Consider the following 230686-nt stretch of genomic DNA (forward strand, 5'->3'; position numbering starts at 1 on the left):
GAAAGTCTTCGCGCCGCGCGACGCCACGACCAATCCATCCCTGATCCTGAAAGCAGTGCAAAAGGATGAATACCGGCCATTGCTGGAACAGGCCGTGCAACGGCACGGCGCCAAGCCCGTGGGCGAGATCATCGATCATCTGCTGGTCGCCTTCGGCCTGGAAATCCTGAAAATCATCCCGGGGCGCGTCTCCACCGAAACCGATGCGCGCCTGTCCTTTGACACAGAAGGCACGATTGCCAAGGGCCGCGAACTGATCCGCCTGTATGAACAGGCCGATATTCCGCGCGAGCGCATCCTCATCAAGATCGCCTCGACCTGGGAAGGCATTCGTGCCGCAGAAGTACTGGAAAAAGAAGGCATCCGCTGCAACATGACCCTGCTGTTTTCCCTGCCGCAGGCGGTTGCCTGCGCTGACGCCGGCGCCCAGCTGATTTCGCCATTTGTCGGCCGCATCTACGACTGGTACAAGAAATCGACGGGCGAAGAATACAATGGCGCAAACGATCCCGGCGTGCAATCGGTCAAGCGGATTTACGACTACTATCGCAAGTTTGGCTACAAGACCGAAGTGATGGGCGCAAGTTTTCGCAATGTCTCGCAACTGACCGAACTGGCCGGCTGCGACCTGTTGACCATCAGCCCGGAATTGCTGCAAAAACTGGCGGAGTCCGAAGCGCCGGTGGCACGCAAGCTCAGCGTTGAGGCGGCGCAATCGTCACGCATTGAAAAGCTGGCCCTTAACGAAAAAGCTTTCCGCCTGCTGTTGAATGACGATGCCATGGCGACCGAGAAGCTGGCCGAAGGCATCCGCCTGTTCTGCGCCGATGCCGTCAAGCTGGACAAGATGGTCGAGGCGCTGCGCTAGCGCAGCCAATAAAAAAGCGGGAATGTCTCCCGCTTTTTTCATGCTGCTGCAGAAGGTCATTAGGCGACGTTGATCACCTTGCGTGCGCTTGGCAGGAATTTGGCGATTGTCGACAGCAATTCATCTTCGCTGACCGGCTTGCCGAGATAAGCATCGCAGCCAGCCCAGTTGCCGCGGAACTTGTCGAACGCGCCCGACTTGCTGGTCAACATGACCACGGCAGTGTTCTTGGTAGCGGCACTGCCCTTGAGGCGCTTGCATACCTGGTAGCCATCGATACCAGGCATCATGATATCGAGAAAAATGCAGGTATATGCCTTGGCTTGTGCCATGTCGATGGCGGTTTCACCGTCTGCGGCAAAATCCACATCGAAGCGGAATGGCGCCAGCTTGGCTTTCATGAAAGCCCGCACGGTTGCGCTATCGTCGACCACGAGTACTGACTCGTTCGGGCTCGGCTCGACAAAAACTTCTGGCGGCGGCGCATCCTGGTCAATTGCGCGCCGAAAAGTCCGCCCATCCCAGTTGTCACCCGCGCCGCTCTGGCGGCGCGCACGTTCCTGCAGCGCTGCCTGCATCACTGTATCAAGCTGTTCAAACAGACGCATCCAGTGAATCGGCTTTTCCACCCTCGGCCACCCGATGTCCATGGGCGAACGGCCAATCAACACCGCCGGCGCGAAAGGATTCGGCGTGCGCGCCGCCAATTCCTTCAAGGCTTCGGGACTGTCGCCATTGGCCAGGTAAATATCGGTGCGCTGGGTTGCTTCGGTTGCTTCGGCATAAAAGAATGCACGACGTCCCGTCAGGCGAAATGTCGAGGCCAGCATCGCCTTCTCGGCAGGAGAAAATCCGATCATTTCAAGATTGAAGCGACGCGGTCCGGCAGCAGAAGGGGCGGTCTGTAAAGCCTGATTCATAGGAGTCTTTTTCTGATGAAAATTACTGCATACCGACAAAGGGAGAACAATTAATCAAATGATAACAGAACTCAAATCACGTGATTGCAAATTCTTGTGTCAGATTGTTACGTCTCAGCAACCAGATTGTCAGTCAATTCCATCAGAAAACCAAAAATGCCGGCAGAGTGTTGCGCTTTGCCAACCAATCCCGCGCCTCAGGTGGCGCGCCGGTCGAGCATGGCACGCGCAATGGTGCCTGCATCGACGTATTCCAGTTCGCCGCCTACCGGCACGCCGCGCGCCAGGCGGCTGACTTTCAAGCCGCGCGCCTTGAGGGTCTCGCTGATGTAGTGGGCGGTAGCCTCGCCTTCGTTGGTGAAGTTGGTCGCCAGGACCACCTCCGTCACCACGCCATCGGTAGCGCGGGCAATCAATTTTTCGAGGTGGATATCCTTGGGGCCAATGCCGTCGAGCGGCGACAGGCGCCCCATCAGTACGAAGTACAGCCCCTTGTAGGTCAGGGTCTGCTCGATCATCAACTGGTCTGCCGGCGTCTCGACCACGCACAACAGCGTCGCGTCGCGCGCATCATCCAGGCAAGTCTCGCATAACGCATTTTCAGTAAACGTATTGCAGCGCTCGCAGTGATGGATGCGCTCGACCGCCTGGTTCAGGGCACGACCAAGCATGGCCGCCCCCTCGCGGTCATGCTGCATCAGATGGTAGGCAATGCGCTGCGCCGACTTCGGCCCGACGCCGGGCAAGCGACGCAGGGCTTCGGTCAGGAAATCGAGACTGGAAGGGGTTTTCACGTATCAGAAAGGGAGCTTGAATCCCGGCGGCAGCGGCAGGCCGGCAGTCACACCCGACATTTTTTCCTGCGACGTCGCCTCGGCCTTGCGCACTGCATCGTTGAAAGCGGCGGCAACCAGGTCTTCCAGCATGTCCTTGTCGTCGCCCAGCAGCGAGGGATCGATCGAGACGCGCTTGACATCGTTCTTGCAAGACATGACGACCTTCACCAAGCCTGCCCCGGACTGCCCCTCGACTTCAATGGCGGCAAGCTGGTCCTGCATTTTTTTCATGTTGTCCTGCATTGCCTGCGCTTGCTTCATCAAGCCTGCCAATTGGCCCTTCATCATGATGGTGCTCCTTCTATATGGTGAAAAATAATGTCTTAAACTGGCCTGATTGATCCCGGCACGATGGTGGCGCCGAACTCGCGCATCAAGGTTTGCACGAAAGGATCGGTTGCCATCGTCTCTTCTGCATCGCGCTGGCGCTCGGCGCGCTCGGCCAGCGCCACAGCATTCGCCGTTTGTTCGACCGCGCCGATTTCGGTGGTCACGCGCACGGTCTTGCCAAAGTTTTCGGTCAGTGCCGCCGCCAGCTTGTCGACGCTCCCGGCCGCGCACAAGGTTTCCAGCGGCACCCGCAAATGGAACTGGGCCGCATTGCTTTCGGCATCGCATCGCAATAGTTCGCTTTGCTGTGCCAGCTGTTGCGCTACGCCGCGCACGGGCAACCTGGCGGCCAGGGCCGGCCAGTCGCCATTCCAGTTCAATGCGGGCACCGGGATCAATACCACTGGACGCGGCGGTGGCGCACTAACACGTGGGGTGGCCTGTGCAGTAGCTTCCAGTCCTGCCTGGACTACGGGGACTTCAGTTTTTTTTTGAGCCGCAGGCGCCGCTGAACTATCATCCAAAGCTGCCTGCGGCCGGTCATCCCAGGGTGCCTGGGTGGCCGGCGCTGGAGACGATGCCGCGGGCAGTGGCGCCGGGGCTCTAGGCGCCGGCATCTTGCCGCCATTACGCGCGGCTTCCAGTGCGGCACGTGCCGGACTCATGGCAGCCTGCGGACGTGCCACCGGCACGCTGGCGCTTGCTGCTTGCGGCGGTGTTGCCAGCCTTGCAGGCGCCGGGGTAGCTGCAACGGCAGCAGCCGCGCCGACGGACGCAGGAGCGCGGGCCGGCGCCGCCTGGACCGGTGCCGTCGCGGGCATTTCAGCGCCACCGCTACCGGGCCGGAACGCCAGCATGCGCAGGAGCGTCATCGAAAACCCCGCGTATTCGTCGGGTGCCAGGCCAAGTTCATTGCGGCCATGCACGGCAATCTGGTAAAACAATTGCACTTCTTCCGGATCGAAGGTTTTTGCCAGACGCAAAATATCTTCGCGCTCGGGCAAGTCGTCCGGCACTGCTGCCGGCACGGATTGCGCCAGGGCGATACGGTGCAGCAGCGAGCCGAGGTCCTGCAGCGCGCCATTGTAGGAAAGACTGCGTGCCGCCATTTCGTCCGCCACCGCCAGCAAGCCGGCGCCATCCTTTTCTGCCAGGGCATCCAGTACGCGCACCAGGTAGGCTTGGTCGAGCGCGCCCAGCATGCCCTGCACGGCTTCCAGCGTTACCTTCCCGGCGGCATAGGCAATCGCCTGGTCGGTCAGCGACAGGGCGTCGCGCATCGAACCATGCGCGCCTTGTGCCAGTAGGCGCAAGGCCGGGGTTTCAAAGGTGATTTCTTCCTGGCCGAGGATATTTTCCAGATGCCCGACAATATGACCCGGCGGCATCTGTTTCAGGTTGAACTGCAGGCAGCGCGACAAGACCGTCACCGGAATTTTTTGCGGGTCGGTGGTGGCAAGGATGAACTTGACATGCTCGGGGGGCTCTTCCAATGTCTTCAGCATCGAGTTGAAGGCATGGTTGGTGAGCATGTGCACTTCGTCGATCATGTAGACCTTGAAGCGCGCATTGGACGGCGCATACACTGCCTGTTCGAGCAACTGCGCCATTTCATCGACGCCGCGGTTGGAAGCGGCATCCATTTCGATGTAATCGACAAAGCGGCCGGCATCGATTGCCACGCAGGCTTCGCACACGCCGCAGGGCTGCGCGGTAATGCCGCCATTGCCGTCGGCGCCCTGGCAATTGAAGGATTTGGCGAGAATGCGCGACAGCGTGGTCTTGCCAACGCCGCGCGTGCCCGTGAAGAGGTAAGCATGGTGCAGGCGCTTGTTCTCCAGCGCATGCGTCAGTGCGCGCACCACGTGCTCCTGCCCGACCAGGGTGTCGAAGCTTTTGGGTCGATACTTTCTTGCCAGAACTTGATATGACATAGCCACGCTACATGTTGGATGTAAATAGCATTTTACCTGACCTGCGGGCGGGCAAGGCCACTTCCGCCAAGCCGGCGGCCAAAACAGGCAATCCCTCTCTTGACAGACTTGCAAACGTCGCCGGAATGCCCCTATCATCAAACCACAAACAGGCGCTCCGGAGGTTGCGATGCAATGGCTCACCCATGAAGTCACCAACCAGGTTCCGGAATTGCGCGACTATGACATGTTCGCCAGTGACCACGCCCTGTGCGAAGGCATCCAGCGCGAGAGTGCTGCCTGGCACCTGGAAGAATTGCAGCGCCTGGGCATCGAACTGGGCCAGGCCCGCATCCTGCAACTGGGTGACCTTGCCAATCGCCATCCACCGGAACTGATCACGCACGACCGCTGCGGTTACCGCACCGATGTGGTCAGCTTCCATCCAAGCTGGCACCTGCTTCTGGCGCTGCTGCGGCGCGAAAACCTGCATGCGTTGCCATGGATAACGCCGCGGCCGGGCGCGCATGTCGCACGTGCCGCCGGCTATTACCTGCACGCCCAGATCGAGGCAGGCTCGCTGTGCCCGACCACAATGACCTTTGCGGCGATACCGGTGCTGCAAAAGGAGCCGGCGCTATTCGCCCAGTTGCAGGACAAGCTGTATTCGCTGGAGCACGACCCGCGCGACCTGCCGATACCGGCAAAGGAATCGATGTTGATCGGCATGGGCATGACGGAAAAACAGGGCGGCTCGGATGTGCGCAGCAACAGCACCATTGCCCGTCCCGACGGCACCGGTGGCCGTGGCGAAAATTACCTGATTACCGGGCACAAGTGGTTTTTTTCCGCGCCGATGTGCGATGCCCACATGGTGCTGGCGCACAGCGAAGGCGGCCTGTCCTGCTTTTTCGTGCCGCGCTGGCGCCCCGACGGCAGCAAGAATGCCGTGCTCGTGCAGCGGCTCAAGGACAAGCTGGGCAATCGCTCCAACTCCAGCAGCGAAGTCGAGTTTCAGGATGCGCACGGCATCCTGGTGGGCGAGGAAGGCCGTGGCATTCCAACCATCATCGAGATGGCGGGTTACACGCGGCTGGATTGCGTGATCGGCAGCGCCGGCCTGATGCGCCAGGCATTTGCCCAGGCGGCGCATCATGCGCGCCACCGCAGCGCTTTCGGCAAACCGCTCATCGAGCAAGCACTGATGCGCAACGTGCTGTGCGACCTGTCGCTGGAAAGCGAGGCCGCGACAGTGCTGATGCTGCGCCTGGCAGCGTCCTTCGACGCCACCGATGACCCGGCGGAACGCGCCTGGCGTCGCATCATGACACCCGCTGCCAAGTTCTGGATCTGCAAGCGCGCTCTGGAATTCTGCGGCGAGTGCATGGAAATCTGGGGAGGCAATGGCTATGTCGAAACCGGCCCGATGGCGCGCCTGTACCGCGAGGCGCCGGTCAACTCGATCTGGGAAGGCTCGGGCAACGTCATGTGCCTGGACGTGCTGCGCGCCATCGAACGCGAGCCGGACGGCTTTGCATTGCTGCTGGAAGAACTGCAGCAGGCCGCAGCACCCCACCCTGTCGCCAAGGCCTTGGTCGAAGAATTGAAAAGCGCGCTTGAGATGTCGCCGCGAGAACGTGAAATGCTGGGACGCCGCCTGGTGCAAAAACTGGTGCTTGCGGCGCAAGCCTGCCTGATGCTGGAGCACGCGCCGCCTCATGTCGCAGAAACCTTCCTTGCCAGCCGGGCCGATCCCGACTGCGGGCGCGTATATGGCACGCTCAGTGGCACGCCCAACGGCAGTGCCACGACCACATTCGGCCTGCAAGAGACTATTCTTGCCCGGGCCTGGCCGCACTGACCCCGGTCTGCGCCAGCAGTTCCGGCGAAAGCTGCACCGGACCGCTGCCGCTGAAACGGTCGAGGAAAAGGTAGATCACCGGCGTGATGAACAGCGTAATGACTTGCGACAGCAAAAGGCCGCCGACGATCGCCACGCCCAGCGGCTGGCGCAGCTCGGCGCCCGCGCCCAAACCAAAGGCGATCGGCAGCGCGCCCATCAATGCCGCCAGGGTCGTCATCATGATCGGCCTGAAACGCAGCAGGCAGGCGGTGCGGATCGCCTCCAGCGGCGCCATGCCCTGGCTGCGCTGCGCATCGAGGGCGAAGTCGATCATCATGATGGCGTTTTTCTTGACGATCCCGATCAGCATGAGAATGCCGATGGTGGCGATCAGGGTCAGCTCGAAACCGAACAGCGCAAGGGCAAGCAAGGCCCCGACGGCAGCTGACGGCAAGCCGGCCAGGATCGTGATCGGATGGATATAGCTTTCGTACAATACGCCCAGCAGAATATAGATCACCGCCACCGCCAGCAGCAGCAGGGCCACCTGGCTGGTCTGCGATGACTGGAACACCGCAGCATCGCCGGCATAGGAAGTAATGACGCTGCCCGGCATGCCGAGCTCGGCCTTGAACCGTTCCAGCTTTGTACTGGCGTCCCCCAAAGGCACATCCGGCGCCAGGTTGAAGGACACCGTGATTGCCTGCAGCTGCCCCTGGTGGTTGACTGCAACTGGCCCTGCGGCACGCCGCACCTTGGCCACGCTCAGGAGCGGCACGAGCGTGCCGGTCTTGCTGCGCACGTAAATTTCATTCAGATTGGATTCATCCTGGACGCCTGAACCGGCGCTTTGCATGATCACCTGGTAGCTATTGCTGCTGGTGAATATGGTCGAGACCTGGCGCTCGCCGTAGGCGCTGTACAACGCGCTGCGGATCTCGGCGATTTGCACCCCGGCCGCATTGGCGCGGTCGCGGTCAACATCCACCACCGCCTGCAAACCCTTCATTTGCGAATCGCTGGTGACATCGCGGAAGATGGGGTCGGCCCGCATCTTTTCCTGGATGCGTTCCGACCAGGTGTCCAGTTCGTCGGCACGCACGCTTTGCAGCACGTACTGGTAGCGGCTTTTACTGGATCGCCCGCCCAGGCGCAGGTTCTGCACCGGCGTCAGGAATACGGACAACCCGGGAATGCTGCCGACCTCGCGGCGCATGCCTTCCAGCACGCGATCCATGGAGGCGCGCTCTGCGCGCGGTTTCAAGCCGATAAAAATATTGCCGGTGTTGGTGCCGGAGACGCGCGCCGATACCGTGGCGACATTGGGATTGCGCTGCATGGTATCGGCCGCAGTTTTCACCAGCTGCACCATCACCGGGTAGGAAACGTCCTGCGGCCCCTCCACCACCGCGGAGATCTGCCCGATATCCTCAGTCGGAAAAAACCCTTTGGGCATGCTCTGGAACAGCCAGATGGTTACGGCGAAGGTAACCAGCGCCAGCGCCAGCGTGGTCCGGCGGTAGCGCAGGCATATGTCGAGCCCGCGCTCATAGGTATGCAGCACGGCCTGAAAGCCACGCTCGAAGGCGCGGCTGACCGCGTTCTCTTTCTCATGCGCATCGTGGCGCAGGTAGCGGCTGCACAGCATCGGCACCAGCGTCAGGGACACCACGGCCGACACCAGCACCGCCAGCGACACCACGGCGGCAAACTCATGGAACATCAGGCCGATTACACCCGGCATGTAGAAAATCGGGATGAAAACCGCCACCAGCGAGATGGAGATCGAGATAATCGTGAAACCAACCTCGCGCGAGCCCTTCAATGCCGCTGCCATCGGCGCCATGCCATCCTCGATGTGGCGCACGATATTTTCCAGCATGACGATGGCGTCATCCACCACCAGGCCGACCGCGATGGTAATGCCGAGCAGGGAAATATTGTTGAGGCTATAGCCGAACGCATACATCAGGGCAAAACAGCCGATCAGGGAAATCGGCAGCGACACTACCGGGATGATGGTCGCTGACAGGCGCTTGAGAAACAGGAAAATCACCAGCACCACCAGCGCGATCGTCAGAAACAATGTGAGCTTGACGTCGTGGATGGCTTCGCGGATGGATACCGAGCGGTCGTTCAGGACCTTGACCTCGACGGAAGCCGGCATCTGTTCGCGAAACTGCGGCAACCTGGCAATGACGGCGTCGACCACCGCCACTGTATTGGCGTTGGGCTGGCGCTGCACGCCGAGGGTGATGGAGGGTTCGCCATTGGCCCAGCTGCCGCTCTTGGCCGACTCCACGCTGTCTTCGACAATGGCCACGTCCTTCAGCCGCATCGATACGCCATCCTTGCTCTGGATGACGAGATTGGCGAAAGCGGCGGCATTCGGCAGCTGCCGGTTGGCTTCCAGCGTCAGGCTCTGGCGTGGGCCATCGAGCACGCCCACCGGCGTATTGGCGTTGGCCGCACGAATCGCCGCCCCCAGTTCATCCAGGGTCAGATTGCGCGCGGCCAGCTGGTCGGCGCGCGCCTGGATGCGCACGGCATAGCGGCGAGCGCCAAATACCTGGACCTGGGCCACGCCATCGATGGTCGACAGCGAAGGCGAAATCAGGTTTTCCGCATAATCGTTCAATTCCGCCAGCGACATGGACGGAGAAGTGAGTACCACCAGCAGCACCGACTGGTCTGCGGGGTTGACCTTGCGGTAGGCCGGCAGCGAGGTCATCTCCTCCGGCAAGCTGCGCTGGGCGCGCAGCAAGGCGGCTTGCACATCCACGGCGGCTGCGTCGATGTCGCGGTCAGGATTGAATTCCAGCGTGACGGACGTGCTGCCGCGGGTATTGCTCGAACTGATGGTGGCCAGGCCGGCGATGGTGGAAAACTGCTTTTCCAACGGCGTGGCAACCGATGCCGCCATGATTTCCGGGCTGGCGCCAGGCAGCGACGCGGTCACATTGATGATCGGCGTGTTGTAGCTGGGCAGCGCTGCGATCGGCAAGCCGACATAGGCAAACAGGCCAACAACGACGATGGCGATCGACAGCAGCACTGTCATTACCGGCCGGCGGATACAAAGTTCGGAGATGTTCACGGCTTGCCCTTGCCATCCTGGCCAGCCTTGGCGGCGGCTTCGGTGACCTTGCCGCCCGGCCGCAGGTTTTGCGTGCCTTCGACGACCACGCGGGCGCGGGCATCGAGACCGGCGATCGCTGCCTGGCCCTGCTCGATTGCCAGGACCTCGACCTTGCGTGCCTGCACGCTACCGTCGGCCTGAACCACATAGACGAACTGCTGTTCAGGCCCCGTCACGAGTGCCTGCGCCGGCACGACAACCGCATCCTCCAGGGTACGCGCGACCAGGCGCACGGTCACAAAATTGCCTGGCCACATGCGGTGCTGCGCATTGTCGAATTGGGCTTTCATGCGCACCGTCCCGGTTTGCGCATCGACTGCATTGTCGATGAACACCAGCTTGCCGCTGACTTCCTCGCCGCCTGCCAGTTGCGCGACCACAGGTGCATCGCCTTTGGGATAGGTCGCCAGAATCCGACCAAGTTCACGCTCGGCCACTGGAAAGCTGACGGCAATCGGATCAATCTGGGCAATCGTCAGCATCGGCACGCCGCCAGGCTGCGCCAGGCTGCCCGGGCGCACACTGATGGCGCCAATGCGGCCAGAAATACTGGCAGTGATGGAATTGTAGCCCAGTGCGACCTGGCTTGACTGGGTCGCCGCCTCGCCGCCCCGGACCGCGCTGCGCAAGGCTTCCACCTGATTGCGGGCGGTATCGACCGCCGCCGGCGATACAAACTGCCTGGCCTGCAATTCACGGTTACGCCGCAGCGCCGCTTCAGCCTCGGCAAGTTCGGCGCGATTGCGCGCCAGTTGTGCCTGCGCACTTGCCACGCCGGCCTGGTCGCTGCGCGGATCCAGCGTAAACAGCAATTGCCCCGCGCTGACTTCCTGCCCTTCGCGCACGTGCACGGCGCGTACGATATTCTGGACTTGCGGTCGCACCTCGACGGTATTGATCGCCGTGACATAGCCATTGGCGCGTATCGTTACGGGAATCGTTTTTTTCTGCGCCTGCACCGTCTTGACGACCTGCGTGGCAACGCGCGGCTTCTTGGCCTGCGGATCCTGTTTGCCTTGCCAAAGGACATAAGCGCCGAGGATGGCGAGAAGAATGATCGCGCCGACTAGGATTTTCTTGCGTGTCACGTGAATACCGATTCGATTAAAAGAATGACCTCGGCAAATTCCAGGATTCCCCGGTACACGTTTGCCGCATGGTGACCAAAAACGACAAGATACCACCAGACGGAAAATTCCGTTGCTACGGCAACATCAATCAGGCCAGCAGAACAGGATCAGAAAACGCCAGGACTGGCGAATGAACAAAGGGAATTTGCCCGAACGGGCGAAAAAGGCAAAATCGACAAGGAGAAATACAAAGGCGAGCCTTGTCTGCGGCACTTGTGGGGAAAGGCTGTGGCTGCTTCGTTCCCGACCTGACCAGGTTCACCAAGCCACAATGCGCAGGGGCCCGCCAACGACATTCTACCAGCATTACGCCTTTTCACCCAGTGCTCAAATCCCCAGGCCTTCCCAGATCCGGTCGACCCTGGCCTTTACTTCTTCGCTCATGACAATCGTGCTCCCCCACTCGCGGCTGGTTTCTCCCGGCCACTTGTTGGTCGCATCGATGCCCATCTTGCTGCCCAGCCCACTGACCGGGGAGGCGAAATCCAGGTAATCGATCGGCGTCTGGTCCACCAGGGTAGTATCGCGTACGGGATCGACCCGGGTTGTAATGGCCCAGATCACTTCCTTCCAGTCGCGAATATTCACATCTTCGTCCACCACGATGATGAACTTGGTATACATGAACTGGCGCAAAAAGCTCCATACCCCGAACATGACGCGCTTGGCGTGCCCCGGATAGGATTTCTTTATCTGCACCACCGCCATGCGATAACTGCAGCCCTCGGGGGGCAGATAGAAATCGGTAATTTCCGAAAACTGCTTTTGCAGCAGCGGCACGAACACTTCGTTCAAGGCAACGCCAAGCACCGCCGGCTCGTCCGGCGGCTTGCCGGTATAAGTGGAGTGATAGATGGGATCGCGCCGCATGGTGATGCGGTCGATGGTAAACACCGGAAACCAGTCCTGCTCATTGTAATAGCCGGTGTGGTCGCCATACGGGCCTTCCAATGCATGTTCATAGCCGCTTGGATGGGATGCGTCCGGATAGATATGTCCTTCCAGGACGATCTCGGCGGACGCGGGCACGCGCAATTCGCTGCCGATCGCCTTGACCAGTTCGGTGCGGCTCCCGCGCAGCAAGCCGGCAAACTGGTATTCCGACAGGCTGTCCGGCACCGGCGTCACCGCGCCCAGTATCGTCGCCGGATCAGCGCCCAGCGCCACCGCTACTGGATAAGGCTTGCCCGGATGGGCAATTCCATGCTCGCGAAAATCCAGCGCGCCGCCGCGATGCGCCAGCCAGCGCATGATGACCTTGTTGCGGCCCAGGACCTGCTGGCGGTAGATGCCAAGGTTTTGCCGCTTCTTGTGCGGCCCCTTGGTGATCACCAGCCCCCAGGTGATCAAGGGGGCGACATCGCCTGGCCAGCAATGCTGGATCGGCAGCTTCGCCAGATCGACATCATTGCCTTCCCAGACGATTTCCTGGCAGGGCGCCGAACGCGCTTCCTTGGGTGCCATATCCCACAGGGCTTTCAGCAGGGACCCCAGTCCCAGCGCATCCTTGAATCCCTTGGGCGGCTCCGGCTCCTTCAGGCTCGCCAGCAGTTGGCCGATGCGGCGCAATTCGCTGACATCCTGCGCGCCCATCCCCAGTGCAACCCGACGCGGTGTGCCAAACAGGTTGGCCAGCACCGGCATGGTATGCCCCGTGGGCTGCTCGAACAGCAGTGCCGGTCCGGCGGCACGCAGGGTCCTGTCACACACCTCCGTCATTTCCAGGTGCGACGAAACCGCTTGCCCAACGCGCTTGAGCTCACCAATATCTTGCAATTGGTTAATAAAATCCCGTAAATCTTTATATTTCATGTTTTTTTATACATTTTTAAGCGCATGTTTGGGCTCAAACAGGGTGATCCAAGTCCCTGTTTTCATTGAATTTTGTTGCAGTGCAGCGTAATTCTATATATCAATAAGTTATGCATTTTCTTTTTTATATTATTGACTTGATATAACTCAGCCCCTACAATTCGCTTCACTTGAAGAGGAAGCAGCCTTCACAAGAACAAGTGCTGCAGAATAAACCAAATCAGTTCACGGGGTTCGGGGCCCCACATGACATTTTAAGGAGTGTTGCCAAAGGCGTCAGCCTTCCCCCGGAAAAATTTGCCTGCCACTGGGTCCGATGCCGCTCTTAGCCGCCGCCAGCTGAAAAACAGGCAAAGCCGACCGTCTGACTTTGCGCCATGCATGGACAGACGATGTTTCTGATTGACGGCATAAACGGAAACCAGTCCGGATTCATCCGGCGTGGGGAGCGTTCGTGCCGTGACGATTCAGGAGAAGCAATGTTACATCGAATTATCGCCGCTGGAGGAATGCTGAGTCGCAAGACCGCTGACCAGTCGGCTGCAGTTGCCACGTCGCTCGTGCGCGCCACTTTGGGTGGCATCATGACACTGGCCCATCATTCCCTGATGGTAATGGGCGTGGCTGCCATTGCCGCCTTGACCCTCATGTTCGTCAAGCCGCATTTTACGGAGCATCTGAAGGCCCTGTCGCCGTTCGCCGCGGGCACGGCAGTCAGCGACGGCACCGATGTAGTCGCCGATATCAGTTCCAGTTCCGCCCCCATGGACACGCCTGGCCAACCGATTGCCATAGCCACGTCGGGCACGCCGGCCAAACTGAAGCAACCGGCAAAAATCGATCTCGCAATCCGCAAGGCTTCGCTGTCCGACGAACAAATGGTCGTTTCGCAGTGGATTTCACGCCGTTATCGGGTGGCTGCAGATGCAACGCACATGCTGGTATCCGAAGCGTACAAGAATGCCCAGAAACTCGAACTCGACCCCTTGCTGATCCTGGCAGTCGCGGCAATCGAATCCGGCTTCAATCCCTTTGCAGAAAGCGCTGTCGGTGCCCAAGGGCTGATGCAAGTCATGTCAAAGGTGCATCGCGACAAGTTTCGCGAACACGGCGGCGTCCATGCGGCGCTTGATCCCGTCACAAACATCAAGGTTGGCTCAGCCATTCTGAAAGATTACGTCAGACAGGGCGGCTCGGTAGAGGCAGGCTTGAAGCGTTATGTGGGCGCAGCTGCATTCGCCACCGATTCCGGTTACGGTACGCGCGTACTGGCAGAATACCGCCGCCTGCAGGAAGTGGCCGGCCGTACCGCGCCAGTGGTTTCCACCGTGGCTAGCAGCGCCGAACCGGCTATGCCCGCACGCCCTGCTGGAGAGGCGAAGAAACCTGCGCCTGAAGACAAATCGGCAGCCCTGAAGCCAATCGACCGGATCGACGCCGGCGCAGTCAAGATGGCGGCGATCTGACCGCGACCTGATTGACGCTGTCCATATCAAAAAGGAGCCGACCGGCTCCTTTTTTATTGCCTGGCGCCTGAAACAGGCCTAGCGCCTGAAATATTTTTCCAGGCGGTGCACGGCTTCGTGCAAATTCTCCAGTGTCGTCGCGTAAGAAATCCTGATGTACTGCCTGGCGGCATGGCTGCCAAAATCCAGCCCCGGCACCATCACCACGCCTGCCTGCTCCAGCATGTCCCGCGTCAAGCTGTCCGCATCAGATGCCAGCTGGCTGCAATCGGCATACACATAGAAAGCACCATCAGGCATGACGGGTACCCGAAAGCCGAGATCCGTCAGCGCCGGAACAATATAATCGCGCCGCCGCTTGAATTCCGCCTTGCGCTCCTCGAACAGGGCAAGCGATTGGGGATCAAAGCAAGCCAGTCCGGCGTATTGCGAAATCGCGGAGGCGCAAATGAACAGGTTTTGCGCCAGCTTTTCCATGTGCGGCACCAGCCGTTCCGGCACCACGAGCCATCCCAGGCGCCAGCCTGTCATGTTGAAATACTTGGAGAAGCTGTTTATGACGATAACGTCTTCTCCCAGCGACAGGGCGGTAAAAGGCGGCCGGTCGTAACTCAAGCCCTGGTAAATCTCGTCAACGATCGTAAAGCCGCCGCGCGCCCTGATACTACCGACAATGCGGCCCAACTCGGCAGGGTCAATGGAGGTGCCCGTCGGATTGGAGGGCGATGCCAGCAAAACACCCCGCGTCGCAGGTCCCCAGTTGGCGCGCACCATGGCATCCGTCAGCTGGAAACGCGCATCCGGACCGCTTGGAATCATCTTCGCGCAGCCTTCGAAAGCCGCGACAAAGTGACGGTTGCAGGGATAGGACGGGTCTGGCATCAGCACTTCCGTGCCCTGCTCGACCAGCGCGGCGCAGGCCAGCAAGAGGGCACCCGAGGCACCGGCGGTCACGATAATGCGTTCCGGCGCCACCTGCACGCCATACTTATCCAGGTAATGACCTGCGATCGCTTCGCGTAAAGCGGGCAGGCCCAGAGCCGAAGTATATTGCGTCCGGCCTTCCGCCATTGCACGGCTAGCCGCCTCGATAACCAGCGGCGCCGCCGTGAAATCCGGCTCGCCGATGCCCATGTGGATGATGGAGCGCCCCTGCCGCTCCAGGGCGGCCGCCATCTTGGCCAGTTCCATCACGTGGAAAGGCGCAATATTCGCGAGTCGGGATGCGAGTGGAGAAAAATTCATGTCAGGGCGGCGCGGTTCGCCGCAGCAACGGGAAGTCCCTCAGGAACGAAATCCTGTGACTCAAGCCTTGCGGGAAGACTGGACTTCGGCAGCACGCAATTGTGCCGACAACTTGTCCAGGACGCCATTCACGTACTTGTGGCCATCAATGCCGCCAAAGGATTTGGCCAGCTCGACCGCTTCATTGATGACGACCTTGTAAGGGATTTCAAGATGATGCTTGAGTTCATAGGCGCCGATCAGCAGCACCGCATGCTCGATCGGCGACAAATCGCCAATCGGACGGTCGATCAGCGGACTCAAGCCTTCACGCAATATGCCGGCATCGCGTATCGCGCCGTGCAACAGGGCATTGAAATGTCCGGCGTCGGCCTTGTCGAACCCATGCGCTTCGCGGATGTGGGCATCGATCGCACCCGCATCTTCGTTATTCAGCAGCCACTGATACAAGCCTTGCAGGGCGAACTCGCGGGCACGATGACGCGGAGTACGGCTTTTGCTGGGATTGGCATGCAATTCTTTTTGTGTCATCAATCTTCCTCTGTCATGTCTGCCAGGTCTTCGAGGGCAATCGACAGATTGGCCATTTCGATCGCCACGCGGGCAGCGTCAGCACCCTTTTCCACCATGCGCGCTTCGGCCTGTTCATCGGTATCGGTCGTCAGGACGGCGTTGGCGACCGGGATGCCGTAATCGAGTCCGACACGCGTGATGCCGGCGCCGGATTCATTCGACACCAGTTCAAAATGGTAGGTTTCACCGCGGATGACGGCGCCAATGCCGATCAAGGCATCGAATTGCCGCGTTTCCGCGAGTTTTTGCAATGCCAAAGGGATTTCCAGGGCGCCCGGCACCGACACATGCAAGATATCCTCATCGGCCACGCCGAGACGCTGCAACTCTGCCAGGCATGCAGCCAGCAAGCCTGTGCAGACTTTTTCATTAAAACGCGCCTGGGCAATCCCGATGCGCATGCCTTCGCCATCCAGGTTTGATTCGTAAGTACCTACTGTCATGGCTTTTCCCCTTATGACTTCATGCAAAATTCACTGCTCCAGCCGCTGCCGCATTCAGGTGCGCTCTTGAAAACCGACCACTTCCAGGTCGAAGCCCACCATCGAGGGCATCTTGCGCGGATTGGACAACAAGCGCATTTTGCCGACATTTAAATCTTTCAAAATCTGCGCGCCAATACCATAGGTCCGCAAATCCATGCTGGACGCCCTGGTCTGTGGCCGCTTTTCAGGTGCCGTCATCGCCTCGAACTGGCCAAACATCTGGTCGGCCGATTCCTCGCAATTGAGCAAGACCATGACGCCGTGCGTCTGTGCCTGGATCGCCTTAAGCGCCGCAGCCAGGTTCCATGAATGGGTGGTCGCTTCCGTATCGAGCAGATCCAGCACCGAGACAGGCTGATGCACGCGCACCAGGGTTTCGATTTCCGGGCGCGGTTCGCCATGTACCAGCGCCAGGTGGGCGCCGCCGCTCGGCGTGTCGCGGTAGGCAATGACATTAAAACAACCATGGGCGGTTTGCATGCTGCGCGCGCCGATGCGCTCGATCATGCTTTCATGCTGGCTGCGATAATGGATGAGGTCGGCAATCGTACCGATTTTCAAGCCATGTTCACGACCGAACTCGATCAGGTCGGGCAAGCGCGCCATGCTGCCGTCATCCTTCATGATTTCGCAAATCACTGCCGCCGGTGTCAGGCCCGCCATTTCGGCCAGGTCGCAGCCGGCTTCGGTATGGCCGGCGCGCATCAGCACCCCGCCTTTTTGCGCCTTCAGCGGGAATATGTGGCCGGGCTGGACGATATCGGACGGCTTGGTATGCTTGGCGACGGCGACCTGAATGGTGCGTGCGCGGTCTGCCGCCGAAATGCCGGTAGTGACGCCTTCGGCGGCCTCGATCGACACGGTAAAATTAGTCCCGAACGCGGTACCGTTGCGGGTCGCCATCATCGGCAATTCAAGATGGGCGCAGCGCTCTTCGGTGAGCGTCAGACAAATCAGCCCGCGGCCGAATTTCGCCATGAAATTGATGGCCTCGGGGGTCACGAATTCCGCAGCCATGACCAGGTCGCCCTCGTTCTCGCGATCTTCCTCGTCAACCAGAATGACCATGCGGCCAGCGCGCATTTCTGCGACGATTTCTTGCGTTGTTGCTAAAGACATAAGCTATTTCCTCGGTAGACCGCTATTTTAATTGATTTGACTCAGCGGCTGGTATCGTTCATCGACAGCATGCGCTCGACATACCGCGCAATCAGGTCAACTTCAAGATTGACCTTGCCGCCGGCATGCAAATGCTTGAGCGTGGTCACCTCGACGGTGTGAGGAATGAGATTGATTGAAAATTCGCAACCGCCCGTCACGTCCGCGATACGGTTAACGGTCAGCGACACGCCATTGACGACAATGGAACCCTTGTACGCCAGGTATTTCGCCAGGCCTTGCGGCGCCTCGATGACAAGCTCATAAGACTCACCGACCGGCTCGAAACGGCGCACGATGCCCAAGCCATCGACGTGCCCGGAAACCAGGTGTCCACCGAGGCGTTCGGCCAGCGTCAGCGCCTTTTCCAGGTTGACCTCACCGGGCGCATCCAGGCCAACGGTGCAATTCAGGCTTTCGCGCGATACCTCGACGTCGAAACTCGATGCGGTTTTTGCGACCACCGTCATGCATGCGCCATTCAGCGCAATGGAATCGCCCAAGGCAACATCGGCCAACGGCAGTCCGCCGGCATCGATGTTCAGGCGGACTCCGGCATCCGGCTCGGTGCCCAGCGGCGTAATGGCAGAAATTTCTCCAACAGCAGCAACAATTCCAGTAAACATGGCGAAATAAGAATCAGGGGAAACGAGCAAGGATACGCAAATCCGGACCGACCTGCCGAACTTCATGAAATGACAGCGCGCGCTTGCCTTCCAGCGATTCAAGCGCCGGCAAATCGAACAAGCCCGCCCCATCGCCGAGCAGGCTGGGCGCCAGGTACAGCAGCAATTCGTCGACGCAACCTTCGGCGATCAGCGAACCATTGAGCTTGAAACCGGCTTCGACATGCAATTCATTGATTTGCCGCCGCCCGAGTTCCTGCATAAGCGCCGGCAAATCCACTTTTCCGGCGGCATTCGGCAGCACGATGACTTCCGCGCCGCGCTCGCGCAAGAGCGCTTCTTTTTCCGCATTGCGCTGGGCACAGACAATCCAGGTTTCGCCTCCCTCGAGCACGCGCGCGTTCGGGCTGATTTGCAAGCGGCTGTCGATCACGATGCGACGCGGCTGGCGCGGCGTATCAATTCCACGTACGGTCAGTTGCGGATCGTCCTCGGTGACCGTGCCGATGCCGGTCAGGATGGCGCAGGCACGTGCGCGCCACCAGTGGCCATCGGCGCGCGCGGCCTCGCCCGTGATCCACTGGCTCTGGCCATTGTGCAGCGCCGTCTTGCCATCCAGGCTGGCAGCGGCCTTCATGCGCACCCAGGGCCGTCCCCGCTGCATGCGCGAAAAGAAACCGATATTCATTTCGCGCGCCTCGTGTTCGAGCACGCCGCAGGCCACGGCAATGCCGGCCGCGTGCAATTTCGCCATGCCCTGCCCCGCTACCAGGGGATTGGGGTCGCCGATGGCCGCCACCACCCGCGCCAGGCCGGCGGCGACTAGGGCATCGGCACAGGGAGGAGTACGGCCATGATGACTGCAGGGTTCCAGCGTCACGTAAGCGGTCGCGCCGCGCACATCGTGACCGCGCTGCGCGGCATCGCGCAAGGCCTGCACTTCTGCATGCGCCTGCCCTGCCGGCTGGGTAAATCCAGCGCCGATGATCTGGCCATCGCGCGCGATGACGCACCCTACCCGCGGATTCGGGGTAGTGATGAACATGCCCTTGGCTGCCCATTCAAGGGCAAGGCGGATGCCGTCATTATCGTTTGCAATATTCACAGGGGCAGGTCAACTAAAAAATTCAGGGAGAAACGTTCAACGGCACCGCCATCGCGCAGCCTCAGTTCGCATCCTCAGCGCCGGTGCAGGTTTTATCCTGCGCCGGGTTGCAGACGCGCGCGCGGCCGGAAAAATTCAGCTTGATGCGGCGAACCCCGTCACCCAGAAAAAACGAAACCGTTCCCAATTGGGGCGTCTGGCTGCTGGCATTGGTACGTGTGCGTCCGCTGCCATTATATGCAAGATAAGGCTTGCTGGAATCGGTCAATGCCGATTTGATGGTCAGCCCGCCGGCCAGCGGGCCATGGCGGGCAATGACCGGTTCGCCTGCATCTGCCTGCTGATCGCCGTCTTCGTCGACGAACACCAGCCAGCCCTGCGCCCAGTCGATGCCATCTACTGGCGCCAGATCGACGCGGGCACCGCGCCGAATGGCTTCCGATCGCGTCAGATGCAGGGCTCCGACAAATGCATTGACTGCCATGCTCAGACGCTGGTTGAGGATCAGGGACTGGAACCCCGGCACTGCAATACCAAGCAGGATGGCGGCAATTGTCAGCGTCACCATCAATTCAATGAGGGAAAAGCCTGCTTTCCCGCGGATACGCTTATTGCCGCCGAATTGCGCCATACCGTCACCAGCAGTCTTTGGCGACAGGCAATTTTGCACCGGTACTGGACAACGATAACTCGCCGCACTTCGGATCGTCATAGCTGCTGTCGACCTTGGCGCTGCCGGGTGTCGCTACCAGTAAGATACAGTCCTGCAAGGTTTCGCCGGCGCAGGCAGCGCCATTGATTTCGTACGCGCTTGCAGCGGCCGATTCAGCGGAATGCCATTTGAATTTCTTGGCGTCGGCATCAGTGGCATCGGCCGAAAAAGCCTGATAGCGGGTATGCAGCGTGTAATAGCGCTCCTGTTGCTGCATCAACTGCAACAAGGCCGCACGCCCTTCGCTGCGGCGCGCCTTGCGAACTGCATCGCGGTAGGAAGGAAAAGCCAGGCTTGCCAGGATTGCGACGATCACGGCGACGACCATGACTTCGATCAATGTAAATCCGTTTTGGCGCATCATCCGCCGGTCACTGTACGCCATATCGTCCGCCTATTTGGTTTTGGCCAGCGATTTCGCGACCATGCGCAATTCTTGCCAGCGCAGAATTTCCCTCCAAGAAAAGCGCATGGCCGGCAAACCCACATTGGCAAGGCCGCCGTCGGCATCGCCCTGCCCTGCCGCCACGCTGCCCTTGACACCGCCACTGCCGGCATGGATGACGGCGGACTTTCGCTTGACGACGGCCTTGCCGAACGCGTTGCGGTTTCCTGCTGTAGCCGAGGTTTCCAGCAGTGCCGGCGCCGCCAGCATGCCCAGTCGCGATATCATGCCGCTGGTATTTTTGCCGATCGGCAGCCCCGTCAAGACTTCGAGCACGTAGCTGCGACCACCGCCCTCAAGGCAAGGTGCGGCACAGGGCATCAGGCTATTGAATATCAATCGCCCGGACTCCACCATTGGATTGCTGACGCTGCGCTCGCCTGTGCTATCTGCGCCTGGAAAATCGAAATACCAGCCGCGCTTGTTTGCCGATGCAGTCCCGTAGCTGAAATCTGCCCCGGCGAACTGCAGCATCTCACCCGCCTTGGAGAGAGTTCTTGATGCCAACTGGCTGCGCTCCTTGACTGCATAGCCGCCCTGCAAGGCATCGTAAATTCCATAAAAGGACTGGCTGGAAAATCCGACCGGATCGGTGTCCGCCTGCTCCATGAACTTGCCGGTGCCAAACAGCACCACATACCCGCCTCCCGGCGCGAAGACCACCTGCGGCCGGGTCGTGATTGGCTGCCTGCGCTGCTGCTCATCGCGCGCGACAAACAGGGGCGTTGTACCCGTATTTTCCTTGCTCCAGGGGGCATTGCCGGAGAAATCGAAGCGCCACAGGTTGCCCTGCAAATCTCCGGCATAGGCGTAACGAACTGCGCCATCCTCGCCGTGGACCAGCGCCGGCGGACTCAAGCCATTCTGCAAGGCGGTATCGAGGATAGGCTTGCTGAACTTGAAGTAGTTCACGCCAAGCTGCCACGGGTCCGCCGGATCCTTGTCCAGCGAAAGCAGAAACAATACCGCCGGCGCAAGCGCGTTTGCGTAGCCGTCATCGAGATAGTTGTTCACGCCGCTGGCAACAGCGACGAAATGGCGGTACTCAGAAACACTCGCCGACTGCTTGGTGCGGAACCTGGCAATTAGCGGAATATTGACGACGTTTCCCATGTCCGCGTCATGGCGGTCGGTGAATTCCCACAGGACGCCGCCGCCTGCGCCGAAATCCGCCGGATCCGACACATCCAGTGCGAATACACCCTGCCCGCCGCCTCCCATGCCGGCGGCGAGTACGGTTTTCCATTTGCCCTGCACCTGTGCTTCGGCCACGGCAATCATGCCGTCGACATAAGGCCGGTGGACGTAGTCCGGACGGCTCAACTGGGCAAGCGCGGGAAACATCGATTGCGGCACAAAGGCAAACAGCTCGACGCCATCCTTGGCATCGAATGCATGCAACATCCCGTCATTGGCCCCTATGTACACCGCAGGTGTGCGACTTTTGTGCGCCTCATGGAACTGCAGGTAATCCGCGCCGCTCCCCTCCAGCGCCGGCGCCCCGACGTGAATCATGTTGCTGTTGACGATATCGCCCAGTGCCCCGGCGCGCAAACGAAATATGCCCTGCGGCTGTCCAATCTCCCTGGTGCGTCCGCCGCGCAGAAATTCCAGCCGTTGCATGCCCAGCCCGTCGGCGGCGCCGTCAAGCGGTGATGCGTCCAGCAATGCTTTCTGGCTATCTGCAAGCTTGTCCCATCTGAACTCGACCATGGCTGACCCAATGCCAGGCAGCGAGGTATATATTTTCCGCTGCTCTGGCAAGGGCAATGCAGGGACGTTTGTGTGTCCGCTGAGGATGTCGCCTGCTTCCCACACCGGGATACTTGCAAATTGCACGCTGCCATCACCAGCAATGCTGATCGCGAATTTCTTCAGCGTGCCGCTCCACCGCGTTGACTCGAAGCCAGCCTGGTAAAGAAAGGTGCTGCCAGCGGCAAGACGAGCACTGCTCAGCGCCACGGCGGACGTACCGGTTACGCCATGCAGCAATGGACTCTGCGCAATCTGCACCGGCGGCACAGCGCCCTGCGCAGGCCGCCACGATCCCGCCAGCAGCGCAAACATCATGAAAATTACGCGAGCAGGCCTGGCGGCTTCGAAAAACATTCGTTTTTTAGCGTGAGTCACTCGTCCTCCTTCCGGTAAAAACTCTGCAACGCCACCTGCGTGGATTCGCGCGCGCCGAAGCCAACGGCAGTAATGCGATAGAAATAGCTGACCTTGTCGGCGGACTCGCCTGGCCTCTTATAGGAAAACAGCTCGATGATGTAGCGGGGCAAGCGGCTGGGCAGTGCTCCCTTGCCAACCTGGAGGCTTTGGCCGGTAAATGTCCCGAAAGCGACCGTTTGGACCGTGGCGGCATCCTCACCGAATTCCACGGTTTGCCAGACTGGCAAGGCATTCATGCCTGCTTGCCGGCACAGGCCAAGATAGATATTTGCGGCGCCGCCATTGCAGCCAGTCTCCCCGTGTGCCGGAAAACCCAGCGAGCTCCGGCGCGAAAATATAGAACTACGGGACTTCCCTGCATCCGGTGACTGCTCGATATCCATTTCAGCATCCCGCAATGCCGCCTCTGCTGCCTGCAAAGCCACCTGCCGATCGCCATCGTTGCGGGTTGTTTTCAAGCCTTGCAAGGCGCTCTGCGAAGCTGCAATGCCCAGCATCAGAATAACCATCAACATCAACAAGGCAACGACCAGCGCGGCGCCGCGACTGTGCCGTGACATCGGCGACCGCGCATGTGCAACTGGTGACGCCCTGCTACGTATTTTTTGCCGCATCATGACGGGTTCCCCATATCCTGATTGCGCAACTGTATGGTGGCGGTGAATAATTTCCGCATCCGGTTACGGCTTTTTGCAGGGAGCGTTTTTTCGTCGATCCGTGTTCCTGGATCAGCATTGCCGGCTGCATCGGCATAGTCCTTGCCAAACAAGTCAAACGTCTTTGCAAGGACATCGGCACGAACAGGATTTTCGTCACGTATCAGGAGCGCCGCCTTGATGGCGACAATTTTCTTCCAGTGGGTTTTGCGATTTTTATCGATGGCTTGCTCGGCGCTGGAAGCCCCGCTCAACAGCAGCGCCTCATCAAGGGTATCGATCTGGCTGGCGCTCATGAATGCGTTGGCAACGCCGTCGCCATCACCGTCGAGGCCATACAGGATCTGGAATGACTCTACCCCGCGCGCTATGGCCACGGCGGTCCAGCTGCTTTTCCCCTTGTACTTGCAGCGCAATTCCGGCTCGCCCGCGGCATCTTCCGCAACGAAAAAAATGCTCCAGCCACGCTCCCCGTCCGCACCATCCTTGAGTGACGACGGTACGCCAAAGCCGGCACAATTGAGCATGGTTTCGTCACCCTGGTCGCCAACGCCGGCGCCATGAAAGCGGATGCCAAGCACATCGCTGCCGTTGATGGACTTCTTGACCGGCGCATCCATCGCCGTGCCGGTACTTTTCAGGCTGCGGGCATCGATGCCGGTCAGGCTGGCGCTTTCTGCTGCAGCCGCCAGCCTGACGGCGCCCCCGCCATCCCAGTCCTGGTACCCGGATTGACGCAAGGCCCTGGCGATGATTTCAAGCGCATGGCGCCCGCTTTCCTGGATCACCACTGCATTATCGTTAGTGATATAGCTAGATTTGCTACTCGATAGCAGTAGCGTGGCAGCAAGCACTACCAGCAGACTCAGCGACATCGAGACCATCAGCTCGACCAGGGTTAGTCCTGCGTGATGCATCCTGCCGCAGCAACGAGAATGGGCATTTGGGCACATGCGGCGCTCCACTCAGGATTGCACCTGCAAGACCAGCTGCGGCACTGCATCAGGTTTTGCGGCGCCAGCCTGCCCCTTGCCGGGGTCACGCCAGCCCAACTTGACTACAATGGGCGCGTCGCTGCCGGCGCCATCACAATCCCATCGATAGGAATGCGCCTGGTCGTCCCAGGGAGCTGCGTCACGACAGACTTTGATTTGCCCCTGCGGCAACATGGTCTTGAGCCGTCGTTGCACCTCGTATGCGCCAAACGCCGCCATATCCGCGCCGTCGCAGCTGCTTCCGACGTCCCAGCAAAGGCCAGTCGCGCCTGGAACTTGTTCGCTGCTTTTGAAATCCAGTGTCAGGAGTGGATTGCTGCCTGCGCCAAAACTTGTCCCGGAGGTGTTACGGACTTGCTCGGCGATTTCCGTCGCCAGTTGCAACGCAATGTTGTAAAAGCCGGATTGCTGGGTCGAGCGCAGCGCCGACAACTGCATCGAAGCCGCCCCCATCACACCAATCGACAACAGGCACAAGGAGACAAGCACTTCGACCAATGAAAATCCCGCGCCAGTCTGGTTTGTCTGTTTTTGCATGGCATTCCACCCCAATAGTAATTGTATTTTTTACAATACAAACGATACAGGGGAAGTTGCCACGCGTGCCTCCCATGAATATGAGAGGCCAAGAGGAGAAATTCACATCATTTGATTTGGCATAACTGACCGCATGCCATGGTTACAAGCTTAGTCGGCGCGCAAGGTAAACACCTTAAAAAACTGCTTGGCAACTGAAACTTCTGCGGCCAGAAGAGGATCGTCGAGGGCCTCTTTGACAAGCAACAAACTCACGCCAGCCGAACGCAAGCTCGACAATGACTTGTTGCCGTTCCAGCGCGCTGCGATGCGTAGCCCCTCGCCGGCCGGCAATTGCGCGACCTCGGCTGGACAACTGAAAAATTGCGAAAGCGCGAGACCGCGCGTTGCAGCAAGCATGACCATGGCGTTGTTACCGATCTTGCTATGGCGTTCAGGGTAGCTGAAGATAAAAATATCGCTCGTGACAGTAGACGAATGGTCGATCATCGCCCGAACCAGATTTGGCGCAGTACTTTCCAGTTCATAAGCGGCCCAGATCTCTTCTTCGGAAAATCCCGCCAGCACGGGGGTAATCAAACATGCCGAGCCTGCTTCGCCATCAAAAAAAGCGACATCGAACTGCGTATTCCCCTGCAGGACTTCCTGCCTGAGCCGTTCCGCCCTTACGGCCTCACGCTCCGACTTCCATTGAATTTCCTTGTTGGCGAACGTAATAGAAAAGAATGTACCTGGATCCTCCAGATGACCTTCGGCACTTGCGCGCGCTGCTGCTTCCATCAGGGGTTTGGCGGCCTGCCCGTCCACGCCGTAAATGGCAATCCCGAGCAGCGCCTGCAGCCGCACGATATTGCCCTTGCATTGAAATGGCGAGGAAACCCGCGAGGCAATGCGCTTGATCACGGCCAATGCCTGATCGAGTTGGGCGACATTATTGAGCATGATTGCGAACTCGCTCTGCCCGAGATAAGCCGCCAGATCGTTACCGCGCAGGGCATAGCAAATGCGCACGGCGATGTCGCTGACCACACCAGCATGAACCACAGGCTCGAGCTCAAAATTGATCAGGTCGGGAAGATACATGACGACCACTAGGGTCAGGCGGTCGTCCTTGCGCGCGCGAGAAAATGTTGTGTCGGCGAGATCGACAAAACCGACGGCGGTAAGCAATCCACTGCTGTCATCCTTGAAAGCGGTATTGATCAGCCGCTTTTCAACGAGCGCCAGATCGGAAGCGTCGCGAAACACCAGTTGCCCATTGGCGCAGCCGCCTTCATCGGCAATCCAGCGCGTGTCAGCGATGAACAGATCGCGCCGCGAGATGTTGGTTGCCGGATCGATGCGCTGGCGCCAGAAGTGAAAACGCCCCTGTTCACCGCACGCCATGATCCCCTGCGCCTCAGGCGAGATCTGGCTGATTGCGGCGCCTTCGATATTTTCGGCAAGGCCAAGAAGTTTTCTGGCAGCGTCATTTGCCCAGACCACGCGGGCGTTACGCACATGGATGACGCCGTCGAACAGGCAGCCGAGGAAGTCGGAGGACAAGGCAAAATCCGTGATGGGGGTGTTTGCATTCATCTGATTGGCGCCATGATGCGCTGTTCCCGACATTCATCATATGCGCCAGCTTCAGCGCCCGGAAAAACTAGTTCGATAGTGCCGTGCAACTCGCATCCGTGAAATCAAAGGCTTGCCTGATCTGCAGGTTATACACGCGGGCCTGGTAAATAAAATTATCGTCATGATAGCCGCCAAACAGGGCGAAACTCGTCCCGCGACGCTGCACGTAATGCGCAACGCAATTTCCGGTGCCATTTCCGATGTTGGTGCCAAAGCTCCCCAGGGGATTCGCGCACTCGATGACGCCCGTGTTGGGGTTCCAGCTGGTCCCCGCCGCCGTGGCAGGACCGCCAAAAGCCGTCCAGGTATAGGTGGTGGTGCACGAGCGGAATGGCGTATCGGTAGTCAGGCCGGTTCCCGGGCCCGCCATGGTGCAGTAGTTCGAATACGAAGGACAACTGGCGGGCGCAGCCAGCGGCGGCATGTCAACAATGCCCGAAAAGGTCCCTTTGGTCGGGTCGGCGGGATCCGTCTTGAACTCGCCGTAACCGACATATACCCGGTCAATGACCTGGAGCGCGGCAGTTCCGGTATTCCACAACAAGCGGTTGCCGCTGGTTCCGCCATTTCTGAAAGCATCCTGCTTCTTGGAGACGTCCGCAACCTGATCTTCGTGCTGCAACTTGAACATCCAGCGCCCGACAGTACTTTTCTGGCAGCTATTTTTGGACTTGGGGCAAAACACGTAGGCTGCAGAGCTTCCCGCCGTAACCACTACGTTCGCACCGAATCCGAGCGTGGGTAACAGCATTGCGGTACCCAGCAACGTTATGGCAGTCGCGCATTTCCTGACTCGGGCATTCAATCGTTTCTGCATAAATTCAGTCCCAAGCCTGATGTATTTTATTCGTTCCATGACTAAGGGCAAGAGGCATCAATAATGAAATAGTTTGCTCCGGTTTGACGCAACTTGGTCGTGGTAGTCCCAAGCGTTCCCATATCGTTGCTCGAACCATTGGCCAGGTAACGCCATGCAAAACTGACAAAGCTATAACTAGCCCTCCCAGCGCTGGCGTGCGCAGAATTCGTGGCACTGAAACACGGATTCGCTGTCGTGGAAAAGGCTGCCATCTGCACCGCTGCCTGGACGTTGTTGCTGGCGTCCTTTGCAACGAAATAAATTTTGTAGGCGGTACCAGCTGTCAGTCCGGTAACGCCTGGATTAGCGGCCGTGTTGGCTACCATGGCGAAATTATTTGGACTGGCCAGCAAAGTAGCAACGCTCGGTGCCGCAGCAGCATCCAGTTGCACCAGGTAATAACCTGTGCCCGCCTCATTGATGGTTGCGGAAAGCACCGTGGTCGTTGCAGTCGTTGCCGAAACGCTCGGGCCGGCTGTCGTGTTCGGTGGCGTCGTATCCGCATCGGTCGCCAGCGCAACTTGCGATGCGGAGGCTTGCCAGTTGTTGCTGGCATCCTTGGCGATGAAATAAACGATGTAATTGGTCGATCCCGTCAGGCCGGTGATATTGGTACTTGCAGATGCGTTGGCTGACATGGCGATCGGCGTACCCGCCTTGACGGAGGCTACGCTGGGTGCCGGATCGGTTGCCAGTTTCACCAGGTAGTAGCCTATACCGGTTTCATTCAACGTCGCCGAGAGCGTGGCTGCGGTATCCGACTTGGCAGGAATACTTGGGCCGGCCGTCGTAATTGGCGGCGTCGTATCGGCCAGGGTTGTAAATGCGACGCTGGCAACGGCTGTCTGCACATTGTTGCGCGTATCCCTGGCAACGAAGTAAAGCAGATAACTAGTGGAGCCAGTCAGCCCGACAATGTTCTGTGTATTGGCAGTATTGGCAGCCATGGAAAAACTCGTGCCGCTGGCCAATACTGTAGCCACGTTCGGCGCTGCAGCCGCGGCCGGCTGTACCAGGTAATAGCCGACGCCAGCTTCATTGATGGTTGCCGAAAGTGAGGTTGCGATGTCGCTGGTGCCGGACACAGTCGGTCCAGCGGTCGTGACCGGCGCAGTAGTATCGGCGCTGGCGGCCCGCGCCGGCTTCAGAATAAAGGCGGCGGCACTTCCAGGCTTGAGCGTTAGATCAGCTGCGTCGGCAGCCACCGGCATGGCCAGCAGTCCCGCGCACAATAAAAAAATCTGCCGTAATTGCATCGCTGTACCGCTGCCCTAATTGTAGGAAAATTCAAAATCGGATGCCAGAACGCGCCAGCCGCCCGGGCCGCATATATAGCCGTCCGCACAACCGGCAACCGGATCCGAGGAAGTTGGATACATGCCTGCAACACCTCCCATCAACTGCACCGTCATGCCAAGTTCATTGTTTTGCGTGGGATTACCGCCGGTAGCTGCTACCAGCATCTCGACATCACCCTGCTGCTCGGCAGCCCCGATGGCGCCGCTGCTATCGTAGTCCGCATACACCAGGCGATAAACTGCCACCCATTTCTGGCCATATGCATTGGTCAAACCGAATCCGTCAGGCAGAAATTTCTTGCTGATCAACCATTGTGCATCGACCGCGCAGGTAGCCTTGCCAGACCCGGCCGCCAACCGCGGATTAAATGCCGGATTTGCGGTGACACCGTTCAGTACACAATACTTGGCGGCCTCTGCCTTGGCTGCGGCATCATTGACGCTCGCACTCATCACCGCAACAAGCGCATTGCGATTGGCGTCAAGATAATGACCGGCTATCTGTGAAAACTGTTGCAGCGAATCCGCATTGCGCTTGGCACGCAAATCATCGTTGGCGGATTTCAGCCACTGGTTCAGCATGAACAGCATTACCGATGCAACGGCCAGCGCGAGAATGGTTTCAACCATCGTAATGCCTTGTTGCGCATTGCTGCGGGAAGCACTACATCTGGCGGAATAGAAAATCATAGACATTGCGTCGCTCCTGACGACATGGTGGGATCGCACTTGCACAGCGCAGCGCTCGCCGCATCAACATCGAACGTCACCATCTCCACAGCATTGGTGCCGTTATTAACTGTCAAATTAGCCTGCTGCCAGGTAATGGCCGGATTCCACAGCGGGCTGTCGGGAAGGTTGGCCATCCTGACCACGCCACCTGCCGTCATGCCGGTGCATAATACATAGCCGCTCCCCGTAGTCCGGATGCGCCAAGTCGGATCAATTGCCGCCTGGGCTAACCCTGCAGGAAGTCCCTTTGCCTCGCTCAAGCCTTTGACATTCACGCTGCCCATGCTATAGCCCGTCCAGCGCACGATCGATGTCCCATCCGCCAATTTTGCTCCCGTCGGAAGATAAGCAGGGTCGCCTCCATGGTCACGCATGAAAAGCTCAGCCGCCGTCGCAAATGCATGGAAATTACCAGCATCCTTTACACGTTCATTGGCATTCCAGGGAATTTCCCTGACCATGAAATCGGTATAAAAACTGTTCGCCACGATCAGCGAAAGCAATCCGGCCGCAAGGATAGCGATCCACATGGCTTAGCTCGCCTGATCCTCGAATACATCCAATCCGAGCATAGCCTGATTGGACTGGAACTGTATGTCGGTCAAGAGGTTGTTGAAATTACCAGTACGGATTTTGGCGGCAACCGCGGTTGTACCGCTAAGAGACGCCAGCGAACTGGCAACCAGTTGCTCATTGACGATGCGCTGATGCACCACCAGTCGCAACAGGCCCGAAAAAGAAGTCAGCCACGTCGACTGCGCTCCAGCCAGGTGGTACAGCGACTCGAGCCCGGAAATGATGTCGGTGCCAAAACCCGTGGAGATAACGAGAAAGCCGTTGGCTGCGGCGCGCAGCATGGCATGTGCCGATTCGGTATCGCGTACTTCACCGACATACAGGATCGAAATCGTCCCGGCCGGCTGGCTACGCAACACGCCACGAAATGATTCGGCCCAGTCAGCCTCGCCGTCGCCGGCCACCCAGGTCTGTGAACAATAGCCATTCTCATGCCAGCCATTGAGTGGCATTTCCGGAGGATCTTCTACTGTGAGCGCAAATCCGCCGTATTGTTGCAGGCGCGAAACCAGAGTAGCCGAGGCCGTCGTGGTCTTGCCTTGCGCCGGGGCTCCCACCACATAGACTAGTCCGCCCTGACTCAGGCGGGGTGACATGAGCATGCGCTTCAACGGCGCAGGCAGTTTAGTCGGCAGGCTATCCAGCATTGGCGGCCGGGGTGGCATGCGCCTCAACCGGTACCAGCCACCATCGACAGCCCGGATCTCGTGGCGTCCGCGAAAGAATTCGCCATTCATGGTGACCATGAAATCCTGCTTATCGAAGGCGCGGCAACGCGAGATAAGCGTACCCACATGCGCCATCAATTCCGGAGAAACCCGGCGCGGACCGGGGAACACCATGGAGTTCTCCGGCCGATCCTCGCACAGGTGGATATCGCTGATATTGCCAAACACGCCCGAACCATCCTGGCCAGATTGCTCAGGCAAGTTGGCTGGATGTTTCATGATATTGTCGGGCATGTCGGGCATTCCGGCTTATTGGGCAGTAAGAACCGCCACCTGCGTGGCCGCCGTAGCACTAGTGGAGGCGGCACATTGAGTCGCGGCTGCCGCTGTGTCAAAGTCACCAGCAGCAGTCTTCACTGATGTCCCGCCCATAGTCAACCCGCTAGATGCAGCACTATTAACGCCATTTAAAAATTCGATACACCCATCGGCCGGCACCCCATTAAATGTAATAGTGAACTGCGCGGTATTGGCACCTACTGCCGGAACCACCGTGCCGCCCCAAGCATTAACAAATGCCGTGCCGTTATCCTTGAAGTCTGCTGGCAAAATTTTGGCATTCTTAACTGTGGTATACATCGATGCACTTGCAGTGCCGTAGCTTGCCGACGTTCCAAACACCTGCTTGATCTTGCCAACCAACTGGACTGTGCCCTTTGCCTGCGATTGCGTCTTGACGTCATTTGTCGCCATCTTGTAACCACCATATGCCAGCACAGCCACCAGCGCGCCCACGGACAGTACGAGGAGCGATTCAGTCAGGGTCATACCAGCCTGCTGCTTCAGAGTGTTGATTTTATTGCGAGTGTTGATGTTTAACGCTTTCATTATTATTACTCCTAGAGGGGGGTTAAAAAACAAACTAATGTGTTGCCTGCTTGACTGCCATGGTGATTGTAAAAAACGTGCCGTATACCCAGACGATCATCCCGGCGATGGCAAACATGATGAGATTGCGAAGGATCCCCGCAAACATCTGGATCTTTTTGATAACGCGCTCAACCACCCTGACGGACAGTGATTCGAGCGCGGAAGAAAAACTGGTAAGGCGGCCATAGACGCCGATTTCCCAGCGCACGTCTTCATCGAAGAGCGGGCCCGCCATCGCATCGCCATCGCGCATGCCGCGCCGCATTTTGCTGCGCATCAGATTCAAGTGGCTCAAGTCCCATGCGCTGGCAGTCACCGAAAGCTTGGCAATCACCGCCGAAAAGGGAATCCCGGCTTTGGTCAGCACGGCAAAACATGTCATCAGAATCGCGCCGGAAACCTGCCGCTGAATACTCCAGGGCGGCACCCACTGGTCGAAAAAGCTGCGCACATCCCCGACCCACGGGCCCTTACTCCATGAAAATGCTCCCAGCAAGGTAACGATAAACAACAACAGCCCGCCATACAACCACGGCGCCGCGTCGGCAAGTGCACCGAGAATTCGCGCACCGGTCGGCCACTTTTCCCGCGGCAGTATGTCCGCAAATACCGGCATGACAGCAGTGCTCAGCATGTACAGGAAGGCGCCGAACAAAAGCAGCAAGAAAGCGGGATACATCATTTCGCCAATCAACGTCCCCCTGATACGTGCCGTCACTTCGGTCAAACGCGATGCCATTCGCAAGCCGTTGACGATGTCCCCGGACTGCTCGCCGGCATCGATCGCCATGGCTTCCATGGATGGCGCCCATTCCTGCATGGCCTGGCCGAAGCGCAGGGCAGTGCCGCCTTGCCCGCGAAAACCTGACAGCAGGCTATTGGTGATTTGGGCCTTGGGATTGCGTTGCGCTTCCCAGCGCTTGCCGATTTCCTCGATAGCCTCATATACGGGCACACCGTCAGCAATGAAATTGGCGCACAGATCGTAAAACATCTTGCGCTCCGTAGCGCCCCAGGCCAGGGTGACACGAACGCGCTCAACACGTTCATTGAGTATTTCGACGAGCTGGCTCATGCCTTGTACCCCGACAGGACGCTGACTTCACTGCTGGTGATGATGCTGTCTTCCATCACCATGTCAGAAGTCAAAAGACCGATCTGGTCTTCAATATCGGCCGGACTGACCAGTCCCTGCCGCATCTTGTGAATGCCATGAGCGAGCGCAGTCACTCCGCCATTAATGGCGCCGACCCCGGACTTGCGCCAGTAGCTTTCCGCCTCAAGAAATTTATTTTCCGAGAGATAGCGAAGCAAAGCACGGTCAGGCAAGACGAACTCGGCGCAGACGGTACGGCCGCTGTAGCCGCTCTGCGCGCAACAGGGGCATCCATCCCCCTTGACCCGTACATTGTCAGCGGTAAGATCCGACACCTGCTGCACCCGGAATAGCGTTTCGCGCGGTATGCGTGCAGCGCCGCCGCCGACCAGAGGGACGGAACACTCCGGACAAATCAGCGGCACCAGGCGCTGATACACAATGCCAGCGACGAATCCAGGCATGGTCAGCACTTCCCATGGCACGCCGATTTCACGCAAGCGCACGTAGGCGCCAAGCGCCGAGTATGTATGCAGGGTAGCCAACAATTTACGCCCTGCCAGCACCAGGTCTTTCACTACGCTCGCGGAATCGTGATCGCGGATCTCGCCGACCATGACCACATCCGGATCCTGGCGCAGCGTGCCTCGCAAGAATGTCGTGAAGGCCGAACCGGTGCTGTGATCAACCAGGGTTTTGCGCTTTCTCGCCACCGAAATCTGGCAGGCGCCTGGAATGACATATTCGACCGGGTCCTCGACCGTGATCATCTTGATGGTGTCGCCGCGCCGGTCATAGATACGGCCCATCAAGGCCTGCAGCGTGGTGCTCTTGCCGGAGTTGGTGGGGCCGCACAGGATGACCATCCCTGACGAGCCGGAACTCATGATGTCGAGCATCGATTTCTGTTCGCCGGAATAGCCAAGCGCATCGATGTCAAGTCCCTTGGCTTCCATCGACAGCAGACGTATGACGATGTGGAAACCGCCAGTGGGATAGATCGGCGCAGACGAAAACCGTAATTGGTAAGTAGCGCCGGTGCTGGTCACCCATTCAAGCGCCCCGTCCATCACCTGATTAGGGTCCCAGGAAACCTCTTTTGAGCCGGCATCGGCATGCACCGAGTACAGCACCACGCCAAGCGAATGAGCGTTAATCGCTGTCAGGTCACGATGAAAGCGGCGAGTGCCATTGATGCGGAAAAATACATTGGCGCGGCGGTCACGGGTCTCAATATGAATATCAGACGCGCCCTGGCTCGCAGCAGCACTAATGATTTCGGCGGCCAGAGATTCGATGTCGGTGAATTCGCCATCCCGGGTGCGATTGCCAGTACCGGCCTCATGATAAATCAGCTGCACCACGTCCTGTGTCGTGTGCAAGATCTGGATATTGTCCAAGGTGGCAGCCTGCATCCTGCGGCGGAGTTCGAACATATGCGCCGAACCGAAGAACGTGCTCGCAACGACCAGATAATGAATATCGCCCGAACGCAGAACGGCAAACATATCACGCCATTCTTCCGTCATGGGAAACTCGCCGTCAGTGCGGGAAAGCAGATACCCTTCCGGAATATCGCGAAAACTGTCGATCACCGACTTGGGCGATGCACTATCAGCTGCCGACACGATAGCGTCCCTCCAGCTCGATCGTATATTGGGGACGACCGAGGTTGAGATTCTTGATCGATATGGCGTTCAATGCCACCCCGGGCAATTCAATACGATGCAAAAAACCCGGTGCCAGCAAAGGATTGCTGCCAGTCGCACGCCATACACCTTCCTGCCCAATGGTTTGGGCAGTCACCCCCTCCACTCCAGCCGGTGGCGTGACCGTCACTGCTGTTTGTGACTGGTCAAGAATGAGCCTGAACGGATTGACGTTGACGCCTACGTCCAGCAGGTAGCGGTCGATTTTCGTCATCCCCTCGCTGTGTGTGACTGAATCAAATGCCCCCAGAGGGAAGCTGGTAGTACTTTCGTTTAACGCCGGATTGAACGCTTGCGGACTGGCGCTGCCAGGCAAGTTGGCGGCAGCTGAAGGCAGTGCTCGCGCATCGCGCTTCCAGACCACCTGGCAACTCGCCAGGTCACAAGTAAAGGTGCTCGGCGTCCAGCCGTTAGCCGATACCGGCAAGCTGCGCAAGACGTCGTACCAGAGTGCAAATTGCCTGGTAGGTGAACGGGCGTGCCAGAATCGCAGCCGCGCCTGCGCGACCTCGGCGTTAAAAGCCTCCTGAGCGCGGCGAACTTCTTCTGCGCTTTGCCATTGCCTTGCCGTCGATGCCTCGCCGGAAGTCTTTTGCTGAAGATGGCGATAAACGAATAGCGCTGCAGCCCCCAGCAGAACGAGAATCGCAGCAAGCGCGATCACGGTCACGAGACTGCTCGGCGCCGACAGGGTAGCCGCCTTCTTGTCCGCAGCATTTAGTTGCGCGAAGAGTTCATCCAGAGTGCATTTCGCGCCTGTGGTATTGCCATAGATCGCAGCAGCGGGCACGTAGGACATGACCTCTGCCAGTGTCGACTTGGCACTATCTTCATCCACCACGACGTCGAAGCCGTGCAAGGGAATGCCTTCGCGAATGGCACAAACCCAGGCAAGGCCATTTCCCAGACTTTCATAAACCAAAGCATCGTTGGCGGCAGCGGCCACCAGCAGCGCCCCTGCCTGAAGCTTTTTGCTCTTCGGAGGCGCAGTGCAAATGCCTTGCACGCATTCACCGGCAATGATCTTGCGCACGGCGAGAACCTTGCCTTTCGCAGTCGCAACCTTTCTGGCGTCAGCGACTGAGTCATGCAGTGTCCATTCGATGCCGATGGCAATGCTGGAATTCTTTAGCACCTGCATTACGTTACGCAGTCCTATTTAACGGCTGAGACGGCAGTGGGCAAAGGGGCCGAAGACGCCAGGTTGGGTGGCTGCACATTCGCGGGGGCGTGCGTGGCTACCGGTAGTGGCGGCAACGGAATGTTCAGCCGCGGCGGCGCTGACACAGGGTCGGTTGCTGCAGCGGCTGAACCGCCGGCGTGCGGTGAAAAGTACGACAACCTGAACTTGCCGCCATTACCACCCGCTACGACAGAGGATTTGTCTATCGACTGGACGCGAATACCGTCCTGCAAAAAATCGCCCTTGCGCAACCAGCGTACAATGCCGGAGGCATAGACTACCTGCGCCGCTCCCCCGCGCTCATCCACCATGATGGAAAGCACCTTCGGCAAGCCTTCGTTGCCGGAAGACCGCCGCAATGCCTCCCGCAACTCCGTCTGCTTCTGGACGTAGGCGATCTGGGCATCAACCTTGGCCATTTCATCGAGATAATTCGGTTGTGCGGCCTGCAATTGCTGCTGCGCGACCGCAGTAACTGGAAGAATGGTGGCCAGCAGCCAGAAAAATTTATTTGCCACTGAAGACCTCCATCACGATGACCATCAGGTTGCGGTCGGAGCCGGCATTTTTGCTAATGCCAGTCAAGCCGGTGGCTTTGTCCAGTTGCGCCCGCTCCTGCTCGAATCCAAGAAGGACGATTGATTGACCATCTTTGAGAAACGCCTGTTGCTGCAAGCTCTGCGTCGCCACCTTAGGAATTTGGATGGCATTGTCGCCTACCCCAAAGGTATCCAGGCTGAGCAGTGACGACAGGTTGATCTGATACTGCAGCATGATGCGATTGTCGCCGAGGATCAGAGGCAGGAAATTTGCTGTGAAACCGACGCTACGAATCGTTGATGTGACCTTGCCAGGAATAACGCTGCCAAGCGTAATCGTTGCAGGCGTTCGTTCGGAAACGTAACTGAACTCTGTCGCTACCTGCAATGGACTCGGCTGGCCGTTCGCTGCAATGACCTGACCCGAAGTGACGTACTGCACGTTGCCGATCTGCTCCATTGCCTGAAGCAGCAATTGCGAACCGGTCCAGTTGCCGGAGACGGCATCGATCACCAGTGTGCCCGGTATCGCAGAATTCAATGGAGCCATGTTGGGGGCCCCAGCCAGTGTTACGCCAAGCCTGTCGGTCAAACTCCTATAGGCTGCTTGCAGCGACACCCCCGCATTGACCCCCTTGTTCACGGTCAGGTTGTAGACCTTCACGCCAATCATCACATTCTGGGCGAAACGCTCATTCACGCTACGTACATGACTTGCAACCCGATCCAGAATCTCTGGCGTGCCAGTTACCGTAATCAGCCCAAGAGATGGATTGGCGACGACATTTCTTGAACCGGCAACCGAACCACCATTCGCGGCCCCACCGCCGGACGTAGGCTGGACGCCTTCGGCAGAAGAGACGATTGCCTGCACCGACTTGACAATGGCATCGTAGGCATCGATTTCCATGCTGGATGCGACATCGACTGTCCCGCCGACGGTGCCACCGCCACCGCCATTGCTGCCCCCGTTGCCGCCTGAGCCACCGCCATTGCTGCCTCCGGAATTACCACTACCGGTTCCGGTCAAAGAAATCGAGGATTTAACCGCACGTTTCCCCGCCGGTAAAAAGACATGGAAGCTGCGGGTTTCGGACTTGAAAAAATAAATCCGGCCATCTTCATACTTCCAGTACATCCGTGCAGTCGTCGCCAGATAATCGAGCAAGCCCTTCAGATCGCCGTTCCAGTCCACCGCGATTGGCGCGTCCGCGCCACCGGAAAAATTCGGCATGCCAGGCGTCACCGCAGCCGAAGCTCCTGCATTGTTAGTGGCCCTGTCCGATGGTTGAATGGCAGTTGCCATTCCTGTGCGCCGCCCCACTTCACCCAGGATGGCGGAAAGCGGCTGATGCGCCGACAAATACGCGAACGGCCGATTAAAATTCTGCGGGAGCTGCTGCGCCGCCTTTACCGGCACTTCATTACCGGCCAGCTTGGCGCTGCCCATGCGAACCACGGCGCCGGACTTGCGCATCTGGTTCTGTTGTGCGACTGCACCCTCGGCACTGGCGCGCGAATCCGAAATCGTCTTAGAGACTTCATCGAATGAGACACAACCCGCAAGCAGCATGCCGAACAGGCCCGCCAGAAATAGCTTTTTACTTGGCATCGACATCAACGATCTCCGCAAAACGGTTTCCATCCCACAAAATCAAGCGTACCGGCTTGCCCTGCGCATGCAGCGCTTCCACCGCGTGGGCGAGGGCGTCGTCAAAGGATCCGGAAAATTGCGCCGCAGCGGGCACTATCCAGCTCTTTTCCAGACGCCACTCGAATGTCCATCCTGCAGTGCGTGCCCAGTCAGCAAACTGGAGATGAATCGGCCGACCCGCCTGCAACGCCCACGCGGTTACGGCGGATTGGCTGGACGAATCCTGGATACGCACTTCCGCAACGGGAGATGCTGGCGTAATGGTTACGCGGGAATTGGCAGGCGACGTGGATGCTCTCGGCGCCTTGGCACTGAAACGCACCAGGCAACCTTCCTGTTGCCACTGCAATTCAAATTGACTGGCAAGGCTGTCAAAGGTCCGGGATAAAGGCCCGGCCAAGCGCTTGGTCCGTTGCGCCGCTGGTGCACCACCGTCGACAATCGCCTTATAGGGAGAACCTCGCAACATGCGCTGCAAGGATTGTTCGAGTGGACGGGCTTTGTAAGCAACGTAACCCACTCTGTAATCGGCCACTGGTTCACAGTCAGCCGCCAGCACAGTTGCCGGCAGTATTGCCATCAAGGCAATCACAACCTTACGCTTCATCAGCTCTCACCCTATATCCGCACTACCTGTCTCTTACAACATTGACATATGCATAGCGACAGTCCCGAGGACGGACCTGGCCAACGCTAAAAAATTGTCAATTTTGTATTCGTTATGAGCAGATTATATATGTGATATAAGGCAATTAGTTATAGGTATAACATTATTTAATACAAATTGACAACTTTTCCGTGGCCAAATAGATACAAAGGTAGCTTACTAGACGTTATTGCAAGCCCGCTTGTTTACGCACTTTGTGAAATGTCGCCATGACATTCTTGATGTATGCATCTTGCTTGTCGATTGAGCGGGCGTTATAGCACCCAACCGCACGCCAGACCTGGCCGTGTTGCTGAATGCATTGCGCCAGGATCCATGTGCCGATCTCGATATTGCGACAGGCATCATACAAATCCGCTTTTTTAATACCGTACTTCCACAACACTTTGTCCAGCCACCAATCATTGATTTGCATAATGCCGTGATCCTGCGTGCCATTCTTATTTGGCTTGCCTAGTGCGCCGGGGTTGAAGTTGCTTTCCCATTTCGCAATCGCATAAACGACGTGTGGATGAATCTGATACTGGGCAGAAGATTTACTGATGCAAGCGGAAATCTGCTCTGGCGTGTATTGCGGCGGGACTGGCGCCGCCGTGTCTGCAATTGCCACGGTCGCCAGGATAGACAGCATCAGTGCAAGCCACTTTTTCATCATTATTTCCGGGCTGGTTTTATTTGGACGTGTTCGCACGCATTGTCGCCGATCGGATACCAAAGCGACAAGCGTGCGTCATCGTGCCGATTTTGACATGGCGACACCACAGGATGAAAAAAAGCGTTACTGCAAAGCGAAACGCCCCACGCTCTTTCGAGGGTGGGGCGTTTCTAGGTAAATAGCCTGACGATGACCTACTTTCACACTGGTTGCAGCACTATCATCGGCGCGAAGTCGTTTCACGGTCCTGTTCGGGATGGGAAGGGGTGGTACCAACTTGCTATGGTCATCAGGCATAACTTGTAGTGTCGCTTGTGGTCCCCGTTACTTTGGGGATCGCAAACAACGCAATCTGGGAAGAAGCAATAGTTTAGGGTACAACTTAATTGGCGGTTGTGATTGCCAGAATCGATCATGGCATCCACAGCTTACTCATCAACTATAACATCAAGGTTATAGGGACAAGCCGCACGGGCAATTAGTACTGGTTAGCTTAATGCATTACTGCACTTCCACACCCAGCCTATCAACGTCCTGGTCTCGAACGACCCTTTAGGGGAGTTAAACTCCCGGGAAGTCTCATCTTAAGGCAAGTTTCCCGCTTAGATGCTTTCAGCGGTTATCTCTTCCGAACTTAGCTACCCGGCAATGCCACTGGCGTGACAACCGGTACACCAGAGGTTCGTCCACTCCGGTCCTCTCGTACTAGGAGCAGCCCCCTTCAAACTTCCAACGCCCACGGCAGATAGGGACCAAACTGTCTCACGACGTTTTAAACCCAGCTCACGTACCACTTTAAATGGCGAACAGCCATACCCTTGGGACCGGCTACAGCCCCAGGATGTGATGAGCCGACATCGAGGTGCCAAACTCCCCCGTCGATATGAACTCTTGGGAGGAATCAGCCTGTTATCCCCAGAGTACCTTTTATCCGTTGAGCGATGGCCCTTCCATACAGAACCACCGGATCACTATGTCCTACTTTCGTACCTGCTCGACTTGTCAGTCTCGCAGTTAAGCACGCTTATGCCATTGCACTATTAGCACGATGTCCGACCGTACCTAGCGTACCTTCGAACTCCTCCGTTACACTTTGGGAGGAGACCGCCCCAGTCAAACTGCCTACCATGCACTGTCCCCGACCCGGATAACGGGCCAAGGTTAGAACCTCAAACAAACCAGGGTGGTATTTCAAGGTTGGCTCCACGAGAGCTAGCGCCCCCGCTTCAAAGCCTCCCACCTATCCTACACAGATTGGTTCAAAGTCCAATGCAAAGCTACAGTAAAGGTTCATGGGGTCTTTCCGTCTAGCCGCGGGTAGATTGCATCATCACAAACATTTCAACTTCGCTGAGTCTCGGGAGGAGACAGTGTGGCCATCGTTACGCCATTCGTGCAGGTCGGAACTTACCCGACAAGGAATTTCGCTACCTTAGGACCGTTATAGTTACGGCCGCCGTTTACTGGGACTTCAATCAAGAGCTTGCACCCCATCATTTAATCTTCCAGCACCGGGCAGGCGTCACACCCTATACGTCCACTTTCGTGTTTGCAGAGTGCTGTGTTTTTATTAAACAGTCGCAGCCACCATTTTATTGCAACCCTTTCATCCTCCTGGCGCGGGCCAGTCAAACTACTAGGGCGTACCTTATCCCGAAGTTACGGTACCAATTTGCCGAGTTCCTTCTCCCGAGTTCTCTCAAGCGCCTTAGAATACTCATCTCGCCCACCTGTGTCGGTTTGCGGTACGGTCTCGTATGACTGAAGCTTAGAGGCTTTTCTTGGAACCACTTCCGATTGCTTCGCGGCACAAGGCCACTCGTCGCACACCCTTGAATTACGCCCCCGGATTTGCCTAAGGGCCTTCTCTGATGCACAAACCGACTATTCCAACAGTCGGACAACCTTCCGCGATCCGTCCCCCCATCGCATCATACGACGGTGCAGGAATATTAACCTGCTTCCCATCAGCTACGCATCTCTGCCTCGCCTTAGGGGCCGACTCACCCTGCTCCGATGAACGTTGAACAGGAAACCTTGGGCTTACGGCGTGGGAGCTTTTCACTCCCATTATCGCTACTCATGTCAGCATTCGCACTTCTGATACCTCCAGCATCCTTTACAAGACACCTTCGCAGGCTTACAGAACGCTCTCCTACCATATGCTTACGCATATCCGCAGCTTCGGTGACTGGCTTAGCCCCGTTACATCTTCCGCGCAGGACGACTCGATCAGTGAGCTATTACGCTTTCTTTAAAGGATGGCTGCTTCTAAGCCAACCTCCTGACTGTTTTAGCCTTCCCACTTCGTTTTCCACTTAGCCAATCTTTGGGACCTTAGCTGGCGGTCTGGGTTGTTTCCCTCTTGACGCCGGACGTTAGCACCCGACGTCTGTCTCCCTTGCTCGCACTCATCGGTATTCGGAGTTTGCAATGGTTTGGTAAGTCGCGATGACCCCCTAGCCATAACAGTGCTCTACCCCCGATGGTGATACAAGAGGCACTACCTAAATAGTTTTCGGAGAGAACCAGCTATTTCCAAGTTTGTTTAGCCTTTCACCCCTACCCACAGCTCATCCCCTAATTTTTCAACATTAGTGGGTTCGGACCTCCAGTACCTGTTACGGCACCTTCATCCTGGCCATGAGTAGATCACTTGGTTTCGGGTCTACACCCAGCGACTGTCGCCCTATTCGGACTCGATTTCTCTGCGCCTCCCCTATTCGGTTAAGCTCGCCACTGAATGTAAGTCGCTGACCCATTATACAAAAGGTACGCAGTCACGGAACAAGTCCGCTCCTACTGTTTGTATGCACACGGTTTCAGGATCTATTTCACTCCCCTCCCGGGGTTCTTTTCGCCTTTCCCTCACGGTACTGGTTCACTATCGGTCGATTACGAGTATTTAGCCTTGGAGGATGGTCCCCCCATGTTCAGACAGGATTTCACGTGTCCCGCCCTACTTGTCGCAAACTTAGTTCCACACTAATGATTTCGTGTAAGGGGCTATCACCCTCTATGGCCGCACTTTCCAGAGCGTTCCACTATCAAAAATGCTAAATCTTGCAGGCTCTTCCCATTTCGCTCGCCACTACTTTGGGAATCTCGGTTGATTTCTTTTCCTGTAGCTACTTAGATGTTTCAGTTCGCCACGTTCGCCTCCACACACCTATGTATTCAGTGTGGGATACCCTAAAAGGGTGGGTTTCCCCATTCGGAAATCTGCGGATCAAAGCTCGTTTGCTAGCTCCCCGCAGCTTATCGCAAGCTACTACGTCCTTCATCGCCTGTAATCGCCAAGGCATCCACCATGTGCACTTATTCACTTGTCCCTATAACGTTGACCTCTCTTCCGAGAGACGCTATAGAGTTATTCTGAGTATGTCGCGTTTGCCGTAATCCAGTCATTCTCGCTTTTTATGGCCAGAACACTTTCATACTTGATGATTGATACAATCACAACCCACCAGCACTCATTCATACTTGCGTACAAACTTGTACTGATAAATTTCTTTACTATTACTTCTTCCAGATTGTTAAAGAACAAAACAGCCAATGGTCTCTTAAAAACCAAACCATAGTCCCATCGCTACTTGCACGACTGACTGTGGTTTGACCTTTGAAACTGGTGGAGGTTGACGGGATCGAACCGACGACCCCCTGCTTGCAAAGCAGGTGCTCTCCCAGCTGAGCTAAACCCCCGTAATCCTGGTGGGTCTGGTTGGGCTCGAACCAACGACCCCCGCGTTATCAACACGGTGCTCTAACCAGCTGAGCTACAGACCCGCTTGATCAGACCTCAATCGCATCAACTTCGGATGCACTGTTTTCTGTTCTCTTTAAATAACAGACCGATAAGTGTGGACACTTGACTTGCGTGCAAACTCTAGAAAGGAGGTGATCCAGCCGCACCTTCCGATACGGCTACCTTGTTACGACTTCACCCCAGTCACGAACCCTGCCGTGGTAATCGCCCTCCTTGCGGTTAAGCTAACTACTTCTGGCAGAACCCGCTCCCATGGTGTGACGGGCGGTGTGTACAAGACCCGGGAACGTATTCACCGCGACATGCTGATCCGCGATTACTAGCGATTCCAACTTCATGGAGTCGAGTTGCAGACTCCAATCCGGACTACGATACACTTTCTGGGATTAGCTCCCCCTCGCGGGTTGGCGGCCCTCTGTATGTACCATTGTATGACGTGTGAAGCCCTACCCATAAGGGCCATGAGGACTTGACGTCATCCCCACCTTCCTCCGGTTTGTCACCGGCAGTCTCATTAGAGTGCCCTTTCGTAGCAACTAATGACAAGGGTTGCGCTCGTTGCGGGACTTAACCCAACATCTCACGACACGAGCTGACGACAGCCATGCAGCACCTGTGTTACGGTTCTCTTTCGAGCACCCCCGCCTCTCAGCAGGGTTCCGTACATGTCAAGGGTAGGTAAGGTTTTTCGCGTTGCATCGAATTAATCCACATCATCCACCGCTTGTGCGGGTCCCCGTCAATTCCTTTGAGTTTTAATCTTGCGACCGTACTCCCCAGGCGGTCAACTTCACGCGTTAGCTGCGTTACCAAGTCAATTAAGACCCGACAACTAGTTGACATCGTTTAGGGCGTGGACTACCAGGGTATCTAATCCTGTTTGCTCCCCACGCTTTCGTGCATGAGCGTCAGTGTTATCCCAGGGGGCTGCCTTCGCCATCGGTGTTCCTCCACATATCTACGCATTTCACTGCTACACGTGGAATTCTACCCCCCTCTGACACACTCTAGCCGTGCAGTCTTCATCGCAATTCCCAGGTTGAGCCCGGGGATTTCACGACAAACTTACACAACCGCCTGCGCACGCTTTACGCCCAGTAATTCCGATTAACGCTTGCACCCTACGTATTACCGCGGCTGCTGGCACGTAGTTAGCCGGTGCTTATTCTTCAGGTACCGTCATTAGCACAGGATATTAGCCCGCACCGTTTCTTCCCTGACAAAAGAGCTTTACAACCCGAAGGCCTTCTTCACTCACGCGGCATTGCTGGATCAGGCTTGCGCCCATTGTCCAAAATTCCCCACTGCTGCCTCCCGTAGGAGTCTGGACCGTGTCTCAGTTCCAGTGTGGCTGGTCGTCCTCTCAGACCAGCTACTGATCGTCGCCTTGGTAGGCTTTTACCCTACCAACTAGCTAATCAGATATCGGCCGCTCCACGAGCATGAGGTCTTGCGATCCCCCACTTTCATCCTTAGATCGTATGCGGTATTAGCGTAACTTTCGCTACGTTATCCCCCACTCCAGGGCACGTTCCGATATATTACTCACCCGTTCGCCACTCGCCACCAGGGTTGCCCCCGTGCTGCCGTTCGACTTGCATGTGTAAGGCATGCCGCCAGCGTTCAATCTGAGCCAGGATCAAACTCTTCAGTTTAATCTCTGTTACTTGCCATTTCTGGCAGATCCCGAAGGATCGTCGCTCACTCAAAATACTGACAGATTAAGTTCTTGCGAACTTACCTATTTTCTTTACTTGTGAGCACTTGATATTTTTTAAGTCATCTGCCAGGCGAACCCGGCAGTGCACTCCATCAAGCGCCCACACTTATCGGCTGTTAATTTTTAAAGAACTTGTTCTGCTCCGCCGTGTTATCAGCGTCGCTGCGAATCGTTGTGTTCGTCAGCAGCAGAGAGGCGAGATTATGAAGCGTTTCAATCTTTTCGTCAACTGCGTTTTTGAAGAATTTTTACACCCTTCAAAACCATCCTGCCTTGCCCCATCCAGACTTGCCGGACAAGGACCAGTCATCAAACCGCTCGCTCCGGCATAAATGCCAGAAAAATAATAAACCCAGCCAGAGGCACAGGTCGATTACTGTCGAGGGGATTTGCTGCCAGGGAGGACGCTACAACTGACGAACTTCCGCAATCAAACTTCTCTTCTTCTTCGCTGTTTCAACCCTCTTTCGAGAGATCGTTGCAACGAAGAAGCAGCATTATGGGGGCTGCCGCGAGAATCGTCTACCTCTTTCAACGACTTTTTAATGAAATTCTTTTGCGGCGTCCAATTGAACATCCTGCTATTTGGCGGCCGGCTTGCGCTCCTGCCCCACCTCTGCGATTGCATCCTGAAATTCCGCGATATCTTCGAAGCTTTTGTACACGGAGGCAAAACGGATATAAGCGATCTTGTCCATGCGCCGAAGCTCACGCATGACCAATTCACCAATATGGCCGGACATGACTTCACGCTCGCCGGTGGATCGCAACTTCTCTTCAATCCGGTGAATCGCCGCGTCGACGGCTTCGGCGGAAACCGGACGCTTGCGCAATGCAAGCATGAAACTGGCGCGCAATTTCGCTGGGTCAAACTCGGTACGGCTACCGTTTTTCTTGACGATCACCGGCATCGCCAGTTCAATACGTTCGTACGTGGTAAATCGTTTGTCGCAGTGAACGCAACGGCGGCGACGGCGAATCGAATCGCCCTCCTCCGACACCCGCGTATCAAGGACCTGTGTATCTTCGTGCTGGCAAAAGGGGCATTTCATCGCGTGATTCTTGTTCTAATCATTTCACATTGAGAAACCGCCTTGCTTGCGCCTTCGCCCCACAGAGGATGCGAAGGCGCATGGCGCGGGTTATTTTGCGTAAACCGGGAAAGCGTCAGTCAGTTTCTTGACTTCGGCTTTCACGCGATCGATCGTCGCCGCATCATGCGGGTTGTCGAGCACGTCGGCGATTAGGTGGCCGACCTTGGTTGCTTCGGCTTCGGTAAAACCACGGGTCGTCATTGCCGGACTGCCCAGGCGAATGCCGGAAGTCACAAATGGCTTCTGCGGGTCATTCGGGATGCCGTTCTTGTTGCAGGTGATGTGCGCCGCTCCCAGGATCGCTTCAGCCTCCTTGCCGGTCAGCCCCTTCGCACGCAGGTCGACCAGCATGACGTGGGACTCGGTGCGGCCGGAGACAATGCGCAGGCCGCGTTCGATCAGGGCCTTGGCCAGGGCATCGGCATTTTTCACCACTTGCTGCTGGTACGCCTTGAATTCCGGCGACAGCGCTTCCTTGAACGCCACTGCCTTGCCGGCGATAACGTGCATCAGCGGCCCTCCTTGGATACCCGGGAAAATCGCCGAATTGATGGCTTTTTCGTGCTCGGCCTTCATCAGGATGACGCCGCCGCGCGGGCCACGCAGGGATTTGTGGGTGGTGGAGGTTACGAAATCGGCGAAGGGCACCGGGTTCGGATAGACGCCAGCGGCAATTAGGCCGGCGTAATGCGCCATATCGACCATGAAATAGGCGCCGACTTCCTTGGCGACCTTGGCAAAACGCTCGAAATCGATGCGCAGTGAATAGGCCGAGGCACCAGCAATGATCAGCTTGGGCTTTTTCTCGCGCGCCAGGCGCTCCATGGCGTCGTAGTCGATTTCCTCTTTTTCATTCAAGCCATAGGAAACGACATTGAACCATTTGCCGGACATGTTCAGCGCCATGCCGTGGGTCAGGTGGCCGCCTTCGGCCAGCGACATGCCCATGATGGTGTCGCCGGGCTTAAGCATGGCAAAGAAGACGCCTTGGTTGGCTTGCGAGCCAGAATTTGGCTGCACGTTGGCGGCTTCAGCGCCAAACAATTCCTTCAGGCGGTTGATCGCCAGGGTTTCGGCGATGTCGACGTACTCGCAGCCGCCGTAATAGCGCTTGCCCGGATAGCCTTCGGCATATTTATTGGTCAGCTGCGAACCCTGGGCCTCCATCACCGCAGGCGATGTATAGTTTTCCGAGGCGATCAGCTCGATGTGATCTTGCTGGCGAGTGTTTTCCTGCTGGATGGCCGACCAGAGTTCCGGATCGACCTTGGCAATGGTATGGTCTTTTGCGAACATGAAATTACTCCAATTATTGAATTCAAAGTGCCTGGGCTAAATCGAATGAGGGCCAACAGGATAATGACAGGCAGCCTCAGTCGTGCTTTCCATTTGGGCTGCCCAGGCGAACGGCGGAAGAAATCTCACGTTCCCCGGTGGAGCCCCACCTTGTCACCGGAATGCGGATTCCGGTTTTTCGCCAGTCACGTGAGACGAAATGGTCATAAATTGTATGATATGCCCTTGATTTGAGCAAGAATTCCACGGTCGAGGGTTGCCAACGCCCTTGCGATCCGCTGCAGATACCTGGTTAATAACGTGCGGCAAATCGGCGCGGCGCAAGCGTCGGGCGGCAATTTTGCCTATAATAAACAGTTATTCAAGAGGATAGTGATGATCGTCTTTGTTACAGGTGCGACTTCCGGTTTTGGCGAGGAAATGGCACGCAAGTTTGTCCGACATGGCCACAAGGTGATTGCCACAGGGCGTCGTCGTGACCGCCTGGACACGCTGGCAGCGGAACTCGGCGCGAATGTCTTGCCGGTTGTTCTGGACGTCACCAGCAAGGCGGCGATCAGCGAAATGCTGGCAGCATTGCCGGCCGAATGGCGTCCTATCGATGTCCTCATCAACAATGCCGGACTCGCCCTGGGTGTCGAACCCGCGCACCAGGCTTCGCTCGAAGAGTGGGAAACCATGATCGAGACCAATTGCAAGGGTCTTGTGACCATGACGCGCCTGCTGCTGCCGGAGTTGGTGGCGCGTGGCAGCAGCACCATCATTAATATTGGTTCGATTGCCGGTACCTACCCTTACCCGGGCGGCAATGTCTATGGCGCGACCAAGGCATTTGTCGATCAATTCACGCGCAATCTGCGGGCGGACCTGGCAGGTACAGGCGTACGCGCCACCAATATTGCACCTGGCCTTTCCGGCGGCACCGAGTTTTCGAATGTGCGTTTCCGCGGCGATGATTCTGCGGCGGCAAAAGTCTATGAAGGCACCACGCCGCTTACTGCAGCGGATGTGGCAGAGACCGCTTTTTGGGTAGCCACCCTGCCTGCGCATGTGAATATCAACCATATCGAAATGATGCCGACATGTCAGGGCTTTTCGCCATTTGCCATCAAGCGCGATCAAGCAAGCCAATTATAAAAACCGCGATTCCGCCTCCTTACCGAACAAGCATGAGCTCCGAAAAAGATTTTAGCTGGACAATTCGCGTTTACTATGAAGATACCGATGCCGGCGGCATTGTATTTTATGCAAATTATTTGAAATTCTTTGAGCGTGCCCGCACCGAGTGGTTACGCCATGCAGGTTTCAGCCAGCATGTCCTGGCCGACACATTGGGCGTATTGTTTGTCGTTAAAAAAACTTCAGTTGAATATCATGCGCCCGCGAAACTTGATGACGAACTGAAACTCGTTGTTGTGGTCGAACGCGTGGGCGGAGCATCCATGCAAGTCCGGCAAGAAGCGTGGCGCGTCAACGAAGGTGAGCCCTTCCTTCTTGCGGAAGGCACAGTAACCCTGGTTTGTGTAAACAAAGAAGAATTTCGTCCGCGTGCGATCCCCGACGACATCCGCCTGAAAATTAATTGTATTAACTAAATTTTGCTTGCTGTAATTAGCAAGCGCCTTTTCTGTTTGCCATCGCAAGGCGCTTGCCAGTTACGCTTTCAACCGAACTTATCCTTCCTGCCATAGCGCTCAAATGACAGTTGCACAAGACCTTTCCTTTGTCTCCCTGATTACCAATGCTTCAGTGCTGGTCCAGCTTGTCATGCTGCTACTGGCGGCTGTTTCGCTGATGAGCTGGACATATATTTTCCGTAAGCTCTTTGCCATCCGCAATGCCAAATCACAGACGGAAGAATTTGAACGTAATTTCTGGGCGGGCGGCAACCTCACTACGCTGTATGAAGATGCCGTGTCGAACCGCCGCAGGAATACCGGCCAGACCGGCGCACTCGAGCGCATTTTCGAAGCCGGCATGAGCGAATTCAACAAGGCCAAGGCAACGGCGGCCGGCAAAGGTGCGGTCGATGCCAATGCCTTGGTCGATGGCGCCCGGCGTGCCATGCGGGCGGCCTATCAGCGCGAGATGGATGCGCTTGAATCGCACCTGGCATTCCTTGCATCCGTCGGCTCCGTGTCACCCTATGTCGGCTTGTTCGGCACGGTCTGGGGCATCATGAACTCCTTCCGCGGACTGGCCAACGTGCAGCAGGCAACCCTGGCCTCCGTTGCGCCAGGCATCGCCGAAGCCCTGATCGCCACCGCAATCGGCTTGTTCGCGGCGATTCCGGCGGTGGTAGCTTACAACCGCTATTCCCATGATATCGACCGACTGGCGATCCGTTTCGAAAGCTTTGTCGAAGAGTTTTCCAATATCCTGCAACGGCAAGTCCGCTAAGGAGGAAAGAATCAATGGCTTCCTCGTTTTCAGGTTCGCTGCGTGGCGGCCGCAGCCGCAAGTTCAAGGCCGAGATCAATGTGGTGCCCTACATTGACGTGATGCTGGTCTTGCTGGTGATTTTCATGGTGACGGCGCCCATGACCGACCCAAGCGTGATCAACCTGCCCAGTGCAGGCAAGTCGGCCCAGCCACCTTCGGAATACATCCAGGTTTCGCTGAAGCCGGATGCCACGGCCGCCGTGAAAATCAGCGGCGGCAAGGCCAGTGCGCAAAGCATCACTACGGCCAGCCGCCCCGAACTGGTGGCCAGCCTGCGCGACCTGCATGCTGCCAATCCGGACATGCCGCTCATGATCGCGGCCGACAAGGAAATCAAGTACGACGAAGTCATCCAGGTGCTGTCGGAAGCAAAAAAAATCGGCATTTCCAGGGTTGGACTGGCAACCCGGTAACTGCGCAAGATGGCTGACACGACCCCATACTCCCCGCCCCAGGAACCAGGCCGCTGGCGCGCCATCGCGCTGGCGGCGGCAGTCCATGCGGCGTTGATCGCCTTCCTGTGGATCGGGATCCGCTGGCAAAGTGAAACGCCTGTGGCTGTGGAAGCCGAGGTGTGGGACATGCAGGCAAAGGAAGCCGCGCCCCGGCAGGTTGCGCCGCCGCCCGAACCTGAACCAGTTCGCCAGCCCGAACCGAAACCTCAGCCGAAACCGGAAGTAAAGGCCTCCGAGGAGAAGCCCGACATCGCCCTCGAGCAGGAGCGCAAGAAAAAAGAAAAGGCCAAGCGGGAAGAAGAAGAGCGACTTGCGCGCCTGAAAGAAGAAAAGGCGCAGGCAGAGAAAGACAAGAAGGAACTGGCGAAAAAAGAAAAGCAGCTTGCCCTGGAAAAGGAGAAAGCACTCCTTGAAAAGCAAAAGGCGGAAGCCCTTGTAAAGAAAGAAAAAGCCGAGGCGGATAAGAAACGGCTGCGCAACGAGCAAGATGCAAAACTGTTGGCAAAAATGCGTGAAGACGATTTGAAGCGCATGACCGACGCCGCTGGGGCCGTCGCCGGCAGCGGCGGTACCGGCACGGCGGCCAAGTCGCAGGGCATGCGCGGCGACCCAAGCTATGCGGCCAAGATCGCCGCCAAGATCAAGTCGAATACGCAGTATCCTGTCCCGCCTGACCTGCAGGGCAACCCGGCGGTGGAATATGATGTGCAGCTTTTCCCGGATGGCTCGCTGCGCGGTGCGCCGCGCAAGGTAAAATCGTCGGGAATCCCGGCATTTGACGAGGCAGTGCGGCGGGCAATTGAATTGTCTGCGCCCTTCCCCGCTGACAAGTCCGGCAGCGTGCCTGCGGCTTTCCCCGTGATCCACAAACCGAAAGAACAGTAAGCCATGATAAAAAAACCCAGCGTTAGCTTTGATTATTTTCTGCGATTCCTCGCATTGCTGGGACTGTTCGCCGCGGTCACCGCGCAAGCCCAGTTGCGCATTGAAATTTCCGGCGTTGGCGCCAACCAGATCCCGATTGCGATTGCCGCCTTTGCCGACGAAGGCGTAGCGCCGCAACAAGCCAGCGCGATCATCAAGGCCGACCTGGCGCGCAGCGGTTATTTCAAGATCATCGATACGGGCGTAGCGATCTCGGAAACGACGCCCGTCAAATTCGCCGACTGGAAATCACGCGGCGCCAATGCCCTGGTCGTCGGCAGCGTCCAGCGCCTGGCAGATGGCCGCTTCGATGTGCGCTACAAGTTGCTCGACACGCTTGCCGGCTCCCAGCTGTCGGGCCTGGCGATGGCAGTCCAGCCGCAATTCACCCGGCTGGCAGCGCACAAGATCGCCGACGACATTTACGAAAAACTTCTGGGCGTGCGCGGCGCGTTCTCTACCCGTGTCGCCTATGTGACGAAGGCTGGCAGCGAATACCGGCTTGAAGTGGCCGACGCCGATGGCGAGGGCGTGCATGTTGCGCTGCGCTCCAATGAGCCGATCATTTCGCCAGCGTGGTCCCCGGATGGCACCAGGGTCGCCTATGTCTCGTTCGAGAAAAAGAAGCCGGTGGTGTACGTGCAAGACCTGGTAAGCCGCGAGCGCACTGCGGTCGCCAACTTCAAGGGTAGCAACTCTGCACCGGCCTGGTCGCCGGACGGCAGCAAGCTGGCAATAGCCCTGGCGCGCGATGGACTGACCCAGGTGTACCTGGTGAATGCGGATGGCAGCGGCTTGCGCCGCCTTACCAATACCAATGGCATCGATACCGAGCCACAATTCTCGGCGGATGGCCAGAGCATCTATTTCACCAGCGACCGCAGCGGCGGGCCGCAAATCTACCGCATGTCCGCCAATGGCGGCGATGCCCAGCGCGTGACCTTCCAGGGTAGCTACAACATCAGCCCGCGCATCTCTCCGGACGGCCGCACGCTTGCTTATATTTCGCGCCGCGACGGCCGCTTCCAGCTTTATTCGCTGGACTTGGCCAATAGCCAGGAACTGCGCCTGTCGGAATCGGCGCGGGATGAATCCCCCAGCTTCTCGCCGAACGGCAAATACATCATGTACGCGACCGAAACCGGCCGCCGCGGCTCGCTGGAAGTCGTGTCGGTCGATGGCCGCACCCGTTACCGTTTGAGCACCCAGGCAGGCGACATCCGTGAGCCGACCTGGGGCCCGTTCATGAAATAATTAATCAACCTGCATCACAAGGAGTTCCTTATGCAAAAACTTTCATCTTCCGCCCTCATCCTCTGCAGCGCACTGGCACTTGCCGCCTGCTCGTCCACCCCGCTGAACGACAAGGCGCCGATCGAGGACCGCACTGGCAAGACCACCCAGGGCACCGATGGCAGCCGCACCGTCGGCACCGTGAATACCCAGTCGACCGATCCGCTGAATGATGCCAAGGGTGTACTGGCACAGCGCAGCTTCTATTTTGATCTGGACAGCTACGTTCTGAAGGCCGAAGCGCAACCTGTCGTCGAAGCGCATGCCAAGTACCTGGTCGCCAACAAGGGCCGCAAGGTCGTCATCCAGGGCAATACCGATGAACGCGGCGGCCGTGAGTACAACCTGGCACTGGGCCAGAAGCGTGCCGAAGCCGTGCGCAAGTCGCTGTCCCTGCTGGGCGTGTCCGATGCACAAATGGAAGCCGTCTCGTTTGGTAAGGAAAAGCCGAAGGCAACGGGCAGCGACGAAGCTTCCTGGGCTGAAAACCGCCGCGCCGACCTGGCCTACCAATAATGAAGAAGCTAGTCTCCCCCGCTCTGGCTGCGGCATGCCTGGCCATGGCTTCACTGGCCCCGTTGCCGGCGCATGCGCTGTTTGGTGACGACGAGGCGCGCAAGGCCATCCTGGAATTGCGCGGCAAGTTCGATGCGTTCCAGAAAGAGAATGCCACGCAACTGGAAGGCAAGGCTAGCCAGCGAAGCGTGCTTGATCTGGCTAACCAGAATGAACAATTGCGCCAGGAAATAGCGAAGTTGCGCGGCCAGCTGGAAGTGCTGAGCAATGAACTGGCCAATGCCCAGCAGCGTCAGAAGGATTTTTATGTGGACCTCGATACCCGCCTGCGCAAGCTGGAACCGCAACGCGTAAGCGTCGATGGCAGGGAAATCAGTGTCGATCCCGCCGAGCAAAAATCCTATGATGCCGCACTGGCTTCGTTCAATGGGGGGGACTACAAGGCTGCAGCCGTGGCTTTGGCTGACTTTACGCGGCGCTATCCGCAATCCGGATATGCGCCCAATGCACAGTACATGTTGGGCAACAGCTACTACGCCCAGCATGACTGCCGCAATGCCATTACCGCACAGCAGGCAGTGGTCAAGAACTTTCCTGACCATGCCAAGGCACCTGATGCCTTGCTGAACATCGCAACCTGTCAGCTGGAGATGAAGGACCGCACCGCCACCAGGAAAACCCTGGAAAGCCTGCTGGCGAAGTATCCTGATGCGCCTGCAGCAAAAACCGCCAAGGAGCGCCTGGCGGCCTTGAAGTAACCGGGCAGCATGCCGGTCATTGGAAATTCAGATTTTTAGTGACCGGCAACTTTGGTGCATTGACAGGTATTGGTCTGGTATTTATAATAGCTTTCTTTCGGGTCGTTAGCTCAGCTGGTAGAGCAGCGGACTTTTAATCCGTTGGTCGCAGGTTCGAATCCCGCACGGCCTACCAAAAAACAAAGGGTTCGCGACGATGCGGACCCTTTCCATTTCTTGCAAGATCAAGAAATTACCGGAATTGAAGTGCCCATGGCGCTTTGATCCGGGAAGTAATTGAAATATAGTAAAGTTTTGCGCTTCGGGTTGTTAGCTCAGTTGGTAGAGCAGCGGACTCTTAATCCGTAGGTCGAGTGTTCGAGCCACTCACAGCCCACCAAATTCAAAGGGCCCAGATGACATCTGGGCCCTTTTTTTGTGCTCACGTGCGCATGGCGCGCGCGATGTTATTGCTCCACTCGTAAGCGCTCGCCTGCAGCACGAACAGATCGGCGCTACACAGGTGGAATTTGCCGAGCATCGGCAACAGTACACTGGCATCGTCCCGCCGCTCCAGCGCCTCGCTTAAGGCAAGCAGGTCACCAAAATATCCTCCGCGCTCAAGCAACGCGTCCCTGACCTCTTCGACCACGGCAATTTGCCGAAGAATTTCTGTCATGGGCATGCAAAACAACGTATCCATCAGCGACATGATGCCAACTGTGAATGCAGCATCGGCAATGCCGCGATTTCCCGGACGGTGCCGCTGCGCTATCAATTCCAGCAATTTGCCACGTGCGGTTGCAAGCAAAAGCAAGGGTTTGACGTTGGGCGTATTATCCCTGGCCTCGGCATACAGCATGATCTGCAACCAGCTGCCGAGCTGCTTTCGCCCCAGCACCATCAGCGCCTGGCGCAGCGAATCGATGCGGTGTGCGCCTACTGCCGCGGTATTCACCAGCCGCAGCAGATTCAAGCCCAGGGCGATGTCGCGTTTGATGCTGTCTTCTATCTGGGCACTGTCGGCATCGCTTGAAATCATGGCGATGATATCGATGATTGCCAGTTGCGACGGCGCCAGCAAGCGGTCCGGATCGATTACCGGGCGAGCAAAGTAATATCCCTGGAAGCTATTGAATCCAAGCGCCAAACAAGCATCGAACTGCGCAAGCGTATCCACGTTCGCAATCAACAGCCGCTTGTCACTGAAACAGGCCTGTGAGGTTAACTGCACCAACTGATCCAGGGAGCGCTCGCGCAGATCGAACTTGATGACCTCGACTAGCGGAAGCAGTTGCCGCATCATGTCGGCATCCGTCTTCGCCTCCTCCAGCGCAAACGTAAATCCGTGCGCAACCAGTTCCGCGAGCCGCTGCAGGACGGGTTCAGTTGCGACTACGCTGTGGTCGAGGCAGAAGACGAATCGGGTGCGCGGAATATGCTCAAGCAATTCGCTCATCAGCACCCGGACGCCGATGTGCACAAGTCCGCGCAATTCCCCCACCACCCGTTGCATGTCGAGATCGACAAAATGGGCCAGGATATCGGCCGTCAGCTGATCGCTGCCGTCGACATCCGGATGCAAGTCGGCCGGTAAAAATGAAAGTTCGAAGGCAAAGGCATCCTGGGAACGATCCAGTATCGGCTGGCGCGCCATGAAAAAACCAGGCACGTCAGGCTTGTCTCCCGCACTACTGGTGCTCACCTGAATCGTCATAATGCCCCGAATATAGTAGAACCTGTTCTTAGAATAGTCTTGATTATGCCTAAAGGAAAGAAAAAATAAAAACGGCTGCCAGTGGCAGCCGTGGGCATTCAGCAGGCAGGGCACGGCACTGCTACAGGTTATTTTCCGAGATAATTTTCCAGTTCCCGCCCTCTTTGGACCAGTACTGGCGCTTGCGTACGGAATTGCGGCTCTTGCCAATCACCGCTTCCTGCGTAAAAGTACTGACTATCAAGTCATCCCGGCCCGGATACAGGAAGAAGGTGGCATCCGTGATTTCCATTGAAATGTTATTCACGCCTTTGAGAATTTTTTGGTACTTGCCGGCCAGGGTTTGCAGGTTTTCGCCACGTTCCGACTTGTATTTGCGCGAATAATTGGCCATGACGCGTGTTGCATCGCGGCTTTCGACATCGCGGCGCCATTCAGCCACCAGGCGGTTGGCCAAGTGGCGCTCACTCTCCCATTTGGCCCGGCTGACGAATTCCACGCGGTCGGCGATGACGACCGGCGTCTTGCCAGCCTCGACAGATTGGTATAACTCATTCAAGTCCGTGTTGGTCAGCACCACGCAGCCGTCGGAAGACAATGGCGGCCGGCTATAGCTGTCGCTGGGCACGCCGTGCAGCCATATGCCGGAGCCGCCACGACCATTGAGCTTGTCCCACTCGTTGGGGTAATTGATCGGCAAGGCGCCAGTACCGTAAAAGTCCGGCAATTTGTGGCCAGGCACACGTTGGGTGATGTAGTACACGCCGATCGGGGTACGCTGGTCACCTTCCTTGAGCTTGTTAATCCCAAGCTTGCCCTGGCTGATGTAATAGTCCGTCACGAATTTCAGGCGGCCGCCGTGATTTTCATAGACATACAGCCGCGAGCGCTTGGCATCGACGACCAGCACCTGTTTCTGGTCATCGCGCAACTGCAGAATCGGCCGCGGCACCAGGCTGGGGTCGGGTTTTTCCTTCAGCCATTTCAGACGCGCTCTTGCCTCGTCGCGCAAATTCTTCAGTTTATCCGGCGGTGCATTCGGTACCGCGCCGAAAGTGGAGATCGGCCGGGTATGCAATTGCAGCAGATCGCCACGGATCAGCTGACCAAGGCGAAATGTCGGATAAGCTTCAACCAGGGCATCGGCTTTGGCCTGTGCCTGACGCAGGCGATTGGCGCCAAGTTCCTTATAGACTTCCAGCAGCAGCGCTTCAGGATCCGGCTTGGCCGCACTGTTTGAAGTTACTTGCGCGGCCTTGGCCTGCGCAAGCGCAGGGGCGCCGGCAAACCAGCTGCCGGCGGCAAAAAAAACCGCTAACGATACGGCCAGCAGGCGCACCGGCTTGGCGGCCGCCCGGGCTGCCGGGTTCACGCTAAAACACGACATCAGCTACCTGCGCGCTCCTGCCGGATCTGCCACTTGTTACCCTGCTTGGTGAAAATCAGGGTCTTGCGGCTGTTGGCCGTCAACTTGTCGGAGACGTAAATCTGGCGGAATTTGGCGGTGGCAGTATTGCCCTCGACGGTGATGTGCGGTGATTCGACCTTGACGTCGATTTCACCCTTGCCAACGATCCGTGCACGCCGTCCATCAGCCCAGGCCGCGCGCGACTGCCCGCCAGGCGCCTGGAAATCATTGCTGTAATAGGAAAGATACGTCTTGACGTCCTGGCTGCTCCAGGCCTTGGCCCAGGCGTTGACCACCTTGAGCACATCGTCACGCTCATCGTCGCGCACCGGTTCAGCTTTTGCCACGGGTTCCGGCTTGGCCGCAGGCTTGACTTGAGGTTTCTCGACCGCTGCAATCTTCGTCTCGGGCTTCTCCACCGGCTTGGCCGGTGCAACTGCAGGCGCAGGGGTCGGCGCTACGGCAACCTTGGCGGGGGCAGGAGCCGGCTTGGTATTGCCAACTGCCAGAGTACGCAACAAGGTCAGCTTCGATTTGGCAGCGGTATTGCCGGAATCAAGCTGCAAAGCCTTGTCGTACGCCTGGCTTGCCAGCCTGGCATGGACATCCCCGAGGTTTTCATATGCGGTGGCGTAGGATGGGTTGGTGCGGATGGCCATATCCAGAGCCGCCCGTGCCTTGTCAAACTGGCCACTCGATGCATACAGCACAGCGAGATTGTTGTACGGCTCCGGCAAATCAGGGAAGTCTTCAGTCAGCTTGGCAAAAATGGCAATCGCCTCAGCCGTCTTGTTTTGTTCAGTGAGAATCACGCCTTTCAGAAATCGCATCTGCGCATCCTTGGGACGCTGGGCGAGAAAAGCATCGGCCTTGCTCAATGCTTCGGCAAATTGGCCGCCACGCATCAGCTTGCCCACATCCGCAGCTTCATCGGCAAATACCGGCGGCGCGACCAATGCGGCCAACATGCCGCCGACCAGCAAGGTTTTGCGATACATGTTCCGTGTGCTTGAATCGAATGCAACCCTGGAAAGGAAGGACAGGTTTCTCATTGATCTTGTTATATAGTAAAGATAGTTACTTTTAAGCGGATCAGGCATTGTATACCGAGTCGCCAGTTTTTTTCCCCATGACAAAGGCCCGATTTTAAAATAAAGCCGGAAGATGTGGCGCCATACTACGTACGCAACATCTTCCGGCCAGTCTTGTGCCTGTTTTTAGTTATTCTGCGGCTGGGCGGGCGCTGGCACTTTCTTCTGTGGCGGATGCGGCCGTGCCCAGGGAACCGAGCTGGTAAGACAGGCTGAGTTTTGCGGCCAGAGGCGCCTCGGGCATGGCAGCGACAGCAGCGGGCAGAATTTGCGCTCTTGTATTTACAGGTTGAGCGGCCTGGATGGCGGCGGCAGAAGTCGCCGGGAGCAGTTGCCAGGCGAACGCGCCCGCTGCAACGGCTACCATGACCGCGCCTACCAGAAGCGCCGTGCCATTGCGACGGCCTTGGGCAGCCGGCTTTGCCGAAATTACCATCGGCGCTTCGGCGAGAAGGGTTTCGGCCCGGAAGTGCCAGTCATCGTTTTCTTCGCGCTGGCGCGACAGCTTCTCAATCAATTCCCTGGCGACGACCTCGGCCTGGGCCTTTTCCTCCTCGAGCCTGGCTTGCAAAAGGGCCGACTGCGTCTGCGCTTCAGCCTGTCTACGGGCTTCTTCCAAAGCCTTTTGCTCGGCTTCCAGACGCGCTTCTTCCGCGCGCCGGGCTTCTGCCTCTGCAGCCTGGCGCTGCTGGGCCAACTCGGCCTGCTGCAGTTCTGCGCGGGCACGCGCTTCGGCTTCGAGACGCGCTGCCTGCTCAGCCAGCAATTTTTCATGGAGCGCCTGCGCGGCCTGCTGCTCGGCCGCTGCACGTTCCCGCTCGATGCGGGAAAGTTCGGCAGCCTGGCGCGCCTGTTCCAGGGCTGCCCGTGCAGCCTTGCGTTCCAGCTCAGCTTTTTCCCTTGTTTGCGCGGCGATATGTTTTGCTGCCGTGGCCTGAGCCGCGCAGGCACGCTGCACCTCGCGCTCGGCCTCTTCCTTGGCACGCAACGCGGCGTTTTCTTCTTCCAGCGCCAGCCGCGCCAGTTGGTCGGCCTGCTCGTTACTGCGTGTCAGGGCAGCTTGTTCCTGGTGGGCTCGAGTACGCGCTTCTGCTTCCAGCCGGGCGGCGTCCTCCGCTTGCAATTTCTCCTGCAAGGCTTGGGCCGCTTGCTGCTCCGCCACCGCACGCTGGCGTTCGACACGGGTAAGTTCAGCCGCCTGGCGCGCCTGCTGCAAAGCAGCCTGGGCAGCCAGTCGCTCTTGCTGGAGCTTTGCTTTTGTTTGTGCGAAGAGATGGCGTTCGGCAGTCGTTTGCGCTTCGCATGCCTGGCGCATTTCGCGCTCGGCTTCCTGCCTTGCAAGCAAGGCCTCGGCCTGCTCGCCCTGCGCCCGCGCACGGGCATCGGCTTCTGCAGCTGCAGCCTGCTCGGCGGCGAGACGCTCTTGTTCCAGCTTCAACAACTGCTCGGTCTTTTCAGCGCGCGCCACCTCGAGCAGCATTCTGCGCTTCAATGCCTCTTGTGCTTCCTGTTCCTGCCGGGCACGCTGGCGCTCGATGCGTGCCAACTCGACAGCCTGCTGCGCTGTCTGCATGGCGACTTGCGCCGCAACCTGGCTCATTTCGGCTTGTTCCTGTGCCTTGGCAAGGGCAATGCGCGCTGCCGCCACCTGCGATTCTTCGGCGATGCGGGCAAGCTGCTCAACCTGCTCCTGTTGCCGCAATACCTCCGCCTTGTCTTGCTCGGCGCGGATCCGTGCCTGAGTCTGCACGGCGACGGCCTGTTCAGCCTCGCATTTGCGCTGCAGGGCTTCGGCTTCGCACTGTTCGACAGCGGCACGACCTTGTTCGAGACGCGCGAGTTCAGCTGCCTGACGTGCTTTATCCTGGGCGGCCAGTGCTGCGGCCTGTTGCATCTCGGCGTGTGCAGCAGCCAGCCTGGTTGCTTCCTGTTCGGCAACCACCCGCAAGGCGGCATGCTGGGTAGCGGTGCGCTCCAGTTCGGCACGCTCCGCGGCCAGATCCCGGGCGCGCAGTTCCTCTGCAGCCTTGGCCTGGGCAATCACAGCCGCATGAGTATCGATCTCGACACGCTCGCGCGCCGCGATGATTGCCTTTTGCTCTGCAGCCAGGCGTTCGCGCAACTTGACATCAGCGCAATGCTCGGCTTCCACCCGCTCGATAGCAAATGCCTGCAATTCCCGCTCGGCCTGGATGCGTGCCTCCGTAGCCAGCCGAATACGTTCTTCGGCATCGCGGCGAGCCTGGGCCGTCACGGCGCGCACCGCCTCTGCCTGCTCGCGGCGCACAGCGGCATCGCGCAGGTCGAGTTCTGCGTGCAGCCGCATTTGCAGCGATTCGAGGGCTCGGCTTTCCGATTCGACGCGCGCCTGGGCGACGGCTTCCTGTTCCTGCTCGGTTGCAGCGCGGGCGCGTGCTTGCTCGACGGCCAGAACTTCGACAGGCACACGATTCAATGTGGACTGCAGCGCAAATACTTCAGCTTGCTGACGCGCCTCTGCTTGTTGCAACGCTTCGCTGCGTGCAGCGACCAGCAATTCAGTCGTCTGGCGCGCTTCTTTATCCTGACGTTCACGCTCGCGGGCCAATTCTGCCATGCGCGATTCAGCGCGAATCCGTGCCTCGGCCGCAGCCTGCGCGGCGTTGGCGGCAGCCACCCGTTCAGCAACCTGACGCCGTGCCTGTTCGGTTTCCTGCTCCAGCCTTTGCGCAGCAGCGGCTGCAACCGCGCCCAACTCCGCTTCGGCGGCAGCCTGTTCAGCGGATCGCTTGCGTGCCTCCTGCTCGGCGCGGACGCGCTCTTCTGTCTGCTGCCGGGCCTGCTCGTCGGCTTCTGACCGGGCACGCAATTCTGCCAGTTCCTGGTTAGCTGCAGCGATTTTCGCTTCACTGGCCAGGCGCGCCTGGCGCTCCGCTTCCAGGCGGGCCCGGCTCAGGGCAATCGCCTCTTCGGCGACCTGGGCGCGCTGATAAGCTTCGGCGCTGGCTGCGGCGTCGGCAAGTGCGCGGTCTTCGGCCAGAGCGCGGGCCCGCGCTTCGGCGTAGGCGCGATTTTCGGCAGCGACGGTCGCCTTGGCTTCCGCCTCGACTCGGGCAATGGCTTCGCGAATGGTCTTCAGCGCCATGCCGCCCTGCGGGCTGGCGGATTCCGGCGCAGCAGCCCGGGCTTCCGGCGACTGTTCATCGTCCGGGTATGCCACTCGCAGATTGGGGTGCTTGCGCATTGCCTGATTCGTATCCATTGATTACTCCCGCTTGTTGTCGGTATCCGGCGAAAATTAGTACTGGGAACATCACCGGAATTTCATAACAATCATTATCAATCCATTACCGGCCAGCAAGGCGTCGAATAAAAGGGGAAATCCGGGCCAATTCAGCGTTATCATTGCGTCAACCTGATGCCGCCACGGATAATTCCATCAATACGGCACGCAGGCGATCGATGCGGATGGGCTTGCTAAGAAAGTAATTCATCCCGGCGTCCAGGCAAGTCTGGACATCGTCAACAGCGCCTGCGGCCGTCAGCGCCACGATCGGGATGCCGGAGTATGGCGCCTCCATCGCCCGGATCTGCCGTGTAGCATCCAGCCCGTCCATTTCCGGCATGTGCATATCCATCAGGATGACGTCGTAGGTCCGGTGGCGCACTGCCTCGACCGCTGCCCGGCCATCGGCCACCACATGCACCTGATGCCCGGCTTTTTGCAAAAGCGATAGTGCGACTTTCTGATTGATCTCATTGTCTTCAGCGACCAATATTGTCAATCCGCGCACCGGCATGGCCAGCGCCTGCGGGGCGGGCACATCATGTTGCGGCGCGGCGGCAGCAGGCAAATCCAGTTCGAACCAGAACTTGCTGCCCTCACCTTCCGCGCTCTCGACGCCGATTCTGCCTCCCTGCATTTCGACGATTTTCTTGCAGATGGACAGCCCCAGACCGGTCCCACCGAAGCGGCGGGTAATCGAATTGTCGGCCTGCGAGAACGACTGGAACAGGCGGGCCTGGGCCGCTGGCGCGATGCCAATACCAGTATCGCTGACAGTAAACCGCAGCTGACCCGGTGCATCAGCCAGTGGCCTGACCCTCAGGGTGATGCGGCCCCGTTCGGTGAACTTCAATGCATTGCCGAAAAGGTTCAGCAATATCTGGCGCAACCGCCCGGCATCGCCGCGCACGAATCTTGGCAAAGTCCCGCAATAATCGGTCTGCAAGGCGATGCCTTTTTCACGGGCGCGTGCGGACATCAGATTGATGACACCTTTAACGGTCTTAACCAGGTCAAAGCTGATCGATTCAAAATCAAGACTGCCAGCCTCGAGCCTGGATAGATCGAGGATGTCGTTCAGGATCGTGAGCAATGCCTCGGCCGAATACTGTGCGGTCTCAAGGTACTCCTTCTGGCTGGCGTTCGTCGCCTCCATGCTCGCCAGCTGCATCATCCCGAGCATGCCGTTCATCGGCGTGCGGATCTCGTGGCTCATTACCGCCAGGAATTCCGATTTGGCACGGTTGGCCGACTCGGCAGCTTCCTTGGCAACAGATAAATCGCGGGTGCGCTCGACGATTTTCCGCTCCAGGTCGTGGTAAAGCGTCGCATTTTCCAGCGAGATGGCAATCTGCGTCGACAGAATCTGCAACAATCCTGCCCGTTCTGGCGTAAATGCATCCGCCGCCAGATTATTTTCAAGATAAAGGATCCCGACAAGCATGCCCTGTTTTTGCAAAGGCACGCACAGCAGCGACTTTGGCCGGTTTTGGGCTATATAGGCATCGGCATTGAACCTGCCGTCGTTGCCGGCATCGCCCAGTACGAGCTTGTCCCCGGTGCGCTTGACATAGTTGATGACGCTCAGGCTCAGCTGAAGCCGCTCATCGAGGGGCACGCCTTGCCAGACTTCGATGAGATCGGATTCGATGCTAGCCTGCAGCTGCAATATGCCATCCTTCAGCAACAGCAGCGCGCCCCTTTCCGCGCCCGCGTTCTCGATCAGCAAACGCATCAGCCTTTCCAGCAACTTGTCGAACTGGATTTCTCCCGACAAGGTATTGGACGCCTGGATGACTGTCTCGATATCGAGCAAGTGCTCGGCAGTCGTGCGTGCCATGTTCGCTTGCGCCGCATTTTGCAGCGGCAGGCTGGCGAGCAAATCCGGATAAGAGCGCTCGAGGTGCTGGATCTTCGCAATTGCCCCCCATTCCCGGTACCTCGCATATGCCTCGGCCATGTAGGTGCGCGCATACATTTTTTTGCCGCAAGCCAGATGGCACCGTGCCGCCAGCTCGTTGGCAAGCGCTTCTTCGTTAAGGTATCCTTGCTGCCGCGCCCCTGCGATTGCCAGGTCGTACAGGTCTGCTGCCTCGGCAAATTCCCCCTGCAATCTTTTTTGCTCCGCCTGCACCAGCTGCCATTTATGCAGGTAGTTCATGGGAGCGTGCCTTGCCCAAAATTCAAGTTTCTCCTGCAACGCTACGACGCGACGGCGCGCTGCCGATCGCTCACCCGCATCATCCATACGTTCGATACAGGCAAGCAGGCACAAGGCATGGTAAAAATGCCAAAGCGGCACCGAAGGCATGCACGCGGCCGAAGCCAAATAGGGCTCGGCATTGCGCACACGCTCCAGCGCCAGCGGGAACTGATCGAACGCGTACGCACGCATCGCCTCGAAAAGGTAATGATGCAGCCTGGTGAGCCTGGTCGTACTGGCAGCCTCATCGCCCTGGTTAACCTGGGCCATGCCACCCGTCCGTAGCGCCAGTACATAGCGAAGAAATATGGCGATGGCGTCGGACGTGGTTTTTTGCATGAACTGGCGTGTCCTGTCGAGACCATCACGCAGTTTCATTTCCAGTGCCTCAAGCGACCGGTCAACGAGCAACTCCGCCCGAAGTGCCGATGCCAGGCTGTAGCACGCGTACTCGAATTCACCAACCTCCAGGCCAGCCTGGCAATTTTCATAGAGGGGCGCGGGGGCTTCACGCAAATGCCGCGACCAGTGAAATATGGCGGCATGGGCAAGAAAAGCCACGCGCACGGCATGGCTATCCTTTTGCCCGGTCGGCTGGTTTTTCACGCTGGATTCCAGCATCAGGTTACCCAGCCGGGTGGCAAGCGGAATGTCCAGCCCGTTCTGGATCATCACCATCGCATAGCCTCCCAATGCCCACGGCAACCCCGGGGAGAAGCGTTCACGCGCCAGGGCCAGTTTTATCTGCTCAAGCGTCAGGATAGGAAATAACGCAGGATGGGCCACGTAGGAAGCCGATACCGCCCTGCTGAGAATTTTCTGCTTGAGAAGCTCAACGGCTTCAACCTCCACAGGAAAATCCAGCAAGCGCTGATTATCGAGACGCCCCAGTTGCCGTTTCACCTTCCACAACCGCCATGCCAGCGTCGTCTTGGCCATACTGGCCGGGACATAAATTCCGAGCATGCGCAAGGCACGCAGCGCCAACGCCTGGCCATCGGCATGGCGATCCTGGTACAGGCAGGAGTGAATGAGAATGTCATAGACCCTGGCCTTCTGCACGTCGTCAGCGGCATATTCGAGCATGTTTTTGCCGATATGCTCGATTTCCAGAAAGCGATGGGTCATGAAACCACTTTCCAGCTGTTCCAGCTGGAGAGAAAAATACAGGGGCGAGCTGCCTTCACCCATTGCATATAACAATTCGAGCGCAGTCGATGCCAGCTTCCAGGCAGATTCGTGCGCCACTGCAACCTTGGCCTTGCGTGCAGCCAGCAGGTTAAGGCTGGCAAGTTCTATTTTTTCGGAATTGCTGGTGATGAGCTCGCGTCCGGCATTCAAATGATGTGCAATATCAAACAAATGTTCGCCGCGCTGTTCTTCGGGCACCGAAGAATTCAGCAAACGGCCAATTTGCAAATGGATCGCCTTGCCGGCATCAGGTGAAATTTCCGCAGAGGCGGCCTGCTGCACCCGATCGTGCTGGAAACGGTAAATACACGACGCCGCATCGATACTGTCGAACATCCTCTCGGGGGCCATGATCAGCCCGGCTTGCAGCGCGGGGTGCAACAATGTGGCGGTCTCGCCGATGCCTTGCTGCGCCAGAGTCGCCAGTATCCGATAATCGAAATGGCTGCCGATGCATGCGGCCAGCTGGAGCAACTGCCGCGTCGGTGCAGGCAGGCGGGCAAGCTCGCGCGTCAAAAGTTCAGCGACGTTGTCGGTGATTTGCAGGGATTCGATTTCGGCCAGTTTCCAGCGCCATTGACCGTCATGAAAACGCAGCAGTTCCTCGCGACGCAAATTCTTGATGAACTCACCGACAAAAAACGGGTTGCCCAATGTCTTGCGGTACACCAGTTGCGCAAGCGGCGATGCCGTGGCCGGCGCCGCCTTGACAGCATCGGCGATCAGCGCGGACACCGTTGCTTCATCCATCGGCTTGAGCTCGATCGTGCTCGCGGCCGAATTGCCACGGATTGCTTCCAGAGTGTTGTGCAGCGGCCCGGCAACTGCGGCGTTGTCGCGGCAGGCGCCGACGAGCATCAGCGAAACGCTTTCGAGACCGGACATGATGGCCTCCAGCAGCTCCAGAGAAGCTTCGTCGGCCCATTGCAGGTCATCCAGGAAGATGACAAGCGGATGGTCTTGCCTGGCGAAGACGCTGACAAAATTTTGCACGACATAGCGAAAACGGTTCAAGGCCTCGGTCGGGCCTAGATGCGCAATCACCGGCTGCGGGCCGATGACGTGCGCCAGGGCTGGAATGGCATCGATCATCAACTGGGCATTCGGCCCAAGGGCCGCCAGGATCCGGACTTTCCACTCCTGTATGCGGCTTTCGCTTTCCGTCAGTATCTGGCCCATCAAGCCGCCGAAAGCTTGTGCAATGGCGTAATAAGGGATATCGCGTTTGAACTGGTCGAATTTTCCGGTGATGAAATAGCCGCGCAGGGCGACAACGGGCTTGTGCAATTCATTGATCAGGGCAGATTTACCAATACCGGCATAGCCGCTCACCAGCACGAACTGGCGCGCGCCGGCGCTGCTGCGCTCGAGAATCCGCAGCAATTGCGCAAGCTCGGCATCCCGTCCATACAATTTTTGCGGCATCTGCAGCCGCCCGCCCACGTCCGCCATGCCCAATTCGAATTCCTGGATCGCGCCACCGCACTCAAGGATATTGCGGCAAGTTTGCAGATCCGCCTGCAGGCCTTGCAGGCTTTGATAGCGGTCTTCTGCATTCTTGGCGAGCAGTTTCATGACAATATTGCTCACCGCGATTGGCACTTCGCGGTTAAGACGGCATGGCGGCTGCGCCTGGCGTGCGATATGGCCGTGAATGATTTCCATTGCCGCTGCGCCCCCAAAGGGCAACTGGCCAGTCAACAACTGGTAGAACACCACGCCCATGGAATACAAGTCGCTACGGTAATCGACGCTGCGGTTCATGCGCCCTGTCTGTTCGGGCGAAATGTATGCAAGCGGCGGCGTCACGTCATTGCGCAATTCCACGCTGCCATCGTCATGGAGTCGAATGTTGGCCGGGCATAGCGCCTGATGCAGGTGCGAGCGCTCGTACCATTCTTCGAGGGCGCGTGCAATCGCCTGAAAAACCGCAAGGGCGCCGGCCAGGTCGAAGGTCTCGCCGGCCTGCAGGCGGCCATCCGAGGCAGCAGAATCCACTTCCTGGCGAAAGAACCGTGTCTCTTTTGCGCCGATTTTCAGCAAAACGCCCCCTGCATTATTGTCATTTGTTCCATGCTCTTGCTATCTTATTGGCGAAACAGCGACAAGACAAGGCTCGCGCTGCCGCCGGAGATATACAAAGGCCACCCACAACCGAACTTGGTAAATAAACGACAATGACAAACCGCACACTGGCCACAGAATCCATTCCCCCAGGCGAAACCGACCGCATCCACGACCTGGCGATGCGCCTGCAGGCAAAAATAATCCGTGAAAACCAGGGCGGCATCATGCGGCGCGATGCCCATCCCAAGATGCATGGCCTGGTCAGGGCCGAATTCACCGTCGAACCCGGCCTGGCACCGGAACTGCAAATCGGCCTGTTCTCCCGGCCGCAAACCTATCAAGCGTGGATCCGATTTTCCAACCAGAGCCCGAGCCGGGGCCCGGACAGCGAGCGCGACATCCGTGGAATGGCCATCAAGCTGATGGGCGTTCCTGGCGAAAAACTCCTGGAACGGCAAAAAAATGCGCTGACCCAGGATTTCATCCTGATCAGCACAGAGGCCTTTGTCACCCGCGACGTTGCCCAGTTCGATGACCTGATCAAGGCGATGACCGGCAGCCTGTGGGCAAAAATATGTTTTTTTGGCGTGCACTGGCGGGTGATCCGCAACCTCTTCAGGTCAATGCGCAAATTCGCCAACCCGCTGCAGATCCGCTATTTCAGCACCACCCCTTACCTGTTTGGCGCGACCGCAGCGAAGTATTCGGCAATTCCCCGGATCGACCGGCCCGATGCGGTACCTGCCAATCCCGCCAGCGACTATCTGCGCAGCGCGATGGTGACCCAGCTGGGGCGGGAAGAGGCGCTGTTCGACTTCGTCGTGCAATTGCAGACGGATGCGCAAGCCATGCCGATCGAGGACCCGGGCCGCGCCTGGAGCGAAGCTGCCTCGCCCTGGCGCAAGGTGGCCACGATCCGCATCCTGCGCCAGGAATTCGACAGCGACGAGCAACGCGCATTCGGCGAAAACCTTTCCTTCTCGCCGTGGCACAGCTTGCCGGCACACCGCCCGCTGGGCGGCATCAACCGCGCGCGCCGGGTCGTCTATGACCTGATCTCGGCATTCCGGCACGAATACAACCATGTCCCGCTCCAGGAGCCGACCGGCTGGGAGATCGGGCAGCCTCAAGTCGGATCGACCGAGCCTTCGGCAATCATGCGCAATGCCGTCATGCTGGGCACGAAAAAGTAATCGCCGCCGCGGGTTTCCACGAGTCGCGGAATGTTCCGCAAAAAATATGGCGCATCATCGCTGTCTTGCGGCACCGGTAGCACGGCGCGGCTAGGATATTCGGCATCGTGGTTGCCCAGGATGATTTCCTTGTCATTCCCGGCGCGGAAGTCATTACCGTAATTGACCCACTGTTGCTGGACGAATTCGAACTGCCGGTTGATGTCGGCCTGCATCATCAGGATGATGATGCCGTGATTGCCATCGTCACGCGCCGGGTCTCGGACCTCACCATAAGGCAAGCCGCGGCGCAGGATGCGGCGCCGATTTGCCAGCGCACCTGGCGTATCGAAGGCATCCGGGGTGGTCTGCAGCGAAGCGCGCGGGTTGATGCGGCGCACGTGCGCGCTGAACGGGCATTTTGCGCCATCGGCATCCTGATCGAATGTAAAAGCGCTCAACATCCGGTCTTTCTCCGCAGGCGACGCCGCAGCAAAGCGGCTGTCCCATTCCCGTTTGCTGGATGTATCCGGGGCATCCGTCAGCGGCGCACCGTTGTCGCGCCAGCGACCGACGAACTTTGCGGCAAGTTGCTCACGCCCGCCTGCATAGGCGCTGCCTTCGCGGTCCAGGTAACCGTTGAAACTGCCGACATTTTCATGCAGCTTGCGATACACCATGTAAGTACCATTACGCGCCAGCGACAGCGGCGATGGCGCGGGCGGATACTCCCTGGCTTCGTCGATATGGCCCAGGATGAATTCGCCTGTCGCCAGAGGCTCCCACCCTTTGTCAGTCTGCTTGCCGCGGCCTTCGACACGCTGCGCCGGCCCAGGCAAGCCTTCGAAGACAGGATCACCGATACCATCGGTATAGCCGAAGTGCTCCTTGCTGGTCGGCTTGCCATTCTCAAACAGCGCCCGGGCTTCCTGATAAGGCAAATCAGCAACGCCATGATCGCCGCGATGGCCCCGCAGTAACTCCACGCCGCCCGAGCTTTGCGCAACGAGATCAAGCAGCCATTGATAGCGTTGCTCCAGGTGTTCTGGCTGCTGCCCGTTAATCGAAATAAATGCGTGCACTTGCTCGCCGTGCCAAACCGGATCCCAGTATTCAGGCGAACTCGGCCCGGTGTCGCCCAAAATCGCCTTGCGCATTTTCATACCCATGACAAACTCTGGCGGAAAGCCTCGCAAGGACGCTTCCGGAAGCTCAAGTGCCTGTAGCCCGGAAAAAGTAAAAGCAATGTTGGTCGTCGCCTGTGGCTTGGGAATCTGGCCGGTGCCATCTCCCCATGTCACGGCGGTAGTGATTTTATTTGCCAAAGCGGCGACAAACGCCCTTCCGCGTTCGCCGTGATGAATACGCAAAAGCAGGTAACGCGCGCAGGGAAAACTGAATCGCCCGTAGGCCTTGATCACATTGCCCTGAATATCGAGCAAATCCAGTTCTTTCGTCATTGTTTCTCCTATCGCAAACGGTATTGGCCAGGGCTCCACGTCGGCCCTGCCAGGTTGGCCGGTTCGACCCGCGCAACAAAGTCACGGTAGGCTTGCTGTAACTGGTCGGCTGGCAAACCCTGGTGCTCAACGACGAACTTGCCGAATTCCTGTTTCAGATAAAGCGCCTTCAGTTGCTCTTCGAGCGGATCGTCGTTGGAACCGACGAAGAACAAGGAGGCATTGAGCTGGCACTTTTTCATGTAAGCGACAAAGTCGTCGGCATTTCGCACCTGATCGAAGGCATAGCAAAATTCCCAGGCGTGGCGAATTTCATTCCCGATCGCCAGCCACATGCTGCGCAGATAAGTGTCGAGGTCGCCATGGAAATTGCAGGAAAATACCAGGTACTTCGACTTCAGGTGGTCTTCGTAGGGCAAGGCGCGACGGCGCGCACGATCGGAAAAAATCGACAGGAAATCAAACCACGTACCGTAGGCATCGCCCCCGCCCAGGGATTGGGTAAAAACATCATCCAGCACGAAATAGCGGCATAGGTAGGTTTGCGGCACGCGCGCCATCGGGCTATTTTCAAGGAAGTTCCAGGCATCCAGGCGGCTACGCACCACGTCGGCATATGCGACTTCGTCCAGGTGCCCCTGCCGGATGGGCGACAGGATGGTCAGGGCATAGGCATTACCGCTTTTGTCAGGCATGTTTGCGCTCCTCGCTCAGGGATGTCAGGCGTTCATTTTCCTTTCGGATGTCGCGCAAACGGCGTTTTTCCACTTGTTGGGCAGACATGCTGACAATCGGGGTCGGGCGCATGTCGCCCAGGTCATTCTGTACACGGCGCAGCAGCGCATGGTAATTTTTCAGGAACGCATCCGGTGATACATCCTGGGTGGCAGCATCGAAATCGGCCAGGGCTTGTGCTAGCTTTTTAGCTGCCTTGACATCGTTCGACGATGCCAGTGGGTAGGCACTGTAGTAATGCGTTGTCTCGATCTGGTTGTAACGGATATAGTCGTGGAATGGCGTCAGCGGTACAGAATGCGGATAGCGGATATTCCATTTCCAGAAAAGATCCAGGCCGCTGGGAATCGAAAAGGTAAAGGAGTCGACATACTGATCCCAACTGCCGTTGAAATTACTGAAAAACAGCATATAGCTGTAACGCAGATTTTCCCTGGGCTGGTCCGGATGCAGATGCGGAAACTGGCGGCGGCCGATAACCACCCAGCGCGCATAGTGGATCAGCGACAGCGTGATCAAGCCTTTCAGGGTAGATGATCGCTTCTGCGCAACCCAGAAAAAGAGCTTGTTAATCCATGTCATGTACCAGCGGATCGGCGTGATCACGCTCATAGCATAGGCCTTGCCAGCGATATTGGACATATACACCCCCGTAAATCATTTTTTTTATTGGGCGTCAGATTACTGCGAAAGTTTGATTATTTGCAACAAAAACAAATGATTTCATGTCAGGAATTTGTGCTTGTCGCATGTCCGCCAATGTTCCATTCGCCGCTGGCGCATAAGCAAAGAATGTTTTTGCGTTTCTCCCGGCGAATCGCTTAAGATGTTCCAAATAGCAACTTAATCAAAATTCAAGCCACATGGAAACAAGGATGCAGGAGCCGGATGAACTCGAAGCCATGCGCGACATGTTCGGCGCGGACTTTTCCATGCTTGCAGAACTCTACCTGCGTGACAGCCCGCCGCGCATCGCCGCATTGCAGGCAGCGGCGGCGGCCAACGACGCAGACTCGGCGAAAAAGATAGTGCATTCCCTGGGGGGCAGTTGCGCCTCGATCGGGGCGTCATTGCTGGCCAACCTGTGCCAGGCCCTGGAACTTCGCTGCAGGGCTGGCACGCCTGGCAATCTTGAAGTGCAATCCCGTGAAATCGCCGCCGAATATGCCAGCATCGACGCCCGCCTGCGCTCGATGCTGCAGGCCTAGGAAACTGGACCTTGGCGCACTTTAAAAAACGCAACGACATCAAAGTGGTCATCGCCGACGACGATGCCACAACTCGCGCAGCCCTGCGTTTTTTGCTGCAGGATCATTTTTATAGCGTGGTCGGCGAAGCGTCGGATGGCGAGCGCGCCGTCGAATTGTGCGCAAGCCTGAAGCCTGACATCGTCTTTCTCGATATCGACATGCCAAAACTCAACGGCAACCAAGCGGCACAGAAGTTACGCGAACTGCTGCCGGCCATCGGCATCGTGGTGGTCAGTGCATTATCGACCCTGGACAATGTGCAACAGGCGCGCCAATCCGGCGCCAGCGCGTTTGTCGTCAAGCCTTTCAATGCGGCCAAGCTGATCGCAGCAGTCGACAATTGCATCAAGAACAATCCCCCTCCCGCAGCCAGAGGATGACATGCAAAATATTGTCGAATCCAAGAAAAAACATTTATGGCGCAAGCTTGTCTGGCAAACGAACCCTGACGATGCTCCGCTGGGTCCATTTCACTATGCCGAAGTTTATTGCTGCGAAGAGTCCAATGGCTTCGCTGTCTGGTATGTGCGCCGCCTTGCCAAGGATGACCGGCGTGGCGTGGCAGGCGTGGCGAGCGCAGATTATCTTTTGGATTATTTTTCGGAAACACAGCGCAATGAAGCAATCGAACGCGCCGTCCTGATTGCTAACAGCCATTCCGATGTCGACCAGTTGATTGCTGCACTGGACTCACTGGCAGCCGCAGGCAAAAAAGTCTGAGATCTGGCGCCTGGAACAACAACGGGCCACACCTGTCACGACGACAGACGATCAAGACGGCCATAGCGGCGGCTCATCCATCAGGGCAATCTGCTCGCGCAATTCCAGGATGCGGTCTTGCCAGTAACGTGGCGTATCGAACCAGGGGAATGCCTGCTTGAATGCCGGATCATCCCAACGCCGGGCCAGCCACGCTGCGTAATGCATCAGGCGCAAAGTGCGCAAAGCTTCGACCAGATACAGTTCTCGCGGATTGAATTCAAAAAAATCTTCATACCCCGCCAACAGGTCAGATAACTGGCGCACCTGATCCGCGCGCTCGCCTGACAATAACATCCAGAGGTCCTGAATTGCCGGCCCCATGCGACTGTCGTCAAAATCGACAAAATGCGGACCGGCATCAGTCCACAAGACATTTCCGCAGTGGCAATCGCCATGCAGGCGAATGGCGGCAACCTGGCCGGCACGCGCAAAGCAGTGACGCACACCGTCGAGCGCCTGCGCAGCCACGGTGCGATAGGCCTCCATCAATTCCGGCGGAATGAAGTCGTGCGCCAGCAGATAATCGCGAGGTTCTTCCCCAAAGCTGGCCACATCCAGCACCGGACGCTCGATGAAAGGCCGCAAGGCGCCAACCGCATGTATGCGTCCGATGAAACGTCCCATCCATTCCAGCGTAGCTGCATCCTCCAGTTCGGGAGCGCGGCCGCCATGGCGCGGAAATACGGCGAAGCGAAAGCCCTGGTACGCATGCAAGCTTGTGCCGGCCAGCATCAAGGCAGGCACAACAGGAATTTCCTGTTCGACCAGTTCCTGGACAAATGCGTGCTCTTCCAGGATTGCCGCATCGCTCCAGCGTCGCGGTCGATAAAATTTCGCAACCAGCGGAGGCCCGTCGTCCATGCCAATCTGGTACACACGATTTTCGTAACTGTTCAGCGCCAGCATGCGCCCATCGCTGCGCAAGCCAATCGCATCAAGTGCGTCCAGGACGATGTCGGGGGTCAGACTGGAAAAAGCGGGATCTTGGGCAGCGGTCATGCCAGCTATTGTAAGGCGCAACCAGACTATCCCGGTGTATTTCGTTTACTGCTCGCTAAAACTCCCGTATCAAAAACCGAACTTTACCTGCACCCCCAGCGTGTAGGGCGATTCCTTCAGGCGGGGCGGGATAAGTGTCAGGTTCACACCAAGTTTATTCATTTCTATGCGCGCCAGGCCGACCAGGGCTGGCGTGATATTTCCATTGTTTAGTTTGGGATACCCATTGACGAAACCCGCCATCAATCCGAAGCGCACGATCCCGTAATCGATTGGCGTCCAGGCGGTAAATGCGTAAAGGCTACGCTTGTCATGACTATTCATGTAACTGCCTGCCATGTACATCAACTCCCGCTTTTCATGATATTCCAGCCCAAAGCCGAAATTCTGCTCTCTCAGATCCTGTTCCCTATTACTGTGCACGCTGCCTAGCGTGGTGCTGCCCCAGATTTCTGCTGCGCAAAGAATTGCGGGAAAGAATGCGAGCAACGAAAGAAAGTATTTCATGGGCCCCCCTTTGCACCGCAAGCGTCCGCATCGAAGTCGGAGCGCTGCGCAAACCAGATATCGCAAGACATCGTTGGCGTCTTCAGGGAACGAACCGGTTACCGGCTTTAATCAGCATGACAAGGAACTGCCATACAAACCTTCTCCCTGTCGCTAATACTCCTGCCGACGCGGCAGGAAATCATTGACCTAATGCAGGGGCAGACAAGGGAAAAGCCGTTTCGCATCCATTCGTTTAGTTACATCAAATCTGGACGTGCCAAGGGCATGCGGCACCGAAAGAAAAAGCGCCTCCATTTTTCTTTTACAACGCAATACAGCAGCAAGCGCATTAAGATGGTAAGGTGCGGGTTTTTCGTATCCGGCAAAAAGGCATTTTCATGAACATTGACGAACCGCTCTCAGACAAGGAGTTCGACGAACTCGACAAATTCCTGCTGTCGGACCGCTGCGCCGACGATGGCATGACCATGGATAGCCTGCATGGCTACCTGACTGCGCTGGCAATCGGACCGCAAGAGGTCATGCTGGCGGAATGGCTGCCGCGTGTCTGGGGAGCATCAGGCCAGGCACCGCAGTTCAAGACCGACAAGGAATGCAGCCGCATCATGAACCTGATCGCGCGCTATATGAATGAAGTGGTGATGACTTTCGAAGTCGCACCGAAGGAATTCGAGCCGCTCTTTTGCGAATATGAATTTGAAGGCCGCCAGGTCATCGACGGTGAAGCCTGGGCATGGGGCTTCCTGGAAGGCGTCGACCTGCGCGCCGACGCCTGGGAGCCGATCTGGGATTCCAACCTCGCCCCGTTGATGCGTTCGATCCACCTGCTAGGTGCTGAAGAAATCGAAGAAGAAGACATGACGCTGGTAGACGAACCGGTAAAACGCCACAAACTGGCCATCGAAGTCGAGGCGGCGATTCCGGCAATCCATCGCTATTGGCAGCCGCAACGCAAATCAGCCGTGACTACGGTGCAGCGCCAGGAAGCCAAGGTCGGGCGCAATGATGATTGCCCTTGCGGCAGCGGCAAGAAATTCAAGAAGTGTTGCGGTGCAGAACCTGCTCAAGCCTGACGCCTGTAACGCTATAGCATGAAAGAAAGAAATGGTCTGCACGGGCCCCGTCAAACAGGGCTGGTGCAGGCCAACGCAGGCGCTTAAAGCTTGATGAAATGCTCGCGGTAATACTTGAGTTCTTCGACCGATTCAATGATGTCGGCCAGGGCGGTATGTTTCTGGTGTTTTTTGAAACCACTCGCCAGTTCCGGTTTCCAGCGCCGGCACAGCTCCTTGAGTGTGGAAACATCAAGGTTGCGGTAATGGAAAAACGCTTCCAGCTTCGGCATGCCGCGTACCATGAAGCGGCGATCCTGGCAGATGGAATTGCCGCACATCGGTGATTTGCCAGCGGGCACGAAATGTTTAAGAAAGGCAATAATCGCACTTTCGGCATCCGCCTCGGAAATCGTCGAAGCCTTGACCCGATCGATCAGGCCCGAGCGGCCGTGCGTGCCCTTGTTCCAGGCATCCATGCGGTCCAGCACTTCATCAGGCTGATGAATGGCAAACACAGGACCTTCGGCCAGTATGTTCAGATGCGGATCGGTGACAACCACTGCCACTTCAATGATGCGATCATTGTCAGGATCAAGGCCGGTCATTTCCATATCCACCCACACCAGGTTGAATTCATTGGGACGGGCTGGCGTGGCAGGTGTCGGGGCTTGCAAATCGGTAGGTTGTGACATAATTGTTTTTCCTTGGAAGTCCCATATTTTCTCACAGGGCAGCAATGAATTCTTACGTGTTTTCGCTATTGTTTATCGCTTTTCTGGTACTGACCATTGCCGTGCGTTTCTGGCTCAGCTCCCGGCATATACGGCACATCCTGATGCATCGGCAAGCCGTGCCCCCCCAGTTTTCGGCCAGGATCCCTCTCGCCGCCCATCAGAAAGCAGCGGATTACACCGTCGCCAAGACGAAGCTTCGCATGACAATGCTGGGCGTCAATGCCGCGGTATTGCTTGGTTTTACCTTTTTTGGCGGCCTGCAGTGGCTGTCCATGAAGGTTTTCGATCTTACCGGTCCCGGCATGACATATCAAATCGGCTTGCTGGCGGCATTTGCCATCATTTCCGGCCTGATTGACCTGCCCTTCAGTTACTACTCCCAGTTCCGCCTTGAAGAAAAATTTGACTTCAACAAGATGACGCCGGGCCTCTTCTTTACCGACCTGGTGAAAAGCGTGCTCCTGGGCGCGGCAATCGGCTTGCCGCTGGCATGGGTGATCCTGACCCTTATGGACAGGGCCGGTGACCTCTGGTGGCTGTATGCCTGGCTGGTATGGTGCGGCTTCCAGCTGCTGATGCTGGTACTGTTCCCGACAGTGATCGCACCGCTGTTCAATAAATTCACCCCGCTGGAGGACGACAGCCTGCGCGCCCGGATCGAGAATCTGATGAAGCGCGTCGGTTTCGCCTCCAAAGGCTTGTTCGTGATGGATGGATCCAAGCGCAGCGCCCACGGCAACGCCTATTTTTCCGGCTTCGGCGCTGCCAAGCGCATCGTCTTTTTCGATACGCTCCTGTCACGCCTGGCGCCGCAGGAAGTCGAAGCAGTGCTGGCGCATGAGCTGGGCCACTTCAAGATGAAGCATATCGTCAAACGCATTGTCGTCATGTTTGCCCTCTCGCTCGGCTTCCTCGCCCTTCTCGGCTACCTCAAGACACAGACCTGGTTCTACACCGGCCTCGGCGTCGACCCCATGCTCGGCACCGGCAATGATGCCATGGCGCTGATCCTGTTCTCGCTGGCCTTGCCAGTATTCACCTTCCTGTTCTCGCCACTGACCTCGATCAGCTCGCGCAAGCATGAATTCGAAGCCGACGCCTTTGCCGCCAAACATACCAGCGCCCCCGACCTCGTCAGCGCGCTGGTGAAACTCTATGAAGACAATGCATCGACCCTCACGCCGGACCCGCTGCACTCGGCTTTCTACGATTCGCACCCGCCGGCGTCGCTGCGCATCGACCGGCTGCTTGGCAGCGCGGCAAGCTGAGGGGCATGCATGACAAAAACTGCAGATCTGCTGACAAAGAAATGCCGGCACCAGGAAACGGCCCTTGACGATGCTCAGATACAGGTTCACCTGGCTGCCCTGCCGGACTGGCACGTCGCGCAAGGCCTGCTGGAACGGCAGTTCAGCTTCAGGAATTATTATGAAACGCTGGCCTTCGTCAACGCAGCTGCCTACATAGCCCATGCCGAAGACCATCATCCGGAGCTGACGGTCGGCTACAACCGCTGCATGGTCAGATTCAATACGCATTCCGTCAATGGCGGGCGCGGCGGCCTGTCGGAAAATGACTTTATCTGCGCTGCCAAGGTGGGGGCATTGTTCGCCCAGGCGCATTCCTGATGGCACACCTTACCGTTACCATCATTGCCGCGCACGGCCGGCACTACCTGGGCCAGGTCGATGGCCAGCTCATCCAATGCGTCACGCGCGGCAAAAAGAGCGATGTCGCCGTCGGCGACCGGGTGCAAGTCAAGCGCACTTCGCCCAACCAGGGCGTGATCGAATCCATTGCCGAGCGCAAGACCCTGCTGTTTCGCTCCGACCAGTACAAATCCAAACTGCTGGCGGCAAATGTCACGCAAATGTTCATCGTGGTCGCGACCGAACCGGGCTTTGCCGACGACCTGGTCTCGCGCTCGCTGGTGGCGGCGGAAGCCGCCGGCGTCAAGCCGCATATCATCCTGAACAAGACCGACGTCGAAGAGCTGCTGCCGAAGGCGCGCGAACGCATGACGCTTTATGGCGCCCTTGGCTACCCGGTGCATGAAGTGTCGGTGCGCGCAAGGCCGGACGATACACGCGCCATCCTGGCGCCGCTGTTGGCGGGCCAAAGCTCGATCTTCATCGGCCAGTCCGGCATGGGAAAGTCCTCCCTCATCAACATGCTGGTGCCGGGCGCCGAGATCGCCACGCGCGAAATTTCAGCAGCGCTGGATACCGGCAAGCACACCACCACCTTCACGCGCCTGTATGCGGTCGATCAGGAAACCAGCGTGATCGATTCTCCGGGCTTCCAGGAATTCGGCCTGTACCACTTGAGCGAAGGCATGCTGGAGCGTGCCTTTGTCGAATTCGCGCCGCACCTGGGCAAATGCCGCTTCTATAATTGCCATCACCTGAATGAACCGTCGTGCGCCGTGCTCGACGCCGTGGCAGGCGGCACGATTGCACCGATCCGCCACGCCCTGTACCGGCAACTGGTGCATGAAGCGTCGCAAACCATCGGGTATTAAGCCAGCTGGACGGTTCCGCCCTCTCAGCACAGGTTGCGCAGGGCACCTTGCAGATCGGGATAGCTGAATGCAAAACCGCTGGCCTGCAGGCGCGCCGGGGCCACGCGCTGGCCTTCCAGCAGCAAATCGGCTTGCTCGCCCAGCGCCAGCCGCATGGGCCAGGCTGGCGTCGGCAACAAGCACGGTCGCCGCAACACCCGCGCAGCAACCCGGCTGAACTGATCCTGGGTCACACTCTCGGGCGCGGTAAAATTGTAAGCCGCGAACCTCTCCGGTGCGGCCGGCAATCCCCACAGGTGTGCAATGCCGCGCAAGACATCCTGTACATGGATCCAGGATTGCCACTGGTTGCCGCGCCCCACCCTGCCGCCCATGCCTAGCCGGAAGGGCAACAGCATCATCGGCAAGGCCCCTTGCAAACCGAACACCACGCCGAAACGCATGCACGTCACCTGTACACCATGCGCTGCGGCCGCCCGCGCGGCAGCTTCCCAGTCCTGGCACAACTGCGACATGAAAACCGGCTGGGGCGAACTTTCTTCGGTAAGTTCGCGATCATCTCCCTGTGGCTGCACGCCGTAATAGCCGATTGCCGATGCCGACAGCAGCAACCGTGGCTTGCGCCCGGCGTCGGCGATCCATGCCACCAAGTTTGCTGTCAGGGCGATGCGGCTACGGCGCAATTCCTCCTTGCGTCTGGCGGTCCACCGCCATCCGAGGATGCGCGCCCCCGCCAGATTAACGATGACATCGATGCGGGCCGCCGGCAACAGCTCGGCCATGTCAGCGATGCAATGTACCTTGCCGCCAAAGAGCCATGCCGCCTGCTTTGGCCTGCGCGACAGGACCGTGACCTGATGACCTTCTGCCAGAAGCGCACGCACCAGCGCTTGCCCGATGAAGCCTGTCGCGCCAGTCACCAGCACCGACTCCGCTGCATCGCCAAAACGAAGGCCCGGGAACTCACGCTCGTTCTCGCGGCGGGAGATTCGCAACGATGCCAGGCCGTCGCGCACGCCAGAGAGGCCGACGCCAATTCCGCACAAACACAGGAAAGCGCTCAGCCAGCCATGCGGCTCCCATTGCATTGCCGTGGGCTGCGCCAGCCAGGCAGGGACGTTCAGTAGCAGCAGCATAATGAAGGCGCCGCCATTAATCGCCAGTATGGTATGTGTCACGCGCTCACTTGCTGGCAACAGCCGGGTCTGGTCCTCGACGACGAAATCCCACAAGGTCAAGACAATTTCGATTCCAAACAGGCCGAGCAGGACAACGGCCCAGGCGCCATGCAATGACCACGCCGACAGGCCGATGAAAAGCGCACTGTAAATCAGCGCCCGGATCGCATGGATCCCCAATTCGCGACGCGCAGTACTGCGCTGCGGCAGCGCTTCGGTGAACTCATGGTGGTACAAGGTGTCAAATGCCCCGAGGCAGCCTTGCGCAGCCATGAGCTGCAACGCCAGCAGGTGGGTATCCATCATGCAGCCTCGCTGTCAATTTCTACCCTGACATGAAGCGCTGCGATCTGCCTGCGGTCATGAAACCATAGCCATGCCAGTGGCGGCACCATCGTCAAAACCGCGAACCCGTCGACCCAGACATGGGTCCAGCAATCGGCACGAAGGGAAATCCATATATCCTGCGGGGCCCAGATGACGATTCCTGCAATCAGGGCGCCCCAGGCCAGGCCGCTGCGGTAGCGGTCGCCAAAATGGATCAGCGCCAGCATCCATAAAGACATTCCCTGTATGGTCGGCCCGAACAGTCCAATCCACCAGACTTGCTGCGCGCGCGCCGCAGATGGCGCTGACGCCCCCCAGAATGCCGCCTCGACGCCAAGATGGTAGTCATCGAACATCGGCAAGTCGCCAATCCAGGGCAGCGCCATGCCGACCAGCAGGTGCACCAGTGCGGTCGCATACATCCAGAGAACCAGCCATTGTCTTGCGGTGATGGAATCCATGCTCAAGCACCTCCCAAGTAAAAAAATCCAACTGCCCGATCAGCGTCCCCGAAAGAACGGATTTACCGGCTGGCACACATCCCCGTCGCAGTGCCCGGCTGGCCTGTATCCCATCCAGCGTGAAAAACGGTAGCGATTGCGGGCAAAGCCGCGGTACAAGCTGGCCAGCAACGGCCGCAGGGCATGCACCCGCAATGGCAGGACAATCCACGCGCGGCCGACCAGGGTATAGGCCGCCAGCATGCTGTCGATCCCGACCAGCACGCGGCCATCGGCAGTGCTGCTGTGAAGTTCGCGATCGAGCGCGGCCATGTCGACGCCCAACGGCGCCGGATCAAAATCCGGCCTGGAGATATCCACAAAACCCAGGCGGCCGGCGCTGTTCCAGCGCATCAGCCGGCGCATCTCGGCCAGGCAGAAAGGGCAGTTGCCGTCGTAATACAGCGTCAGTTCCGCAGTCGTGCTCATGAAGCATGCTCCCATGCGTTTGGTTTTTATCGGAAAGATACCTACAGGGCCGGCTTGTTCACCATCAGGAAATACACGCCCACCATACAAAGGAAAGCGGGATAACCCAACCCTTCCCACCAGCGCGCGTAGCGCCAGTATTCGGCCGGCAAGACGCCCCCCTGTACCAGCGCCAGGTCTGCCATGCGTCGCATGCGTATCTGCAGCCAGACCACTGGCAGCCAGCAAGCCCCGGCGATCACATAGAGCACCAGCGACCACGCAAGCCACGGCGTAGTAAAAGTCCATCCTGCCATGTACATCAAGCCGATACCGCTGGCCGGTTGCACAATTACAGCGGGCGTCGTGAATATCCAGTCGGCCAGCACCACGAACCTTGCCACGACCGCCTGCGCCTCGATACTCTTGCTGCGGTTCGCGCAAAACAGGTAAAAAGCTGAACCGAAGCCGACGCCGACAAGCACGACCGATGACAATATGTGCAAGGTTTTAAGGATCAGATATGCAGACATGGTCAACCCTTCCTACTTTCAGAAGCATCCAGCAGCAGCAGTAACGCCAGAATAGGAATGTTTTTCAAGACTGGCCCGAACGGATGCAGCCAGTATTCAGGGAGGAATAGCGTGATGATCGCGGTATAAGCCGCGATCAGAAACATCTGCAAACGCCAGGGCCAACGGCCAGGCGCAAGCAGCGTGGCCACACCAAAACCCAGATCGAGAAGCGCCGCCCCATATAACGCTACTGCAGCCGGTTCACCGCGCAAGCCCACCTCGCTTAGCAGCGTCAGGCTTTGGTCGACCGGATAAATTCCGAGGGACAGCACGCCGGTAACAAGCCATACCAGTGCCAGCGCGAACCGCATAAGCGGCAAGCCCCAAGCCATTACTGCCTGTGCCCGCAACATCTCAGGCGCCAGGCCGGCAAACCAGGTAGAAGGGCCTCCTGGCGCCCGTCCGAGCAGGCTGGCAAAAGCTGCGGGGTTGCCGGCACTGCCCTGTTCCAGCATGCGCAGGGAGTCGGGGGAAATCAGTCGCTGGCGCAGGCAACTTGCCGCCTTTGCCAGGCCAAACATAAGACGCCGCGGTATCGGCAACCAGATTGCCGGCGGCAAGCGCATGGCCTCACGATAGGCTTGCAGCATCTCACGGTAGCTCATTGCCACAGGCCCCACCGCATCAACGATTGTTCTGGCATCAGATGCCGGGAGCAACAAGTGCGTTACTGCTGCACACACATCGTCGACGTGCACAGGTTGCAGGCGCTGTTCGCCGCGTCCAGGCAAACCGACCACTGGAAGGCTCGCCAGCATGCGAAAAAACCGGCTGCTGCCACCGTCGATGCCTACCACCAGCGACGGCCGCAGGATGCTCCAGTCCAGGTCTGTCTGCATTAAATACGCATCGGCTTGCCGTTTGCTGCGCAAATACGGCGTGCACGCCGCATCGTCATGACCGCCGAGCGCCGAAATCTGGATGACACGGCGGATCCCGGCCAACTCGCATGCCTTGAACAGGGCAATCGGCGCATCGCGATGGATAGCGTCAAAGCGCTTGTCAAGATCCTCGTGCAAGATGCCGACAGCATTGATCACTGCATCAATATCGTCCAGGCGCGGCAACCAATCTTCCACATGCACAACGTGCGCATAATCGATTGCCAGATCCTGTGCCAGCACTGGTACCCGCACCCCGCGCACGACCTCATGGCCTGCCGCAACCAGGACAGAACAGAGATGGTGACCGAGGAATCCATTGGCGCCACAAACCAGAATTTTCACGATGCCCGCCTGTCTTTAATTTTTGTAATTTCAGTCAAAACAGAAACGTTACGACAAAAAAATTTCCGCGCGCCCTCAACCCGAATTCTTGCTGCCGTCCCGCCCGTCGCCCCGCACGAATTTCTGCACAGTGGATCCCATCTTCAAGAGCTTCATCAAAGTGGCCGGCTCCAGCCGCAGCATTTCATCGGTCCACGACATCAAGGTTTCCATCAGCGCCAGGGTTTCAGCGATACGCTGTTGCGCCGCCCGCTCTTCCATTGGCAAGTCATCACTGGACAGGCACTCGCGCAAGGCGGCAATCGTGGGATCGAATTCGCGCGCCTTGCGCTCCCTGACGATCGTGCGGAACAATTCCCACACATCCAGCGATGTTTCGAAATGGTCACGCCGGTCACCCAAAGCGTGGGACACCTTGACCAGCTTCCAGTTTTGCAATTCTTTCAAACTGGTCGACACGTTCGAGCGCGCCACACCCAGCGTTTCAGCGATGTCCTCTGCATGCATCGGCTTGCCAGTGATATACAACAGCGCGTGGATCTGGCTAACCGTGCGATTAACCCCCCAGCGGGAGCCCATTTCCCCCCAGTGCAGGACAAATTTTTGCGAGATTGGTGTCAGTTCCATAAGTACAAGATAGATCTTACTGAAATTTCTGTCAAGACTGAAATTAAAGAAATACGCTCTTTCCTTAACTTTGATCCCCCATCTCTGCGGGCCCGACCCATTGTTCTGCCCCAGCGGACCGTCACACCATGTCTCAGGCTGTCAATCCGTCGACAAAACTCATATAATTGAAGTAGTTACATTAAACCGGCGGCAGGCGCCACCCTTGCCGCCGTTTCCATTTATGGCGATCAAACACTTTCTGCAGTTTTCCGATTTCACGCTCGACGAGTACGGGTATGTGATGGAACGCGCGCGCATCATCAAGCGCAAATTCAAGAATTACGAGCCGCACCCTACCCTGGCGGACCGTACGCTGGTGATGGTGTTCGAAAAAAATTCGACCCGCACCCGCCTGTCCTTTGAAGCCGGCATGCACCAGATGGGCGGCGCGGCCATCTACCTGAATACCCGCGACAGCCAGCTGGGACGCGGCGAGCCGGTCGAGGACGCAGCGCAAGTCATGTCACGCATGTGCGACGTCATTATGATCCGCACCTTCGGCCAGGAGATCATCGAGCGTTTCGCCGCCAATTCGCGCGTACCGGTGATCAATGGCCTGACCAATGAATACCACCCTTGCCAGGTGCTGGCGGACATCTTCACCTTCATCGAACATCGCGGCTCCATCGCTGGCAAGACCGTCGCCTGGATCGGCGATGCCAACAACATGCTCTACACCTGGCTACAGGCGGCGGAAGTCTTCGACTTTCACGTCAATGTCTCGACCCCGACCGGTTACCCGATCGACCCGGCTCTGGCGATTGCCGATGCATCGCGCTACACCGTATTCGCCGACCCGGCCGAAGCTTGCGCCGGCACCCACCTGGTCAACACCGATGTCTGGACCAGCATGGGCTTCGAAGAGGAAAACGCGGCGCGCCTGAAAGCCTTCGATGGCTGGATCGTCGATGCCGCCAAGATGGCGCGGGCGCAGCCGGACGCCCTGTTCATGCATTGCCTGCCCGCCCACCGCGGCGAGGAAGTCGCAGCTGACGTGATCGACGGCCCGCAATCGGTAGTGTGGGATGAGGCGGAAAACCGCTTGCATGTCCAGAAGGCATTGCTCGAATATCTCGTGCTGGGCAGGCTCACTTAGTCACCAGCCAGCGCCCCGCATATCAACGTCTTAATCATATCCATTTACATTTCAAGCAGGCGAAGCAGAAATCATGTCGACCATACTCCAGTCCGTACCAGTGAACCAAAAAGTGGGCATTGCCTTTTCCGGCGGGCTTGACACCAGTGCAGCGCTGCACTGGATGCGCCAGAAAGGCGCGATTCCCTACGCATACACCGCCAATCTGGGACAGCCTGACGAACCCGACTACGAGGAAATCCCGAAAAAGGCCAAGCTGTACGGCGCAGAACAGGCACGCCTGATCGATTGCCGCGAACAACTGGTCGCAGAAGGCATCGCCGCGCTGCAATCCGGCGCCTTCCACATCTCGACCGCAGGCGTCACCTACTTCAACACCACGCCGCTGGGGCGCGCTGTGACGGGCACGATGCTTGTCGCGGCGATGCACGAAGACCAGGTCGACATCTGGGGCGACGGCAGCACGTTCAAGGGCAACGACATCGAGCGTTTCTACCGCTACGGCCTGCTGATGAACCCGGCGCTGCGCATCTACAAGCCCTGGCTGGACGACACCTTCATCCAGGAACTGGGCGGCCGCAAGGAAATGTCGGAGTTCCTGATCAAGTCCGGCTTCGACTACAAGATGTCGGTGGAGAAGGCCTATTCGACCGACTCCAACATGCTGGGCGCAACGCATGAGGCGAAAGACCTCGAGCATCTGAGCAGCGGCATGAAGATCGTCCAGCCGATCATGGGCGTGGCATTCTGGCGCGACGACGTCGAGGTCAAGCGCGAAGAAGTCAGCGTACGTTTCGAGGAAGGCCGTCCGGTCGCCTTGAACGGCGTCACCTATGCGAATCCGGTCGACCTGCTGATGGAAGCGAACCGCATTGGCGGCCGCCATGGTCTCGGCATGAGCGACCAGATCGAGAACCGCATCATCGAAGCCAAGAGCCGCGGCATCTATGAAGCCCCGGGCCTGGCGTTGCTGTTCATCGCCTACGAACGCCTGGTCACCGGCATTCATAACGAGGACACCATCGAGCAATACCGCGACAATGGCCGCAAGCTTGGACGCCTGCTGTACCAGGGCCGCTGGTTCGACCCGCAGGCAATCATGCTGCGTGAAGCGGCACAACGCTGGATTGCAGGGGCCATCACCGGCGAAGTCACGCTGGAGCTGCGTCGCGGTAATGATTACTCGATCCTGAACACCGAGTCGCCGAACCTGAGCTACCAGCCGGAACGCCTGACCATGGAAAAAGGCGAAGGCGCATTCACGCCGCAAGACCGCATCGGGCAATTAACCATGCGCAATCTGGACATCACCGACACGCGCGCCAAGCTGGGCATCTACAGCAAGGCTGGCTTGCTTTCCTCCAGCTCGTCAGTTGCACTGCCGCGCCTGAGCAAAGACAGCGACAAGTAACGCCTCCCTTTCAATCTTACGTACGACATCATGACTACACAATTCGACAACGTTTCCGTCATCAAGAAGTCCAACATTTACTTCGATGGCAAATGCGTCTCGCACAACATCATTTTCCCGGATGGCACGAAAAAATCCGTGGGCGTGATTTTTCCGTCAGCCCTGACTTTCAACACCGGCGCGCCGGAAATCATGGAAATCAATGGCGGCAAATGCCGCGTGCGGCTGAAAGATGCCGCCGACTGGAACACCTACGAAGCCGGCCAGCGCTTTGAAGTGCCGGGCAATTCCAGCTTTGATATCGAGACCCTGGAAACGGTCGACTACGTCTGCCACTTCGGCTGATCCCGACGGGCTGTTCACACGACTACCGGCTCCGGCTCGATTGTCACACCGAAGCGGGCAAGCACGTCCTCCTGTATCTTCCGCGCCAGGTTCAGCACCTCCTGGCCGGACGCCCCACCCCGGTTCACCAGCACCAGCGCCTGTTTTTCATAAACGCCGGCCGCGCCCAGGCTCCTGCCCTTCCAGCCGCACTGATCGATCATCCAGCCTGCGGCCAGCTTGTAGCTGCCATCGGGCTGGGCATAACTCACCAGTTGGGGATAGCGTTCCATAAGCGCGTCACGTTGCCCGGCTGGCACCACCGGGTTCTTGAAAAAACTGCCGGCGTTGCCGATCACGGCAGGGTCGGGGAGCTTGCGCGTGCGAATGGCGATCACTGCATCGCTGATAGCCTTTGCAGTCGGCGCATCAAGGCCCTGTGCCGCCACTTCCTGGCGCAGTTCCGCATAGCCCAGGTTGGGCAGCCAGTGCTTCGGCAGCGCCAGGGTGACATCCAGGATCACTGCGCGCCCCTGCAAGGATTGCTTGAAAATGCTGTCGCGGTAACCAAAGGCACAGGCCGCCTTGTCGAGGGTCGAGACGGTCGCAGTTTCAAAATCGAAGACCGTTGCCGCATGAAAGAAATCCTTGAGTTCAGCGCCATATGCGCCGATGTTCTGAATCGGCGCCGCACCGACGCTGCCCGGTATCAAGGACAGGTTTTCCAGCCCGCCCAGTCCGCGTTCCAGGGTCCACAACACCAGCTCATGCCATTTCTCCCCTGCCGCCGCCCGCACATAGGTCGCGCCATCGTCCGCGCCGACTATGGCCATACCTGCCATGCAGATATGTAGCACCAGGCCCGGAAAATCGCCTGTCAGAAGGATGTTGCTGCCGCCGCCGAGCACCAGGCGCGGCAGCGTTGAAAACTCTGATGCAGCATTAACTTTTTGCAACATCTCCAGGGAGGAGATTGTTACATATCGTTTCGCAATTGCATTAATACCAAAAGTATTATGGTCTCGGAGCGTAAAATCGGTTTGAATTGCAGGAAGAGCAGTCATAGGGATCAAATTATAGTGCAAGGAAGCCTGGTGATATTGCCTTAGAGCTCCTTTGCGTTTTTGTAATTTCCAATGCGACAAACGCTGGTCACCCGTTGTCGATTTGGTTAGAATTGTCGCTTGAACAATAGATGGTTGCCGACGGCGCTGTCCTACAGCTGCCAAACAAGGATAGAAAGTCATGCCCTCATTTGATGTAGTTTCCGAAGCCAACCTGGTTGAAGTCAAAAATGCCGTCGACCAGGCAAACAAGGAAATTTCCACCCGCTTCGATTTCAAGGGCAGCGATGCCCGCGTCGAGCAGAAAGAACGTGAATTAACGGCGTATGCCGATTCGGAGTTCCAGTTGAACCAGGTCCGCGACGTCCTGACAAACAAGCTGGTCAAGCGCAATGTGGATGTGCGCTTCATGGACAATGGCAAGATTGAAAAAATCGGCGGCGACAAGGTCAAGCAAGTCATCAAGATCAAGAATGGCATCGAGTCCGATGCCGCGAAAAAAATCGTCCGCATCATCAAGGATAGCAAGATGAAGGTGCAGGCAAGCATTCAGGGCGAAGCCGTGCGCATCACGGGCGCCAAGCGCGACGACTTGCAGGCAGCGATTGCGCTGCTGAAGAAGGACGTCACCGACTTACCGCTGGAATTCAACAATTTCCGCGATTAGCATGCTCGATTTCTGGGAGAGTATCATGCCGCGCTACCGCTTCCCCGCATCCACTCCGTCTGCCCCGGCAGCGGTGGCCGGCCCGAGCGGCAATCAGCCGGCGTCTTTCGCAAGCGCGCTGGAAACACAGTTTCCGCATATTCTCTCGGCCATCCAGGCGCTCTGGGGGTTCAAGGAATTGAATACCTATTTCACCAAGCTGACCATCGACGAACGCGGCGGACGGGCCGGTTTTCCGCCGGAAGTCTGGGATGAAATCCATACCCTGTTGCGCTTGCACCAGGAAATCCTGCCTGAACCCTTGTTTGCCACGAACATCTCCCGCCATGCGCTTGATTTCATGCGTAGCAACTAGCCTGCTGGCCAGCCTGGCTGGGATACTTCCTGCCAGTGCCGCTGATATCGACCTGATCGGGGTTTTTCCCGGCAAGGCGGTACTGGTTGTCAACGGCGGCAATCCCAAGACGTATTCGGTCGGCAGTTCGATTGTCGAAAATATCAAGCTGGCCGGCGTTGGCAGCGGCACGGCCACGCTGGAGCAAAATGGCAAGCGCCAAACCCTGCAACTGGGCGAACATTTCAATCGCGCGGCCCCGTCTGGCCAGGCCAGCATCACCCTCCATCCCGACAGCCGGGGGCATTACATCACGCAAGGCCAGATCAATGGCGGCGCTGTGCGCATGCTGGTCGATACAGGCGCCAGCATGATTGCCCTGCCGGCTGAGGATGCCACACGCCTGGGAATCGATTACAGGAAGGGCCAGATCGCTTATTCCAGCACCGCCAATGGCGTCAAACCCGTGTATCGGGTCAAGCTCGATACGGTGCGGATTGGCGATATCCAGCTCAACCAGATCGATGCAACCGTACATGAAAGCGGTTTACCCATTATCTTGCTGGGCATGTCGTTCCTGAACCGCACCGATATCCGCCGCGAAGGCGAAACCCTCACGCTCTTGAAGCGATACTAAAAAAGGGGGCGAAAAACCCGCGCCCCCCTTTTTCTGACGTCGACTCGCAGGAAGCGCTTACGCTTCCTCGCCATCGCGCAGGCGACGCTGCTTGATTGCCTCGGCAAACGTTTCCAGCACGCCAAGGCTTTGCTCCCAATTGATGCAGCCATCGGTAATGGATTGCCCATATACCAGCTCCTTGCCAGGCAGCAGATCCTGGCGGCCTGCCACCAGGTGCGATTCCACCATCACGCCGACGATGCGGGTATCGCCCCTGCCGATCTGGCCGGCGATATCGGCGCACACCGGCACCTGGTTCTCTGGTTTCTTGGAACTGTTGGCGTGCGAAGCGTCGATCATCAGGCGCGAGGCCAAGCCGTTGTTGGCGATATCCTTGCAAGCGGCATCGACGCTGGCAGCATCGTAATTGGGCGCCTTGCCGCCGCGCAGGATGATGTGGCAATCCTCATTGCCGGCGGTCGAGACAATCGCCGAATGCCCACCCTTGGTTACCGACAGAAAGTGATGTGGCTGCGATGCGGCCTTGATCGCATCGACGGCGATCTTGACATTGCCATCGGTGCCGTTCTTGAACCCCACCGGGCAAGAAAGCCCGGAAGCCAGCTCGCGGTGGACTTGCGATTCGGTGGTACGCGCGCCGATGGCGCCCCAGCTGATCAGGTCGGCGAAATACTGCGGGCTGATCACATCGAGGAATTCGGTGCCGGCAGGCAGGCCCAGCTCGTTGATCTTGACCAGCAGCTCGCGCGCCGTGCGCAGGCCGTCATTGATACGGAAACTGTTATCCATGTAAGGGTCGTTGATCAAGCCCTTCCAGCCAACCGTGGTGCGTGGTTTTTCGAAATACACGCGCATCACGATTTCCAGTTCGCCGGCAAAGCGTTCGCGCGCCTTCACCAGCAGGTTGGCATATTCCATTGCAGCCTTGGTGTCGTGGATCGAGCACGGGCCGATGACGACCATCAGGCGGTCATCCTGACCATGCAGGATGCGGTGCAATGCGGTGCGCGCATTGGCGACCACGTCACTGACCTTGCCGGAGCATGGAAACTCGCGGATCAGGTGCGAGGGGGGAGTCAATTCTTTCAATTCTCGGATCCTCAGATCGTCAGTGCGCGGCATGTTATCTCCTGGTTAAAATAAAAAAACCGCCATCACTGGCGGTTTTTTCAGAAATCGGTTTAAGCTTTTTACTCGCGCGCTTACCGCTTTTCCACCGCCGTTGGGCTGGAATAGCTAAAGTAAAAATAAAAGTAAAAGCGTGCGGGTTTCATCGATATCACTCAAATACTTCGCTGATACGGAAATATTGCTATAAATCCGGCCATTTGGCAAGTTCATGGCCCATTTTAACAAAAATAAGACATGAACAGGACGAAACTGCGTCCCTTATTCAGCCTATGCCGTACCGCCCACCGTCATGCCATCGATGCGCATGGTCGGCTGGCCGACCCCCACCGGGACGCTCTGGCCTTCCTTGCCGCACACGCCGATACCGGGATCGAGGCGCATGTCATTGCCAATCATGGAGACCCGGTGCAACACTTCGGGACCATTGCCAATCAGCGTCGCGCCCTTGACGGGGTAAGTCACCTTGCCATCTTCGATCATGTAGGCTTCGCTGGCGGAAAACACGAACTTGCCATTGGTGATATCGACCTGGCCGCCACCGAAGTTGACGGCATACAAACCATTCTTGACCGAAGCAATGATCTCGGCCGGGTCCTTGTCGCCATTCAGCATGTAGGTATTGGTCATGCGCGGCATCGGCAGGTGGGCAAAGGATTCGCGGCGCGCATTGCCTGTCACCGGCATCTTCATCAGGCGCGCATTCAGGGTATCCTGGATATAGCCTTTCAGGATGCCATCCTCGATCAGGGTAGTGCACTGGGTCGGGTTGCCCTCGTCATCCATGTTGAGCGAGCCGCGGCGGTCAGCCAGGGTGCCGTCATCCACTACCGTCACGCCCTTGGCGGCGACGCGTTCGCCGATACGGCCGGAGAAAGTGCTCGAGCCCTTGCGGTTGAAATCGCCTTCCAGGCCATGGCCAACCGCTTCATGCAGCAATACGCCAGGCCAGCCCGGCCCCAGGACCACGGTCATCGGCCCGGCCGGCGCCGGCCGCGCATCGAGGTTCACGAGCGCGGAATCCACTGCCTCGGCAGCATATTTCTCCAGCAGTTCCTCGGTAAAATAATCATAGCGGTAACGCCCGCCGCCGCCAGACGAACCCATTTCGCGGCGCCCATCCTGCTCGGCAATCACGGTCACGGACAGGCGCACCAGCGGGCGGATGTCGGCGCCGATCACGCCATCGCTGCGCACCACCAGCACCACGTCGTATTCCCCGGCCAGTCCTGCCATCACCTGCACCACGCGCGGGTCGCGCGCGCGGGCGATGCGCTCGACCTTTTCCAGCAGCTTGACCTTTTGCGTGGCATCCAGCGAAACCAGCGGATCGTTCGGCAGGTACAACTGGCGACTGCCGCCGGGCTGGATGGCTTGCGCCACCTTGATCCGGCCGGCGCCCTGGCGCGCGATAGTGCGCGTGGCAGCGGCGGCCTCGTTCAGGGCCCGTTCGGAAATTTCGTCGGAATAGGAAAATGCCGTCTTGTCGCCGGACACAGCGCGCACGCCGACACCCTGATCGATCGAGAAACTGCCGGTCTTGACAATACCTTCCTCCAGGCTCCAGCCTTCGTTCTTGGTAAACTGGAAGTACAAGTCGGCGTAATCGACCCTGTGGGTAAACATCGTGCCAAGCGTCGCCAGCAATTTGGATTCATCCAGGCCGAAAGGCGTCAGCAGGAGGTCGCGGGCGGTCGCAAGCGCGGTCAGGTTCGGTTCGAATGGTTTCATGGGCGCACTGGTGTGATGGGGTTAGCGTACCGGAAACCCGGCAGGACAGAAAAAGCATTGTAGAACATCCGGCAAGCCGGCGCTGTGCTGGCAGAAAATCATAGCTTGCGGTGCCGCAATGCCGGCAGGTTTTCGCGCACCCGCGCCAGTTCGGCGGCATCAAGCTCGCCCACCACCACGCCTTCGCCCTCCGACAAGACTGCCTTGACCTCGCCCCACGGGTCGATCAGCATGCTGTGGCCCCAGGTGCGGCGACCGTTGACATGCTTGCCGCCCTGGGCCGCGGCCAGAACGTAGCACTGGTTTTCGATCGCCCTGGCCCGCAGCAGGATTTCCCAGTGCGCGCGCCCGGTCGTATAAGTAAACGCTGCCGGCACCACGATCAGCGAGACCGGCCCCATGGCCCGGTACAATTCCGGGAAACGCAGGTCGTAGCAAACCGACAGGCCAATATCGCCGAACGGCGCGCAAAACACCGTGACGTCCTTGCCGTGCACAATGGTTTGCGATTCGTCGTAGGATTCTTCGCCCTTGGTGAAGCTGAACAGATGGATCTTGTCGTAACGCGACACCATGGCGCCGTCCGGCCCATACACCAGCGTGGCATTCATGACCTTGCCCGCCTCGGGCGCCACCAGTGGCAAGGTGCCGCCAATCATCCATATCTTGTGTTCGCGGGCGATTTCCGACATGAAGTGCTGGATCGGCCCGCCATCCGGCGCTTCGGCCAGGCTCAGCTTGTCGGTGTCCTGCATGCCCATGACGGGCCAGTACTCCGGCAGCAGTACAAGTTGCGCGCCCTGCCCGGCGGCGGCGGCGATCAGGCGCCGGGCCGCTGCAAAATTCTCTTCCACATTGGGCGTGGAAACCATTTGCACGGCGGCGACTTTGACTGGTGTGTTTGTTTGCATAGGTGGGCCCTGGGTCAATTTACCTTTTCAATCGTGGCTTGCGTCCCAGTGGGCGCGATTTCACCGGTGGCGGTGTCGTTTTTCCTGCCAAGCTTCGTGACCACGGGCTCTTTCCACGGCCCGGTAATCTGGTATTCGAAAGTAAAGGCTTTCATCAGGGGATCGCGCAGGAACAGTTGCGCCAGGAAAGTGCCGAGACCAATGACCGGATTGACCGCCAGACCATACACGATCGAAGCTGCACCGGCATTGATGTCGGGGATGATCGCCACGTGCAGGTTGGTACTCTCCCTGGCGATATCGGCGCTGCCATCCATCAGGACGGTGGCGCTGACGCCGCGCATCTTAAAATTATCGGTCTTTGCCACCCCTTGGGCGATCGCGGCAGTGCCGACAATGCCATCAAAGGCAAAGCCCTCCGAGAAAACATCGCGGAAATCCAGCGCCAGGCGGCGTGGCAAGGATTGCAGGCTCAGGACACCAAGCAGTTTGGCAGCGCTGGGGTCCACCTTGAGAAATTGTCCGGCGCCGATATTCAAGCTCAACTGCCCTTCCATCGAGGGAATATCGAGTTCGAAGGGCAATCCTTTCCAGCGCAATTCCCCCTCCATTTTCCCCTTGCCGCCGCGCAGCACATTGCTGAAGCCGAAACGGTCCAGCAATTTGCCGGCATCGGTGATCTGCAGGGAATAATTCAGGCTCGACTGGCTGAAGCCGTCGCGGGTAAGCCATTTGCCTTTGGCCTGCAGTTCCCCGTCCGCATTCATGATGGCCAGCTTGTTGATGCGCCACTCGCGCATGCCGCCGGCCGGGCGCAGATTATTGGCCTGCAGCTCCAGTTGGCCAAAGCGCTTGCCAAACAACTCGAAGTTTTCAGCAACAATATCCAGGGCTGGAATCTGGGCGGCTTCCTGCTTGCCTTCAAATAAATCCGAGACGTCCGACGCCGCCGACTTCGGCACCACCAGCGAGGCCAGGCGCGCCGTCACCTTGCCCAGTCCCCTGCCCGTGGGCGAGTCATTCCAGGTGATGTAACCGGAGACCTGCCCGGAATCGATATTGGCTTGCCATGAACCCTTTTGATGCGATGCGCCAACCACCACGTTGTCGAGCTTCTTGCCCGCGATGATCAGCTCGCTGGCCCGCGCTGCCAGTACTTCCGGTTCGATGTATTGGGACAGCCCGGAGGCGGACGCACCGGCCGCAGCGCTGGCAGCGCCGTTACGGGGTGCCGGATTGCTGCCGCCGATGATGGCCGATACCGACTGGCTCCATGCATCGATATTCAGCGATGGCACGTTGACGTTCGCAATCACGCCACTGTCCGGTTGTGGCGCGGGCTCATTGATGCCAATACCGCCGCGCAGCACGCGCCAGGAAGCATTGGCAACACGCGCCTTTTCACGTTCATACCAGATGGCGATCGCAGGACCTGCAGTTATCCTGATTTCGTCACGCATGCGCTCGGCATCACTGGCCTTGCCGGTCAATTCCAGCTTGAAGGGCAAGGCATCGCGGGCAGACTTTTGCAAGGGGGCAGGAAAGTTAAGGCCAATGCCCTGCAGGGTCGACTCCACCGTGACATCGGTCTGCCCGCCTTTTTTCACGCGGATCAGCGCAGTGTAGCGGGTGCTGCCCTCAAGGCGATCGGCGATACGCTGAATGGCCGGTTCCTTGTACGCCTTGCGCACGCCATCGGTAGTCAGGTTGCCCGCAGCCTTGATGACGATCGTACCGTCGCGCAGGGTGTTGCCGGTAATGACGCTGGCGCCGCCGACAAAACCTGCCTTGATGGCGGGCATATTGATGCCGCGCTCGGAAAACTCGAGCTTGCCGCTGGCGGCCGACAGGGTCGGCAAACCGTCGAAGAGGTCGATATCATTGCCGAGGAATTGCAAGGCGCCCTGCACGGTCGCATTCTCGACCGCATTCAGCGGCAATTGCAGCTTCAGCGCCAGTCGCGCCTTGCCACTGGCCCGGCTATCGTCGGTAAAGTGGCCGATCCACGCTGCTACCGGGCTGGCGCGCACATAACCCAGAAAATCCTGCATGGATGCGTCGGCATGCCCATCGATCTCAAGGCGCGGATCGTCCGACAAGAGATCAGGAATCACCGCCTGGACATCGGCCAGCTGAGCGCCGGCGGTCGTGGCGGTATCAGCCTTGATTTCCATGCGCGTGCGGTTGAAGGCAATCGTCCCCTGCACTTTTTCAAGAATGGGCCACATCGGCGCCTTGCCATCCGGGGCAAAGTCTCCAGGAGTGTAATTCAGCCGTCCATCGACAATCCTGCCGCTGAGCGTAAATTCACCAGCAGGCTTGACGCCTGGCCGCTCAGTCCGGAATGGGAAGTCCGCCAGATTGCCCCTGATCCGCAAAGCGAGGTTATGGGCCTTGCCGCCCTCGAGCCCGCCCGCCAGCCAGGCGCGGGTCTGGTCAGGTGTTTGCAGCGGCAGGTAGCGCCCCACCTTGGCAAGATCCAGGTCGATAATTTTCCCCGTAAGGTCGATCTGCCCCAGTGGCGTCCCCTGGTGCGCTTGCAAGGGCATCAAATGGCGTCCCGACAGGGAGGCAACCAGCCCGTCCTGGGCGAAATCCATGCGCTCGATCTCCAGCAGCAATTGCGCATCCCTCTGGAATGTCCAGCTGGCTTGCATGTCGAGTTTTTCAAACGACTTGACCGGCTCGCTGAAATAACCGGGCAGATTCAATTCAAGCCCGCTGGAGGCCAGTTGAAAACGGCCACCTTTATCGCTGGCATCGACTGAGCCGCTCAGGTTGGCGAACCCCGGAATGCCGGGCAAGGCGGCCTGGGCGGGCTGGGAAGCCGTCTTCGGGCGCGCGGGCCGCGGCGGCTGGGCCTGCATGCTCAGGCCGGAAAACTGCCCCCTGACATGATACGCGGCCAGGGCCGGATAGCTGCCCTGCCATTGCATGGCAAAATCCCTGATTTGCCCGCGCGGCTGGAAATCCGCCAGCAACTCGCGCTGGCCTGCCGGTAGCGGCAGCCGTTCAACAAAATTCGCCAGGGTGTGCAAATCAAGCAACTTGGCTGTCACCTCGAATTTTTCCGGCTTGCCGTTCCTGGCCGGCGTATATCGTTCGGACAAGGTAGTCCTCGGGAACAGCAAGCCGTCCCGGGTCTTGAACGAAAAATCCGCCAGTGCGATTGCATGGCCATGCATGCCGAATGTCGGTGCGCCATCCTGGCTGCGCTGATCGATTTCTTCACGAACCGAGATGCGGCCGTCCACGTGCAACAGGTCCAGCGGCTGCAAATCGCGGCGCAGGCGGGTGTGCACATCGGCCAGCGAAAGATCGGCACTGAAATCGGCGACCCTTGCCTGGTTAAGATCCAGCCAGGCACGCACCGAGCCGCGCCCCTTTGTCAGTTCGACAGGATAATCAAAATAGGCTTTCCACACCGCCAGGTCGGTGTCGCGCAAATCTGCATACAGTTCACCGGTCCACCGCCTGACGTCGGAAATGCGGCTGGCAAAATGCGGATGCTGAAAGTCCGCGCGGATATCCAACGGCTGTGCAAAGCTGGAAGGCGGCGTTGCCCGAAGGGCGAACCGATGGCGACGCCAGTCATTACGCAGGACAAACTCGACGCCTTGCAGAGCAAGTTCCGGCGCTCCCCGCTTTTCGTCCAGCCAGCTTACGCTGCCGCCACGAATCACGATTTCTTCCTGTTTCAGGACCCAGTCCATTCCTTGGCCCTGGTCGTTACCAGCCTGGTTCAGGTCAACCAGAATGCCGCCCACATGCAGCAAGCCATCGCGGTCGCGCCGGATTGCCATGTCTGGCTGGTCGATTTCCAGGCGATGCAGACGCAGGTCGAGCGCCAGCACGGATGACCAGGCCAGCGTTGCCGAGACCTTGGGCAAGACCAGGGCGGGCTGACCGCCTGCATCCCGCACCACCACATCCACCAGGTGCAGATGCGGGCGCAAGCCGCGCCAAGAGGCGCTCATGCCGCGGGCCTCGACGGGCCGGCCAACGGCCTGGCTGGCCATTTGTTCGATTGCGGGTTTATAGGTGTCGATATTCGGCAGAATTACATAGCGCAATACCAGGACCACGGCCGCAAACAGAAAATAGGCCACGACCAGCAACTTGAATAAAGCACCCAGGAGATGGCAGGTAGCCGTGTTGGCATGGCGGCAGGCACGTCGCCCTACTCTCCAGAACGCTCCAAGGCGCTGGCGAACCGGTGAAAAGGAAGATTGGTCTCTTGGCATGAATGGAAGCGTAACGTCCCGGTCTGGCGGGTTTTTTGACCTCTAGTAACCGAAAAAGGGGACAGCGTGAGCGCTGGCGGACCAAACCCAGCGTACAATAAAATAATAAAAATCATACATTGTCCGCAATCATACCTATAGCCCTGCGCGACAGGAAGCCGCCATGGCCTCGCTCACTGAAATTTACCTATGACAACCCATTCCTTCACTGGTGCCACTGCCTCGCGCTTTTATTCGCGCTGGCTGGCGGCAGACCCGATTCGCCTGACGCAAGCGGCAAGCCTTGCCGGATTATCGCTTGGCCGGGATATTTTTGCCAAAATATTACAAACAGAAACAGATGCCGGCATGCCCCTGCCACGCGCCATGCGGCGCTTGCGCAACCTCGTTGTGGCGGGCCTGATCGAACGCGACCTGGACGGCCGCGCCGACATGAACGAGGTCGTCACCGCCATCAGCGATCTGGCCGAGTTCGTGCTGGAAAACCACGTGACGGCACTGACCGCGGAAATGATCGAGCGCCACGGTACCCCTGTCGGTGCGGAATCGGGCAAGCGCCAGGACCTGATCGTGCTTGGCATGGGCAAGCTGGGCGGACGTGAATTGAATGTGTCATCCGATATCGACCTGATTTTCGTCTATCCCGAAGATGGGGACACACAGACCGACAATCCCGAGCAAAAATCGCTGTCCAACCACGAATTCTTTACGCGCCTTGGCAAGCGGCTGATCAAGGATATCGCCGACATCACGGAAGATGGCTTTTCCTTCCGTGTCGACATGGCGCTGCGGCCAAATGGCGCATCGGGGCCGCTCGTCGCAAGCTTCGGCATGGTAGAGGAATACCTGGTCGTGCAAGGACGCGAGTGGGAGCGCTACGCCTGGGTCAAGGCGCGCGCGATCACGGGACAGGCCGATGACATCGTGGCGCTGGAAGCCATCGTCAAGCCCTTCGTCTACCGGCGCTACCTGGATTTCGGCGCAATCGAGGCAATGCGCGGCATGCATGCGCAGATCCGCGCCGAAGTCGTGCGCCAGGAAACCCGCCACCCGGAACGCAGCCACAACGTCAAGCTGGGCCGCGGCGGCATCCGTGAAATCGAATTCCTCTCCCAGGTCTTCCAGTTGATCCGGGGCGGCCGCGACACTGACCTGCGCGACCGCTCCACCCGCAATACCCTGCGTACGCTGGCTGCAAAACAATTGCTGGGAACGGAGGAAGTCGACCAGCTGCTTGAGGCCTATGCCTTTCTGCGCAACCTGGAACACCGCCTGCAATACCTCGACGATGCCCAGACACATACCCTGCCTGCCAATGAAACGGACCGCCAGACCGTCGCCAACATGATGGAGTTTGCCGACACGCCGGCGTTGCTGGCAGCACTGGAACAGCGACGCAGTTTTGTCGCCGCCCGCTTCGATGCGATTTTTGCCGACAAAAGCGGCCAGGATGGCGATGGCGGCGAAACCGACAGCGCCACCGCCGTGGCGCAGGACGACGACCTCGATGCCCTGCAGTCGTCGCTGGCAGCGCTTGGCTTTACCGATGCGCCCGGCGCCGCACAACGCCTGTGGGTGACCTGGCAGTCGCCGCGCCTGCAATCGCTGCCGGCCGCCAGCCGCAACCGGGTCATCGCGCTGGTCAATAGCGCCCTGCCCCTGATCGCCGCCTGCGGCGAGGCGCAAAACGCCACCCTCAATCGCCTGCTGGATTTTTTCGAAGCGATTGCGCGCCGCGCCGCCTATCTGGCGCTCCTGACCGAATACCCGCATGCCCTGAAACGGGTGGTGCGCATGATGCAGGCCAGTAACTGGGCCGCCCAGTACATGACGCGCCATCCGATCCTGCTGGACGAATTGCTCGACGACCGCACCCTGAAAGCCGCGCCGGACTGGTCCGCCTTCAGCACCGAATTGCAGCGCCAGATGGATGCGGCGGCCGGCGACACCGAGCGGCAGCTGGATACCCTGCGCGAAATGCACCACGCCCAGCTCATGCGGCTGCTGGCGCAAGATCTCGAAGGCGACCTCTCCGTCGAGCGGCTCGCCGATCACCTCTCGGCGCTGGCCGACATCCTGGTCGGCGCCACTGTGCAAGCGGTCTGGCAAACCATTCCAAAACGCCACCGTGACGTACCGAAATTCGCGGTGATTGCCTACGGCAAGCTGGGCGGCAAGGAACTCGGCTACGCATCCGACCTGGATGTCATCTTCCTTTACGACGACGACGACCAGGAAGCCCCGGCCCACTATGCCAGGCTGGCACAACGATTCATTACCTGGATGACCAGCCATACGGCCGCCGGCATCCTGTTCGATGTCGATATCGCCCTGCGGCCGGACGGCGCCAGCGGATTGCTCGTGACCAGCGTCGCCTCCTTTGAAAAATACCAGGCGGAGTCTGCCTGGCTATGGGAACACCAGGCGCTGACACGCGCGCGCTTCTGCTCCGGCGACGCAGCCATCGGCGCGCGCTTCGAAGCGATCCGTGAAGCGGTGTTGCGCAAGGACCGCGACGAGCAGGTGCTCAAGCAGGAAGTACGGTCCATGCGCCAGCGCATGCACGATGGTCATCCCAATGCCAGCGGGCTATTTGACCTGAAGCACGATGATGGCGGCATGATCGACATCGAATTCATGGTGCAATACCTGATCCTGCGCCACGCAGCCCAGCATCCGGAACTTGTCGCCGATATCGGCAATATCGCCTTGCTGAAGCTATGCGGGACATTAGGTCTGATCGACGCGCCCCTGGCCGAACAGGTCGCCAATGCCTATCGCACCTACCGCAAGCTGCAGCACCAGATCCGCCTGCAGGGCGAAGACAAGGCGCGTGTCGAGCCGGAGCGGGTGGAGGCAGAAGCAGCGGCAGTGCGCCAGCTTTGGTCAGGCATATTCGGTCAGGACTGACCACCTGCATTTTCTTTCAACGCAATGAGAAACGCCCCGGCCAGCGGGGCGTTTCTCATTGCGTGAAAGCCGGTATTACTTGGCTGACATCAGTGCAACGGTGGTGTCCAGCATGCGGTTGGAGAAGCCCCACTCGTTGTCATACCAGGACGACACTTTCACCAGGCGGCCCGACACCTTGGTCAGGGTAGCGTCGAAGTTGCTCGACGCCGGGTTGTGGTTGAAGTCCACCGACACCAGTTGCTCGGTCTGGTAGGTCAGGATGCCTTTCAGGGCGCCTTCGGCGGCTTCCTTCATGATGGCATTGACTTCCTCGACGGTGGTGTCGCGCTTGGCGATGAAGGACAGATCGACGAGGGAGACGTTGATGGTCGGCACGCGAATCGCGAAGCCGTCCAGCTTGCCGTTCAATTCCGGCAGCACCAGGCCGACCGCGGCGGCAGCGCCGGTCTTGGTCGGGATCATCGACTGGGTGGCGGAACGGGCGCGGCGCAGGTCTTCGTGCATCACGTCGGTCAGCACCTGGTCATTGGTGTAAGCGTGCACGGTGGTCATCAGGCCGGTTTCCAGGCCGATCTTGTCGTGCAGCGGCTTGACCAGCGGGGCCAGGCAGTTGGTGGTGCAGGAAGCGTTGGAGATGACGGTATCGGTCGACTTCAGGACGCCCTGGTTGACGCCAAAGACGATGGTCGCATCCACATCCTTGCCGCCCGGAGCGGAGATGATGACTTTCTTGGCGCCGCCCTTCAGGTGGGCGGAAGCCTTTTCCTTGGTGGTGAACAAGCCCGTGCATTCCAGCACGACGTCGACGTTCAGCTCGCCCCAGGGGATATCGGCCGGGTTACGCTGCGCGAACACGCGGATCTTGTCGCCATTGACGATCATGAAATCGCCATCGACTTCGACGGTGCCGGGGAATTTGCCATGCGCCGTGTCGTAACGGGTCAGATGCGCGTTCGACTGGGCATTGCCGAGGTCGTTGATGGCAACGATCTGGATGTCGTTCTTTTTACCGCCTTCGTAGTGGGCACGAAGGACGTTGCGGCCGATACGGCCATAGCCGTTGATTGCGACACGAATGGTCATGGTCTTCTCCTGAGGATGGTTAAGCTAAGATGTTTTTTACCGCAGCCACGACCTTCTCGGTCGTAAAGCCGAAATGCTTGAACAGTACACCTGCCGGCGCCGATTCACCAAAGGTGTCGATGCCGATCACGGCGCCTTCGAGGCCGACATACTTGTACCAGAAGTCGGTTACGCCAGCTTCGATGGCAACACGCGGCGTGCCTTTGGTCAACACTGTGGCCTTGTAGGCGGCGTCCTGGCGATCGAACACTTCGGTCGATGGCATCGAGACCACGCGCACCGGCACGCCTTGCTGCGCCAGTTCGGCAGCTGCCTTGACCGCCAATTCGATTTCGGAGCCGGTGGCGATCAGGATGGCCTTGGCGTTTGGCGCATCCTGCAGCACGTAGCCGCCGCGCTTGATATTGGCGACCTGGGCCGCATCGCGCTCCTGGTACGGCAAGTTCTGGCGCGAGAAAATCAGCGTGCTCGGGCCATCATTGCGTGCAACTGCGCTGGCCCAGGCCACTGCGGACTCGACCGTGTCGCATGGACGCCAGTTATCCAGGTTGGGGATCAGGCGCATGCTGGAAACATGCTCGACCGACTGGTGGGTCGGGCCATCTTCGCCCAGGCCGATGGAATCGTGGGTAAACACGAACAGCGAGCGGATCTTCATCAGCGCCGCCATGCGCAGGGCATTGCGGCTGTAATCCGAGAAAGTCAGGAAGGTGGCGCCAAAGGGAATGTAGCCACCATGCAGCGCAATGCCGTTCATCACGGCACTCATGCCGAATTCACGCACGCCATAATTGATGTGGTTGCCCGCCTGGTCGGCGCGCACGGCGACGCATTCCTTCCAGTTGGTCAGGTTCGAGCCGGTCAGGTCGGCCGAGCCGCCGAGGAATTCCGGCAGCACCGGCGCCAGTGCCTGGATGGCGTTCTGGCTGGCCTTGCGGGTGGCGATGGTTTCCTTCTTTTCCAGGCAGGCGGCAATATAGCTCTCCACGGTTTGCTGGAAGTTGCCCGGCAATTCGCCCTTCAGGCGACGCGAGAGTTCGGCTGCCTGTTGCGGATAGCGCTCGCCATAGGCCTTGAACAGGGCAGTCCATTCTTCCTCGCGGGCGCCGCCGGCAGCCTTGCCATCCCAGGCGGCATAGACATCGGCCGGGATTTCAAATGGCGCGTGCGGCCAGTCCAGCGCTTCGCGGGTGGCGGCGATTTCCTTGTCGCCCAGCGCCGCGCCATGCACCTTGTCGGTGCCTTGCATGTTGGGCGAGCCCTTGCCGATCACGGTCTTGCAACAGATCAGGGTCGGTTTGTCGGAACCGCGCGCCTGCGCGATGGCGGCATCGACTGCCGCGACATTGTGGCCGTCGACTGCCGGAATCACATTCCAGCCATAGGCTTCGAAGCGCTTCGGCGTATCGTCCTGGAACCAGCCGGTAACGTGACCATCGATCGAGATGCCATTGTCGTCGTACAGCACGACCAGCTTGGACAGGCGCAAAGTGCCTGCCAGCGAGCACACTTCGTGCGAAATGCCTTCCATCAGGCAGCCATCACCGACGAACACATAGGTATGGTGGTCCACCACATTGAAGCCGGGCTGGTTGAATTCGGCGGCCAGCAGCTTTTCTGCCAACGCCATGCCCACGGCATTGCTGATGCCCTGGCCCAGCGGGCCGGTGGTGGTTTCGATACCCGGCGTGATGTGCACTTCCGGATGGCCCGGCGTCTTGGAATGCATCTGGCGGAAATTGCGGATCTCGTCCATCGGCAGGTCGTAGCCGGAGAGATGCAGCAAGGCATAGTGCAGCATCGATCCATGGCCGTTCGACACCACGAAGCGGTCGCGGTTGCTCCAGCCCGGATTGGCCGGATTGTGGCGATAGTGCTTCGACCACAGCGCCACGGCAATTTCCGCCATCCCCATCGGCATGCCGGGATGCCCGGAATTAGCTTTTTGTACAGCATCCATTGCCAGTGCACGAATTGCATTGGCCATTTTCGAGGTGGGGAGCGAGGCAGTCATGTGAATGAAGGAACTTTACCAAATTTGAAAGAAAACACTGCTGCGGACACGGAATCAGCCAATAGTTCGGCATGCGCCTGAGCAAAGCCGGTTATTTTACCAGAGCCAGCCCCCCATCAATCATTTTGGGATACGATCCGAAGCTTTGATAACAAAAGCATATTGAAGCGATACTCCCGTCATGCCGCGATTTTTCTGTGATCAACCTCTGGCAATTGGCCAGGTCATTTCCCTGCCGGATGCCGTCGCCCGCCATGTCCAGGTCTTGCGACTGGCGCCAGGCGATACCCTCACGCTGTTCAATGGCGAGGGCGGCGAATACGCAGCGACGCTCCTTACCCTGGACAAACGCGGTGCCACCGCTGAAATCCAGGCATTTTCCCCACGTGAGGCAGAGCTCAGCTCCACCATCACCCTGGCCCAGGCGCTCCCGGAAGGCGCCAAGATGGACTGGATTATCGAAAAAGCCGTAGAACTGGGAGTGACGGGCGTGCAACCGCTGGCTGCCCAGCGCTGCGTGGTGCGCCTGGCTGCGGATCGGGCACAGAAAAAATTGCAGCATTGGCAAGGCGTCGCCGTCGCTGCCGCAGAACAAAGTGGCCGCAACCGTGTATCGCGCATTGCCGACATCGCTGATTTTCGCTCGTGGATTGCCCAACCAGGGGCAGATCGCCGTATCTTGTTGAGTCCACGCGCAGAAATCTCGCTGACGAACTGGGCACGCGCCCAGCCGCCTCAACCCCTGACCCTGATCGTCGGGCCGGAAGGGGGATTATCGAAACAGGAAGAAGATGATGCATTGAAACATGGTGCGCTCGCCCTATCGATGGGATCACGGATCTTGCGCACGGAAACTGCGGGCATGGCAGCGCTGGCAGCATTAAATGCCCTGTGGGGAGAAATGTAAGGTCCCGAGGCACGTGGCGATCCGCTTTTGCCGTCGAGAACCTCAGGAAAAGATTTATAATTCAAGGTTTTGCGGCATTTTCCAATTTTGGGCTTAATGAGAGTATTTCGCGGACTTCCCAATGCTGCGTCACGCGCGCCCTGCGCATTGACGATCGGCAACTTCGACGGCGTGCATCGCGGCCACCAGACGTTGCTGGCGCACTTGCGCGCGGCCGCCGACTGCCTCCAGCTGGAAGCAGCGGTCATGACGTTCGAGCCGCATCCCCGTGAATTTTTTGCGCAAGTCACCCAAGGCGCAGTACAGCCCCCCGCCCGCATCGCCAGCCTGCGCGACAAACTCCAATCGCTGGCTGGCAATGGCGTCGATCGCGTCATCGTCGAGCATTTCAATGCGCATTTCGCCGCGCTGTCTCCTGACGACTTCGTCGAAAAAATTCTGGTGCAGGGCTTGCACGTGAAATGGCTGATGGTCGGCGAGGATTTCTGCTTTGGCGCCAGGCGTGCCGGCAACGTCGACTATTTGATGGAGGCTGGCCGACGCCATGGTTTCCAGGTCGAGTCGCTATCGACAGTCATGGATGGCGACATGCGAATTTCTTCCTCGGCTGTGCGCACTGCGCTGGCAGCGGGAAATTTTGCAGCGACAGCGCACATGCTTGGGCATTCCTACACGATATCCGGACATGTCATCCATGGACAAAAGCTCGGGCGCGACTTGGGTTTTCCCACGCTGAACTTGCGCGTCGCACACAAAAACCCTGCCCTGTCCGGTATTTTCGTGGTGCAGGTACATGGCCTGGCGCGCCATCCCCTGCCCGCAGTTGCCAGCCTGGGCGTGCGGCCGACCGTGGATGATTCCGGCCGGGTGCTGCTGGAAGTGCATGTGCTGGACTGGGCGGGCGATTGCTACGGCAAGATGGTGCAGGTCGAATTCCTGGAGAAATTACGCGATGAAGAAAAATACGTCGACTTGCCAACCCTGACCGCAGCGATCAGGCGCGATGCCGACCAGGCCCGCGCCTATTTCGCGCGGATCGGCACGACGGCCGTATCGGCGACCGACCGAATTTGACGCTCGCGCACGTAATCTCCCGGCGGCGGCGGATGTAAACCCGGCGCCATCCAAGCTCTTTCGAATTTCAGTGAAAAGACACTATGTCCGACAATAAACCGAACAAGCCGGCTGCCAAGCCGCAAAGCAAATATCCGGTCAACATGACCGAAACCGCCTTCCCCATGCGCGGCGACCTCGCCAAGCGCGAACCGCAATGGGTCAAGCAATGGCAAGACAAGAAAATCTACGAACGCATCCGCAAGGCCGCCAAGGGGCGCCCGATGTTCGTACTGCATGATGGCCCGCCGTTCGCCAACGGCGACATCCACATGGGCCATGCCATGAACAAGATCCTGAAGGACATGATCATCAAGTCGCGCACCCTGGCCGGTTTCGATGCGCCGTACGTGCCAGGCTGGGATTGCCACGGCATGCCGATCGAGATCCATATCGAAAAGCAGTATGGCAAGGGCTTGCCCGTCACCGAAGTGCTGGCCAAGTCGCGTGCCTATGCCAGCGAACAGATCGAGCGGCAGAAGGCAGGCTTCATCCGCCTGGGCGTCCTGGGCGAATGGGATCGCCCTTACAAGACCATGGATTTCGGCAATGAAGCCGATGAACTGCGCACGCTCGGCAAGCTGATGCAAAAAGGCTATGTCTACCGCGGCCTGAAACCGGTCAACTGGTGCTTCGATTGCGGCTCCTCGCTGGCCGAGGCTGAAGTCGAATACCAGGACAAGCGCGATCCGGCCATCGATGTCGGCTTCCCGTTTGCCGAGCCGGCCAAACTTGCCCATGCCTTCGGCCTGGACAGGCTGCCGACCGAAAAAGGTTATGCCATCATCTGGACCACCACGCCGTGGACCATCCCGGCCAACCAGGCCCTGAACGTGCACCCCGACCATCGCTATGCGCTTGTGCAGACCGAACGCAATGGCGAAACCATCCTGCTCTTGCTCGCAGTCGAGCTGGTGGCGGCCTGCCTGCAGCGCTACGGCCTGGAAGGCAAGATCATCGCTACCGCGCCGGGTGAAGCGCTGTCCATGATCAATTTCAAGCATCCTTTCCATGATGCCGACCCAGGCTACAAGCGCCTGGCGCCTGTTTATGTCAGCGATTACGTCACCCTCGACACCGGCACCGGCATTGTCCATTCCGCGCCTGCCTATGGCGTGGATGACTTCATCTCTTGCAAGACGCATGGCATGAAGGATGACGAAATTCTCAAGCCTGTCCTGGGTGACGGCAAGTACGCCTCCTGGCTGCCCTTCTTCGCCGGCCTGACGATCTGGGAAGCGTCCAAGCCGATCTGCGCCAAGCTGGACGAAGTCGGTTCGCTGTTCAAGCTGGTGATGTTCGACCATAGCTACATGCATTGCTGGCGCCACAAGACACCCATCATCTACCGCGCCACGTCGCAGTGGTTCGCCGGCATGGATGTCAAGCCGAACGACAGCAACAACAGCCTGCGCGAAACGGCGCTGGCCGGCGTCGAGGCAACCTCGTTCTATCCGGCCTGGGGCAAGGCGCGCCTGCACGGCATGATCGCCAACCGGCCCGACTGGACCCTGTCGCGCCAGCGCCAGTGGGGCGTGCCGATGGCTTTCTTCGTGCATAAGGAAACCGGCGAACTGCATCCTCGCACGCCGGAGTTGCTGGAACAAGTCGCCAAACGCATCGAACAAGGCGGCATCGAGGCATGGCAGGCAATCGATCCGAAAGAATTGCTGGGCGACGATGCCGACAACTACATCAAGAACCGCGACACGCTCGACGTCTGGTTTGATTCCGGCTCAACCCACCAGACCGTACTGCGCGGTTCGCACGCCGTTCAGTCACATTTTCCTGCCGATCTGTATCTGGAAGGTTCGGACCAGCATCGCGGCTGGTTCCACTCTTCCCTGCTGACCTCGTCGATGCTCAACGGCCGCGCGCCATACAAGGCCTTGCTGACGCACGGCATGGTGGTGGACGGCGAAGGCAAGAAAATGTCCAAGTCGGTCGGCAACGTGGTGTCGCCGCAAAAGGTATTCGATACACTGGGCGCCGACATCCTGCGCCTCTGGGTGGCGTCCGGCGATTACTCTGGCGAATTGACCATCTCGGATGAAATCCTGAAGCGCGTCACCGAGTCCTATCGCCGCATCCGCAACACCTTGCGCTTCCTGCTCGCAAACACGTCCGATTTCGATCCGGCCAAGGATGCGGTCGCGATCGACGAACTGGCGGAAATCGACCGTTACGCCATCGCCCGCATGGCACAAGTGCAAGGGGAAATCCTGCAGCACTTCCAGGATTATGAATTCCACCCGGTGGTCGCGAAGCTGCAGATGTACTGCTCGGAAGACCTGGGCGGCTTCTATCTCGATATCCTGAAAGACCGCCTGTACACCAGCGGTGTCGCGTCCAAGGCCCGCCGTTCGGCGCAAACGGCGATCTGGCATATCAGCCATGCCCTGCTGCGCGTGATGGCACCGATCCTGTCGTTCACGGCCGAAGAAGCCTGGGCCGTGTTCGCCGGTGAGCAGACTTATGCTGCCAGCGACGAGACGATTTTCACTCAGACGCATTACGCCCTGCCGGAAATCGCCGACGCCGCTGCATTGCTGAACAAGTATGCCGTTGTGCTGGAAGTGCGCACGGCTGTGACCAAGCAACTGGAAGAAGTGCGCATGGCCGGCGGCATCGGTTCGTCCCTGCAGGCAGAAATCGAGGTCAAGGCCAGCGGCGAAAAGTACGCGCAGCTGCAAAGTTTCGGTGATGACCTGAAATTCGTGTTCATCACTTCCCAGGCGAAGGTCACGCAAGTGGCAAGCGACGCTGAAGAAGCGGTCGTGGTAACACCGTCCGCAGAACAGAAATGCGAACGCTGCTGGCATTACCGCGCCGATGTCGGCGCCCACGCCGACCACGCGGGCATTTGCGGACGCTGTGTCACCAACCTGTTCGGCGGTGGTGAATCGCGCAAGTTCGCCTGATAGCTATAGGAATCGATATGGCAAAAAAAAGCAGTTTCTCCACGAGCGGCGGCAATTCCCTCCTGCCCTGGATGGGCATTGCCACCATCGTCCTGCTATTGGACCAGCTGAGCAAGATCACCATTACGCGACTGTTTTCCTATGGCGAATCGGTGGCGGTGACCTCCTTCTTCAACCTGGTGCTGGTATATAACAAGGGCGCCGCCTTCAGCTTCCTGGCCAGCCAGGGAGGCTGGCAGCGCTGGTTCTTCACTGCCCTGGGACTCGGCGCCGCATTGTTCATCGTTTACCTGCTCAAGCGCCATGCCGGCCAGCGCATGTTTTGCTGGGCATTGGCTTTGATCCTGGGCGGCGCCATTGGCAATGTGATTGATCGTGTACTCTATGGCCACGTGATCGATTTCCTCGACTTCCATGTCGGTGGCTGGCACTGGCCCGCCTTTAACGTGGCCGACAGCGCCATCTGCATCGGCGCCGTGCTGTTCGTGCTCGATGAATTGCGACGCGTAAAAAAATAATATCCGGAAGGAGTACGCATGGAACTGGCTGGAAAAAAAATCATTCTGGGCCTCTCCGGCGGCATCGCTTGCTACAAGGCCGCCGAACTGGCGCGCCTTCTGGGCAAGGCAGGCGCCTCGGTGCAGGTGGCGATGACCGACGCAGCCACCCATTTCATGACTACCGTGACAATGCAGGCGCTGACGGGCAAGCCGGTATTTACCGACCAGTGGGACGGACGCATCGCCAACAACATGGCGCATATCGACCTGTCGCGCGAGGCGGACGCCATCCTGATCGCCCCCTGCTCCGCCGATTTCATGTTCAAGCTGGCGCACGGCGCCTGCGACGACCTGCTTTCCACCCTGTGCCTGGCGCGACCGGCTGGCTTGCCGCTCTTGGTGGCGCCGGCAATGAATGTCGAGATGTGGCAAAACCCGGCGACGCAGCGCAATGCGGCACGCCTGAAGGAAGACGGCATCCGGATCATGGGGCCGGGCGCGGGCGAGCAGGCCTGCGGCGAAACGGGCCTTGGCCGCATGCTCGAACCGGAGCAACTCCTGGAAGAAGTGATTGCCTCCTTCCAGCCCAAAGTCCTGTCCGGCAAACGCATCCTGCTGACAGCCGGCCCCACCTTTGAGCCGATCGACCCGGTACGCGGCATCACCAACCTCTCATCAGGCAAGATGGGGTTTGCCATTGCCCGCGCTGCCCGCGAAGCAGGCGCGCAAGTTACGCTGGTGACAGGGCCCACCGGCCTGCAGACGCCCTATGGCGTCACCCGCATCGATGTGCAAACTGCACAGCAGATGCAGGACGCAGTGCTGAAGCAGGTCAGCGGCCAGGATGTCTTCATTGCCGTGGCTGCGGTGGCTGACTGGCGCGTGGTCGGCGCCAGTGAACAGAAACTGAAAAAGGACGCGGCGGGCACCCCGCCGCAATTGCAGCTGGCTCCCAACCCGGATATCCTGGCTGCCGTGGCAGCGCTGCCGCAGCGCCCCTATTGCGTCGGTTTTGCCGCCGAGTCCGAGAATCTCGCGCAGTATGGCGAAGAAAAACGCCGCCGCAAGAATGTGCCTCTTTTGGTCGGCAACATCGGCCACCAGACTTTCGGCCGCGACGACAATGAACTGACGCTGTTCGAGGACAGCGGGCAAACCACGCTGCCGCGTGCGGACAAGCAGGCGCTGGCGCGCCAGCTGGTTGTCGCTATTGCGCGGCGCATCTGATTTCCTGCACCGGCCGCCGCATTGCCCGCGAGGCGATGCGGCAGCCACATTCTTTTTCCATCACAGCCCTATTTCCATGAAATCCATCGACGTCAAAATCCTCGACCCGCGCATGAAAGACCAGCTCCCGGCCTATGCTACCGGCGGCAGCGCGGGGCTTGACCTGCGCGCCTGCCTTGAGGCGCCACTGACCCTCCGGCCGGGCGAAACCCATCTGGTGCCCACCGGCCTTGCCATCCATATTAGCGACCCCGCCTATGCGGCAATGATCCTGCCGCGCAGCGGCCTGGGCCACAAGCATGGCATCGTGCTTGGGAACCTGGTCGGCCTGATCGACTCCGATTACCAGGGCCAGCTGATGGTATCGACCTGGAACCGCGGCCAGACGGAATTTGTCCTCAACCCCATGGAGCGGCTGGCGCAACTGGTGATCGTACCGGTGCTGCAGGTCGGCTTTAATGTGGTTGAAGAATTCGACAGCAGTGAACGCGGCGCCGGCGGTTTCGGCAGCACTGGCAAACATTGAAAGGACCACTCATGACCGAGCGCTTTACCCGCACCTCAAACCGCAAGCAGATGACCTGCCGTCTTGCCTCCCTGTTGCTGCCGGCAGCCCTTCTGACGGCCTGCGCCGTCCCGCCGCAGCAACCGGCCCAGCCGACCCCGGTCATCGCCAGCGTGCCAGCGGTGCCCGGTTCGGCGCAACAGCAAGCACTGCGGGCGATGGCAGAAGCGCAAAGCCGCATCGACCGCGTCACCGGCCCGCTGCTGGTGAATAACGCCCCCTTGTGCAAGTCGCACGCCTACAAGCTGCTCGGTTTTTCCGCCAAAAACAGGTATTCCTACTCGGCCGAACTGGCCGATACCGTGCAGCAGACCTTTGGCTACGGCGAGCGCCTGCAAGTCACCAACGTGCTTGCCGGCAGCGGCGCCGAACGCGTCGGCGTACTGCGCGGCGACATCCTGATCGCTGCCGAAAACAAGGAAATCCCGCCCGGCGAAAACGCCGAGCGCCAGGCTGCCACCGTGCTCGGACCGCTGGTGCGCGGACGCGCGCTGGTCAAGTTGACGGTGGAACGCAAGGGCGCGCCGATGTCGCTGGTGGTGCCGCTGACGCAATCCTGCGGATTCAGTGTCGACCTTGGCAACGCCGACCATGTCAATGCGTATGCTGACGGCCGCCGCGTCGTCATCACCCGCGGCATGCTGAACTTTGCACGATCCGAACAGGAACTGGCGTACGTGATCGCACGCGAAATGGCCCACAACATCCTCGGTCACGCCGGCAACCAGCGCATGGGCGCAACCCTGGGCGGCATCATCGACAACCTGATCCGCGTCACACCGGATCTGGATACCATGACTGGCCGCTCGGGTGTCATCCCCTATCCAGCCGCGCTGGACGCCGATGCCGACCGGCTCGGACTCTACCTGGCAGCCCGTGCGGGCTACAACGTCGATGCGGCAGCAGCGTTCTGGCAAAGGCTGGCCGAGCGCTACCCTGCTTCAGTCGCCAATGGCTATACGGCGATCCATCCGGATAACAGCGCCCGCCTGGCAGCGCTGGAAAAGGCCGCCGCCGAAATCCGCGCAAAACAGACAACCAAACGCCCCCTGCTACCCTAACTTCAGCCCCGCCAGAGGGGCAATAAAACAAAAGCCCGGCGCATTTGCATGCGCCGGGCTTTTTTCTTGCCGCTGCCTTATTCGATCTCGGCAGCTTCCAGCGGTGCGGCTGGCGGCGCAATGTCGCCTTCGATAAACTCCAGCTTGACCTGATCCTTCTCGTCCAGATCCACCGTCACGCGTCCGCCGGAGACCAGGCGGCCAAACAGCAATTCGTCGGCCAGGGCCTTGCGGATCATGTCCTGGATCAGGCGCGACATCGGGCGCGCTCCCATGAGCGGATCGAATCCCTTCTTTGCCAGGAAGCGGCGCAGCTTCTCGGAGAAGACGGCATCGACTTTTTTCTCGTGCAGCTGCTCTTCGAGTTGCATGAGGAACTTGTCCACCACGCGCAGGATGATTTCCTCGTCGAGCGCCTTGAAGCTGATGACGGCATCGAGGCGGTTGCGGAACTCCGGCGTAAACATGCGCTTGATGTCGGCCATTTCGTCACCCGCCTCGCGCTGCTCGGTGAACCCGATGGTGCGCCTTTGCAGGCTTTCGGCACCCGCATTGGTGGTCATGATGATGATGACATTGCGGAAGTCCGCCTTGCGCCCGTTGTTATCGGTCAGCGTGCCGTGATCCATCACCTGCAGCAGGATATTGAAAATATCCGGATGCGCCTTTTCGATCTCGTCGAGCAGCAGCACCGCATGCGGCTTCTTGGTGATCGCCTCGGTCAGCAAGCCGCCCTGGTCGAAACCGACGTAGCCAGGCGGCGCGCCGATCATGCGGCTGACTGCGTGGCGCTCCATGTACTCCGACATATCGAAGCGGATCAGATCAATGCCGAGGATGAAGGCCAGCTGCTTGGCGACCTCGGTCTTGCCGACGCCCGTGGGGCCGGAGAAGAGGAAGGAGCCGATCGGCTTGTCTGTCTTGCCCAGGCCCGCGCGTGCCATCTTGATGGCCGACGCCAGTGCCTCAATGGCCGGATCCTGGCCGAACACGACGTTTTTCAGGTCGCGGTCGATGGTCTGCAGCTTGCTGCGATCATCCTGGTTGACGGTCTGCGGCGGAATGCGCGCGATCTTGGCGATGATGTCCTCGATCTCGGCCTTGCCGATGGTTTTTTTCTGCTTGGACTTGGGCAGGATGCGTTGTGCAGCACCAGCCTCGTCGATAACGTCGATGGCCTTGTCGGGCAAGTGACGGTCGTTGATGAAGCGTGCTGCCAGTTCGGCCGCCGTGGTCAGTGCCGATGCCGAATACTTGATGCCGTGGTGTTCCTCGAAACGCGACTTCAGCCCGCGCAGGATCTGCACTGTCTGCTCGACTGTCGGCTCGTTGACATCAATCTTCTGGAAACGACGCGACAGGGCATGGTCCTTCTCGAAGACGCCGCGGTATTCGGTGAAGGTGGTTGCGCCGATGCATTTAAGCTGGCCGCTCGACAATGCCGGCTTCAGCAGGTTGGACGCATCCAGGGTACCGCCCGAGGCAGCGCCGGCGCCGATGATGGTATGGATCTCGTCGATGAACAGGATGCCGTTCGGATTATCCTTCAGCTGTTTCAGCACGGCCTTCAGGCGCTGCTCGAAATCGCCGCGGTACTTGGTGCCGGCCAGCAGCGCGCCCATGTCGAGCGAATACACGACCGCATTCTGCAGCACTTCCGGCACGTCGCCTTGCGTGACGCGCCAGGCCAGGCCCTCGGCGATGGCAGTCTTGCCCACGCCAGCTTCACCAACAAGCAGCGGATTGTTCTTGCGGCGGCGGCACAGGGTCTGGATCACGCGCTCGACCTCGGCTTCGCGGCCGATCAGCGGATCGATCTTGCCCTCGGCAGCGGCCTTGTTGAGGTTCTGGGTGAACTGCTCCAGCGGGCTTTCCTTGGCCTGTCCTTCGACCTGCGCATCTTCCGCACCCTCCGGCGACTTTTGCGGATCGCTTTGCTGATCCTTGCGCACCCCGTGGGAAATGAAATTCACCACGTCCAGGCGCGTCACGCCCTGCTGGTGCAGGTAGTACACCGCGTGCGAATCCTTCTCGCCGAAGATGGCCACCAGCACGTTCGCGCCGGTGACTTCCTTCTTGCCGTTGGATGCCGATTGCACGTGCATGATGGCACGCTGGATCACGCGCTGGAAACCCAGGGTCGGCTGGGTATCGACCTCGCTCGTACCGGGCACGGTCGGCGTATTGTCGCTAATAAAATTGGTGAGCGTCTTGCGCAGATCTTCGATGTTGACAGCGCAGGCGCGCAATACTTCCGCAGCCGACGGGTTGTCCAGCAACGCGAGCAGCAAATGCTCGACAGTGATGAACTCGTGTCGCGCTTGTCGCGCCTCAACGAAGGCCATATGCAAACTAACTTCAAGTTCTTGCGCAATCATGCTTCCTCCATCACGCACTGCAAGGGATGTCCTGCTTTCCTGGCGTGGGTTAATACCAACTCGACTTTCGTGGACGCAATATCCTTGGGATATACGCCGCACATTCCTTTTCCATCGCGGTGCACCTTGAGCATAATTTGCGTAGCAGTCTCACGGTCCTTGTTAAAAAATTCCTGAATGATCGCCACCACGAATTCCATCGGGGTGTAATCATCGTTTAACAATAACACCTGGTACATGGGCGGTGGTTTGAGCTTTTGCTCTTGCCGTGCCAGTACCGTCCCGTTGTCATGCTTAGTTGCCATGCGTCTATTCTAATGCTTTCACTTAGGCGCGCAACGCCCGAAAATAATTTCCACTACGGTTTTTAACGATATTACGCCCTTTCTTGATAGTGCGCAGGTGGCACCGGTTTAGAGTAAAACAAGAGCGATTTGTTGCGAACGCGCATAAATCAATAATTTGCCCATCTGATATCCCTTGACTTTCCCTTTTTTTCCTAGAACAATGAACAATATTGGCAAGGGTGAAAGTTGCACACTTGTTAATACGAAGTGAGCAGGTTTGAAGAGGGGGCAGCATTGCGCGAGCCTTCTTGCTTTTACGGCTCGTGTGATTAGTTCAATTTGAAAGAAGCTTTTTATTATGGCAACTGGTACTGTCAAGTGGTTCAACGATTCCAAAGGTTTCGGTTTTATCACTCCGGATGATGGTGGCGAAGATCTGTTCGCACACTTTTCCGCAATCCAAATGAACGGCTTCAAGACCCTCAAAGAAGGTCAAAAAGTCCAGTTCGAAGTAACGCAAGGCCCGAAAGGCAAGCAAGCTTCCAACATTCAGGCTCCCTGATTACCTTCAGAATGCCAAATGAAAAGCCCCGCTACCGCGGGGCTTTTTTATTGAATACGGGCCGCCGCAACATCAGCGCGTACCCGTAAAAAAAGCCGGACCAAGTCCGGCTTTCGTGTTTTTCCGCTGGCGCAGAATTACATGTTTTCGATCATGACATCGCCAAAGCCCGAGCAAGAAACCTGGGTTGCACCAGCCATCAGGCGGGCGAAATCGTAGGTGACTTTTTTCGAGTCGATGGATTTTTCCATCGAACTGATGATCAGGTCGGCTGCCTCGAGCCAGCCCATGTGACGCAACATCATTTCAGCGGACAGGATCAGCGAACCCGGGTTCACGTAATCCTTGCCGGCATACTTCGGTGCCGTGCCGTGGGTTGCTTCGAACATGGCCACGGAATCCGACAGGTTGGCGCCCGGGGCGATGCCGATGCCGCCGACTTGCGCTGCCAGGGCGTCGGAAATGTAGTCGCCGTTCAGATTCAGGGTGGCAATCACGCTGTACTCGTTCGGACGCAGCAGGATCTGCTGCAGGAACGCGTCGGCGATCGAATCCTTGACGATGATTTCCTTGCCGGTCTTCGGATTCTTGAACTTGCACCATGGGCCGCCATCGACCAGCTCGGCGCCGAATTCCTTCTGTGCCAGGGCGTAAGCCCAGTCACGGAAGCCGCCTTCGGTGTACTTCATGATGTTGCCCTTGTGAACGATCGTCACGGAAGGCTTGTCATTGTCGATGGCGTACTGGATTGCCTTGCGCACCAGGCGCTCAGTGCCTTCACGCGAAACCGGCTTGATGCCGATACCGGAAGTATTCGGGAAACGGATCTTCTTGACGCCCATTTCCTTGGTCAGGAATTCAATGAGTTTCTTGACGCTGTCGGAACCTTCGGCCCATTCGATGCCGGCGTAAATATCTTCGGAGTTTTCACGGAAGATGACCATGTCGGTCTTTTCCGGCTCACGCACCGGCGAAGGCACGCCCTTGAAATAGCGCACCGGGCGCAGGCAGACATACAGGTCCAGTTCCTGGCGCAGTGCCACGTTCAGGGAACGGATGCCGCCGCCGACTGGCGTGGTCAGCGGGCCCTTGATCGAGACGACGTAGTCCTTCAGGACCTTCAGGGTTTCTTCCGGCAGCCAGACGTCAGGACCATAGACCTTGGTCGACTTTTCGCCTGCATAGATTTCCATCCAGTTGATCTTGCGCTTGCCGCCATAGGCCTTGGCAACGGCAGCATCGACCACCTTGATCATGACCGGGCTGATGTCCACGCCGGTGCCGTCACCCTCGATGTAGGGAATGACTGGATTGTCGGGAACGGTCAGGGAGAAATCGGGGTTGACGGTGATTTTTTGGCCGTCTGCAGGTACTTTGATATGTTGGAACATCTTGGTCTCCAGGTGGAAGGAGGGTTTGACCGGTGTTTTTTCGAACCGCCGGTTCTAAATCAAATGCTGGTCTTATATAAGACATAAGACAACATTTCGTATTATGCACTAGAATTTTACTCTATGCCATATTGTGGCAATAAATTGGGACGCTGACAAGCACCGGCAAGTCCTTGCAAGCGCTCACTCACGCCCATCCGTGCGCTTGCCGAACAAGTACAATCATGCGAGCCACCTGCTCAATCGCCCTGTTCAAGATCAAGATGCCGCTTATCCTTTTTAACAAGCCTTACTCGGTCATGTGCCAGTTTTCACCGCACCCCGATCGGCAAACGCTGGGCGATTACATCGCCATTCCCGGCATCTACCCCGCAGGCAGGCTCGATGCCGATAGCGAAGGCCTGGTGCTGCTCACCGATGATGGCAAACTGCAGCATGAACTCAGCCATCCGGAACGCAAGCAGGCAAAAACCTATATCGTCCAAGTCGAAGGAAAACCGGACGCGGCGCAACTGGCGCGCCTCGGCGCGCCGCTGGACCTGGGCGATTTCACGACCCAGCCCTGCCATGCCCGCCAGATCGCCGCCCCGGAATGGCTCTGGCCACGCAATCCTCCGATCCGCCAACGCGCCAACAGCCCGACCAGCTGGCTGGCACTAACCCTCACCGAAGGCAAAAACCGGCAAGTCCGGCGCATGACTGCGGCGGTCGGATTGCCAACCCTGCGCCTGGTGCGGATAGCGATCGGGTCTTTCACATTGGAAAATTACCCTCTGCTGCCGGGAGAATGGCAGGAAGTCGATGCCAATTAACTGCGAACCAACCCGGATGGCCTTCGCCTTCCGCCACCGAAACATTTCCGGTCTTCTGAAAAAAATGTCAACCGAAGGTCCGACATCCCGTTATTGGAAGTGATTCAATAGAATCGCCTCTCATGAACGCCTTTTTAGGAGTATCAAATGAAGAAGATTATTGCTGCCCTGGTTGCCGGTCTGTTTGCCACTTCCGTTTTCGCTCAAGCTGCGGCTCCCGCAACTCCGGCCACCCCGGCCGCACCAGCCGCTACCGCTGAAAAAGCGCCTGCTGCTGCAAAAGCACCGGTCAAGAAGACAAAAGCCAAGAAGTCTACGAAGAAAGCCAAAAAGGCTGCTGCCGCTCCGGCCGCTGCCGCGCCTGCCGCAGCCCCTGCACCGGCTGGCGCTGCCAAGTAAAAGGCAACCCGCTTCGCAAAAAAGGCAGGCGCGTCCTGCCTTTTTTGTTTTCCAGTAATTTTGTATTATCCAGTCTGTCCAATTCAGCAGGCAGCCCATGAAAACTATTTTTCCCCGCCTTTTCCGCCCCACGCTTGCGGCAGCGCTCATTCTTTGCGCCAGCGCCGCCAGCGCCCAACAGGCGGTAAAGTTTCGTACCCTCCCCCTCAATATCGGCATTCATGTGATCCAGGCTGAGGCTGCCGCGACCCCGGCACAGCGCGAGCAAGGATTGATGCACCGGGAAAAGATGGGGCCGAACCAGGGCATGGTATTCCTCTTTGAGGGCGCGACCACGATTTGCATGTGGATGAAGAACACCCTGCTCCCGCTCTCCGTTGCCTTTATCGACGAACAAGGAAAAATCGTGAATATCGCGGACATGCAACCGCAAAGCACGGAATCGCATTGCGGCGAGAAACCGGTCAAATATGCGCTGGAAATGAATCAGGGCTGGTTCCGGCAAAAGAATATCAAGCCGGGCACCCTGGTGGATGGCTTGCCGCGCTAAATCAAAATACCAACAACAAAAGCCGCGTGTTGCACGCGGCTTTTTTACTTCGCCATCCCGCCAAGCAAGCTCAGCCGGGATGCGCAAGCAGATTGATCAGGCCAGCGCCTTGATGGCGGCAGACAGGCGGCTCTTGTGGCGAGCAGCCTTGTTCTTGTGGATGATCTTCTTGTCGGCGATGGTGTCGATGGTGGACACGGATGCCTGGAAAATCTGCGCAGCAGCGGCTTTGTCGCCGGCCTGGATCGCCTTGCGCACTGCCTTGATTGCGGTGCGCAGCGTCGAACGCTGGCTGGAATTGTGAGCGTTCAACTTGACTGCTTGACGAGCACGCTTGCGCGCTTGTGCGGTATTTGCCATGAAAATATCCTAAACGGTGTCCGAGTAATGCGTCCGCAATACCAGCATGCAGGTACCACGAGCCAAATTCTGTAAAGCCGTCGAGTATAAGCTTTTTTCATCAGATTGGCAATGACTTGTTGCCGCACGCTATAATCGTCCCCCATGAACCTGTACAGAGCCTTGGTCACCGTCTCCGGAATGACCCTGTTGTCGCGCATTACCGGCCTATTGCGCGAATTCCTGATCGCCCGGGCATTTGGCGCTTCAGCCTACACGGATGCCTTTTTTATTGCCTTCCGCATCCCCAACCTGCTGCGGCGCCTGTTTGCCGAAGGCGCGTTCTCGCAGGCATTCGTGCCGATCCTGGCGGAATACAAGAACCAGCGCGGCGATGGCGCCACCAAAGAGTTGACCGACCATGTCGCCACCATCCTGGTGTGGTCCCTGGTGCTGACCAGCCTGGCCGGCATCCTGGCCGCGCCGACGGTGGTGTATTTTATTGCCACCGGCTTAAAAGATGAAGGCGATGTCTTTAATGCCACTGTCACGATGACACGCATCATGTTCCCGTACATCGGCTTCATGTCGTTCGTTGCACTGGCTGGCGGCATCCTGAATACCTGGCGCGAATTCCGCATCCCGGCGTTTACGCCTGTCTTGCTGAACCTATCCTTCATCGCCGCCTCACTCTTCCTGGCTCCGCACCTCAAGCAGCCGGTGTATGCACTGGCGATTGCCGTATTTATTGGCGGCGTGCTGCAACTGGCGATCCAGATTCCTGCCCTGAAAAAAATCGGCATGTTGCCACGCATCGGCTTTAATCCTTTAGATGCGTGGCGTGATCCCGGCGTACGGCGCGTCCTGAAGCAAATGGTGCCAGCAACCTTTGCTGTTTCCGTTGGACAAATTAGCATCATCATCAATACCAATATCGCCTCGCGCCTGGAGAACGGCAGCGTGTCCTGGCTCAATTATGCCGACCGCCTGATGGAATTCCCGACGGGCATGTTGGGCGTGGCGCTTGGCACCATTTTGCTGCCCAGCCTTTCCAAGGCGCATGCCGATGGCGATCCAGCCGAGTACGCGTCACTGCTTGACTGGGGCTTGCGCCTGACCTTCTTGCTGGCATTACCGGCTGCGGTAGGCTTGGCCACGCTGTCGGAACCGCTGACCACAACGCTTTTCCATTACGGCAAATTCTCCGCCAACGCAGTCGCCATGACGGAACAGGCATTGATCGCCTACGGCGTCGGCTTGCTGGGACTGATCCTGGTAAAAATCCTGGCTCCCGGCTTTTACGCAAAACAAGATATCAAAACCCCGGTCAAAATCGCTATTGGCGTGTTGATTGCCACGCAGTTGATGAACCTTGCATTTGTTCCGCGGATTGCCCACGCCGGCCTGGCGTTATCGGTTGGCCTCGGCGCATGCCTGAATGCCGGCCTGCTGTTCTGGGGTTTGCGCCGGCGCGGGATCTACATGGCGCAACCTGGCTGGGGACTGTTTTTCGTCAAGCTGGCAGGCGCGGTCATTCTGATGGCAGGCGTGGCCATCTGGGGTGCGGAGCGCTTCAACTGGATTGCGCTGCAGGCCCACCCATTGCAACGCATCGGCGCGCTGGCATTGGTGGGCACTGCCTGCATCGTCACCTATTTTGCAGCGCTGTTTGCCATGGGTTTCCGGTTCCGCGATTTCAAGCGCCATACTGCATGATGCGGTAGCGCTCCCGGCGTCGTGGCATTATGATGGGTAGACATACTGACAGTTTGTGACAACGATGATCAGCGCCCTTGATTATTTTTCCGCGCTCGTGCAACAGGACGACGACCTGCCTCTATTTGAGGCAGCCCTGGCGATTGCCCAGGATGCTGACCCCCACCTTGATTTTGGCGCGGTGCAGGAAACCGTCGACAGCTTCGCTGCCGAAGTAAAACGCCGCCTTCCCTCCGGCGCGTCAGACGTGCAAAAGTTGCGCATGCTCAATCATTACTTCTACCACGAGCTGGGTTTTGCGGGCAACGTCAATGATTACTACGACCCGGCCAACAGTTACTTGCAGCGTGTAATCGAGTGCCGGCGCGGCATTCCGATTTCGCTCGCCGTCATTTACATTGAAATGGCGCAACAGATCGACTTGGAAATTCGCGGGGTGTCGTTTCCGGGGCATTTCCTGATGAAGCTGTCGGTGCCGTCAGGGGAAATCATCCTCGACCCGTTCAATGGCGCCAGCCTGTCGCGCGAAGAACTGGAAGAACGCCTGGCTCCGTATGTGGGGGATTATCACCAGCCCGACCTGTCACTGGCGACTTACCTGCAGACGGCACAGCCACGCGTCATCCTGGCGCGTATGCTGCATAACCTGAAGGCGCTGTTTTCCGAACGCGGTGACTGGGAGCGCATGCTGGAAGTGCAGCAGCGGCTGGTCGTGCTGCTGCCAGGCGACGCGGCAGAACGACGGGACCGGGGGATTGCTTACTCGCATCTGGATTGCCCGCGCGAGGCGGTGGAGGATTTGCAGGCTTATCTGGAAGAATATCCGGATGCGAATGATGCGGCTAGGTTGAGGGCGCGGGTGGAGGAGTTGCGGGGGGCGGGATGATTGGACAGAAGCGTATAACCCTCGCTCAGTTTAGCCATCCCATCCGAAAATCGGGACAATTTATGACTGGTGGTCTTCGATATCAAGAAGGGAGCGTTGCTCCACGCTCTTGAAATCAAATAGGAAGTCGCCGTGCCAAAGCAAATTACCTATCACCTGGAAAATTGACTTGTTCCGCACGCATTAAGCAACATGCTGGACGGATGACGAGATCTCTGCGATCTGCTTTTTTTCAATGGAAGGATGCATAAAATTTGCGTAATGCGCGCCAGCCGGTTTGTAGCTATCGGATCCCATGTAAATCCTGCGGTAACGTAAGTATCCTCCTGGCACAGAAAATAAGGGCTCAATACCTTCCCGCCCTGTTTTGTCAGGGACGATGAGCAATAATTCCTCCGGCGTGCCCTTCACACTCCTGTATTTTAGAACCTTTTCTCTGTCGCTTTTTGACAACCGGAAAGGGTTCGGCGCAATCGAATTCTTTCCAAAATTAGAGTCCCACTCTCTCTCCCTTTCCTCCTGAGCGGCAAGTATGTCCAAAGCATGCAATAGGTCTGGTATATCACTCCCAAACGGCTTGAACCAGGCGCGTGAATCGTGCACGAATTGTTCTAAAAAGTCTGTGATGGCTGCTGGGGGCGTTGCTTTTTCCCAGAATTTTTCAATTTCCGTCCACTCCGGATTATGGAAGGGAGGTGGCACCGAAGTATCTTGCCAACTCGGGCCTGAAGGCCGAGATTGCAGATTTTTTTTCCATTTCAGCCACTTATTAAAATTCTTGATCTCTTGCTCGAACTCTTTATCCGCTTCCAGAATATCGGTTTTATCGAAAGCATTTACCGAACTGTTTGCAACATTTGGCAAATCCTTCATATTCCCGGCCATTTTCTTGCGCCATAAAATGTACAACTGATGTTGTTGCGCCATTAGCGTCTCTAGCGGTACAGAATGAGGCTTTTCATCTTTCCCGATCGGGTTCTTGAAATGTTCATTGGTATGTTTGACATAAGCATTGAACTTTTCAATTACAGCTGGATCAAGCTTGAAGGCGCGTTTCACCGATTCCGGAGCTTCTTCCAACTTTAATGGCACACCAACCAAGCGCGCGGCACGATACATAACAGCCAGTGTTATGCGTGCAATCATGTCCGCGCCTTCTTTGTCTTTTCCGCGGCCTTGCTCCAACGGCTTGTATCCGCCACCAATATCAGAATGCACGCCGGGAAATACGATTTCCATAGAGTTGGTGGGAACCACTCCCAAATATGAGACGGAATCCAACGGGAATGAGCGCCTTATTTCGTGACTCGATACCAAATGCAGACATTTTTTCGGATGGTCTGGAATTTTTAGTGAACTCTCCGCATCAGCCCATGCCTGATGGCCATCAGCCACGGGGGCCGTCGCCGCAAGGCCCACCGATGCAACGGTATCGAACAAACCTAAAAAATCAATTGTGACTGGGATGGTGCCAAGTGTTAACCCAGACTGGCCAGAGATCTTCGCATCTTCTTCACACAGCCAAATGAACCAATTGCAAAAAGCGCGCGCTTCAGTAGCGCCGCGCGAAAATCCAAACATCGACGCATAAATATTTTGCACCTCTCCGCGGTCCATCAGCTTGCCTTGACCAACCGGCACATAAGAACCTAATGAGTTGCGTAAGTCGCGCAATGCTCCCCTGAAAGCATTAAGAAATTTCTCGATTGGCTGCTCTCCACGTTCCTGCCTATCCATGTGAGAAGGCGCACGATAGTTCCTATCCTTAAACCTAGGCAAGGTCAGCTTATTAAATGTAGATAGAAATGTCTGTTTCTTGATGAGTTTGCCGCCCTTATAGTATTGATGGACATTGTTGATTGCCTCTACCAGAGCCCAGATAATACGATTCTCTCCCAAATAACAAAATGCCAGACCTTTGGGCCGATCATCCGTCATGCTGAACCCCTGCCCGCTATCCTTGACTTCATCAAATGGAGTACCGACTCCAGGAACATATGTGCGGAAGAAGCTGTTGTGATACTTATCCTTCAATTGCGGCCATATTGGGCTGCCGTGATCATCTTTACCTCCGGGGAAGGCCTCATAAAGCCGCGCAACGTTACTATGTGCATGATGGCTACGGTCGCGCAGCAAATTATTGTTGGTGCCGTCGAAGAAGAAACCGAATGAAAGATTAACTGTGCATTTCGGGGGAAAGCCAAGTTCGAAGCATTCTCGTTCGCGGATAATTTTTTGAATTTTTGACGCCTCATCTCTATCAAAAAATTGTTCACTAATAGACGGCTCTTTCGCCTCCAAAGGATATGTGTTTGCAAAAAATGCAGTCATGGCTTATTCCTTTTCAATCTTTCAATGTTTTCCTTTGTGATTTCAATGGCATTTTTTATATCTTGCAATTGCTCTGGCGATCTTTTAATGCCGTCCTCTTTCTCCAATTTCGATAACATGGCCTGCTCTCGCTGCAGCCTCTCCCCCCATCGCTTGAACAGATACTCACGCGAAGCAACCGGATATCCTTTGATTTTTCCAGGCCATTCAGGGCGCGTTGGAAGATAATCTGACACCACTGCCTCAACGCTTTTATCTTCATAAACGATAAGCCAGATATCACCCGCCTCTCCTGCAGCATACGGTGGCACACTGACTAAATGCTTGTGCAGTTCCTTTTCAGGATAAAACCTGTATTTGACGACTACCTGCAGTTTCGGATGCCATTTTTTCGGTATGCCGAAACAACATACGGTTCCTCCAGTGCTATACGGATTGAGTGATTCGCCGCCACCACCACTATCTGGTTCGCCCGGCCGCTCTACTGCGATGTATTCAATTTCTTTACCAGAATAGTTGATTGCCTTGACCCCCGCACCAACCCGCTCATCTTTCGAAGCCTCGGCTGGCGGCACGCATGCAGTCATGAACATCATCACGACTACTGCGAGAAATGCGCGCTGCAATAACGGTTTAGAACTTGTTTTCATGATGTCTAACTCTGTCGATAATTATTGTGCTGCACGTGGCATCGCTCGAATACTCATACGTTGACAGACTCCACCCAGATGGTATGTAAAGCGTCATAAGTAGAGGGCCGACTCGCTTCAGCCCGCCAAGTAGAAACCGGAAGACTGTGTTTCAAATGTGGATACGTCAATCCCATATGACACAGATTAAATCGCTCTGATGAACCGTCTATCTGTGCATGGTTTGCGCAGTCCAGCCAATAACGCACCAATTCATGTGCGTGTGCAGGGGTATGGCAATCGATTAAGCCGGATGCGCTTCTTCGTAATTGGAACAACACATTATCCGGTTCGGAAGCGGCCATCAGTTGCCCGCACTGCTCATCGCTCAAAATGACAGCATCCGCTGCTGCCAAATTATTTCCCCCAATTTTTGGCAAAGGCAATTTCTGCCATTTAGCTGATCGCGTCAGGTATTGCCAGTGCTGAGCCGGGCCACAGAATTGAGCAAGTTGCTGCGGACTTAATACATCAAATAATTCTGGCAAGATGCGCGTATCGGCGAACGATAATGCAAGCGCGTGATCGGCAGCGTCAACAATGCACCAGGGTGCCAATCTTCTGGCAAGTTGCGCCAGTGATTCTGGCGTGACGATGATACTTAACGCGGGTAAGCCATTTGTTTTTTTTAATAAGGCAGCCCACGTGCGTCGGGCTGGTTCCAAATATTCGACAAGAATAGGTGACACGCACAGCGTTTCTTCGTCTGCACTTGGTGTATTAGCGTAGAGTGCAATGAACGGCAAAGATCCAGAACGCTTGAGAAGCGTATAACACGCCTCATTCAACACGCCTTCTATCAAGGCATAAATGTTCGCTTTGGGAAATTCAGTGCGCAATTCAGATAGCCCCCTATGCCAAGACTCTTGCCAATCAGCAGGATAAGCGTCAATTCTCATGATTGTAGGGTTCATGCCTCTACCAAAGAGAACGGTGAACCGGATTCAGCCGCATTCCTTTTGCATTGTTTGCATATTGATTTAGGGAATCTTGGGAGTATGTAATTTTCACTCGTCGGCCCCGTAAAACTCTTACTACTCGCCTTGATCGAAATCGTCCCCGGACAGGCAAAGGTAATATCCCCACCCTCAATCCTGAGTGATGCCCCGCCCTCCGTACAAAGCTCGATGCTCTTCGCCGCCGCAAAGTCGATATGACTATGCGCCGAAACCAGCTTCATCACTTCCTTCGCTGCAAACGTCATCGCGTCGTTCTGCGCTTGAATGTCCACATCACCCTGCCCTGCGTAAAGTTTGATACCTGCGTCCCCCTCACCAGCTCGCACTGCACCAGCCAGCAAGCCAATCGCCTGCCCCGAGTGAACTGTCAGTGCCTCGCCCACCGCCACGTACATGTCGCGCCCACTGGCAAAGTGCGCCACTTCCCCGGCCGCCACATGCATCCCATCCGCCGCCGTCATCCCTAGACCCGCCTGCGCTGCCACCGTCACCAACGGCGCGGTCATGTATGGGATTTTTTCTCCCGTGCCATCTTCGTCGCCATCCGCAGCACTCACCTGCCCTGATGCCATCTTCAGCATCGCCGCCAGCGGCGGCAACGCATCATCCAGATTGCTCTGCGCATCCGTGCCATTCAAGGTCTTGCCACCTTCCGCTGCAACCATGCGCACCGTCTGGTGCGTCTGCGCCGCGTTGCTGAAAGTATCCGCAAACCCCTGCGCCTGCTTCAGCAACGCAACTCCTGCTGCATTGTCGCCGACGGCTTCCGCCTGGCCGCCGGGCGCACTGCCGTAATAGGTAGTAAACAACAATCCCTTGCCAGCGCGGATTGCCCCATAAGCATCCGTGCGCAATTCCCAGCCCGTGCCGCGAAAGCTGCCGCGGAAATTGTCTGCCTGGTGAATCAGGTGACCAAAATTCAATTGCGTCGTCGCCGTATCGGTGGCCAGCTTCGCGCGCAGGCGCCCGGCCGTATCATCGAATATCAGCTGATTGCTTTGCCTGGCATAGCCATCCGCCCCCAGCGCTACGCTCTTGAAGCCGGACAGGAAGCCGCCATGCCGGTGCTCCCCTGCTGCGGCAGCATGCCACGCCGGTGAGGCGCCCGCGCCCATGCGGTTATCCTGCCCGCCCGTTACATGGTCTTTCGCGTTACCGAAAGACTCGGACTCATCCTGCCCCTGGCCGTTGTAAAGCACGCCATTGACGATGGGACGGTCAATATCATTCCCAAAAAATTTCACCAGCACTTCCTGCCCAATGCGGGGAATGAATTGCGCGCCATAGCCGGGGCCAGCGAAGAGTTGGGTCACACGCACCCAGCAGGTGTTCGATTCGCAGGTTTGCCAGTGGAAGCGCACACGAATCCGTCCGAGCGCATCGGTATGCACTGTGCCGGCGCTGGCAGTGGTGCCATCGGGGCCGACCACGATGGCTGTCTGGCTGCCCTGCGCAGTCGGCTTCGGATTAAGCAAAAGCCCGGTGCCATCGACCAGGGCCGGGCGCCAGACAATGTCGGCGCGAATGGCGGTGAAGCGATTGGCGTAGCCATTGGCCTTTGCCTGCTCCAGCAGCGCGTCCCAGCTTGCGCGCGCCAAATGTGTTGCAGCGATGGTGCCGTCCTGGGTGCTGTCGGCAATGCCCTCCCTGGCCAGAAGAGTGGCGGCATCCGATGCCTCGTCTGCACAGGCATCGGCCAGCATGAAGCCATCCTCGCGCCACGCAGGTGCGCGCTGGCGCCCATGATAGCCAGGTGCCGGCCCCAGGCGGGCTGCCAGATCAGCCTGCATGCCCGCTGGCAGGTTATTGACGCCTGCGTGTAAGGCCCCCAGGAGCGCAAAGCGGCGGTGCTTGTCTTCGCTGGCAGTGTCGCTGCGGCGCGGAAACGGCGCTTCGGTCAAATCGAACACGCTGCCCGCGCGGAAGGTGCGCACCGTGCCTTGGCCGAACCAGGTCTTGGTGCGCGCATCCATGGCTTCACGCAAGATGCGCACGTAGTGTTCGGCTTCATCTTGCGAAGCAAAAGGGTACAGCCCCAGCCAGTCGCAGGATTCGACAAAAGGCATGTTCTTGTTGACGCTTGGGTGCGCCGTAGGAAGCGACGCCGCAATCACGCGCTTGGCCTTGTAATCCCAGCCGGAAATGGTCGTGATTTCGGGCTGGGACAGCCGTTCGCAACCGAGTTGCTGGATACTGTCCTGCACTTCGACGGCCGCATCGCGATGAAAGCGGATGCCGCGCCCACCGTTGGCGTGTTGCGAGGAATAGTCTTCCGCAAAGGATGCAGCCGAATCAGCAAACAGCACCAGGCGCTGACGCGACAAGGACGAATCGCTGTCGTCTTCCTCGAAATAAAAGCCGATGCCCTCCTCGGCCAGGATGCGCGTCAGGAAAGCATAGTCGGATTCGCGGTATTGGCAGCAATAGCTGCGGGGACGCAGGCCATCAATGTAGCCTTGGGCTTCGGGGGTGATGCGCCAGTTGTTGCGCGGGGCATCGCCGGCGAAAATAGCTTCGACGATCTGCAACAGGCTCTGCTCCTGGAACACCCGCGAAGTGCGGCGCTGCGTCGCCAGCCAGAGCCAGGGCACTACGCTGAGACGATAACGCGCCAGCCCGCCATCGGCGCCGAGTTGCGCCGCTTCCGCCACCCAGCCGCTGCGTTGCGTGCGGGTGCCATCTGCAAGCGTGATATGGAGCGTGACCTGCTGCCACAGCAGGGATTTCAATTCAATGCGGCAATCGGTGGAGAGGCAGGTGATGTGCCATTCGTAGAGGCTGGAGAGGGCTTCACGCCCGACCCAGCTTTCCACCATCAGTGCGCCAGCGCCAAGCGGCGTGTCCAGGTCATACAGGCGGGTGTCGGCGGTGAACGCGGCAATATGGCCGGCCAGGGCGCCGGCCCCCGGGAAAGCCTCGGACATGCTATCTCCCTAACAATTATTGTTTATTTTTCAATAATTCGGAAGATAATCGAAAATTATTTTTTTATCAACAATTTCCCAGAGGTTTTACGCTATTTCTTGCTTTGCGCCTCAATTGTTTCCCACTTCTCAAGATTTTCTAAAAGCAAGTCATCAATTTCCGCATAGCGCTGGTTCAACGCCTGCACTTCCTGGGGTTGCTTGGCATACAGCTCCGGATCGGCGAGGCGGGCCGTAATCGCCTTTTGCTCTTCTTCCAGCTTGGCAATTAATGCCGGCAATTCGTCCAGCGCGCGCTGTTCCTTGTAGCTGAGTTTTTTCGGCTTGACCGCAGCTGCCGCTTCCTGCTGTGCGGCGACTGCGTCCTGCTTGGCATCTGCCTTCGCCTCGGTTTTTCCCGCTGCCTTGTTCGACGCTGCCGTCGAAGCCGGACGCACGCGTTCCCAGTCGCTGTAGCCGCCGACATATTCGCGCCACAGGCCATCGCCTTCGGCCACAATCACCTGGGTCACCACATTGTCGAGGAAGGTGCGGTCATGGCTGACCAGGAACACCGTGCCGTCGTAATCGGTCAGCAATTCTTCCAGCAATTCCAGCGTTTCGATATCCAGGTCATTGGTCGGCTCGTCCAGCACCAGCACGTTGGCGGGCTTGGCAAACAGGCGCGCCAGCAGCAGGCGGTTGCGCTCGCCGCCGGAGAGCGACTTCACCGGCGAACGGGCGCGCTCGGGGGCAAACAGGAAGTCGCCCAGGTAGGTCATCACATGCTTGCGCTGGCCATTGATCTCGACCCAGTCGCTGCCCGGCGCAATCGTGTCGGCCAGGCTGGTATCTTCGTTCAACTGCGCGCGCATCTGGTCGAAGTACGCCACTTGCAGCTTGCTGCCCTGGCGCACTGTGCCGCGGTCGGGCTGCTCCTCGCCGAGGATCAGCTTCAAAAGCGTCGTCTTGCCGGCGCCGTTGGCGCCGATCAGGCCAATCTTGTCGCCACGCATGAGGATCGTGGAAAAATCGCGCACGATGACCTTGCTGCCATAGCTCTTGTCGACATTTTCGATTTCGGCAACGATCTTGCCGGAACGCTCGCCCGAGGCGACATCCAGCTTGACCTGGCCCTGCACGTCGCGGCGTGAGCCACGGGTGCGGCGCAACTCCTCCAGGCGCCTGACCCGGCCTTCATTGCGGGTGCGGCGTGCTTCCACGCCCTTGCGGATCCAGACTTCTTCCTGCGCGAGGAACTTGTCGAACTTGGCATTTTCCACGGCCTCGTTTTCCAGCAATTCCTTCTTGCGCGCCTGGTAGGTGCTGAAATTGCCGGGGAAAGACAGCAGGCGGCCGCGATCCAGTTCGATGATGCGTGTGGCGACATTGTCAAGGAAGCGGCGGTCATGGGTGATGAACAGCACGCTGCCCTTGAATTCGCGCAGCAAGCCTTCCAGCCACAGGATGGAAGTGAAGTCGAGGTGGTTGGTCGGTTCATCCAGCAGCAGCACGTCGGGCGCGCCGACCAGGCCGCACGCCAGCGCCACGCGCTTTTGCATGCCGCCCGAGAGCGTACCGACCAGCGTATCCCCTTTCAGGCTCAACCGGTCCAGCGTGGCTTCGACGCGGCTCTTCAAGCTCCAGGCATCGGCGGCATCGAGCTGCACCTGGATATCGTGCATGCGCTCCATCAGGGCGTCGTCATTGTCGCCACCGAACTGGGTAGTCAGATCGTCATATTCAGCCAGCAGCGCCGGCAGGTTGCCCAATCCTGAGGCAACCGCATCGAAGACCGACATTTCGGGGGCAAAATGCGGTTCCTGCTCGACAAAGGCGATTTTGACGCTTTGCTGCATGACCAGCAGGCCATCGTCCAGTTTGGACCTGCCGGCGATGATTTTCAGCAAGGACGATTTTCCGGTACCGTTACGGCCAATCAGGCCGACACGCTCCCCGGTTTCCAGGGAAAAATCCGTATGGTCGAGCAACGGGACGTGGCCGAAAGCGAGCTGCGCATCGGAAAGGGAAATGACTGCCATAGGGAAGAAAATGAGGTGAATGCAACCCGCATTGTACCGAGTCCGCTGGTTTTCGTATTAATTTCTGGCCGGGCTCGGCTATAATCTCGGTCGCAACATGCCTTTATTGCTTGCAAGCGTCTCGCCGTAGTTCAATGGATAGAACGAGTGCCTCCTAAGCGCTAGATACAGGTTCGATTCCTGTCGGCGGGACCAAATCCCCTCATCGCAATTTGGCTTTTTATATGGCCAGCAGCCTCTCAAAGTCCTCTGCCGGGAGTGGCCGGGAATATAAGAATCCTTGCGCATAATCGCATCCTGCAGCAAGCAACAAGTCCCTCTGCGCCGCAGTCTCCACCCCTTCCGCTATCACTTTCAATCCCAGCTTGTGCGCCATTAAGATAATCGCTTCCGACAACACCATGTCTTGCGATCCTGGCGCAAGGTTGCGCACGAAGGATTGGTCGATCTTTAAATAATCGATGTCGAAATGCTTGAGATAGGAAAGCGAAGCATAGCCAGTGCCGAAATCGTCAAGCGACACCTGGATCCCTGCATCGCGAAAACCGAAAATTTTCGCCGTGGTTGCTTCGTTCGGCGAAAGCAGTAAACCTTCGGTAATCTCGACCACAATATTGGCGCCAGAGATACCCAGGCTGCGCAAAAATTTGCTCCACTGAGGATCTTGATCTATCGCGCTATTAAACTGGACAGGCGAAACATTGATGCTGATCTGAAATGCACGCTGGTTCGCGGCACACCAACTCGATGCCTGGTGTGCCGCTTCCCGAAATACCCATTCACCGATCGGATTGATCAAGCCTGTTTCTTCAGCTGTCAGGATAAATTCCTGCGGCTGAATCATGCCGCGCGTCGGATGATTCCAGCGCAACAAGGCTTCGGCCTTGCATATCGTCCCGGTCGCCATTTCTATGATCGGCTGGTAATACACTTCAAATTGCTCTTCGTCGATTGCTTTGCGCAAGTCATTTATGAGGCGCAATCTAAGCTGCGCAGCCGTTTGCAGGGCAGGCGTGAAATAACTGCGGCGATTGCGGCCCTCATTCTTTGCCGCATACATCGCCTGGTCCGCATTTTTCAGGAGGACTTCCACGGTCTTGCCATCGTCTGGATAAACGGTGATGCCAATACTCGCTGTGACAAATACCTGCTCGCCTTTTAAAAAATAGGGTCGCGCAATTTGCTGGAGGATTAATTGGGCCAGCCGTTCAATGCTGGAGGCGTCATGCAGTTCACCCAGAATGATCGTGAATTCATCGCCGCCCAGGCGGGCAACGGTGTCCGTTTCACGAATGCATTTGCACAGCCGCTCGGCGGTTTCCTTCAGCAGCAGGTCGCCAATGTCATGGCCAAGGGTATCGTTTACTTCCTTGAAGCCGTCCAGATCGAGGAACATCAACGATAGCGGATGGCCTGTACGATGGCCGGTCGCCACTGCATGCGCAAGCCGGTCATGAAACATCCGCCGGTTCGGCAGGCCAGTCAAGGTATCGAAGTTGGCCTGGCGCCAGACCGTTTCTTCCGATTTTCTCCTCTCGGTAATATCATCAAAAAGCCAGATGATCCCTTTTTCCAGGTCATCGGAATCAATTGCCTTGCAGGTCACCTTGTACCAAAGCAGCTCGCCATTTTTGCGCATCCGCTCGCCTTCGAGCGTAAATGGTTCGCCATTCGCCAAGGCTGCACCCAGTTCATTGGTGACGGGACCAGTTGCTTCGTCGACTGGATACATGACGTCATAGAATTTCATGCCAACCAAGGTTTCCAGCGGCTGCCCGATCAGGTCCGCAAACTTTGCATTGGCGCTTGCTATGACGGTTTTGCTCTCCAGGCCCGTAGTCAGGACAATACCGATGGGCGAGCGCTCAAGGATAATTTTCTCAATGGAAGTGCTGCGGATTAACTTGGACTCCGTCGCTGCTTTTGTAAAAATCAGCCAGGCCAGAATGGCGGCCATGATGACAAACACGCTGCCAATGCCCCGAATCTGGGTACCGATCTCGCTCAACCGCTCGTCAAGATAGAGATTGGTTGCAGCCAGCTCACCCCAGCTGCCACGTTCAGCATCATCCATATCACGGATTAACGTTCGGGTATTGGCAATCAATTGCGCCAGCTGTTCATTGGGAAAGCCGCTTTCGGCAACTGATTTCCGCACAATTTCCAGCTCATTGCGATGCGATTGCAGGCGTGGTGCAAGCCAGTGCGGGCCGTCCGCATTGTAGGAGAAATTTTTTTCCTGCAGTATCTGCGCATCCAAAAATTCGGCAGCCGTGGCAAGACGCCCCGCATCAGCGTAATCCTGTGTCGCCAGCAATGCCGTCAAAAATCGGTCAGCAGACAGGCGGCTCTTCAACATCGCCCGGGTGTTGTAGACGCTGTCGAAATTGACGTTGACAAAATCGCGTTGAATTTCATAAAACTGAAACAGCGAATAGAGCAAGCGAACGCCAACCAATACACAAACCATGATCAGCACCAGGGTTGAGTGCCGTTTGAATGTTGCGGACAGGCTGATCTGCATAAGTGAATGAACTCACTATTTCTGCGCCTTGGCAGCATTTTTATTTATCAGGGGGCATTCGCTCGCTTCCAATGAGCCAAACGCCTGGCTCCCGGGAATGACTTGAAGAACATTAAAATAATCCCAGGGCTTTTTTGATTCGGATGGTTTCTTGACTTGCACCAGATACACATCGTGCACCATTCTGCCGTCTGGTCGCAATTGCGCATTTCTTAGCAACGGACTGTCGATGGGTAGCGTGCGCATTGCTTTCACCACGCTGGGCCCATCGTCGCTTCCAAGCGATTTAACAGCCTTAAAATAATGCATCAGGCTTGAATAAATGCCTGCGTGGACATCATGCGGCATTTCACCCCGCAGCGCGAAATAGCGATTGGACCAGGCGGCAGTTTTCGCATCAAGATTCCAGTAAAACGATGCATGCGTTTGCATGCCCTGCGACAGCGGCAGCTTGATCCGATGGATGTCGGTAATGCCCACAGCTGCCATGATTTGCGTCTTGCCCTTGGCGACACCGCGCAGATCGAACGATTGCTTGATGCCGTTAATCGCATCTTCGCCTGCATTTGCAAAAGCAATTACCTTGGCACCAGACATTTGCGCCTTGAGCAGATAAACCGAAAAATCTTCCGTGTTGATCGGATGCCGCGCATGCCCCAGCACCTTGCCGTGATTGGCAACAATAAAATTGGTATAGATACGTTCGGCATTCATGCCGAAGTCATTGTCCACGGTAATAAAAAACCAGGTATCGCCCCCACGCCGGGTAATTGCGCCACCGGAGACTGCTGCGAACGAATTGGCGTCATACATCCAGTGCACTCCCGTCTCGGCACAATTCTTCCCGGTCAGGGCAGTCGTCACTACCGAATTGAAAAACAGGACGGCTTTTTTGGTCTTGTTAATTTCCTGCACTGCCAGGGCAATCGGCGACCCGACCACGTCGGCAATGACATCCACATTTTCTTTTTCGAGCCAATCTCTGGCTATTCTGGAAGCCAGTTCCTTATCATTTTTATGATCGGCGACCAGCAACTTGATGGGCTTGCCATTGATTGTTTCGCCGGCATCAGCGATCGCCATTTCGGCAGCAATGACCGAACCCTTCCCGGTAAAACCAGAATAAACCCCGGTCAGATCGGTAAACAGGCCGATCTTGATGACCTCATCCGAAATTGCTGCCCACGAAGGCGCTGCTGCCAGAATCCAGAGTGCATAAAAAGCAGTTTTTCGAAATAGCGTCAAACTGAACCTGGCGTCCATATCTTGATCTGTTCCATTCGAAAAGTTCTTGACCTGACCAACTTCGGTTGATGAAGCCGATGCTCTTTTTAATCAGGGAAATTTAGTTTAGACAACCGATATGAAAAACCATCAACTCAAAGCGCCCTAAAATCCAAACTGCTTATATTTGATCAAAGAAGTAAACAAGGGAATGAGAAGCGGCGCCGCTCCCACTATTTTGTTAACGCATGGAATGATCAGGTCAAAGCTGTTGAACGATTTAGCGTATGCCTGCCAGCAACGTCGCCACGCTTCTTGCGGCGTCGCTGGCAGCAACCAGAAGCTGGCGTTTGCCATTCCCCAGCAAGTAAGTCACCGCATGCCCGGTCACCGTCTGGTTTGCCAGTACACATGGTGCCGGGCCGAAGCTAGCTGTAAAGTTGAACACGTTTTTGCCCGATGCTCGCGGCACAAAGCTGCCACTGAAATTGCACCCGAGCGACGTGGCAGCGTAAGTGCCATTGGCAGCAATCTCCAGCGACACGGACTCACCCGTCAAGGCTGTCGCCGCCCATGTCCCTGAAACCTCGGCCAGCCTGGCTGGGGTGTTATAGGTGTAGCTGGTATTCGCCAGTACCACGCCTGAAAAAGTCACGGCGGCACCGCCTCTGGTCACAACACTATTAAAGCTTGCGCCCGGCGCATAGGTCGCGCTCATTGTGCCCGACAGCGGCATGCCCCCAGCAGGGAAATCCTTCAGGTCGCTCGAGGCGAAGCTGCCGTTACTGGCCTGGCCCGTCCCGGCAATCACGCCCGCCACACTGAATACCTCACCTGAGAGCGTGCCGTAGAGGATGTAGTACTGGTCGTTGTCCAGTACGAGGGTATTGAAGTAGCGCCCATTCGATGCGGCGCCTTCATAAACGCCTTGCGCCTGCCCCGGCGTAAGCTGGGTCGTCGTGGTGGCATTGTTGAGGGTAGTGGTCGTTGACCCCAGGACAAATTCTCCACCCGGAGTGGCATTCCCGCCACCGCAGCCGACCAAACATGCCGTCAACGCTGCGCATGAGGTCAAAGACGGATTCCAGTTCATCATGCACCCTCGGGTTAATTGGAAGAACCGGCCAAAGCATGCAGCCAGCTGCCCGATACACGCCATTGGGTGCATTATAAGAACCGCGTCATCTCGCGAAAATCGTTTCACGCAAGTTCTTCGATCGGGGCGGCCACCGATCCCGCCCCTCCTTGGCCAATATCAAACGGCCATGCGGAAAACCATTCAATCAAAAGCAACAGCACCATCGAACACCGACAGCGCCAGGTTGAGCCTAGTGGCCATCCTTCAGGTGAAACGGCCAGGCTGGCAATTCGGTTCGACGTCGCGCAAGCACAGCAGGCATCTTCTTTGCGGGAAGGCAGATAAATAGAAACTATTTTCCGCAAAAAAACGGAACCTGCATCCGAATACTTTTTCTAAGGAGGTGCAAGGCTGCGATTCCGGCATTCAACGCATTCAACGAAAAGGGGCGGCAATGAAAATTCCGTTTATCGTGCTGCTGATTCTGGCCGCCATGCTGATTGGCCTGTCGCTGATATTTACGGTATTGATACCGAATTGACGGGCAAGTCCAGCGCTCAAGGCTCGCAATATTCGCCGAGGTAAGCTTCCCGTACTTTAGGATTGTGCAGCAAGTCGTCAGCCGCGCCTGCCATGGTGATCAGGCCCGACTCCATGACATAGCCGCGGTGAGCGGCCTGCAGGGCGAGCCGGGCATTTTGCTCGACCAGCAGGATGGTAATCCCCTGCGCCGAGATGTCGCGCACGACCTGGAATATCTTTTCCACCATGATCGGCGCCAGGCCCATGGAGGGTTCATCCAGCAGCAAAAGCTGTGGCCGGCTCATCAGCGCGCGCGCCATGGCCAGCATTTGCTGTTCGCCACCGGAAAGGGTGCCGGCCAGTTGCGATGCCCGCTCCTTCAGGCGCGGGAAAATCGCAAACCATTTTTCGATATCGGCGTCGACGCCTGCCTGGTCCTTGCGCGTATAGGCGCCCATCGCCAGGTTTTCCAGGATGGTCATGCGGGCAAACACGCCACGCCCTTCCGGCACCATCGCCAGTCCCTGCTGCACCAGCTGGAAGGAATGCATGCCCTTGATGGCTTTGCCCTGATAGCCGATATGCCCTTCGACGCGGCAATCAGGCAGCGTACCGGTGATGGCCTTGAGCGTTGTGGTCTTGCCGGCGCCATTGGCGCCGATCAGCGTCACCAGCTCGCCGCGCCGCACTTCCAGGGCGACGCCCTTGACCGCCTGGATGCCGCCATAGGCAATGCGCAAATCATCGATGCGCAGGATGGTTTCGGCCGCCCTATTGTCTTGCTGTGTCATGCGCCGCCTCCTCCCAGATAGGCTTCGATCACTGCGGGGCTTTGCTGCACTTCGGCGGGTGTGCCTTCAGCAATCGGCTTGCCGTAATCGAGCACGGTGATGCGGTCGCACAGGCCCATGACGAGTTTGACGTCGTGCTCGATCAGGAGAATGGTCTTGCCATCGGCCTTGATCTTCAGCAGCAGCTCGCGCAAGCCCAGTTTTTCCGTGGCATTCATGCCGGCGGCCGGCTCATCCAATGCGAGCAGCTGCGGGTCGGTGGCCAATGCGCGGGCGATTTCCAGGCGGCGCTGGTCGCCATAAGAGAGAAAGCGCGCGGTGCGGCTGGCCAGCCGGCCGATGCCGACATAGTCCAGCAGCTCCAGCGCGCGCCGGCGGATCGCCGCCTCCTCTTCGCGCGCGGCCCTGTGACGCAGGATGGCGCCGAGCACGCCCTGGCGCGTGCGCACGTGGCGCCCGACCATGACATTTTCCAGTGCGCTCATTTCGCCGAACAGGCGGATGTTCTGGAACGTGCGGGCGATGCCGGCGGCGGCCACCTTGTGCGGCGCCGACGGTGAATAGGGTTTGCCGGCCAGGGTGAAGGTGCCGGCATCCGGCTGGTACAGGCCCGTGATGACATTGAAGCAGGTCGTCTTGCCGGCGCCATTGGGGCCAATCAGCCCATATACCTGTCCCTGGCGCACGCGCAGGCTGACGCCCGAGAGTGCCTGCAGGCCGCCGAAGCGCTTGCCCACGCCGGCAATATCCAGGATCACGGGGGCTTGCATGCCCTGCTCCATCGCCGCGCTCATGCTGCCACCACGTCGGTCGATTTGCCCGGCGCATCGATATCGGCATCGGGCCGGTCTTCCTGGCGCGGTGCCGGCCAGATGCCGGCAGGACGGAACAGCATGATCAGCACCATGGCCAGGCCGTACAGCAACTGGCGCAGGATTTCGGCTTCGATCACGACCTTGCCGAACAGCAGATGCTGCGCCGGTTCCACCACATGCCGCAAAATTTCCGGCAAGGCCGCCAGCAGAATGCCGCCCAGGATCACCCCAGGGATGTGCCCCATGCCGCCCAACACCACCATCGCCAGCACGGCGATGGATTCCATCAGCGTGAAGGACTCCGGCGAGACAAACCCCTGGAACGAGGCAAACATGGCGCCGGCCACGCCGCCAAAAGATGCCCCCATGGCGAAAGCCAAGAGCTTCATGTTGCGGGTATTGATGCCCATGGCCTTGGCGGCAATCTCGTCTTCGCGGATCGCCACCCAGGCGCGGCCCAGGCGCGAATGCTGCAGGCGGTAAGAAACAAAGATGATGGCCAGGCACAAAAACAGGAAGAGGAAATAATAGGCATTCACCGACGGCATGGAAAAATCGCCGATGTGCACGGTCGCTTGCGAACCGGCTTCGCCTGCCAGCGAAACGCCGGCAATGCGGATCGGCTCGATGAGATTGATGCCTTGCGGGCCATTGGTAATGTTGACCGGGCCGCTCAGGTTGTTCATGAAAATGCGGATGATTTCACCGAAGCCGAGCGTGACGACCGCGAGGTAGTCGCCGCGCAGCTTCAGGGTCGGCGCACCGAGCAAGGCGCCCAGCAGCCCAGCCAGAAGTGCGCCGAGCGGCACGATCAGCCACACCGAGAGGTGGATGCCGTTCTGCGCGATTTCCGGGCCGAAGAAGGATACCAGTGCGGCCCCCAGTGCGGGGTACTGGTCGACAAAGGATTGCAGCACCACGGCGAACTGGGGCGAAGCCAGCAGGCCCGTCATGTAGGAGCCCAGGGCGTAGAAGGCAATGTAGCCGAGGTCGAGCAGCCCCGCAAAGCCGACCACGATATTGAGTCCCAGCGCCAGCATGATGTAGAGCAGCGCGTAATCCATGATGCGCACCCACGAATTGCCGAACTGGGAAGCGATAAAGGGAAAGGCGACCAGCAATACGGTCAGTACAGCCACGCTGGCAATGGTCTTGCGCGGCTGGAGTCGGTAATTGAAGTAAAACACCTGGCCCCTCCCTTATGCGCGGTCGGCCACGCGCTCGCCCATGATGCCGGAAGGCCGCAGGGTCAGCACGATGATCAGGACAACAAAGGCGAAGATATCCTGGTACTGGCTACCAAGGAAATCGCCGGTCAGCTCGCCGATGTAGCCGGCGCCCAGGCTTTCTATCAGGCCCAGCAGGATGCCGCCGGCCATGGCGCCGTAGATATTGCCGATGCCACCCAGCACCGCGGCAGAAAATGCCTTGATTCCTGGAGTAAAACCCATGGCGAACTGCGCGGACGAATAATTTGCGCCCCACATGACGCCAGCCACCGCCGCCAGCGCGGCGCCGACGGCAAAGGTGAACATGATCACGCGGTTGGCATCCACGCCCATGAGACCGGCCACGCGCGGGTTTTCTGCGGTAGCGCGCATGGCGCGGCCCATTTTGGTTCTCTCCACGAGATAGACCAGTGCGGCCATCGCCAATGCCGCCAGGAGCAGCAACATGACCTGGGTGGATGAAATCAGCGCGCCGAATATTTCATAAGGGTCGGACGGCATCACCTGCGGGAACGGCAGCGGATTGCGCCCCCAGATCATCATGGCGAAGGTCTGCAGCAGGATCGACACGCCTATGGCGGTAATCAGCGGCGCCAGGCGCGGGGCATTGCGCAGGCGCCGGTAAGCCACGCGCTCGATGACGACATTGACCAGCACGCATACGGGAATCGCGCCGGCAATCGCAATCAGGAGCTTGACCGGGCCGGGCAACCCCGGCGCGACATCGTGCAGGATATTCAGGATGGTCAGGCCCGTCATGGCGCCGATCATCAGCACCTCGCCATGGGCAAAATTAATAAGATTGAGCACGCCGTACACCATGGTATAGCCCAGGGCGATCAGCGCATACATGCTACCCAACACCAGACCGTTGACGATCTGCTGGATGAAAATATCCATTTGAATAATTATTTTATGAAGCCATTGAAGAAGGTGCCACGCGATTGATTGCTGCTGTCTCCTTTGCAGCAATAATCGTTCCTGATAATCAAACGGCACCCGGAATTTTCATCGCGGGTGCCGTCTTTTGCCGTGCTCAGTCCTTTGCCGCGGGCTGAATGCCCAGGCCCTTGGGCATCGGGAATGTCACATGTTCCTCGACGCCCTCCAGCGGCCGCACGCTCTGGGCACCGAATGCCTTCAGGCGCGCAATTACTTCATTCACCAGAATTTCGGGGGCGGAGGCGCCAGCGGTCACGCCAATGCGTTTCTTGCCTTCCAGCCAGGCAGGGTCGATTTCTCCGGCATTGTCCACCATGTAGGCTTCCGTACCCTTCTTGCGCGCGACTTCGCGCAAGCGGTTGGAATTGGAACTGTTGGGGCTGCCGACCACGATGACCAGATCCACCTGCGGCGCCATGAACTTGACCGCTTCCTGTCGGTTGGTGGTGGCGTAGCAGATGTCGCCTTTTTTCGGTTCGGCGATATTCGGAAAGCGCCGCTTGAGGGCGGCGATGACGTCGGCAGTATCGTCCACCGACAGCGTGGTTTGCGATACGTAGGCGAGCAGGTCGGGACTGCGCACTGCCAGCTTGTCGACATCGGCGACGGTCTCAACCAGGTGCATACCTTCGTCGGTCTGGCCCATGGTGCCTTCGACTTCCGGATGTCCTGCATGGCCGATCATGACGATTTCCCGTCCTTCGCGGCGCATCTTGGCCACTTCCATGTGGACCTTGGTCACCAGAGGGCAAGTGGCATCGAATACCTTCAGGCCGCGCGCCGCCGCTTCGGCCTCGACGGCCTTGGAAACACCGTGCGCGGAAAAAATGACCGTATTGCCGGCCGGGACATCCTCCAGCTCTTCGATGAAGACGGCGCCCTTGCTGCGCAAGTCCTCGACCACATAGGCGTTGTGCACAATTTCGTGCCGCACGTAGATCGGCGCACCAAACTGGGCCAGCGCACGCTCGACGATCTCGATGGCGCGATCCACGCCGGCACAAAATCCGCGCGGCTGCGCCAGCAATACTTCCTTGTCCATGATGAATCCCTTTTGAATTCCTGTTGCAGCAAGTTACCGGCATACGCGCCGGTCCGCTGGTTGATTACAGGACGCCGATGATCTTGACTTCGAACTTGACCGGCTGGCCCGCCAGTGGATGGTTAAAGTCGAACAAGGCATCCTTGTCATTTATTTCCAGCAGCACGCCCGCGAAACGCCCGCCGCCAGGCGCAGCAAAATCCACCAGGTCACCCACTGTGTAGCTTTCACCCGGGGCGGAATTTTCTTCGAGGGTGGCGCGCGAAACCCGCTGGATCAACTCCGGGTTGCGTGGGCCGAACGCCTGTTCCGGCGTCAGTTCAAAAGTTTGATGCGTACCTTCAGGCAAGCCCAGCAAGATGGCTTCGAGCGGCGGTGCCAGCTGGCCCAAACCGAGCTGCAATGTGGCCGGTGTATCCTTGAACGTGCTGATGATATCTTCACCCGCCATCGACATCAGGCGGTAATGCAAGGTGAGGTACGAGGATTCGGTAACGAAAGGCAGTTGCGAATTAGACATAAAAATTCCGAAAGGCAGGATAACCGCCTATTTTAAGCCAGCTTGAGGCAAAAGCGCTGTTTATGCCAGTCTTGCGCGCCCGCAAAACATTTTTTTGTCGGGCAACTATCCTCGTCATTTATGGCAATTACCGACTGGCCCGAAGAACACCGTCCGCGCGAACGCCTGATCCGGCATGGTCCCCAGGCGCTGTCCGACGCCGAATTATTGGCGGTATTCCTGCGCGTGGGCGTGGCGGGCAAGAGTGCGGTCGACCTTGGCCGCGACATGGTCGGCCATTTCGGTTCGCTGAACCGGATGTTTTCATCGAAGCTCACCGAGTTTTCCGCCATTAACGGCCTTGGACCAGCCAAGTATGCGCAGTTGCAAGCCGTGCTGGAATTGGCGCGCAGGGCAATGACGGAACAGTTACAGGCAGGCGTGGCGCTCAGTTCGCCCCAGACGGTGCGGCATTACCTGCAATTGCTTCTGGCGGTCAAGCCGCATGAAATTTTTGCAGTCCTGTTCCTGGACGTCAAAAACCGCCTGATCGCCAGCGACGAACTGTTTCGCGGCACTCTCACCCACACCAGCGTCTATCCACGCGAAGTCGTCAAGGCGGCGCTGGCCCACAATGCGGCCAGCGTGATTTTTGCGCATAACCACCCTTCCGGCACCCCGGACCCCAGCGCCGCCGACCATAGTCTCACGCAAGCACTGAAACAGGCGCTGGCCCTGGTGGATGTGCGTGTACTGGATCATTTCATCGTTGCCGGTCCCCACGTGCATTCCTTTGCAGAGCACGGCCAGCTGTAAAACGACACCGCAATGGTGCATGAACACCGCTTCGGCATGGATTGTCACACCGGACAACGCAAATTGTTAAATAAAACGAATCAACAAAGACACACTTGTTTTTCGCAAGTCATTGAAAAATCGGTATTTTTCCGATACACTCTCTTTTTTTCCAATTTCGGAATTTTTAAGGAGTCTGTTATGGCACGTGTTTGCCAAGTCACCGGGAAGGGGCCGATGGTCGGCAACAACGTTTCCCATGCAAACAACAAGACGAAACGTCGCTTTTTGCCCAACCTGCAAAATCGCCGCATTTTCGTTGAATCCGAAAACCGCTGGGTTTCCCTGCGCCTGTCCAACGCCGGCCTGCGTGTTATCGACAAGATCGGTATCGATGCCGTTCTGGCCGACATGCGCGCCCGTGGCGAAAAAGTCTAATCTAACGAGGAATTATCATGGCGAAATCTGGCCGCGACAAAATCAAACTGGAGTCGACCGCAGGTACCGGTCACTTCTACACCACCACCAAGAACAAGCGCACCACGCCTGAAAAATTGGCGATCATGAAGTTCGATCCCAAGGCACGCAAGCATGTTGAGTATAAAGAGACCAAGATCAAGTAATTCAGATCGATAAAACTTTTGTATGATAAAAGCCGTTCTTCCTGGAACGGCTTTTTTTATGTCCACCGCCAACTTGCCCATGCCCCAAGCGATCCTGATTGTCGAAGACGAAGCAGCCATTGCCGACAGCATCCTGTATGCATTGCGCACGGACGGCTTCATGCCGCACCATGTGACCCTGGGCGAAGCGGCACTGGTGCTGCTTGACGCACCAGACGCGCCTCAACCCGCACTGGTGGTGCTGGATGTCGGTTTGCCGGACATGAGCGGGTTCGAGGTTTGCCGGCGCCTGCGGCAGTTTTCCGACATTCCCGTCATCTTCCTGACGGCGCGCAGCGACGAGATTGACCGCATTGTCGGCCTGGAAATCGGCGCCGACGACTACCTGACCAAGCCATTTTCACCGCGCGAACTGGTGGCACGCATCCGCGCGATCCTGCGGCGTCAGGCATCCAGTTCGTCCGTCCCACCTGCAAGGGTCGCGCCCACCGCCCGCTTCGACGTGCGCGAACAGGAAGGCCGTATCTTCTTTGCCGGCCAGGCGCTCGACCTGACGCGCTATGAGTATCTGCTGCTTAAAACCTTCATCCAGCACCGCGGCCATATCCTGTCGCGCGCGCAATTGATGGACCGGGTCTGGTCGGATGCTCCCGATACGCTGGAGCGCACGGTCGATGCGCACATCAAGTCATTGCGGGCAAAATTGCGCAGCATCGATGAAAACGACGATCCTATCCAGACCCATCGCGGCATGGGCTACAGCCTGAGCGCAGCGTGAAGATCGGACTGCGCATCCTGCTGGGCTATTTCCTGCTGATGGGCCTTGTGGCGTGGTTCGTCTTGAACGTCTTTGCCCAGGAAATCAAGCCCGGGGTGCGCGGCACGCTGGAAGATACCCTGGTAGACACATCCCAATTGCTGGCTGCCTTGATCAGCGACGATCTGAAGGCTGGCCGCCTGCATGAGTCGGCTCTGGTAACTCGCATGCCGCAATCCACCCGGCACAGCCTGGACGTCTCCATCAGTGGCATCGCCAAGGCAAGTCTGGATTACCGCGTCTATGTCACCGATGGCAAGGGCATCGTGCAGTTCGACTCTACCGGCCGGGACGTTGGCAAGGATTACTCGCGCTGGAATGACGTCTACCTGACGTTGCGCGGCAAGTATGGCGCGCGCAGCACCCGCGCCAATACCTACGATGAAAATTCAACCGTGATGTATGTCGCCGCGCCGATCCGCGACGGCGACCGCATCATCGGCGTGCTGACCGTCGCCAAGCCCAATGCCACCGTCCAGCCGTTCGTCGAGCGCAGCCAGCAACGCATCCTGCGCCAAGGCGCCGTGCTGCTGGCGGTTTCCTTGCTGATCAGCCTGGCATTCGCCTGGTGGCTCACCCACTCCGTGCGCAGGCTGCAACGCTATGTCAGCGCAGTCGAAGCAGGCAAGAAAGCTGTATTGCCCCAACTGGGTAATGACGAAATCGGCGCCCTGGGGCGCGCGCTCGAAGGAATGCGACACAAGCTGGAAGGCAAGGAATATGTCGAAGAACTGATGCACACGCTCGCGCATGAATTGAAAAGCCCGATCGCCGCCATCCAGGGTTCGGCCGAATTGTTGCAGGAAGAAATGCCTGAAGAACAACGCCGCCACTTTCTGGCCAATATCCTCGAACAGAACGACCGGCAGAAGCAATTGATCGACAAACTGCTGGCGTTGATCAAAGTGGAAAAGCAGCAGCGCCTGGCGACGCGCCAACCCGTTACCACAGGGGAGCTCGCGGCCTGGCTGCGGGCGGATTTTGCATCGAGGTTGGCGGCCCGCAACCTGGCACTGGAAATCCGGATTGATGAACTGGTCTTGATGGGTGACGCCTTGCTGCTGCGCCAGGCGCTTGGCAACCTGCTGGACAATGCCATCGATTTCGCCCCGGCCGGCAGTACGCTGACCCTGGACGCCAGCCGCAGCGGCGAATGCGTCCTAGTTACGCTATGCGACCGTGGCAGCGGCATTCCCGACTATGCGCGCCAGCGCATATTCGACCGTTTTTATTCCCTGCCCCGCGCCGACGGCGCCAAAAGTACCGGACTCGGCCTGCCGTTCGTCAGGGAAGTGGCGCTGTTGCACGGCGGCTCGGTGGAAGTCATCAACCGTGACGGCGGCGGCGCCTGCGCGCAATTGCGCCTGCCGCTCGCCTGACATACTTTCGCTTCACATAAAACGCATCATCGCTTCATACTGGCTTTTTACACTGGTAATTCCTTACAAGAACAGGAATTCGCCATGCAAAAAACCTTGTTGTTCAAAGCCCTGATCGTAGGCGCCCTGATTTTCCTGATCGGGCTGCCATTGATGATGATTCAGTCCACGATTTCCGAACGCATGGCCTATCACGCCCAGGCCGTCAACAGCATCGCAGCAGACTCGGTGCGCGAGCAGACCGTCATCGGCCCGCTGCTGGTGATCCCCTACACGGACGAATATGATGAAGAACAATTGCTGGAAGCAGAACCCAGAAAGACTCGGATCGTAAAGCGCGTCGTGAGCAAGCGCCGGCTGGTATTTCCCAACGACCTGCAGGTGAAAGGCACGGTCGATACGGATCAACGCTATCGCGGCATTCACAAGGTCCTGGTGTACAGCAGCCAGCAAACATTGTCGGGCGACTTCGTCTTGCCTGCCCTGGCCAGCTTCGAGCGTGAAAAACCTGAATCCCGCCTCACCCTTGGCCAACCGTTTGTCGCGCTGACCATCGAAGATGTGCGGGGCATCCGCAATATTCCAAAAATCACCTGGAATGGCACGGCGGTCGAATTCGCGCAGGGCGCGGACCTGTCCGCTTTCAAGAACGGCTTGCATGCGCCTGTCGATACAGGCGACCTCAAGCAGGCGACTACCGCCAAGTTTTCGTTCGATCTGGGGCTGGACGGTATCGAGCGCCTGCATTTCGTGCCAGTGGCAAAAAACAACCAGATCACATTGAGTTCGAAGTGGCCGCATCCGCAATTCGGCGGCCGCTTCCTGCCCACGCCCAAAACGCGCACGGTCGATGCCAATGGATTTTCAGCCACCTGGAACATTTCAGCGCTGGCGACCAGCGCGCAACAACAGTTGACGCAGCTTGAACAAGCCGGCAGTCGTTCCGGCACGGCGCCAGGCGGGAATGCCACGCTGGAAAATCTTGATTACTTCAGCGTCGGTTTCATTGAGCCGGTCGATATCTATTCGCAGGCAGACCGTGCAATCAAATACGGCTTGTTGTTCGTTGCCCTGACCTTTGCTGCATTTTTCCTGTTTGAACTGCTCAAACAGTTGCCGATTCACCCGGTGCAATACCTGCTGGTGGGTCTGGCACTGGCGCTGTTCTTCCTGCTGCTGGTAAGCCTGTCCGAGCATATCCGCTTCGTCCAAGCCTATCTGATCGCCAGCAGCGCTTGTATCGTCCTGATCGGCTTTTACTTAGCCTATGCATTACGCAACTGGAAACGCGGTATGGGATTTGGCATCGCGCTCACCGTGCTCTACGGCGTGCTGTTTGGGCTGCTGCGTTCGGAAAATAATGCACTGGTCATGGGCAGCATCCTGCTGTTTGGCGTGCTCTCGGCCATCATGATCGCTACCCGCAAGGTCGACTGGTATCAGGTCGGCAAACCGCCAGGTTTGCATGCATAAGCACGGACTTGTCGCGCAGCGGAAAACCGCTGCGCGATTTCGTCACGTTACTTCTGCAACAACCTTCAGACTGCAAACAAGGCGCAAGTCTATGCCAAACGGAGCCTGTATGTTTATTGCCCACTTGCCGGCAGGTTATATCAGTTCTGCAATGCTTTTCCCGCATTTCAGATTCACCGGCGTTTATAAGAAAAAATTTCTAGCCAGTGGTGTGTTCGGGGCAATTGCGCCGGACCTGGATATATTTTATTTTTATCTCATCGATCACAGACAACACAATCATCACAGTTATTTTTCGCATTTCCCTCTGACCTGGACGGTGCTACTGTTGTGTGCGCTGTTCTGGCTTTACAGGAGCCGTTCAAATTCAATGGCCGCCCTGGCAGCCATCTTTGCTTTCAATGGCCTTGTGCATATGGTTCTCGATACTGTGGTTGGATCGATACAGTGGCTTGCACCTTTCATCGACCGGTATTTCGCGGCTTTTCCAGTTCCTGCGCTTTACCAGCCCTGGTGGTTGAATTTCATTCTGCACTGGTCATTTCTTCTGGAAATCGGCATCCTCATTTTCGCCATCCAGTTGCATCGAAGGCAAGCCAATTAAACCTTGCAAGGGCGGCAGCGCATTTTTCACGGTGCAGGCATAAAAAAACCCGCTTCGCATCGCTGCTAGCGGGTTTTGGGAAGGTCAATTCAAAGACCGTCCAGCCTTCTCCGGCCTTAATCAGGCATAGCTGCGCAGACGCAGCGAAAACTCTTGCAGCGCCTTGATGCCGGAAGCCTCCGCACGGACACACCAGTCTTGCAACTGATGCAGCAGCTGATCGCTGGTGGCATGCGAGCGGTCCCAGATAGCGGCGAGTTCGGCACGCATGTCGTGCATGGTCTGCAGCGGCTTGCTGTGTGCCAGGACTGCCGACAATTGCTGTTGCTGGGGCGCGGCCAGCTTGGCAGGCTCGCTTTGCAGCAGCTTGCGCGACGACTTCAGGGCGCCCGATTCCATCTGCGACTTGGCCTTCAGGTGCTCCAGTTCGTCGTGCCAGGTTTGCTTGAGCGACTTGGCATATTTCGCCATCACATCGTAACGATTGGCGATCACTGCCTGCAGGGTTTCCAAATCGGCCACCAGCTTTTCGCGGTCAAACTTGGGCTGCGGCGCGATCTTCTTCACCTTGGCCAAACCCACGCTTTTCAGGATGCAGATATACATCCAACCAATATCGAACTCGTACCATTTCGACGAGAACTTGGCGGAAGTACCGAAAGTGTGGTGATTGTTATGCAGCTCTTCGCCACCAATGATGATGCCCCAAGGGAAAACATTGGTCGAAGCGTCAGCGCAATCGTAATTGCGGTAGCCCCAGTAGTGGCCAATACCATTGATGATGCCGGCGGCATTGATCGGGATCCAGACCATTTGAATTGCCCAGACGCTCAAACCGACGATGCCGAACAACATGATGTTAATGAACAACATCGAGATCAGGCCCACAGTACTGTATTTGGTGTAAAGATTACGTTCAATCCAGTCGTCCGGCGTGCCGTGGCCATACTTTTCCATGGTCTCCGCCACCTTCGCTTCGGCGCGGTACAGCTCGGCACCTTCGAAAAAGACTTTCTTGATGCCACGGGTCACCGGGCTATGCGGGTCTTCTTCAGTTTCGCATTTGGCGTGATGCTTGCGGTGAATCGCGGCCCACTGCTTGGTTTGCATGCCGGTGGTCAGCCACAGCCAGAAACGGAAGAAATGGCTGGGGATTGCATGCAGTTCCAGACCGCGATGCGCCTGGCAACGGTGCAGGTACAGCGTCACACCCAAGATCGTGATGTGCGTCACGATCAAGGTGTAAACCAGTACTTCCCAACCGCTGGCGCTAGTCAGACCGTTCGCCAGAAAATTCAAAATTGTGTCCAAAGTTTTGCAGCTCCAAAAAAATCCATCTCTTCAGCCTTGCTTTGCCTGGGCAAGGCCACGCTTAATTCATTGTTTTTATTGGTCTTAGTGTGATTGTACCCGTTTTTTGAGGGCAACCCCAAAGATCTCAAGTTTCAATTTTGTTAATTATTCTTACTTCGCGTTGTGGATATGGAATACTTATATTTCTTAACTGCAACGCTTTCAGGATCGCTCGATTGACGTCCGACAAAACGTTGCCGCGTCCGTTCTCGGGATCGTCGATCCAGAAAGCGGTTTCCATTTCCAGTCCATCGGCCCCGAGATTCAGCAGCAAGGCAACGGGTGCCGGCTCCTGGCTGACACGCGGTACGGCCGCAGTCGTGGCAACCAGCAATTGCAAAACCTCGTCGACATCGGATTCGTAACCCACCGTGACGCGGGCAACCAGGCGTACCGAGCGGTCGCTCAAATACTGGTTTTGAACCGGATTGGACAACAGCATCTCATTGGGAATGATGGCATCGGCACCATCGGCAGCACGTATGGTCGTGTAACGGGTATTTATCCGGCGCACCGTCCCGCTGTACTTGTCGACCGTAACCACGTCGCCAATCGACAAGCTGCGTTCCAGCAGGATGATGAATCCGGCAACATAATTGCTGACGATTCGTTGCATGCCCAAGCCAATGCCGACACCCAGGGCGCCGCCAAAAACCGACAGGACCGTCAGGTCGATGCCGACCAGGGACAGGCTGAACAGCACCGCCAGGACGATCAGTACCGATTTCCCCAGGCGGGCCAGGACGACCCGCATTGAGGCATGCATGCCGTCGATGCGCATCAGCCGCTCTTCCAGCGTTGCGCCGATCCACAGCGCGGCGACCAGGGTGATGACGACGAAGACCCCTGCCTGCAGGATCGCCAATACGGACAGCTTGCTTTTACCGATAGGCAGTACCGCCTGCTCCAGCACATTGAGCAATTCAGGCAACAGGCCCGTGATGTGCAAGGCAAAGCCAGCCCATACCAGGATGGCAAAGGCACGTTCGACCATGTGCTGGGTAGCGCTGACGCGGCCGCCGCGCACGAAAACCCGCCGTAACACATATAAGGCCAGGCGGATCACGGCAAACGCCGTGATCAGCGCCGTCGCCAGCCGCAGCAGGTTGACTGGCTGCCACTGGCCCAGCACCCAACGCGCCAGCCAGATCAGCATGAGCGCCAGCAATGGCCACAGCGCCCGGGCAAGCCCTTCCGCGCCCAGCTGCCGCAGGCGCTGCTGAGGGTCTTGCGCCGACAGGCGCGGGCGCAACAGGCGCGCCAGCCCCCACGAAAGCGCCAGGCACACGGCGATGGTCACGATTTGCCAGAATACGTCGGGATGTTGCAGATCGCTCAGGACATCCTGCCACAGCGGCGACAATAACGTCGACGTCATGGCCTTACTTCCGGCGTTGCAGGACCGCAGCAAAGAATCCGTCGGTCTGGTGTTTTTGCGGCGTCAGCTGCAGGTAATCCTGCATCTCCAGGGCGATCTTTTGCTCGGCCAGAACTTCATGCATCGGCACCAGCGTGAAGTCTTCGTGCGTCGCCAGGAACTGCTCGACAATCGCCTGGTTTTCCTCGTCCAGAAGGCTGCAGGTGGCATACACCAGGCGGCCGCCGGCCTTCACCAGGCGCGATGCGCCGGCCAGGATTGCGGTTTGCTTGGCATTGAGTTCGGCCACCGATTGCGGCGTCTGGCGCCACTTCATGTCCGGGTTGCGGCGCAGGGTGCCCAAGCCGCTGCAGGGCGCATCCACCAGCACGCGGTCGATCTTGCCGGCCAGGCGCTTGACCTTGGCATCGTTTTCATGCGCGATCAGCACCGGATGGACGTTCGACAGGCCGCTGCGCGCCAGGCGCGGCTTGAGCTTGGCCAGGCGCTTGTCGGAAACATCGAAAGCATAGAGGCGACCGGTATTGCGCATGTTGGCGCCCAGCGCCAGGGTCTTGCCGCCGGCCCCGGCGCAAAAATCCACCACCATTTCGCCGCGCTTGGCGCCGACGATCTGCGCCAGCATCTGGCTGCCTTCGTCCTGCACCTCGATGGCGCCGCTCTGGAACAGCGGCAGGTTCTGCAAGGGCGGCTTTTTCAGGATGCGGATGCCCAGCGGCGCGTACGGCGTCGGCTCGGCAATGATGGGGGCGGCAGCCAGCTCGCTTACGACATCCTCGCGTGACGCCTTCAGGGCATTGACGCGCAAGTCCAGCGGCGCCGGGCGATTCAGGGCGTCCGCCAGTTCCAGCAAGCCGGCCTCGCCTTCGCGCGCCAGAAGCTTGTCGAACAGCCATGTCGGCAGGTTGCTGCGCAATGCCAACGGCAACGTGGCACGGTCGATCTGCAGCACGCGGTTCAGCCAGGTCACCTCTTCCGGCGCCAGCCCGCCCAGGGCATCGACACCGACGGTGTCAGCCAGGCCCAGCAGGCTGATGCGGCGCATGGCCGCGCCGATGCCGGACTCGGCAAAATTGGTATAGACCAGCTTGTTGCGCAGGATCGCGTACACGCCTTCGGCAATGACGCCGCGCTCGCGCGAACCGAGCTTGGGATGCTCGCGAAAATACCGCGACAAAGTGACATCTGCCGGGCCGGTTAAGCGCAGCACTTCGCGCAAGACTTCGTCGGTGTGACCGATGATTGCGGGAGGCAATCTCATGGGGAATCCTTCAATAATTACGGGTTGGCGCCAACGTTATCGTGCATCGGCTGCGAGATGAACGCGCCCGTCTTCAATCGTCAGGCGCCCCTCGACAAACCAGCGCACCGCGCGGGGGTAAATGATGTGTTCCTGTTCCAGGACGCGGCCGGCAAGGGTATCTTCCGAATCGTCCGGCAGCACCGGCACGGCGGCCTGCGCGACGATCGGACCATGGTCGAGATCGGCGGTGACGAAATGCACCGTGGCCCCGTGCACCTTGACGCCGAAACTCAATGCCTGCTGGTGGGTTGCCAAGCCCGGGAAACTGGGCAAAAGCGAGGGGTGGATATTCATGAGCCGTCCGGCGTAATGGTCCACGAACGGCGCCGTCAGGATACGCATGAAGCCGGCCAGCACCACGAGGTCGGGAGCAAAGCGGTCGATCTCTGCCTGCAGGGCAGCATCGAATTCGGCGCGGCTGGAGTAGTTCTTGCTGACGACGATGGCGGTCGGAATGCCGGCTGCCGCGGCATAGTCGAGACCGCCGGCATCGGCGCGATTACTGATGATGGCGGCAATCCTGGCCGGCCATTTTTCCGCGCGTGCTGCCTCGACGATGGCTTGCATGTTGCTGCCACGCCCGGAAATCAGGATAACGATGTTTTTCATGGCCGGCATTGTACCGTACCGCCGGCCTTGCCCGTCAGATCGGCTTATTGCAGCCTATTGAAAGGAATAGAAAACGCGGAAGGGAATTTTCTTGTCTGCCCAGAAATCGGCGGCATCACGGAACACATCCAGCAAGGTTTCGCGTGCTTCCTTGTCAAATTTCGGCGTATTAGGAAGTTGCTCTAAGACAACCAGAAAACCATTCTGGGGGCCGGCCTTATGGGGCAAATCCGTCAGGCAATCTTCCAGGGCATCAAAATTCTTGCCAAAATGCCTCGGGAAATGAAAGGCACTGGCGATGATCGACAAGACTTGCAGCTTGGTTGTTGCCTCTGCGCAATATGCATACAGGAAGTGCTGCCCCAGACGCGCAGCTTCCTGCTGCAGATCGGTCACCCGAAACGCGCGGATCGACTGCACCACGTTGGGAGCAACGGTCACTAGCAAGTTCACATCACCCGCGCCAGTGCGATTACTCTCTGATACGCTTGAAACTGACATAGTGGTCATCGGTATAATAGAATTCCTCGCCCGGTGGCGGCTCGCCGCCGGCAATAATGCGGCGTGCTCCCCGGTGGCGTACGCCCGGTGTCTTTACGGTATATTCTCGATAATACCCGCGCTTTTGCTTCGGTAAAATCCCCTCATAGTTCCTAAATACAACACCATCCCGGGAATAGGGAAAGGGGCCGCCCTGTTTTATCAGGACAAAGGTCGCGCGGGCTTCCACCGGCAAATCGCGCACGGCAATCGTTTCCAGCGGCAGCGGCCCTCTGGCCGAGACATTTAATGAAAAAAATAGGGCGATGAAAGCAAAAACGATGCTTTTCGCGAATTTCATGGCCGAATATTTCATAATTGCAATACAGTATTTCTGACAGAAGCGTCTGAATTGGATACCGTAGCGTAACTTGTTGCAGAAAATGAATCAACCCATTTCAATTTAAACAACAAGTGACTTCCTTTCAAGTCTGCATCTTCGCCTGGTGACCATCGAAACAAATTGTTTCAAAAATTACGGGGCATTGACGCAACGGTTTTGGCATTCGCCGCGAATTTGGCGTTTAATATCGCTAAACAACCAAGGACTTCCTCATGAAACACGCCCTTTACTCCAGCACCCTTATCGCCATCGCCCTGGCTGCCAGCGCAACTGCGGCGCAAGCGGGCGACCGCTCGGGTGTCAACTGGTCGGTCAGCGTCGGCACGCCAGCTCCGGCCGTCGTCTATGCCCCGCCGCCAGCCGTTTATTCCTATCCACAGCCGGTGTATGTGCAACCGCAACCCGTGTATGTGGAGCAGGCGCCGGTGGTCGTCTACGGCGCCCCAGGCCCGGTCGTCTACGGCCAGCCGTATTACGCCGAGCGCCCGCGCCACCATCACCACCACAACCGCGACTACAATGGCGGCAATTTCCGGCAGGGCAACGACCATTACCGCGGCCGCGATTAAACCTTCAAGCCATCTACTCGGCCCCCACCGACATTTGCTCGACCACCGGGGGCATTGATGCCCCGCGCCTGCTGGCGCGGCGATCAGCACCAAAGAAAGCCAGCACATCGTCGCGGCGCGCCTGTGTATCCGCCCGTCCCAAGCGGATCAGTTCACTTGTATAACTCGCCTCGAACAACAGGTACGAAGCCAGGGCGGCGCCGCGCACTTCGGTCGCGCCAATCCCGCGCAACAGGGTCCGGATCGGCATGGGCAAACTGCCGACATGGCGGCTGGCGATATCGTCGAGCCTTTCCGAGGGTGCGATGATCAGCATGTCAATCGGCCGCAACGGGGTTTTCCGGCGGTGCTCTTCCGGCAGGTAGGAAAGCGTGTTGTTGATGCGGTGCAGTCGCTCGATATCGACGGCAAGGCTATCGAGAAAAATACTGGAAAGCGCGTGGCCGGCGATTTGCGCCAGGCTGGGATACGTTGCCACCGCTGAAGCCTTTGGCGTCGGCTCGACCAGACGGCCGGCACCGATCACCAGCACCTTGTCGGCCCCCAGGTGGATCGCCGGCGAAATCGGCGCCAGCTGGCGCATCGAGCCGTCGCCGAAATATTCGCGCTGGTCGTTGCAGTAAATTGGCGTCGCTGGAAAAATCAGGGGAATGGCCGAGGATGCCAACAAATGTTCGACCCCGATCTGCGTCTGCACTGCAATGCGCTGGCTGCGCTTCCAGGGCGCGATCTCGGCCGCGCTCTGGTAAAAGGTGATGTGATGCCCGGCCGTATACGATGAGGCTGTCACGGCCAGCGCATGCAAGTTGCCGCTGGCCAGCGCGGCATCCAGGCGCGGCAAGTCCAGCATGCGATGCAGCAGGCTGACCAACGGCGTATTGTTGAGCAGTGAATTGGGCGGATTGGCATGCCATGCCCGCAATAGCCAGCCGAAGGACATCAGCGAGAGCCAGCGGGCGCCGGAACGCAAAACCCCCAGCGAATCGGCGCGGTAGACTTGTTCGGCGGTGAAATTGGCCCAGACCGCCAGCAGCTTGTCGACGCCTTCGGCGAAATTGTCGGCGCGGCAGGCCAGGGCCGTGGCATTGATGGCGCCGGCCGACGTGCCGCAGATGATATCGAACGGCGAGCTCTCCGCAGCCCAGCCGGCCTCATGCAGGATTTCCTGCACCCCCTGCAGCACGCCCACCTGGTACGCTGCGCGCGCGCCGCCGCCCGTCAACAACAGGCCGATTTTATTTTGGTCTCCTGCCATACTTCCAGATTAGCAAAGCCGCGCTGCCTTGTGGGGATTCCCGCAAGTGATGATGCGCAAAACATACGCGCAGCGCCAATACCAGCAGTGGGACGGACTTACTTCGGCTGCATGCGGATCGCGCCATCGAGGCGGATCGTCTCGCCATTGAGCATGACGTTTTCAATAATGGTCTTGGCCAGGTGAGCGTACTCGGCCGGCTTGCCCAGACGCGGCGGGAACGGCACCATCTTGCCCAGTGCATCCTGCACTTCTGTCGGCATGCCCAGCAGCATGGGCGTCTCGAAAATGCCCGGGGCAATCGTCATGACGCGAATGCCATTGCGCGACAGGTCGCGTGCCATCGGCAGGGTCATGCCGGCCACAGCCGCTTTGGAGGCTGCGTATGCTGCCTGGCCGATCTGGCCATCAAAGGCAGCGACTGAAGCGGTGTTGATGATCACGCCGCGCTCGCCCTGCTCGCCGGCTTCTGCCTTCGACATGGCGTCCGCTGCCAGGCGCGACATGTTGAACGTGCCGATCAGGTTGATACTGATGACCCGCTGGAACAGGTCGAGCGGGTGCGGGCCGTCCTTGCCGACGGTTTTTGAGGCCGGCGCGATGCCGGCGCAATTGATCAGGCCGCGCAATGTGCCCAGCGCCTGGGCAGCTGCCACCACGGCTGCGGCATCGCCCTCGGAGGTTACGTCGCACTTGAGGAACTTGCCCTGCAATTCGGCAGCCAGCTTTTCACCTGCTTCCACCTGGACGTCAGCCAGTACCACCTTGCCGCCACTGGCGGCGATCATGCGCGCGCTGGCGGCGCCCAGTCCGGATGCGGCGCCGGTAATGATGAATACGTTATCTTTGATCTGCATGATGTTCCCTGTCTTGGCAAAATAAAATTTTTATTGAACGCGAACTATAGCGCATCGCCGCCAAGGATTCGAGAGGCACGGGCAAGAAAAAAGGCAGCCGCAGCTGCCTTTTTTCCTGTCTGCCGGCCTCTAGAGACCGGCAGCTGGCAACAGCGGCACGATCAGGAGCGCGACGATGTTGATGATCTTGATCAGCGGATTGACAGCGGGACCCGCCGTATCCTTGTAGGGGTCGCCGACCGTGTCGCCGGTGACTGCCGCCTTGTGGGCGTCGGAGCCCTTGCCGCCGTGGTGGCCGTCCTCGATATATTTCTTGGCATTGTCCCAGGCGCCGCCGCCGGTGCACATCGAGATCGCCACAAACAGGCCCGTCACGATGGTGCCCATCAAAAGACCGCCAAGCGCCACCGGCCCCAGCACCATGCCTACCACGATGGGCACCACCACCGGCAAGAGCGACGGCACGATCATTTCCTTGATGGCGGCCGTGGTCAGCATGTCCACCGCCCGGCCATACTCGGGCTTGCCGGTGCCTTCCATGATGCCGGGGATGTCGCGGAACTGGCGCCGCACCTCTTCCACCACGGCGCCGGCGGCGCGACCCACGGCTTCCATCGCCATCGCGCCGAACAGGTAGGGAATCAACCCACCGATAAAGAGACCAATGATCACCATGTGGTCGGACAGGTCGAAGCGCACGCTGATGCCGCGCGCTTCCAGCCCATGCGTATAGTCGGCAAACAGTACCAGCGCCGCAAGTCCCGCCGAGCCAATGGCGTAACCCTTGGTGACGGCCTTGGTCGTGTTGCCCACGGCATCGAGCGGATCGGTGATGGCGCGCACGCTGTCGGGCAGATCTGCCATTTCGGCGATGCCGCCGGCGTTGTCGGTAATCGGGCCGTAGGCGTCCAGCGCAACGACGATGCCGGCCATGCTGAGCATGGCGGTGGCAGCCACGGCGATGCCATACAATCCGGCCAGGGTGAACGAGACCCAGATCGCCCCGCACACGAACAGCACCGGCCAGGCAGTGGATTTCATGGAGACGCCCAGCCCGGCAATGATGTTGGTGCCATGGCCGGTTGTCGAAGCCTGCGCCACGTGCTGCACCGGCTTGAAGTTGGTGCCGGTGTAGTACTCGGTAACCCAGACCATCATGCCGGTCAACACCAGGCCCACCACGCAGGATCCGAACAGGGCCATGGCGCCGATGGACTTGCCGCCAGCCACCTCGACCGGCTGCGGGAACAGCCAGGTGGTGACGAAATAGAAGGCGATCAGGGAAATCACGCCGGCGACGATCAGGCCGCGATACAGCGCCGGCATGACGTTCTTCATGCCGGGCGAAGCCTTGACGAAGTTGCAGCCGATGATGGAGGCGATGATCGATACGCCCCCCAGCACCAGCGGGTACAGCACCGCATTGAGGGGTGCGCCGCTGACCATCAGGGCGCCCAGCGTCATGGTGGCAATCAGGGTGACGGCGTAGGTCTCGAAAAGGTCGGCCGCCATGCCGGCGCAATCGCCGACATTGTCGCCGACGTTATCGGCGATCACGGCCGGGTTGCGCGGATCGTCCTCGGGAATGCCCGCTTCCACCTTGCCCACCAGGTCGGCGCCAACGTCCGCGCCCTTGGTGAAGATGCCGCCGCCCAGGCGCGCGAAAATCGAGATCAGCGAAGCGCCGAAGGCAAGCCCCAGCAACGGCTTCAGCGTTGCGGCATCGATCTTGGCGCCGCCAGTGAGATACCAGAAAAACAGCGACACGCCGAGCAAGCCCAGTCCGACCACCAGCATGCCGGTAATGGCGCCGCCGCGGAACGCCACATCCAGCGCCGGGCCGATGCCGCGCGTGGCCGCCTGCGCGGTACGCACGTTGGCGCGCACCGAGACATTCATGCCGATGAAGCCACAGGCGCCCGAGAGGATGGCGCCGAGCACGAAGCCAATTGCCGAAGTAACGCCGAGAAAAACACCGATCAGGATGGCAAGGACAATGCCGACCATGGCAATCGTCTTGTACTGCCGCGCCAGGTAGGCTGCTGCCCCCTGCTGGACGGCAGCGGCAATTTCCTGCATGCGCGCATTGCCGGGGTCCTGTTTCAGGATCCAGCTGCGCGAAACCAGGCCGTAGACGACCGCTATCACGCCGCAGGCAACGGCGAACCACAAAGCTGCATCTGCCATGATCTCCCCTCCTTGTTATGACGACAAAGTTCAAGTGCTTCCACTGCCACTGCAAAATTTATCGCGGCCCTTATTGCTTTTTATTCTATGCGGGCCGGTTCCGTCAGTTCGTGACAAAACCCCTGGAGATGCAAAAAAGCGGACTCGAAGTCCGCTTTATTTTCAGTTTTCGAGCGCCGCGAACGCCTGGTCGCGGATGGACTCGACTGGCCCCACCCCGGCAATCTTGCGATATTTCGGCGCACCAGGCTGACCGGATTCGGCCCACTTGTTGTAATAGCCAACCAGCACTTCAGTCTGCTCATGATAAACCTGCAGGCGCTTCAGGACAGTGGCTTCCTGGTCGTCATCACGCTGGATCAGGTCTTCGCCGGTCACGTCATCCTTGCCGTCGGCCTTGGGCGGGTTGAACTTGACATGGTAGGTACGGCCCGAAGCAGGATGCACGCGGCGGCCGCTCATGCGCTCGACGATCGCGTCGTCGGGCACATCGATTTCCAGCACATAGTCGATCGCCACACCGGCTTCCTTCATGGCGTCGGCCTGGGGAATAGTGCGTGGAAAGCCGTCGAACAGATAGCCATTGGCGCAATCCGGTTCTTTCAGGCGATCCTTGACCAGGCCAATGATGATGTCGTCCGACACCAGGCCGCCGGCATCCATCACCTTCTTGGCCGCCAGGCCAAGTTCAGTGCCCGCCTTGACGGCGGCGCGCAGCATGTCGCCGGTCGAAATTTGGGGAATGTTGAATTTTTCTTTGATGAATGTGGCCTGGGTACCTTTTCCGGCACCAGGCGCTCCCAAGAGAATGAGACGCATTGCATTTCCTAAAACAAGTTTTGAAATCTGTTGCCCCATCCGGCGCAGTGGCAGCCTGGATGCATGGCGAGACGTGTATTTTGTATAAAAGCGTTTATATCACTCTAACTTCATACGAAACTTACCACAGAAAGTGACTAAACCGCGAGGTTCGATTTGCTTTCCGTCATTCAATTATCAAAAAAACTGTCGGACACGGGCGAGGTCCTCGGGCGTATCGACCCCGCCTGCCGGCGCACTGGCGATGACATGCACCGCAATCGGGTAACCATGCCACAACACGCGCAACTGCTCAAGCGCCTCCAGTTGCTCCAGGGGTGACGCCGTCAACTGCGGGTAAGCCTGCAGGAAAGCATTGCTATAGGCATACAAGCCAATATGGCGCAGCGGTGCATAGTCGGAGGGCAAATCTGCCGTAGTCCGGGCAAAGCCATCCCGGTGCCACGGAATGGCCGCACGCGAGAAATACAGCGCACGTCCAGTCCGGTCCAGCACCACCTTGACCACATTCGGATTAAAGACTTCCGCCGCCTCGGTAATCGGGTGCGCGGCTGTCGCCATCGGCACGGTTTGTGAAATGCACGCCGCGGTCGCGGCAATCAAGGCCGGATCGATCAATGGCTCGTCGCCCTGCACATTGACCACTACCGCGTCCGGCGCCAGCCCCAGGGCCGCGGCGACTTCGGCGATGCGGTCGGTGCCCGACGGATGGTCGGAGCGGGTCATTTGCACGGCAACGCCATGCTGCTCGCAGGCGGCGACGATATCGGCATGATCGGTGGCGACCACGACCCGGCCGGCCCCGGACTGGGCAGCGCGTTCGGCAACACGCACGACCATGGGCTTGCCGCCAAGGTCGGCAAGCGGCTTGTTCGGTAACCGGGTCGACGCCAGGCGCGCGGGAATAATGACGCTAAACGACATCGCTTTTACCGGGATTAGTCGGCCAGGGGCGCGGATTCCGGCTTGGCGTTGAGGTTGCGGGCTTCGTCGGCCCACATGATGGGAATGCCGTCACGAATCGGATAGGCCAGCTTGTCAGGATTGCAAATCAGTTCCTGAGCTTTCTTGTCGAATACCAGCGGTCCCTTGCAAATCGGGCAAACCAGGATGTCAAGCAGGCGAGCGTCCACGAAGTTTCTCCAGTAATTGGTCGAGCAATGCGCCCTCGATCCGTGCCGTCACCGGCACTACCCAAATTCGGGGATCGTTTTTCAGCGCATCCAGTTGTCGACATTTTACTGCATCCTTCTCCGTGATCAGGATGATATCGGCATCGATTTCTGCAAATGGGTTGGTAAGGAAGTCGTAATGGTCCGGCAAGGGCATTTCATCGAAATGCAGGCCGACGGCGCGCAATGTGGCAAAAAAACGCGCCGGATTGCCAATGCCCGCCGCGGCAACCAGGCGTGGCGGTGCCTTGGCATCCCGGGGCAGCCCCAATGTCGCCAATGGCGCGCTTTGCGTGCGGTCGGCGAGCCGCTCCGCGACCGTGCCCTCGAGTTGCATGCGAATGGCGCCCGCCGGCATGGCGGCGACCGGCTGGCTGGCATTGACGACCGTAATATCGCGCCGCCGGTGCGCAGGCTCGCGCAGCGGCCCGGCTGGCAGCAGCCAGCCATTGCCATTGCCACGGCTGTCATACAGGATGATTTCGATGTCGCGCTGCAAGGCGTAGTGCTGCAAGCCATCGTCGGACAGAATGAGATCAACTTCGGGACATGCGGCCAGCAAGGCCTGGCCGGCCGCCGCGCGGTCGCGCCCCACCATGACCGGACATGCGGCGCGCGTGGCAATCAGCAGCGGCTCGTCACCACCTTCCTGCGGCAGGGATTCCGGTCCGATTCTGCGTGGCGGCGCCGCGCTGGCGCCATAGCCGCGGGAAATCACGCCCGGCGTAAAACCGGCGGCGCGCAATGCCTGGACCAGCCAGATCGTCAGCGGCGTCTTGCCTGTGCCGCCGACAAAAATATTGCCGACAACAATGACGGGCACCGGCAGGCGGGTTGACTTGAGCATGCCAGCCGCATACAGGCGCCGGCGCACAGCCCCCAGCAATCCGAACAGCCAGGATACGGGCAACAAGGCCCGCGCCAGCAGGCCACGGCGTAGCCAGGCGCGCGTCAGTGCCGATTCGATTTGCGCAAGCATCAATGGCCGGCGGTGACTACTTCTTGCCGCCGGTCTGGGCGGCGAATGTCACCTTGGGGAAACCGGCAATCCGCGCCGCCTCCAGCACGTTGATCACCGTCTGGTGGGCGGCAGTGGCGTCGGCATTGATGATGATGACCGGATCTTCCGGGTTGCCGCCTTCCGCAGCCGCCTTCTTCAGCTCCTGGGCAAGGCCGGCCGGGTCCTGGTAGGAAATGCGCGCATTGTTGATGGCATAGCGGTTTTGCGCATCGACCCCGACATTGATCTCGAATGGCCGCTGCACCGATTTTTCCGCATCCGCCGTGGGCAGGACAATCTGCAGTTCGGTGAAGCGGCTGTAGGTGGTGGTGATCATCAGGAAAATCAGGATCACCATCAGCACGTCGATGAAGGGGATCAGGTTGATTTCCGGGTCTTCGCGCATGCGGCCCTTGCGAAAGTCCATTGCCATGGTCTGCGCCTTACTTGCGTGCGTTGTGGACGGTATCGACGAATTTCACCGCCTGCTGCTCCATGTCGACGATGAAACTGTCGACCAGGGCGCGGAAATGGCGGTAGAAGATCAGCGCCGGCATGGCAATCGCCAGGCCAAAACCGGTGTTGTACAGGGCTACCGAAATACCGTGGGCCAGCTCGGCCGGATTGGTGCCGGCGGTATTCTGCGAACCGAAGATCTCGATCATGCCGACAATGGTGCCGAACAGGCCCATGAGCGGCGCCAGGCTGGCGATCGTACCCAGGGTGGTCAGGAAACGCTCCAGTTCGTGCGCCGTACCGCGCCCGGCTTCCTCGATCGATTCCTTCATGACGTCGCGCGGCGCATCCACATTGCGCAGACCGGCGGCGAGCACACGGCCCAGCGGGGAATTCTGTTCCAGCTTGGTCAGCACATCGGCATTGATCTTGCCATTATGATAAACGCGTATCACTTCCTGCAACAACGTCGGCGGCAAAATGCGGGGACGACGCAGATACAGCAAGCGTTCAATGATCAGGGTCAGCGCGATGATGGAGGCGACCAGCAGAAACCAGATGGGCCAGCCTGCCGCTTGAATAATGGCGAACAAAAGAAACTCCTCGATACGATGCAGTCAATGAAACGCAGCACGCCGCGCAAGATGCAGAATGTATCGTGTTGGGCCATCGGGAGCAAGCATCATTGCATTGCCGCCACAACCGGCGCGCATTATTTAATGCCAACTTGCCCCGGTCAGCCTTCCTTGCCGTCGATGCGCGCCGCCATCAGGTAGGGCACGTACTTGACCAGGTACAGGGCAAATGCGGTTGCCCAGCAGCCTGCGGCAATCACCAGCGCCGGATTGCGCCAGGCGCCGCCATCGATTGCCGCAGCAAAGCGAGCGAGCACGCCAGCCTGTACCAGCAGGTACATCGCCTTTTCCATGCGCCCGCTTTTGAGCATGCGGCCGGTATGGCCCAGCGTCGTGCGGGTGATCATGCCGATAATGAGCCCGCCCATGGAACCGACCGCCAGCACATGAAATGCCGCTGAATTGGTCACCACGCCCACCGCGGCCAGGCCAAGCAGTGCAAAGCCGACAGGGATCCAGGCGTACGAAACATGCAGGATCCACAACAGCGGATTGTGCAGGGTCGAGAAGCTTTTCCACCCGGAGAGGCGCAACAGTTGCGACACGGCCGCTGCCAGGGCGAGCGAGGCCACCAGCACCGGCGGCATTTGCGCCGCCCAGGCCAGGCAAGTCAGCGCCGTGGTGGCGATGATGATCTTGTCACGCATGGGATTGGTGACCGGCTTCACGCCGGGCACCGCATTGGCCGTGAAATTGGGCAAGATGCGGCCGGCAATGACGGATTCGATCATGACGATCACCAGGATGGCTGCCTCCAGCGGCACCAGGCTGGAAATGGCCAGCCAGCCGTTGGCCGCGCCATGATAGACCGCATTGGCGGCCGTCAGCAGTCCCAGCAAGACGACCAGGAACATATTGCGCCGGTTACCCGACCGTTTCAGGACGCGATATAACGGCCAGGTTGCCAGCGGCAGGAACCCCAGCTCAATGACTGCCGCAAGCAGAGGCGATGTCAACATGGCGATACGACCGGCGATCCACAACAGGGCCAGCAACGCCAGATGGCGGCCGCGCGGCGTCCACAGTCCGGTCCAGTTGCGCCCGGCGGTAAACAAAAAACCGATCACGACGGTGACGGCGAAGCCGAACACCATTTCATGCACATGCCAGTTCAGGTCGATGTGCACCAACTGAGGGAGGTAGCCAAAATAGCGCAACAGCCAGACTGGCACACTTACCGCAGCAAAGGCGGCAGCCAGCAGGTAAAACGGCCGGAAGCCGAGCGCCAGGAAGGGATGGTTTTCCAGGGAATTGTGCGAGGCCATTGGCTGCGGCTCTTCAATGGTTAATAGCGACATGATACGCCCCTCAGTCAAACTTGTAAGTGCACCGAAGCCTGGCGTTACCCTGCCAGGCTCCGGCATCATTCCGGATCAGTGACCGGAGTTGGGGTCGGCCTTGGTTGCCGAGTGGAAGACTTCAGGATTTTCGGCGCCTGTCACGTGCAGGAAGCCTGCCAAACCTTTTTCCAGTCGCGACAGCGCGTGGTCGACCAGGATGTATTTACCCGGCACTTCCGTCTTGAACTCGACCATTGTCGCGCCACCCGGAGCGACCGTCGTGGTCTGCACGTTCTGCAGCGGCGCCGAAGTCAAGTCACCCTGGTTGTAGACACGATCAAACACTTCGCCGATGACGTGGAAGCTGGACGTGGCATTGGGTCCGCCGACACCGAAGAAGATGCGCACGGTTTCACCGACCTTGGCTTCCATCTTATGGGTCTTGGTCAGGGCATCGTGAGTACCGTTGAAGGTCATGTGCTCAGGCTTCTCGTCCAGCAATTTTTCCAGCGAGAACTCTGCCTCACCCTGCGTGCCATGTTTCTGGGCCGTGTAAAGCTCGCCCTGCATCACGTAAAACTCCCGGTCAACTTTTGGCAGGCCGCCTTCCGGTTCGACCAGGATCATGCCGTACATGCCGTTCGAGATATGCTGGGCCACCATGGGCGTAGCGCAATGGTAGACATACAAGCCCGGATTGATGGCCTTGAAGGTGAAGCTCTTGGTGGTGCCTGGCGCTGCCTGGGTCACCGCTGCACCGCCGCCAGGGCCGGTCACTGCATGGAAGTCCACCGAGTGGATCATCTGGCTGTCCTTGGCATTGGCCATATTGACGGTAACGGTGTCGCCAACGCGCACGCGGATGAATGGTCCCGGCACCTTACTGTTGAAGGTCCAGTATTTATAGGTGGTGCCATCGGCCAGTTGACCCAGCACTTCCGTCGTATCCAGGTTTACGGTCAGCTTCTGCGGTCCGCGCTTGCCCACCGGTTGGCCGACTTCCATCGGATTGGCCGAGATTTCGGCTGCTTTCGAGACGGGCTTTGCCGCACCGCCACCCACCACGATCTTGCCGATCATGCCCGCCTGGACGTGCCCGGGCAAGGTGCAAATGTAGGTAAATTCGCCTTTCTTGTTGGCGCGGAAGACGATCGCGGTACTGGCGCCCTTGTCATTCAACTTGTTCGACTGGGCGCCAAATTCGCCGACCTTGATGTCATGCTGGGCGCCGTCGCCATTGACGAGGTTAATTTGCACTACCGCACCTTCGGCAACGTCAAGCTGCGGATTGACCTTGCCCTTGATCGCGCCGGTTTCACCGATGAACACCAGCTTGCCGTCGGCGATATCAGTGCGCAGGGTAAATGTCACGTCGGGACGATATTGCACTGCGTTGTTATGGCCACCATGCGCAGTCGCGGCATGGACCGGCGTGAGCGCGGCAAAGCCGAGAAATGCGGCGATAAGGGATTTTTGCAGCAAACTGGTTTTCATTTTTCTCACCTCAGAGGTCAAAATCATTTTTCTCATTTGGCGCACGCTGCGCCTGTTTCCCGCTCTCATCGGTTTGTCCCATCCGCTGAGAGCCTTCACTTTTTATCTGCGGCTTCAGAGGACCGCTTGAAACTAATCATACATTTCATGTACATCTTTTAAAATTGATGCGAATCAAGTTATTCAAGACGCATCGCAACGCCAGAGATCGGCGCTTAGTTTTTCGACCTGGAAGTAAAGCGCGCCAGCAGGCGGGCAGGCTCAAGACGGCGCGGATCGAATACCGGCATCTCGATTGCGTCCAGCGTATTCTTGACGAGCAGGCCAAGATCGGTATCGCCTTCCATGATCAGGCGCCTGGAAAAAAACAGCGTGTCCGGATCTTCCTGGCGCCGCGCCAGCAGCAGGAAATCCTGCGCACTGGCGGCAATCAGCAAGTCTGGCTTGCCGTCAGCAGCGCTGGCAACAAAGCTTCCCCTCGCCCACTGAAAGTGAAAGGCCAGCTGGGCGTCCGTCACCCGGATGCATAAACGTTTGCCTTCCAGCGAGCGCTTGACGTCCAGGGGCAGGCTATCGCGCAGGGCGAGGTTGAGCGCAGTCGCAAACAATAGCGATCCGGGATAGGCAGGCAGGATTGACAGCAGCTTGCCGACCGGCTGCGGCAGCGTCATGCGATTTTCATTCATGTTGGCTCCTTGTGTTCAGGCCCACTCAGGCTCGGGCATGACTTTCTCCAGGCCCGGCCTGCCATGCCAATAGCCGTCGCAGGCCGCATCCGGCATCAACGGCTGCATCTCGCGCATGGCAGCGTCAGCCGCCATCTTTCCCGATGCCACGGCATGGAACAATTCGATGATGCGCGGGGTATATTGCGATTGCGGGCTGATGCGCGCTACGCCAACGCCGAGTTCGGCCATCACAGGCAATTCCTGCACCAGGTTGTACACCAGGGCCGACTGGGTCTGGATGCCGTTCAGGACGAGAAAATGCTGGCCTTCCCGGGTGTTCAAGGGCAGGCCATCCGGATACTCGCGGCAGACAAACTGGCAATCGTCTTTCGGCAAATTGCGGTGGCGCGCGGAAAAGCAGCGCGCGGAAAATGCCAGCGGCATGCGGCCGTACGCAAATACCTCGGTCTCGATCGTGCTGGTTCGCTGCTGCAATACCTGGGCCAACTGGACGCCGCCCATTTCCAGGGGCATCACCCAGCGGGAAGCGCCGGTGGCGGCAATAAAGTCGAGCGTTGGCGCGTTATAGATATTCAGGTGCGGCCCTGCGACGAAAGGCTTGCCTGCCATGCAATGCACCGCCCCCATATCGTTGGCCTCCACCGCATGACGGCCGTTGCCGGCGATCCGGTGCAGCATCGCGAGGTCGGTTTTCGATTCGAGCAAGACCTGCGTCGACAGCACGACTTCCTTGCCGGCTGCGGCCAGCATGTCGGCGATCTCCAGCCAGTCGCCCAGCTTGAGTTCATGCCGGCGCGAACATACGGCTTCGCCGAGATAGACGATGTCGACCGGCGTGTCGGCCACCGCGGCATAAAACTGCAGCACGGTTTCACGCGGCCAGTAATAGAGGATAGGGCCCAGCGCCAGCTTCACGATATGTTCTCCGGTAGTCATTTCCACGGCCGGTGGTAGGCGCCCAGCGTATGCTGCTGGCCTTCCGCAACCTTGTTCAGTTCCGCCATCCAGGCTGGCTTGACCGAATAACGCTGGGCGCTGTCGAGGCAATTGTCGATCGCCTGGCGCCATACCCGCGTGACTTGCGCAACGTAGGCCGGGCTGCGCTGGCGGCCTTCGATCTTGATGGCGGATACGCCCAGCTTCATCAGTTGCGGCAACAACTCCAGCGTATTGAGGCTGGTCGGCTCCTCGATCGCATAGTAGTTTTCATCGTTGACATCGAACCGTCCCTTGCAGAGGGTCGGATAGCCGGCATTTTCGCCATCGGCATAGCGGTCGATGAGGACGCCGTTCAGGCGCGATTCCAGTCCCTTCGGCGTCTGTTCCCAGCGCACCGCCTTCGCCGGCGAGCACACGCCGGCATTGTTGGGCGCTTCTCCCGTCACATAGGACGACAGGGCGCAGCGGCCCTCCACCATCACGCACAGGCTGCCAAAGCCGAAAACCTCGATTTCCACCGGCGTGTTGGCAGCCACATGCTCCACCTGCGCCAGCGACAGCACCCGCGGCAGCACTGCCCGGGCGATGCCGAAGCGCTGGTGGTAGAAATTGATTGCCTCGAAATTTGTGGCCGAACCCTGCACCGACAAATGCAGGCGCAGCTGCGGATGAGCCTTGGCGGCATAAGCCATCAGCGACGGATCAGCCAGGATGACTGCATCGACGCCGGCGCGTGCCGCAAGGTCAATCGCATCGCGCCACTGCGTCCAGGCCGCCGCTTGCGGGTAGGTATTCAGCGCCACCAGCACTTTGCGCTGGCGCGCGTGCGCGTAGCGCACACCTTCACTGATTGCCGCTGCATCGAAATTCAGGCCGGCAAAGTTACGCGCATTCGTGGCATCGCGAAAACCAAGATAGACACAATCTGCGCCATTGTCGATGGCAGCCTTGAGCGCAGGCAGGCTGCCTGCCGGACAAACCAGCTCCATGGCAGCGCGCGCCGCGGCTGGCGATACATGGTTGATGAAAGACATGGGAGGAGGCAGCGGGCATGCCGGCTTCAAGGCGCCTGCGCCTTGGCAGCGCATTGGTAAATACCGGCAAGTTACCGCGTGGTTAAAGTGTCACGGACTGTAGCAAAGACATTTTTTTTGGCAATTGATCTGTATCAAGTAGTTCCGGGTACATCTTTTTCCTGCACATATTGCTATAACCGGCGTTTTATTTTTCCCCAGCTGGCTCGGGCGTTATATCCCGATATAAAAATGCTTAACCTGCATCAAGGAGATGAGAAGGCTTGCAGCGCGACAATGAATCATCACCTGACTGAGAGGCATCAATGAATACCGTCACCGATTACATGAGCACCGACCACAAGCATTGCGACGATGTCTTTGCCGCCCTGGAAAACAGCGTCAGGAGTGGCCAATGGGATCTCGCGGCCGAGACATTCAAGGAATTTACCGAAGCGATGGATGTGCATTTTTCCATGGAAGAAGACGTGCTGTTCCCCGCTTTTGAACAAGCCACCGGCAGCAGGGCCGGACCGACTGCCGTGATGCGCGACGAGCATCAGGAGTTACGGGGCATGCTCGGCCAGTTGGGAGATGCGCTGAGGCTGCGCGATGCCATTGAATTCTCCGGCGTGGCGGACACGCTGAACATCATGCTACAACAGCACAACATGAAAGAAGAAGGTATCCTCTATCCAATGGCAGACCGCATGCTGGCTGCCAGCCGCGATGTTCTTCTGACTGAAATGAGCAACCTGAAAGTGCCTGCATAACATGACAGAAAACCTCAATATCGACGTCTGCGGTCTCCAGCCCCCGGAGCCGCTTGAACGTGTACTGGAAGCATTGTCTCAGCTGGCACCGCAGCAGAAGCTATGCATCCTGATCGACCGCGAGCCGCTGCCGCTGTATCGCATCCTGGCCAATAACGGCTACCTTCACCAGACGCAGAGCCGGCCGGATTATCTTTACGAAATCCTGGTCTGGAAACCCGTCCCGGGCGCCTGACGCCGGCTGCAGCGTTCCTGAAACTGCGTCCGACTGCCGTGCAACGCATCCTGTCTTTCGAACAAACCCCGGCGCTGCTGGTGCCGCTGCGCTTCATGCTGACAGCGCCTCTATTTGCCCTGCTCGCCGCGGCGCTGATGTTCTGGAGCGGGCCGGACATGCTGGCATCGCGCTGGCTGCCGGCGACGCTGGCCTTTACCCACCTGCTGACGATCGGCTTCCTGAGCATGACGATGGTGGGCGCGCTCATCCAGATCCTGCAAGTCGTGGCCGGCATCGAGATTGCCCGGCCGCGGCTTACCGCAGCGATTGTGCACACCACCCTGGCAGTTGGCTGCATCCTGCTGTCGCTTGCCTTTCTCCGTTCCGAAGCAATGCTGTTCCGGCTGGCGCTGGCATGCCTTGGGACTGGCTTCCTCTGGCTGCTGGCTGCGTGCGGCATCGGCGTGTGGCGGGATGCGCAGCCCACCGCCACCGTGACTGCCATCCGCTTCTCGCTGGCGGGACTGGCAGTTGCGCTAAGCCTCGGCGTCACGGCCGCCAGCGCATTTGCCTGGCCGCTGGCGTTGCCCCTCATCGAATTGACCAACCTGCATGCAGCCTGGGGCTTGCTTGCGTGGGTGGGCCTGCTCACCATCGGGGTGGCGTACCAGGTTGTGCCGATGTTCCAGGTAACGCCGGTCTATCCGGTTTTCATGACGCGCTGGCTTTCCTGGGCCATCCTGGCTGGATTGTGCTCATGGTCGGCCTCCCGCCTTTTTCCAGCACCGGTATCCGGCTGGCTGGCGGATCTGGCATCACTGGCGCTGTGCGCGGCCTTCCTGGGATTTGGCGTCCAGACGCTACGATTGCTCGCGCAACGAAAACGTCCGCCTGACGCGACGACACAGTTCTGGCGCACCAGCCTCTTGTGCCTGATCGCCAGCGCACTTCTGTGGCTCGCTGGCGAATGGATGCCAGCAGCGGCCAATGCCGCGTGGCTTCCCATTTCGGTGGGTGCGCTTTTCATCGTTGGCTTCGGTTGCACCGTGGTCAATGGCATGCTTTACAAGATCGTGCCATTCCTGATCTGGTACCACTTGCAGCACCAATTGGCCAGTCAGGGCCGCAAGGCGCCAAATGTTCGGCAAATCATTACCGATCGCGCTGCCAGCCGACAGTTCCAGGTGCAGTTCTGCGCAATTGTCTTGATGACAGCTGCGCCGATCTGGCCGGAAATGCTGGCGCGGCTTGCCGCACTTGCCTTCGGCATATCGGCTTGTTGGCTGGGGATCAACCTGGCGCATGCCGCCGGCATTTACCGGACTGCGCTGGCAGAGCCCGCACCGGGTGAAAGGCGCGCGCCGGTCACTCTCTGAGCAGGGATCAATCCTTGTAGTCGCGCAGTTTTTCGATATCCAGGATGGTGATGATCTTGCCGCTCACGCTGATCAGCTGCTTGGACGAAAGCACGTGCAGGACCCGTGAAAAATGTTCCGGGGTCAGGTTCAGGCGCGAGGCAATCACGGCCTTGTTGGCTTGCAGCGTCAGGGTGCCGCCATCGGTCTGCGGATCGTCCTTCAAGAGGTAACCGATGACGCGCTCGGCGCCGCTGCGCAGGGAATAGGCTTCCACGTCCGCGATCAGGCCATGCAGGCGGCGGCTCAATCCTGCCAGCATCTTGCGGGCGAATTTCGTGTCGCGCTCCAACTCTTCGAATACTACCGATTTTTCCACATGCAAAAGCAGGCTGTCCGCCAGGGCCTGGGCGGTCACGATGTAAGGCTTTTCCATGAACATCAGGGCTTCGCCGAAGCTATGGCCCGGGCCGGCGATCTCGACGACCTTTTCATCGCCTTGCGGCGACATGAACGCCAGCTTGACCTGCCCATAGATCACGATGTGAAAACCGACGCAAGGATCGCCGCGGCGAAACACGACTTCGCCCCGTTCGGCCCGCACTTCGTGCGTGCCCTGGGCAATCCGGTCAAGCTCGGCAGGCGCCATGTCGCTAAAGAGCGGCAAACGCGCCAGGAATTCCTGTGCCTTGATCTTACCTGCACTCATTGAAGCGACTCCCGAGAGAAGCCATACAAAATTGATCTGAACAACAATCGGCACAATCACCGATTCCCCACTACCTGCAGCATCCCGGCATTGTAGCGGTTGTTCAAAGACAATGCCCAGAACTTCATGAAGGAATGTGGCCTGCCTGATGGCTTCGGCATGGCGCTAGTCCTGGCCTGCGAGGGCACGACCAGCAAAAAAAATCGGGACCCTTTCGGTCCCGATTTGCGAGCATCCTCTACCCTGTGCTGGATTCAGCCTGGCGCCGAATGATGCGAGGTTGCCCAAGGCAGTCTTTTCATTGCCTATTCGACGACAAGAAAATCGATGACGATGTTGCCCGGCTCCCGCATGACATATCCCATTTGCAAGCGACTCCCAAAATAATTGCCGAGTTGCGAGAGCAGCGGCAGCGGATCGTGATCATTGCAAAAACGCATGGTTTCGCCAGGCTCCAGCGCTTCGAGCGCACCGAAGATGGCCGCATGACGGAATCGCTTCGCGATGCCGCGGGCATCGAATGGATAGATGCCGGCTTCAACAGCGGCATGAGAACAATCGTGTGACATTTTAAAATCCTTTTCAGGTATTCATGCAAGGCGGCGCCGGTTGGCGCCGCCACTCGTGGGCTCAATCAGGCCTTCAGTGCCTGGTTTGCCGGCACAGTCTGTTTGCCGACAATCTTGGCGGTCAGCAGGCGCCATGCGAACACGGCGAGGAACACAATGCCGATGGCAAACACGATATCGCCAGGGACGCGCATCCAGACCATGGTTTCCATGAAGGAGGAATGGACCACTTCCGCCGAACGTGCAAACCAGACGCCCTTGGTGATGCTGGCCCATGCCTGGTAAATACCAGCCGGCACCAGCGAGATGAAGACCATCATTGCCAGGCCGATGTTGAGAAGCCAGAAGGCAGGGGCCAGCAGGGCGTCAGACCAGGCAGCGCGCTCGAACAGTCCGCGCAGGCAGAACAGCATCAGGCCGATGCCGAGCATGCCATACACGCCGAACAGTGCGGCATGGCCATGGGCTGCAGTCATGTTCATGCCTTGCATGTAGTACAGCGCGATCGGCGTGTTGATCGAGAAGCCCAGGAGGCCGGCGCCAACCACGTTCCAGAAGCCGACGGCGATGAAGCACAGGATCGGCCACTTGTAGGCATGGACCCAGGGCGCAGCCTTGGAGCGCTGGTAGTTGCGGTATGCCTCGACGCCGATCAGCGACAGCGGCACCACTTCCAGCGCGGAGAACATCGCGCCGATGGCGATCACCACGGTCGGTGTGCCGGTGAAGTACAGATGGTGCAGCGTACCCAGGATGCCGCCGAACAGGAACACGATGGTTTCCAGGACGATGGCGCTGTTGGCGGCACGGGCATGAATCAGACCCAGCTTGGTAAAGAGCAGCGCGATAACGGCAGTGGCAAACACTTCGAAGAAGCCTTCGACCCACAGGTGCACCAGCCACCAGCGCCAGTACTCGACCATCGAGTAGTGGGTATGCTGGCCCCAGGCGAGCGAGGTGGCATAGAAGCCGCCGATGCAAAGAGCTGCCAGGAACACCATGGCGATCAGGCCGCGGCTTTCCGAAGGCTTCTTCAGTGCGGGCCACAGACCACGGCCAAGCAGGGTTACCCAGAACAGCAGGCCGACGAACAGCAGGATTTGCCAGACACGCCCCATGCTGGTGAATTCCAGGCCCTGGTTGCCGAGCCAGAAGCTGAAGTCGACGCCGGAATTCTTCAGGGTACCGAGCCAGCCAAACGCGGTCGAGCCGACCACGATGAACAGCAAGGCATAAAACAGGACATTGACGCCGAGCTTCTGGAATTTCGGCTCATGACCGGAAATCGCGGGGGCGATATACAGGCCAGTGGCAAGCCAGGCGGTGGCGATCCACAGCACCGCGAACTGGGTGTGGATGGTGCGGCTGACCGAGAACGGCAGGATTTCCCCGAGTGGTATGCCGAAGAAGCTGGTGCCTTCGACGGCGTAGTGCGCGGTAATGACACCCATGCCGACCTGCGCCAGGATCAGGCCGATCACCACAAAGAAGTACTTTCTGGTGGCCAGCATCGATGGCGTGGCTTTCAGGGAGAACAGCGGATCATTCTTCGGCGGCGTCGGATCGCCCTCTTCCTTCTCGCGGGAGTGGAAGAAGATCATGCCGGCAATCGCGCCGATCATCAGGATCACGCTGGCGATCGACCAGATGCCGGCGCCGGCGGTCGGCGCATTGCCGATCAGCGGTTCGTGCGGCCAGTTGCTGGTATAGGAGAGACCGGCCTCATTCGGCCGATCGGTCGCAGCCGACCAGGAAGACCAGAAGAAGAAGGCGGTCAACGCCTTGCGCTCGGCCGCTGTGCCAAGCGAACTGGTCTTCATCGCATACTGCTCGCGCAAGCCGTCGAGCGACTTTTCATCGCCGAACAGGTCGGCGTAATGCTTGGCCACTTCCTGCACCGCCTGGGCACGTTCCGGGCTCAGGGAAATCTGTCCGGTTTGCGCGTCATAAGTATTGCGGCGCATTTCGGCTTTCAGCAAGCCATCGAGCTGGGCCTGACGGCCTGCATCCAGCTCTGCATAAGGCTTGCCATGATCGCGCCTGGCCCAGATATCGCGCAGCGCCACCGCTTCGCGGTGCAGCCAGTCGGCCGACCAGTCCGGCGCGAGGTAACTGCCATGACCCCAGACCGAGCCAACCTGCTGGCCGCCTGCTGCCTGCCAGGCTTGCTGGCCATGTGTAACCTGCCCCTCTGAAAATATGACATCCCCGTTGCTGCTGATGACTTTTTTGGGAATTGGCGGTGCCGCGAGATAGATCTCCGTCCCCACCCATCCCAGTACAGAGAATGAAAGGACACAGATAATCGCGAGCCAAGTCCATAGTTTGCGTGTAGCGTGCATGGCCGTTCCTTGGTTGTGGTGTTAAAAATAATAAAAAATTTCCTATAAGATGCATTCTAGATGTATCTTTCTGAACATGCAAACAAAATGCATCTTAAAAATTGACTTGCATCACGGATCTCCAATAAACCTATAGAATGAATGGCGCTTTAAGCTTGATTGAACCGACCATGCCCTTGCCATGAGACTGACTACTTATACCGATTACGCCTTGCGTACGCTGATGTACCTTGCCGTCAACCGGGACAGGCTGGTAACCATCCAGGACATCGCGGATCTGCACGGCATTGCCAAAAACCACCTGACCAAGGTGGTACATCAACTGGGCTTGCTGGGGCTGGTGGAGACCATACGGGGCCGTAACGGCGGGCTTCGGCTTGGCCGCGAGCCAGCCGAGATCAATATCGGTGAAGTCGTGCGCTCCACCGAAACCGATTTTTTCATGGCGGAGTGCTTTGATGCCGACAATGTCGGCTGTGCCTATTCGGCGGCCTGTACCCTGAAAGGCGTGCTTGGCGAGGCGACTGCCGCGTATCTGCGTGTGCTCGATGGCGTGACGCTGGAAATCCTGATGAAAAAGCCCGCCGTTCGCACCCCTCCAGCAAAGCCGATTCGCCTGCATGCGCGCGCCGGTACGCCTGACGCATAGAATGCAGAATTCATAGCGCCTTGTGACCACGTTATCTGTGGATAAGTTTGTGGGTATTTCCCAAGGCTAAATGGAGAAGATTGATTCAAGTCAACCATTCTGAAGGGCTGGCATTGAGACAAAACATATTTCCTATATAAATCAATAGGTTGAAATTAACAAACAGCAACACAATATCCTATTGGCAAATAGTGACAAATCCGTAGCATTGTGGACAGATTCCAGCGTTCAAAAACATATGAGTTCAACGAATTTCCCCGACAGCACTGAACCCACTCAGCCAGTCTTGAGCGTTTCCGCACTGAATACCACTGTCGCACGCATGCTGGAAAGAAATTTTCCGCTGCTATGGGTTTCTGGAGAAATTTCCAATTTCACACGGGCCGCCTCCGGGCACTGGTACTTCACCCTCAAGGACGAAGGTGCGCAGGTGCGCGCGGTGATGTTCCGCGGCCGCGCCCAGTACGCCGGTTTTATTCCGAAAGAAGGAGACCGCGTCGAAGTGCGCGCCCTGGTGACGCTGTATGCCCCGCGCGGCGACTACCAGTTGAATGTGGAAGCAGTGCGGCGCGCCGGGCTGGGCAACCTCTATGAAGCATTTCTGCAACTGAAGGAAAAGCTGACACGGGAAGGCTTGTTCGATCCGGCACGCAAGCGCCCACTGCCGGCGTTTGCCCGCACGATCGGCATTGTCACCAGTCTCCAGGCAGCCGCGCTGCGAGACGTGCTGACGGCCTTGCGGCGACGCGCGCCGCATATACAGGTGGTCATTTATCCAGCCCCTGTGCAGGGAGAAGGCGCCGCAGAAAAAATCGCCGCGGCGGTCCGGCAGGCCTCGGCGCGTGCCGAATGCGATGTGCTGCTGGTATGCCGCGGCGGCGGCAGCATTGAAGACCTGTGGTCGTTCAATGATGAAGGCGTCGCGCGTGCCATTGTTGCATGCGCCATGCCTGTGATAGCCGGCGTCGGCCACGAAACCGATTTTACCCTGGCCGATTTTGCCGCCGACCTGCGCGCGCCGACCCCCACCGCTGCCGCCGAGCTCGCAGCCACTGCGCGCGCCGATTGGCTGGCAACCCTTGAATCCCATGCAGATGATCTCACCCGCACGCTGCGGCGCCACCTTGCCGATTGCGCACAAAATCTCGACTGGCTGTCGCACCGGCTGACGAGCCCGGCCGCGATGATTCGCCATGAACGGCTCAAGTTGCAAGGATGGCAGACGCGCCTGGCGCATGCCACCCGCATGCCTGTTGCGCGTGCGCGCCATGCCCTGGCCCAGGCGGGCATTCGCCTGTCGGCCAGGCTGCCGCAAACAGCGGGGTTGCGGCGCCAGTTGCAGGAGGAGGCGCGCCGCCTCGACAATGGCATGGCCAGCGTGCAGGCCCAGCGCCGCCTGGCGCTGGCGAGCCTGGCGGCGCAACTGGAATTACTGAACCCCCAACGCACCCTGGAACGCGGCTATGCCATGGTGACGGATGCGCGGGGTAATATCGTGCGCGCCCCTGCGCAAGTACATCCCCGCGAAAATATCACCCTGCGCCTGGCGCAAGGCGTCGTGGACATTGGTGTGGCCTCAGTACAACCAGGCCTCGAGTAGGGCGCCGCCAGGGGCTCCCCTGCAATCTTGCGGCATCCGGCATACAATAAAGGGTTTTCAAAACAACCACTACTTGCAAACCAAGAAAGGATAAGCTCATGGAACACACCCTGCCGGCCCTGCCCTATGCACTCGATGCCCTGCAACCGCACATTTCCAAGGAAACCCTGGAATACCACTACGGCAAGCACCATCAGGCTTATGTCACCAACCTGAATAACCTGATCAAGGGCACCGAATTCGAAAACGCCAGCCTGGAAGACATCATCAAGAAATCCTCCGGCGGCGTGTTCAACAATGCGGCCCAGGTCTGGAACCACACGTTCTACTGGAACGGCCTGGCTCCCAATGCCGGCGGCGCACCGACCGGCGCCCTAGCTGACGCCATCAACGCCAAGTGGGGTTCGTTCGACAAGTTCAAGGAAGAATTCACCAAGTCCGGCATCGGCAATTTCGGCTCCGGCTGGACCTGGCTGGTGAAAAAAGCGGACGGCTCCGTGGATATCGTCAACACCTCCAATGCCGCCACCCCGCTGACCACCGCCGACAAGGCCCTGCTGACCTGCGACGTCTGGGAACATGCCTACTACATCGACTACCGCAATGCCCGTCCGAAATACATCGAGTCGTTCTGGAGCCTGGTGAACTGGGCATTCGTTGCAAAGAATTTCGCCTAAATGCCTGTGCAGCCGCTGTGGTCCTGAAGACCCCGGCCTGCAGCCCTAAACAGGGAGCCATCGCGCAAGCGCCTGGCTCCCTGTTTGTATTCAGGCCACCAATCTTTTTGAGCTTGAGGCAAGCCTGATAAGATTCAACTTCGCGACCTTGGCATCAGCCGGCCCGCAGTGCGGTGCCGTAAAAAAATTGCAATCTTGAAATTTATTGACTAGTCTCAAATGCAGCTGGATTTACGTCTGTCACAGTCCAGCCCATGGCGTAGTCATAAAGGAGAGAGAAAAATGGACAAAGCACTCGAAATCGCTGCACGGGTATTGATGTCGCTTATTTTCATCATTGCCGGCTGGGGCAAGTTGACCGGCTACGCCGGCACGCAGGGCTATTTCGCATCGCTCGGCTTGCCGGCGCCGGCACTGGTGACACCGCTTGTCATCCTGATCGAGCTCGGTGGCGGTCTCGCCTTGCTGTTTGGCTTCAAGGTGCGCTGGGTGGCCGCTATCCTCGCGCTGTTCAGTGTTGGCTCAGCATTCATTGCGCATACCAATTTTGCCGATCCAGGCCAGATGAACAATTTCATGAAAAACCTAGCCATGGCCGGGGGCTTCCTCTTGTTCGTCAAATACGGTGCCGGCACACCGAGCATTGATCAGACGCTCGCCAAAAAATAATGGATAGTCTGGCGGACCGAAGATGTTCGCCAGATACCCTTTCAATGACCGGCCTCCAGCCTGCCGAAACGAACCGGTCTTGCCGCCATGCCTCCATTCGGCTCCGGTGCCGTCAATACCCTACCCTACGCAGCTCAGGATTGGTAAAAGCTTGCTTAAGGGCCCCTTAAGCTGCCGAATATAGAATTGTCTCTCCGCACTTCAACGCCTGCACATTGAACTGAACCAAGTTCCATGCAATTTCTTATGTGCGGTTCAATCGAACGAATGCCGCCTGATTGATGTGCCCGATCAGAAAGTCATCAGGGACGCCGCATGTTTACCTTGAAGCCCCGGGGTAGCACGGGCCCAGCCCCGCACCTGACGGCAGCATCCAGCGTGCCACGCCACTTGTCCCAGGCAAGCAAAATCGCAGTAATTTTATACAGGAGGGCGCATGCTCCAATCTTTTTCGATTCCGCCGGAACTGGTCTGGCCGTTTGCCATCGCCATCGGTTGGGTGGCCGGCGAATTCGGCCACCGCTGGACTGGTTTGCCTCGCATCAGCCTTTACGGCCTGGTTGGTTTCCTGCTGGCCAGCACACAAACCGGCTTCCTGCCGAAAGCTGCTGACAGTAACATGCTGGTACTGGCTGACGTGGCGTTCGGCTTGATCCTGTTCGAGCTAGGCTACCGCATCAATCTGCACTGGTTGAAGGTCAACCCCTGGATTGCGGTTTCCAGCGTGGCTGAAGCGCTCGGCACTTTCATCGTCGTCTATTTCATTTCAGCCTGGTACGGCACTTCGACCATGACAGCGCTGTTGCTGGCATCGCTGGCAATGTCGACTTCGCCAGCGGGCGTCCTGCGGGTCATCAACGAAAAGTCGAGTTCCGGCCAGGTGACTGAAAGGACCCTGCACCTGTCGGCGCTTAACTCGGTGATGGCCGTGTTCGCCTTCAAAGTCATCATCGGCTATTGGCTATTCCAAAGCTCGGGCAGCATTCTCAAGGCGAGCTGGAACAGCCTGGTCATGTTGATGCTGTCTGCCTTGCTGGGGGCAGTGTTCGGCGTGCTGGTACCGGCCCTGCGCAGGCGCCTCGGCAATGTCGGCACCGATGCGACCGTCGGCTTTGCCATCGGCGTCATCTTGCTGGTGGCACTGTCGCATGTCCTGAATTTCTCGCCGATCCTGTCCGCCCTGACCTTCGGCCTGGTGGCGCGTCACCGGCGCGAAACCCTGAGCCAGACCCAGCGCAATTTCGGTGTGCTGGGCGACTTGCTGGTGATTCCGCTCTTCATTTTCGTCGCCACGACGCTGGAATGGCAGCAGGCGGTAGCGGGCATCGGCCTGGGACTACTGATCATCATCGCGCGCATCCTGACCAAGATTGTCGGCGTGACGCTGTTTGCCCGCGTGAGCGGCATCTCATGGCGCAAGGGCTTGCTGACGGGGCTGGCGCTCAGTCCCGCATCCGTATTCGTGATCCTGATCCTGGAGCAGACACGCTACCTGGAAATCGATCTGGCAAGCCATCTCGCCCCGCTGGCGGCGATGGTGCTGGTCATGGAAGTGCTCGGCCCGATCCTGACCCAGCGTGCGCTGGTCTGGGCGCGAGAAACCTCGAACGAGGAGAATTGACATGCCATTAGAAACTTTTAATACCTCGACGCCGCTGACCATGGGCGTCGAACTGGAATTGCAGCTCGTTAGCCTGTCCGACTTCGACCTGGTGGCCGCCAGTCCCGACATGCTGGACCTCTTGTCGCGCAAGCCCTTTCCGGGCAATGTGACGCCGGAAATCACGGAGAGCATGATCGAGGTAAACAGCGGCGTGCATACGGATTACGCCGGCCTGGTGGATGAACTGCAGCGTATCCGCGACACCCTGGTGCATGCCGCCGACAAGCTCAACGTCGGCATCTGCGGTGGCGGCACACACCCGTTCCAGAAATGGTCGGAGCGCCGGATATTTTCCAAGTCGCGCTTCAAGGAAGTCTCGGCGCTGTACGGTTACCTGGCCAAGCAATTCACCGTGTTCGGACAGCATGTGCATATCGGTTGCGCCTCCGGCGACGACGCGCTGTTCCTGCTGCACGCGCTGAACCGGTATGTGCCCCACTTCATTGCCCTGTCGGCGTCCTCGCCCTATTTCCAGGGACAAGACACCCTGTTCAGCTCGGCACGCCTGAATTCCGTCTCGGCCTTTCCCCTGAGCGGACGTGCGCCCTTCCTGCAAAGCTGGGAGGAATTCGAGCACGGCTATTTCGCGCGCATGGAACACACCGGCGTGGTCAAGAGCATGAAGGATTTTTACTGGGATATCCGCCCCAAACCGGAATTCGGCACCATTGAGTTGCGCGTTTGCGACACACCCTTGAGCGTCGAACGGGCGGCGTCGCTGGCATGTTACCTGCAGGCGCTGTGCCGCCACTTGCTGCAGCGCGCAGAGCCTGCCCCGGCCGAGGACGATTACCTGGTCTACAACTATAACCGCTTCCAGGCTTGCCGCTTCGGGCTGGATGGCAACGTCGTGCATCCGAAAACCCATGAAACGCTGTCGCTGCGCGAAGATATCCTGACCACGCTGCGCCAGATGGAACCCCACGCCAGCGAACTGGGCTGCACGGCCGCGCTGGAACACCTGTACCAGGCCAGCCATCAGGGCAGCGATGCAAGCTACCTGCGCAACGAATATCTCGTCACCGGCAGCGCTGAAGGCATGGTCGATTCCGCTATCCGGCGCTTTCGCCAGGGATGTGGGTAGCGTGCCACTGGCCGATAATTTGAAAGCGAGGTAAAGTAACAGCAAGTAAAAAAATAACGAGGAGCAAAATGTCCCTGCTGTCTCCCGAGCGGACATACCAGATCGTCAGCAGTATCGTCAATTGCGAGCGTCTTGACGATCTCCTGGATTTGCTAGGTGCAGAAATCAACGCGCTCGGGGTCGCCGATGGCTATCTCGTCAATATGCGGGACGCGACCGGCAATTACCTCACTTGCCTGAAAATCCGCTATCCCGCCGAGTTCCAGAACCTGGAACGCTCCTATCTCGGCTACAAGATCCCGCTGGACAATGGCCAGCTCAATGCACGCACCATGGCCACGCGGGAAATCGTGCGCGTCAACCCTGGCAATGCCAGCGACGAGGAAAACACCATCCTGAATTACTGGAAAATCCAGGAAATGGTTGCCTTGCCGCTGTGCCTGCCTGAGGCGGCAGGCGTCAATCCCATCGGGGTGCTGGTCTTGCTCAACCAGGGCACCGCCATCCCTGAAGACGCAATAGCCAAAGTGCAGGCGATCATTAACCTGTTTCATGCCAGCCTGTCACGCTGGTTGCGCCTGTCGCACCTTGAACTATTGCACGACGAAGCAACCGCGGCAGTGGCGGAAAACAAGCGCTTGCTGCAATTCCTCGATGACATGAACAGCCTGACCTCGGTCGACAAGATTTACGAACTGTTTGCCGCCGAACTGTTCCGACAGATGCCCTTCGACCTGGCGAGCTTTTGCCTGGTCGAAAACGATCGCCTGCAGATCGGCAAAGCCATCGCCGCCAAACCGAAGTTCGAGCCTGTCTGCGAGAAATGGGAACATCATCTGCGGCAAACGCCTTACCCGCTGGATCCGACCGCCAGTGGCCTGGTCTATGTATTGCTGCGCGATGAAGCCATGGTATTTCCGGATTTCCAGGAAATCCGCCACCTGCCGCTGGCGGGATATGACAAGAAGAGCCTGTCCATTCTGGGCACGGCGCGTACCCTTTTCATTACGCCGATCCGCCATCACAAGAAGCCGATTGGCGTATTCGCGCTCTACAGCCTGGAAAACAAGGTCGAACTGTCCGATGCCGACCTGCACCTGCTGGGCCATCTTTCCTCCTTCCTCGGCACGGCGATCACCAACAGCAAGCTGTATGCGACCAGCCAGGCCCAGGTGCTGGAAATCCGCCATCTGAATGAAATGCTGGAAGAAAAAGTCGATGCGCTGGCAACGCAGGCGTCGACCGACCAGTTGACTGGCCTGTTGAATTTCCGCGCCTTTGAACAGGAACTGGACAAGCTGCTGGATCTGGCTGCATTCAGCGGCGCGCAAGAGCCGCTGGCCCTGGCGCTGATCGATATCGACCATTTCAAGCGTTTCAACGATACCAACGGCCATGCGGCGGGTAACGACATACTGGCAGCCTTGGCATGTGAAATCGGCAAGCATACGCGCCAGTCCGACAAGGCATGCCGCTATGGCGGCGAAGAATTTGTCCTGATCTTGCCGAAGTGCGGGCAGGTAGGCGCCGTCCAGCTGGCCGAGCGCATCCGCAGCAGCATCGAAGCCCGGACATTTGACACCTGCGCCGGTCAGCGCTCGATTACGATCAGCGTCGGCTACACGGTATATCGCCCCGGAGACGATCGTCATTCCCTCTTCAATCGTGCCGACCAGGCGCTGTACCAAGCCAAGGAAAGCGGCCGCAACCGCGTCTGCAGCCTCTAGAACGGCTTGCGCTTCGCAGCGCTACAGGCAAGCCATGAAACGATAATACGTCACCGGTGCGTCACCAATGAACGTCGAGGCAGCCTCGCAGGCATAGCGCCCTTGCGGCAAGGCGGCAAAAGCTGCCGCGCTCAGCAAAATTTCCTTCCTTCCGGCCACATCCTCGCCAAGCTTGCAGGCGACGTTCATTTCGTGGCCAAACATATCCTCGCCCTCGATCAGCAAGGTATCGCCATAGCCGATGCCAATGCTGACCTGGACGGCGCGTTCCGCGGGCAATACCGCATTCATCGCCTCGGCACTGCGCAGGATATCCAGCGCCGCTTCCAGGGCTGCGGCGGGCTCTGCGAATGCTGCAAAAAGGTTGTCGGCTTCCTGCTTGACCACCTGGCCGCCATTGCCAAGCACCGCAGGACAGGCCGCTTCCTCCATCTGCCGCACCATCGCCAGGAAGTGGATCACGCCATGTTCTGCGGTCATCTGCGAAAAGCCGCACATGTCCAGGACGAGCGGCGCCAGCCTGCAGCTAAAACGCTGGTGAATCTGCCGGTCGATGCTGGCGGCGCGCTCCGGGTATTGATTGCGTTCCGACAACAGCATGCGCAACTGTTCGTGAGTTTTTGACATGAAACCATCTCCTTTTTCATTTTTTTGCGCGACAGACATCTTTTTTCTTGCCGTCCTCACAGCAACTTTTCCCTAAAGGATATTGCTTTTATATCCGTCTGAAAATTTCTTTTGAAGTTGTTCCTCTTTGGCATTGAACTGCGGAAAACCGCTCTTTACAATGGGAAAAATTGCTGGGAAAAAAGGTTTGTGTGCCCGAGGCTTCCACCGGGCCGCAAAACACTTCCAGATCGCTCCCGTGCTCCGCCCCGGGCCGTCGCAAGACCTGTACTGATTTTGCAAAGCCGATTGCCCGTATGCTTCGATTGCCTAAGGTTTCCCGTCTTTTTACGCCGCGTCGCCTCGCCGTCACGCTTGCGTTCGCTGCCCTTCCTGCGATCGGCCTGATTGCCAACGGCTGCATTGCGCAAAGCGCCGCCACCCTCGACCAGGACCTGAACGAAAAAATCGTCATGATCCCGGCACAGTCGCGCTCAATGCCATGGAGTAGCAAGCAGGTCAAGTCGAGCGGCGGCGATGTCGCCGGATCAGGCGGCAAAGTCGCAGAAGCTGCACGCCCGCGCGGCTGGAACGGCGAACTGGAAACCACGATTTTCATGCCGCCCGGCGAAGGCCCGTTCCCGCTCCTGGTACTCAATCACGGCAAGGCCCTGGGCGATCCGCGCGCCCAGGAACGCGCACGCTTCCTGGCCATCAGCCGCGAGTTCGTCAAGCGCGGCTATGTCGTGGTGATCCCGATGCGCAGCGGCTTTTCCAAGTCGAGCGGCGACTACGTCGAGCAGCATTGCGACATGACCGCCAATGGCCAGATCCAGGCCAATGACTTGCACGATGTCCTGGCATATGCCGTGCGCCAGCCCTGGGTCGACCCGGATCGCATCCTGGTCGGCGGCCAGTCCTATGGTGGCCTGACTGCCATGGCCTTTGCCACACATGGCTTTCCCGGCGTCAAAGGTGTGCTGAACTTTGCCGGCGGCCTGCGCACCCAGGGCTGCCCCTGGCAAGCCTCACTGGTGCGCGCCTTCGGCAGCTTTGGCAGCCAGTCGCGCGTGCCCAGCCTCTGGTTCTATGGTGAAAACGACAGCTATTTCAACCACGAACTGGCCGACCGCATGCACCAGGCATACACCGATGCAGGCGGCAAGGCGACCCTTGTCAAGTTCGGCGCGTTCAAGCATGATGCCCATGGCATGAGCGGCAGCCGCGACGGCGTGCGCATCTGGTGGCCGGAAACGGAAAAATTCCTGCGCCGGATCGGTATGCCCACGGAAGAAATCTTCAAGATCGCCGAACCGGCAGCATTGCCCCACAGCGGTTTTGCCGCCCTCGACGATGCCGGCGCCGTACCCTACCTGCGCGAGCAAGGGCGCGAGCAATACCGCACTTTCCTGAGCAAATCCCAGCCGCGCGCCTTTGCACTTTCCCCTTCGGGGGCCTGGAGCTGGGTGGAAGATGGCGACGATCCGGCGGCGCGTGCCTTGTCCAATTGCCAGAAAAACAGCGCCCAGCCCTGCAAGCTGTATGCGATTGACGACAAAGTCGTCTGGACCGACAAGACCTGATCAGACCTTGCCGGCATCCTTCAACACTTCATGCGCGGCGCGAAAAGCGTCGACCGCCAGCGGCACGCCGCAATAGACGGTGGCGTGCAGCAGCACTTCACGGATTTCTTCCACGGTCGCGCCATTGTTCAGCGCACCGCGCACGTGGCCCTTCAATTCATGCGAACGCCCCAGCGCCGTCAGCATCGATAGCGTGATCAGGCTGCGGGTCTTGAAATCGAGCCCGTCCCGGCACCACACCGTGCCCCAGGCATTGCGCGTGATGTAATCCTGCAAAGGCTTGGTGAATTCGTCGACATTGGCAAAGGCCTTCTCGACAAAGGCATCGCCCATTACCTGCTTGCGCACCTGCAAACCATCTTCGTATTGCTCATCCATGCTGGTCTTCCTGATCAAAAAAATAACTGTGGCACGATACGCCAAGGCGTACTCAGGGTCAATATCGCCGGACCCTGCAGCCGGTAGCGCTGGCCTGAATCCTGTACAATCCGCCCCATCATGCTAGCCCCGAAAAACCTGACTGCCTATGTCCCGAAAGGGTCCAGTCCAGCCCCAGCGCCCTTCCTGCCGATGTCGAAGAAGGAAATGGATGCGCTCGGCTGGGAATATTGCGACATCATCCTGGTGACGGGCGACGCCTACATCGACCATCCCAGCTTTGGCATGGCGCTGATCGGCCGTTTGCTGGAGGCACAGGGCTTTCGCGTGGGCATCATCAGCCAGCCGGACTGGCATTCCGCCGAGCCCTTCCGTGCGCTGGGCAAGCCGCGCCTGTATTTCGGCATTACCGCCGGCAACATGGACTCGATGGTCAACCGCTATACGGCTGACCGCAAGATCCGCTCCGAAGATGCCTACACCGCCAATGGCGAAGCCAACAAGCGCCCGGACCGCGCGCTGACAGTGTATGCGCAGCGTGCGCGCGAAGCTTACCCGGATACTGCCATCGTGCTTGGCAGTATCGAGGCCAGCCTGCGCCGCATTGCCCATTATGATTACTGGTCCGACAAGGTGCGCCGTTCCGTGCTGCCGGATACCAAGGCCGACATCCTCATCTTTGGCAATGCCGAGCGCGCCCTGCTCGACCTCACCCACCGGCTGGCGGCAGGCGAGTCGATCAAGAGCATCCGCGACTTGCGCGGCACGGCCTTCATGGTGCCGTCCGGCTGGAAACCGGCGGACGATTGGACTGAAGTCAATTCGACCCGCGTCGATACGCCCGGCAAGGTGGAAGCCCACACCGACCCGTACGCCATGACGCCGGCCGGGGAAGAGAACTGCGCCACCGGCAAGAATCCCGACGCCGCGCCGGCAGTCAAGCCGATCAGGATCATGACGCGCGAAGAGCGCCAGGCGGCCCTGAAGGAACAGCGCGAAAAGAGCGTGGTGCGCCTGCCCTCTTACGAGCAGATCAAGGAAGATCCGGTGATGTATGCGCATGCCTCGCGCGTATTCCACATCGAATCCAACCCCGGCAACGCCCGCGCGCTGGTGCAGGCGCATGGCGAACGCGACGTCTGGCTCAATCCGCCGCCGCTGCCGCTGGCGATGGAAGACATGGATTACGTGTTCGACATGGCGTATGCGCGCGCGCCGCACCCGTCCTACGGCAAGGCGAAAATCCCGGCCTGGGACATGATCCGCTTTTCGGTCAACATCATGCGCGGCTGCTTTGGCGGCTGCACCTTTTGCTCCATCACCGAGCACGAGGGGCGCATCATCCAGAGCCGCTCGGAGCCATCGATTTTGCGCGAGATCGAAAACATCCGCGACAAGACCAAGGGCTTCACCGGCATCATTTCCGACCTGGGCGGACCGACCGCCAACATGTATCGCCTGAACTGCAAGGACAAGAACATCGAGGAAAGCTGCAAACGCCTGTCATGCGTGTACCCCAGCATTTGCGTCAACCTCAACACCGACCACAGCAAGCTGATCCAGCTGTATCGCAAGGCACGCGCCATCCCGGGCATCAAGAAAATCCTGGTCAGCTCCGGCCTGCGCTACGACCTGGCGGTACGCTCGCCTGAATACGTCAAGGAACTGGTGACGCACCACGTCGGCGGCTTGCTGAAGATCGCGCCGGAACATTCCGAAGAAGGCCCGCTGTCGAAGATGATGAAGCCCGGCATGGGCGCTTACGACCGCTTCAAGGAATTGTTTGAAAAGTACTCGAAGGAAGCAGGCAAGGAACAATACCTGATTCCCTACTTTATCGCCGCCCACCCGGGCACCCGCGATGAAGACATGCTGAACCTGGCGCTCTGGCTGAAGAAAAACAATTTCCGCCTCGACCAGGTGCAAACTTTCATGCCCACGCCCATGGCGCTGGCAACCACCATGTACCACACGCGCAAGAATCCCTTGCACAAGGTCACGGAAAATTCCGAGGTCGTGGAAACGCCGCGCCTGGGCAAGGTACGCAAGCTGCACAAGGCATTCCTGCGCTATCACGATCCGGAAAACTGGCCGATCCTGCGCGAAGCGCTGCAAAAGATGGGCCGTTCCGATTTGATCGGCAGTGGCGATCGCTGCCTAGTGCCGCGCAATACCGCGCCGACACCCGGATTGGCGGCGGTCGAGCGGCGCAAGGAAACACCAGGGCCAGCCAAGGTTGCCCAGAAATTTGGCATGCCCAAGCCGCGCGACGGTGCGGCAATTGCGCGCAAGCCTGGACAACGCCAGGCATCCAGAGCCACGGGCATGGGATCGAAGGCCGGGCGCAAGTAAGTTTGCATCATGCAAAAGCCCGGCGCTGGCCTGCATTGCTGGGTCAGCGGCAGCTCATGCCATGCGACCTTACAACGAACATCGACGCACAGACACGAAATATTGAGCTAGATTTAACTATTGCGCAGAAGAAACAATACTTTGACAAAGCGCAAAGTTAGTTGCATTGCTTGCATTACAGTTCCCCATCGACCACGGGTCACACGGGGTGCAAGCAATGATATTTTTGCAACAAAGGCAATGTAAGTTACTTGGAAATTTTCAATTAACTTGCAATCCCTTCTACAAGACCGCGGGCGTTACCCGCTCCCCGGGAAAGTTGCAAAGTTTGCAAATTGCTCGATGGGCCCGGCCGCATTGCACGGCATTGGTCGGCGTACTGCTGAATTGCCTCACCCCAGTTTCGCAGGCCGCCACGGCGCCATCGGATCTAGGGACCCTGTCGCTGGAAGAACTTGCCAACATCCAGGTTATCTCTGTCTCAAAAAAGGCGGAACCGCTTGCCGATGCGGCCGCCTCGGTATTTGTCATTACGGCAGATGATATCCGGCGCTCCGGCGTGAGCCGCCTGCCCGATGCCTTGCGTCTGGCACCGAACCTGCACGTCGCACAAGCCAGCGCCAATGGGTATGCCATCAGTGCGCGGGGACTCAATGGCAGCAACACCAGCGCGCCCAATAAAATGCTGGTCCTGATCGATGGGCGCTCGGTATATACGCCGCTGTTCTCCGGCGTCTTCTGGGATGTGCAGGATGTCATGCTGGAAGACGTCGAGCGCATCGAAGTGATCAGCGGGCCCGCCGGGACGCTGTGGGGCGTCAATGCCGTCAACGGCGTCATCAATATCATCACCCGGCCGGCAAAAGATACCCAAGGCACCCTCGCAGCAGCGGGGAAAGGCAATCGCGAGGAAAATGCGTCGTTGCGCCACGGCGGAAAGATCGGCGCCGACGGCAATTACCGGATCTACCTGAATTACGCCGATCGCAAGAATACCTCGCTGGAAAATGGCAACCCGGTCAACGATGCCTCGCACAAGACGCAGGCAGGCTTCCGTACCGATTGGGCCAGCGCACGGAACCAGCTGACCGTCGAAGGCAATGTCTACCAGGGCGCGCAGGAGCAGCCGGCGCCTGGCTCGATCGTCATCCCGGGGCCGAACCTGGCTCTTGGCGACATCCGCGTTTCGGGCTTCAATCTGCTGTCGCACTGGACGCATCGCCTTGACGGTGGCGCCAGCGTCAATGTGCAGGCCTATTATGACCGCACCAAGCGCGCCATCCCACCCTTCTTCGCAGAAACCCTCGACATTGCCGATGTCCAGTTCCAGCATGCCCTGAAGCCGCTGGGAGCGCATGCAATCGTATGGGGCGCCAACTACCGTTACAGCATGGACCGGGTCACCAACAGTGATTTTTTCGCATTTCTGCCCGCCAATCTCAACCAGCGCTGGGCCAGCCTGTTCGCCCAGGATGAAATTACGCTGCGCGATGATCTGAAGCTGACCCTTGGTGCGCGCATGGAACGCAACGACTACACCGGCACCGAATTTTTGCCATCGGCGCGGCTGGCGTGGAAAACCACCCCGACGTCCCTGGCATGGGCCGCCGCATCGCGCACCGTGCGCGCACCGTCACGCCTGGACCGCGACGCCTACGTGCCGGGCCGACCCCCTTTCCTGCTCGACGGCGGCTCCAACGTTGTTTCTGAAGTCGCGAAAGTGTTCGAGATCGGCTACCGCGGCCAGCCGACGTCCCGCCTGTCCTACTCGCTGACGCTCTTCCATAACCGCTACGATGACTTGCGCACGCAGGAACTCGCGCCAAGCCAGACCTTCGTGTTCTTTGGCAATCAGATGGAAGGCAAGGCCAGCGGCATGGAAATATGGGGCACATGGCAAGCCTCGCGTCAGTGGCGCCTGTCGGGCGGTCTGACGATGCTGCGCGAACGGCTGCGTCTCAAGCCTGGCAGTATCGATGTCGCGGCCGTCAATGCCACGGGTCTTGATCCGGGCTACCGGGCGATGCTGCGCGCTTCTGTCGATCTCTCCAGCACCAGCGAACTGGACATGATCGTGCGCCACGTCGACGCGCTGTCCAGCCCGACCGTACCGGAATACACAACGGTGGACTTGCGCTATGGCTGGAAAGTGCGCCCGGACCTGGAGTTCTCGGTCACTGCACAAAACCTGCTGGGGGGCGGGCATGCCGAATATGGCGATGCAACAACGCGCAGCGAATTCGACCGCAGCCTGTTTGTCAAACTTGTCAGTCGTTTCTAGGCGATGGCGTGCATGAGCAGGCAACTATCCAGGGCAGCAAGAATCTCGTGAAAGCTTCGACCATCATCCCTGCTCCGCTGCGCCCCGCGACCTTCGTCCTGGTGCTGTTACTGGCATGGACAAGCATGTTCCAGGACAGCCGTGCCGGTGTGGCTGCCGAGGGTTCGCTTGAATATTCGGTCAAGGGTGCCTACCTGTTGAAGTTCGGCGACTTTGTCGAATGGCCGGCCAGCGCATTTCCCTTCACGGATACGCCGTTGCTGATTACTGTTCTCGGCGACGATCCATTCGGTCCGATGCTCGATCAACTGGGCAAGGGACGCGCCATCGCCGGCCGTACAGTCACGGTGCGACGCACGTCCAAGGCAGAGGAGGCACGCAATGCGCATATCCTGTATATCAGCCAGTCCGAAAGGAACAACCTGAAAGCGATCCTGGCCAGTCTGCAGGACAGGAATATATTGACCGTCGCCGATTTTGAGCACCCGGGAATCGCCATTGCATTCGTCATAGACAACGACAAGGTGCGTTTTGATGTCAACCTCGACCAGGTCGAGCAAGCCGGCTTGAAAGTAAGCTCCAAGCTGCTGGGTGTGGCAAGAACCGTGAGAGGCAAATGAAATGAAGCGATTCCGCGACCTGCCGCTACGCCGCAAGCTGCTTGGCATGATGCTCTTGAGTAGCGGCGTCGCGCTGTTGCTCGCAATGATCGCCATCGTGGTCTACGATTCGTACGATTACGCGCAACAGAAAATCAAGGATTTGCGTACGCAAGCCCAGGTCGTTGGCCAGACGAGCATTGCCGCGCTGAGCTTCAATGACGTTCAGGCGGCAACCGAATACCTGGCCGCGCTCAAGGCCAAGCCAAGCATCGCCGCCGGTGCGTTGTATCGCCCCGATGGCAAATTGTTCGCCAGCTATACCAAGGCCGGGTCGCCGGCCACTCTCCCGAAGATGCAAAGTCCCGGCTACCGGATTCACGGCGGTGAAGTGGAGTTGTACCACTTGATCTTGCAGCCAAAAAGTAGCGAAGCGGCCGGGACGGTTTACCTGCGTGCCGACTTGCAACAAATCACACGCACCATCCGTTATGGCGGCATTGTATTTTTGGTGATGCTTGTTTCCTTGTGTGCGGGTTGGTGGATCTCTACCAGGCAGCAGCAACTGATTTCCACACCAATACTGGAAATTGCCAGCGTTGCGCAAGCCGTTATCGACCGCAAGGATTACAGCCTGCGCGCTGCCAAATACAGTAATGACGAGATTGGTTCATTGACGGATGCATTCAATCAAATGCTTGCCCATATTCAGGAGCGTGATGCGCGCTTGATCGCATTTAACGAGTCATTGCAGAAAGAGATTGAGGAACGAAAACAGACTCAGCTTGCTCTCAAACACAATATGCAAGAACTCGCGCGCTCCAATGCCGAACTGGAACAGTTTGCCTATGTTTCCTCGCATGACCTCCAGGAACCATTACGCATGGTTGCCTCCTACACACAATTACTGGAAAAGCGTTATAGCGATAAATTCGATGAGAAGGGGCTGCTGTTCATGCACTATATCGTCGATGGCGCCAAGCGCATGCAGCAATTGATCGATGACTTGCTGATGTTTTCCCGGGTTGGCACACGCGGCAAGGAGTTGCAACCAATTGCCATCGAAAGCGTATTACGCACTGCCCTGCTGAATCTCCGCCCCGCAATCCAGGAAAGTGGCGCAAAAATCAGCCACGATCCATTTCCTGTGGTCATGGGTGATGCAACGCAACTTACCCAGGTTTTCCAGAATCTGCTCAGCAATGCGATCAAATTTTGCGGCAAAAACATTCCTCTTGTCCATATTGGCGTGACAAAGAAAGATAACTACTGGCAATTCGCTATCGAGGATAACGGCATCGGTATCGAGCCAGAGCACTTCGATCGCATCTTCGTGATTTTTCAGCGCTTGCATGGCCGTACGGACTATCCCGGATCGGGAATCGGCCTGGCCATCTGTAAAAAAATCGTGGACCGGCATGGCGGGCATATCTGGGTCGAATCACACCCGGCCCAGGGCGCGACTTTTTATTTCACCCTGAAAGAAGCCCTATGAATTTGCAGAGCGAAGCAACACCAGGCACTTTGCGGGAAGTGGAAATTCTTTTGGTTGAAGACAATCCAGGTGATGTACTGCTCACCAAGGAAGCGCTCCTCGAAGGAAAAGTACGTAACCGCTTGCATTGGGCACGGGATGGCGTGGAAGCATTGGCATTCCTGGAATGCAAGCCACCCTTTATCGAAGCACCCTATCCGGACGTCATTTTTCTCGATCTCAATCTGCCGCGAAAGAGCGGCCATGACGTGTTGAATTTCATTAAATCGGATCCGCGTTTCAAGCGCATTCCTGTCGTGATTCTCACCAGTTCCAAGGCTGAATCGGATGTATTGAAAAGCTATGACCATTTCGCCAATTGCTATGTCAGCAAGCCGGTTGATCTCGAAAAATTCATGTCAGTAATCCAGTCGATCAATCATTTCTGGCTCAAGGTCGTCACCCTGCCAAACGAAACAGATGAAACGTGACGCTATTCAAATCCTGCTAATAGAGGACAATCCAGGCGATGTCGAACTGATTGCCGACATGCTGGCTGACAGGCCACTGTTCGAGCTGGTCTATGCGGACCGTCTGTCCATTGGCCTCGGGCATCTGAAGGCCAGGCCGATTTCCCTGATTTTGCTGGATCTGTCGCTACCCGACAGCCTGGGACTCAGCACGTTCAGCAAAGTGCATGGGCAAGCGCCGCACATCCCGATCGTGGTACTCACCGGGACCACCGATGAAAGTATCGGCCTGTCCGCTGTCAAGGCGGGGGCACAGGATTACCTGATCAAGGGCCGTGTCGATTCCCAGCTCCTGTCACGCACATTGAGCTATGCAATTGAACGCAAGCGCTTTGAAAAGGCGCTCGGCGATAGCGAGGAAAAGCTGCGCACCGTGGTAGAGTCCGTGCGCGAAATCATCTTCCGGATTGACACGGATTGCCGCCTTACCTTCCTGAATACGGCCTGGACCAAGATCCTGGGCTTCCCGGCCGAGGGCTCCCTCGAACAACCGCTGCACGCATTCATTCACGAGGAAGACCGGGCGCGTTGCTTCGACATGATGACCCAGCTGCTACGCCAGGAACAGGATAGCCTGCGATTTGAAGCGCGCCTCCTGAAACAGGATGCCGTGCCGGTCTGGATGGAAGCCGACATGGCGCTGAACCTGGATGTCCATGGCACGGTGGAAGGGATTGTCGGCACGCTTGACGACATCAGCGAACGCAAGAAAAATGAAGAAAGGCTGCTGTACATGGCCAATCACGATGCGCTGACCGGCCTGCCCAATCGCAACCTGTTCGAAGACCGCCTTAACCAGGCCATTACCCAATCGACGCGAACGCACAAGCTTGTCGCCATCATCTTCATGGATCTCGACCAGTTCAAGATGGTCAATGACAGTCTGGGGCATGACCAGGGCGACATCCTGCTGTGCGAAGTCGCAGCGCGTCTCCTGGAAACCATTCGCGCTGGCGACACGGTGGCGCGTCTTGGCGGTGATGAATTCGTGATTGTCCTCTCGGAGCTCGAATCCACGGAAGATGCCGTCGCGATCGCCCGTAAAATCATGAAAGCGCTCGAGAAACCGGTAGTCCTGAAGAACCAGGAAATCTCCGTGGCGGGAAGCATCGGCATCGCCATGTTCCCAAAGGATGGCGACTCCATTTCGCAACTGGTGCGCAATGCCGATACGGCGATGTACCGTTCCAAGGAACTCGGCCGCAAGCAAATCTGCTTCTACTCGCCCGAAATGAACGCCAAGCTGCTGGAGCGCCTGACGCTAGAAAATGACATGCGGCGCGCGATCCAGCGCAATGAATTCGAAGTGCATTACCAGCCCAAGCTGGACGTATCGACCGGCCGCATTCTCGGCTTTGAAGCCTTGCTGCGCTGGGAACACCCGGTGCGGGGCACGATCAGTCCGGACAAAATCATTCCTCTGGCGGAATCCTCAGGACTGATCCTGGCGATCGGCAGCTGGGTCTTGCGCACCGCTTGCGAACAGCTGGTGCAATGGCAACGGCAAGGCTACAGCGACTTGACCATGGCAGTGAATTTATCGGCGCGCCAATTCTGGAAAGAAGATCTGGTCGAGCACATCGCCGAGATCCTGAAGGAAACCGGCCTGGCGCCTGAGTGCCTGGAGCTGGAAATCACCGAAAGCAGTGTGATGCGCAATGCGGAAGAGACGATTTCAACGCTGAGCAAGCTTCATGACATGGGCATCACCTTATCGATCGATGACTTTGGCACCGGCTATTCCAGCCTGTCCTACCTGAAGCGTTTTCCCATTCAAGCCCTGAAAGTGGATCAGTCTTTCGTGCGCGACATTACGGTAGACAGGGATGCCGCTGCCATCGCCCAGGGCATCATCGCACTGGGGCATTCCATGAACCTGCAAGTGGTTGCCGAAGGCGTACAGACCCAGTCGCAGTTCGATCTCCTGAAGCTGTGGCACTGCAACGCGATGCAAGGCTATTTGTTTAGCAAGCCAGTGTCAGGCAGCGCAGCATTTGACTTGATCCGGAAAGAATGAACCATTCCGGGTCTTTACTTCGAAGACAATGGAGGAAGTGTACTGCTATCCAGCAACTGCCCTCGATATAGCGCAGCGATCATGTCCGATTGCGTCAGCATGCCGGCCAGGCGACCCTCAGCATCGACAACGGGCATATGGTGCTTGCCCTTGTCCGAAAACACCGGGACAAGTTCAACAATATGGGTATCGACACTGGTAGTCATGACGCCCTTGCTCATGATCTGGCCGACTACATCCGGCTTGTCCGAGTGCGTCTCGCCATCACGCCGCACCAGGTAACGAAGCCGGTCGTTGACGCTGCCAAACCGATCCGGGTTGGCATGCTTCATAAAGTCGACCAGGGTGACGATGCCGATCACGCGGTGAGCGCGATTGACGACGGGGAGCGCCTTGATGTTGTGCCAGCGCAGCAGATTCCACGCCTCTTCGAGCGTCGTGCCGAATTCAACCGTAACCACGTCACGTGACATGATATTCGCGCAAGTGATTTCACCAAGGCGGCGGCGGAAGGCATGACGCTCGGTTTGCAGAAACAAGTCTTCCAGATCGTCGCGACTGATATCCAGGACCTGGTTGTATTGCTTGAGCACTGCATCCAGGTCTTCCGGCGTGAAGCCGACCCTGTCGATCGGCGGTGCATCGTCCGTGTGATGGATATTGGCATGCTCGGCTTGCAAGACATGCGGATAACGGCGGCCGGTGGCATTGTTGAAAAATAGTGCAAGTAACAGCATCAACAGGGAATTGAGTGCGACTGGCATCAGCACGAAACCAAAACCCAGCGCCTTGATCGCCGGGCCGCCCAGCACGGCGGTAAGCGCAATGGCGCCACCCGGTGGATGCAGGCAGCGACAAGCCAGCATCGCGGCAATCGCCAGGCTTGCTGCGACCGCCGCAGCCCACAGCGGATCGGGAATCCAGGATGCCACGGCAACCCCCACCAGCGCCGCAATGCTATTGCCGCCTATCACGGACCACGGCTGTGCCAGGGGACTGGATGGCACCGCAAACAACAGGACTGCGGATGCCCCCATCGGCGCAATCAGGAGCGGAATACTGGCGCTGGGCCCCAGCACAAGCCGGGTCACCAGGCCTGTCAAGAGGATACCGAACAAGGCGCCGGCACAGGCGCGCAAGCGCTCCTTGCCATTGATGAACACTGCCTGCGGCAAAAACATCCGGATACGGGACGACAAGGATCGGCTACGCGAAAGGTGATTGCCCATGCTCTATTTAACCTGGGAACGCAAAGCGCCAGAGTTTACACCAGGGCGGGTGCCTGTGCCCGGATGAGCGGCCGGGCGTTGCAACTGCTAAAATTGCAGTGACGTCCGGATCCGGGCGCCCCTCTTTTCCCGAATTGAAGGCTCTTTTTTAGATTCATGACTTGCCCGCCTGCCATCATGCGTCAACGCCTTGCCCCGAGCGCCATCGTGTTCGTGGCAATGCTATTGTTCGCCCAATGGCTTGGCCTGGCCCACCGCATCGAACACGGCAGGCCAGCGCAGGCGACGCAACTAGCGCAAGTCAACCTGCCCGCCCTGCAAGGCGATAGCGCGGGATATGACAAGGCACTGGAACACAACTGCGCCCTGTTCGATGGCGCCGCACTCGCCACCGCACTCCACTCCCCCTCCGTCAGCCTGGCCGTCCTGCCAGGTGCAAAAATACTGGCGCTCTGGACGGCCTTTGCTTCCTGGGATGCGCCGGTCCTGCTGCATTTCTCCTCCCGCGCGCCGCCGCTTGCCTGATTTCCTGCCGCTCACCCGAATTTCGTGAAGCGCCCTCCTGCACGCAGGGGAAGCGCTCGCGCAGCATTCTTTAGGAAATCAAAATGCAACTGCAACATACACCCATGGCGCACGCCATCATGGCGTGTGCCGCCAGCCTGCCGCTGGCGGCACACGCCCAGACAGACCCGCAAACCCTCGCGCCGGTGATCGTCAGCGCCACCCCTTTTGCCGCCAGCGAGGATGCGCAAATTCTTACGCCGGCAAAAATCCTGGCCGGCAGCGAATTGCGCGACAAATTGGGCGCAACACTTGGCGATACCCTGTCACGCGAACTGGGGGTATCGGCCTCGGCCTTCGGCGCCGGCGCCTCCCGCCCCATCATTCGCGGATTCGAAGGACCGCGGGTGAAAATCCTGCAAAACGGCATGTCGGTATCCGACGTCTCCAGTCTGTCCAATGACCATGCCGTTGCAGCCGATTTCGCCACGGCCCGCCAGATTGAAATTCTGCGCGGCCCGGCGGCACTGCTGTATGGCTCGGGAGCGATCGGCGGACTCGTCAATGTCGTCAATGAGCGTATCCCGACCCAGCTGCTCCCCAAGGCGACCGGCGAAGCGGAGCTGCGCGCGAGTTCGGCCGACCGCGGCAAGGCGATGTCACTGGCAGTCGACGGCAGTGCCGGCAAGACCGGCCTGCACCTGGATGCCCAGGCGCGCGACACGGGCGATTACCGCATTCCCGGTTTAGCCGCGCCGGCCGATCAGAACTCTGCCTCCGGCCGCCTGCCCAACTCCTTTACCAACCAGCACAGCCTCGGGGTGGGGATATCGCACGTGGACGACTGGGGGCACATCGGCGCATCGGCCGGCATGCTTGACGACCGCTATGGCATCCCTACCGATGAACGCGCCTTCATCGACTTGCAAAAGAGCCGCTACGACGTCGATGGCCTGCTCAGAAACCCGCTGCCCGGCCTGGCATCGCTGAAGCTCAAGCTCGGCTATACCGACTACCGTCACACGGAAAAGGCGCAGGATGGCACGCCAGCCGCCGACTTCCTGAATCGCGTACTGGAAACCCGCTTCGAAGCCACGCACCTGCCATTGGCCGGCTGGCGCGGCAACTTTGGCTTGCAAACCGAACACAGCAACTACGCGGCGCTGGCTGCCGACACCGGGAGACCCGATACCGTGCCCAAAACCCGGTCCAGCTTCCTGGCCGCTTTCCTGGTCGAAGAGCGCGATTTCGGTCCATTACGGGCCAGCGCAGGACTGCGCCTCGAATCGGTCAGGCGCGCGCCGGATACACCCAGTGGCCTGGCGCGGCGCAGCTTCGACCTGGCTTCCTGGTCGCTGGGAGGCCTGTGGCAATTCATGCCGGGCTATAGTGCCGGCGCCACCTGGTCGCTGGCGCAACGCGCGCCCAGCACCGAAGAACTGTATTCGAACGGCCCGCACGAGTCGACCGCCACCTTCGATGTCGGCAATGCCTCCCTCGCCAAGGAAACTTCGCGCAACCTCGAAATCTCCCTGCAGAAAACCGCGGGGCTGGTGCGCTGGAAAGCCAACCTGTTCCAGAATGCGGTCGACAACTTCGTCTATGGCCGCATGCCCGGCGTCAGTGTCGATGAAAACGGCGCGCCTGATCCGGCTGGCGAATTCACGCAGCGCTTCTGGTCGCAAGGCGACGCCACCGTGCACGGCGCAGAAGCCGAAGTCAGTTACAACTTGCGCGGCCAGGGCTGGTCGGTGCGTGGCTTCGCCGATACCTCGCGTGGCCGCCTGAAAGGCGCCGGCAACCTGCCGCTGCAGCCGGCGACGCGCTTCGGCGTCGACGTCGGCTATCGCCAGGGTGCCTGGCGCAGCGGGCTATCGCTGCTCCACGCGCAAAGACAGGACCGCCTGGCGGCGTTTGAAACCACGCCCACTGCCGGCTACACGCAAGTCGATGCCAACCTGGCCTGGACGCAGCGCCATGGCGGTTACCGCGTGACCTGGTTTGCGCTTGTGCGGAATTTGCTGGATGAGGACATACGCGTATCGACCGCGGTGCTGAAGGATCGCGCACCGCTGGCCGGCCGTAACCTGGTGCTCGGCATGCGCGTGAATTTTTAAGATCAGGTGACAGCCCCGCCCGGGCGCATCGTCGCCAGCAAGGCAGCGATGCGCCTGCGCATGCGCGCCACGTGCGCACCGTCCCAGTAGACCTGGCAGCAGGCCGTGCAGCGTTGAAAATGCTGCTGGCATGCGCTGCTACGCACAGGCAAATGATGCTCGACCACATTCTTTGCCACCGGTTCCAGCACGCCGTTGCACTTCAGGCAGCGTGACAGGGGCCGTATTTGCCCGGCCAGATCATACCGTTCCATCACCTCCGACAATTGCGCGTCGCTGCCGGTAGCGTACAGGTAGCAGCCCCGCACGATCGGCTTGCGCATCAACAAATCGCGGTCGCGCGTCAGCACGATCCGCTGTTCCTCCACGACTATGCGGACAATCTCGTCGTCGGCAAAATCATTGCGATATAAAACGTCAAATCCAAGCATGCGCAAGTCGCGCGCCAGGCGCCCCAAATGCGCATCGGCGACAAACAAAGGCAAACCGTGTGGCTGCAGGGATGCAGGGGATTGAGAATCGCCCCGCAACCTGGCAAAGCGCGGATAGACACTGACATGATCCTGCTCGCGCAAGCGATAGGAAAAATCGACCGGGTCCCCGTTCGCCAGAATCAGTGCGACTTCCGTATGCGGTACGCCGAGGGCCTCGACCATGTGCTTGACGCTGGCATCCTGAGCGCAACGACGTTCAAAGCTGCGCTGGCGCAATGCCGGCGATACGAACCGGTTGAGCTCTGCATAAAAGCGGAACCAGGCTTGTGTCATGGCACGCACTCCCGCCACGTGAAGCCAAGGCTGAACGGCACCCGCGGAGAACTCTGCGTGCCGACCGTTTACCTTGTCCGGGCTTGCCGGGCAGCGTTATCAAGCTGCTTTGCTGCCGCAATAAAACTGGTTTCCATCTCATCGAGAATCTGCCTGCTGGCGTGGGTAATTTGTTCCAGGCTGGCATTCGCATGATCAAACCCCATGCGGATTGCATGCCCGAAGCGCGGGTAGCCTGCCGTCGCACCATGAGAAACATCAGCCACCAGCTCGGCAACCTCAAGATTGGTTTCAGACAGCTGGGTGCCGAGCAATCCCAGCAGCTCCGACTGCGTACCAGCAACAATCCCTGCAACATTACAGGCATACGAAGCCACTTTTCTGGACGATGTCCTGGCCCGGGCACCCGCGACCGCCGCAAATTCCTGCGGCGTTTTTGCCCGTATGCCTTGTAGCACAGTATCTTCAGCTTCTTGCAGCGACACCTTTGCCGCACGCGCATTCAGGTTCGCAAATTTTTGCGCACTTTCCAGCAACTTTCCACCCAGGGCGGTGTTCAGGTCGACCTGAAGTTCCGCACTGCTTTGACTGGCTTCTGAAAAATGATCACGGATCGTAAACATTGTTACCCCTTCAAATCGGCTGTGACGGATAAGCCCATTCTAGGAGACCGGATTCATGCCGGCGGATTCAACGCCGATTTTGTGCGGCGCATCAATTTGATTGTAATTTTTTAATCACAGCCAGCATCATTCTGACTCGCCAGCCACGCCATGACGCCTGCCGCAGCCCTGTGGCCGCTGGCAAAACAAGCCGTCAGCAGATACCCGCCCGTCGGGGCTTCCCAATCAAGCATTTCACCTGCGCAAAAGACGCCCGGCAAGCAACGCGCCATCAAGCCCGCATCCAGCGCTTCGAACTGTACCCCACCGGCACTGCTGATGGCTTCGGCAATCGGCCGGACAGCACGCAATCGCAGCGGCAATGCCTTGATGGCCGCTGCGAGTCGGGCGGGATCCGCAAAAGCTTCCTTGTCCAGGCATTCGCGCAACAGGCCGGCCTTGACGCCGCTAATGCCGACGCGGCCCTGCAGATGGCTGGACAGCGAGCGCGACCCGCGTGGATGGGCGACTTCGTCGATCACACGCTGCAGCGATTTGCCCGGTGCAAGATCGATATGGACCATGGCGCTGCCGCTGCGGGCAATCTCGTCGCGCAGTCCGGCCGACGCCGCGTAGACCAGGCTGCCCTCGATGCCACTGGCGTTGACCACGAATTCGCCCTGGCGGTGCGTCATGACGCCGTCGGCACCGGTCCAGGAAAATGCCACCGGTTTCACCGGATGACCGGCGTAGCGCTCGCGGAAATGTGCACTCCAGTCTGCTTCGAAAGCGCAATTGGCAGGCACCAGCGGCGCAACGTCAACTCCGCGCTGCATCAGCCAGGGTAGCCAGGCGCCATCCGATCCCAGCCGGGGCCAGCTGGCGCCTCCCAGCGCCAGCACGACCGCATCGCTGGCCACGTCGACTTCACCCGCCGGCGTGGCAAAGCGCAAGCAAGGCGTGCCTGCCCCGGCACCCCAGCCCATCCAGCGATGCCGCATGTGAAACTGCACCCCCTGCGCGCGCAAGCGCTGCAGCCAGGCGCGCAGCAAGGGGGCGGCCTTCATATCCACCGGAAAGACGCGGTTCGACGAACCGACAAAGGTATCGATGCCCAGGCTTTTCGCCCATGCCCGCAAGTCGTCGGCATCAAAGGCCGACAGCAACGGCGCAATCTGCGCGCGCCGGCTGCCATAGCGGGACAAAAAATTTTCGTAGGGCTCGGCATGCGTGAGATTCATGCCGCCCTTTCCTGCCAACAGGAATTTGCGGCCGACAGAAGGCATGGCGTCATACACATGGACTTGCATGCCGCGCGCACTCAACACTTCAGCCGCCATCAACCCGGCCGGCCCGCCTCCCACCACAGTGACCACGGAATTGCAGGAAGTCGTCATCCGCGCGCCCCGATCAGGCCACGGCAGGTGCGGGCACCAGCAATGCCAGTTGCGCCGGCTCCAGGTAACACCATTCACCTTCCGCCAGATCCAGCGCCTGGAGAGTCAGACTACCGATGGCGGTGCGGCACAGTGCACTGCAATGGTTGCCAGCCGCGGCCAGCATGCGCTTGACCTGATGGTATTTGCCCTGTTCAAGCACGATTTCAAGCCGGTGCGCATCCAGCATCCTGCAGGTGACAGCTGCCAGCGGTGCCGGTTCATCATGCAATTGCACACCTGCCAGCAGATGCGCAATCAATTCCGGCGTCACCGGATCGTGGGTCGTTGCCTCATATAGTTTGGGCACATGGCGGCGCGGCGAGGATTGCGCATGGATGAAGGCGCCATCGTCCGACATCAGCAGCAAGCCTGTGGTGTCATGGTCCAGCCGGCCAACCGGCTGCACGTCGCGCCAGCTCATTTGTTCCGGCAACAAAGTCAATACGCCCGGATGGTGGCTGGGTTTGCGCGAACATTCAAAGTTAGCCGGCTTGTTCAGGGCGATATAGACGTTTGCGCGATAGACCCATTCCTCGCCAAAGACGGTGAGGACCAAACCGGCGGTATCGAGGCTGGCGCGATAATCCGTCACGACAGCGCCATCGATCGATACTTCGCCATCGTCGATCAGTTGACGACAATACTTGCGGCTGCCAAATCCTTGTGACTGCAGGATGCGGTCCAGACTCAAACGGGTACTCATGGGATCAATTGAAATTTGCGGGAAAAACGGCATTGTATGCCGCAATGCCCGTCACCGCGCAGGTTCGAGCGTTCGTTCGCTGGCAAAATGCCGCATTAGACCGCTCAAGGGGTCAGTAAAGGCGATTTCACGCGCCAGCAACTGCAATGGCTTGGAAACATCATCTCCCTTGCACGGCAGGAGCACGGGATAAAAAGCATCATTCACAATCGGCATGCCCAATGCAGCCATGTGCACGCGCAGCTGATGCCGCCTCCCTGTGATCGGGCGCAAGCGGTACAAACTCACCGGCCCGAAATTCTCCAGCAACTCGATGTGCGTTTCCGCGTTCGGCTCGCCGTCCACTTCCTTCATACAAATGAATGGCTCGCCTTCGGCCATGCGGCTGCGATAAATCAAGGGAAACTGCAGCTCCGGCCGCGTCGGCGCCAGGGCTTCGTAAACCTTGTCCATGGCGCGCTGCTGGAACAGGGCCTGGTAAATGCCGCGCGTGGCACGGTTATGCGAAAACAGCACCACCCCCGCAGTTTCGCGGTCGAGTCGGTGGATCGGGGTCAAATCCTGCAAGCCTGTGCGCTGCTTGAGCCGTGCCAGCAGTGTTTCGCGCACAAAACGACCGGTGGGAATCACTGGCAAGAAATGCGGTTTGTCTGCAACGAGGATGTGCTCATCCTGGAACAGGATGGTTTCGGCAAAAGGAATCGGGGTTTCGTGCGCCAGCTCGCGGTAATAGAAAATGCACGCGCCGCGCCGGTAGGATGTGTCAGCGCGCACGGGGATGCCTTCCAGATCGACCACGTCGCCTTTTTCCATGCGTGCGGTCCACTCGGCCTGGCTCACTCCAGGAAACCGTGCAACCAGGAATTCCAGCATGTTGGCCCACTCCCCCGCGTCCAGCCACAGGTAACTCGGCGAAATGCCGTCGCGCACCGGCAAAGGCGGCGCCGGCCTGGGCCGCCTGGAACGGCTCATTTCGTCCCCCGTTGCATCACCAGGTGGAAAAGGGATGGGCGATCAGGCTGGAATTGAAATAGCGCGCGTCGTCAGAAACTTCCTGCCCCACCCATTCCGGCAAATCGATCACCTGGTCTGCACTGTCGAGTTCGACTTCCGCCACGACCAGGCCAAAATTGTCGCCCAAAAACTCATCGATTTCCCAACACAGGCCTTGCCAATCGACCGTATAACGGCGTTTTTCGATCAATGGCTTCAGGCAAAGCTGATCGAGCATTTCGGCGGCATCGGCAAGCGGGATTTCATATTCGAATTCGGCGCGCGCCAGTGCTTTTGCCAAGCCTTTGATCGTCAAAAACGCCCGCTCGCCGGCAATGCGCACGCGCACGGTGCGCGCCTTGTCGGTGGAAAGATAACCTTGCCGGTACAGGATGCCCGCGGCAGCCGCTTTCCAGGCGTCGCCGCTTACTAGAAACTTGCGTTCGATTTCGATAGCCATGACTTGCTCTTGGTAATGAGCGCACAGGATAGCAAAAATCGGGCACATCGGCGCCATGAAAAAAGGCAGCCCGCGGGCTGCCTTTCCTGACGCTGAGTCCGTTTAACGCTTACGGATTCAAGCCTTTTTGCGCTTGGCAGCCAGCAAGCCCAGCAAGCCCAGGCCGAACAGGGCAATGCCAGCTGGTTCCGGAACCGGGTTGGAGCTGGAGAACGTACCGGCTTCGATGAACACGCCGGAATCCAGGATCGAATCGCCCAGGTCTGAAATACGGAACTCAAAGGTATTGGTGCTGCCCAGGGTCAGGCCGGTTGCCTGCGCGATCAGGACGGTGGTCAAACCATCGTATTGGGTATCCAGGCCCAGTACCGTATTGTCGCGATAAAAGGCGGAATTGGTCGAGTTGTTGACATTGTTAATGGAAACGACACCAGCGCCGCCCGGCAGCAGAGCGATGTTCACACCATTCAGCAGCAGTTCGAACGTGTCATTGAAGGAAGATCCCACGTACTCGTTATATTCTTCCGATGCAAACACATACTTGAAGAAAACATCACCAGTGTCGCTCGTGAAATCGAATTTCAGGGACGTTGTGGTGCCGCCGCCGCCGCAGCTGGCGCTGGTATTCGGGCCAGGTGCGCAATTCACGGTGCCGGTAGTCAGCAAAACGCCGCTGTTGAAACCAACCGACGCAGCGCCACCGGTGAAGGTGCCGGCGCCCGTCGTGCTGGCTGCACTCAACGTGGCGTTGCTGATCGAGATGCCGGAACCACCCAAGGCATTTGCCAATGCCGTAGCATCATTACTGGCGGAAACGACCAGAGCGCTTGCCGAGCTTGCAGCCAACGACATGGTCACAGCAGCGACAAGAGCGCTGAATTTGGAAAATTTCATGGTTAACTCCCTTTACGTTATTTTCGAAAACATTTCAAAAAAACAATTACCGCAAGTAGTTAAGCGAAATCCATGCCAAAATTTATTTACCATTAAATTCAATAACTTATATTTTTTTAATTAAACAATCGTCAAGATTTGTAAAATCATCCGACACAGCCGCTGACGGTAAAACTTAGGAAACGCTGCAGAACTGTGGACCACCATATCCTTAGAGAAAGACAAATTCGATATTGCTACGTCCACGTCGCGGCTCCCTTTTCAAGTATTGATAAGGTATCATCATAAAAATGCCAGTCGGCACTTCCGTAAGCCACGCGCTCCGGTACGACCTGAAAAATATCAGCCTGGAAACTAAAGTTTTTATTCTTCCGCACAGAAAATCAACCATGCAAGCATTCGAAGAAATAAAAGCTCTGTTGATCGATACCCTCCATCTTGGAGAGCGCGGAAAACACCTCACTCAGAACACGCATTTGCTGGGCAATCTGCCAGAGCTCGATTCCATGGCTGTCCTTCACCTGATCACTGCACTTGAAGAACATTTCGGCATTGCTGTCGAGGATGACGATATCAGTGCCAGCACCTTTGAAACGGTGGCAAGCCTCACGGCATTTGTCGACAGCAAACTGGCGCAATGACTCAGCCGCCAGTGCTTGCTCCCGCACGGCCATTTTTCCTTGATGCCGCTCCCGGCACGCGTTTCTGTCTCTATCACGCAGCTGACGTGCATACCGGATGCCGTGGTGCGTTCATTTACGTTCACCCGTTTGCCGAGGAAATGAACAAATCCCGGCGCGTTGCGGCATGCCAGGCCAGGGCATTGGCAGCACAGGGATATGCAGTCCTTCAAATAGACTTGTTCGGATGCGGGGACAGCAGCGGTGATTTTGCCGATGCACGCTGGGAAATCTGGAAAACTGACCTGGCGGCAGCCCACGCCTGGCTCCGCCGCGAAATTGCTGCGCCGATCTGTTTGTGGGGCGTGCGCCTCGGTGCATTGCTGGCGCTGGATTTTGCCCATGAATTTCAGGGCGACATTCAAAGCCTCTTGCTATGGCAGCCTGTTTTGCGGGGCGATGCCTACCTGACGCAATTTCTTCGAATTCAAACAGCGGCTGAAATGCTTGCCGGCCAGGCGCCGGGCGAATCGGGCACGCACAAGCTGCGTGAAAAACTCTACGCCGGCGAAAGCGTGGAAGTTGCCGGATACAGGATCGCGCCTGCAATCGCCAAAGGGATCGAGGCCGTCGACGCTGCTGCCCTCGTGCCGCGCCAACCAACCCATTGGTTCGAACTCACGCAGGAACCACAGCGCCCGCTGTCGCCGGCGACCAGTCGCCTCGCTTCATCCTGGGCGCAGCACGGCGCCAAGCCGATCATCACCCGGGTGCAATGCCCGCCATTCTGGCTGGCGCAGGAAAGTGACGATTGCCCGGAACTCATTACTGCCACAAGCGCCCGCTTTGGCATACCTCCCGCATGAATATCGTGGAACGCCCGCTTGTTTTTTCCTGTCACGGAGATTGGTCGTATGGCATTCTGAGCCTGCCGGCAGCGCCAGCCGCACGAGGCGTTCTGATCGTCGTCGGCGGTCCGCAATACCGTGTGGGCAGCCACCGGCAGTTTACCCTGCTTGCCCGGCACCTGGCGGCACAAGGCATCCCTGCAATGCGTTTCGATTACCGCGGCATGGGTGACAGCCAGGGCAATGTGCGCGACTTTGAGGAGATCAGCGACGATATCCGCGCGGCGGTCGATGCATTTTTTGCAGAGTCGCCGGGATTGCAGGAAGTGGTCATCTGGGGGTTGTGCGATGCGGCTTCCGCAGCGATTTTTTATGCCGCTTCGGACTCCCGTATTTGCGGGCTCGTGCTGCTGAATCCCTGGGTCCGTACCGAGGAAGGCATTGCCCGCGCCTACCTGAAACATTACTACCTGAAGCGGGCATTCGACCCGGATCTCTGGAAAAAAATCATGCAGGGTCGTTTCGACGGGCGAGCTGCCTGGCGTTCACTACGGACTATGCTGGAGACCGTGCGTCGCCCGGTCAAGCAGAATGGCGGGGAAATAGCCCCCTGGGGAACCGGTCATGGCGGCGCTCCGGCATTACCCGAAAGAATGCACGAAGGCTTGCGTCGCTTCAATGGCAAAGTTCTGCTGGTTTTAAGCGGCAACGATATGACCGCGCAAGAGTTTTCAGACCTCGCAAAAACTTCCCGGAAATGGCAAAAATTCTTGCGTGGCCCAAACGTGCAACAGCATCAGCTTGCGGGCGCCAATCACACTTTTTCACAGGAGGCCTGGCGCAATCAAGTGGCGCAATGGACCACGGACTGGATCCGCTCCTGGTAAAGCAGGTACTGAGGGAGCGACGGAGCAATGCGTTCAAAATTTTTGCTGTCAGATTTTTTTACACTCGAATAAAAAATTTTCATTGCGGAAAATTGCCGCGGCGTCCAAATGCGCTAAGCATTTGATTATTATTGTACAATTGGCAAATTGACCAGGATTGGTCTATATATTGCTTAAGGAAAGTTCATTAGGCTTGCACCAGTTACTGCTTGCAATTGAAACAATACGGAATACTCAAAGAGAGCTCCCGATGGAACGTGACATGACGACAAAAGACAGTCAGGAACAAACCGGCAATACTCCCGCGTCTCATGCTGCCTCCGGGCAATTAAATTCAGCCAATCCGTCACGGCGGCATTTCACTAAAGCAAGCCTGGGAATTTCAGGCGTCATCCTGAGCCTGGCAAGCCGGCCAGTACTGGGCAATGTTGTCTGCAAATCCCCTTCCGGATTCTTGTCTGGCAATGCCAGTACACATGGTCCGCAGCCAGTGTGCCAGGGACGATCGCCAGGTTACTGGAAAAACCATGAAAACAGCTGGCCAGTTGCGACGGATACGCAATTCAGCAGCGTATTCCCGGCGCCATCGTCTTCGGTATATGCAAAATACACCCTGCTTCAGCTCCTGACGCCACAGAAAGACGACAAGCACAATCTGGGCATGCACCTGGTCGCAGCCTACCTGAATGCCGTCAGCGGCTGGACACCTTTCCTTACCACCGAGACCATCATCGCCATGTTTTCCGAGTGGCAGTCGAAGGGCACTTTTTCACCCACCGCCACCGTGCAATGGACTGCCCCGGACATCGTGAATTATCTTAAAGCCACACAGGCTTGATGCCGCGATTTTCCCACAGCGGATTGCCCTGCCCGTAAGCGCATGCCTCCTTTCATGAAATGGCAAGTCATCGACCCCGCAGCACTCCACGCCCGCACCTGGGATAACGAAGTGGTGGTCTACGACGCAGCATCCGGCAATACGCATTTGCTTGATACCGTGACTGCCCGGGTTCTGGCAACAGTTGCGAATACTCCTGCAGATGCCACCGTCATTGCACAGGCGTTGTCACAGCTCTGGCCGGAAGCGCCTGCTGAACTGGTGCATGAACAAGTCGACGCCATGCTCGCCGAACTTGCCGGCATTTCCTTGATTACTCCGGTAGCACCTTGAAGATTTCCGAGCTGAGCCCGGTCCAGTTGCAACAACGTTTGCATCAGCAGGGCTTGTGCATCCGCACTGGCCCGTTCGTGACGCGCGTGCACACCTCCCTGACCGCCGCTGTCGAAGGCATCGGCTTGCTGTATGCCGATTATCCCGTGGCTGACGAAGACGATTTCGCCGATTTCCATATCCGCCTTGCCCTGCCGCGCGGCGTGCGCCGCTGGATCAAGCCGCAAGTGCTGTTTCTTTTCGATGGCACACGCACGTTCAAGCCGCTCCCGGCTGACCAGGCCTTTCCCATGTTTGAATGGGGACTGAACTGGTGCGTCTCGAGCCACGCCCACAGCTACCTCATCATCCACGCCGCCGTCCTGGAAAAACACGGCCATGCAGTCATCATGCCCGCGCCACCCGGCTCCGGCAAAAGCACCTTGTGCGCCGCCCTTGCCCGCAATGGCTGGCGCTTGCTGTCGGATGAACTTGCGCTCGTCCGCATTGCCGATGGCAACGTCATTCCGCTGCCGCGCCCTGTGAGCCTGAAGAATGCCTCCATCGATATCATGCGCGATTACGCGCCCGATGCTGTCTTCAGCCGCAAAGTCAGCGACACCATGAAAGGCACGGTGGCGCACATGCAGGCCCCTGCAGACAGCGTCGCCCGCGCCGGCGAGCCGGCACGCCCCGGCTGGGTCATTTTCCCTCGTTATGAGGCCGGCGCTGGCACGCGCCTGACCGACACCCCAAAAGCGCGTGCGTTCATGCGGGCAGCCGATAATGCCTTCAATTACAGCCTGCTGGGCGAACGGGGATTTGCGAGCCTCGCGGCACTGATCGAGGCATCGTCGTGCCATGAATTCACCTACAGCAATCTTGACGAAGCGATCGACACCTTCAATCGACTGCAACCCCAGGTGCCGCTATCATGACCCCGCCGCCACTCATACTGCGAGCGTTCCGGCAGCCGGAGCAGCTCAGCGCACTGGATCCGGCTGAATGGGACCTGCTGATTCGCCAGGCCCGCAAAGCCAACCTGCTGGCCAGTCTCCACGTCCTACTCCAGGAGCGGAGTGTACTTGCCGCAGCGCCCGCCGGGCCACGCGAGCACCTCGCCTGGGCCGACGCACTTGCCCAGCGTCACATGCTGGCGGTGCGCCAGGAAGTTTCCCTGATCCGGCAAGCCCTGCAAGCCTGCGCTGTGCCAGTCATCCTGCTGAAAGGCGCGGCCTATGTGATGGCGCAGCTGCCCAGCGCGCACGGGCGACTGTTTTCGGATATCGATATCCTGGTGCCCAAGGAAAGGCTCGACCAGGTTGAAGCGGCGCTGATGCTGCACGGCTGGGCAGCGACGCACCATGATGCCTATGACCAGCGCTATTACCGCACCTGGATGCACGAATTGCCGCCAATGCGCCACATCCGCCGCATGACCGTCATCGATGTGCACCACGCGATCGTGCCGGACACTGCGCCCGTTTATCCCGATCCCGCCAAACTGCGCGCATCGGCTTGCCCCGTCGAAGGCCAGGCCGGCTTGCTGACGTTAGCACCGGCCGACATGGTCTTGCACAGCGCCGTGCACCTGTTCCATGATGGCGAACTGGACAATGGCCTGCGCGACCTGGTGGACCTGGACAGGTTGCTGCGCCACTTCGGCAGCCAGCCATCGTTCTGGCCAATGCTGATCGAACGTGCAAGGACACTGGAACTGACCCGGCCGCTGTTTTACGCATTGCGTTATACGCACAGCCTGCTGCACACCAACGTGCCCACTGAGGCGCTGGCGCAGGCGACGCGCTTCGGTCACCCAGGAAATGCCACGCTGGCGCTGATGGATGCGTTGTTTTCGCGCGCCCTCTTGCCAGAGCACCCAAGCTGCGCCGACCGCCTGAGTGGCTTGGCCCGGCAGATGCTGTACATACGCGCCAGCTGGCTGCGCATGCCGCCGTTGCTGCTGGCGCGGCACCTGTTCCACAAGGCATTTCTCTCCCCCAGACTTGCAGAATCAGCGCCTTGAGGCTCGCCCATCCATGACTGCTCTCATGCGCCGCATACTGGGCTTGCTGCTTGCAGGTGCCAGCCTTGCGATCGGCACAGCCCGCGCCGATAGCGGCGTCATGCCAAATCGTCTTGCCGGCATCGAAACCCTTACTGCCGAAGAAAAGACGGCGCTGGGCGCGCGCTTTGAGCATGCGGAGGGTGTGCCACGCGACTACACGATGGCGCAGTCCCTGTACTGCGCGGCTGCGACCAGCGGGCATGCCGGCGCCCAATATGCACTCGGCTGGATGTACGCGCATGGCCGTGGCATTGCCAAAGATGATGGCATTGCCAGATATTTTTTCGAGATGGCGGCAGGACAGGGGCATAGCCAGGCCCAATCAATGCTGCACCATCTGCCTGCCGAGCCATCGCCACCGCCGGCAGCCTGCCTGCAGGCGGGCGAACCCGCCGCAAGCATTTCAGAAGCCCGGGCGCCCGATTATCCCCGGGGGCGCATTTACGACCTGGTCCACAAACTGGCGCCCCGCTACCAGATCGATCCCCTGTTGGCGCTAGCGATCATCCGAGTGGAATCGGCATTCAATGCGCAAGCAGTTTCGCCAAAAAATGCCCAGGGCTTGATGCAATTGATGCCGGATACGGCCAAGCGATTCAGGGTAAGGAATGCCTTTGACCCTGAAGAGAACATCAAGGGAGGCCTGGCTTACTTGCAATGGCTCATGGCATTTTTCAAGGGCAATGTCATGTTTGTTGCTGCCGCCTACAACGCCGGCGAACGGGCTGTCGAACAGCATCGCGGCATTCCCCCGTATGCGGAGACACAAAATTACGTTCGTAAAGTAACGGCGCTATACAAAAATCCGTCCCATCCATACAAAGTTAGCTTTTCACCAATAGTCTCGAGCCTTGCCAAGGAACTCGATTGAACTTTCGGTTACTTGTCAAGTGTCAGGTTTTTTTACATCAAGGTCCCATATCTTCCGTAAGTCATTGATTTTATTACTTGGCACACTAACTGCTTTATTGTTGCCGAAACAGTAATTTCCAATGCTCACCTTCTTAAAGGGAAGATCAACATGAAATCGATGAAAACTTTGCTGGCTGGCGTCGTACTTCTCGCCTCAGCATCCGCTTTCGCCACCCCTGTCAATCTGGCCGGCGGGGAAAATCCGAATTTGCAACAGGTAATCAACAGTCTGTACACCAACGCAGGCACATCGCTGGCACAAGCGCCTAATGTCAACTTGAACCAGTCTGCGGAAATTGGGATTTTCCAGGTTGAAGCTTCCGGTGGTTCGGTTTCCACCATGATCATTGAAGTGGCTGGCAATGCGGGTACGAACACTTTCGGTATCTATGACATCTACAATCCGACCACCTACCTGCAACTGTTCAGCGGTGCTGCTTCCAGCGGCGGTCAGGCACTCTTGAGCGTTAATGACTCTTTTCAGTTTGCCGTCAATTTCGGCACCGGCGTGCAATTTTCCAGCTCGCTGTTTGGCTACTACCTGGGCACTGCAAATGGTCCGACGTTCTACTCCCAGGCCAGCCTGAATGGCGGCGCTGATCAAATGGTCGCCTTCCAGGGTGACGGCGACGTAATCAAACTGCCGACCAAGCCTGCTGCCATCTGGGGTTCGTCGAGCTTCATCCTTGCCTGGGAAGACCAGCCGCTGGCAGGTTCCGACTACGATTACCAGGACATGGTGGTGTATGTCGAGTCCATCAGTGTTCCGGAACCTGGTTCGCTGGCCCTGCTGGGCCTTGGCCTGGCAGGCCTGGCAGGCGCTGCACGCCGCAAAAAGCCAGTGTAAACAGTCACAAACCGGCAGGAACCAAGGGGACTGACGTCAGGCATCCTTCTTCCTTGTACCAGTAGACCCCGTCTTTTAAAGAAAGGCGGGGTTTTTTACGTATGGAAGCGTTATTGAGGCCTAGAGGACTTTCATCCTCAAATTTCACATTTCAGGCAGAAATATGACGATTTAATTCCCAATGGAAACATTTAACCGTCTTTAACTGAATTTTTCCCATTTTTTACTTTTTGACTATGGGAAATGTTGACAAATTGTAGTAATCTTTTGACTAGCCTTTTTTTCAATTAGGCAATTTTCCTGCAGACTGGCGATGCTAAGAATCTCAAATCACCACGTATCGAAGATCATCTCCGTGTTGTTTCTCGTGGAAGTTCTTGTCTTGCTCGTGTCCGTCTATCTTGGCACAAGCATCCGTTTCGGCACCGCGCAGACCAGCCTTGCAACGGGGCTCGACCGCGTTCTCTTGCCCGCAGCAGTCTTTACCGTAACCATGCTCTTCAGCATGAGTGCGCTGGGCATGTATCAGCTGAAGTATCGCGAAGGCCTGCGCAATACGCTCTTGCGCCTGATGCCGGCGTTTGCGCTGGGCTTCGGGATCTTGACCCTGCTTTTTTATCTCTTGCCCGACCTGTATTTTGGCCGCGGCATACTGGGCCTGGTCATTCTTATTTCCGCAGCCGGCATCTTGCTGACACGCGTGCTCATCTTCAAGTCTTCCGAATTTGGCTTGCTCGAGTCACGCCTGATTTTTTTGGGCAGTGGTTCCCTGGCCAAGGAATGCGGAACCCTGGCCAAACATAATATTGCCTATCACAAGTACCATATCGTCGGCTATGTTCCGGTCGCCGATGAAGACACCTGCATTCCTGCTTCTGCCCTGCTGCCGGGAGGCGAGTCGCTTGTCGCCTTGGCCGCCAGCCATAACGTCGGGGAAATTATCGTCTCGGTACAGAACCGCAGGGGTGGCAATCTACCCATCAAGGATCTGCTCGACTGCAAGCTCAACGGTATCAAGGTAACGGATGCCGCCACTTTCTTTGAGCGGGAAGCTTGCCAGATCCGGGTCGATTCGCTGCAGCCGAGCTGGCTGGTGTTCGGTACAGGATTCGACCAGAGCTTCCTGCGAGCCTTTTGCAAACGCAGTTTCGACCTGTTTGTCAGCCTGATCATCTTTACGGTTTCAATTCCCGCGATGCTGGTCACGACCATCTGCATTTACCTCGAAGATCGGGGCCCCATTCTCTACAAACAGGAACGCGTAGGCAAAGATGGCCAGACATACATGGTCCTGAAATTTCGCAGCATGCGCAACGACGCAGAAAAAGCCGGCAAACCGCAATGGGCACAGTCGAACGACCCACGAACCACCCGTATCGGCAACATCATTCGCAAGCTGCGCATAGACGAATTGCCGCAGATCCTGAACGTATTAAAAGGAGAAATGAGCTTTGTCGGCCCGCGCCCTGAGCGCCCCTTCTTCGTGCAGCAACTCAATGAACAGATCCCGTACTATAACGTCCGGCATAGCATCAAGCCTGGCATCACCGGCATGGCGCAAGTACGCTATCCCTACGGCGCCTCGGTGGAAGATGCGGTACAAAAACTGCAGTATGACCTGTACTACGTGAAGAACAACAGCCTGTTCCTTGACATACTGATCCTGATCGATACCCTGCAGGTTGTCTTGCTGGGCAAAGGCGCTCGGTGAAGATGGCAGGGTATATTTCATGCTAACCACGATAGCCGCCTCAAGCTATGCCAGCGCCGCGCTGGCATTCCTGTTTTTGAGCCTCCTGCTTTTGACAAGCTGGCGTGGCCGCTTGCACGGCATGGCAATCACCACCACCTGCCTGCTGAGCGCAGGATGGGCAGCGTCTCTGGCCTGGCAAGCAGCGACCGCAGCGCCGTTTTCCCTGCTATCCCAATGCATGGAATTATTGCGCGGAGTGGCCTGGTGCACCTTTCTGTTTGTACTCTTTAAACCGGCGGCCGGCACGCGATTGCTCGCAGTCGCTAAAAGCAAAAGGTTTTTGGCAGGCATCACAGTCATGGCCGTGCTGTTATTCTTGCTGCCCAAACTGCCTTATGTTCTGCTTGGACTGACTGCCAACCCACTCGCGCGGGTCGCCATGGCAATTGCAGGCATGCTGCTTGTCGAACAATTGTTCAGGAACACTCCGCCGCGCGAACGCTGGGGGATCAAATTCGCCTGCCTCGGCATCGGTGGCATGTTCGCTTTCGATTTTTATCTTTACAGCGATGCCATGCTATTCCGCCAGATCAATCCTGAAATCTGGGCGGCACGCGGCGGCGTCAATGCGCTCGCCGCGCCCCTGCTGGCAATCTCGGCGGCGCGCAATCCCAAGTGGTCGCCAGGCATTTCCGTCTCGCGCCGGGTACTCTACAATTCGGCAGCCTTGTTTGGTTCGGCGATCTATCTTCTGGCGATGGCCGCCGCAGGTTACTATCTGCGTTTTTTCGGTGGCAACTGGGGCAGCGTGGTGCAGGCGGTATTTTTGTCCGGTGCCATGCTCTTGCTGCTTGCCGTGCTGTTTTCCGGCGCTTGCCGCGCCTGGCTTCGCGTATTCATCAGCAAGCATTTCTACAGCTACGGCTACGATTACCGGGAAGAATGGATGCGTTTTACCCGCACGCTCTCGCGCCAGGGTCCGGAACTCGGTGAACGCACCATACAAGCTGTTGCAGACCTGGTGGAAAGTCCGGCGGGCGCGCTCTACATCGTGCGCGAGTCCGGGCAATGCGAGCTAGCCGCCCACTGGAACCTCACTCCGCCGGCAGCAACGGAGTCGGCCGACAGCGAATTCTGCCGCTTCCTGGAAAACAAGGAATGGGTAGTCGACCTTCAGGAAGAACGCACCGCCCGCACCGGCGATGCCAGCGCCGCCATTCCGCAATGGTTGCGGGAATTCCCGCGTGCCTGGCTGGTCGTCCCGCTCCTATTGCAGGGCAAGCTGTTCGGATTCATGGTGCTGGCACAACCGCGCAGCCGCGTCGCCCTTAACTGGGAAGTACTGGACCTGCTCAAAATCGCCGGCAGCCAGGCAGCGAGCTATCTGGCACAGCAGGAAGCGGCCAATGCCTTGATGGTTGCGCGGCAGTTCGAATCGTTCAACCGCATGTCCACCTTCATGGTGCATGACCTGAAAAATCTGGTATTCCAGCTCTCGCTGCTGCTGTCGAATGCGGAAAAACACAAAAACAATCCCGCATTCCAGCAAGACATGCTGGAAACCGTCGAACTCTCGGTGCAAAAAATGAAACTGCTGTTGCAAAAGCTCGCCCGGGGCATCTCGGTCGAAACACCGGCTTCCCTGCAGCTCGAACATTTGCTGCGGCAGGCAATTGCAGCAAAATCAAGCACAGGCCCCAAGCCGGTACTCGAAGTCGTTGACAGCAAGCTCGCCGTATTTGCCAACCCGGCGCGCCTGGAACGGGTGATTGGCCACCTGATCCAGAATGCTATCGAAGCGACCCCCAAGGATGGTAAAGTTAGCGTCATGCTGAAAAGGCATGACGGTTCCGCCGTGGTTCTGGTCAGCGACAATGGCGCCGGCATGAGTGAAGAATTCGTGCGTGAGAAGCTGTTCAAGCCTTTCGAATCGACCAAGGCGGGCGGCATGGGCATCGGCGTGTTCGAAAGCCGGGAATACGTCAATGAACTGGGCGGGCGGCTCGAGGTGGAAAGCATGCCGGGCCATGGCACGACTTTCCGCATCAGCCTGCCGTTGCAGGAAGATGAACGAAGCGCGGCCGACATGGCGGCGTAATATCACCGTATTCGCACCGGCAAGGGCGCGACCAGCGCAAAAGGGACTACGTGAGTCAAATCAAGAAAAAACTGCTCGTCATCGAAGATGACCCCGGCCTGCAAAAGCAATTGCGCTGGAGTTTCGACGCGTATGAAGTACTGGTGGCAGGCGACCGCGAAAGCGCCCTGGCCGAAGTGCGGCGCCATGAGCCCGCGGTCATCACCATGGATCTGGGCCTGCCGCCCGATCCCGATGGCGCCTCGGAAGGGCTGGCAACCCTGCAGCAGATCCTGGCGCTGACGCCAGACGCCAAAGTCATCGTTTTATCCGGCAACCAGGAGCGCACGAATGCAGTCAAGGCGATCGCCATGGGCGCCTACGACTTTCACCAAAAACCCTTCGAGCCGGAATTGCTCGGACTGGTAATCGAACGTGCCTACTTCCTGCATGCACTTCAGCAGGAAAACCGGCAGCTGTTGCAAACCCAGGGAGACTCCCCCATGGGTGGCGTCATCAGCCGCGACCCGGGCCTGCTGAAAGTGTGCCGCAACATCGAAAAAGTCGCGCCCTCCTCGGCCACCGTGATGGTGCTGGGCGAGTCCGGCACCGGCAAGGAAGTGATGGCACGCGCCCTGCACCAGTTGAGCCCGCGCCGCGACAAGCGCTTCATGGCGATCAATTGCGCCGCCATCCCGGAAAACCTGCTGGAAAGCGAACTGTTCGGCTATGAAAAGGGGGCCTTCACCGGCGCCGTCAAGCAAACCATCGGCAAGATCGAACTGGCCAACGAAGGCACGTTCTTTCTCGATGAAGTAGGCGACTTGCCAATGGCGCTGCAGGCGAAATTGCTGCGCTTCCTGCAGGAGCGCGTGATCGAGCGCATCGGCGGGCACAAGGAAATCCCCGTGGACGTGCGCATCGTCTGCGCTACCCACCAGAAGCTCAAGGAATTGACCGCCGCCGGCAAGTTTCGCGAAGACCTGTATTACCGCCTGAGCGAGATCGTGGTGACGATTCCACCCTTGCGCGACCGTATCGGCGACGCAGCCCTGCTGGCCCACCATTTCAAGAACCGCTTCAGCGAAGCGGAGGGGCGCTCGCGCCTGAATTTCAGCGCCGATGCCCTGACCATGATCGAAAGCCACGCCTGGCCCGGCAACGTGCGCGAAATGGAAAACTGCATCAAGCGGGCCGTCATCATGGCAGACGGCCCGCAAATTACCGCTGACGACCTCGGCCTTGCGGACACTGCTGCGACGGAAGAGCCGATCAACTTGCGCCAGGTGCGTGACGAAGCCGAATACAAGGCATTGGTGAAGGTCCTGGCGCGAACCGACGGCAATATCGTCAAGGCCGCCGAAATACTCGGCGTGAGCCGGCCGACCATTTACGACCTGATGACGCGCCACGGCCTCAAGCAGGCTTGAGGCCACGCGTTGCCGGCGCCATTGGCCCTATAGAAAAATCTGCAAGCCATGCCGATGTTCCATCTTGTGCACGACGCGATCCTTCACAATGCGATGCATGCCCCGCAATCGCCGGCACTGGCCTGCGTCCAGCAGCGCTGGAACTATGGCGAGCTTGGCGCCGCGCTGGAGGCGTTTGCGCAAGGCTTGCTCCGGCTGGGCTTGCAGCGCGGCGAGCGGGTCGCGGTCTATCTTGAAAAACGCCTGGAAGGCGTGGCAGCCATGTTTGGCGCCGCTGCAGCAGGAGCCGTATTCGTACCGGTCAACCCGCTGCTGAAGCCGGCGCAGCTGACCCATATATTGCGCGACTGCGGCGTGCGCATGCTGGTGACAAGCCCCGAGCGGCTGGCCATGCTGGAGGGCGTGGAAATCGCCTGCCCCGAGCTGCGTATTGTCGTGACCACAGGGTCGACAGCGCCCGCGCGCCGCGCTTCATCGACCGAAGTTCTCGCCTGGGACGACCTGCTGGCCGGCGCCGCCGCAGGCCAGCGCAAGGCGCACCGCATGATCGATGGCGACATCGCAGCCATCCTCTACACTTCCGGCAGCACCGGACAGCCCAAAGGCGTCATCCTTTCGCACCGCAACCTTGTCGCCGGCGCCGACAGCGTTGCCACCTACCTGGATAATTCCCGCGATGACCGCATCCTGTCGGTATTGCCATTGAGTTTCGACTACGGCCTCAATCAACTGACAACGGCTTTTCAGGTCGGCGCTTCTGCCGTCCTCATGAATTATCTGCTGCCGCGCGATATTCCCGTTGCGGTGGCGGAACATGGCATTACCGGGCTGGCAGCCGTTCCCGCCTTGTGGATGCAGCTGGCCCGACAAACCTGGCCGCAACAGGCGTCCCTGCGCTACATCACCAACTCGGGCGGCGCCATGCCGCAGGCGACGCTGGCCTTGTTGCGCCAGGCGCTGCCGGCCACGAAGGTGTTCCTGATGTATGGCCTGACCGAGGCATTCCGCTCCACTTACCTGCCACCGGATGAACTGGACCGCCGTCCCGACTCGATCGGACGCGCCATTCCGAACGCCGAGGTGATGGTGCTGCGCCCGGACGGCTCTGCCTGCGCGGCCGGCGAAACCGGGGAACTGGTGCATCGCGGCGCGCTTGTCGCACTCGGTTACTGGAATGATCCTGCGCGCACAGCGGAGCGCTTCCGGCCCCTGCCGCATGAGGGCTGCGGCCTGCCACTGCCGGAAATGGCCGTGTGGTCTGGCGACAAGGTCAGGATGGATGACGAAGGTTTCCTGTATTTCGTCGGTCGCCATGATGACATGATCAAGGTCTCCGGTTACCGCGTAAGCCCGAACGAAGTCGAGGAAATCATCGCAGCGCTTGGGATGGCGACGGAAGCAGCCGCCTTCGGCGTGCCCCATCCGGCGCTCGGCCAGGCGATCGTGGTCGCGGCAAAGCCCGTCGATGCAAGCGTCACCGCGGAGCTTCTGCTGCAGGAATGCCGGCGCCGGCTGCCGGCCTACATGGTGCCATCGCATATTGCCCTGGACGACCAGGACTTGCCGCGCAACCCCAACGGCAAGATCGACCGCAAGGCGCTGCAGGCCACGTTCTCCGGCTTTTTTGACAATGAGGCACAGGCATGAATAGCACCAAACCTCGGCATGCCCCGCAATCGCACTTCCCGGTGCGCGAAGGCTGCCTGCACATCGGCGGTGTCTCCTTGCCGCGACTGGCCCAGCGGGTTGGCGCCACGCCCTTTTATGCCTATGACCGCGCCCTGCTGACTACACGCGTAAAGGAACTGCGCGCCGCGCTGCCCGCGGATCTGCGCATCCATTATTCCATCAAGGCCAACCCGATGCCGGCAGTGGTGCAGCACATGGCCGGCCTTGTCGATGGCCTCGATGTGGCGTCCGCCGGCGAACTTCGCGTTGCCCTGGATACCAACATGCCGGCGCAGTGCATCAGCTTTGCTGGCCCCGGCAAGACCGACGCTGAACTTTCGCAAGCGATTGCCGCGGGCGCTCTGGTCCACCTGGAATCGGCACGCGAACTGGAAAGCGTCAATCGCATTGGCCAGTCGCTGGGGCTGCGGCCGCAAGTCATGTTGCGCATCAATCCGGATTTCGAGTTGAAGTCATCTGGCATGAAAATGGGCGGCGGCCCCAAGCAATTCGGCGTGGATGCAGAACAGGCGCCGCTTTTGCTGCGCCGTATCGCCGATTACGGCCTCGACTGGCATGGATTGCATATTTTCAGCGGATCGCAAAGCCTGAATGCCTCCGCCATTGCCGAGGCCCAGTCCCGGACCTTTGAACTGGCCCTGCAGCTGGCGCCCCATGCCCGCCAGGCGCCCCGCCTGCTGAATATTGGCGGCGGCTTCGGCATCCCCTATTTTGCCGGTGAAACTGCCCTGGACCTGCAACTGGTTTCGGAAAATCTGGCCCGCTGGCTGCCACGCGTGCATGCTGAGCTGGGCAGCACGGCGCTCGCGCTGGAACTCGGCCGCTATCTGGCCGGCGAAGCCGGCATCTATGTCACTCGCGTCATCGATCGCAAGGTGTCGCGCGGCCAGGTGTTTTTGATTGTCGATGGCGGCATGCACCACCACCTCGCCGCCTCCGGCAATCTCGGGCAAGTCATCCGCAAGAATTATCCCGTCGCCGTCGGCAACAAGATGGAAGAACAGGCGCAGGAATGCGTTTCGGTCGTCGGTCCGCTATGCACACCCCTGGATGTGCTGGCAGAACGCATGGAACTGGCGGTCGCCGAACCCGGCGACCTGATCGTCGTTTTCCAGTCGGGCGCCTATGGCGCCAGCGCCAGCCCCGCCGGGTTTCTCAGCCATCCGAAGGCGCTGGAAGTACTGGTCTAGACTGCAACCGGCACCTCCCCACCCCCCTTAAAAATAGCTTTCCGGGATTACCAGGATATCGCCTGGCTGCACCGGCACGTTGGCTGAAATATCCCCGTCCCGGATAAGATCGTTCAGGCGCACGGCAAGTTGTTGCTGCTTGCCGTCGACGTTGCGGATGATATTGGCACGATTGCCGGCTGCAAACTCGGTGACGCCACCCACGGCGATCAGCACATCCATCAAGGACATGCCTTGCCGGTAAGGCAGTGCCTGCGGCTTGGCCGCCTGGCCGATCACGCGGATCTGTTCGCTATACGGGCCGACAAAGCCCGTGACGATAATCGTCACGACTGGCTGCTGGATAAATTTGGCGAGGGCCTTTTCGATATCCCTTGCCAGCTGGGTTGGCGTCTTGCCGCTGGCGGTCAAGTCTTCAACCAGGGGGGTCGTGATCTTGCCGTCGGGGCGCACCGATACCGACATCGACACTTCCGGATTGCGCCACACGGTAACGCTGACGGTATCACCCGGGCCAATCAGATAATCGCGCGGAGCGGACGGTGCCGCCTCCGCGGAAGCAGGCAATTGCGGAGCGCTGCTACAACCGCTGGCAACCAAAATGACCAGGCAGCCCAACGCCGTGCCCAGCAACTTCAACAGGTCATGAAAAAGCACTTTCACTTGAGTTTCCTTTTTCCGGTAGGAGAGTAGACACGATCTGTCCGCGCATGCCAATTGGCAATAGTATTACAACACGATGTTACCATTAACATAAGATAAAAATTTCCTAGAAAACATGAAATTCCAATTTTTTATTGTCGCAAATTGTGAATTTCAGTCAAATAATTACAATTAACTTTCCGTATGGAAATTTAACAGTCTACAGAGTAGGAAATTAAAGAAAAACTGATAAATAATGCAAAATTACACAATTGCATTACTGCAAAAATGTTATATTTTCGGCGACATTTGGATTTCAAATTGGCAACACCGTTATTCATCAGAACGCGCGTGCGCGGGAACATGGCACAACCTGCCAGAGCCCGAACCGTCCGCCGTGGCACATGGGTAGTGACCTGTCCCTTACGGAGAATCTGGCAAGATGGACGAATTGGTATCGCAGCTAATGACCGTGGTAAAAGGGGTCTCGAAATACCGCTGGTATGCAATGGCTATCGCCTGGCTGGTCGCCATCGCCGGCAGCGTCGTCATTTTCACTCTGCCGGATACTTATCAGTCTTCAGCCCGGGTTTTCGTCGACACGCAAAGCGTTCTCAAGCCGCTGCTGTCCGGCATGACCAGCGTGCCCAATGTGGAGCAGCAAGTTTCCATCATGAGCCGCACCCTCCTCAGCAGACCCAATGTCGAGCGGGTAATCCGCATGGTCGATCTGGATATCAAGACCAGCGCCGACAAGGAAAAGGAAAAGCTGATCAATGAATTGATTGCCAAGATCAAGATCAACGGCACGATCCAGAACGACATCTATACCATTTCCTATACCGGGGAAAATCCCAGGCTCACCAAGGACGTCGTCCAATCCTTGCTCACCATCTTTGTCGAAGGCAGTTTCGGCGGCAAAAAAAACGATTCAGACAAGGCAATCCAGTTCATCGATGAGCAAATCAAGACGTACGAAGCAAAGCTCGCGGCAGCGGAAAATGCGCTGAAGGATTTCAAACTGAAGCACATGGGTTTGCTGCCACGTCAGGGCAGCGACTATGGCAGTAAGCTGTTTGAGGTATCGGAGAGCCTGAACCAGGCGCGCCTGGAATTACGGGAAGCCGAACAGGCAAGAGATGCGATCAAGCGCCAGATCTCCGGCGACACAGGCGCGAGCGGCGCATCTGCGGCCACGGCCCCACTGGCCAATCCGGAAATCGACGAACGGATCATCGCCTTGAACAAGAACCTGGATTCCCTGCGCCTGCAATTTACCGAGCAGCATCCCGACATCGTCTCAACCAGGCGCCTGATCGCCCAACTGGAAGCGCGCAAGGCGGAGGAAGCCAAACTTGGACGAACGAGTAGCGATCCCGGGGCCAATTACAGTCCGATGCTGCAGCAGCTGAAAGTATCGCTCTCCGCCGCCGAAGCCAGGGCGGCATCGATGCGCGCGCGCGTGGATGAATATGCGTCACGTGTCGCGCGCCTGAAGGAAATGAGCATGGCGGCGCCGGAAATCGAAACCCAGCTTGCGCAGCTGAATCGCGACTATCAGGTCAACAAGGACAATTATGAAAAGCTGGTCAGCAGCCGCGAAGCTGCCAAGCTTTCAGGCGAATTGAGTGCGACCACGGAAATGATGACCTTCAGGGTGATCGACCCGCCTACCCTGCCGCTGCAACCTACTGGTCCGAAGCGGGCCTTGCTGTTTTCGGGCTTGCTGGCAGGTGCGCTGGCAGCCGGCATAGCGTTTGCCTTTTTGATGAGCAAGATCCGGCCGACGTTCCTGAGCCAGAACGAACTGCGCAATGAGACCGGATTGCCGATACTGGGGACGGTGACAATGATCTGGACCAAGCAAGAACAGCAGCGCCGCAAGAAAAGGCTGATTGCCTTCGGCATGTCGTTTGCCGCGCTGCTTGTCTTGTATGGCGGGGCGCTGTCGCTTGCGCTCCTGCGGTCCTAGTGTCGACGAAGTCCAACCAAAAGAATTCAATGCACGATGCGCGCCGCTGCCTGGATGCAGCCGGCGATGACTATGAGGATTTAGCGTGAGCATAATCGAAAAAGCGATCGGCAAGCTCGGGCAAGGCAAGCAAGAAGCGCCGCGTACGCCGATCATTGTAAGCGCCGCTGAGGCTCAGAAAAAACCGCCGGAAGCCAAGGCGGCTGTTGCCATGCCTGTTCAAGCCGCCGCAGTCGACGACGTGCCTGCGGCACCCGCCGTCAATACGCAACCCAGGCAAACTTCGAAACGTGTCAACATCGACCTGGAGCGCCTGCACAACCTCGGCATGGTCACGCCAGATGGCGGCAGAACGCCGATCGCAGAGGAATTCCGCCTCATCAAGCGGCCGCTGATCGAAAAGGCATTCGACCGCTCGAGCGGGATCGCCTCCGGTCACGGCAACCTCGTCATGGTCACCAGTTCGCTGCCTGGCGAAGGCAAGACCTTCTGCGCAGTAAATCTCGCAATCAGCATTGCCATGGAAATGGATCATACGGTATTGCTGGTCGATGCCGATGTTGCACGCCCCTCAGTACCCCATTTCCTGGGCTTGAAAAATGACGCCGGACTGATGGATGTCTTGCTCGACGACAAACTCGATCTGGCCGACGTCATGCTAAGGACGAATATCGATTCCCTGACATTTCTCCCCGCCGGCAAAAGCCATCGGCATGCGACGGAACTTCTCGCAAGCCAGTCCATGAGCCGCCTGCTCGATGAGATTGCCCGGCGCTATCCTGACCGGATCGTCATCTTCGACTCACCGCCAGTCCTCCTGACCACCGAATCGCGTGTCCTCGCCAGCCAGATGGGGCAGATCGTGATGGTTGTGGAAGCCGAAAAAACCACGCAGCATGCGGTCAAGGCGGTGTTGCGCCAGATCGGTTCACAGGATAACGTCAACCTGATCTACAACAAGTCCCGGGGATTCTCAGGCGAAGAATATTATGGTCGCTACTATAACTAATCCAGGCCATATCCGGAGCACGCTCCCGGTGCCGAAAGTAACGACTGCATCGGCGCTAGCCTCGCTGCTCCTGCTCGCCTCGCCCCATGCCACTGCAGCAGAATGGAAGTTCACGCCCCGCGTGGGCCTGACGGAAATCTATAGCGACAACGTGCGACTGACCCCCGCCGGCACGGAAAGAAGCGAGTTCATTACCCAGGTGACGCCGGGACTGACGATCACCGGCGACGGCCCCAGACTGCAAGTTCGTGCCAACTACGAGATGCAGAATTTTGCCTATGGCAGGCAGGGCAATTTCAGCAGCAACCACCAGTTCAGCGGCGTCGCTGACGCAGAACTGGTCGATCAACTTTTTTTTTTGAACGGCCAGGCATCCGTCAGCCAGCAACCCATCTCGCCGTTTGATACCCAAGCATTCAGCAATGCCAACCAGATTGGCAACCGCACCGATGTGCGGACTTATAGTGTCAGCCCCTACCTGCGCCATCGCCTCGGTAGCGCAGCGGTTGCAGAGATGCGTTACAGCCATGACTCGACGACCAGCAATGCCGGCGGACTTTTGGACAGCAACAGCGACAGCATCCGTCTCAGCGTGGACAGCGGCACGGCCTTTCGTACTGTTGGATGGGGCTGGCGCTACAGCAGGCAGGATACTGACTACGATAACGCCAATTCGCTGCGTACCGAAGAAACTGCAGCGAGCCTGCGCTACCTGCTGACGTCTCGCTTTGCCCTGACCTCCAGCGTCGGCTACGAAAAAAGCAATTACCTGTCGTTGGGAACCAAGCCGCAAGGCAGCTTCTGGCAGGCGGGCGTTTCCTGGGCCCCTACAAGCAGAACCAATCTGGAGGCAAGCGGCGGGCATCGCTATTACGGCCAGTCGTATTCACTTTCGGCCAGGCACCGGACCCGCAGGACAGTCTGGAGTCTGGGGTTCAGCGACCAGGTCAGCACCACGCAAACCCAGTTCCAGATGCCGGTCACGCCGGAAACCCAGGGATTCATCACGCAGCTGGAACAAACGCCAGGGCTGGATCCGCAAGTACTTGCGGATTTGACTGCACTCCTGAAAACGCCGATCAATTCGCTGACCAACCGCGTATTCCTGGAAAAGCGCTGGCAAGGTTCGGTCGCGCTCAATGGCGCAAAAAACACCCTGTTGCTAAGCGTGTTTGACACGAACCGCAATGCCCTTACCGCCAGCACCATCGATAGCGCCTTGCTGGGCACTGCCAACGTCGCGTTGCAGGACAACACGCACCAGCGCGGCATCGGCGCCATCTGGAACTGGCATCCGACATCGCGCAGCAGCCTGAGCCTGGGGGCGAATCAATCACGGGCCGAGTCGTTTTCGACTGGCCTGGTCACTGATACCCGCACCTGGCAAGTGGCCCTTACGCGGCGCTACCATCCCAAGCTGAAAGGCACGCTGGAGTTCCGCCGTCTCCAGCAAGAGTTCAACCAGCCTGGACGGGACGTGCGCGAGAACGCCGTCACCGCTTCCCTATTAATGACTTTCTAGCGGCACGAGGCACCATGTACGAAGCATATTACGGTCTGTCCGCCAAACCTTTCCAGCTGAAGCCGGACCCGCATTTTTTCTATGGCAGCAAGGGTCACAAGCGCGCCATGGCCTACCTTGACTATGGCCTGTCGCAAGGGGAAGGCTTCATCGTCATCACCGGGGAGATCGGCGCAGGCAAAACCACGCTCATGCGCAACCTGTTTGCCAAACTGGAATCGGACAAGATCCAGGCGGCGCAGATCGTCACCACCCATGTCGATTCCGACGATATCCTGCGCATGGTCGCTGGCGCGTTCGGCCTGGCCTTCGAAGACGCCAGCAAGTCGGTCTTGCTGAATCGCCTCGAACAGTTCTTCCGCCAATGCCACGCCCAAGGCAAGCGCGCCCTGCTGGTAGTCGATGAAGCCCAGAATCTGACGCCGCGCGCCGTCGAGGAATTGCGCATGCTGTCGAATTTCCAGACCAGCGAGGCATCGCTGCTGCAAACCTTCCTTCTCGGTCAGCCGGAATTCCGCAAGACCCTGCTTGGCGGCGGCATGCAGCAACTGGTACAAAGGGTCATCGCCTCTTATCATCTCGGGCCGCTCGACGCCGCAGAAACCAGAGCCTATATTGAACACCGGCTGCAGACGGTGGGCTGGCAAGGCACGCCGGCGATTAGCGATGCAGCGTTCATTGCCATCCATGCCCACACCGGCGGCATTCCCCGTCGCATCAATACGCTGTGCGACCGCCTGTTCCTGATGGGCTATCTGGAAGAATTGGGCGCATTCGACGCAACTGAAGTGGCGTCGGTGATCGCCGATATCCAGCAGGAATTTGCCCTGCCCGAAGATGCGGCGCCCCCCCCCGAACAAGAGCAACATGGCGTCGGTAACGAAACGGCAATTCCCGCACCGGTGCAAACCCTTCCCGTGCTGGAGAACATGAACGAGCGCCTGTCGAAAATGGAACGTTCGGTCGTGTCGATCCTGGATGCAGTCAAGAAAATCGTCTCGACGCCGCGTGCACGCAAGACCCCCGAAGAAGAGGCTTGATCTGACATGAGCACAGCAATACGCAATGCAATGACGGTGGACGTCGAGGACTATTTCCAGGTTTCAGCCTTTGCGCCGCACATCGCGCGAGAAAGCTGGGATAGCCTGCCCTGCCGGGTCGAGCGCAACATCGACCGCATCCTGGCGCTGTTCGAGCAACAGAATGTCAAGGCGACGTTCTTTACGCTGGGCTGGATCGCCCAGCGCTATCCAGCCATGGTCCGGCGCATCGTCGCCGGTGGCCATGAATTGGCCAGCCATGGCTACGGCCACCTGCGCGCCTCTGACCAGAGCGAAGCAGCGTTCCGCGAAGATGTCGGCAGCAGCAAGGCAATACTCGAGGATATCGGCGGCCAGAAGGTGCTGGGCTACCGGGCGCCGAGCTTTTCCATCGGTAGCAACAACCTGTGGGCACTGGATGTCTTGCAGGAAGCGGGTTACCAGTACAGTTCCAGTATTTACCCGATCCGGCATGACCATTACGGCATGCCGGATGCGCCGCGCTTTTCGTTCTACCCAAATGGTCCTGGCACGTTGCTGGAAGTGCCCGTCACGACGGTGCGCATGTTCGAACGCAACTTTCCTGCCGGCGGCGGCGGCTACTTCCGCTTTTTTCCATATGCCTTGTCACGCTGGTTCCTGCAAAAGGTCAACCGCGACGACCGCAAGCCCGGGATTTTCTATTTCCATCCATGGGAGCTGGATCACGAACAGCCGCGCCAGGCAGGCATCGGCATGAAAACGCGCTTTCGCCATTACATCAACCTTGGCCGCATGGAACAGCGGCTGCAGACCTTGACACGTGATTTTCAGTGGGATCGCATGGACAACATTTTTCTGACACAAAAATGAATACAGCCAACGCCGCCCTGATTTCAGCCCCAGAATCGCCCGCCCCCATTGCCCACTCTGACAGCAGCTCCGCGCTGCAATTGCGGCAGCTGCAGGAGGCCGATACGGCGCGCTGGGACGCTTTCGTGCAAAACTGCCCGGAAGCGACTTTCTTTCACCGCGCCGGCTGGAAAAGCGTCATCGAACGCGCGTTCGGCCACCATACCCATTTCCTGTTCGTTGAATCGGCAGGAGAAATCCAGGGCGTCTTGCCGCTGGCAGAGATCAACAGCCGCCTGTTCGGACATTCCCTCGCTTCGCTGCCGTTCTGTGTCTATGGCGGCGTTGCCGCTGCGACTGACGCTGCCCGGCAGATGCTCGACGAGGCAGCGCAACAGCTGGCTGCACAGCTGCGCGTCGGTCACCTTGAATATCGCAACCTGGAACCCCGGCATGCGGACTGGACGGCGAAGCCGTTGTACGTAACCTTTCGCAAGGAAATCGATCCGGACGAAGAAAAAAACATGCTGGCGATTCCGCGCAAGCAGCGCGCCATGGTACGCAAGGGGATCAAGGCTGGCTTGCAAAGTGAAACCGACAGCAATATCGAACGCTTCTTCCATGCCTATTCGACCAGCGTGCACCGGCTCGGCACGCCGGTATTCTCGAAAAAATATTTCGCCATTCTCAAGGAAGTTTTCGCCGACGATTGCGAACTGCTGGTCATCACCAACGAAGGCCGCACGGTATGTGCCGTCATGAGTTTTTACTTCCGCGATGAAGTCCTGCCCTACTATGGCGGCGGCACCGATGAAGCGCGCGCCGTTGCAGGCAACGATTTCATGTATTGGGAATTGATGCGCCGCGCCTGTGCCAGGCACTACCGCATTTTCGACTTTGGCCGCAGCAAGCTCGGCACTGGCTCATACGATTTCAAAAAGAACTGGGGTTTCGAGCCTGCGCCCCTGCATTACGAGTACCAGTTGCATGCATCGAAAGCGGTGCCGGACACCAACCCGCTCAATCCGAAGTACCAGCTGTTCATCAAGATGTGGCAGCGCATGCCGCTGGCCTGGGCCAACCGGATCGGCCCGCACATTGTCAAGAACCTGGGGTGAGGCATGGAGCATCTTCTCTTCCTGGCACACCGCATTCCCTACCCCCCCAACAAGGGTGACAAAATCCGTTCCTGGCATTTGTTGCGGCAACTTGCACAGCGCTATCACGTCCACCTCGGCAGCTTCGTCGATGATGTCAATGACTGGCAATACATCGACACGGTCAAAAAGGTCTGCACATCAACCTACTTTGCCGCCCTCGCGCCGCGCCAGGCACGGCTGCGCAGCCTGGGCGGCCTGCTCGCCAGCCGCCCATTGACGCTGGACTATTACCGTAACACCGGCCTGCAATCGTGGGTCAGCCAGGCCCTGCAAAGCGGGCAGGTCAGCAAGATCCTGGTATTTTCCTCTGCCATGGCGCAATTCGTGCCGCCAGTGCCAGCGGCAGCATCGCCAGGCCGGCAAATCCGGCGCGTGATCGACTTCGTCGATGTGGATTCCGACAAGTGGGCGCAGTACGCCGCCAGCAAATCCTGGCCAATGAAATGGATTTACCAGCGCGAAGCCCGCAAGTTGCTGGAATACGAACGCAGTGTGGCAGCATCCTTTGATGCATCTCTGTTTGTTTCACCCGAAGAAGCGGGCTTGTTCCGCTCCATGGCGCCGGAAAGCGCTGGAAAGATCGGCTACTTCAGCAATGGCGTGGATGCCGATTATTTCTCGCCAGCGCACGACTTTGCCACCCCCTTCGCAACATCTGAAGAGGCACTGGTCTTTACCGGTGCCATGGATTACTGGCCCAACGTCGATGCCGTGCAATGGTTTGTGCGCGAAGTGCTGCCCGGCGTGCGGGCGCAGCGCCCGCACGCGGTTTTCTATATTGTCGGCAGCCGGCCGACGCCACAGGTCCAGGCGCTTGCCAGCCAGCCGGGCGTGCGCGTGACCGGCACGGTACCGGACGTGCGCCCCTATCTGGCCCATGCAGCTGCAGCAGTGGCGCCACTGCGCATCGCCAGAGGCATCCAGAACAAGGTGCTGGAAGCCATGGCCATGGCCAGGCCAGTCGTGGTTTCGCCGCAGGCGCTGGAAGGCATTGTTGCCTGTGCTGGCGAGGAAGTGCTGCTGGCGGCGGATGCCGCAGCGTTCATTGCCGCACTGCTGCGCCAGCTCGCGCAACCGGTTCCCGGACTGGGAAGCCGGGCGCGGGAAAAAGTGCTGACACAATATGCCTGGCCAGCCCACCTGGCAACCGTCGAAGCCCTGCTGGAAGGCGGCGACACCACAGCCGGGCCGCACACTTCCACGACACCCCAGGCATCCGCCTACCCGCAACGAAAGGCTGCCCGGTGAATTCAACCGTCCATAATCCATCGCGACTCTGGATCGCCTGCGCCATGCCGGCGATGCTCGCGCCCTTCGTCATCTACTTTGCGACCGCGCGCTCGATCGTTTCGATCTGGAACAGTTCCGAAACCTTTACCCACGGCTACATTATCCTGCCCATCAGCCTGTGGCTGATCTGGCGCGAGCGCGGGCGACTGGCACCTCTGACGCCGGCGCCCTGGTGGCCGGCATTGCCAGTACTGGCCGCATGCGGCTTTGGCTGGCTGCTGGCATCCCTGGGAGACGTCCAGGTTGTGCGGCAATATGCATTCGTCGCCATGATCCCGGTAGCTGCCGTGGCCGTGCTGGGCTTGCGCCTGTCCTGGCAACTGGCATTCCCTTTGACGTTTCTGCTCTTCGCGGTACCGTTTGGCGACGCCTTCATCGATCCATTGATCAATCTGACGGCAAATTTCACGGTAGCAGCGGTCGAGTTGACCGGCATCCCGATTCTTCGTCAAGGCAATAACTTCTCCCTGCCCTCCGGCGACTGGTCAGTGGTGGAAGCCTGCAGCGGCGTACGCTACCTGATTTCCTCGGTGACACTGGGCTGCCTGTATGCCTACCTGACCTACCGTTCATGGCAGCGGCGGCTGCTCTTCGTGCTGGTCTCGATCGCGGTGCCAATTCTCGCCAATGGCTTACGCGCCTTCATGATCGTCATGATCGGCCATTTCAGCGGCATGCAGCTGGCCGTCGGCGTGGACCACCTGATCTACGGCTGGCTGTTCTTTGGCCTGGTCATGTTCCTGATGTTCTGGATCGGCAGTTTCTGGCGCGAAGACACGCCGGCGCCAGCCAGCCCTGCACCGCATACCGCCGAAGGTGCACGCGTCGTCCCGGCACAGACTCGCCGCATTGCTGGCGCCGCCGTCGCTGCCATTGCCTGCATGGCCCTCTGGCCTGCCTATGGCTATTACATCGAGCGCACCGGCGCAAAACAGGAACAGGCAAATCTGTCGGGGTTTCAGCCCCGCTGGGAAGAAGGCACGCCGTTTACCAGGTGGCAGCCGTACTTCCAGAAACCCAATGCCGAGCTCACCCATTTTTTCCGCAAAGGCAACCAGCAAGCCGGGCTTACATTGCTGTATTACCGCAACCAGGATGACGACTCCGAACTGATCAATACGCAAAACCGCCTGGTCAGCGACGAGGACCCCAACTGGCGCCGTATTTCCAGCACCACCCGCCAGGAAATGCTGAACGGCCGGTCCCTGGCAATGCGCGAGGCCCAATTGCAGGGCGCTTCCGGCAAGCTTCTCGTTTGGCAATGGTACTGGGTCGATGGCGGCTTTATCGTCAGCGACTATGCTGGCAAGCTGCTGCAGGCGAAAGTCCGTCTGCTGCAGCAAAGCGACGACGGCGCATCGCTAATGATCTATGCACCGGTGGACGAGGACGTGGAAAAGACACGGGCAAGCCTGCGTGACTTCCTGGCTGAACACCTGGCGCCGCTCGAGCAAGTGCTGGCAGCCAACCGCCAGGCGCGCCCCTGAATCCGGAGCCGCAATGGACAAGCGCCCACTCATCGTACACCTGGTCTATCGACTGGATTTCGGCGGCCTGGAAACCCTGCTGGTTGAATGCATCAATCGCCTGCCGCACGATCGCTACAGGCATGCGGTAGTCTGCCTGACCGATTACACGATCTTTTCCAAAAAAATCCGTGACCGCGACGTGGCGCTGCACGCCCTGCACAAGCCGGCAGGGCTGGGGCTTTCGACCCACCTGAAGCTCTGGCGCCTGCTGCGCAAGCTGAAGCCCGCCATCCTGCATACGTACAACCTGGCGGCGATCGAGTATGCCTTCACCGCTACGCTGGCGGGAGTGCCGATCCGCATCCATGCCGAACACGGGCGCGATGCCGCCGACCCGGAAGGCCGCAATCCCAGGCACAACCTGTTGCGAAAGCTGCTCGTGCCGTGCATCGACCGCTATGTGCCGGTTTCCGGCGACCTCGCGCGCTGGCTGCAGAATGTGGTCGGCATTCCTGCCGCCAAGGTGCAACTGATCCACAATGGCGTCGATACCGGCCAGTTTCATCCTGCCCCCGAACGCCCCTCAGGTGCCGTTCGGCCGCAGCCAGTGCCCTTTGGCGGCGACTGCTTCGTCATCGGCACTGTTGGCCGCATCCAGGATGTCAAGAACCATGAAGGATTGGTCGAGGCATTCGCCCACTTGCGGCAATTGCTGCCGCAGGATGCCAGTCTGCGCCTGGCAATCGTCGGCGACGGTCCGCTCCTGCCAGGACTGAAAGAGAAAATTGCCGCAGCCGGCCTGAATGATTGCATCTGGCTGCCGGGCGCGCGCAGCGATATCGCCGATATCATGCGCGGCCTTGACCTGTTCGTGCTGCCATCGCTGGCCGAAGGCACCCCAGTCACCGTGCTGGAAGCCATGGCATCCGGCTTGCCGGTTGTGGCCACCAGGGTCGGCGGCCTGCCCGAAGTGGTGGAAGAAAATGTCACCGGCCTGCTGGTGCCGCCTGCCGATGCACCGGCACTGGCATCCGCCTTGCTTTCTTTCCGGGCGCGGCCGGAACAGGCCAGCGCAGCAGGCGCGGCCGGCCGGCTGCGCGTAGAGCGGCAATACAGCATGCACGCCATGCTGGATGCCTATGTCGCGCTGTATGACACGCTGCTGGCCAACAAAACATCTTTCAAGGGAACCATCGCATCATGTGCGGAATAGTCGGCATCTTCGACCCTCGCGGCGAACAGGCAATCGAGCGTGTTGTACTGCACGCGATGAACGAGCGTCAGCACCATCGCGGCCCGGATGAAGGCGATTTGCATATCGAGACCGGCGTCGGACTCGGCCACCGGCGCCTCTCCGTCATCGACCTGTCGACCGGCCAGCAACCGCTGTTCAACGAAGACAACAGCGTCGTCATCGTCTTCAACGGGGAAATCTACAATTTTCGCGAATTGATGGCCGAACTTGTCGGACTTGGCCATGTATTCCGCACGCACAGCGATACCGAGGCCATTGTGCACGCCTGGGAAGAATGGGGAGAAGCGAGCGTTTCGCGCCTGCGCGGCATGTTTGCCTTCGCCATCTGGGACCGCAACAGCAAGACTTTTTTCGTCGCCCGCGACCGCCTCGGCATCAAGCCGTTTTACTACGCCCAGACGACCGACGGCAGTTTCATCTTCGGCTCCGAATTGAAGGCATTGCTGGCGCATCCAATGCTGCCGCGCACGATCGATCCTTGCGCAGTCGAAGAGTACTTCGCCTACGGCTACGTGCCCGAGCCGCGCACCATTTACCAGGGCGTATTCAAGCTGGAACCCGGACACACCTTGACGCTGCGGGTGGGCGCCTCAATGGCTTCCCCAAAGCCCTACTGGGATGTGCCGTTCCTCCCGCTGGGTACGCTTACGGAAGCAGACGCTGCCAGCGAATTGAACGAACGCCTGCGCGAAGCCGTGCAATCGCACATGGTCGCTGACGTGCCGCTGGGCGCCTTCCTGTCCGGCGGCGTCGATTCCAGCGCCATCGTCGCCACCATGGCCGGCCTGACGCAAGAACCAGTCAATACCTGCTCGATCGCCTTCAACGATCCGGCCTATGACGAATCTGCCTACGCAGCGCAGGTAGCCACGCAATACAAGACCCGCCACCATAGTGAGACTGTCGACAAGGATGATTACGCGCTGCTCGACACGCTGGCAGATCTCTATGACGAGCCCTACGCCGACAGCTCGGCGATTCCCACCTATCGCGTCTGCCAGCTGGCGCGCCAGCGGGTGACGGTGGCGCTGTCTGGCGATGGCGGCGATGAAAATTTTGCCGGATACCGCCGTCACCGCCTGGCCATGGCGGAACAGCGGGTGCGCTCGGCCATGCCGCTGGCCTTGCGCAAGCCGCTGTTCGGCGTGCTCGGCAAGATTTATCCGAAAGCCGACCGGGCGCCGCGCTTCCTGCGCGCCAAGACCACTTTCGAGGCGCTCAGCCGCGACCTGGTGGATGGCTATTTCCATGGCGTGTCGGTCATGCCGGATCGCGTGCGGCATCGCCTGTTCAGCACCGCCTTTCGCGCCAGCCTGCAAGGCTATGGCGCTGCCGAAGTCATGCGTCGCCATGCCAGCGCGGCCCCCACGGACGATCCCTTATCGCTGATCCAGTACCTGGACATGAAAACCTGGCTCCCCGGCGATATTCTCACCAAGGTCGACCGCGCCAGCATGGCGCATGCGCTGGAAGTGCGCGTGCCCCTGCTGGATCATCAGCTGGTCGAATGGATTTCGGGCTTGCCCTCGTCGCTGAAATTGCGTGGCCAGGAGGGCAAGTACATTTTCAAGAAGGCGCTGGAGCCGCAGCTGTCTCACGATATCCTGTATCGCGACAAGATGGGTTTTTCGATTCCCCTGGCCAGCTGGTTCCGCGGACCGTTGCGGCAGCGTGTGCGCGAAGCGCTGCTGGGGCCGGTCATGGCCGACAGCGGGATATTCGATATGGGCTTCGTCACTGAAATGGTCGAGCAGCATCAGTCGGGGCGGCGCGATTACAGCGCGCCTATCTGGATGCTCCTGATGTTTGAAGCGTTCCTGCGCAAGGAAACTGCTTAATTCGCCCAGGAACGATACCAGGCGCCGAACCGGTCCAGCCCCTGCTCCAGTGCCGTGGCTGGCGCAAATCCCACGTGTTCGCGTAACGCGTCTGCATCGGCATACGTTGCCGGCACGTCCCCTGGCTGCATCGGCTGGAAATCGATGCGGGCTTTCACGCCCAGTACCTTTTCCAGGGTCTGGATGAAATCAAGCACCCGCACCGGCTGATGGTTGCCGATGTTGAAGACGGCATGAGGCGCCCCCCCGTCCGCCGGCGCCTTTGGCTTGAACAACAGCCGCACCACGCCCTCGACGATGTCATCGATATAGGTAAAATCGCGCCGCAGTTCGCCCCCGGCAAATACCGGGATCGCCTCGCCCTTGAGCATTTTTTGCGTAAAGCTGAAATACGCCATGTCCGGCCGGCCCCAGGGGCCATACACGGTAAAAAAGCGCAACCCGGTTGCGGGAAAGCGATACAGGTGGCTATAGGAATACGCCATCAATTCATTGGATTTTTTGGTCGCCGCATACAGCGACACCGGCTCGTCGGTACGGTCGCTCTCGCTGAAGGGCACCTTCGCATTGGCGCCATAGACGCTGCTGCTGCTGGCATACAGCAAGTGCTCGATCTGATGCCTGCGGCAAGCTTCCAGAATATGGGAAAACGCCACCAGATTGGACTGGATATAGGCAGCAGGATTCTGCAGTGAATAGCGCACTCCGGCCTGCGCTGCCAGATGCACCACCATCGCTGGCCGGTGTTGCGCGAACAACTGCTCGACCTCGGCGGCATCTGCCAGCTCCAGCCGCTGGCAAGCAATGCCGCGCGGCGCAAGCAGCGCCGCCACCCGGTCGTTCTTGAGCTGCGGCGTATAGTAATCATTGAAATTGTCGCATCCGATCACCTGGTGCCCCATGTCGGCCAGTCGGGCCGCG

At 58.5% G+C, this 230686-nt stretch carries 202 protein-coding genes, 5 tRNA genes, 3 rRNA genes, 1 other RNA gene and 1 riboswitch (2 of these 212 running past the window's edge); of the genes, 93 read left to right on the forward strand and 118 right to left on the reverse strand.

All coding sequences use genetic code 11. The features are described 5' to 3' along the window. Positions 1-868: the 3' portion of a transaldolase gene (gene tal, locus EKL02_RS14110; protein ID WP_128902640.1), read on the forward strand. Its footprint begins 68 nt before the window's first position; the window shows 868 of its 936 coding nt (coding positions 69-936); its start codon lies beyond the left edge, outside the window; its stop codon occupies positions 866-868. A gap of 59 nt (positions 869-927) precedes the next feature. On the opposite strand, the gene EKL02_RS14115 is transcribed toward tal, so the two are convergent. The 4 genes from EKL02_RS14115 to dnaX all read right to left on the reverse strand — a co-directional run bounded on the left by EKL02_RS14115 (position 928) and on the right by dnaX (position 4888). Beyond that, a complete protein-coding gene (locus EKL02_RS14115; RefSeq protein WP_128902641.1) occupies positions 928-1788 on the reverse strand; it encodes a response regulator in 861 nt (286 codons plus the stop codon). Positions 1789-1985: 197 nt separating this feature from the next. Next, on the reverse strand, positions 1986-2582 hold the full coding sequence (gene recR / locus EKL02_RS14120; protein ID WP_128902642.1) for a recombination mediator RecR: 597 nt from the start codon (positions 2580-2582) through the stop codon (positions 1986-1988). A gap of 3 nt (positions 2583-2585) precedes the next feature. Then, positions 2586-2912, reverse strand: a complete 327-nt coding sequence (locus tag EKL02_RS14125) for a YbaB/EbfC family nucleoid-associated protein (protein ID WP_128902643.1) — start codon at positions 2910-2912, stop codon at positions 2586-2588. Between the two features lie 35 nt (positions 2913-2947). Next, a complete protein-coding gene (dnaX, locus tag EKL02_RS14130; protein WP_128902644.1) occupies positions 2948-4888 on the reverse strand; it encodes a DNA polymerase III subunit gamma/tau in 1941 nt (646 codons plus the stop codon). Positions 4889-5057: 169 nt separating this feature from the next. On the opposite strand from dnaX, the gene EKL02_RS14135 reads away from it, so the two are divergent. Then, positions 5058-6728: an isovaleryl-CoA dehydrogenase gene (locus EKL02_RS14135; RefSeq protein ID WP_128902645.1), complete on the forward strand. Its 1671-nt coding sequence runs from the start codon at positions 5058-5060 to the stop codon at positions 6726-6728. On the opposite strand, the gene EKL02_RS14140 is transcribed toward EKL02_RS14135, so the two are convergent. From EKL02_RS14140 to ubiD, 4 genes are all read right to left on the reverse strand, one after another. After that, positions 6700-9807, reverse strand: coding sequence for an efflux RND transporter permease subunit (locus EKL02_RS14140; RefSeq protein WP_128902646.1), 3108 nt, complete (start codon positions 9805-9807; stop codon positions 6700-6702). The two genes, EKL02_RS14135 and EKL02_RS14140, sit on opposite strands and share 29 nt — an antisense overlap. Then, positions 9804-10937 (reverse strand): efflux RND transporter periplasmic adaptor subunit, encoded by a 1134-nt coding sequence (locus EKL02_RS14145; RefSeq protein ID WP_241687723.1) that lies wholly within the window; start codon positions 10935-10937, stop codon positions 9804-9806. The genes EKL02_RS14140 and EKL02_RS14145 overlap by 4 nt, the downstream gene beginning before the upstream one ends. A 231-nt stretch (positions 10938-11168) precedes the next feature. Further along, an RNA gene (ffs, locus tag EKL02_RS14150) (signal recognition particle sRNA small type) lies at positions 11169-11267 on the reverse strand. Between the two features lie 39 nt (positions 11268-11306). Beyond that, positions 11307-12791 (reverse strand): 4-hydroxy-3-polyprenylbenzoate decarboxylase, encoded by a 1485-nt coding sequence (gene ubiD / locus EKL02_RS14155; RefSeq protein ID WP_128902647.1) that lies wholly within the window; start codon positions 12789-12791, stop codon positions 11307-11309. A 479-nt stretch (positions 12792-13270) separates the two neighbouring features. Here ubiD and EKL02_RS14160 point away from each other — a divergent pair, with 479 nt between their 5' ends. Continuing rightward, a complete protein-coding gene (locus EKL02_RS14160) occupies positions 13271-14257 on the forward strand; it encodes a transglycosylase SLT domain-containing protein (RefSeq protein WP_128902648.1) in 987 nt (328 codons plus the stop codon). Between the two features lie 78 nt (positions 14258-14335). On the opposite strand, the gene EKL02_RS14165 is transcribed toward EKL02_RS14160, so the two are convergent. The 33 genes from EKL02_RS14165 to glyA all read right to left on the reverse strand — a co-directional run bounded on the left by EKL02_RS14165 (position 14336) and on the right by glyA (position 47028). Beyond that, positions 14336-15502, reverse strand: a complete 1167-nt coding sequence (locus EKL02_RS14165; RefSeq protein WP_128902649.1) for a pyridoxal phosphate-dependent aminotransferase — start codon at positions 15500-15502, stop codon at positions 14336-14338. Between the two features lie 60 nt (positions 15503-15562). Then, positions 15563-16033 (reverse strand): transcription antitermination factor NusB, encoded by a 471-nt coding sequence (gene nusB / locus EKL02_RS14170; protein WP_128902650.1) that lies wholly within the window; start codon positions 16031-16033, stop codon positions 15563-15565. Next, positions 16033-16518: a 6,7-dimethyl-8-ribityllumazine synthase gene (gene ribH, locus EKL02_RS14175; RefSeq protein WP_128902651.1), complete on the reverse strand. Its 486-nt coding sequence runs from the start codon at positions 16516-16518 to the stop codon at positions 16033-16035. The genes nusB and ribH overlap by 1 nt, the downstream gene beginning before the upstream one ends. Before the next feature lie 54 nt (positions 16519-16572). After that, on the reverse strand, positions 16573-17679 hold the full coding sequence (ribBA, locus tag EKL02_RS14180) for a bifunctional 3,4-dihydroxy-2-butanone-4-phosphate synthase/GTP cyclohydrolase II (RefSeq protein ID WP_128902652.1): 1107 nt from the start codon (positions 17677-17679) through the stop codon (positions 16573-16575). A 41-nt stretch (positions 17680-17720) separates the two neighbouring features. Next, positions 17721-18344, reverse strand: coding sequence for a riboflavin synthase (locus EKL02_RS14185; RefSeq protein WP_128902653.1), 624 nt, complete (start codon positions 18342-18344; stop codon positions 17721-17723). A 13-nt stretch (positions 18345-18357) separates the two neighbouring features. Further along, the gene (gene ribD, locus EKL02_RS14190; RefSeq protein ID WP_128902654.1) at positions 18358-19449 is read right to left on the reverse strand and encodes a bifunctional diaminohydroxyphosphoribosylaminopyrimidine deaminase/5-amino-6-(5-phosphoribosylamino)uracil reductase RibD; all 1092 of its coding nucleotides are present in this window, start codon (positions 19447-19449) and stop codon (positions 18358-18360) included. A gap of 61 nt (positions 19450-19510) precedes the next feature. Then, the gene (locus EKL02_RS14195; protein WP_128902655.1) at positions 19511-20080 is read right to left on the reverse strand and encodes a GspH/FimT family pseudopilin; all 570 of its coding nucleotides are present in this window, start codon (positions 20078-20080) and stop codon (positions 19511-19513) included. A 4-nt stretch (positions 20081-20084) separates the two neighbouring features. Continuing rightward, the gene (locus tag EKL02_RS14200; RefSeq protein WP_128902656.1) at positions 20085-20525 is read right to left on the reverse strand and encodes a type IV pilin protein; all 441 of its coding nucleotides are present in this window, start codon (positions 20523-20525) and stop codon (positions 20085-20087) included. A 30-nt stretch (positions 20526-20555) separates the two neighbouring features. Further along, positions 20556-22736 carry a PilC/PilY family type IV pilus protein gene (locus EKL02_RS14205; RefSeq protein ID WP_128902657.1) on the reverse strand — a complete coding sequence of 727 codons (2181 nt, stop codon included), beginning with the start codon at positions 22734-22736 and terminating at the stop codon, positions 20556-20558. Further along, the gene (locus EKL02_RS14210; RefSeq protein ID WP_128902658.1) at positions 22733-23338 is read right to left on the reverse strand and encodes a PilX N-terminal domain-containing pilus assembly protein; all 606 of its coding nucleotides are present in this window, start codon (positions 23336-23338) and stop codon (positions 22733-22735) included. Before EKL02_RS14210 ends, EKL02_RS14205 begins: the two co-directional genes overlap by 4 nt. Positions 23339-23391: 53 nt before the next feature. Beyond that, complete coding sequence (locus EKL02_RS14215) at positions 23392-24351, reverse strand: PilW family protein (protein WP_128902659.1); 960 nt, start codon at positions 24349-24351, stop codon at positions 23392-23394. Between the two features lie 48 nt (positions 24352-24399). Further along, the gene (pilV, locus tag EKL02_RS14220) at positions 24400-24966 is read right to left on the reverse strand and encodes a type IV pilus modification protein PilV (protein ID WP_128902660.1); all 567 of its coding nucleotides are present in this window, start codon (positions 24964-24966) and stop codon (positions 24400-24402) included. A gap of 150 nt (positions 24967-25116) precedes the next feature. After that, a complete protein-coding gene (locus tag EKL02_RS14225; RefSeq protein WP_164932026.1) occupies positions 25117-26544 on the reverse strand; it encodes a diguanylate cyclase in 1428 nt (475 codons plus the stop codon). 67 nt (positions 26545-26611) lie between these two features. Next, positions 26612-27337 (reverse strand): hypothetical protein, encoded by a 726-nt coding sequence (locus EKL02_RS14230; RefSeq protein ID WP_128902662.1) that lies wholly within the window; start codon positions 27335-27337, stop codon positions 26612-26614. A 107-nt stretch (positions 27338-27444) separates the two neighbouring features. Then, positions 27445-28701, reverse strand: coding sequence for a hypothetical protein (locus EKL02_RS14235; RefSeq protein WP_128902663.1), 1257 nt, complete (start codon positions 28699-28701; stop codon positions 27445-27447). A gap of 15 nt (positions 28702-28716) precedes the next feature. Then, positions 28717-29439, reverse strand: a complete 723-nt coding sequence (locus EKL02_RS14240) for a hypothetical protein (RefSeq protein WP_128902664.1) — start codon at positions 29437-29439, stop codon at positions 28717-28719. After that, on the reverse strand, positions 29430-30005 hold the full coding sequence (locus EKL02_RS14245; RefSeq protein ID WP_128902665.1) for a hypothetical protein: 576 nt from the start codon (positions 30003-30005) through the stop codon (positions 29430-29432). The genes EKL02_RS14240 and EKL02_RS14245 overlap by 10 nt, the downstream gene beginning before the upstream one ends. A gap of 3 nt (positions 30006-30008) precedes the next feature. Further along, positions 30009-31013 (reverse strand): ATPase, T2SS/T4P/T4SS family, encoded by a 1005-nt coding sequence (locus EKL02_RS14250; RefSeq protein WP_164932027.1) that lies wholly within the window; start codon positions 31011-31013, stop codon positions 30009-30011. Positions 31014-31028: 15 nt separating this feature from the next. Next, positions 31029-31607 carry a type 4 pilus major pilin gene (locus EKL02_RS14255; protein WP_128902667.1) on the reverse strand — a complete coding sequence of 193 codons (579 nt, stop codon included), beginning with the start codon at positions 31605-31607 and terminating at the stop codon, positions 31029-31031. A 34-nt stretch (positions 31608-31641) separates the two neighbouring features. Beyond that, entirely contained in the window at positions 31642-32724 is a 1083-nt protein-coding gene (locus EKL02_RS14260; protein ID WP_128902668.1) for a type II secretion system F family protein, read from the reverse strand. After that, positions 32721-34373, reverse strand: coding sequence for an ATPase, T2SS/T4P/T4SS family (locus tag EKL02_RS14265; protein WP_128902669.1), 1653 nt, complete (start codon positions 34371-34373; stop codon positions 32721-32723). The genes EKL02_RS14260 and EKL02_RS14265 overlap by 4 nt, the downstream gene beginning before the upstream one ends. Further along, positions 34360-35595 (reverse strand): type 4b pilus protein PilO2, encoded by a 1236-nt coding sequence (gene pilO2, locus EKL02_RS14270; protein ID WP_128902670.1) that lies wholly within the window; start codon positions 35593-35595, stop codon positions 34360-34362. Before pilO2 ends, EKL02_RS14265 begins: the two co-directional genes overlap by 14 nt. A gap of 14 nt (positions 35596-35609) precedes the next feature. Next, entirely contained in the window at positions 35610-36155 is a 546-nt protein-coding gene (locus EKL02_RS14275; RefSeq protein WP_128902671.1) for a hypothetical protein, read from the reverse strand. After that, positions 36145-37794 (reverse strand): secretin N-terminal domain-containing protein, encoded by a 1650-nt coding sequence (locus EKL02_RS14280; RefSeq protein ID WP_164932028.1) that lies wholly within the window; start codon positions 37792-37794, stop codon positions 36145-36147. The genes EKL02_RS14275 and EKL02_RS14280 overlap by 11 nt, the downstream gene beginning before the upstream one ends. Beyond that, complete coding sequence (locus EKL02_RS14285) at positions 37778-38410, reverse strand: toxin co-regulated pilus biosynthesis Q family protein (RefSeq protein ID WP_164932029.1); 633 nt, start codon at positions 38408-38410, stop codon at positions 37778-37780. Before EKL02_RS14285 ends, EKL02_RS14280 begins: the two co-directional genes overlap by 17 nt. 253 nt (positions 38411-38663) lie before the next feature. Beyond that, positions 38664-39149 (reverse strand): lytic transglycosylase domain-containing protein, encoded by a 486-nt coding sequence (locus EKL02_RS14290; RefSeq protein ID WP_164932030.1) that lies wholly within the window; start codon positions 39147-39149, stop codon positions 38664-38666. A gap of 184 nt (positions 39150-39333) precedes the next feature. Next, positions 39334-39446, reverse strand: a 5S ribosomal RNA gene (rrf, locus tag EKL02_RS14295). Between the two features lie 163 nt (positions 39447-39609). After that, positions 39610-42484: ribosomal RNA gene (locus tag EKL02_RS14300) — 23S ribosomal RNA — on the reverse strand. 294 nt (positions 42485-42778) lie between these two features. Further along, a tRNA-Ala gene (locus EKL02_RS14305) sits at positions 42779-42854 on the reverse strand. A gap of 7 nt (positions 42855-42861) precedes the next feature. Then, positions 42862-42938, reverse strand: a tRNA-Ile gene (locus EKL02_RS14310). 104 nt (positions 42939-43042) lie between these two features. After that, a 16S ribosomal RNA gene (locus tag EKL02_RS14315) occupies positions 43043-44573 on the reverse strand. The 16S, 23S and 5S rRNA genes sit together here with 2 tRNA genes alongside, the layout of an rRNA operon. A gap of 646 nt (positions 44574-45219) precedes the next feature. Continuing rightward, entirely contained in the window at positions 45220-45690 is a 471-nt protein-coding gene (gene nrdR, locus EKL02_RS14320; RefSeq protein ID WP_128902675.1) for a transcriptional regulator NrdR, read from the reverse strand. A 90-nt stretch (positions 45691-45780) separates the two neighbouring features. Further along, positions 45781-47028, reverse strand: a complete 1248-nt coding sequence (gene glyA, locus EKL02_RS14325) for a serine hydroxymethyltransferase (protein ID WP_128902676.1) — start codon at positions 47026-47028, stop codon at positions 45781-45783. Between the two features lie 93 nt (positions 47029-47121). Next, positions 47122-47227, reverse strand: a riboswitch (ZMP/ZTP riboswitch). 176 nt (positions 47228-47403) lie between these two features. Here glyA and EKL02_RS14330 point away from each other — a divergent pair. The 10 genes from EKL02_RS14330 to EKL02_RS14375 all read left to right on the forward strand — a co-directional run bounded on the left by EKL02_RS14330 (position 47404) and on the right by EKL02_RS14375 (position 53795). Continuing rightward, positions 47404-48165 (forward strand): SDR family NAD(P)-dependent oxidoreductase, encoded by a 762-nt coding sequence (locus tag EKL02_RS14330; protein ID WP_128902677.1) that lies wholly within the window; start codon positions 47404-47406, stop codon positions 48163-48165. A gap of 32 nt (positions 48166-48197) precedes the next feature. Then, positions 48198-48623 carry a tol-pal system-associated acyl-CoA thioesterase gene (gene ybgC / locus EKL02_RS14335; protein WP_128902678.1) on the forward strand — a complete coding sequence of 142 codons (426 nt, stop codon included), beginning with the start codon at positions 48198-48200 and terminating at the stop codon, positions 48621-48623. Positions 48624-48726: 103 nt separating this feature from the next. After that, the gene (tolQ, locus tag EKL02_RS14340; RefSeq protein ID WP_128902679.1) at positions 48727-49428 is read left to right on the forward strand and encodes a protein TolQ; all 702 of its coding nucleotides are present in this window, start codon (positions 48727-48729) and stop codon (positions 49426-49428) included. Between the two features lie 14 nt (positions 49429-49442). Continuing rightward, positions 49443-49883, forward strand: a complete 441-nt coding sequence (locus EKL02_RS14345) for an ExbD/TolR family protein (RefSeq protein ID WP_128902680.1) — start codon at positions 49443-49445, stop codon at positions 49881-49883. 9 nt (positions 49884-49892) lie between these two features. Continuing rightward, positions 49893-50810 carry a cell envelope integrity protein TolA gene (gene tolA, locus EKL02_RS14350; protein ID WP_128902681.1) on the forward strand — a complete coding sequence of 306 codons (918 nt, stop codon included), beginning with the start codon at positions 49893-49895 and terminating at the stop codon, positions 50808-50810. Positions 50811-50813: 3 nt separating this feature from the next. Continuing rightward, positions 50814-52103 carry a Tol-Pal system beta propeller repeat protein TolB gene (gene tolB, locus EKL02_RS14355; protein WP_128902682.1) on the forward strand — a complete coding sequence of 430 codons (1290 nt, stop codon included), beginning with the start codon at positions 50814-50816 and terminating at the stop codon, positions 52101-52103. Positions 52104-52133: 30 nt separating this feature from the next. Next, positions 52134-52658, forward strand: coding sequence for a peptidoglycan-associated lipoprotein Pal (gene pal / locus EKL02_RS14360; protein ID WP_128902683.1), 525 nt, complete (start codon positions 52134-52136; stop codon positions 52656-52658). After that, entirely contained in the window at positions 52658-53416 is a 759-nt protein-coding gene (gene ybgF / locus EKL02_RS14365; RefSeq protein ID WP_128902684.1) for a tol-pal system protein YbgF, read from the forward strand. The genes pal and ybgF overlap by 1 nt, the downstream gene beginning before the upstream one ends. A 99-nt stretch (positions 53417-53515) precedes the next feature. Next, a tRNA-Lys gene (locus EKL02_RS14370) sits at positions 53516-53591 on the forward strand. 128 nt (positions 53592-53719) lie between these two features. Then, a tRNA-Lys gene (locus EKL02_RS14375) sits at positions 53720-53795 on the forward strand. A gap of 42 nt (positions 53796-53837) precedes the next feature. On the opposite strand, the gene EKL02_RS14380 is transcribed toward EKL02_RS14375, so the two are convergent. From EKL02_RS14380 to EKL02_RS14400, 5 genes are all read right to left on the reverse strand, one after another. Then, on the reverse strand, positions 53838-55226 hold the full coding sequence (locus tag EKL02_RS14380) for an HDOD domain-containing protein (RefSeq protein WP_128902685.1): 1389 nt from the start codon (positions 55224-55226) through the stop codon (positions 53838-53840). Positions 55227-55233: 7 nt separating this feature from the next. Next, entirely contained in the window at positions 55234-56499 is a 1266-nt protein-coding gene (locus EKL02_RS14385) for a L,D-transpeptidase family protein (protein ID WP_128902686.1), read from the reverse strand. After that, a complete protein-coding gene (locus tag EKL02_RS14390) occupies positions 56499-57518 on the reverse strand; it encodes a tetratricopeptide repeat protein (protein WP_128902687.1) in 1020 nt (339 codons plus the stop codon). Before EKL02_RS14390 ends, EKL02_RS14385 begins: the two co-directional genes overlap by 1 nt. 223 nt (positions 57519-57741) lie before the next feature. Continuing rightward, a complete protein-coding gene (locus tag EKL02_RS14395; RefSeq protein ID WP_128902688.1) occupies positions 57742-60852 on the reverse strand; it encodes a hypothetical protein in 3111 nt (1036 codons plus the stop codon). 148 nt (positions 60853-61000) lie between these two features. Beyond that, positions 61001-66313 carry an AAA family ATPase gene (locus tag EKL02_RS14400; RefSeq protein ID WP_128902689.1) on the reverse strand — a complete coding sequence of 1771 codons (5313 nt, stop codon included), beginning with the start codon at positions 66311-66313 and terminating at the stop codon, positions 61001-61003. Between the two features lie 134 nt (positions 66314-66447). Here EKL02_RS14400 and EKL02_RS14405 point away from each other — a divergent pair, with 134 nt between their 5' ends. Next, positions 66448-67530 (forward strand): catalase family protein, encoded by a 1083-nt coding sequence (locus EKL02_RS14405; protein ID WP_128902690.1) that lies wholly within the window; start codon positions 66448-66450, stop codon positions 67528-67530. Here the strand turns inward: EKL02_RS14405 and EKL02_RS14410 are convergent. The 3 genes from EKL02_RS14410 to EKL02_RS14420 are packed head-to-tail and all read right to left on the reverse strand — an operon-like array spanning position 67464 to position 70346. Continuing rightward, positions 67464-68969, reverse strand: coding sequence for a peroxidase (locus tag EKL02_RS14410; protein WP_128902691.1), 1506 nt, complete (start codon positions 68967-68969; stop codon positions 67464-67466). The two genes, EKL02_RS14405 and EKL02_RS14410, sit on opposite strands and share 67 nt — an antisense overlap. A gap of 8 nt (positions 68970-68977) precedes the next feature. Next, positions 68978-69664, reverse strand: a complete 687-nt coding sequence (locus EKL02_RS14415; protein ID WP_128902692.1) for a hypothetical protein — start codon at positions 69662-69664, stop codon at positions 68978-68980. After that, on the reverse strand, positions 69657-70346 hold the full coding sequence (locus tag EKL02_RS14420) for a hypothetical protein (RefSeq protein ID WP_206732401.1): 690 nt from the start codon (positions 70344-70346) through the stop codon (positions 69657-69659). The genes EKL02_RS14415 and EKL02_RS14420 overlap by 8 nt, the downstream gene beginning before the upstream one ends. Positions 70347-70567: 221 nt before the next feature. Between EKL02_RS14420 and EKL02_RS14425 the strand changes: the two genes are divergently transcribed. The 3 genes from EKL02_RS14425 to EKL02_RS14435 are packed head-to-tail and all read left to right on the forward strand — an operon-like array spanning position 70568 to position 71674. Further along, a complete protein-coding gene (locus EKL02_RS14425) occupies positions 70568-70912 on the forward strand; it encodes an Hpt domain-containing protein (RefSeq protein WP_128902693.1) in 345 nt (114 codons plus the stop codon). A gap of 11 nt (positions 70913-70923) precedes the next feature. Beyond that, positions 70924-71334 (forward strand): response regulator, encoded by a 411-nt coding sequence (locus EKL02_RS14430; RefSeq protein WP_164932032.1) that lies wholly within the window; start codon positions 70924-70926, stop codon positions 71332-71334. 1 nt (position 71335) lies between these two features. Then, positions 71336-71674, forward strand: coding sequence for a hypothetical protein (locus EKL02_RS14435; RefSeq protein WP_128902695.1), 339 nt, complete (start codon positions 71336-71338; stop codon positions 71672-71674). A gap of 51 nt (positions 71675-71725) precedes the next feature. Here the strand turns inward: EKL02_RS14435 and EKL02_RS14440 are convergent, their stop codons facing one another. Both EKL02_RS14440 and EKL02_RS14445 read right to left on the reverse strand, forming a co-directional pair. Further along, a complete protein-coding gene (locus EKL02_RS14440; protein ID WP_128902696.1) occupies positions 71726-72715 on the reverse strand; it encodes a serine/threonine protein kinase in 990 nt (329 codons plus the stop codon). Positions 72716-72784: 69 nt separating this feature from the next. Then, a complete protein-coding gene (locus tag EKL02_RS14445) occupies positions 72785-73222 on the reverse strand; it encodes a hypothetical protein (protein WP_128902697.1) in 438 nt (145 codons plus the stop codon). Between the two features lie 380 nt (positions 73223-73602). Here EKL02_RS14445 and EKL02_RS14450 point away from each other — a divergent pair, with 380 nt between their 5' ends. Next, positions 73603-74298, forward strand: a complete 696-nt coding sequence (locus tag EKL02_RS14450; RefSeq protein WP_128902698.1) for a UPF0149 family protein — start codon at positions 73603-73605, stop codon at positions 74296-74298. A gap of 83 nt (positions 74299-74381) precedes the next feature. Here EKL02_RS14450 and orn read toward each other — a convergent pair whose 3' ends face one another. Then, positions 74382-74972, reverse strand: a complete 591-nt coding sequence (gene orn, locus EKL02_RS14455) for an oligoribonuclease (RefSeq protein ID WP_128902699.1) — start codon at positions 74970-74972, stop codon at positions 74382-74384. 44 nt (positions 74973-75016) lie between these two features. Here orn and EKL02_RS14460 point away from each other — a divergent pair, with 44 nt between their 5' ends. Genes EKL02_RS14460 through rsgA form a run of 3 tightly spaced genes read left to right on the forward strand, consistent with a single transcriptional unit; the run spans position 75017 to position 77535 of the window. After that, positions 75017-76282: a M48 family metallopeptidase gene (locus tag EKL02_RS14460; RefSeq protein ID WP_128902700.1), complete on the forward strand. Its 1266-nt coding sequence runs from the start codon at positions 75017-75019 to the stop codon at positions 76280-76282. Between the two features lie 9 nt (positions 76283-76291). Continuing rightward, positions 76292-76642, forward strand: a complete 351-nt coding sequence (locus tag EKL02_RS14465) for a 4a-hydroxytetrahydrobiopterin dehydratase (protein ID WP_128902701.1) — start codon at positions 76292-76294, stop codon at positions 76640-76642. Next, positions 76642-77535 carry a ribosome small subunit-dependent GTPase A gene (gene rsgA / locus EKL02_RS14470; RefSeq protein WP_128902702.1) on the forward strand — a complete coding sequence of 298 codons (894 nt, stop codon included), beginning with the start codon at positions 76642-76644 and terminating at the stop codon, positions 77533-77535. The genes EKL02_RS14465 and rsgA overlap by 1 nt, the downstream gene beginning before the upstream one ends. Before the next feature lie 23 nt (positions 77536-77558). On the opposite strand, the gene EKL02_RS14475 is transcribed toward rsgA, so the two are convergent. The 6 genes from EKL02_RS14475 to EKL02_RS14500 all read right to left on the reverse strand — a co-directional run bounded on the left by EKL02_RS14475 (position 77559) and on the right by EKL02_RS14500 (position 82376). Next, on the reverse strand, positions 77559-79016 hold the full coding sequence (locus EKL02_RS14475; protein ID WP_128902703.1) for a TIGR01777 family oxidoreductase: 1458 nt from the start codon (positions 79014-79016) through the stop codon (positions 77559-77561). Then, on the reverse strand, positions 79016-79501 hold the full coding sequence (locus EKL02_RS18705) for a cell division protein (RefSeq protein ID WP_128902704.1): 486 nt from the start codon (positions 79499-79501) through the stop codon (positions 79016-79018). The genes EKL02_RS14475 and EKL02_RS18705 overlap by 1 nt, the downstream gene beginning before the upstream one ends. A gap of 39 nt (positions 79502-79540) precedes the next feature. Further along, on the reverse strand, positions 79541-79969 hold the full coding sequence (locus tag EKL02_RS18710; RefSeq protein WP_164932034.1) for a DUF393 domain-containing protein: 429 nt from the start codon (positions 79967-79969) through the stop codon (positions 79541-79543). A gap of 41 nt (positions 79970-80010) precedes the next feature. Further along, a complete protein-coding gene (locus tag EKL02_RS14490; RefSeq protein WP_128902706.1) occupies positions 80011-80481 on the reverse strand; it encodes a DUF2269 domain-containing protein in 471 nt (156 codons plus the stop codon). Positions 80482-80483: 2 nt separating this feature from the next. Next, positions 80484-81749: an SDR family oxidoreductase gene (locus EKL02_RS14495; RefSeq protein ID WP_128902707.1), complete on the reverse strand. Its 1266-nt coding sequence runs from the start codon at positions 81747-81749 to the stop codon at positions 80484-80486. Between the two features lie 75 nt (positions 81750-81824). Beyond that, positions 81825-82376 (reverse strand): MarR family transcriptional regulator, encoded by a 552-nt coding sequence (locus tag EKL02_RS14500; protein ID WP_128902708.1) that lies wholly within the window; start codon positions 82374-82376, stop codon positions 81825-81827. A gap of 223 nt (positions 82377-82599) precedes the next feature. On the opposite strand from EKL02_RS14500, the gene argF reads away from it, so the two are divergent. From argF to EKL02_RS14515, 3 genes are all read left to right on the forward strand, one after another. Further along, complete coding sequence (gene argF / locus EKL02_RS14505) at positions 82600-83514, forward strand: ornithine carbamoyltransferase (protein WP_128902709.1); 915 nt, start codon at positions 82600-82602, stop codon at positions 83512-83514. A 73-nt stretch (positions 83515-83587) separates the two neighbouring features. Beyond that, positions 83588-84925 carry an argininosuccinate synthase gene (gene argG / locus EKL02_RS14510; protein ID WP_128902710.1) on the forward strand — a complete coding sequence of 446 codons (1338 nt, stop codon included), beginning with the start codon at positions 83588-83590 and terminating at the stop codon, positions 84923-84925. A gap of 30 nt (positions 84926-84955) precedes the next feature. Continuing rightward, complete coding sequence (locus EKL02_RS14515) at positions 84956-85270, forward strand: pyrimidine/purine nucleoside phosphorylase (protein ID WP_128902711.1); 315 nt, start codon at positions 84956-84958, stop codon at positions 85268-85270. A gap of 14 nt (positions 85271-85284) precedes the next feature. On the opposite strand, the gene murB is transcribed toward EKL02_RS14515, so the two are convergent. Then, positions 85285-86313 (reverse strand): UDP-N-acetylmuramate dehydrogenase, encoded by a 1029-nt coding sequence (gene murB / locus EKL02_RS14520; protein ID WP_128903516.1) that lies wholly within the window; start codon positions 86311-86313, stop codon positions 85285-85287. A 181-nt stretch (positions 86314-86494) separates the two neighbouring features. Between murB and EKL02_RS14525 the strand changes: the two genes are divergently transcribed. Genes EKL02_RS14525 through EKL02_RS14535 form a run of 3 tightly spaced genes read left to right on the forward strand, consistent with a single transcriptional unit; the run spans position 86495 to position 87951 of the window. After that, complete coding sequence (locus tag EKL02_RS14525) at positions 86495-86980, forward strand: YajQ family cyclic di-GMP-binding protein (RefSeq protein WP_128902712.1); 486 nt, start codon at positions 86495-86497, stop codon at positions 86978-86980. Position 86981: 1 nt separating this feature from the next. Further along, on the forward strand, positions 86982-87335 hold the full coding sequence (locus EKL02_RS14530; RefSeq protein ID WP_128902713.1) for a hypothetical protein: 354 nt from the start codon (positions 86982-86984) through the stop codon (positions 87333-87335). Then, positions 87307-87951, forward strand: coding sequence for a TIGR02281 family clan AA aspartic protease (locus tag EKL02_RS14535; protein WP_128902714.1), 645 nt, complete (start codon positions 87307-87309; stop codon positions 87949-87951). Before EKL02_RS14530 ends, EKL02_RS14535 begins: the two co-directional genes overlap by 29 nt. 57 nt (positions 87952-88008) lie before the next feature. Here EKL02_RS14535 and aroG read toward each other — a convergent pair whose 3' ends face one another. From aroG to EKL02_RS14555, 4 genes are all read right to left on the reverse strand, one after another. Next, positions 88009-89076, reverse strand: coding sequence for a 3-deoxy-7-phosphoheptulonate synthase AroG (aroG, locus tag EKL02_RS14540; protein WP_128902715.1), 1068 nt, complete (start codon positions 89074-89076; stop codon positions 88009-88011). 276 nt (positions 89077-89352) lie between these two features. After that, positions 89353-90813: a metalloprotease TldD gene (tldD, locus tag EKL02_RS14545; protein ID WP_128902716.1), complete on the reverse strand. Its 1461-nt coding sequence runs from the start codon at positions 90811-90813 to the stop codon at positions 89353-89355. A 98-nt stretch (positions 90814-90911) separates the two neighbouring features. Further along, the gene (locus EKL02_RS14550; protein ID WP_128902717.1) at positions 90912-91724 is read right to left on the reverse strand and encodes a carbon-nitrogen hydrolase family protein; all 813 of its coding nucleotides are present in this window, start codon (positions 91722-91724) and stop codon (positions 90912-90914) included. A 14-nt stretch (positions 91725-91738) separates the two neighbouring features. Next, positions 91739-95833, reverse strand: a complete 4095-nt coding sequence (locus EKL02_RS14555) for a YhdP family protein (RefSeq protein WP_241687724.1) — start codon at positions 95831-95833, stop codon at positions 91739-91741. Positions 95834-96157: 324 nt separating this feature from the next. Between EKL02_RS14555 and glnE the strand changes: the two genes are divergently transcribed. Beyond that, entirely contained in the window at positions 96158-98878 is a 2721-nt protein-coding gene (gene glnE / locus EKL02_RS14560; RefSeq protein ID WP_128902719.1) for a bifunctional [glutamate--ammonia ligase]-adenylyl-L-tyrosine phosphorylase/[glutamate--ammonia-ligase] adenylyltransferase, read from the forward strand. A gap of 75 nt (positions 98879-98953) precedes the next feature. Here glnE and gap read toward each other — a convergent pair whose 3' ends face one another. Next, on the reverse strand, positions 98954-99964 hold the full coding sequence (gap, locus tag EKL02_RS14565; protein WP_128902720.1) for a type I glyceraldehyde-3-phosphate dehydrogenase: 1011 nt from the start codon (positions 99962-99964) through the stop codon (positions 98954-98956). Positions 99965-99983: 19 nt separating this feature from the next. Next, complete coding sequence (gene tkt, locus EKL02_RS14570; protein ID WP_128902721.1) at positions 99984-101978, reverse strand: transketolase; 1995 nt, start codon at positions 101976-101978, stop codon at positions 99984-99986. A gap of 181 nt (positions 101979-102159) precedes the next feature. Between tkt and EKL02_RS14575 the strand changes: the two genes are divergently transcribed. The 7 genes from EKL02_RS14575 to EKL02_RS14605 all read left to right on the forward strand — a co-directional run bounded on the left by EKL02_RS14575 (position 102160) and on the right by EKL02_RS14605 (position 110272). Further along, a complete protein-coding gene (locus EKL02_RS14575) occupies positions 102160-102885 on the forward strand; it encodes a 16S rRNA (uracil(1498)-N(3))-methyltransferase (protein WP_128902722.1) in 726 nt (241 codons plus the stop codon). A 96-nt stretch (positions 102886-102981) separates the two neighbouring features. After that, positions 102982-103959 (forward strand): bifunctional riboflavin kinase/FAD synthetase, encoded by a 978-nt coding sequence (locus EKL02_RS14580; RefSeq protein ID WP_128902723.1) that lies wholly within the window; start codon positions 102982-102984, stop codon positions 103957-103959. Between the two features lie 83 nt (positions 103960-104042). Next, the gene (gene ileS / locus EKL02_RS14585; protein WP_128902724.1) at positions 104043-106919 is read left to right on the forward strand and encodes an isoleucine--tRNA ligase; all 2877 of its coding nucleotides are present in this window, start codon (positions 104043-104045) and stop codon (positions 106917-106919) included. 17 nt (positions 106920-106936) lie between these two features. Beyond that, positions 106937-107437 carry a signal peptidase II gene (gene lspA, locus EKL02_RS14590; RefSeq protein WP_128902725.1) on the forward strand — a complete coding sequence of 167 codons (501 nt, stop codon included), beginning with the start codon at positions 106937-106939 and terminating at the stop codon, positions 107435-107437. 18 nt (positions 107438-107455) lie between these two features. Then, entirely contained in the window at positions 107456-108646 is a 1191-nt protein-coding gene (coaBC, locus tag EKL02_RS14595) for a bifunctional phosphopantothenoylcysteine decarboxylase/phosphopantothenate--cysteine ligase CoaBC (protein WP_128902726.1), read from the forward strand. A gap of 76 nt (positions 108647-108722) precedes the next feature. Continuing rightward, a complete protein-coding gene (dut, locus tag EKL02_RS14600) occupies positions 108723-109172 on the forward strand; it encodes a dUTP diphosphatase (protein ID WP_128902727.1) in 450 nt (149 codons plus the stop codon). Between the two features lie 11 nt (positions 109173-109183). Further along, on the forward strand, positions 109184-110272 hold the full coding sequence (locus EKL02_RS14605) for a M48 family metallopeptidase (protein ID WP_128902728.1): 1089 nt from the start codon (positions 109184-109186) through the stop codon (positions 110270-110272). A gap of 77 nt (positions 110273-110349) precedes the next feature. On the opposite strand, the gene clpA is transcribed toward EKL02_RS14605, so the two are convergent. Together clpA and clpS are read right to left on the reverse strand one after the other, a co-directional pair. Continuing rightward, entirely contained in the window at positions 110350-112650 is a 2301-nt protein-coding gene (gene clpA / locus EKL02_RS14610; RefSeq protein ID WP_128902729.1) for an ATP-dependent Clp protease ATP-binding subunit ClpA, read from the reverse strand. Beyond that, positions 112647-112955, reverse strand: coding sequence for an ATP-dependent Clp protease adapter ClpS (gene clpS / locus EKL02_RS14615; RefSeq protein WP_128902730.1), 309 nt, complete (start codon positions 112953-112955; stop codon positions 112647-112649). Before clpS ends, clpA begins: the two co-directional genes overlap by 4 nt. Positions 112956-113295: 340 nt before the next feature. On the opposite strand from clpS, the gene EKL02_RS14620 reads away from it, so the two are divergent. Then, positions 113296-113499 (forward strand): cold-shock protein, encoded by a 204-nt coding sequence (locus EKL02_RS14620; RefSeq protein WP_009665919.1) that lies wholly within the window; start codon positions 113296-113298, stop codon positions 113497-113499. A gap of 137 nt (positions 113500-113636) precedes the next feature. Here the strand turns inward: EKL02_RS14620 and icd are convergent, their stop codons facing one another. Further along, positions 113637-114890, reverse strand: coding sequence for an NADP-dependent isocitrate dehydrogenase (gene icd, locus EKL02_RS14625; RefSeq protein WP_128902731.1), 1254 nt, complete (start codon positions 114888-114890; stop codon positions 113637-113639). A gap of 263 nt (positions 114891-115153) precedes the next feature. On the opposite strand from icd, the gene EKL02_RS14630 reads away from it, so the two are divergent. From EKL02_RS14630 to EKL02_RS14640, 3 genes are all read left to right on the forward strand, one after another. After that, positions 115154-115702: a pseudouridine synthase gene (locus EKL02_RS14630; RefSeq protein ID WP_128903517.1), complete on the forward strand. Its 549-nt coding sequence runs from the start codon at positions 115154-115156 to the stop codon at positions 115700-115702. A gap of 147 nt (positions 115703-115849) precedes the next feature. Continuing rightward, positions 115850-116101, forward strand: coding sequence for a hypothetical protein (locus EKL02_RS14635; RefSeq protein ID WP_128902732.1), 252 nt, complete (start codon positions 115850-115852; stop codon positions 116099-116101). Positions 116102-116198: 97 nt separating this feature from the next. Then, positions 116199-116651: a DUF192 domain-containing protein gene (locus EKL02_RS14640; RefSeq protein WP_128902733.1), complete on the forward strand. Its 453-nt coding sequence runs from the start codon at positions 116199-116201 to the stop codon at positions 116649-116651. Positions 116652-116747: 96 nt separating this feature from the next. Here EKL02_RS14640 and rpsT read toward each other — a convergent pair whose 3' ends face one another. Continuing rightward, on the reverse strand, positions 116748-117011 hold the full coding sequence (gene rpsT / locus EKL02_RS14645) for a 30S ribosomal protein S20 (protein ID WP_119785245.1): 264 nt from the start codon (positions 117009-117011) through the stop codon (positions 116748-116750). A 144-nt stretch (positions 117012-117155) separates the two neighbouring features. Here rpsT and murJ point away from each other — a divergent pair, with 144 nt between their 5' ends. Both murJ and EKL02_RS14655 read left to right on the forward strand, forming a co-directional pair. Beyond that, a complete protein-coding gene (murJ, locus tag EKL02_RS14650) occupies positions 117156-118706 on the forward strand; it encodes a murein biosynthesis integral membrane protein MurJ (protein WP_128902734.1) in 1551 nt (516 codons plus the stop codon). A gap of 64 nt (positions 118707-118770) precedes the next feature. Continuing rightward, positions 118771-119592 (forward strand): tetratricopeptide repeat protein, encoded by an 822-nt coding sequence (locus EKL02_RS14655; protein ID WP_128902735.1) that lies wholly within the window; start codon positions 118771-118773, stop codon positions 119590-119592. A 183-nt stretch (positions 119593-119775) separates the two neighbouring features. Here the strand turns inward: EKL02_RS14655 and EKL02_RS14660 are convergent, their stop codons facing one another. The 5 genes from EKL02_RS14660 to EKL02_RS14680 all read right to left on the reverse strand — a co-directional run bounded on the left by EKL02_RS14660 (position 119776) and on the right by EKL02_RS14680 (position 128516). Next, entirely contained in the window at positions 119776-121923 is a 2148-nt protein-coding gene (locus EKL02_RS14660) for a DUF2235 domain-containing protein (RefSeq protein WP_128902736.1), read from the reverse strand. Further along, complete coding sequence (locus EKL02_RS14665; protein ID WP_128902737.1) at positions 121920-122573, reverse strand: DUF3304 domain-containing protein; 654 nt, start codon at positions 122571-122573, stop codon at positions 121920-121922. Before EKL02_RS14665 ends, EKL02_RS14660 begins: the two co-directional genes overlap by 4 nt. A 53-nt stretch (positions 122574-122626) precedes the next feature. Further along, a complete protein-coding gene (locus EKL02_RS14670; RefSeq protein ID WP_128902738.1) occupies positions 122627-123526 on the reverse strand; it encodes a DUF4123 domain-containing protein in 900 nt (299 codons plus the stop codon). After that, the gene (locus tag EKL02_RS14675) at positions 123523-126495 is read right to left on the reverse strand and encodes a type VI secretion system Vgr family protein (protein WP_206732402.1); all 2973 of its coding nucleotides are present in this window, start codon (positions 126493-126495) and stop codon (positions 123523-123525) included. The genes EKL02_RS14670 and EKL02_RS14675 overlap by 4 nt, the downstream gene beginning before the upstream one ends. A gap of 92 nt (positions 126496-126587) precedes the next feature. After that, on the reverse strand, positions 126588-128516 hold the full coding sequence (locus tag EKL02_RS14680; protein ID WP_128902739.1) for an ATP-binding cassette domain-containing protein: 1929 nt from the start codon (positions 128514-128516) through the stop codon (positions 126588-126590). A gap of 120 nt (positions 128517-128636) precedes the next feature. Between EKL02_RS14680 and EKL02_RS14685 the strand changes: the two genes are divergently transcribed. After that, positions 128637-128711, forward strand: a tRNA-Arg gene (locus EKL02_RS14685). 25 nt (positions 128712-128736) lie between these two features. On the opposite strand, the gene EKL02_RS14690 is transcribed toward EKL02_RS14685, so the two are convergent. From EKL02_RS14690 to EKL02_RS14730, 9 genes are all read right to left on the reverse strand, one after another. Next, positions 128737-131040, reverse strand: a complete 2304-nt coding sequence (locus EKL02_RS14690; protein WP_128902740.1) for a GGDEF and EAL domain-containing protein — start codon at positions 131038-131040, stop codon at positions 128737-128739. 15 nt (positions 131041-131055) lie between these two features. Beyond that, the gene (locus EKL02_RS14695; protein ID WP_128902741.1) at positions 131056-132303 is read right to left on the reverse strand and encodes an ABC transporter substrate-binding protein; all 1248 of its coding nucleotides are present in this window, start codon (positions 132301-132303) and stop codon (positions 131056-131058) included. A gap of 241 nt (positions 132304-132544) precedes the next feature. After that, a complete protein-coding gene (locus EKL02_RS14700) occupies positions 132545-133357 on the reverse strand; it encodes a hypothetical protein (protein WP_128902742.1) in 813 nt (270 codons plus the stop codon). A 542-nt stretch (positions 133358-133899) separates the two neighbouring features. After that, entirely contained in the window at positions 133900-134655 is a 756-nt protein-coding gene (locus EKL02_RS14705; protein ID WP_128902743.1) for an ABC transporter ATP-binding protein, read from the reverse strand. Then, positions 134652-135425, reverse strand: a complete 774-nt coding sequence (locus EKL02_RS14710) for an ABC transporter ATP-binding protein (RefSeq protein WP_128903519.1) — start codon at positions 135423-135425, stop codon at positions 134652-134654. Before EKL02_RS14710 ends, EKL02_RS14705 begins: the two co-directional genes overlap by 4 nt. A gap of 20 nt (positions 135426-135445) precedes the next feature. Then, positions 135446-136657 (reverse strand): ABC transporter ATP-binding protein, encoded by a 1212-nt coding sequence (locus EKL02_RS14715; protein ID WP_128902744.1) that lies wholly within the window; start codon positions 136655-136657, stop codon positions 135446-135448. 12 nt (positions 136658-136669) lie between these two features. Continuing rightward, positions 136670-137599 carry a branched-chain amino acid ABC transporter permease gene (locus EKL02_RS14720; protein ID WP_128902745.1) on the reverse strand — a complete coding sequence of 310 codons (930 nt, stop codon included), beginning with the start codon at positions 137597-137599 and terminating at the stop codon, positions 136670-136672. Positions 137600-137735: 136 nt separating this feature from the next. After that, complete coding sequence (gene ispH, locus EKL02_RS14725; protein WP_206732403.1) at positions 137736-138683, reverse strand: 4-hydroxy-3-methylbut-2-enyl diphosphate reductase; 948 nt, start codon at positions 138681-138683, stop codon at positions 137736-137738. Between the two features lie 64 nt (positions 138684-138747). After that, on the reverse strand, positions 138748-139203 hold the full coding sequence (locus EKL02_RS14730; protein WP_128902747.1) for an FKBP-type peptidyl-prolyl cis-trans isomerase: 456 nt from the start codon (positions 139201-139203) through the stop codon (positions 138748-138750). A 120-nt stretch (positions 139204-139323) separates the two neighbouring features. Here EKL02_RS14730 and radC point away from each other — a divergent pair, with 120 nt between their 5' ends. From radC to EKL02_RS14765, 7 genes are all read left to right on the forward strand, one after another. Continuing rightward, positions 139324-139998, forward strand: coding sequence for a DNA repair protein RadC (gene radC, locus EKL02_RS14735; RefSeq protein WP_128902748.1), 675 nt, complete (start codon positions 139324-139326; stop codon positions 139996-139998). A gap of 180 nt (positions 139999-140178) precedes the next feature. Beyond that, positions 140179-140415 (forward strand): 50S ribosomal protein L28, encoded by a 237-nt coding sequence (rpmB, locus tag EKL02_RS14740; protein WP_041296590.1) that lies wholly within the window; start codon positions 140179-140181, stop codon positions 140413-140415. Between the two features lie 17 nt (positions 140416-140432). Further along, positions 140433-140600: a 50S ribosomal protein L33 gene (rpmG, locus tag EKL02_RS14745; RefSeq protein ID WP_007877024.1), complete on the forward strand. Its 168-nt coding sequence runs from the start codon at positions 140433-140435 to the stop codon at positions 140598-140600. 79 nt (positions 140601-140679) lie between these two features. Further along, complete coding sequence (gene creB, locus EKL02_RS14750) at positions 140680-141378, forward strand: two-component system response regulator CreB (RefSeq protein ID WP_128903520.1); 699 nt, start codon at positions 140680-140682, stop codon at positions 141376-141378. Beyond that, complete coding sequence (gene creC / locus EKL02_RS14755; protein WP_128902749.1) at positions 141375-142796, forward strand: two-component system sensor histidine kinase CreC; 1422 nt, start codon at positions 141375-141377, stop codon at positions 142794-142796. The genes creB and creC overlap by 4 nt, the downstream gene beginning before the upstream one ends. Positions 142797-142880: 84 nt before the next feature. Then, a complete protein-coding gene (gene creD / locus EKL02_RS14760) occupies positions 142881-144269 on the forward strand; it encodes a cell envelope integrity protein CreD (protein ID WP_128902750.1) in 1389 nt (462 codons plus the stop codon). A gap of 109 nt (positions 144270-144378) precedes the next feature. Further along, complete coding sequence (locus EKL02_RS14765; RefSeq protein ID WP_128902751.1) at positions 144379-144873, forward strand: metal-dependent hydrolase; 495 nt, start codon at positions 144379-144381, stop codon at positions 144871-144873. Between the two features lie 120 nt (positions 144874-144993). Here the strand turns inward: EKL02_RS14765 and EKL02_RS14770 are convergent, their stop codons facing one another. From EKL02_RS14770 to EKL02_RS14795, 6 genes are all read right to left on the reverse strand, one after another. After that, positions 144994-146175: a fatty acid desaturase gene (locus EKL02_RS14770; RefSeq protein ID WP_128903521.1), complete on the reverse strand. Its 1182-nt coding sequence runs from the start codon at positions 146173-146175 to the stop codon at positions 144994-144996. Positions 146176-146311: 136 nt separating this feature from the next. After that, positions 146312-147604 carry a mechanosensitive ion channel domain-containing protein gene (locus EKL02_RS14775; protein ID WP_128902752.1) on the reverse strand — a complete coding sequence of 431 codons (1293 nt, stop codon included), beginning with the start codon at positions 147602-147604 and terminating at the stop codon, positions 146312-146314. A gap of 4 nt (positions 147605-147608) precedes the next feature. Then, positions 147609-148865, reverse strand: a complete 1257-nt coding sequence (locus EKL02_RS14780) for an RsmB/NOP family class I SAM-dependent RNA methyltransferase (RefSeq protein WP_128902753.1) — start codon at positions 148863-148865, stop codon at positions 147609-147611. A gap of 36 nt (positions 148866-148901) precedes the next feature. Next, the gene (purN, locus tag EKL02_RS14785) at positions 148902-149516 is read right to left on the reverse strand and encodes a phosphoribosylglycinamide formyltransferase (RefSeq protein WP_128902754.1); all 615 of its coding nucleotides are present in this window, start codon (positions 149514-149516) and stop codon (positions 148902-148904) included. 54 nt (positions 149517-149570) lie between these two features. Next, a complete protein-coding gene (locus EKL02_RS14790) occupies positions 149571-149969 on the reverse strand; it encodes a barstar family protein (RefSeq protein ID WP_128903522.1) in 399 nt (132 codons plus the stop codon). Positions 149970-149988: 19 nt separating this feature from the next. Continuing rightward, on the reverse strand, positions 149989-150372 hold the full coding sequence (locus EKL02_RS14795) for a ribonuclease (protein ID WP_128902755.1): 384 nt from the start codon (positions 150370-150372) through the stop codon (positions 149989-149991). A gap of 239 nt (positions 150373-150611) precedes the next feature. On the opposite strand from EKL02_RS14795, the gene EKL02_RS14800 reads away from it, so the two are divergent. Beyond that, positions 150612-150968, forward strand: coding sequence for a hypothetical protein (locus EKL02_RS14800; RefSeq protein WP_128902756.1), 357 nt, complete (start codon positions 150612-150614; stop codon positions 150966-150968). 13 nt (positions 150969-150981) lie between these two features. On the opposite strand, the gene EKL02_RS14805 is transcribed toward EKL02_RS14800, so the two are convergent. The 14 genes from EKL02_RS14805 to EKL02_RS14870 form a co-directional block, all read right to left on the reverse strand. Then, positions 150982-152223 (reverse strand): patatin-like phospholipase family protein, encoded by a 1242-nt coding sequence (locus tag EKL02_RS14805; RefSeq protein ID WP_128902757.1) that lies wholly within the window; start codon positions 152221-152223, stop codon positions 150982-150984. A 98-nt stretch (positions 152224-152321) separates the two neighbouring features. Beyond that, positions 152322-153080: an SDR family NAD(P)-dependent oxidoreductase gene (locus EKL02_RS14810; RefSeq protein WP_128902758.1), complete on the reverse strand. Its 759-nt coding sequence runs from the start codon at positions 153078-153080 to the stop codon at positions 152322-152324. Positions 153081-153209: 129 nt separating this feature from the next. After that, complete coding sequence (locus EKL02_RS14815; RefSeq protein ID WP_128902759.1) at positions 153210-155267, reverse strand: sodium-translocating pyrophosphatase; 2058 nt, start codon at positions 155265-155267, stop codon at positions 153210-153212. 162 nt (positions 155268-155429) lie between these two features. After that, complete coding sequence (gene adk / locus EKL02_RS14820) at positions 155430-156086, reverse strand: adenylate kinase (protein WP_128902760.1); 657 nt, start codon at positions 156084-156086, stop codon at positions 155430-155432. 177 nt (positions 156087-156263) lie between these two features. Beyond that, positions 156264-157010 (reverse strand): 3-deoxy-manno-octulosonate cytidylyltransferase, encoded by a 747-nt coding sequence (kdsB, locus tag EKL02_RS14825; RefSeq protein WP_128902761.1) that lies wholly within the window; start codon positions 157008-157010, stop codon positions 156264-156266. A gap of 14 nt (positions 157011-157024) precedes the next feature. Then, positions 157025-157219 carry a Trm112 family protein gene (locus EKL02_RS14830; protein WP_128902762.1) on the reverse strand — a complete coding sequence of 65 codons (195 nt, stop codon included), beginning with the start codon at positions 157217-157219 and terminating at the stop codon, positions 157025-157027. Next, positions 157200-158237 (reverse strand): tetraacyldisaccharide 4'-kinase, encoded by a 1038-nt coding sequence (gene lpxK, locus EKL02_RS14835; protein WP_128902763.1) that lies wholly within the window; start codon positions 158235-158237, stop codon positions 157200-157202. The genes EKL02_RS14830 and lpxK overlap by 20 nt, the downstream gene beginning before the upstream one ends. Positions 158238-158253: 16 nt before the next feature. Further along, complete coding sequence (locus EKL02_RS14840) at positions 158254-158685, reverse strand: biopolymer transporter ExbD (RefSeq protein WP_128903523.1); 432 nt, start codon at positions 158683-158685, stop codon at positions 158254-158256. A gap of 16 nt (positions 158686-158701) precedes the next feature. Next, on the reverse strand, positions 158702-159307 hold the full coding sequence (locus EKL02_RS14845; RefSeq protein ID WP_128902764.1) for a MotA/TolQ/ExbB proton channel family protein: 606 nt from the start codon (positions 159305-159307) through the stop codon (positions 158702-158704). 143 nt (positions 159308-159450) lie between these two features. Further along, positions 159451-160647, reverse strand: a complete 1197-nt coding sequence (locus EKL02_RS14850; RefSeq protein ID WP_128902765.1) for an NnrS family protein — start codon at positions 160645-160647, stop codon at positions 159451-159453. Positions 160648-160722: 75 nt separating this feature from the next. Then, on the reverse strand, positions 160723-162123 hold the full coding sequence (gene nirK / locus EKL02_RS14855; RefSeq protein ID WP_128902766.1) for a copper-containing nitrite reductase: 1401 nt from the start codon (positions 162121-162123) through the stop codon (positions 160723-160725). A gap of 215 nt (positions 162124-162338) precedes the next feature. Further along, a complete protein-coding gene (locus tag EKL02_RS14860; protein ID WP_128902767.1) occupies positions 162339-162809 on the reverse strand; it encodes an SCP2 sterol-binding domain-containing protein in 471 nt (156 codons plus the stop codon). A 15-nt stretch (positions 162810-162824) separates the two neighbouring features. Then, entirely contained in the window at positions 162825-163727 is a 903-nt protein-coding gene (locus tag EKL02_RS14865; RefSeq protein ID WP_128903524.1) for a U32 family peptidase, read from the reverse strand. A gap of 17 nt (positions 163728-163744) precedes the next feature. After that, positions 163745-164740, reverse strand: coding sequence for a peptidase U32 family protein (locus EKL02_RS14870; protein ID WP_128903525.1), 996 nt, complete (start codon positions 164738-164740; stop codon positions 163745-163747). Between the two features lie 350 nt (positions 164741-165090). Between EKL02_RS14870 and EKL02_RS14875 the strand changes: the two genes are divergently transcribed. From EKL02_RS14875 to EKL02_RS14885, 3 genes are read left to right on the forward strand one after another with little or no spacing between them, the layout of a single operon-like run. Continuing rightward, positions 165091-165537: a hemerythrin domain-containing protein gene (locus EKL02_RS14875; protein ID WP_128902768.1), complete on the forward strand. Its 447-nt coding sequence runs from the start codon at positions 165091-165093 to the stop codon at positions 165535-165537. A gap of 1 nt (position 165538) precedes the next feature. Continuing rightward, a complete protein-coding gene (locus EKL02_RS14880; RefSeq protein WP_128902769.1) occupies positions 165539-165772 on the forward strand; it encodes a DUF2249 domain-containing protein in 234 nt (77 codons plus the stop codon). Positions 165773-165810: 38 nt separating this feature from the next. Beyond that, complete coding sequence (locus tag EKL02_RS14885) at positions 165811-167130, forward strand: permease (RefSeq protein ID WP_128902770.1); 1320 nt, start codon at positions 165811-165813, stop codon at positions 167128-167130. A gap of 7 nt (positions 167131-167137) precedes the next feature. Here EKL02_RS14885 and EKL02_RS14890 read toward each other — a convergent pair whose 3' ends face one another. The 3 genes from EKL02_RS14890 to EKL02_RS14900 form a co-directional block, all read right to left on the reverse strand. Beyond that, complete coding sequence (locus EKL02_RS14890; RefSeq protein ID WP_128902771.1) at positions 167138-167818, reverse strand: Crp/Fnr family transcriptional regulator; 681 nt, start codon at positions 167816-167818, stop codon at positions 167138-167140. Between the two features lie 305 nt (positions 167819-168123). After that, on the reverse strand, positions 168124-168387 hold the full coding sequence (locus tag EKL02_RS14895) for a DUF2249 domain-containing protein (protein ID WP_128902772.1): 264 nt from the start codon (positions 168385-168387) through the stop codon (positions 168124-168126). 65 nt (positions 168388-168452) lie between these two features. Further along, entirely contained in the window at positions 168453-170729 is a 2277-nt protein-coding gene (locus tag EKL02_RS14900) for a nitric-oxide reductase large subunit (protein WP_128902773.1), read from the reverse strand. Between the two features lie 181 nt (positions 170730-170910). On the opposite strand from EKL02_RS14900, the gene EKL02_RS14905 reads away from it, so the two are divergent. The 7 genes from EKL02_RS14905 to EKL02_RS14935 all read left to right on the forward strand — a co-directional run bounded on the left by EKL02_RS14905 (position 170911) and on the right by EKL02_RS14935 (position 178798). Continuing rightward, the gene (locus EKL02_RS14905) at positions 170911-171378 is read left to right on the forward strand and encodes an Rrf2 family transcriptional regulator (RefSeq protein WP_128902774.1); all 468 of its coding nucleotides are present in this window, start codon (positions 170911-170913) and stop codon (positions 171376-171378) included. Positions 171379-171616: 238 nt separating this feature from the next. Beyond that, complete coding sequence (xseA, locus tag EKL02_RS14910) at positions 171617-172978, forward strand: exodeoxyribonuclease VII large subunit (protein WP_128902775.1); 1362 nt, start codon at positions 171617-171619, stop codon at positions 172976-172978. A gap of 98 nt (positions 172979-173076) precedes the next feature. Then, positions 173077-173655 (forward strand): superoxide dismutase [Fe], encoded by a 579-nt coding sequence (sodB, locus tag EKL02_RS14915; RefSeq protein WP_128902776.1) that lies wholly within the window; start codon positions 173077-173079, stop codon positions 173653-173655. 282 nt (positions 173656-173937) lie between these two features. After that, positions 173938-174324, forward strand: a complete 387-nt coding sequence (locus EKL02_RS14920) for a DoxX family protein (RefSeq protein ID WP_206732404.1) — start codon at positions 173938-173940, stop codon at positions 174322-174324. 436 nt (positions 174325-174760) lie between these two features. Beyond that, a complete protein-coding gene (locus tag EKL02_RS14925; RefSeq protein ID WP_128902777.1) occupies positions 174761-175945 on the forward strand; it encodes a cation:proton antiporter in 1185 nt (394 codons plus the stop codon). Position 175946: 1 nt separating this feature from the next. Next, positions 175947-177071, forward strand: coding sequence for a YbdK family carboxylate-amine ligase (locus EKL02_RS14930; protein ID WP_128902778.1), 1125 nt, complete (start codon positions 175947-175949; stop codon positions 177069-177071). A gap of 68 nt (positions 177072-177139) precedes the next feature. Continuing rightward, entirely contained in the window at positions 177140-178798 is a 1659-nt protein-coding gene (locus tag EKL02_RS14935; RefSeq protein ID WP_128902779.1) for a sensor domain-containing diguanylate cyclase, read from the forward strand. 21 nt (positions 178799-178819) lie between these two features. Here EKL02_RS14935 and EKL02_RS14940 read toward each other — a convergent pair whose 3' ends face one another. After that, positions 178820-179425, reverse strand: coding sequence for an adenylate/guanylate cyclase domain-containing protein (locus EKL02_RS14940; RefSeq protein ID WP_128902780.1), 606 nt, complete (start codon positions 179423-179425; stop codon positions 178820-178822). Between the two features lie 296 nt (positions 179426-179721). Between EKL02_RS14940 and EKL02_RS14945 the strand changes: the two genes are divergently transcribed. Continuing rightward, positions 179722-180987: a CocE/NonD family hydrolase gene (locus EKL02_RS14945; protein ID WP_241687726.1), complete on the forward strand. Its 1266-nt coding sequence runs from the start codon at positions 179722-179724 to the stop codon at positions 180985-180987. Here EKL02_RS14945 and pcaC read toward each other — a convergent pair whose 3' ends face one another. Next, a complete protein-coding gene (pcaC, locus tag EKL02_RS14950; RefSeq protein ID WP_128902781.1) occupies positions 180988-181365 on the reverse strand; it encodes a 4-carboxymuconolactone decarboxylase in 378 nt (125 codons plus the stop codon). It abuts the gene before it with no gap. Between the two features lie 192 nt (positions 181366-181557). On the opposite strand from pcaC, the gene EKL02_RS14955 reads away from it, so the two are divergent. From EKL02_RS14955 to EKL02_RS14980, 6 genes are all read left to right on the forward strand, one after another. Beyond that, positions 181558-183717, forward strand: a complete 2160-nt coding sequence (locus EKL02_RS14955; protein WP_241687876.1) for a YgiQ family radical SAM protein — start codon at positions 181558-181560, stop codon at positions 183715-183717. A 328-nt stretch (positions 183718-184045) separates the two neighbouring features. Further along, positions 184046-185998, forward strand: a complete 1953-nt coding sequence (locus tag EKL02_RS14960; protein WP_241687727.1) for a TonB-dependent receptor — start codon at positions 184046-184048, stop codon at positions 185996-185998. Between the two features lie 8 nt (positions 185999-186006). Further along, entirely contained in the window at positions 186007-186618 is a 612-nt protein-coding gene (locus EKL02_RS14965) for a YfiR family protein (RefSeq protein WP_128902784.1), read from the forward strand. A 142-nt stretch (positions 186619-186760) separates the two neighbouring features. Beyond that, positions 186761-188092: an ATP-binding protein gene (locus tag EKL02_RS14970; RefSeq protein ID WP_164932035.1), complete on the forward strand. Its 1332-nt coding sequence runs from the start codon at positions 186761-186763 to the stop codon at positions 188090-188092. Beyond that, complete coding sequence (locus tag EKL02_RS14975; protein WP_206732405.1) at positions 188089-188562, forward strand: response regulator; 474 nt, start codon at positions 188089-188091, stop codon at positions 188560-188562. The genes EKL02_RS14970 and EKL02_RS14975 overlap by 4 nt, the downstream gene beginning before the upstream one ends. Further along, positions 188552-190618, forward strand: a complete 2067-nt coding sequence (locus tag EKL02_RS14980; RefSeq protein ID WP_128902786.1) for an EAL domain-containing protein — start codon at positions 188552-188554, stop codon at positions 190616-190618. The genes EKL02_RS14975 and EKL02_RS14980 overlap by 11 nt, the downstream gene beginning before the upstream one ends. Positions 190619-190632: 14 nt before the next feature. Here the strand turns inward: EKL02_RS14980 and EKL02_RS14985 are convergent, their stop codons facing one another. Further along, on the reverse strand, positions 190633-191817 hold the full coding sequence (locus EKL02_RS14985) for an HPP family protein (protein ID WP_347232087.1): 1185 nt from the start codon (positions 191815-191817) through the stop codon (positions 190633-190635). Positions 191818-192024: 207 nt separating this feature from the next. Between EKL02_RS14985 and EKL02_RS14990 the strand changes: the two genes are divergently transcribed. Further along, complete coding sequence (locus EKL02_RS14990) at positions 192025-192372, forward strand: hypothetical protein (protein WP_128902788.1); 348 nt, start codon at positions 192025-192027, stop codon at positions 192370-192372. Between the two features lie 83 nt (positions 192373-192455). After that, positions 192456-194468: a TonB-dependent receptor gene (locus EKL02_RS14995; protein WP_128902789.1), complete on the forward strand. Its 2013-nt coding sequence runs from the start codon at positions 192456-192458 to the stop codon at positions 194466-194468. Between the two features lie 2 nt (positions 194469-194470). Here the strand turns inward: EKL02_RS14995 and EKL02_RS15000 are convergent, their stop codons facing one another. The 7 genes from EKL02_RS15000 to EKL02_RS15030 form a co-directional block, all read right to left on the reverse strand. After that, a complete protein-coding gene (locus EKL02_RS15000; RefSeq protein ID WP_128902790.1) occupies positions 194471-195235 on the reverse strand; it encodes a Mut7-C RNAse domain-containing protein in 765 nt (254 codons plus the stop codon). 68 nt (positions 195236-195303) lie between these two features. Beyond that, positions 195304-195858, reverse strand: coding sequence for a phasin family protein (locus tag EKL02_RS15005; RefSeq protein ID WP_128902791.1), 555 nt, complete (start codon positions 195856-195858; stop codon positions 195304-195306). A gap of 110 nt (positions 195859-195968) precedes the next feature. Then, on the reverse strand, positions 195969-197234 hold the full coding sequence (locus tag EKL02_RS15010) for a TIGR03862 family flavoprotein (RefSeq protein WP_128902792.1): 1266 nt from the start codon (positions 197232-197234) through the stop codon (positions 195969-195971). A 13-nt stretch (positions 197235-197247) separates the two neighbouring features. Further along, positions 197248-197979 carry a pseudouridine synthase gene (locus EKL02_RS15015; RefSeq protein WP_128902793.1) on the reverse strand — a complete coding sequence of 244 codons (732 nt, stop codon included), beginning with the start codon at positions 197977-197979 and terminating at the stop codon, positions 197248-197250. 51 nt (positions 197980-198030) lie between these two features. Further along, entirely contained in the window at positions 198031-198951 is a 921-nt protein-coding gene (locus EKL02_RS15020) for an RluA family pseudouridine synthase (protein WP_128902794.1), read from the reverse strand. A gap of 16 nt (positions 198952-198967) precedes the next feature. Continuing rightward, entirely contained in the window at positions 198968-199432 is a 465-nt protein-coding gene (locus EKL02_RS15025; protein ID WP_128902795.1) for a CYTH domain-containing protein, read from the reverse strand. 117 nt (positions 199433-199549) lie between these two features. After that, the gene (locus EKL02_RS15030) at positions 199550-200326 is read right to left on the reverse strand and encodes a choice-of-anchor L domain-containing protein (protein ID WP_206732406.1); all 777 of its coding nucleotides are present in this window, start codon (positions 200324-200326) and stop codon (positions 199550-199552) included. A gap of 290 nt (positions 200327-200616) precedes the next feature. Here EKL02_RS15030 and EKL02_RS15035 point away from each other — a divergent pair, with 290 nt between their 5' ends. The 14 genes from EKL02_RS15035 (at position 200617) to EKL02_RS15100 (ending at position 215737) form a co-directional block, all read left to right on the forward strand. Continuing rightward, a complete protein-coding gene (locus tag EKL02_RS15035) occupies positions 200617-200967 on the forward strand; it encodes an acyl carrier protein (protein WP_347232088.1) in 351 nt (116 codons plus the stop codon). Beyond that, positions 200964-201812 (forward strand): hydrolase 2, exosortase A system-associated, encoded by an 849-nt coding sequence (locus EKL02_RS15040; RefSeq protein WP_128902796.1) that lies wholly within the window; start codon positions 200964-200966, stop codon positions 201810-201812. The genes EKL02_RS15035 and EKL02_RS15040 overlap by 4 nt, the downstream gene beginning before the upstream one ends. Next, on the forward strand, positions 201809-202681 hold the full coding sequence (locus EKL02_RS15045) for a hydrolase 1, exosortase A system-associated (RefSeq protein WP_128902797.1): 873 nt from the start codon (positions 201809-201811) through the stop codon (positions 202679-202681). Before EKL02_RS15040 ends, EKL02_RS15045 begins: the two co-directional genes overlap by 4 nt. A gap of 262 nt (positions 202682-202943) precedes the next feature. Next, a complete protein-coding gene (locus EKL02_RS15050; RefSeq protein WP_128902798.1) occupies positions 202944-203519 on the forward strand; it encodes a hypothetical protein in 576 nt (191 codons plus the stop codon). Positions 203520-203573: 54 nt separating this feature from the next. Further along, positions 203574-203852 (forward strand): HPr-rel-A system PqqD family peptide chaperone, encoded by a 279-nt coding sequence (locus tag EKL02_RS15055; RefSeq protein WP_164932036.1) that lies wholly within the window; start codon positions 203574-203576, stop codon positions 203850-203852. After that, positions 203849-204769: an HprK-related kinase A gene (locus EKL02_RS15060; RefSeq protein ID WP_128902800.1), complete on the forward strand. Its 921-nt coding sequence runs from the start codon at positions 203849-203851 to the stop codon at positions 204767-204769. The genes EKL02_RS15055 and EKL02_RS15060 overlap by 4 nt, the downstream gene beginning before the upstream one ends. Beyond that, a complete protein-coding gene (locus EKL02_RS15065; protein ID WP_128902801.1) occupies positions 204766-205857 on the forward strand; it encodes a nucleotidyltransferase family protein in 1092 nt (363 codons plus the stop codon). The genes EKL02_RS15060 and EKL02_RS15065 overlap by 4 nt, the downstream gene beginning before the upstream one ends. A 13-nt stretch (positions 205858-205870) precedes the next feature. Beyond that, positions 205871-206770 carry a transglycosylase SLT domain-containing protein gene (locus EKL02_RS15070; RefSeq protein WP_206732407.1) on the forward strand — a complete coding sequence of 300 codons (900 nt, stop codon included), beginning with the start codon at positions 205871-205873 and terminating at the stop codon, positions 206768-206770. A gap of 150 nt (positions 206771-206920) precedes the next feature. After that, the gene (locus EKL02_RS15075; protein ID WP_128902802.1) at positions 206921-207658 is read left to right on the forward strand and encodes a DUF4114 domain-containing protein; all 738 of its coding nucleotides are present in this window, start codon (positions 206921-206923) and stop codon (positions 207656-207658) included. Positions 207659-207971: 313 nt separating this feature from the next. After that, complete coding sequence (locus EKL02_RS15080; protein WP_128902803.1) at positions 207972-209369, forward strand: TIGR03013 family XrtA/PEP-CTERM system glycosyltransferase; 1398 nt, start codon at positions 207972-207974, stop codon at positions 209367-209369. A 19-nt stretch (positions 209370-209388) separates the two neighbouring features. Next, positions 209389-211449 carry an XrtA/PEP-CTERM system histidine kinase PrsK gene (gene prsK / locus EKL02_RS15085; RefSeq protein WP_128902804.1) on the forward strand — a complete coding sequence of 687 codons (2061 nt, stop codon included), beginning with the start codon at positions 209389-209391 and terminating at the stop codon, positions 211447-211449. A gap of 50 nt (positions 211450-211499) precedes the next feature. After that, entirely contained in the window at positions 211500-212858 is a 1359-nt protein-coding gene (gene prsR / locus EKL02_RS15090) for a PEP-CTERM-box response regulator transcription factor (RefSeq protein ID WP_128902805.1), read from the forward strand. Between the two features lie 54 nt (positions 212859-212912). Next, positions 212913-214505, forward strand: a complete 1593-nt coding sequence (locus EKL02_RS15095; RefSeq protein WP_128903532.1) for an acyl-CoA ligase (AMP-forming), exosortase A system-associated — start codon at positions 212913-212915, stop codon at positions 214503-214505. Beyond that, positions 214502-215737 carry a pyridoxal-dependent decarboxylase, exosortase A system-associated gene (locus tag EKL02_RS15100; protein ID WP_128902806.1) on the forward strand — a complete coding sequence of 412 codons (1236 nt, stop codon included), beginning with the start codon at positions 214502-214504 and terminating at the stop codon, positions 215735-215737. The genes EKL02_RS15095 and EKL02_RS15100 overlap by 4 nt, the downstream gene beginning before the upstream one ends. A gap of 27 nt (positions 215738-215764) precedes the next feature. On the opposite strand, the gene EKL02_RS15105 is transcribed toward EKL02_RS15100, so the two are convergent. Next, positions 215765-216400: an XrtA/PEP-CTERM system exopolysaccharide export protein gene (locus EKL02_RS15105; RefSeq protein WP_241687728.1), complete on the reverse strand. Its 636-nt coding sequence runs from the start codon at positions 216398-216400 to the stop codon at positions 215765-215767. A gap of 487 nt (positions 216401-216887) precedes the next feature. On the opposite strand from EKL02_RS15105, the gene EKL02_RS15110 reads away from it, so the two are divergent. From EKL02_RS15110 to EKL02_RS15155, 10 genes are all read left to right on the forward strand, one after another. Next, a complete protein-coding gene (locus tag EKL02_RS15110; protein ID WP_347232089.1) occupies positions 216888-218351 on the forward strand; it encodes an XrtA system polysaccharide chain length determinant in 1464 nt (487 codons plus the stop codon). A gap of 85 nt (positions 218352-218436) precedes the next feature. Beyond that, a complete protein-coding gene (locus EKL02_RS15115; RefSeq protein ID WP_164932037.1) occupies positions 218437-219360 on the forward strand; it encodes an XrtA-associated tyrosine autokinase in 924 nt (307 codons plus the stop codon). Then, entirely contained in the window at positions 219341-220882 is a 1542-nt protein-coding gene (locus EKL02_RS15120; protein ID WP_128902808.1) for a TIGR03016 family PEP-CTERM system-associated outer membrane protein, read from the forward strand. The genes EKL02_RS15115 and EKL02_RS15120 overlap by 20 nt, the downstream gene beginning before the upstream one ends. Before the next feature lie 14 nt (positions 220883-220896). Next, positions 220897-221922 (forward strand): XrtA/PEP-CTERM system-associated ATPase, encoded by a 1026-nt coding sequence (locus EKL02_RS15125; RefSeq protein ID WP_128902809.1) that lies wholly within the window; start codon positions 220897-220899, stop codon positions 221920-221922. Positions 221923-221928: 6 nt separating this feature from the next. Beyond that, on the forward strand, positions 221929-222774 hold the full coding sequence (locus EKL02_RS15130; protein ID WP_128902810.1) for an XrtA system polysaccharide deacetylase: 846 nt from the start codon (positions 221929-221931) through the stop codon (positions 222772-222774). Next, positions 222771-223871, forward strand: coding sequence for a FemAB family XrtA/PEP-CTERM system-associated protein (locus EKL02_RS15135; RefSeq protein ID WP_128902811.1), 1101 nt, complete (start codon positions 222771-222773; stop codon positions 223869-223871). Before EKL02_RS15130 ends, EKL02_RS15135 begins: the two co-directional genes overlap by 4 nt. 3 nt (positions 223872-223874) lie before the next feature. Further along, positions 223875-225161 carry a TIGR03087 family PEP-CTERM/XrtA system glycosyltransferase gene (locus tag EKL02_RS15140; protein ID WP_128902812.1) on the forward strand — a complete coding sequence of 429 codons (1287 nt, stop codon included), beginning with the start codon at positions 223875-223877 and terminating at the stop codon, positions 225159-225161. Next, entirely contained in the window at positions 225158-226690 is a 1533-nt protein-coding gene (gene xrtA / locus EKL02_RS15145; RefSeq protein WP_241687729.1) for an exosortase A, read from the forward strand. The genes EKL02_RS15140 and xrtA overlap by 4 nt, the downstream gene beginning before the upstream one ends. A 13-nt stretch (positions 226691-226703) precedes the next feature. Next, positions 226704-227885 (forward strand): TIGR03088 family PEP-CTERM/XrtA system glycosyltransferase, encoded by a 1182-nt coding sequence (locus tag EKL02_RS15150; protein ID WP_128902813.1) that lies wholly within the window; start codon positions 226704-226706, stop codon positions 227883-227885. Continuing rightward, positions 227873-229765 (forward strand): XrtA/PEP-CTERM system amidotransferase, encoded by a 1893-nt coding sequence (locus EKL02_RS15155; protein WP_128902814.1) that lies wholly within the window; start codon positions 227873-227875, stop codon positions 229763-229765. Before EKL02_RS15150 ends, EKL02_RS15155 begins: the two co-directional genes overlap by 13 nt. Here EKL02_RS15155 and EKL02_RS15160 read toward each other — a convergent pair. After that, on the reverse strand, positions 229762-230686 hold the 3' portion of the coding sequence (locus EKL02_RS15160; protein ID WP_128902815.1) for an NAD-dependent epimerase/dehydratase family protein. The gene runs 62 nt beyond the window's last position; the window shows 925 of its 987 coding nt (coding positions 63-987); the start codon falls outside the window, past its right edge; the stop codon is at positions 229762-229764. The two genes, EKL02_RS15155 and EKL02_RS15160, sit on opposite strands and share 4 nt — an antisense overlap.

The organism is Janthinobacterium sp. 17J80-10 (assembly GCF_004114795.1).
In the GTDB taxonomy this organism is placed as follows: domain Bacteria; phylum Pseudomonadota; class Gammaproteobacteria; order Burkholderiales; family Burkholderiaceae_D; genus Paucimonas.

Bases quoted from the DNA above. Each gene is read 5' to 3' on its own strand.
- EKL02_RS14115 (WP_128902641.1), bottom strand. From the start codon at position 1,788: ATGAATCAGGCTTTACAGACCGCCCCTTCTGCTGCCGGACCGCGTCGC.
- EKL02_RS14125 (WP_128902643.1), bottom strand. From the start codon at position 2,912: ATGATGAAGGGCCAATTGGCAGGCTTGATGAAGCAAGCGCAGGCAATG.
- dnaX (WP_128902644.1), bottom strand. From the start codon at position 4,888: ATGTCATATCAAGTTCTGGCAAGAAAGTATCGACCCAAAAGCTTCGAC.
- EKL02_RS14135 (WP_128902645.1), top strand. From the start codon at position 5,058: ATGCAATGGCTCACCCATGAAGTCACCAACCAGGTTCCGGAATTGCGC.
- ubiD (WP_128902647.1), bottom strand. From the start codon at position 12,791: ATGAAATATAAAGATTTACGGGATTTTATTAACCAATTGCAAGATATT.
- EKL02_RS14160 (WP_128902648.1), top strand. From the start codon at position 13,271: ATGTTACATCGAATTATCGCCGCTGGAGGAATGCTGAGTCGCAAGACC.
- EKL02_RS14165 (WP_128902649.1), bottom strand. From the start codon at position 15,502: ATGAATTTTTCTCCACTCGCATCCCGACTCGCGAATATTGCGCCTTTC.
- nusB (WP_128902650.1), bottom strand. From the start codon at position 16,033: ATGACACAAAAAGAATTGCATGCCAATCCCAGCAAAAGCCGTACTCCG.
- ribH (WP_128902651.1), bottom strand. From the start codon at position 16,518: ATGACAGTAGGTACTTACGAATCAAACCTGGATGGCGAAGGCATGCGC.
- ribBA (WP_128902652.1), bottom strand. From the start codon at position 17,679: ATGTCTTTAGCAACAACGCAAGAAATCGTCGCAGAAATGCGCGCTGGC.
- EKL02_RS14185 (WP_128902653.1), bottom strand. From the start codon at position 18,344: ATGTTTACTGGAATTGTTGCTGCTGTTGGAGAAATTTCTGCCATTACG.
- EKL02_RS14195 (WP_128902655.1), bottom strand. From the start codon at position 20,080: ATGGCGCAATTCGGCGGCAATAAGCGTATCCGCGGGAAAGCAGGCTTT.
- EKL02_RS14200 (WP_128902656.1), bottom strand. From the start codon at position 20,525: ATGATGCGCCAAAACGGATTTACATTGATCGAAGTCATGGTCGTCGCC.
- EKL02_RS14210 (WP_128902658.1), bottom strand. From the start codon at position 23,338: ATGTCACGGCACAGTCGCGGCGCCGCGCTGGTCGTTGCCTTGTTGATG.
- EKL02_RS14215 (WP_128902659.1), bottom strand. From the start codon at position 24,351: ATGCATCACGCAGGACTAACCCTGGTCGAGCTGATGGTCTCGATGTCG.
- pilV (WP_128902660.1), bottom strand. From the start codon at position 24,966: ATGCAAAAACAGACAAACCAGACTGGCGCGGGATTTTCATTGGTCGAA.
- EKL02_RS14225 (WP_164932026.1), bottom strand. From the start codon at position 26,544: ATGAATGCAAACACCCCCATCACGGATTTTGCCTTGTCCTCCGACTTC.
- EKL02_RS14230 (WP_128902662.1), bottom strand. From the start codon at position 27,337: ATGCTGTTACCCACGCTCGGATTCGGTGCGAACGTAGTGGTTACGGCG.
- EKL02_RS14235 (WP_128902663.1), bottom strand. From the start codon at position 28,701: ATGCAATTACGGCAGATTTTTTTATTGTGCGCGGGACTGCTGGCCATG.
- EKL02_RS14240 (WP_128902664.1), bottom strand. From the start codon at position 29,439: ATGTCTATGATTTTCTATTCCGCCAGATGTAGTGCTTCCCGCAGCAAT.
- EKL02_RS14245 (WP_128902665.1), bottom strand. From the start codon at position 30,005: ATGTGGATCGCTATCCTTGCGGCCGGATTGCTTTCGCTGATCGTGGCG.
- EKL02_RS14250 (WP_164932027.1), bottom strand. From the start codon at position 31,013: ATGCCCGACAATATCATGAAACATCCAGCCAACTTGCCTGAGCAATCT.
- EKL02_RS14255 (WP_128902667.1), bottom strand. From the start codon at position 31,607: ATGAAAGCGTTAAACATCAACACTCGCAATAAAATCAACACTCTGAAG.
- EKL02_RS14260 (WP_128902668.1), bottom strand. From the start codon at position 32,724: ATGAGCCAGCTCGTCGAAATACTCAATGAACGTGTTGAGCGCGTTCGT.
- pilO2 (WP_128902670.1), bottom strand. From the start codon at position 35,595: ATGCAGGTGCTAAAGAATTCCAGCATTGCCATCGGCATCGAATGGACA.
- EKL02_RS14280 (WP_164932028.1), bottom strand. From the start codon at position 37,794: ATGTCGATGCCAAGTAAAAAGCTATTTCTGGCGGGCCTGTTCGGCATG.
- EKL02_RS14285 (WP_164932029.1), bottom strand. From the start codon at position 38,410: ATGGCAATACTGCCGGCAACTGTGCTGGCGGCTGACTGTGAACCAGTG.
- EKL02_RS14290 (WP_164932030.1), bottom strand. From the start codon at position 39,149: ATGAAAAAGTGGCTTGCACTGATGCTGTCTATCCTGGCGACCGTGGCA.
- nrdR (WP_128902675.1), bottom strand. From the start codon at position 45,690: ATGAAATGCCCCTTTTGCCAGCACGAAGATACACAGGTCCTTGATACG.
- glyA (WP_128902676.1), bottom strand. From the start codon at position 47,028: ATGTTCGCAAAAGACCATACCATTGCCAAGGTCGATCCGGAACTCTGG.
- EKL02_RS14330 (WP_128902677.1), top strand. From the start codon at position 47,404: ATGATCGTCTTTGTTACAGGTGCGACTTCCGGTTTTGGCGAGGAAATG.
- ybgC (WP_128902678.1), top strand. From the start codon at position 48,198: ATGAGCTCCGAAAAAGATTTTAGCTGGACAATTCGCGTTTACTATGAA.
- tolQ (WP_128902679.1), top strand. From the start codon at position 48,727: ATGACAGTTGCACAAGACCTTTCCTTTGTCTCCCTGATTACCAATGCT.
- EKL02_RS14345 (WP_128902680.1), top strand. From the start codon at position 49,443: ATGGCTTCCTCGTTTTCAGGTTCGCTGCGTGGCGGCCGCAGCCGCAAG.
- tolA (WP_128902681.1), top strand. From the start codon at position 49,893: ATGGCTGACACGACCCCATACTCCCCGCCCCAGGAACCAGGCCGCTGG.
- tolB (WP_128902682.1), top strand. From the start codon at position 50,814: ATGATAAAAAAACCCAGCGTTAGCTTTGATTATTTTCTGCGATTCCTC.
- pal (WP_128902683.1), top strand. From the start codon at position 52,134: ATGCAAAAACTTTCATCTTCCGCCCTCATCCTCTGCAGCGCACTGGCA.
- ybgF (WP_128902684.1), top strand. From the start codon at position 52,658: ATGAAGAAGCTAGTCTCCCCCGCTCTGGCTGCGGCATGCCTGGCCATG.
- EKL02_RS14385 (WP_128902686.1), bottom strand. From the start codon at position 56,499: ATGTCGTGTTTTAGCGTGAACCCGGCAGCCCGGGCGGCCGCCAAGCCG.
- EKL02_RS14390 (WP_128902687.1), bottom strand. From the start codon at position 57,518: ATGTATCGCAAAACCTTGCTGGTCGGCGGCATGTTGGCCGCATTGGTC.
- EKL02_RS14395 (WP_128902688.1), bottom strand. From the start codon at position 60,852: ATGGATACGAATCAGGCAATGCGCAAGCACCCCAATCTGCGAGTGGCA.
- EKL02_RS14405 (WP_128902690.1), top strand. From the start codon at position 66,448: ATGACAAACCGCACACTGGCCACAGAATCCATTCCCCCAGGCGAAACC.
- EKL02_RS14410 (WP_128902691.1), bottom strand. From the start codon at position 68,969: ATGACGAAAGAACTGGATTTGCTCGATATTCAGGGCAATGTGATCAAG.
- EKL02_RS14415 (WP_128902692.1), bottom strand. From the start codon at position 69,664: ATGCCTGACAAAAGCGGTAATGCCTATGCCCTGACCATCCTGTCGCCC.
- EKL02_RS14420 (WP_206732401.1), bottom strand. From the start codon at position 70,346: ATGTCCAATATCGCTGGCAAGGCCTATGCTATGAGCGTGATCACGCCG.
- EKL02_RS14425 (WP_128902693.1), top strand. From the start codon at position 70,568: ATGGAAACAAGGATGCAGGAGCCGGATGAACTCGAAGCCATGCGCGAC.
- EKL02_RS14435 (WP_128902695.1), top strand. From the start codon at position 71,336: ATGCAAAATATTGTCGAATCCAAGAAAAAACATTTATGGCGCAAGCTT.
- EKL02_RS14440 (WP_128902696.1), bottom strand. From the start codon at position 72,715: ATGACCGCTGCCCAAGATCCCGCTTTTTCCAGTCTGACCCCCGACATC.
- EKL02_RS14445 (WP_128902697.1), bottom strand. From the start codon at position 73,222: ATGAAATACTTTCTTTCGTTGCTCGCATTCTTTCCCGCAATTCTTTGC.
- EKL02_RS14450 (WP_128902698.1), top strand. From the start codon at position 73,603: ATGAACATTGACGAACCGCTCTCAGACAAGGAGTTCGACGAACTCGAC.
- orn (WP_128902699.1), bottom strand. From the start codon at position 74,972: ATGTCACAACCTACCGATTTGCAAGCCCCGACACCTGCCACGCCAGCC.
- EKL02_RS14460 (WP_128902700.1), top strand. From the start codon at position 75,017: ATGAATTCTTACGTGTTTTCGCTATTGTTTATCGCTTTTCTGGTACTG.
- EKL02_RS14465 (WP_128902701.1), top strand. From the start codon at position 76,292: ATGACAAAAACTGCAGATCTGCTGACAAAGAAATGCCGGCACCAGGAA.
- rsgA (WP_128902702.1), top strand. From the start codon at position 76,642: ATGGCACACCTTACCGTTACCATCATTGCCGCGCACGGCCGGCACTAC.
- EKL02_RS14475 (WP_128902703.1), bottom strand. From the start codon at position 79,016: ATGGATACCCACCTGCTGGCGTTGCAGCTCATGGCTGCGCAAGGCTGC.
- EKL02_RS18705 (WP_128902704.1), bottom strand. From the start codon at position 79,501: ATGGATTCCATCACCGCAAGACAATGGCTGGTTCTCTGGATGTATGCG.
- EKL02_RS18710 (WP_164932034.1), bottom strand. From the start codon at position 79,969: ATGAGCACGACTGCGGAACTGACGCTGTATTACGACGGCAACTGCCCT.
- EKL02_RS14490 (WP_128902706.1), bottom strand. From the start codon at position 80,481: ATGTCTGCATATCTGATCCTTAAAACCTTGCACATATTGTCATCGGTC.
- EKL02_RS14500 (WP_128902708.1), bottom strand. From the start codon at position 82,376: ATGGAACTGACACCAATCTCGCAAAAATTTGTCCTGCACTGGGGGGAA.
- argF (WP_128902709.1), top strand. From the start codon at position 82,600: ATGGCGATCAAACACTTTCTGCAGTTTTCCGATTTCACGCTCGACGAG.
- argG (WP_128902710.1), top strand. From the start codon at position 83,588: ATGTCGACCATACTCCAGTCCGTACCAGTGAACCAAAAAGTGGGCATT.
- EKL02_RS14515 (WP_128902711.1), top strand. From the start codon at position 84,956: ATGACTACACAATTCGACAACGTTTCCGTCATCAAGAAGTCCAACATT.
- murB (WP_128903516.1), bottom strand. From the start codon at position 86,313: ATGACTGCTCTTCCTGCAATTCAAACCGATTTTACGCTCCGAGACCAT.
- EKL02_RS14525 (WP_128902712.1), top strand. From the start codon at position 86,495: ATGCCCTCATTTGATGTAGTTTCCGAAGCCAACCTGGTTGAAGTCAAA.
- EKL02_RS14530 (WP_128902713.1), top strand. From the start codon at position 86,982: ATGCTCGATTTCTGGGAGAGTATCATGCCGCGCTACCGCTTCCCCGCA.
- EKL02_RS14535 (WP_128902714.1), top strand. From the start codon at position 87,307: ATGCGCTTGATTTCATGCGTAGCAACTAGCCTGCTGGCCAGCCTGGCT.
- aroG (WP_128902715.1), bottom strand. From the start codon at position 89,076: ATGCCGCGCACTGACGATCTGAGGATCCGAGAATTGAAAGAATTGACT.
- tldD (WP_128902716.1), bottom strand. From the start codon at position 90,813: ATGAAACCATTCGAACCGAACCTGACCGCGCTTGCGACCGCCCGCGAC.
- EKL02_RS14550 (WP_128902717.1), bottom strand. From the start codon at position 91,724: ATGCAAACAAACACACCAGTCAAAGTCGCCGCCGTGCAAATGGTTTCC.
- glnE (WP_128902719.1), top strand. From the start codon at position 96,158: ATGACAACCCATTCCTTCACTGGTGCCACTGCCTCGCGCTTTTATTCG.
- gap (WP_128902720.1), bottom strand. From the start codon at position 99,964: ATGACCATTCGTGTCGCAATCAACGGCTATGGCCGTATCGGCCGCAAC.
- tkt (WP_128902721.1), bottom strand. From the start codon at position 101,978: ATGACTGCCTCGCTCCCCACCTCGAAAATGGCCAATGCAATTCGTGCA.
- EKL02_RS14575 (WP_128902722.1), top strand. From the start codon at position 102,160: ATGCCGCGATTTTTCTGTGATCAACCTCTGGCAATTGGCCAGGTCATT.
- EKL02_RS14580 (WP_128902723.1), top strand. From the start codon at position 102,982: ATGAGAGTATTTCGCGGACTTCCCAATGCTGCGTCACGCGCGCCCTGC.
- ileS (WP_128902724.1), top strand. From the start codon at position 104,043: ATGTCCGACAATAAACCGAACAAGCCGGCTGCCAAGCCGCAAAGCAAA.
- lspA (WP_128902725.1), top strand. From the start codon at position 106,937: ATGGCAAAAAAAAGCAGTTTCTCCACGAGCGGCGGCAATTCCCTCCTG.
- coaBC (WP_128902726.1), top strand. From the start codon at position 107,456: ATGGAACTGGCTGGAAAAAAAATCATTCTGGGCCTCTCCGGCGGCATC.
- dut (WP_128902727.1), top strand. From the start codon at position 108,723: ATGAAATCCATCGACGTCAAAATCCTCGACCCGCGCATGAAAGACCAG.
- EKL02_RS14605 (WP_128902728.1), top strand. From the start codon at position 109,184: ATGACCGAGCGCTTTACCCGCACCTCAAACCGCAAGCAGATGACCTGC.
- clpA (WP_128902729.1), bottom strand. From the start codon at position 112,650: ATGATTGCGCAAGAACTTGAAGTTAGTTTGCATATGGCCTTCGTTGAG.
- clpS (WP_128902730.1), bottom strand. From the start codon at position 112,955: ATGGCAACTAAGCATGACAACGGGACGGTACTGGCACGGCAAGAGCAA.
- EKL02_RS14620 (WP_009665919.1), top strand. From the start codon at position 113,296: ATGGCAACTGGTACTGTCAAGTGGTTCAACGATTCCAAAGGTTTCGGT.
- icd (WP_128902731.1), bottom strand. From the start codon at position 114,890: ATGTTCCAACATATCAAAGTACCTGCAGACGGCCAAAAAATCACCGTC.
- EKL02_RS14630 (WP_128903517.1), top strand. From the start codon at position 115,154: ATGCCGCTTATCCTTTTTAACAAGCCTTACTCGGTCATGTGCCAGTTT.
- EKL02_RS14635 (WP_128902732.1), top strand. From the start codon at position 115,850: ATGAAGAAGATTATTGCTGCCCTGGTTGCCGGTCTGTTTGCCACTTCC.
- EKL02_RS14640 (WP_128902733.1), top strand. From the start codon at position 116,199: ATGAAAACTATTTTTCCCCGCCTTTTCCGCCCCACGCTTGCGGCAGCG.
- rpsT (WP_119785245.1), bottom strand. From the start codon at position 117,011: ATGGCAAATACCGCACAAGCGCGCAAGCGTGCTCGTCAAGCAGTCAAG.
- murJ (WP_128902734.1), top strand. From the start codon at position 117,156: ATGAACCTGTACAGAGCCTTGGTCACCGTCTCCGGAATGACCCTGTTG.
- EKL02_RS14655 (WP_128902735.1), top strand. From the start codon at position 118,771: ATGATCAGCGCCCTTGATTATTTTTCCGCGCTCGTGCAACAGGACGAC.
- EKL02_RS14660 (WP_128902736.1), bottom strand. From the start codon at position 121,923: ATGACTGCATTTTTTGCAAACACATATCCTTTGGAGGCGAAAGAGCCG.
- EKL02_RS14665 (WP_128902737.1), bottom strand. From the start codon at position 122,573: ATGAAAACAAGTTCTAAACCGTTATTGCAGCGCGCATTTCTCGCAGTA.
- EKL02_RS14670 (WP_128902738.1), bottom strand. From the start codon at position 123,526: ATGAACCCTACAATCATGAGAATTGACGCTTATCCTGCTGATTGGCAA.
- EKL02_RS14675 (WP_206732402.1), bottom strand. From the start codon at position 126,495: ATGTCCGAGGCTTTCCCGGGGGCCGGCGCCCTGGCCGGCCATATTGCC.
- EKL02_RS14680 (WP_128902739.1), bottom strand. From the start codon at position 128,516: ATGGCAGTCATTTCCCTTTCCGATGCGCAGCTCGCTTTCGGCCACGTC.
- EKL02_RS14690 (WP_128902740.1), bottom strand. From the start codon at position 131,040: ATGCAGATCAGCCTGTCCGCAACATTCAAACGGCACTCAACCCTGGTG.
- EKL02_RS14695 (WP_128902741.1), bottom strand. From the start codon at position 132,303: ATGGACGCCAGGTTCAGTTTGACGCTATTTCGAAAAACTGCTTTTTAT.
- EKL02_RS14700 (WP_128902742.1), bottom strand. From the start codon at position 133,357: ATGAACTGGAATCCGTCTTTGACCTCATGCGCAGCGTTGACGGCATGT.
- EKL02_RS14705 (WP_128902743.1), bottom strand. From the start codon at position 134,655: ATGACACAGCAAGACAATAGGGCGGCCGAAACCATCCTGCGCATCGAT.
- EKL02_RS14710 (WP_128903519.1), bottom strand. From the start codon at position 135,425: ATGCAAGCCCCCGTGATCCTGGATATTGCCGGCGTGGGCAAGCGCTTC.
- EKL02_RS14720 (WP_128902745.1), bottom strand. From the start codon at position 137,599: ATGGATATTTTCATCCAGCAGATCGTCAACGGTCTGGTGTTGGGTAGC.
- ispH (WP_206732403.1), bottom strand. From the start codon at position 138,683: ATGGACAAGGAAGTATTGCTGGCGCAGCCGCGCGGATTTTGTGCCGGC.
- EKL02_RS14730 (WP_128902747.1), bottom strand. From the start codon at position 139,203: ATGTCTAATTCGCAACTGCCTTTCGTTACCGAATCCTCGTACCTCACC.
- radC (WP_128902748.1), top strand. From the start codon at position 139,324: ATGGCAATTACCGACTGGCCCGAAGAACACCGTCCGCGCGAACGCCTG.
- rpmB (WP_041296590.1), top strand. From the start codon at position 140,179: ATGGCACGTGTTTGCCAAGTCACCGGGAAGGGGCCGATGGTCGGCAAC.
- rpmG (WP_007877024.1), top strand. From the start codon at position 140,433: ATGGCGAAATCTGGCCGCGACAAAATCAAACTGGAGTCGACCGCAGGT.
- creB (WP_128903520.1), top strand. From the start codon at position 140,680: ATGCCCCAAGCGATCCTGATTGTCGAAGACGAAGCAGCCATTGCCGAC.
- creD (WP_128902750.1), top strand. From the start codon at position 142,881: ATGCAAAAAACCTTGTTGTTCAAAGCCCTGATCGTAGGCGCCCTGATT.
- EKL02_RS14765 (WP_128902751.1), top strand. From the start codon at position 144,379: ATGTTTATTGCCCACTTGCCGGCAGGTTATATCAGTTCTGCAATGCTT.
- EKL02_RS14775 (WP_128902752.1), bottom strand. From the start codon at position 147,604: ATGACGTCGACGTTATTGTCGCCGCTGTGGCAGGATGTCCTGAGCGAT.
- EKL02_RS14780 (WP_128902753.1), bottom strand. From the start codon at position 148,865: ATGAGATTGCCTCCCGCAATCATCGGTCACACCGACGAAGTCTTGCGC.
- purN (WP_128902754.1), bottom strand. From the start codon at position 149,516: ATGAAAAACATCGTTATCCTGATTTCCGGGCGTGGCAGCAACATGCAA.
- EKL02_RS14795 (WP_128902755.1), bottom strand. From the start codon at position 150,372: ATGAAATATTCGGCCATGAAATTCGCGAAAAGCATCGTTTTTGCTTTC.
- EKL02_RS14800 (WP_128902756.1), top strand. From the start codon at position 150,612: ATGAAACACGCCCTTTACTCCAGCACCCTTATCGCCATCGCCCTGGCT.
- EKL02_RS14805 (WP_128902757.1), bottom strand. From the start codon at position 152,223: ATGGCAGGAGACCAAAATAAAATCGGCCTGTTGTTGACGGGCGGCGGC.
- EKL02_RS14810 (WP_128902758.1), bottom strand. From the start codon at position 153,080: ATGCAGATCAAAGATAACGTATTCATCATTACCGGCGCCGCATCCGGA.
- EKL02_RS14815 (WP_128902759.1), bottom strand. From the start codon at position 155,267: ATGGCAGATGCAGCTTTGTGGTTCGCCGTTGCCTGCGGCGTGATAGCG.
- adk (WP_128902760.1), bottom strand. From the start codon at position 156,086: ATGCGTCTCATTCTCTTGGGAGCGCCTGGTGCCGGAAAAGGTACCCAG.
- kdsB (WP_128902761.1), bottom strand. From the start codon at position 157,010: ATGTCGTTTAGCGTCATTATTCCCGCGCGCCTGGCGTCGACCCGGTTA.
- lpxK (WP_128902763.1), bottom strand. From the start codon at position 158,237: ATGCTTGCGCAAATCGAATCGGCACTGACGCGCGCCTGGCTACGCCGT.
- EKL02_RS14840 (WP_128903523.1), bottom strand. From the start codon at position 158,685: ATGGACTTTCGCAAGGGCCGCATGCGCGAAGACCCGGAAATCAACCTG.
- EKL02_RS14850 (WP_128902765.1), bottom strand. From the start codon at position 160,647: ATGTCGCTATTAACCATTGAAGAGCCGCAGCCAATGGCCTCGCACAAT.
- nirK (WP_128902766.1), bottom strand. From the start codon at position 162,123: ATGAAAACCAGTTTGCTGCAAAAATCCCTTATCGCCGCATTTCTCGGC.
- EKL02_RS14860 (WP_128902767.1), bottom strand. From the start codon at position 162,809: ATGAATGAAAATCGCATGACGCTGCCGCAGCCGGTCGGCAAGCTGCTG.
- EKL02_RS14870 (WP_128903525.1), bottom strand. From the start codon at position 164,740: ATGGAGCTGGTTTGTCCGGCAGGCAGCCTGCCTGCGCTCAAGGCTGCC.
- EKL02_RS14875 (WP_128902768.1), top strand. From the start codon at position 165,091: ATGAATACCGTCACCGATTACATGAGCACCGACCACAAGCATTGCGAC.
- EKL02_RS14880 (WP_128902769.1), top strand. From the start codon at position 165,539: ATGACAGAAAACCTCAATATCGACGTCTGCGGTCTCCAGCCCCCGGAG.
- EKL02_RS14890 (WP_128902771.1), bottom strand. From the start codon at position 167,818: ATGAGTGCAGGTAAGATCAAGGCACAGGAATTCCTGGCGCGTTTGCCG.
- EKL02_RS14895 (WP_128902772.1), bottom strand. From the start codon at position 168,387: ATGTCACACGATTGTTCTCATGCCGCTGTTGAAGCCGGCATCTATCCA.
- EKL02_RS14900 (WP_128902773.1), bottom strand. From the start codon at position 170,729: ATGCACGCTACACGCAAACTATGGACTTGGCTCGCGATTATCTGTGTC.
- EKL02_RS14905 (WP_128902774.1), top strand. From the start codon at position 170,911: ATGAGACTGACTACTTATACCGATTACGCCTTGCGTACGCTGATGTAC.
- xseA (WP_128902775.1), top strand. From the start codon at position 171,617: ATGAGTTCAACGAATTTCCCCGACAGCACTGAACCCACTCAGCCAGTC.
- sodB (WP_128902776.1), top strand. From the start codon at position 173,077: ATGGAACACACCCTGCCGGCCCTGCCCTATGCACTCGATGCCCTGCAA.
- EKL02_RS14920 (WP_206732404.1), top strand. From the start codon at position 173,938: ATGGACAAAGCACTCGAAATCGCTGCACGGGTATTGATGTCGCTTATT.
- EKL02_RS14925 (WP_128902777.1), top strand. From the start codon at position 174,761: ATGCTCCAATCTTTTTCGATTCCGCCGGAACTGGTCTGGCCGTTTGCC.
- EKL02_RS14930 (WP_128902778.1), top strand. From the start codon at position 175,947: ATGCCATTAGAAACTTTTAATACCTCGACGCCGCTGACCATGGGCGTC.
- EKL02_RS14935 (WP_128902779.1), top strand. From the start codon at position 177,140: ATGTCCCTGCTGTCTCCCGAGCGGACATACCAGATCGTCAGCAGTATC.
- EKL02_RS14940 (WP_128902780.1), bottom strand. From the start codon at position 179,425: ATGTCAAAAACTCACGAACAGTTGCGCATGCTGTTGTCGGAACGCAAT.
- EKL02_RS14945 (WP_241687726.1), top strand. From the start codon at position 179,722: ATGCTTCGATTGCCTAAGGTTTCCCGTCTTTTTACGCCGCGTCGCCTC.
- pcaC (WP_128902781.1), bottom strand. From the start codon at position 181,365: ATGGATGAGCAATACGAAGATGGTTTGCAGGTGCGCAAGCAGGTAATG.
- EKL02_RS14955 (WP_241687876.1), top strand. From the start codon at position 181,558: ATGTCGAAGAAGGAAATGGATGCGCTCGGCTGGGAATATTGCGACATC.
- EKL02_RS14975 (WP_206732405.1), top strand. From the start codon at position 188,089: ATGAATTTGCAGAGCGAAGCAACACCAGGCACTTTGCGGGAAGTGGAA.
- EKL02_RS14980 (WP_128902786.1), top strand. From the start codon at position 188,552: ATGAAACGTGACGCTATTCAAATCCTGCTAATAGAGGACAATCCAGGC.
- EKL02_RS14990 (WP_128902788.1), top strand. From the start codon at position 192,025: ATGCGTCAACGCCTTGCCCCGAGCGCCATCGTGTTCGTGGCAATGCTA.
- EKL02_RS14995 (WP_128902789.1), top strand. From the start codon at position 192,456: ATGCAACTGCAACATACACCCATGGCGCACGCCATCATGGCGTGTGCC.
- EKL02_RS15000 (WP_128902790.1), bottom strand. From the start codon at position 195,235: ATGACACAAGCCTGGTTCCGCTTTTATGCAGAGCTCAACCGGTTCGTA.
- EKL02_RS15005 (WP_128902791.1), bottom strand. From the start codon at position 195,858: ATGTTTACGATCCGTGATCATTTTTCAGAAGCCAGTCAAAGCAGTGCG.
- EKL02_RS15010 (WP_128902792.1), bottom strand. From the start codon at position 197,234: ATGACGACTTCCTGCAATTCCGTGGTCACTGTGGTGGGAGGCGGGCCG.
- EKL02_RS15015 (WP_128902793.1), bottom strand. From the start codon at position 197,979: ATGAGTACCCGTTTGAGTCTGGACCGCATCCTGCAGTCACAAGGATTT.
- EKL02_RS15020 (WP_128902794.1), bottom strand. From the start codon at position 198,951: ATGAGCCGTTCCAGGCGGCCCAGGCCGGCGCCGCCTTTGCCGGTGCGC.
- EKL02_RS15025 (WP_128902795.1), bottom strand. From the start codon at position 199,432: ATGGCTATCGAAATCGAACGCAAGTTTCTAGTAAGCGGCGACGCCTGG.
- EKL02_RS15030 (WP_206732406.1), bottom strand. From the start codon at position 200,326: ATGAAATTTTCCAAATTCAGCGCTCTTGTCGCTGCTGTGACCATGTCG.
- EKL02_RS15035 (WP_347232088.1), top strand. From the start codon at position 200,617: ATGCCAGTCGGCACTTCCGTAAGCCACGCGCTCCGGTACGACCTGAAA.
- EKL02_RS15040 (WP_128902796.1), top strand. From the start codon at position 200,964: ATGACTCAGCCGCCAGTGCTTGCTCCCGCACGGCCATTTTTCCTTGAT.
- EKL02_RS15045 (WP_128902797.1), top strand. From the start codon at position 201,809: ATGAATATCGTGGAACGCCCGCTTGTTTTTTCCTGTCACGGAGATTGG.
- EKL02_RS15050 (WP_128902798.1), top strand. From the start codon at position 202,944: ATGACGACAAAAGACAGTCAGGAACAAACCGGCAATACTCCCGCGTCT.
- EKL02_RS15055 (WP_164932036.1), top strand. From the start codon at position 203,574: ATGAAATGGCAAGTCATCGACCCCGCAGCACTCCACGCCCGCACCTGG.
- EKL02_RS15065 (WP_128902801.1), top strand. From the start codon at position 204,766: ATGACCCCGCCGCCACTCATACTGCGAGCGTTCCGGCAGCCGGAGCAG.
- EKL02_RS15070 (WP_206732407.1), top strand. From the start codon at position 205,871: ATGACTGCTCTCATGCGCCGCATACTGGGCTTGCTGCTTGCAGGTGCC.
- EKL02_RS15075 (WP_128902802.1), top strand. From the start codon at position 206,921: ATGAAATCGATGAAAACTTTGCTGGCTGGCGTCGTACTTCTCGCCTCA.
- EKL02_RS15080 (WP_128902803.1), top strand. From the start codon at position 207,972: ATGCTAAGAATCTCAAATCACCACGTATCGAAGATCATCTCCGTGTTG.
- prsK (WP_128902804.1), top strand. From the start codon at position 209,389: ATGCTAACCACGATAGCCGCCTCAAGCTATGCCAGCGCCGCGCTGGCA.
- EKL02_RS15095 (WP_128903532.1), top strand. From the start codon at position 212,913: ATGTTCCATCTTGTGCACGACGCGATCCTTCACAATGCGATGCATGCC.
- EKL02_RS15100 (WP_128902806.1), top strand. From the start codon at position 214,502: ATGAATAGCACCAAACCTCGGCATGCCCCGCAATCGCACTTCCCGGTG.
- EKL02_RS15110 (WP_347232089.1), top strand. From the start codon at position 216,888: ATGGCTATCGCCTGGCTGGTCGCCATCGCCGGCAGCGTCGTCATTTTC.
- EKL02_RS15120 (WP_128902808.1), top strand. From the start codon at position 219,341: ATGGTCGCTACTATAACTAATCCAGGCCATATCCGGAGCACGCTCCCG.
- EKL02_RS15125 (WP_128902809.1), top strand. From the start codon at position 220,897: ATGTACGAAGCATATTACGGTCTGTCCGCCAAACCTTTCCAGCTGAAG.
- EKL02_RS15130 (WP_128902810.1), top strand. From the start codon at position 221,929: ATGAGCACAGCAATACGCAATGCAATGACGGTGGACGTCGAGGACTAT.
- EKL02_RS15135 (WP_128902811.1), top strand. From the start codon at position 222,771: ATGAATACAGCCAACGCCGCCCTGATTTCAGCCCCAGAATCGCCCGCC.
- EKL02_RS15140 (WP_128902812.1), top strand. From the start codon at position 223,875: ATGGAGCATCTTCTCTTCCTGGCACACCGCATTCCCTACCCCCCCAAC.
- EKL02_RS15150 (WP_128902813.1), top strand. From the start codon at position 226,704: ATGGACAAGCGCCCACTCATCGTACACCTGGTCTATCGACTGGATTTC.
- EKL02_RS15155 (WP_128902814.1), top strand. From the start codon at position 227,873: ATGTGCGGAATAGTCGGCATCTTCGACCCTCGCGGCGAACAGGCAATC.